Raw genomic sequence first — 189,582 nt, 5'->3', positions numbered from 1 at the left:
CTCAGGAAAAGGATACGGCGAAAGCGAACTAAAAGTACAATGCGACCAATGCACGGACGAAGAACATGCTAAAAACAGACGTTCTGAGTTTATGATTGTGAAGAAATAGTCACAGTCTGTAGATGGTTATAAATAAAAAGGCACTCCGTAATGGGGTGCTTTTTTTGTTGTAGGTTCGGGGATATATAGGCAGAAATAAAAAAAGCGCCCAACTATTTTGGACGCTTTTTTAAAGATATGATATTTTATTATTCTGCTTTTTGAAACTTCAGGAAGGTTACTTCGTTAGTGTCTTCATCAGTATAAGAAATTTCCATAGTATCATAGGTTAAGGATACCAGGTTTCGGGTAGTTTCCACTTCGGTCGGTATGCCGTCAATTTCTTCAGTTGTTGTTAAAATCAACGTTCTTCCTTCTTTTCGGTATTCCCCTTGCATAACTTCACTTTCACAGCTTGTACCGTTGTATCGGAAATCCGTATGGTTGAAACTGTAATCTTCATTTAGAAGCAAATTATCCAGATCGCATTCAGCATCATTTTCATAGGGAAGGTAATCCAGGATGTTTTCCTCGTCTAAGGTTCCCATCTCAACTGGAATCCATTTTCCTGCCAGATAATTTTGCTGTACAAAGTTCACGTCGTCGTCATCTTCACAAGAAACATTGAATGTTAACAGTGCCAGAGCAAGGGAAATTTTAAATATTTTTTTCATGTTTCTTAGTCGTTAAAAACCGTATACTTTTACATTATCCACCTGGAACGCACCGTCTAAAGTTTGATCGGTTCCTGATCCTTTAAATTTGTAGGCTACATAAATGTTTCCGCTGTATGCCGATAAATCAACTGTAGAAGTAAGGAATTCATACCAAGCCGTTGCTTTTACCGGAGCATTGTAAGGAACAGTTGTCCATGTAGCCGTAAGTACGTTTGTGCCGTCAAAATCCGTTGAAACCAATACTTCCATACGGTTGTTAGGGGAATCTACATCCAAGTGGTGCTGACAAGCTTCAAACTTTAAGATTTTAGTAGTATAAGCTCCAAGGTTGATGGCCGGACTCACTAACCAAACGATATTGGAAGCATCTCCCGAATTGAACGCGCTGAATTCCGCATAACCATTGGTTACTCCGGCTGTAGTGAAGGTTTTCTCTCTCCACAAATCGTTACCTGCCTGAGCGAAGTTAACCCATCCCGGAATGTTCAGGTTGGTATTGTTGGTAGCCGATTGGAAATCTTCTGAAAAGAAAGGATCAGCCAAGTTGAAACGTTCTTGATCAAGCATAACGTCTCTTTCATAACGAGCCATAAACTGATACGTGTCACCAAAACGCGTTAAAACACCTCTGATTTTTCCGCTTCCAAACGGTACCAATTTATGTGCAAATCTCGAATACAAACTAGTTCTGAAAACCATTTGCGTACCGGTTCTGTCCGTGATGTAATGGTTGGTTCCGGATCCAAGATCGTTGTTGGATTCATAATAATGTTTCCCCATGGCAGCATCTGAAAACTGTACATTGTCCACTTCGATCAGTTTGTTTAAGTAACTGTCGGTATTCGCAGTTAACTGGGCAAGACTGACATGTTTTACCAATTGTTCTTCGTCAACTCTTGTGCATGAGCTTTTAAGGGCGTTTCTGGTTTGGGAAAGGGTAAGACGACCAACTTCAGCCACGCCGCCATCAACGTAAATTCCACCAATTCGCATACCTCCGTCACTGATATCCGTGTAAAGTCCTCTCATTTTGATAAGCACTTTTTTACCCGGCTGATAATCGACGAATGAAGACGTCATTTCTGTCGGCACACTGAAGGCTTTCGAACCGTCCAATGTCTGGAATGAAATCGATTTGAAGAAATTACCGGCTTCGTCACTGGAAGTAACATACGCTTCGATAACATCGTCTTCCTGGTATTGCGCCACTTCTGTTGCTGCAGGGATTTCGGATACCTCTTTGGTTTTTACCAAAGTCGTTTCAATGCATTCCAAGTTAGGCGTGTTGTAATCGTCACCATTTACACATCCGGTTAAAGCCGTTCCCAAGAACGTGAATAAAAGGGCTGATTTTATAATTCTTGTTTTCATTTTTTTAAAATTAGAAGTTAATGTAAAGGTTAACGAAGTACGTTCTTCCGTAACCGTAGAAATATTTAGGGCCAAATGCCGGCGTACCGCTGGAAACATCTTGGTTAAGTTCTCTGTAGGATGCGTTTCTTGCCTGCTCGTAACCTCCTGTTTTGTACGTGATGTCGAATAAGTTGTTTACCGAAGCAAAGAAACCAACCAGTTGTTTCCCTATTTTCCATGATTTTCCTCCGGTTAAGTTAACCAATGTTAAATCGTCAAATTTCTCTTGTTTAAGTAATTGTCTTGCTCTTTCTTCTGTAGCTTCAGGGAAAGGTTGGCCGTTCATGCTTTCCGGATTACGGAAAAAATTATCAGTTCTTAAAATTGGGGCAATATCTAAGTAGCGGTCTGCTAAATAGTTAATGTTGGCACCAATCCACCAGAAATGCGGATCGCGGTATTCCAATCCGAATGATGCTGCCTTTTGCGGCATACCGGCCTGGAAATAATCTTTCAGTTTTGCCTCCCCGTAGTTGGTAACCGGTGCCAAATTGGCATTCGATCCATGTTCATCGGCAGTTAAGGCTACATTCGGGTTGTTGTCGTAAGTGTACTCTCCGTAAGAAGCTGCGGCTGTAGCCTTGATGGTTGAAGTCAGCTGATATTCAATTCCGAATTCGGCACCGATGTTTTTCTTGTTGATTCCTGTTACGGTTTCAGCCACAAAGTTACTGGATTCGTCTGCGGTTTCAGGGTTTCCGTCGTCTACGGTAACACCGTCAGCAAAGAAGAAAGAGGTTTCGGTTGCATTTTCCGTTTTGGCATAAAAAGCGGTAATACGTGCTTTTACTTTTGGCGACCTGAAAATGTAACTTGCATCAGCACTTGAAATGGTTTCGTTACGCAAACCAGGAACAATATTGTTGTTCACACGTGCGTTCGGGAACGTATTTCTCATGGTAGGTGCTTTTGACATTCTTACCCCGTTAAACGTGAACAAGTGATTACCGGAAAGTTTGTAAGTCAGTCCTCCTTTGAAGCCAAAGTTGTCAAAGGCAATTTTTTTGCTGTCGCCGAAACTGTTTGATGGGTAATATCCGTTTCGGTACAAACCTTCTCTTTGGTATTCGTTTCGTGCAAATGTCTGCGCCAGATAGAAGTCAAATTTTCTGTAAGTGAATTTAAATTGCGTAAAAGCATCAATGGCAGTTGCATATAAATTGTAGTTATAGCCATACGAATCGCCTTCTCCTACAGTTCTGCCCGGATTATTCAAATCGGATTCTATCTGATTTTCATTGGATCCGAAAGTGTTGGTGTCAATATAATATTGACCTCCCATTAAATCCAATAGGTACTTGTGGTTGTGTGACTTTAAATGTCTGAAAGTGGCTCCGGCATTTAATGTGATGTTGTCTGCTATTTGCGAGTTTAAAATGGAATTTGCGGTCCATTGTGTGTCGTCTGTTCTGTCTTCGTATAATACATAAAGGCTGTTTCCAGCATCAGACTTTGCGTTGGCATCGTACATTGCCGTCCAGTCCACTTGTCTTTTGTTCGGATCAAGGAAAGTAGCCACTTGTGGGTCGGAAGCGTTTACTAAATCAGGGGTATGGATACCTCCCAAACCGCCCGGTAAATAAGCAGACGGATCGTTTGCGTTTACAATGGCAGGGTCATTTTCGTATTGTGAAAGATAATAGCTTGGAAGATTTCTGTAGTAGGTCGGATCCGGGTTGTTTACGCCCTGGAAGTCAATCCTGCTGTTTCCGACAGTTCCCGTTTGATAAGCCACGTTCGTGTTTAAGCTGGTTTTTTCGTTTAGTTTCCAATAATGACTTAACATCATGATGGGTTCCTGTACGTCTTTGTCACGGGAATTTCTTTTTTTACCGTCTTGCCATCCCCAATAGGAGTTGTAATTTACGCCGGCCATATCGGTAACTTCATTCGTGTTTGGCGAATTTTTTCCTCTGCTGTTCTGAGCATAGATGGAAGTGAAGTTCAAACTGTGATAGTCGTTGATTCTTTTTTCAACACTGGCGAAAAGCGAATTCGCAGCGTAGTCAGTTCCTTCAAAATATCCTTCTTCGGCCCATCTTCTGGAAGCGGAAACCACAAAGGCCCATCCTTTACTGTTCATGCCCGAGGCATAAGTTCCCATGCTTCTCCAACTGTAATTTGTGTTTGTGCTTGAGAAAGAGACTCTCGTTCCCGGTCTGTAAAAAGAAGCGCGTGTACTGATTTGCTGTGTACCTAATATACCACCAAATGTGTAGTCAGAAGGTCCGGAACCCATGGTGAATTCCTGATTTCTCATGGCATCATTCAAACCACCCCAGTTGCTCCATTGCGGACGGCCGTCGTATAGTTTGTTCATCACCACCCCGTTAATCATGGTAGTTCCGTATTCGTTGTCCAAACCACGGATTTTGAAACGGGCGGTACCCCAGTTAAAAGCTGCCGACTGTTGATAAGCATCTCGCGAAGCCTGTAACAGTCCGGAAGTACTTTCGGAACCGCTGTTGTCATCGCCTAAATCATTATCGGTGATTACTACTAAGGCCAATCGTTGCTCTGTGGTAACATCCTCTTCTAAAACCACAACGCCTAAATCCAGGGTTTCCCCTTTTTTAATTTCAATTGTAAACGTTTGTGGTAAATAGCCGCTGGTACGGATTAGCAGGATTTGGTTGCCCTCGACTGCTGTTGTGAAAACAAATTCACCCAGAGCGTTAGTCACCGTTGACTGATTCGTGCTTTGGATGGTTGCCACAACATTTTGTAATGCTTTCTGGGTTTTCGAATCAACAACCTTACCTTTTACGGCAGGATTTTGTTGCGCCCAGGCGAAAGCAACTTGCATTACAAGTAATGTACAAATTACAAATTTTCTCATATTAAAAATTAAGGTTAATCCCTTGTTTATTAAAGAATAAGATACAAAGGGGCGCAAATTTACATGTTTTACAACAACTTGCAATGATCTTGTTATAAATTTTCAATATCTTAATCATAACTTAATCATAAATTTTTCACAATTTGTGAGATATTCGATTTAATAGGAATTTAATACACTGTTAGTCAGTAATTTGCATGTGTAGTATTTTTTAAACGGACTTCAATATGTTTAATAAAAATTTATTAACACTACAGAAAATAAACATTTTAGCATTATTGTGTTACATTTGTTGCCCGAAAATAAAAAGTCATTGATGGTTTTTTGTTGTTTTTACCGGCTATTCGTTTGGTTGTAAGCACTTAGACACTGACTGACTTCTAAAAAAGTTGTGTTCAATATAAATAGATTATTACCTTATGAGAAATAGAATTGTTATTCTGTTCGTTTTGTTTCTGAGTGGACTTTCAGTTACTGCACAAGATAAAAAATTTGCTGTGCAGACAGTCGCGTTTTACAATTTTGAAAACCTTTTCGATACCATAAACCAGGCAAACAACGATGAGGAATGGCTGCCGAACGGAGCGCAAAACTGGACTGCTGAGAAGTATAAAAAGAAACTTGAAAACTTAAGCCGGGTTTTGGCTGAATTGGGAACCGGCGACCATCAGAAGGAATCTCCGGTTTTGATTGGTGGAAGTGAAATCGAAAACAGAGGTGTTCTGGAAGATTTGGTAAAACAGCCAAAATTAATCGACAAAGATTATGGTATTGTGCATTTCGATTCGCCTGACAAACGAGGAATCGACGTGGCTTTGCTTTATAAAAAGAAAAATTTCCAACCGTTGAGTTATAAAAACATCCCCTTGATGATTTATGAAAAAAACGGTGATAAGAAAGATAAAAAAGATTCGGAAGAAAAGACAGATGATAATTCACAGGCAGATGTCAAAACCAAAAGAATCTACACCCGCGACCAATTGTTGGTTACCGGTTTATTAGACGGAGAAGAAATTAATGTGATTGTTTGTCACTGGCCTTCGCGTTCGGGTGGTGAAAAGAAAAGTGCTCCTTTGAGAGAAGCGGCTGCGGCCTTAACTAAGAAGATAACGGATTCATTGCAACGTATCAAACCCGATGCGAAAGTGATCATTCTTGGTGATTTGAATGATGGCAGTTTTAATAAAAGTGTCAGAGAAGTAATTGGTGCCAAAGGGAAAAAGAATGATGTGAAACCATTGGGTGTTTACAATCCTTTCGAAAATATGGCCAATCAGGGAATGGGAACCATCGGATATCGTGATGCGTGGGATATCTTCGATATCATCATGGTTACCGAACCGTTGATTAAAAATGATTACTCCTCATGGAAATACTGGAAAGCGGGTATTTACAACAAACCTTTCCTGATTACTACTACAGGGCAATATAAGGGATATCCATTGCGACATACTTTAACAGAAGTCGGTTTCAGTGATCACTTCCCGGTGTATATTTACTTGATAAAAGAAGCAAAATAAAAATAATGAGGTCGGCGAAAGTCGGCCTTTTTATTTTCGTAAATTAGCTCAGCAAAAAGTAAAAATATGGCTATCCAAAAACCCTTCAACCTCAATCAGTGGATTGATGAAAACCGACATTTACTCAAACCGCCGGTAGGTAATAAGAATATTTACGTAGAATCCGAAGATTATATTGTGATGATAGTCGCCGGGCCAAATGCGCGTAAAGACTACCATTACAATGAAACTGAAGAATTGTTTTACCAATTGGAAGGTAATATAAAAGTAATTATTCAGGAAGATGGTCAGCGTAAGGAAATGAAACTGAAAGCAGGTGACATGTATCTTCACCCTGCCCGTGTACCGCATTCGCCTGTGCGCAGTGAAGGTTCGATCGGTTTGGTCATCGAAAGAAAAAGAGCCGGAAGAGGTTTTACTGACGGATTGCTCTGGCATTGTGAGCATTGCAATCATAAATTGTATGAGGTTTACTTTGAACTGAACGACATCGAAAAGGATTTTCTGCCGCATTTTCAGCATTTCTACAATTCGGAAAGCCTGCGGACCTGTACGGAATGCGGTACGGTAATGGAAACCGATCAGCGTTTCGTGGCAAAGTGACACCTGTTTTTGGGGTAAATACCTGATTTTCTTTTGGTTAGTTTTAACGAATAGAATATTATTTATTTAACAAAAAAACGTAGCTTTGCAAAAAATATAAAAAAACCGACTTAAATAATAATAATGATAACAACAGCAGTAGACCAATTTGGTATTCAGGAAGCCTTGGCACAACTGGGCTTAAAAGAAATAAATGAAGGAACTTCCACAGGTTCCAACTGGTTTTCCAACGGGAAAATTATCGAATCGTATTCTCCGGTAACGGGCGAATTGATCGGAAAGGTAAAATCTTCGACCAAAGAAGATTACGAAACGGCCATGAGCGCAGCAGAAGAAGCGTTCAAAACATGGCGTTTGCTGCCGGCTCCGAAACGTGGTGAAATCGTTCGCCAAATGGGTGAGGAGTTGCGTAAAAATAAAGAAGCCCTTGGTAAACTGGTTTCTTTTGAAATGGGAAAAAGCCTTCAGGAAGGTCTTGGCGAAGTTCAGGAAATGATTGACATCTGTGATTTTGCAGTAGGATTGTCCCGTCAGCTGCACGGTTTAACGATGCACTCTGAACGTCCGATGCACAGAATGTACGAGCAATGGCATCCGTTCGGAATTGTCGGAATCATTTCGGCGTTCAATTTCCCGGTAGCCGTTTGGTCTTGGAACACTATGTTGGCTTGGATTTGCGGTGACGTTTGTATCTGGAAACCAAGTTCAAAAACACCTTTGTGTGGTGTGGCTTGTCAAAACATCATCCAAACGGTTTTGGAAAGAAATAATCTTCCGGAAGGTATCAGCTGTTTAGTAGTTGGTAACGAATCTGGGGATTTAATCAATAACGACAAACGTATTCCGTTGGTATCGTTCACAGGTTCCACAAGAATCGGTCGTCACGTATCAAAAACGGTGGCGGAACGTTTCGGAAATACTATCCTTGAATTGGGAGGTAACAATGCGATCATCGTTTCAGAAAACGCCGATTTATCCATGGTATTGGTAGGAGCGGTATTCGGAGCGGTAGGTACTGCAGGACAGCGTTGTACTTCAACCCGTCGTTTAATCATCCACGAAAGTGTATACGACAAGACGTTAGAGGTGTTGAAAAACGCTTACGGACAATTGAAAATCGGAAACCCATTAGACGAAAACAACCACGTTGGACCACTTATTGATAAAGGTGCCGTTCAGGATTACTTAAACGCAATTGAAAAAGCGAAAGCCGAAGGCGGAAGAATCATCGTTGAAGGCGGTGTTCTGGAAGGTGAAGGTTACGAAAGCGGTTGTTACGTAAAACCATGCATCATCGAAGCGAAAAACGAATTCGAAATCGTTCAGCACGAAACCTTTGCTCCGGTATTGTATGTGATGAAATACAGCACGATTGAGGAAGCAATTGCAATTCAAAACGGTGTGCCTCAAGGATTATCATCATCCATCTTTACCAACAACATGAGAGAAATGGAATTGTTCCTTTCTGCTGCCGGATCCGATTGTGGTATCGCTAACGTAAACATCGGAACTTCCGGTGCGGAAATTGGTGGTGCTTTTGGTGGTGAAAAAGAAACCGGTGGTGGCCGTGAGTCAGGATCAGATGCCTGGAAAGCCTACATGAGAAGACAAACCAATACGATTAACTACGGAACGGCGCTTCCGTTAGCGCAGGGAATCAAATTTGATTTTTAATCGATTGTCATAAATAAAGAGAAACCGACTTTCATAAGTCGGTTTTTTTATGCAATTTTATATGAGAATTTAAAGCGTTTGCTGATGAAAAAGATACTCCTGTTGCTGTGCCTGTTTCCTTTTCTGATGGCCAATCAATGCAACGATGACGATGATAACGGCCAGGTGAATTGTACCCAAGAGGCGAGAGCCGGACTCAATGTTACGGTTCATGACGCCGTGACTCATGCGGTGCTGACCGAAAGCGTTACTGTAGTGGCTACGGAAGGAACTTATATTGAAACACTGGAACTTATCCCCGGTTCGGATATTTTTTCCGGTGCCTGGGAACGACAAGGCAGTTATGTGCTGACGGTTTCCAAAGAAGGCTATCAGACTTATACTTCTGAAACCATTGTTGTTACCGCGGATGTTTGTCATGTTATTCCGCAAAATGTTATGGTTCAGCTTGTACCACAATAAAAATTAGAATTTGCTTTTTATAAGATTAAACGTAATATTGCAATCCGACTTATCTTAGTCGGATTTTATTTTTTAAAAAATGCTTATGTTAAAAAAAATTGCAAATTTCCGTCACAACTGGATACCCGTTTTAGCGATTAGTTTACTCGCTGTTTTTGGTCTGATGATTATTTTTTTAGATGTTGATTTGCCTGCTAGCAGAGTCAGTCAGTTTGATGGAAAACATATACTTGTTTTAATGGTATTTGGTTCCGTTGTTGCTCCCGTTCTGGAAGAATTTTCCTTTAGAGGGTTCTTTTCCAATAATAGCAAATTGAAAAAGGTTGCTTTAGTTGGATTTTTATCCTATACAAGTCTGGTGCTTTACTCGAATTATTCCATTGGTTTTGCCATGGCCAATGCGCTGATTTTTTTAGTCCTGATAACGCTTTATTCTAAGTTTAAAAACAATATAATTTTTGTTCTTTTTGTTATCACAAATGCGGTTGTTTTTGGGTTGATTCATTACAGCGCCGAAGATTTTATCGGTCAATTGAATCCGTATGTATTGACGCAAATCGCATGGGGTTTGCTTTTTACGTGGATTACAATCAACAGCAGGTTAACGATGGCTATGGTTTTTCATGGCGCCTTGAATTTAGTGTTACTAACCAATTTTCTTATAAACCTTCAGTTTGTTTCGGAGGAAACAACGGTGATTGAAAAAGATAATGTGAAAATTTCCTATCAGCAGGTGCCGGTTTTGGATTCCAATAACACTACAGTCAATTATGAACCTGATAAAGTTATTGGCAAGAATACAACAATTAAATCACTTTTAGATGTGGCTTTATATGATTCTAATTTAAAAGGGAAGTATTCTTCAATTGTTCCAGTGGCACGCTATAATTTTACCATCGAATTCAAGGATGATAAAAGAAATGTCGCAGCCCTTATAGAGCTGCTTCAGGAGGAAGAAATGGTTATTAAAAATTAAAATAAAAAACCCCGATTCAAACGAATCGGGGTTTTTTATTTTATAGTCTCGAAATTACTTCGTCTTCTTCACATACTGCGTAAGGATAACGATATGCTGTCCTTCCACTCTTCCTTCAATTTGTTCGGCGTTGTCCCAAACCAATTTGATGTTGTGTACCGCTCGCAACGTCATTACTTGTTAAATTGTTGATTAATAAATATTTTTTTTCATCACAATATGTGGCTTTTTTTCTGGTTTTCCCGCTTAAAACTACGCTTTTTGTTTTGTAGGAAAAAAATAACATATTTAACACAATATTTTTGCTTTGTGAGATTCTTGAAAACCGTAAGTAAATTTGTATTTTTTCTTTTGACCAACCGTTTTTTTTTTTTTTTTTGCTTTGCTGAACTTTTTAAAAGAGGCCTCGATTAAAAAGTTGGAATTTCAAAAGGCTTTGAAATGGGCGAGTGTTTTAAGGTTTGAAGTAAATAACCGGCAACGAATAAAAAGGAAAGGTTGGGCTTTTTATTCGAATAGAGTTTTCAACCATTGTAAAAAAGCAGCCTTACTATTAATAATGTTTGGCGACATAAAGTAAGACTGCTGTAAATTAAATATTAAAACAAAATTATGAAAAAAAACGTATTGATTTTTGGTCTCGTTGTGTTTAGTTTATTGACTTTTTCTTGTTCAAGTGATGAGGCAAAAGAAGTAAAGGAAGTAAAGAATGAAAAGAATGTCACAGAAACAAGTAGAATTGGACAAACTTATTCAATTGAAAGCGGAAATGTGTCTTACAAATTTTCAGAAGAATCAAATATAAGTTTGTACGAAAATGATACCCTTTCATATGAATTCAATTATAGTAATTTTTCCGATATAGATATAGTTGATGAGTATGATGATGTGATAATTAAAAATCCAATAACTAATGAATTTTTTAGACTTTATAATATTGAATCACATGAAGGTTATGAAAAATTTGATTTGGAAACGAGTAGTGGTAAAAAGTTGTACAATATTAAATTTTATAATGATGAAAAAATATTAACTGAAGGGAAATATTGTTGGCAATGTGTATATATTGTTGTTACAACTGTTGCAGGTGTTTTAGTAGATATGACTTCCGATTCGTATGATTCAAATTGTAATAAAGCTATATCTGCTTGTGGATCTGGTGGTGTGAAATCAATTACGATTATCGACAATGGTTGGTTTCAAGCCGCTTCGTGTACAGTGATTTGCAAATAAAAATCAAAATAAGATACAATTATGAAAAAATTATTCTTAAAGATACTTCCATTGCTATTGATTACTGTATCGGTTGTGACTTCTTGTAGTAATGAGGGGAATGAAGAACCAACTAAAAGTCAAAATGAGTCATCAAATCTAACTGCAAGAATATCATCTGAATATGGAAGTTTAGAATTTGAAAATAAGACGGTTACGATTAATAAAATAGGATATAGTAAATATGTTAACGATAGTTTGCAATATGATTTCGACTATGATGAAGAAATTGATTATGTGATTGATGAAACAGAAAATGAGGTCATCGTTTCCAATGTTGAAGATAGTAGTGAATTTTTTAAAATTCGAAATATCGTAGTTGAAGAGGATAAAATAGTGTTTAATGTTTTAACTAGTAATGGTGAACTTTTCGAAAATATCGAGTATTATGCTGATTCTGAAACATTAGAAGAGGCAAAATTTTGTGTGTCGTGTTGGATGATTGGCCCCACCTTTACACTTCTTAATATATTGTTTGATGATACTCCTCCTTGTCAAGCAGAAATTAATTCATGTCTTAATTCAGGAGGTCTTCCTACTGTAACAATTACAAGTGGTATTTTTAGTAGTTCATGCTCTGTTACATGTAAACCAAAGCCCTAAATTTTTTGAAGCCAATGGTTAACTCTTATCATTTTTTGCTGGCGTTGGCTTGTTAATTAATTTAAAAATTCAATCGAAATGTTTGAAACTTCAACAAATTTCCGTCACAACTGGATACTCATTTTAGCTATAATTTTAGGAACTGCCTTTGGTTTGATGTCTTTTTTTCTTGAAATAAAGCCACCAGTTAGTAGTGCAGATTTTTTTGAAGGGGTAAAGATACCTGTTTTTATAGTAATCGGGACTGTCATAATGCCTGTCTTGGAAGAACTATCCTTTAGAGGTTTCTTCTCAAACAGCAATAAAATGAGAGCAATTGCTTTAATTGGATTTTTAAGTATTTCAAGTTCGGCACTTTATTCAAATTATTCAATTGTATTTGCTTCTTTAGTTCTAGTTTTGATGGTTGTTTTGACAATTCTTTACTTTAAGTTTAGAAACAATATAATCTTTGTTCTTTTCGTAATCAGTAATGCGCTTGTTTTTGGATTGATTCATTACAGTGCCAAAGATTTTGCAGTTCAGGGAAATCCATTTGTAATGGTTCAAATCGGGGCAGGCCTTTTTTTAACATGGGTTACATTGAACAGTCGCCTAAGGACAGCTATGCTTGTTCATGGAGTTTGGAATTTTATTGCGTTAGCTTCGATGTTGTTAAGTCTTCAGTTTGTTTCCAAAGAAATTGAGGTCATAGAGCAGGGCAAGGTAAAAGTATCCTACCAGCAGGTACCTGTTTTTGCTTCGAATGCAATCTCGCTTACCAATGAATCAAACAAAATGGTTGTGAAAAACGCCACCATCAGAATGCTCATGGATTTAGCTCTAATTGACCGTGATTTAAAAGACAAATATTCTTCGGTTGATCCTTTGGCGAGATATAATTTTACCATCGAATTCAAAGATGATAAACGAAATTTCGAAGAAGTTTTAAAGATATTACAAGAGAAAGAAATGGTTGTCAGAAATTAAAAACAAAAACCCCGACTCAACTGAATCGGGGTTTTTTATTACATAATATCGAAATTACTTCGTCTTCTTCACATACTGCGTAAGGATAACGATATGCTGTCCTTCCACTCTTCCTTCAATCTGTTCGGCGTTGTCCCAAACCAATTTGATGTTGTGTACCGCCGCACCGCGTTTCGCTGTGAAATTAGCGCCTTTAACGTCCAAATCCTTAATCAATACCACAGAGTCCCCATCGAATAAAATATTGCCGTTAGAATCCTTGTGAACGATTTTACCCTCGTCGTCGTCACCTTCTCCCGTTGCTTTTGCCCATTCTAACGCTTCTTCGTCAAGATACATCATCTCCAAAAGGTCGTTCTTTTTCAAACGGGTAAGCATACGCCAGGAAACGATCTGTACCGGTAAATACTCGCTCCACATACTGTCAGACAGGCAATGCCAGTGGTTCGGATCGGTGGTTTCCGGGTTCTCGATTTGTCCCACACAGGTTTTACAGGCAAGGATGCTGTCGTTCAGCGTATCTTTAGAATCAGGCGGGATATTATATACAACCAAATCATGCGGGTTACCACACAATTCGCATTTTGAGTCACTTCGGTCTTTTAATTTTTTTTCTATTACGCTCATGATAGTTGTTTTTATGGATTATAAATTAAAGCTGGCTCCAACATAAAAGACAGCCTGGTTGTTAAGTTTTTGGTAACCTTCGGGATTGCCGTCATAGCTTTTTATCGGGAAACTGAATTCCGAGAAGAGTCCGAATCCTTTGGTAAAAAAATAACGCGCACCCAAATGACCGCCGAAATTTCGCAAACCTAAGTTTAGACCGGGATAAATGTCTAATTTCTCTTCAATCCCAATAACATTAGCAATATTGGCATTAAAACGTGCCCTTAAGTCAAACTCATCTTCAAATTCCGACGCATCACCATCAACACTCAATAAATAAGTTGCGCCAATACCTAAAGAGATGTTCTCTCCTAAACCATGGTCATAAGTAGTTACAATTCCGGAAGCATGATCCTGAAGATTGGCGCCAAGTTGAAATTTCTGGTCTCCTTTTCCGCTATAAGCCTGTCCATAAGTTAAAGTAAGGGAAGAAAATGCCAGAAAGGTTAATAAGTGTTTCATTGTTTTATTTGAGTTAGTTTTAAATTAAGATTATTGTATTTAGTTCCGGCCCCTTTCGTTCGGATACAACTCCGGTAAGGGTTTGCTTTGCCAGAATTCTTTGGTATCCACATCCATTATTGTCAATCGGCCTTTAAAAGCCGCGCCGGTGTCTAAATTCCAAACGTTGGCCCGATTCACCGGAACCGAATACCCGATGCGGGTAACCGGCGTATGGCCGATAAAAATCTCTTCGTAAAGTGCCATGCGTTTCGGATAAAATAAATCCTTTCGGGAAAGCGTGTTGTCCATGGATAGGGCAGCTTCCCACAGCGTTCGGTCCCAACAAAACATTCCTCGGAAATACTCGAATTCCACCCCTTTCTGATTGGTAAACCCTGCGTGTACAAACAGGCGGTTGCGTTCGTCCAGATGATAGTCGTTCAGTCGGGAAAGGAAGTCGATGTGTCGGTTTTTTATCTCGTCGTGAATGGCCTCGTAAACGTCAACGGTGGATTGTCCCCCGTGCAGGCGCCATTCCTCATTGTCGTGGCCCTCGGAGAGCCACTGCAACACCATTTCCTCGTGATTGCCTTTAATGAAAATGCAGTCGTGGGTTTTGTCCAGGGCAATCAGGAAATCCACCACATGGGGCGTATCATTCCAACCGTCCACGAAATCACCCAGGAAAATGATCTTATCGGCAGGCGTAACGTGCGCCCGTTCCAAAACCTGTTCCAGGGCTCTGAGTCCGCCGTGTATGTCACCGATTACCAGAGTTCTGCTCATCGTTTTACTGAATTTTTAGTCAAATGTCCAAAAAACAAATGGGATTGTCAAATCTTACGGAAAAGAACTACAAAATTAACATTTTTTGACGGAAATCCGCAACGGTGCCGTGTGGCGCAAAGGTAGTTTTGGGACAACCAAAAAAAAGAAAATGTAACCTTAAAAACAACTCCGAAAAATGAGAAGAACAGCCCTTGTATTTGCCTTTTTTACCGCTTTAGTCTTATTGCAATCCTGTACTGCGGAAGAAATCGAAACACAACCAAAACCCGTACCGACAACGGTTGATTATACCGATGCGATGATGCAGCGCGATTCGGTTTCCAGGAATGAGGATGAAATTGATCCGCCTACAGTCCCAGTAATTAAAAAGTAAATAAATATTTGTTAAATTGAAACATTGAATTAAATTAGCCTCCCAATTTGAATTACTTTGGAAAAAAAGATATTATTATTTTTCTTAATTATGGTCTTGATTGGTTGTAATAGAAAAGAGGAAATTACGCTTTCTAAATCTGAAAAATCAGAAATCAATACTCTTATTGAAAAATCCAATGATTTCAAATTATCAAAAACGTCAAGACTTAATTTCACTAAGGAGGCATACAAACTCTTAAATGGCAAAAAAGATTCTGTATCAATAGGTTATTTGTTAAAAGTTGCTGACAGATTCTACAATGTTGGTGAGTATGATGAATTTTTTAAAATATCAAGAAATATTTATCAGTTATCTATCGATAAAAAAGATTCAATCAATATCGCAAAATCATTGAGTAATATTGCTGATTATCACTTTTTCTATTTCAAGAATGACAGTGCATTTACTTATTATGTTAAAGCAGAGAAAATATATAGGCAGATTGGTGAGAATAAAATAAGTAATATTATTTTGTACAATAAGGCAAATATACTTTTATACGAAAACAATTTTTCCCAATGTGAAACAGACATTATTAAAGTTTTGAAAAGAGCTACTTTAGAGAATGATGTAAGATTGGTTTATAATTGTTACCTTACTCTTGGTAAGACTTCCAGAGGGATGGGGAATAATTTAACCGCGATTGACTATTATGGAAAAGCACTAAGTCTAGCAAATAAGTTGACAAATGATCCTCAGTATTCTATTTTGAAAGCTCAGTCTCTAAATTATATTGCTATAGTTTTACAAGAAGAAGGTTTGTTTTCAGAGGCTTTACATAAATCAAAAAGAGCTTTGGGTTATGATGATTTTAAAAAAAGCGAACCACATTTTTTCTGCTATTTATCAAATACCTTGGCCTATTCAAAATTCAAATTAGGCGACGGCGACTGCCTTAAATTGTTCAACGAAACCCTGAAAATTGGGGATAGCCTGGAAAGTATTCCGGTACAGCTTACTTCCAAGCTGTACCTTTCGGAATACTATCTGTCTAAAGAAAATCTAGACAGAGCATTCTTTTTTGCTGATGATGTTCGCCGGACAGCTCATCAACAAAAAGTTTTCGAAGACGAATTGAAAGCCCTCGAATTACTGGCCAAGATTGATCCTTCCAACGATTCGGCCTATAACAAAAGATACATCACGCTCAACGACAGCCTGCAAGATGTGGAACGGGCCACGCGCAATAAGTTCGCCCGCATCGAATTTGAAACCGACGAAATCACTAACGAAAAAAACATAGCGGAAGCCGAGAAGGAAAAAATTTCCGCCCAGCGTTGGATGATACTCGGCTTCAGTCTGTTTTTTATCGTTTTGATCCTGCTGTTTTACGTTTCCCGTTTGCAGCGTTCCAGAAACAGGGAATTGCGACACCTCCAGCAGCAACAGGAAGCCAATCAGGAAATTTACCGACTGATGCTCAACCAACAGCAAAAAATCGAAGAAGGCAAGCAAATCGAAAAGCGACGGATCTCAAAAGAACTTCACGATGGTGTTATGGGGAAATTAACGGCCATCCGGTTGAATCTTTTTGTGCTGGGTAAAAAAAACGATCCGGAAACCATTGCCAAATGTCTGGAGCACGTCGATGAAATTCAGAATATCGAAAAGGAAATCCGCAAAATCTCCCACGACCTGAACCATAATCTGTTTACCGATGCGTCAGATTTTGTTCAGATGGTCAACAATCTGGTCGATAACATCAAGGGGCATTCACCGCTGAATTTCAGAATTATTGCCGACGAGAAAATCGACTGGAATGCCATCAACAGCGAGGTGAAAATGCAAGTGTACCGTATTCTCCAGGAAGCGCTGCACAACATCGAAAAATATGCACAGGCCAGAAACGTCTGTGTGAGCATGACCGAGAAGGATGGATGCCTGAACGTTTCTATAACGGATGACGGCATAGGATTCGACTCAAAAACAATCAAACCCGGAATCGGACACAAGAACATGAAGGAACGCGCCGCCGAAATTAACAGCGAACTCACAATCATGTCAGAATTAGGAAAAGGAACACAAATTAATTTGACAATTATAACATAGTTTTATATTTTTGTGCGAAATATAACACAATGACTGTTAAAATCCTGTTTGTAGACGACCATCCTTCCCAAATTCTTGGCTACAAAACTATCTTAGCCTATAACAACCGGAATCTTGCCATTGAAGCAACCGAGTGTTATAATTGCAAGGATGCTTTTTTGCTACTTACCAACACGGTTAATCCGCCCGAGTTTGACATGGTTTTTCTCGACAGAAGCATGCCTGCTTATGAAGAGGAAGGGCTTTACTCTGGAGAAGATCTTGCGGTTTTGGTGAAAAAGCATCTTCCCGCTGCCAAAATTGTTATTCTCACTTCGCACGCCGAGTCGTTTATTATTTATGACATCGTAAAGAATATCAATCCGGACGGACTGTTGATTAAAAGTGATTTCAGCGGCGACGAACTCTTGTCGGCCTTTGACATGATCATGGATGGAGAAACCTACCGTAGCGAAACGGTACGAAAGGCGATTAAAGAGCTGCTTTCAAGGGAAGATTATCTCGACTGCATCAACCGACAAATCATTATGCTGATCTCGCAGGGTTTTAAAACCAAGTCGATTGCCGGGGAAATCAACCTTACGGAAAGCGCCGTGGAAAAGCGGAAGGCCAAGATAAAGGACTATTTCTGCATCGGCAAAGGCAATGACGAGGACATTATCCGAGAAGCAAAAAAACTCGGGTTTATCTGATTTTAATATTAAATTATAATAACATCTACAAAATCTCTTTGCTTTAACTATGAAAAAAATAATATTTCTTTTTTTAGTTGCAACTATTACAAGTTGCAACTTGGTAAAAAGTTCAATAGTCGGAATTGATACAACACCGGAATGGTTAATGAGTAAAGACATTGTAAAAGAGTTTGACAAGAGAAAAATACCAGATGGGAGCCGTTTTGTTTTGGATACGGCATCTTATAAGAAATCATTAAGGAAAAATTACATATCGGACATTGAAAAATTGGATTTGTCAAGTTCGAATGATTCCCTTTATAAATCGAAACTGAAAAAAATAGTGAAAGACGATTCGCAGCCGGTTCAGGTAAGGTATTTCGATTCGGATTACAATCAGATATTCAAAGTTGTGAATTGTTATATTGATGATCCGATTGCGATGAATTGGAATATTAACAATTGTTTTGATGTATTCCCACCTAAAATTAATATCGAAGATTTAAATGATGATCATAAAAAATTGAATTTCTTTTTGGATCATATTAATACGGTCGATGGAAAAAAAGTTACTACAGAAACTTTGCCGAAAGCAGACTATTACGCCATTGTTTTTTGGAATTCATTTTTTAAAAGACCATCCCGAAAGCTTATTAGCACGATAAAGGAATATCATAATAAGCATAAAGATAAAAGCACTTTTATCCTGTACGTAAACAATCAGAATGCAGAAATCTGGTCTGAAATTGATTCGGCTCAAAAAAGAGAAATCTTAAGTCCGCTTTAGCCCGGTTCTTAGAGAACAAAACCGTTTTGGTTTGCAGAATGTTTTTTTAAGATTACCGTTTTTTGGAGTTTTAACATTAATTGCGGAAAAACCACAACAGCCCCTTTTTTCATGATACTACTTTTACAACATCAAATTACTGCAGAAAAATTTGAAGTTTAAAAAGTAAAAATTAGTAATCTTAAAAAGTAAGAAAAAAATTAAAATCATGAAAAAATTAGTATTTGGGTTTGTTGTTTTGTTTGGTTTGAACGCTACAGCCAGTGGATCAGTAAAAAGTGGAGAGTTAAATAAATGTATGGACGTTCTTAATGAAAAATGCGTTATCGGGGATAATCTTCTTAAACTCAATTTTCATTTTGAATTTGGAAGAGCATCAAAGGAATGTGCGGGGTGGGGAATTTGTAAATTAGATGTCACCTTAGAAGGTGAACCCAGTGATTTCATAGGAATGATGAATAGAAATGGTAATTTGCAGATTGAAATATCAAAAAAAGGAATGGATTCAATTGCAAAAATTTTTGGAGGTAAAACAATTATTATTGAGGAAGATTTTACACTTTCAAAAGAAGTTTGCTATAAAGTAGGTTTGAAAGAAGGATATACGATTAAGGCAGGGAAATACAGTATTGTAACTGATGCCTCTGGAATTAATTCAGTGATTTTTTAATTAATTGATCCCAGGCAAATGTAATTTGTCTGGGATTTAAATTTCAAAATATGAGAAAAGTGTTTGTTTTTTTTCTGCTTTTGCAATCTTTATTTAGTTGTAAATTGGTATTAAAAACTATCAAAGGGATCAAAGATCCAAAAATTGAAACTTCTGCCACTTCTAGAAAGTATCTTTATAAAAATGATATGGATACGACTAGGATAGTCTATTTTAAAAATCTGCAATCTTTCGTTTCTGCTTCAAAAAAGAAAATGCTGACGATTCCCAATGCGATTTTTTTTGATAAAAGGGGAAACTTTGTGGATTACAGGAAATCAACAACCGATTGCAATGCTAAGGTTCATGATTTTATCGAAGAACTTACAAACTTTAGTGAAGCTAAAAAAGATTCAACTAGAACAATGGCACAATTGAAGCAACTTTTAGCGAGTTCTAATAGCAATATATTGTCAGAACAATATGCAGATATAAACGTTTTCATTACGTGGGTACAATATGCAGGAGCATTAAACAAAGAGAAAGCCTTTGATTGGGTGAAACTTCTTGAAGAAGCCAAGCAAAAAGGTATCAGCGTAAACTATTATCTCTTAAACTGCGATTTTCAGGAAAACTGGAATATGACCAAAGAACAAAAAGAAGACTTAGGTCTTAATTAATAACTCCCATGAAAAACACCCTAATCGTTTGTTTACTATTTGTTTCCGTTTTAACATTTGCAACACCAAAGGTGATAAACGGAATTGTAAAAGACGCCACCACCTTGTTGCCCATTGAAAGCGTTTCTATCAGTATTGAAACTTCCAATTTAGGAACCATTTCCAATTCGGAAGGGAAATTCAGATTGGTGTTTTCCGGTGATTTCAGTGCGATACGATTCAGTCACTTGAATTACCAAATATACAATCATGACTTGAAAACAGGTGAAACTGAAGTCGAAATTTATCTGGAACCGAAATCCTTTCAACTTAACGAAGTCATTGTCCGATCCAAACCGGTTAAGGAATTGTTAGCGGATGCCGTCAAAAGTTCAAAAGAAAAACTAGAAAAATCAATCGTACTCAATACCTATTACAGGGAGTTTGTGAAAATCAATGAAGAATATAGCAGCTTTTCGGACGGATTGTTGGATTACAATATTAAAAGGAAAAGCGGTGCGTCGGACTTGTATGTAAATCAGTCCCGGGCTGTAAAACTGACGGATGCGCCTTCGGACGAAAAGGAAAAAAAGCGGGAATCATTTTACCTTTATGATGTCAGAGATGCGGTAGCGGAAGCCTATAATTTTAAGAATATTAAACGTATTTTAAACAGCACAAGTTATGACTTTGAGATTGAAACCAAAACAGATGATCAAGGCAACTCTATTGAAATAGTTACAATACTTCCTAAAGAAAACGTGGAATTTCATTTGTACATGGGGACGGTGGTGTTCGATGCCAAAACAAAACTGATTCTGGAAATGGATATTAAAAAGTCACCCAAGCACAAGATTTATGCAATGGATATTGATATTGTTTTTCTTCGTTTTAAAATATATGAAGAGGACAGAAAAGCAGGTTACCGAATTGATGGTGAAAAGTATATTTTGGTATACAATCAGAATAAGTTAAATGCATACATCAATTTTAAAGGGGATTTTGAGGATACTTTCGAATTCATGAGCGACATGGTGGTTTCCGACTACAAGGAAGGCGAATTCGATTTTGACCGAAGCAAAAGACATAAGGAACGAAGTCTGTTCAGCGCCGGAAACCATTTTACGGAAGAATTCTGGAAGACCAAAAACAGCATACTGTTAAATGAGGAAGAAGAAAAGATTCTTAGTACACTCAACTGATTTGACCTGTCGTTTTCGAACATCGTTCGCTTTAGACCTTAATTAACAATCCAATGAAAAAGAACTATTTATGGGCAACTTTGTTGTTGCCTGCGCTTTCTTTTGCCCAAACCGAAGCAAAAGAACTCGAACTCGATATTCGCGGCAGAAGCTGTATCGGCGGTCTGGGAATCTGCACAGCGCTATCTTCGGAAACCAATAAAACCAGTATGAAAAATTTTAATGTATCAAAGCAATCGTACAATACTCTTTTGATTCAGATAGAAATCAATAAACTTTCTCTTGATGAACAATTGTTGTTTTTCGGAAAGGAGTATGCTAAAATAACACCGGAAGAAATCCTTGAGTTTATCCAGGATGAGGATTTTATTTTCGACAAAGACACTTTGCTTTATCTTGGTGTTGATACCAAATACGACCTGTTGAAGAAAGGAAATTATCCGCTTAAATTCTCAAAAGATAAGGTTGCGGTAACCCTCACGTTGTCGGAAGGTTAAAAAGAGAAATAGATCGTTGTTCCCATGAAAAAATTACATTGTCAATTCGTGTTGCTGCTGTGTCTGTTAACCCAACAAATGCAATCCAATACTCCTTTCGACATAAAAAAAGAACCAAATGAGGTGATTGCCGAAATGAAACTCGAGTTGCAATACCTTCAGAAAACGCATAACGATAAATATTGGCAGTTCCACCATCAGTTGGAGCAGCTCAGTAATAGTCTGGTTTCTGAAACCAATCCGGAACAGAAAATAAATGTTCTGATTAAAAAAGACCAAATCAGGGAACAGCTTTTGTTGCTTCAAAATGAAACAAACAATGAAATCTCCAAAATCCGCTACCTCAAAGGGCTGCAGATTATCAAAACCTTATACGAGAAAGTGCTGAGTTTAGACCATCACTTCGCTTCGGTACGAACACTGAACGAGATCAATAAAATATCAAACCCTAATCAGTACCCAGAATACAGCAAGTTAAAAGAAGTAGTAAACGCCAAAAAAGACAAGAAAACAAGCCTTGATTTAACTTCTGTATTGGGTACTAATACCATCGTTTCCGTAGTGCAGACGTTCACCAACATGATAACGTCGGGCCTGACAAAAGCCGAAAAGGACAAGGAAATTGCCGATGTGGAATGCATACTCGATTTTACCCTTCGGATGCAGAACGACCTCAATACCATTTATTTCGAAACCGCTTTTCTGCAAACGAGCAACGACAAGATCAAACAGGAAATCGAACTGCTTTTCAAGGATTACACCAAACCCATCGGGTACAGCGCCTCACTAGACAATTGCAGAACCAACGACGACTGGGAGTCCATCACCCAAAAAATGGAAGACTACCTCTCCAAGATGAAGACCGCTACAGGGAATTCGCAGTACAAAATGCAGGTCAACATCGAGTTTCCCATCGACAGGCTGTTGCAGTTCATAACGCAGTACAACAACTTCATCGATCAGGGCGGAAAATTCTACGAGAAATTCAAAATTATCCTCAACAGTTACGAGAACGAGAAGCAATGCGAAACCAAACTTCCCCTCGAATACAAAAAACTCAAATCGGATATCGATGTGGCCATCAATAAATTCAACGTGGCCTACAAGCCGGTGGAAGTCAACGGAACCAAAATGAAAGAAATCCTATACGGACTTAATGAGTTTGATTAGATGATAAAAATAATTGCTACAGTGATCCTATTGGTCTTAAGAGTAATGGCGGAGAATCTAAACCCCTAATTGTATTTCACTTTCCGCAAAATGCGCATCACCTCCTTAAAGGAAACGTATATCGAAGGGTTTTTGAAGGCTTTCAGAAATGGTTTGGCGTCAATCAGTTTGTGTTTTGCCTCCTCAAAACCGTTAAAGTAACAGATCATCAGTGTGGCGGGCAGATTTTCCAGATCTTTCTCCTCCCGAGCCGATAATGCCAGTCCTTTTTCTAGTTTGCTCAGCAGGATAAGATTCGAATTGTAAATGTGAAACAGCATCTTCCGGTTGTATTGCGGCGGTTCAAAGAGCAATTCCGTCTCCATCTTGTAATATCCGTTTTCATAGAAATGCAGTGTAACTTTTTCCAGAGGATAATAACTGGTCCTGTCGTTCAGCCCCAACGGAACATATTCGGTTATCGTAAAATCGTTCTCAGAATAGTCCACCGTAATTTCATCCAAAGCCGAGTAAAAAAGCTTCACCTGTTCGTTGATTAATTCGATGTCAACCCGGGAATAAAACGTTTTGTCGCGTATTCTTTTCTTATTTCCGGCCCAACACACCACAAACAGCTCCTTAAACACCTTGTATTTCGGGTTCATGTCCCTGTGACGGTTGTTCATGAAATCAATCACCCCTTCCAGCGTATGGGCAATGCTGTTGCGTGAATTGTTTTCGATGCTGATGACCGTTTCGGCATTCTGATTCTTCGCTTTAATCGACATCGGAATTTCCGCCGTGTTTTCCACCGGAGTAGTGGTGCTGCCGCGTCTCACAAAAACGCTTTTGGCCACAATGGTATGGATGCCTTTCTTGAATGAGGAAATTTTATTGTTCGGTTTGATGGTAACCAGACCGACCACCTTGTCTTTCGGCAGATTGGGGAACGGCACGTTTTCATATTGGATTTTCGGCGGATTGTCCAAAAAAGCATTCACAAGATTCTGAATACGGCTGTCGTCAAAAAAATCATCCCCCACAATTTCGTTATCCATGTCTTCTACACCCACCACGATATAGGAATTGTTCATGGGGTTGGAATTGGAAAGCGCGCAAATGTGTTTCAAAAACTTTGCTTTCCCTTCTTTGGTGTGCAGATTCAACTGTCTTTTTTTGTCATAAAAAGTACTTTCGTCGTTATGGGCGAGCAAATTTTTAACGAGAAGACGCTTATTGATCATCTTTAAAAATGGTTAAATTTTCATTGCAAAGTTTCATATAAAGGTCGTTAATTTTTTGTTAATGTGCATAAGATAATAGTAAATCGAAACGTTATAAAATTATTAATTATAAAAACTTCCCCCTATGAAGACTATCAAAAACTATTTACTTGGCCTTATGGTCATGGCCTGTGTAGCCACTTTAGCAATTAGTTGCAACGACAGCGATGACTCGCAAGTGCAAGGAACTTCAAAAATTACGGTCAGGATGACAGACAATCCCGGCGATTATGATGAAGTCAATGTTGAGGTTGTCGACGTGATGATTAAAAGTAATTCCGATACCGGCGAAGGTGGCTGGGTAAGTATCGGAAATATCAATCCCGGAATTTATGACTTGTTGGAATTAACAGGTGGTATTAGTGTGATATTAGCCGATAACGAAGTTCCGTCAGGTCATTTGGGTCAGATGCGTCTGATTTTGGGTGATGAAAATACGGTGGTAAAAGATGGAATTATCTATCCTTTGCGTACACCAAGTGCCCAGCAATCCGGATTGAAGTTGCAGATCAACCAGACATTAGAACCCGATTTTACCTATAATTTCCTATTGGATTTTGATGTGCATAACTCTGTTGTAGTGGAGGCAGGAAATTCAGGAAATTACAATTTGCATCCGGTAATCAGAGTAACAACAGAAGTTGCCTCTGGAGCAATTAAAGGAACCGTATTGCCGGCAGATGTTCCAACGTTGGCATCGGTTGTGGTTAACGGCGTTACAGTTACAGCAGAAACCAATGATATAGGAGTATTTCAGTTGAACGGAATTCCATCGGGAACTTATTCGGTAACACTAACACCGGATGCTGCTTCAGGTTTGGGTGTTTTAGTTGTTGATGGTGTTGTGGTCGTAAACGGACAAATAACGGATATGGGAAGCCTCACCTTACCATAATATAACAAGAAGTGAAGATTTTATTAAAAGACAGCCAAAACCAAGGCTGTCTTTTGTTTTTTAACCAATTATTAACAACAAACGACTAAATTAATTATCAATTTGCATTGTTAAAATATCTTATTAATTTCACGGCTCAAAAATACACACAAATGGAAGAGACAACAACTACTATGGACATTAGGGCAATTAATGAAAAAATAGAAAGAGAAAGCGCTTTTATTGACCTTCTGACAATGGAGATGAACAAGGTAATCGTAGGTCAGAAAACCATGATAGAACGTTTACTTATCGGGCTTTTGGCCCAGGGACATATTTTGTTGGAAGGGGTTCCCGGATTGGCAAAAACATTAGCCATCAATACCCTGTCACAAGCAGTTCACGGTTCTTTCAGCAGAATCCAGTTTACACCCGATTTGCTTCCTGCCGACGTAGTGGGAACCATGATTTACAATATGAAAGTGAATGACTTTTCGATTAAGAAAGGTCCGATATTTGCCAATTTCGTTCTTGCCGATGAGATCAACCGTGCCCCTGCCAAAGTGCAATCCGCATTGTTGGAAGCGATGCAGGAAAAACAGGTAACCATTGGCGACGAAACCTTCAAATTAGACCGACCATTCTTAGTAATGGCTACGCAGAATCCAGTGGAACAGGAAGGAACTTATCCGTTACCGGAAGCACAGGTAGACCGTTTCATGTTGAAAGTGGTTATCGATTATCCTAAAATGGAGGATGAGCGCATGGTAATCCGTCAAAATCTGAACGGTGGATTCGAAAAGGTAAACCAGGTGGTTTCTTTGGAACAGATTTTAAGAGCACAACAAGTCGTTCGCGAGGTCTATATGGACGAGAAAATAGAGAAATACATTTTGGATATCATCTTCGCAACGCGTTATCCTGAAAAATATAAATTAGCCGATCTGAAACCATTAATCAGTTTCGGAGCCTCTCCCCGAGGAAGTATCAACCTGGCATTGGCGGCTAAATGTTACGCCTTCATCAAACGCCGTGGGTATGTAATCCCGGAAGACGTGCGCGCCGTAGTACACGATGTGTTGCGTCACCGTATCGGTATTACCTATGAGGCGGAAGCCGAAAACGTTACTTCGGTAGACATCATCAACAAAATCGTTAACGAGGTTGAAGTACCTTAATTTCAGACTGCAGTAGGTAGATTTCAGTAGGCAGTTTAGCACTAAAGCCTGAAATCTGCATTCTGCATTCTGCATTCTGAAAAATATGGATACCAAAGAATTACTGAAAAAAGTACGGAAAATAGAAATCAAAACCCGAAGACTGAGCGATCATATCTTTTCGGGCGAATACCATACGTCGTTTAAAGGACGTGGAATGACTTTTTCCGAAGTGCGTCAATATCAATTTGGGGATGACGTTCGTGCCATCGACTGGAACGTGACCGCGCGCTACAACGAGCCGTATGTGAAAGTGTTCGAAGAAGAGCGCGAACTGACCATGATGCTGATGGTGGATTGCAGCGGATCGGAAAGTTTTGGAACCAAAAACCAGCTGAAAAGTGAAATCGTGACCGAAATTGCCGCAACGATGGCGTTTTCAGCAACTCAAAATAACGATAAGATCGGATTGATTTTGTTTTCCGATCAGATTGAACTGTTCATTCCGCCCAAAAAAGGAAAATCCCACGTACTGCGCATCATCCGTGAGCTGATCGAATTCCAACCCAAAAGCCGAAAAACCGATTTGTCTCAGGCACTGAAGTTCCTTTCGGGGGTTCAGAAAAAGAAAGCCATCGTATTCGTAATTTCCGATTTCATGTCTTCGGATTATGAACAAACACTGAAAATTGCCGGTAAAAAGCACGACGTAACCGGCGTACGTGTCTACGATCATCGCGAGGAAACGATGCCCAATATCGGAATGGTAACCATGGAAGATGCCGAAACCGGTGAAATCATGGTGGTCAATACCAATTCGAAATCAGTGCGTATGGAGTATGAGAAAAACTATCTGGATAACGTAAAGTATTTCAAGGAAACGTTTTCCCGTTGTGGCTCCGGAGCGGTGAGCACCAGAGTGGACGAAAGTTATGTGACCAAATTGCTGGGGTATTTTAAATCGCGATAACAGAATTAGTACGGATGTACAATTAGTGACAAAAATGATAAATATAAAACGATACTTATTTCTCCTTTTACTAATCGCAACAGTGGGTTTTGCACAACAACCGGTGCAAACCAGTGTCGATTCGACTAAGATTAAAATTGGTTCTCAATTTAATCTGACGTTGAAGGTGAAAGGAACCAAACAAACACGCGTCGCTTTCCCGGAGAGCAAAAGTTTCGGACAACTGGAAGTGTTGGAATCCTATCCGGTTGACACGATAAAGAAAGACGCCACTTACGAATTCATAAAAAAGTACGGATTGACGCAATTTGACTCGGGTCGTTACGTGATTCCGAGAATTCCGGTGTTAATCGGTAACAAGCAATTCTTATCGGATTCGGCCGTAATCGAAGTGAACAATGTGGTGGTCGACACGCTCAAACAGAAAATGTACGACATCAAGCCGATTGTTGAGGTTAAGGATCCGTCTTCCGATTTCTGGTGGTATTTGTTGGCATTTGCAGTACTTGGCGGATTAGGATATTTAGGGTATTGGTTGTACAAAAAATACAAAAACCGTCCAAAAGAAGAAGTAATTGTATATGCTTCGCCTATCGAAAAAGCAACCAGTTTATTGCAGAATTTGGAGAAAAAATCGCTTTTGGAACAAGGCGACGTGAAATCGTACTATTCCGAAATGACGGATATTACGCGAACCTACATCGAGGAAACGGTGCATGTTCCGGCGATGGAAAGCACGACCGACGAACTTTTGGTAGCGATGAAACAAGCATCGATGAAAAAGAAAATGGGGATCCGTCAGGAAACCATGGAAGTGTTTGAAAAAATCCTCAAAAATGCCGATCTGGTAAAATTCGCCAAATCCAAACCTATGGATTTCGAAATTAGCGAAGACCGAAAAAACATCGAAAAAATCATTTTCACTATCGATAAAGCGCTTCCGAAAGAAATAGAAGAAGACGAAACCGATTCAGATTACGAAAGACAACAGGAAGAATTAAAACGTAAGAAAATTAAAAAGCGCAATACCATTATTGGCTTCGTGTCCGGGTTCGTTATATTCTTTGTTATTGGAACCGTATTTTTTAACGGAATGAATCTTTTCGGAAGTTCTACTGAGGAATTGCACGAGCAGGACTGGATTACCAGCGAATACGGAAACCCTGGTGTGATTATATCAACTCCAAATGTGTTAAAGCGTATAGATGCTGAAAAGGAAGTGCCGAAAGCCGTCATGGCTATGATTAAAGAAATGCAGATTTTTGAATCTGGAGGGTATTTTGACGACTATTATATTGTAGTTAGTACAGCTAAATACAAAAAGGAAACCAAAGTAGATCTGGACAAAGCACTTGAAGGAGGTTTGCAGGCAATGGAGGTAAAAGGAGCTCAGGATATCATTGTGAAAACGGAAGATTTCAATACCGGCGAGGGACTGTCCGGAAGAAAAGCATACGGAACCATGAACTGGATTGATAAAATCACCAAAAAATCCAGAAAAGCATACTACGAATTTGTGATATTCAGCCAGGACGGCGGATTACAGCAAGTGTTCACCATGTATGAAGAAGGTGACGAATTTGGAAGCAAAATCACCGCGAGAATTTTAGAATCAGTCGAACTTAGAAAAGCAGCGCAATAATGAAGAACATAACGTTTGCCAATCCGGAATTCTTTTGGCTGTTTTTGGTGCTGCCCATAGCCATAGGTTGGTATTTTTGGAAACGAAAAGAACAGGTCGCCACATTAAAAGTCAGCTCAGTAAAAGGGTTTAAAACTACAAGTTCGGTGTTGCCGAAGCTAAAACCGATGTTGTTTGTGCTGCGTATTTTGGCTTTGAGCGCTTTAATTGTCGCCATTGCCCGACCACAATCCACCGATGTGACCAACAAATCCAGAACCACACGCGGAATCGATATCGTAATGGCAATCGACGTTTCCGGTAGTATGCTGGCCAAAGATTTAAAACCTAATCGTATGGAAGCCCTGAAAAGAGTAGCTTCCGAATTCGTGGAAGAACGTCCGAACGACCGAATCGGGTTGGTGGTTTATGCAGCGGAAAGTTATACCAAAACTCCGGTAACAAGTGATAAAGCAGTAGTTTTAGACGCATTGGAGAGTGTGAAATACGATAATTTGCTGCAGGACGGAACCGGAATCGGTGTGGGATTGGCTACGGCGGTAAATCGATTAAAAGACAGCAAAGCGAAAAGTAAAGTCATCATTCTTTTAACGGACGGGGTGAACAATTCCGGATTTATCGATCCAAGAATGGCTTCGGAAATCGCAAAAGAATACGGCATTAAAGTATATACCATCGGAATCGGAACCAACGGAATGGCCGAGTTTCCTTACGCCATCGCGCCGAACGGACAGTTTTTGTTCCGAATGATGAAAGTGGAAATCGATGAAAAACTGATGAAAGAAATCGCCATGATGACCGACGGAAAGTACTTCAGAGCCACCAGTAACAAAAGTTTGGAAAACATTTATAGCGAAATCAATAAACTCGAAACTACCGAAGTACAAGAACAGCGCTTTTACAATTACGATGAAAAATACCGTTTGTTCGCGTTTTTCGCACTTGGTTTGCTGAGTTTGGAATTAGTGTTAAGAAAGACCTTGTTTAGAGGTTTTATATAAGTGATTATGGAAAATTTTGAATTTGACGAACCGAAATATTTTTATCTGTTAGCAATTCTGCCGATTCTGCTGCTGCTTTTCCTGATTAATTTGTATTGGCAACGTAAAAAGCAGAAGGAGTTCGGCGATTTGGAACTACTGAAACAATTGAGTCCCGAAAAGTCGACCTTCAAACCGGTTTTGAAACTGGTGGTGGCGTTATTGGGATTAGGTGCATTAGTTCTTGCCTTGGTGAATCCGAAAATCGGGACCAAAATGGAAACCGTAAAGCGTCAGGGTGTGGATATTGTTTTTGCCGTGGATATTTCCAAAAGTATGCTGGCGGAAGACATTGCACCCAACCGTTTGGAAAAGAGCAAGCAGGTGGTTTCACAAATCATCAATCAGTTAGGTTCTGATAGAATTGGAATTGTGGGTTATGCCGGAAGTGCTTATCCTGTTTTGCCGATAACAACCGATTACAGTGTAGCCAAAATGTACCTGCAAAGTATGAACACCGACATGGTTTCGTCACAGGGAACAGCTTTGGGGCCAGCGTTGAAATTGGCGAGTTCGTATTTTGATGATCCGCAAACGAGTAAACTAATCATCATGCTTTCCGATGGGGAAGATCACGGTGAAGGGTTTGAAGAAGCATTGGAGGAAATCAAAGACAAGAAAATAAAAGTAATTACGATTGGTATCGGTACCGAAAAAGGAGGGCCGATTCCTTTACGCCATAATGGAGTGATTGAAGGGTTCAAAAAAGACATGAACGGAGAAACGGTAATCACGAAATTATATCCGGAAACACTCAAAACGATTGCAAAAAATGCCAACGGAGGCTATGTTTTCGGCGGAAACACAAAGGCAGTTATCGATTACGTTAAAAACGGACTGGACAACTTGGAGAAAACCGATTTTGAAAGCCAACAGATTGCCGATTTCGAGTCGCAGTTCCAATGGTTTCTAGGTATTGCGTTCTTTCTTTTGTTCCTTGATGTTCTGTTTTTAGAACGTAGAACAAAATGGGTGAGAAAACTGAATTTATTTAATGAGGAGAAAAGTTAAAAGTCGAATGAAGCAGTTAATTTTATATACTTTTTTATTGTTCTCTGTGGGATTATTTGCCCAAAAGAAGGATAAGAATCTGCCAAAAGGGAATGAAGAGTTCAACGATAAAAAATTCGCTGAAGCGGAAGCGGATTACCGTATGTCGCAATTTCAGAATCCGCGCCGGGCTACCGCATCCTATAATTTAGGAAATGCGATTTACCGTCAGAAGCAGCCCAGCGAGGCGAAGCATTCTTATCTGGAGGCTATCGAAAATGCCAAAGGGAAAAAACAAAAACACAAAGCTTTTCACAATTTGGGCAATGTCCTGATGACTGAAAAAAATTATCAGGGTGCGGTGGAAGCCTACAAGAATGCCCTTCGTAACAATCCGAACGACGAGGAAACCCGTTATAATTATGCGTTGGCGAAGCAAAAACTAAAAGAGAATCCGCCTAAAAAAGACGATAAAGACAAGGATAAAAATAAAGATCAGAACAAGGATCAGCAGCCAAAAGACGATAAGGACCAGAAAAAGGACCAACAAGATCAGAATCAGGACAAAAACCAGGACAAGAAGGACGATCCGAAAAATCCGGATAAGAAAGAAGACAAAGGCGACGAGGACAAGCAACCTCAGAAGCCACAGCCAAGCGGTGCTTCCAAACAACGGATGGAAAATATGCTGGATGCGGTGAATAATGAAGAGAAGAAAGTTCAGGATAAAATCAAAGGGAAAGAAGTAAAAGGGAAACCTTCCCGAAATGAAAAAGATTGGTAATCAGTTTGAGAAATAATGTGTGTTGAGTTTAAAAAAGAAATTAAATTGATGAGAGGAAAGAGTTACATACTGCTGTTGTTTTTAGCCGTTCAGTCGGTTTTCGCTCAGGTGGAATTTAAAGCCACCGTGAGTAAAAACAACATCGGAATCAACGAGCGATTGCGGATAGATTTCACCATGAATGATGATGGGGATAATTTCGAAGCGCCGTCGTTTGAAGGGTTTAAAATTTTTGGAGGACCCAATCAGTCGGTCAATTATTCCTGGACCAACGGCAGAAAATCATTCAGCAAATCCTACTCTTTCTTTCTGATGCCTACTAAAAAAGGGACGTTTGTTATTAAGCCGGCGTCCATAGAAATTGCCGGTAAAATATATAAAACCAATCCGGTGAAAGTGACGGTCGGAAATGCGGTGGCGCAACCCGAACCGGAAGAGGAAGAAGATCCGTTTGCCATCATCTTCGGAAACCAGCGCCGACGTCAGCAACAACAACAGCAGCAACAGCAATTACCGCCATCGTTAAAAGAAGGGGAAGGAATCCATCTTGTTGCCGAAATTTCCAATTCCAATCCGTATTTAAACGAGCCCATAACCGCGGTTTACAAATTGTATGTGAGTCCGTATGTAAGTGTGAATGATTTCCGCGAAACGGCCAGTCCGAAATACAATAATTTCTGGAGTCAGGCGATTGATCTCAAAAACCTGTCGGTTCAGATGGGCAAATACCAAGGGGAAGATTACCGTTATGTAGTGCTTCGAAAAACAGTGTTGTATCCTCAAAAAACAGGAAAGCTGAAGATCGAGCCTTTAACGTTAGATATCACCATGCAGGCGCCTACCGGTCGTCGAGATATTTTTGGCCGTATGGAAATCAGCAACGGAACGAAAACGATATCGGCAGGAGCCAAGTCAATTATTGTCAAGCCTTTGCCGGAGGCCGGAAGACCTGAAAGTTTCGAGGGAGCTGTAGGTGCATTTGACTTTAAAGTGAAACCTTCCAAGACGACTTTAAAATCCGGAGAAGCGCTACAATTGACTGTGAGTGTGGCCGGAAAAGGGAATATGAAATTGTTCACGTTGCCAAAGCCGGTGGTGCCAAGTGCGTTGGAAATGTACGATCCGGAACACAAAGAAGGAATTACAACACCACTGTCGGGTACGCAGGGAACGATTTCCGACACCTATACAATAGTGCCGCAATACAAGGGTGTTTATACCATTAAACCATTGGAATTTGCGTATTTTGATTTAAATGCGAAAGCATATAAGACGATAACTTCCGAAGAAATCCGAATCAATGTGTTAGACGGTCAGATGCCAACTGCGACAGATCAGACGGCTTCGGCAGACAAACAAACGGTAATTAAAAATGATCAGTTTGCTTTTGTGAAAACCAAAACAGATTTGTCACCAATCCACACAGATGATTTCTTGGGTTCAACCTTGTTTTACTCACTTTTATTCGCGCCTTTCCTGATTATTCCGGTGATCGTATTGGCGAAGAAGAAAAAGGAAGCACTTGATGGGGATGTAGCCGGAAACAAAATTCGTCAGTCGAACAAACTGGCCAAGAAATTCCTTTCCGATGCCAGCAAACAATTGGGGAACAAAGAACCGTTTTACGATGCAATGGAGCGTGCGATGCACAACTTCCTGAAGGCAAAACTGCACATCGAAACTTCCGAAATGAGTAAAGAGAATATTCAGGAATTATTGGTGTCGAAAAAAGCGCAAACGGAAACCATCAGCGATTTCATGAAATTAATGGACAACTGTGAATTCGCCCGTTATGCGCCGTCAACCGGAGTGGCCATGCAGCAGGATTATGATAAGGCGGTAAGTGTGATTTCCGATTTGAGTAAGCAGATTTAAAACTTAACCGCAATGTTCGCAAAGCAATCGCAAAGGACACAAAGCTGATAATAGTCAATTTTTGTCCAAGTTGGACGGTATATTTATAGAATAAGAATTCAATCATTGCCCCAGCGGGGCGCCATATTTATAGATGAAGAAATTAATTTACATATTTTTATTGGTTTCCCAAGCAATTATGGCCCAATCGGCTTTTGAGAAAGGAAACGAATTGTACAAAAAAGAGAAGTACGACGAAGCGGTGGTTTTGTATGAAGGGATTCTGAAATCCGGAGAACAGTCAGCGGAATTGTATTTCAATCTGGGCAATGCCTATTACAAACTGCATAAGGTGGCACCGGCGGTTTACAATTACGAAAAAGCCTTGTTGCTGAATCCGAACGATACCGAAATCCAAACCAATCTGAAGTTTGCGCAGAAAATGGCGATAGACGAAATAAAAATAGTTCCGAAGGTAGGTTTCTCCAAAATGATTAGTGATCTTTTGGATGTGTTTCATTACGATACTTGGGCGGGAATTGCCACCGGTTTCTCGGCGATGTTCCTGTTGTTTTTTATAGGATATTATTTTGGAAGCACTTCCTTGGTGAAGCGTTCCTTTTTCGTGGCCATGGTACTGTCGTTGGTTGTGATTCTTATTAGTATTGCCTCGGCCATAACCGAAAGAAACAACTATAACAATGAACGTCCGGCCATAGTTTTTGCCGAAGTGATTTCCGTGAAGAGCGAACCCAAAGCTTCCGCGCCCGAAGCATTTGTATTGCATGAAGGAACCAAAGTTTTTGTTTTGGAAAATCAGGACAAATGGCGTAAAATCCAGCTTACCGATGAGACGGAAGGGTGGATTGAGAAAGACGCTATTCGGGAGTTGAAATAGCTTTCAGTCACAGTCACAGTCGCAGTTTTCAGTAAGAAATACTGTGATTGATTATGAAAAGCAGTTACCTGATGTTGTCTTTCAGATTGCTGAACCAATCGGTTAATATCGGCAGTAAAAATTCAGAAGTTTTCAGTATCGGATTAAAAAGCAATGATGTATCCTGTGTTTCTTTGGAAACCATCATGTTGTTGATATTCACTTTTTGGAACAGACACAAAACCACGCCCAAAAGCAGGATAGTTTTTATTGTCGCGAAAAGTCCGCCTCCTGCCGTATTCAGCCAACCCATAAAGGCAAAACTTGCTATTCCGGTTAAGGCTTTGGCTAACAGATGAATGCCAATTACGACTACAATCAGTGTTAAAATAAATGCGGTGACCTGAACGGTTTTCGGCGACCAGGAAACCACACTCCCTACAGCCGAACGAACCGCATATGAAAATTTTATCGCAACGTAGATTCCGACGAAAAGCGAAATCAGTGAAGCAAGTTCCACGAAAAGCCCGTTTCGGATGCCTTTAATCAAACCGAAAACCAATAACGCCGCTAATATAATATCAATAAAACCCATAATAAGAGAATAGAAATAGAACAAAGCGCAAAGATAGGGGAACAAACAGAAAAAGTGGGATACGGGAAAAGTAAAAAGGAAAAAGACTTGTGTTCAAATTCCGATTGTCAGTTATCAACTTAGTATCTTTGCCGATAAATTTTATGATGGATGAATTCATAACTCATAACTCATAACTCATAACTCATAGCAATGTCAAGAGACGAACAATTAAAAACCCGCTGGGAAGCAGTGGTGAACATACTTTCAAATCAATTTGCCGAAGGCGATGTGCTGGATCTCGATGCGATTATTTACCTAATCGGCGTTCAGGAATTGGGGCAATTGAACCGGACTTTCAAAAAAGACGAAAAACTAAACCTGATGCACATCGCCATCTGCCGTTTATTAGAGCCTTACGGTTATTATGAATTTGATTTTTTCGACAGTGAAGGCTGGCCACATTATAAAGTGAAGGAACAATTGCCAACTTTAAAAGCCGGTGAACAATCGGTCTTGATGAAAGATGCGATTGTAAATTATTTTCTGGAAAAACAATTGATAGATTAGTTTGCAGTTATAGGGTAAAAAGTCCTTTTTAAGGTTAACTGCTGAATACTGCCACTGCGACTGAAAACTATAAATTAAATTTCCTAAATTTGCACCCAATTACCGAATGACGATGACAGACAAGATTAAAGAATACATTGGTGAAGCACAGGCTTTTACCACCGACAATAAGGAGACTTTGGAAGCGTTCCGAATCAAGTTTTTGGGAACAAAAGGGTTGTTGAAAGACCTTTTTGCCGAGTTTAAAAACGTGCCGAACGATCAGAAGAAAGAATTCGGACAGGTAATCAATTTACTGAAAACTACGGCCGAAGACAAAGTCAAAACCATTCAGGAAGCCTTGGAAAGCAAGGAAGTGGCCGGAGGAGTTTACGGTGATTTATCGCGTCCGGGCGAGCCATTGGTAATCGGGTCGCGTCATCCTATTTCCATCGTAAAAAATCAGATTGTCGATATTTTTTCCAACATCGGATTCAATGTTTCCGAAGGTCCGGAAATCGAAGACGACTGGCATAATTTCACCGCGCTGAATCTTCCGGAATACCATCCGGCAAGAGACATGCAGGATACTTTCTTTATCCAGAGCAATCCGGATGTGTTGTTGCGTACGCATACGTCATCCGTTCAGGTGCGTTATATGGAAGGCAACAAACCGCCGATCCGTACCATTTCACCGGGGCGCGTGTTCCGTAATGAAGCGGTTTCTTCTCGTTCACACTGTATTTTCCATCAGGTGGAAGGTTTGTACATCGACCAGAACGTTTCCTTTGCCGATTTAAAACAAACCCTGTTGTATTTCACCAAAGAAATGTTCGGAAAATCAAAAATCCGTTTGCGTCCGAGTTACTTCCCGTTCACTGAGCCAAGTGCTGAGGTAGATATTTACTGGGGATTAAAAACTGAAACCGATTACCGCATCACCAAAGGAACCGGTTGGCTGGAAATCATGGGTTGCGGAATGGTAGATCCGAACGTATTGAAAAATTGCGGCATCGACGCCGATAAATACAACGGTTTCGCCTTCGGTATGGGTATCGAGCGAATTGCCATGTTGTTGTATCAGATTGGAGATATCCGAATGTTCTATGAAAACGACGTTCGTTTCCTGGAACAATTCAAATCAAGTATATAAAGTGTAAGGCTGTCTTCCGACAGCCTTTTTTATTTTTTGGTAATGCTTCAAAGTTAGTGATGGATGGATTTTTAATATTTATTTGTATTGAAAACTAGGTTTTTGCCGTACAATGGGTGATTTTTATCGATTGCCCCATTAATAAGGTTTTGTAATTAGTTGGCAATTTTTATATTTGGAAACCAAAAAACTAACAATCAAATCTTAAGAATGAGAAAAATTACTAAAATAGCCGTCTTGTTTATGGGGTTAACGCTCTTCTCCTGTTCTACGGAAGAACAATATACTAATGAGAACAATGAAAATTCAAATTTAGAGAGACCATCAGGTAACCCTATTACTAAAAACTGGGAATTTAACGATCTGAACGAGTGGCAGGATGCTTCTCAGAATAGTGCGGCAAACTATTATTTGGAGAGTGGCAATTTAAAAATGTTTACAAATCCTAATACTTGGGAACGTACAAAAATCAAAACGACATCCACTTATGGTGCAGGTATTTATACTTGGAGAGTGTATGCTCCGGAAATGGGAGTTGGAGATATGTCCAGTATTGGGGCCTTCCTTTACAAAGACGATACCCATGAGTTGGATTTCGAAATCGGTTATGGAAGTCAAAGTATCAGACAAAGTTTAAATGCGCAAGCCGATGATTTGGTGGTATACATGACTTCACAGGCTAATCCTTCAATATCGGTACAAAAAACAATCAAGAGAAACCAATGGTACAATCTGTCAATTGAATTGTCGCTTACCTCAGGCAATAAATATTTTGCCAATTGGAAAATTAACGGAACAAGCGTTGCATCAGGGCAACTTAATTATGGTACTAAAGCTAAATTTAAGATTTTCTGCAGTATGGAAAACCTAACGTTTATAGGAGATCATATTCCGCAAAATCAAAATTATGCATTGTTTGATTCGGTAACGTACATGGGCTTTTAATTCGGTAACGCTCACAAAAACAGTAACTGTTCCATTTTGAAATAGAACCTTTTCAGATTGGGACAGTTTTATTTTACGACCTTATGTAATACGTAATGGGATTTTAAAGCGCTTTCAATTTCTTTTCCTTCCCTGTCCAACATCACTAAACTTCCTTCCTTAACCTTATATTGGGTTTCTGCTCCCGCTTTGTCGAGTTTTATATTGCTTCCGGTGGAATCCCAAGTAAAAGAGCCTTTCGTAATGGTTGGCTTCTTATCCCTGTCCTGATACAAAACGGAAAGCGAGTAAGTTTTGTCTTTGTTTAAAGTCAGATTGGTTTCGATTCCCGGGCAATCCGCACACGGTATTATGCCTTTATACGTTCCGTCCCAATCAAGCGAAATTTCGGATGTATGACCATCGGAAACGACAAGTGTGGTATCAGCATCATTTTTTAATTCTTTGGATTTTGTTTTGATACCCGTTTCGCATCCGAAAACTGTTAAATTAAGTGCAGTAAGCGCTAAAACCAAATGTTTCATGATATCGTAAGTTTTTGAGATTTATAATTGATTACCACTGTCGGTTGGTCATGTGAAATTACGGATTATTTGTGGTAAATTTGCACGCTTTTAAATTACAACGCTATGCAAAAGGATATTATTATACCAAAAGTGGAAAACGTTTATGTGGCTGCCGTTCAGGAATGGAATGATGATTTCATGGAAAATTCCTGGTATGCTTATTTAATAAATGATGGGGATGTGAAACTGGAAATGGCTATTGTGGTTTCGAGAGCGTACGGACAAATTAACGGGGAAGACCGTAAAACAGGAACTTTTCGTCATGCTTTTAAGGAAGTGGAACCGAATTCGGCCGTAAAAATTGAATTGCTGGAAAACAATGTTCTTCAACTGAACAACGAATTCTTGGTGACGTTCTTTATAGGTGATAAGCTTTACGATAAGAGTTATGTTTTCAGGGCGAATGGCATCAACGAAAGAGCGATGACCGATGTTCCGGTGATGAACAAACGCGGCGTTCTGTTAAAATAGAAATTATTTGGTAGCAGATATAAAAAGGCACGAATCGTTTTTCTGATTTGTGCCTTTTTTTGTACGCATAATGCTTCTTTTTTTGGGACGTAATTTAGAAACAGATTCAGTCGGATGTCGAAATATTTCCTACTTTAGGGAAATTTTTCAGCATAAACCCTAATGAGAAAAACAGCTTTTCTATTTATAACGGCCTTATTGTCCGTAAGTTCCTTTTCACAAAAAAACAATTACACACAGCACGTAAATCCGTTTATAGGTACAGGTGGTCACGGCCATACGTTTCCAGGTGCCACAGTGCCTTTCGGAATGGTACAATTGTCGCCCGATACAAGAATTGACGGTAGTTGGGACGGTTGTGGCGGCTACCATTATTCGGATAATGTCATTTATGGTTTTTCTCATACGCATCTCAATGGTGTTGGTGTTTCCGATTTCGGCGATATCATGCTGATGCCTACCATGGGCGAACCTTCGTTGGATAACAAAATCTATTCTTCCACTTTTTCTCATGCCAATGAAAAGGCAAAAGCTGGATTTTATGCTGTGAAATTGGACAAACACAATATTGGTGTGCGATTGACCGCTTCCACGAGAGTCGGTTTCCATGAATATACTTTCAGCAAGGACGGACAGGCAAATATCATTCTCGATCTGAATCACCGCGACAAACTGTTGCAAGGTGAAGTGAAAATTATCGATAGCAAAACCATTGAAATTTTGCGTAGAAGTGAAGCCTGGGCACGTGATCAGTACGTTTTTGCCCGCATCGAATTCAATGTGCCAATGAAGGTGACCAATTCAAAAAACAGTAAACTTCTTTGGGATAATGAGGCCGATAAATATTTGGCTTTGAGTTTTTCCAAACCCGTTAAGAAAGGCGAAAAAATTTTAGTGAAAGTAGCCTTATCGCCGACAAGTTATGAAGGTGCGAAGCTGAATATGACCGAAATCAGACATTGGGATTTCGAGAAAGTAAGGAATAATGCCGAAACGCTTTGGAACAAGGAACTGTCTAAAATTGAAGTCACTTCAGCAGATAAAGACAAACTGGCGATTTTCTATACCGCATTATACCACACCATGATGCAACCCAACATCGCAGAAGATTTAGACGGCAAATACCGTGGTCGTGACAACAAAATTCATGTAGCCGACACTTTTGATTATTACACGGTTTTTTCGCTTTGGGATACATTCCGCGGTGCACATCCGTTGTACACGCTGATCGATAAGAAACGTACTTCCGATTACATCAATACCTTTATCAAACAATATGAACAGGGCGGAAGACTTCCGGTTTGGGAATTAGCCTCCAACGAAACCGATTGCATGATCGGCTACCATTCCGTTTCGGTCATTGCCGATGCGATGGTAAAAGGCATCAAAGGATTCGATTACGAAAAAGCATTTGAGGCGGCAAAACATTCGGCCATGCTGGATCATTTGGGACTGGAAGTGTACAAGAAAAGCGGATTCATTTCCATTGATGACGAACATGAAAGCGTTTCCAAAACACTGGAATATGCCTATGACGATTGGTGTATTGCGCAAATGGCTAGGATGCTTGAGAAAAAGGAAGATTATGTTTATTTCATGAAACGTTCGCAAAGCTGGAAAAACCTTTTCGACTGGGAAACCGGCTTTATGCGTCCGAAGAAAAACGGAGGTTGGGACAAACCATTTGACCCGAGAGAAGTGAACAACAACTTTACCGAAGGCAATTCGTGGCAATACTCGTTTTTCGTACCGCAGGACATTCCGGGTATGATTGAAGCCTATGGCGGAAAGGAAAAATTTGAGGCTAAATTGGATGAGATGTTTACTGCGCCATCAGCTACCACAGGACGTGAACAGGCGGATATCACGGGTTTGATCGGACAATATGCGCACGGAAACGAACCGAGTCACCACATGGCGTATCTGTACAATTACATCGGGAAACCGGAAAAAACTAAGGAGAAAATTCACTACATCTTAAACGAATTCTACAAAAATACTCCGGACGGTTTAATCGGCAACGAAGACTGTGGTCAGATGAGCGCGTGGTATGTGTTGAGTTCGATGGGGATTTATAATGTAACGCCCGGAAGCGGAATCTGGAATGAAACAGTACCGTTTTTTGATAAGGTGAAAATGAATTTTGAAGACGGAACATTCAAGAATCCTGTTAAAGATGGAGTTAATAAAATAGTAAGTAATGATAAAGGTCAAGAATCGACCAAGAGTTATCGTTACGATTTTATTACACCGGTTCCGGTAATCCAATCCGACAGCAAAGCCTTTAAGGATAAACTGAAAATCAGCATTGAATCAAATTCAGGCAATAAAATGTACTATTCGTTTTCGGATAAAGATGGTTTTAAGGAATATGTTCAACCTTTTGAGATTGAAAAAACTGCATCCGTTTACGCGTATTGCTTGCACAGTAGCGGACAAAAAAGCACTGTTGTTTCGGCAACGTTCTATAAAAAACCAAACGATTACACTATAAACATCCAATCGAAATATACACCACAATACCATGCCGGTGGTCCGGAAGGATTGCTGGACGGTATCCTAGGCAACGAAAACTGGCGCAAAGGTGATTGGCAAGGCTATCAGGGTCAGGATTTCGAAGCGACAATCGACTTGAAGAAGGAAATGAAAGTTTCGCAGCTATCCGCCCGTTTTCTACAGGATACACGTGCGTGGATTCTGATGCCAACCAAAGTGGAATATTATGTTTCCAACGACAATAAAAATTTTCAATTGTCAGCCACGGTAACCAATACGCTGGATGCGAAAGACTATGAAACCAAAATCATCGCTTTTGACGGAAAGATAAATGCAAACAATGCCCGCTATATAAGAGTGAAAGCCTACAACTTCGGAAAACTACCGGAATGGCATCAGGGCGCGGGTTATGATGCCTATATTTTCGTGGATGAGATTACCGTTAGGTAGGTGCTGAAGTTTTGAGGTTCTGAGGTGCTAAGGTACTGAGGGAAAAAGTCTGGAGTAAAAAAAGGCACAAGGATTTTTGCGAATCTTTGTGCCTTCTTTGTGTATCTCTGTGTAATAATTTCTACGCTGTAAATTTAATCTTTAACCGGAAACAATAACGAGGTGATGACAGAAAGTATCAGAATACTTCCTACAATCATCAGCGAAACCGGTGATGAAATGTGGTGGAAAGGCGCAATAATCATCTTTATCCCGATAAAAGCCAAAATAATGGCCAATCCGTACTTTAAACGGCTGAACATATACATGAAGTTAGCCAAAAGGAAATAAAGTGCCCTAAGTCCTAAAATAGCAAAAATATTTGAGGTGTACAGGATGAACGGATCGTTGGGCGCTATGGCAAAAATCGCCGGAATACTGTCGACCGCAAAAATCAAATCGGTAAATTCGATTACAGCTATCACCACTGTCAGTGGCGTGGCCATTTTTATACCATTTTCCACCGTGAAGAATTTGTCGCCGTCGTAGTTATTACTCACTTTGAAGATGCGGTGTATCAAACGGGCACCGGGACTTTTGGTGAAATCCTTTTCACCCTCATCGGGTTCTGAAAACCAGGATTTTATTCCGGCATAAATCAGGAAGAATCCGAAAACGGTTAGAATTACATTGATTTTTACCAAGTGTCCGAAAATATCCGTTTCGGGCAGATAGGTCATGTTAATCAATTTCACACCGGAAAAAATGAAAATCGCGCGGAGCACCAGGGCGCCTATAATCCCCCAAAACAATACCTTATGATGTAATTCTCTAGGGACGTTGAAAAACCCGAAAACCATGATAAAAACGAAGAGGTTATCCACTGAAAGCGCTTTCTCGATCCAATAGGCCGCCTGAAATTGCGCAAACTTCTCCACTCCCATGTAATGGTAAATGACTCCGCTGAAGCCCATGGCCAAGGAAATCCACAAGGCAGACCACATTAAAGCTTCACGGTTGCTGATGACGTGGGTGTTCTTTTTGAAAATTCCTAAATCCAACAATAGCATCGCCAGGATTACGATGGTAAATCCGGTCAAAATTCCCGGGTGATTGATTAAATTGTCCATGTGGTTTTACAAATTTTGTTCTGCGAAAATTGTGGTTGGTTTTTTGCTGATTCTCTAATAGAGTACTCGGTTTATAAAGACTCGGAAAAACAGGAAGATGAAAAATTAATCTAGTTTTTCAGTTAGTTTTTTGAAGACTTTTTTAGGCTCTTTTCCCTCGTATAAAATGTCGTAAACGGCATCAATAATTGGCGTCTTGGCTTTGTATTCTTCGTTGAGTTTGTGGGCACTTTTAGTGGCATAATACCCTTCGGCGACCATACTCATTTCCATTTGTGCCGATTTAACAGTGTACCCTTTTCCGATCATGTTTCCAAACATTCGGTTCCGTGAAAAGATGGAATAGCCAGTTACCAGTAAGTCACCCAAATAAGCGGAATCATTGATGTTACGCTTCATTTTGTGGACTTTCTTAATGTATTTTTTCATCTCACGGATTGCGTTACTCATCAGCAAAGCCTGAAAGTTATCACCATATCCCAAACCATGCGCAATACCGGCTGCGATGGAATAGATGTTTTTCAGCATCGCGGCATATTCGGTACCGATGATATCATCCGATGTTTTGCTTTTGATGTAATGACTGTTAAGGTTTTTCGACATTACTTTCGCCTTTTCATCATCACCACAGGCAATGGTAAGGTACGAAAGACGTTCCAAAGCAACCTCCTCCGCGTGACACGGACCGGTAATAACTCCGATGTTGTTGTACGGAATGTCATAAATTTTATGAAAATGCTCTCCGACAATCAGACTGGTCTCGGGAACAATACCCTTAATGGCTGAAAAAATCACTTTGTCTTTCAGACTTACGGTCAGGTTTTCAAGTTCTCCTTTGAGGAAAGCCGATGGAATCGCAAAAATAACGTAATCCGCATAGGCTACCGCTTCATTGATGTCGTTGGTAAGTTTCAGTTTATTGGTGTCAAACTCCACCGAACTTAAATAATTCGGATTGTGTCTGTTGATTTTTATATGCTCTATAGCGTAAGTGTTTCGCATGTACCAGGCGATTTCCGGAAGGTTAACGCAAAGCATCTTTGCAATTGCTGTCGCCCAGCTTCCGCCGCCTATTACCGCAAATTTCGGGGTATCAGTCATTTTCTCTGTCAGATTTGAAGCTTCAAAAGTACTCAAATTTGATGAAAGTGAAAAACTTTACTCTTTGCAAATGTGCAGTTTCCTTATCAGATTAGTCTTAAATGAGGGCGGGAGAAATATCACGCCGGCTCAAAAGAAAAACTTTAACATTAGATTAAGATTTCCGAAGCAATGAATCTCATTGACTGCCGTTATTATCTACGGTTAGGAATAGTGGCGGATGTTTACGCCACGTTGAGTTAATTAGTTAATATTTTTTGTTTTTGGTGAGAAAGGCGCTCATGGAATTTATTCCGGAGCGCCTTTCGTTTTTACCTTTTTCCAAAGAGAATTTAGTAATGATATTTGATTTCCGTTTCGGCTTGAATTGAATTTAGGATTGTTATCTTAAAACACGGATTTCACAGATTTACACAAAATAATCTGTGTAAATCCGTGAAATCTGCGTTTGTTTCTGATAATCGGTTGTTTAAAACTGGTAACGTTAATAACTCATTTCCACAATGGCCCTAACCTTTTCCGGAGTAATATTCTGTTTTTCACCCAAGGCTTTCCAACCTCGTTCTTCAAAGCGATTTACGATAAAATCGGCGGTTTTTTCATAATCTGCCGTGTTCTCCGAAAGTTTGGTCAGCATTCCCATCGTATGTAAGAAATCAACCGTTTTTTCTATCGCTTTTTCGGCTTTCTCTTCCACCGAATTTCCCTGAATTCCGAAAACGCGTTCACCAAACTGGGCCAGTTTGTCTTTTTTTGTATCGAACATCACGCGGTATAAATTCGGACCGATAATCGCCAGACTTCTCGCGTGATCGATTTCATATAAGGCGGTCAGTTCGTGTCCGATCATGTGCGTTGCCCAATCGGTTGGGACACCTTTATTCAGTAATCCGTTTAATGCCATGGTCGCACACCACATGTAATTTGAAGCCAGTTTGTAATCGGTTGGATTTTCCACTACACCCGGACCGATTTCGACCAACGTCTGCAAAATACTTTCGGCAATCCGGTCCTGCAGTAAAGCGTCATGCTGATACGTTAAATACTGTTCCATCACATGGGTAAAAGCATCCACCACACCGTTTTGGATTTGTCTTTTCGGTAGCGATTCAATCACCGTTGGGTCACAGATGGAGAATTTAGGAAACAGCGCACTGCCGCCAAAAGACAGTTTTTCCTGTGTTTCGTTGATGGTGATCACTGAACCCGAATTCATTTCGCTTCCGGTGGCCGGCAAGGTTAGAACAGTTCCGAACGGAATGACTTGCGTTACATCCTTAAGCAATATGCGCTTTTTTAAGATGTCCATCGGATTGCCGTCAAATTTCACCGCGGCCGAAATGAATTTCACGCCGTCAATCACGCTTCCGCCACCTACAGCCAAGATGAAACCGATATTTTGTTCGCGGATGATTTCCACGGCCTTCATCAGGGTTTCGTAACGCGGATTGGGTTCGATGCCTGAAAATTCGATCATTTCGATATCCGGAAGTGCCGCTTTTACCTGATCGTAAACACCGTTTTTAAAGATGCTTCCGCCACCGTACGCCAATAAGATTTTAGTGTTTTTCGGAACCAAGTCCGATAATTTTGCGATTTGTCCTTTGCCAAAAACATAATTGGTAGGATTGTATAATTCGAAGTTTAACATAGCTTAGATTTTTGAAAGTCTAAAGATAACGAAGATTATACTGGGGAGTTTTAAAAGTATGTTAATTGAAAAGGTTTATTTCCTGTAAAACAAATTATGGTCAATGTATTCCCAAACCTTATGTGGTAACATAGGTCGAATATTTTTCCCGGTTTTAATGCTTTCGCGGATGAAAGTCGATGATAATTCCAGAATCGGAGCGCCTACCCGATGGATTTTGGGATGACTGACAAACTGCGGGTCAATTTCTCCCGAAGCGGCTCTCGGATACACAAAAATATCATGATTTTGAAGGATCATCTCGTAGTTTTTCCACTTGTGAAGCGAATTCAGATTGTCTTCTCCCATAATCAGACAAAACTCATGATTGGGGAATTTTTCCTGTAAATGAGCCAACGTGTTGACCGTATAATTGGGTTGCGGCAGTTTGAATTCGATATCCGATGGTTTTATTTTCGGATAGTCCTCGGTAGCCAGATGCACCATGTGAAATCGGTGGTAGTCATCCAAAAGAGAACTCTTCTGTTTGTGCGGATTGTGCGGCGTGACCACCATCCAAACCTGATCCAAACCGGAATGCTCCGCCATGTGGTTGGCGATAATAAGGTGCCCGATGTGAATGGGGTTGAAGGTTCCGAAATAGAGTCCGATTTTCATTTTTCAGTGATTAGTCATTAGTCGTTAGTCGATAGCTTTCACTAATTACTAACGACTAATAACTGGTTACTTTTTTACAAAATTCTTTACCAATTCATATGCCTCTTGCTTAGCCGTGTCCAAATCATAATTTTTAATAATGGTATCAAACTGAGGGGCAGTAGCCAATTCCACATGGGCTTTGGCGATACGCATGTTGATTTTGTCTTCGCTTTCGGTGGAACGTTCTTTCAGACGGCGTTTCAGTTCGTCCACGCTTGGTGGTTTTACGAAAACAGCTAAGGTTTCTTCCGGGAATTTCGATTTGATACGCAATCCGCCGGCCACATCGATATCGAAAATTACATTTTTACCCAGAGACCAAATGCGTTCCACCTCGCTTTTCAGGGTTCCGTAGAAATTATCGCGGTACACCTCTTCCCATTCCACGAAATCCTCGTGTTTGATGTGTTGTTTGAATTCTTCAGCCGACATGAAGTAGTAATCCTGTCCGTTTACTTCTTCCCCGCGCGGTTCACGGGTTGCTGCCGAAATGGAAAATTCCAGATTCAGGTCTTCCAAACCTAATAAATGACGTACTATGGTGGTTTTTCCCGATCCAGAAGGTGCCGAGAATACGATTAATTTTCCTTTGTTCATTGTTGTATTTTTTGCAGAGGCGAGAAACAATTTCGTCTCTATCCGATAGTATTATAAAACGTTTAAAACCTGTTCCTTGATTTTTTCCAGTTCGTCTTTCATCTGAACGACTAATTTCTGCATGCCGGCGTGGTTGGATTTGGAACCCATCGTGTTGATTTCACGTCCCATTTCCTGCGTGATGAAACCTAATTTTCGACCGTTCGCTTCTTTTCCGTTAAGGGTTTCGATGAAATAATCCAAATGGTTGGTTAAACGCACTTTTTCCTCAGTAATGTCTAATTTTTCCAAATAATAAATCAATTCCTGCTCGAAACGGTTTTCATCCACGGTTACTTTCAACTCGTCAATAGCAGTTTGAAGTTTGTTTTTGATGTTCTGAACACGCTCCGGATCCAGTTCCAAAGCCTGTTCCATATACAAACGAATGTTGGCGATGCGCAATTGGAATTCTTTTTCCAGTGACGCACCTTCATCGGCTCTGAAATTATTAATATTAGCAAGCGCTTCACTAATGACAGTCAGAATTTGTTTCCATTCGTTTTCGTCAATTTCGTCGCGTTCGGTTTTTAAGGCATCGGGCATGCGAACCGCCATTTTCATCAGTTCCGTTTCATCGGCATCGGCCAAAATAGCACGCATTTGTGACATGTAGGCTTTTACAATCGGGGCATTCACTTTCGTGGAAGTTTCCTCGCCGGTAACTTCAATATACAGCGCAAAATCGACTTTTCCGCGTTCTAAACTTTGGGAAATCTGATTGCGCAGTCCCAATTCCATTTCGCGGTACACCGAAGGCATGCGGACGTTCAGATCCAAGCCCTTGCTGTTTAACGATTTTACTTCCACTGTGATTTTTTTGGTAGCCAACTGTAGTGTCGCCTTACCAAATCCGGTCATCGATTGTATCATGTTTTTCTAAATAGACTTCAAAGATAAATAAAAGTGTTCAGTAATCAGTGATTAGTGTTGGCTCGGGTCGGTAACAGCCATTGATTCACTGATTGTTTTCGGTTTCTTCTGTATCACCAGATATACGCCGGCGAAAATCAAAGCCGCTGATCCGATTTTAACCCAGCTCAATTCGTCTTTCCCCAATCCGATAGCAAAAACCGTTGCGAAAAAGGGTTGCAGGTAAATGAAAACAGCAACCGTAGTTGGTTTTAGTTCCCTCATGGAAAGTAAGTTCAGTAAATAGGTCAAAAAAGTGGAAACCACGACTACGAATCCTATTTTCCAGAAGATATTCATCGGAACCAAAGCCCAATCTACTGCCTGAAATTCAACCCAGCCAAACGGAATCACCATCAGGAATCCGAAAAGGTAAATCCATTTCACAAACGAAAAGGCGTTGTATTTGTCCATCAGTTTTTTGACTAAAATCAGATAAAAACCATAGGAAACCGCGTTCACGAAAACCAGTAAGTTGCCCAAAGTCGCATTGGGGGCATTCACCATCGATTTTCCGTAGAGAATAAGTGTCACGGTGCCGGCCAATCCCAAAAGGATACCGATTATTTTTTTGTTTTCCATGCGTTCTTTCATGATGATTGCCGATAAAACCAAAACAATCATCGGTGTGGTTACCATTAAAACGGCGCCCATAATTGGTGAAGTGTAACTCAGACCCTTAAAGAACGTCAGCATGTTCAAGGCAACACCAAAAAAAGCGGCAGCCAAGATGCGCGGAAAATCCTTTTTATCGATTTTTTCGGTTTTCACGAAAAGTGCCGCCAGCCAAAAAAGCAGGGTGGAGCCGCCTACGCGAAGGAAAATGAATCCGAAGGCGTCAATATATTTGGGCATCACGTCTTTGGCAATCGTGAACGTCACCCCGTAAATAATGGCTACCGTCCAAGCTGCCATTAATGCGTAAGTTCTGGCTCTCATTTAACTTAAAACAGCTATGACCTCGTTGATATTTTTCTGGCTGTTGCCAATGTAAATTTTTCCGTCGATGATAAAAACCGGACGGCTCAGGAAGGTATAATGTTCCAGAATGTGTTTTTTGAAATCGGCTTCGGTCAGGTTTTTATTTTTCAGATCCATCGATTTATACAACTGGGCCTTTTTGCTGAAAAGCGCTTCGTAGCTGCCTGAAAGTTGGTACATCTCCTGCAATTGCTCCGGAGTAATCGGATCCTGGCGAATATCCTGAAAGGTCAGACGATTGGAATTCGGCAGTGATTTGATGATTTTTCGACAGGTGTCGCAGGAAGCGAGATAATATATTTTGTTCATGAGTTGTTTCTTTCTGCAAAAATAGGCTTTTCGTTAAAAAAGATTTAATTTAAATGCAGACAAACTAGGGAAGCGGATAATTCTCTTTATTTTTGAGTAAATTTTTACTGAAGATGAGTGATTTTACCAAAGAGATTTCCATTCGCTGGTCGGATTTAGATCCGAATTTTCATATGCGCCACAGCGCCTATTACGATTTTGGCGCCCAGCACCGTATCGAAATTCTGGAAAGAGAGGGATTAACTATGAAAGTGATGCATCAGCAACATTTCGGGCCGATTATTTTCAAAGAAGAATGTGTATTCCGGAAAGAAATCCATCTGGGCGACAAGATTTTTATCAGTACCAAGATGGGAAAAATGAAAGCCGATGCTTCGCGTTGGACCATCGTGCATGAGCTAAGAAATGATAAGGACGAACTTTGTGCTAAGATCAGTTTGGACGGTGCTTGGATTGATACCAAATTGAGGAAGCTCGCCAGTCCGACTCCCGAAATTGTTCGGGATGTAATGAATGCTTTCCCGAAAACGGATGACTTTATCGCCTTATAAATATATAACTATGGAAGCTACTTTTAAAATTTTGGAAACAAACCGGGCCATTTACCATAAATTTTTGGACAATTATTCGTTGGAGCAACTCAATTGTATTCCCGAGGGATTCAGCAACAACCTGATTTGGAACATCGGGCATATTGTGGTAGCACAACAAGGTTTGGTGTACCGACTTTCGGGATTGCCAACCAATATTTCTTCGGAAATGACTGAAAATTATAAAAACGGTTCCAAGCCTGACGGTAATACAACCCAGGAAGAAGTTGATGAGATCAGACGATTGTTGTTATCACTGCCTGAACAAACCAAGTCAGATTATGAAGCTGGAAAGTTTCAGAATTTTAACGAATACCAAACGCAGACCGGTTTCCATTTGGGAAGTTTTAAAGATGCGATGGAATTCAATAATTATCATGAAGGAATGCATCTGGGATTTATGATGCAGATCCGTAAGTTTTTGTAGTTAATAAAATGACAATGGTATTTCAAAAAAATAATTGCAGTAATTTTGCACTTTAAAATCACAGAATAATGAAATTTAATACGAAAGTTATACATGGTGGACAACACCATGAAGAGGTTACCGGTGCTGTAATGCCTCCGGTGTTTCAAACGTCTACTTTTGCTCAAGTATCACCAGGGAAACCGGTTGGTGATTACGAGTATAGTCGTGCGGCCAATCCTACGCGTCAGGCGTTGGAAGACGCCTTGGCTTCCATTGAAAATGGTGCCCGCGGATTAGCGTTTTCTTCCGGGTTGGCAGCTACCGATTGCTTGTTGCGCTTGTTTAAGGCAGGAGACGAAATCATAGCGATGGATGATTTGTACGGAGGAACTTATCGTTTGTTCACTCGTTTGTACAAAGACAGTGGAATAAAATTCCATTTCGTGGATATGAATGATTTGGAAGGATTCGAAAAATTAATTAATGCCAACACAAAGCTGGTTTGGGTAGAAACACCGACCAATCCGTTAATGAAATTGGCGGATATCGCTGAAATTGCGAAAATTACCAAAAAACACAATATCTTATTTGCGGTGGACAATACTTTTGCAACGCCATACCTTCAGAAGCCATTGGATTTAGGTGCGGATATTGTAATGCATTCGGCTACAAAATATTTAGGTGGTCACAGTGATGTAATTGCCGGTGCTTTGGTGATTAAAGATAAGGAATTGGGTGATGAACTGCACTTTAAACAATTTGCTACGGGGGGCACACTTGGGCCAATGGATAGTTTTTTGGTTTTAAGAGGAATTAAAACACTGCATTTGCGCGTACAAAGACACTGCGAAAATGGTGTGAAAGTAGCGGAATTTTTAATGAATCACCCAAAAGTGGAGCGCGTGTATTATCCGGGATTGGCAGATCATCCGTATCATGAAATTGCCAAAAAACAGATGATTGGTGGTTTTGGAGGTATGGTGACGTTTACGTTCAAATCGGGAGCTAAACAGGATGCTATTAGTTTCCTTGAAAAACTTAAAGTGTTTACATTGGCAGAATCGTTAGGCGGAGTGGAATCATTGGCGAATCACCCCGCTTTAATGACACACGCTTCCATACCGGAAGACAAACGAAAAGAAATCGGAATTACCGATGACCTGGTCCGTTTGAGTGTGGGTGTGGAAGATGCTGATGACCTGATAGAAGATTTAAAACAGGCGTTAGCTTAAAAATAAAAACCATCTGCCGCTGCAGATGGTTTTTTTTATATGTTTTTTATTGTTTAGTCTAAGTAGTAAATGTATCCGAAGTTTAACCAAACCAGCCATTCGTTGGCTTTGTTTTCCTTGTAAATGTTCGGATCGGGATTTAAACCGTCAACCCAGTTGGAGAAATAGTATTGCCAGCGTAGATCTAGCATCAGGTCGGAAAGTTCTGTTAACTTGTAACGTGTTCCTACACTGGATACGATAGACCAAGTGCTTCCGCTGTCATTGGAAACACCACCAATATATTTTGTAGGTAATACCCCAGGCTGATCCAAACGTCCTCTAGTGGAACTGGCTTCCGGACTGTAATAGGTATAATGTGCTCCCAAACTTACGAAAGGACCAAAAGAACCGTTCGTTGCCGTGAAAGAACGAATACTTAAAGGGAAATATTCTAATTGCATTCCGATGTCTGTATTGGATGCAGTACCTCTCATGGCTCTTAATTGTTGTGCCATTATGGAGTTTTTCTTAGAATCAACCCACTGCCCATAGTGTTTTAGTTCTGTTTTGTTATAAGATATCTCTGTTCTTAATTTAAAGTGGTCATTGAAATAAGTTTCAGGGGCGTAACAGTTACAGTCTGCTCTATAAGAAAAATTCAAGTAATGTATAAGACCTATACCATATCCGGTATTTCCGCTATTAGTCTCGAAGTCATATCTTTCTCCGTAATCTGACATAAACATAACCGGTCCCGCAATTGCTCCAATTTCATGGGAAAAGCCGAATTGAGCTCTAAGTGCGCTACTGCTTCCTAAAGCAACTAACAGGATAAATAAAATTTTTCTGGGCATTTTACTTTATTTTAGGTCAATATCTGACAAATATATAAAAACAAACTTCACATTAAAAAAAAAGTAAAAAAAGACTTTTAAAAAAATGTAAAATTTATTATTGAATCTGTTAAATAGTTTGTTTGACGAAAGTTATTTTTTTAAACATGTCATATAAAAAACAGTAAAAAACCGTTTTAGACTATATTTGTAAAACAAACCGATTTTAATGAAGAAATTAATTCCCTTTATACTGCTTGCTTTTATTAGCGTTAATTGCCTGTCACAGCAAAACCAATTGTGGAGAGGTTTTTTTTCCTATACTGAAATCAAAGATCTTTCGCAGTCTGTTGATAAGGTTTATGCGGCACCTGAAAACACAGTCTTTTCAAAAAACACAATCACGAATGAACTGAAAACCGTGAATTCCATAGACGGATTTAAGGCCGATGTTGTTTCAGCTGTTCATTACAGCGAGTCGTTTCGTAAAATTGTGGTGGGAAACCAAAACGGATTGCTTCTGGTGGTGAATGAAACTGATGGAAGCGTTTTGAACGTGATTGATATCCTTAATAAGCCTTCCATTCCACCGAATAAGAAAAAGATAAATCACATTTATGAACACGAAGGAAAAGTATATCTGTCCTGTGATTTCGGGATATGTGTTTTTGATTTGGCCACTTCGCAGTTTGGAGATACTTACTTTATCGGACCTGCCGGTGAGGAGGTTCAGGTTTTTCAGACCACTGTTTTTAACGGTTTTATTTATGCGGTGACCCAATTGAATGGGATACGCAGGGCGGAACTATCCAATCCTAATTTAGTCGATTTCAGTCAGTGGAGCACATTCGATCCGGGATATTGGAGTGGCATCGTGACATTTCAGAATCAATTGGTTGTTTCAAGCTCGAACAACCGGGTTTACAAACACGCAGCGGGGGCGTTTCAGGAGATTGCGAATGTCGGTCAGGCTATAGTTGATTTGAGAGCCTATGATAACCGTTTGGTTTTTACCTCTGCTAATAATGTTTATGTTTATGATAATCAGTTACTGCAACTGTCGCACATTACGCAGATTCCGGATGTCGCTTCAGTGTTTACCTGCGCTACGGCAATTGGGGATAAAATTTTTATAGGTACTGCAGACAAGGGACTGCATCAGACGACAATCGGAAATACTACCTTGTTTGAAAATTGTACACCCAACGGACCGGCGCGTAATAAATTATTCAGAATAAAAAAATCGGATAACTTTCTTTGGGCGGTTTACGGAGGATATTCCAAACAGTATAATCCCTGGGAATATTGCTGTGGGGGAACGCCAAGTGAGTACGAAATAAGTAAGTTTAGTGATCAAAGCGGATGGAACGACACGCCTTATGCTGATCTTTTGGGGGCAAAAGCGATTTCAAATATCACGATTAATCCAAATAATCCAAATCAAATCTTTTTCGGATCTTTTTTTTCAGGGTTGCTGAAAACGAACAATGGCACACCCGAAATCTTATACAATTCTGCAAATAGTATTTTAGAAGATCTTATACCGAATGTGAGTTTAGTAAACAGCAGTGCTTTTGATAAACAGGAAAGCATCTGGATAACAAACAGCAGGGTTTCAAAAGGGTTAAAAGTTTTTAAAAAGGACGGACAGTGGCTTTCCTATGATTTTAATAATGTGACCACAAATCCTGTATCGGACAGTTACTCCTCAATAGCAATTGATAAAAATGGCACGAAATGGATCGGATCCTACAGAAATGGCGTGATTGCTTTTAATGAACGCTACAATAATAAATTCATCTTAATAAAAACAGGCGCCGATACTGGTAATCTTCCCAATAATGATGTACGATGCGTAGCTATCGACAACCGGAACCAATTATGGATAGGGACTTTTGAGGGATTGCGTGTTTTACCGGGTGTTGATCGTTTTTTGTATGATACGAGTCTGGAAACCAATCCGATAATTATCCTTGATGATAATCTGGCGCAGGAGCTTTTCTATCAGCAGAGTATTATGGATATTGTGGTGGACGGAGCGAATAATAAGTGGGTAGCCATCGATGGTGCCGGTGCATTCCTGGTTTCTCCAAACGGCCAGGAAACGCTCTATCATTTTACAAAAGCAAATTCGCCTCTTCCAAGTGACAACGTGTTGGATATCGAGATTGACGGTGTAACGGGAGAAGTTTTTTTTGCTACCGACAAAGGACTGGTTTCTTTCCAGGGTATAGCCACCAAACCTGCGGAGGATCTAAGTCAGGTATATGTTTATCCGAATCCGGTGCGTCCAGGTTATGAAGGAACTGTGAAAATCAGTGGACTGATTGATAATGCCAACATAAAAATTACCGATATCGAAGGGAATTTAGTGTATGAAACCACTTCAGAAGGCGGAACCATCGAATGGGACACCAAAGCGTTCGGGAAGCACAAAGTGGCCTCCGGAGTGTACATGATTTTCATTTCAGCCGATGACGGAGTGGAAACTAAAGTCAAAAAAGTCATGATAATCCGATAAATGATGGTTTGGTTATTTGTGGATTTGATTGTTTGTAATTCTTAATTGAATATATGTTGGTCAAAACTAAAGCTATTGTACTCAGTGCGATAAAATTTCAGGAAAAAAGCCTGATTGTGAAATGTTTTACCCAGACGGACGGTTTGAAATCCTATTTTGTGCCAAGTGCTTTTTCCGGCAGAAAGTCGAATCAGAAAATCGCCTATTTTCAGCCTTTGAATATTCTTGAAATTGAAGCCAATCACAAGAATAAAGGTACCTTGGAGCACTTCAGGGAAATCAGGTTGTCCGCGCCGTTTCATTCCATAAATACGGATATTTTAAAAAGCACGATCGTAATTTTTTTATCCGAAATGTTGCATCACAGCATTCGCGAGGAAGAGAAAAACGAAAACCTGTTTTCCTTTCTGGAAACCGCCCTGCTTTGGCTTGATACACACGAGGAAATTGCTAATTTTCATCTTATTCTGCTTTTGGAAGTCACAAAGTTACTTGGGTTTTATCCGGATACTTCCGATATGGACTTGCCTTTTTTCGAGCTCAATGAAGGTGTTTTTTCTTCTTTTCACGCAATCAGTTGTCTTTCCGAACACGAAACCTTTCTTTTCAAAAAGCTCATCGGTTTGAAATTCGATTCCGATCAGAAAATTTTTGCCGGCGTCGAACGTCAGGTTCTGCTCAAGATACTACTTGACTATTATACCGTCCATCTCGACGGATTTAAAAAGCCTAAGTCACTCGAAGTGCTGAAGGAAGTTTTTTCATAGATCATTGGAAACAAACGATTTTTTATGTTTTTGTGTTTATCTTGAAAGGCGTCAAAGTTTTATAATTTTGAAAGAATTTTTTGCTATATTTGATTTGTTCTTGTTTTAAATGCTTCAAAGAATTTTGTTTGGCCCTGGTTGTGAAACAGAAGTGAAGCCTGTCTAAATGATTAAAAGGATTGTATTAAATTAAAGAACGTTCTTCATAAACCGGAGTTTCTTTTCTCATCGTATAACCAAAACAGAATAATTATGATCAAAAAGCTACTTTTTTTATTGTTGGTTGGAAATGTTTCTTTCGCACAACTCACAGATCCTAACCCTACGGACAATTGGGCTGTCAGTCAAATCGGATCAAATAGTTTGCTTGATAATCCCTATACGCTTCTTTACGGCCCGGATGGCTATCTCTGGATTACGGAGCGTGCCAACGGCGAGATATCCCGATTTAATGCGTCCTCCGGTGCGCAGGATTTGTTAGTGGATATAACGGCTGTTTACTCAACTGCCGGGCAGGACGGACTGATGGGGATGGCTTTGCACCCTCAGTTGGGACAGGGAACGGGCAATGATTATGTTTATGTGGCATATACTTACAATAGCAGCGGGCGAAAACTGAGGATTTCAAGATTTACTTATTCGATAACGGGGAATAACGGAGTTCTGGGAAGTGAAATGACGCTCTTGCAGGGGCTTCCGGCGAGTAATGATCATAATTCGGGTCGACTCGTGATCGGTCCCGATCTGAAGTTGTATTATTCGATTGGCGATCAGGGGAATAATCAGTTCGGAAATGCGTGTACCTCAATTAAGGCACAGGTTCTTCCGGTATCGCCCACGGATTACAGTGCTTATCAGGGGAAAATCCTTCGTATCAATTTAGATGGTTCCGTACCTGCTGACAACCCTACGCTGAGCGGAGTGGTAAGTCACGTATATTCTTACGGTCATCGTAATGCACAGGGGTTGGTGTTTGGTTCTAACGGAAAATTATACGCTTCCGAGCACGGGCCAAAATCAGATGACGAATTGAATACCATTGAGAGCGGAAAAAATTACGGATGGCCACATATTGCAGGTTATAACGATAATATGGCTTACACATACTGTAATTGGTCAACTGCTTCACCGTGCAATTCGGGTAATTTTTCCGATCACAATTGTCCGGCAACAGTTACTCCTGCTTTAGAGTCGAGCTGGGCGGCGCCGGTAAATTACAAAAATCCTATAGCAACCTGGGGTACAGTGGATAATAGTTACAATTTCCAGGCCGGATGTGGTTTTGTCTGCTGGCCAACCGTGGGGCCTTCCGGAATGCGTCTTTATGAATACAATTTAATCCCGGGTTGGGGAACATCTGTCTTGAGTACCACCCTAAAAAGAGGGAGGATTTACAGAGCGACATTAAGTGCCGATGGTGAATCTGTCATGCCGATCGCAAACCCGGAACCGGACGGAACCAATGACGATTTCGAAGAGTTGTGGTATACACAAAACCGCTACCGTGATATCGTGGCAGCGCCTGACGGAATAACATTCTATATTATTACGGATAGTAGTGGTTCCACTTCAGGACCGTCAAACAATAATTCTATATCCATTTCAAATCCGGGCATTATCATCAAGGTGCAATATACTGGAACCGTATTGGGTAATTCCGATTTTCGTCTGGCTCAGGCCTTGCAGTTGGTGCCTAATCCGGCTACTACAACGTTCAAGCTTTCCACAAATGACCAATCGACAGTAGTGACCAACGTGAAAATATTGGACGTAAACGGCAGATTGGTGAAGGAAATTCAGGCTCCTGTAGTCAATCAGCCAATTTCTGTTGAGGAATTAAGCAAAGGAATGTATCTGGTGAATGTTTCTGATGCGAATGGTTTCAGCGTTTCCAAAAAACTGGTTGTAAAATAAATCGAATTTCAGTTCTGCTGCCTGAATAGGGTTTTGGGCAGAATATCTTAAGAACACCGATTTTATTGATTTTTTTATGTTTATTCATGAAGAGTCCGTAAAATCGGTGTCTTGTTTTTGGGATAGTCCTCTCAAAAAAAACATTGAAACTCTTAATTATGTGTTTTTTGGTCGGATGCTGTTTCTCAGTCGGTTTTTTGTGTTTCAACCGAATGCTCTTTGGTAAAGCTGTTTTGGGATATTGTGGTTCTGATTGGTTTGAAAATTTGAAACTGATAGAAGGGCTTAAGGATTTTTCTCTTAACTCACACAAAAATCATCAGTTAGGCTTGTATTTTGTCATAGTATTAACGCAGAATTATTCAAAAATTAGTACTTTCGCGCATTGATTTAAGAAAACGACAAAATGAGTACGAAATTCACTGAATACAAAGGACTTGATTTGCCAACCGTGGCCTCTGAAGTGCTTGATTTCTGGAAAAAGAATAACATCTTTGAGCAAAGTGTAACTTCCCGCGAAGGAGCAACCCCGTATGTGTTTTTTGAAGGTCCGCCTTCAGCTAACGGATTGCCGGGTATTCACCACGTGATGGCGCGTGCGATTAAGGATATTTTCTGTCGTTATAAAACTCAAAAAGGATTCCAGGTAAAGCGTAAAGCGGGTTGGGATACACATGGATTACCGGTGGAATTGGGTACCGAAAAAGAATTGGGCATCACCAAGGAAGATATCGGAAAAACCATTTCCATTGCCGAATACAACGAAGCGTGTAAAAAAACCGTTATGCGGTATACTGACGTATGGAACGACCTGACCGAAAAAATGGGCTATTGGGTAGATATGGAAGATCCGTATGTGACCTACAAATCCAAATACATGGAATCGGTTTGGTGGTTGCTGAAACAGATTTACAATAAAGATTTGTTATATAAAGGCTATACGATCCAGCCGTATTCGCCAAAAGCGGGGACTGGATTGTCTTCGCACGAAGTAAACCAGCCGGGTTCGTACCGCGATGTGACCGATACGACTATTGTGGCACAGTTCAAAGTTCTGGATAACCAACGAAAACTGACCTTCGCTAAGTTTTACGATTACATCACTCACAATAATTTAAAACAGTATAAATTTGAAAGATTGGAGTTGGATGAAATCCACTTCTTAGCCTGGACGACCACCCCTTGGACGTTGCCGAGTAATACTGCGTTAACCGTTGGGCCAAAAATCGAGTATGTGTTGGTGAAAACCTTTAATCAATACACGTTCCAGCCGATAAACATTATCTTGGCGAAAAATCTTGTTGGCAAACAGTTGTCGAAAAACTATTTCGAAACCAGTGAAGCATCTGATTTTGAGAATTTCAAGGAAGGCGATAAAAAAATCCCTTTTGAAATATTAGCCGAATGTAAAGGGTCTGATTTGGTGGGAATCCAATACGAACAATTGTTGCCGTATACGTTGCCATATCAAAATCCGGAAAATGCATTCAGAATAATTTCCGGTGATTTCGTTACCACGGAAGACGGAACCGGAATTGTGCACACCGCGCCGACTTTCGGTGCCGATGATGCGAAAGTGGCTAAAGAAGCCTCTCCGGAAGTGCCGCCAATGTTAGTGTTGGACGAAAACGGAAACCCGGTACCGTTGGTGGATTTGCAAGGAAGATTTGTAAGTCAGATGGCTGAATTGGGTGGTAAATATGTTAAAAACGAATATTATAACGAGGGTGAAGCGCCAGAGAAATCTGTAGACGTGGAAATCGCCATCCGTTTAAAAGAAGAAAATAAAGCCTTTAAGGTTGAAAAATATGTGCACAGTTATCCACATTGCTGGAGAACCGACAAGCCAATTTTGTACTATCCGTTAGATTCGTGGTTTATCAAGGTGACTGAGGTGAAAGACCGCATGTTCGACCTGAACGAAACCATCAACTGGAAGCCGAAAGCTACGGGAGAAGGTCGTTTCGGAAACTGGTTGAAAAACGCGAATGACTGGAACCTGTCGCGTTCAAGATACTGGGGAATCCCGTTGCCAATCTGGAGAACTGAAGACGGAACCGAGGAGATACTGATCGGTTCGGTGGAAGAATTGTATAACGAAATTGAAAAAGCGATCCAGGCCGGCTTGACTTCCGAGAATCCTTTCAAAGGGTTTGAAATCGGAAACATGAGTGAGGAAAACTACGATTTGGTGGATTTGCATAAGAATGTAGTCGATACTATTATTTTGGTTTCGCCATCCGGAAAACCGATGAAACGCGAAAGCGACCTGATTGATGTTTGGTTTGACTCGGGATCGATGCCCTATGCGCAATGGCATTATCCATTCGAAAACAATGAATTAATCGATGAAAACAAGTCCTTTCCTGCTGATTTTATAGCGGAAGGAGTAGATCAGACGAGAGGTTGGTTTTATACGTTGCACGCTATCGGAACGTTGGTTTTTGATAAAGTGGCCTATAAAAACGTAGTTTCCAATGGATTGGTTTTGGATAAAAACGGGCAAAAAATGTCCAAACGCCTTGGAAATGCAGTAGATCCGTTTACGACTTTAGCAGAATACGGTCCGGATGCGACGCGTTGGTACATGATTGCCAATGCAAATCCGTGGGACAACCTGAAATTTGATATTGAAGGAGTGGCTGAAGTAAGAAGAAAATTCTTCGGTACATTATACAATACGTATTCGTTCTTCGCGTTATATGCGAACATCGACGGATTTAAATACGCGGAAGCGGAAATTCCTTTAAACGAAAGACCGGAAATAGACCGTTGGATTTTGTCGGAATTGAACACACTAATTAAGGATGTTGACAGTTTTTACGCCGATTACGAACCAACCAAAGCTGCTCGTGCCATCTCTGATTTTGTTCAGGAGAACCTGAGTAACTGGTACGTGCGTTTGTGTCGTCGTCGTTTCTGGAAAGGAGAATATGCACAGGACAAGATCGCAGCGTATCAGACGTTGTATACGTGTTTAGTTACTGTTTCCCGACTTGGAGCGCCAATTGCGCCGTTCTTTATGGATAAACTTTACAGAGATTTAACGCAGGCTACACATGGAGAAAAATTCGAAAGTGTACATTTGGCCGAGTTCCCGAAATACGTTGAAAACTTTGTTGATAAATCGCTGGAAAGCAAAATGCAGAAAGCACAAACGGTTTCATCACTGGTTTTATCCCTTCGTAAGAAAGAGATGATAAAAGTGCGCCAACCGCTGCAAAAGGTTATGATTCCTGTACTTGACGCGAAACAGCGTGAAGAAATCGAAGCGGTTTCCGACCTGATTAAGGCAGAAGTAAACGTAAAAGAAATTGAGTTATTGGATGATGCTTCGGGTATCTTAGTGAAACAAATCAAGCCTAATTTTAAAGCATTAGGACCTCGTTTTGGTAAGGATATGGGTTTGATTTCTAAAGAGATACAGAATTTAAATCAGGAAAATATTGCAAAATTGGAAAGAGATGGCGTTATAAGCATTGTTATCTCAGGAAATAGTGTTAACTTAACATCTGAAGAAGTGGAGATTTCTTCACAGGATATTGAGGGTTGGTTAGTGGCTAATTCGGGTGGTATTACCGTAGCGTTAGACATAACGATTTCTGATGCATTACGGAAAGAAGGTATCGCCAGAGAGTTAGTTAACCGAATCCAAAACATCCGTAAAGACTCAGGTTTCGAAGTTACGGACAAGATTAAAGTGACGATGCAAAGAGACGGGATTATACAAGAAGCCGTAAAAGATAACGAAGCATACATAAAATCTGAAACGTTAACAGAAGAACTTGTTTTTGAGGATCGTATCGAAAATGGTACGGAGATTGAGTTTGATGAACTAAAAACTAGAATATTAATTTCAAAATAAGGAAATTATGGTGGATGAACAAATAAGATATTCCGATTCGGATTTAACGGAATTCAGAGAATTAATTCAGAAGAAACTGGAAAAGGCAAAAATAGATTTGGATCTGATAAAAAGTGCTTACCTGAACGACTTAAACAACGGTACAGATGATACATCACCAACGTTTAAAGCTTTTGAAGAAGGTAGCGAAACTATGAGCAAAGAAGCCAATTCACAACTTGCCATTCGTCAGGAAAAATTCATTCGTGATCTGAAAAACGCATTAATTCGTATAGAAAACAAAACGTACGGAATCTGTAAAGTAACAGGTAAATTGATAAATAAAGAGAGATTGAAACTGGTTCCTCATGCAACCATGAGCATCGAAGCAAAGAACCTGCAACGTTAATCTTTTCAAAAATTTTACTAAACGCTCCTTATGGAGCGTTTTTTATGTGGTTTAAATAGTTTATTTTTGTTCCTTAATTTAGCAAAATGTCGTTAAAAAAAGCCTATTTACTGGTAATTCTAGTTCTGGTTATCGACCAGATTTCCAAAATATACATCAAAACCAATTTTCGGCTTGATGAAGAAGTGTATGTTTTTGATTGGTTCCGAATCCATTTCATCGAAAATTCCGGAATGGCATGGGGCGCCGAAATTCCGGGCAGTTTCGGGAAGCTAATGCTGACAATCTTCAGAATTGTGGCTGTTGGCGGTATCAGTTATTGGTTGTATGATGCGGTGAAAAAGCAATCATCCAACTTTCTGATCGTGGCCGTGGCACTGATATTATCCGGTGCAATTGGAAATATTATCGATTCTGTGTTTTACGGAAGAATATTCGACGACAGTTACGGACAAGTTGCCACATTATTCAGTGACCAACCCTACGGGAAATGGTTTCACGGAAAAGTGGTGGATATGTTCTATTTTCCAATCTGGGAAGGAAATCTGCCTTCTTGGTTGCCTGTCTGGGGAGGAAACCACTTTACTTTCTTCAATGCTATTTTTAATATTGCTGATGTGGCAATTTCCACCGGAGTGGGTATCCTGATCGTGTTCAATAAGAAAGCGTTCGCTAAATAGCCTTTTTTCGCCGCAGAGGTTTTGTTTACATTTCATTAAATTCATTATATGTAAAAAGGATGATGTCACGCATCCTTTTTGTTATTTATTGTCTTCGTGCACATGTCTCCTAGCGTTTTTCTCAGATTATTTTACAGCGTCCAAAGGCATGTTGCATAAACAATCGTTGCAGCATTGCTCTTTAAATGGCATTGTTTGATGACAGTTGACTTCGCAACGATTGGTTTTTTGTTTTTAGCCGTTGGGCAAATCATTCAGTACTTTTTCCAGTTGATTTCCTTTAAAAAAGAACAGGTTGCCTAAATAATCGCCGCTTTTTGTTTCGATGGGTTTTCCCTGTAATTCATTTTCGAAATAACGGGTATAAGTGCCTCTGAAAGTGCTTTTGTAATAATTACTGTCAATTGCGAAAAGAGGACTGCTAAATCCGTTCCTTTGAGCTAGTGTTTCGTTTAGGTTGGCATAACCGTTCATGACCAGGAATAATTTGTATCCGTTTCTTTTGGCGAAATTTTCATAGACATACATCGGTTTGCATAATTCCGAAGTACAGCCGTTTGTGAAAACATAAACTAAAGATTTCGGATGTCTGACCATTTCGTCTTTAAGTTGTTTTCCGCTTATCCTATAGATATTCAGTGTATCTGTGCTTTCAAAACTTTCCAGAGAAACGACTTTTGCTTTGTTTTTATCGCTGAGTTTTTTGTAATCATTAGTCAGGCCCTGAATGCTGCAGGAGAGGAGAGTTGCGGTTAGGGTTAGTGTTAAAATAGTTTTTTTCATCGTTTGTTACTTTTTTCAAAAGTAGGAAAAAAATTATAGTGTTAAAAAGTATTAATCCCTGAGTTGGGTCTGTTGTAGGTTTTTTGAAATTTCCCGCTTCAAAAAGTCATGATAAATTTGTAACTTGTATGGCAACTTCTAATTTGTATCGCAATGATTACCACTAATTCCGGTTTCGAAGTGCTTGTAATATCTATCATATTGATTTTAGTCTACGTGATTGGGTATGAATTAATTCGAAGACTAGAGGCTCCTGTTGAGAAAAAATACGAATTGTCGCTACGTCTCATGGCGTCGCTTTCCTTTTTTCTGGTAATCTATAATATTTATGTGTCGATCAGATCCAATGATAGGATTGAGGAAAACAGGGCTTCGTATAACACGATAGAAAACATACAACGCAATTGGCTTGATCCCCAAAAGGAATTGCTTCAAAATTATCCGGAAGGTTATTTTCTATATTCCAGCATGAATCAGGACGCCGCTTTTGGAAACGAAGTTCCTCAGAAATATGATGCGACCAAAAGAAAACAGTTGGAAGTTTATTATTCTCTCAGAATCTTTCAGTCGATGGAAGATTTTCTTACGACAGGAAAATATGACAAAACGGGTCAGTCTGTTTGGGTCAATGCTTATTTGATGTGGATGCAATCACCCATACTGCGGTTTTACTGGACAAAACTTTCGTTTAATTTTTCACAGGACACCCGTGAATTTGTAGCAAAAATCATTGAAAAGAGTGATGAATTGATTGCGTTGAGAAAGAAAAAAGGAAAACTAACTAATGAGGATTATGATGCTATTTCCACTAAGTTTAAGGTTAATTTACGGTGAATGTAAAACTTTGAATTGGTAAAGCTCTTAGTTTTTAAGGCTGAAAGTTCTGGATTTAAACTCAAACAAAAAACCCTCACATCACTGCAAGGGTTTCTGAGTATCTAAAAATCTAACTTTCTAAGAAGTCTAAGATAGTCTGATTAATATCTGTAATATTCCGGTTTGAACGGACCAGTAACTTCCACACCGATGTAAGCGGCCTGTTCGTCATTCAAAGTTTCCAATTCAACACCTAATTTTGCTAAGTGTAAAGACGCTACTTTTTCATCTAAATGTTTCGGTAACATGTACACTTCGTTTTTGTAAGCTGCTGAGTTTGTCCATAACTCAATTTGTGCCAACGTTTGGTTGGTGAATGAGTTAGACATTACAAATGATGGGTGACCAGTTGCGCAACCTAAATTTACCAAACGACCTTCCGCTAAGATAAGGATATCTTTTCCTGCGATAGTGTATTTGTCAACCTGAGGTTTGATTTCAATTTTAGAAGCACCGTGGTTCTTGTTTAACCAAGCCATGTCGATTTCGTTATCAAAGTGACCGATGTTACAAACGATGGTTTTATCTTTCATTTGTTCGAAATGACTTCCAACAACGATGTCTTTATTTCCTGTAGTCGTGATGATGATATCAGCATTGCCAACTACAGTGTTTAATTTTTTTACTTCAAAACCGTCCATAGCCGCTTGTAAAGCACAGATCGGATCGATTTCAGTAACCGTTACGATAGAACCGGCACCACGGAAAGAAGCCGCAGTTCCTTTTCCAACGTCACCGTATCCGCATACAACAACTCTTTTACCTGCCAACATGATATCGGTAGCACGACGAACCGCATCCACAGCCGATTCTTTACAACCGTATTTGTTGTCAAATTTCGATTTGGTAACCGAATCGTTCACGTTGATAGCCGGCATGAACAAAGTTCCGTTTTTCATTCTTTCGTACAGACGGTGAACTCCTGTAGTAGTTTCTTCTGATAAACCTTTGATTCCAGGAATTAATTCAGGGTAACGGTCAAAAACCATGTTGGTTAAATCACCACCGTCATCCAAAATCATGTTCAATGGTTTTCTGTCTTCACCAAAGAATAGCGTTTGCTCGATACACCAGTCAAAAGACTCTTCGTCAAGACCTTTCCAGGCATACACCTGAATTCCGGCAGCAGCAATGGCAGCGGCAGCCTGATCCTGAGTAGAGAAAATGTTACAAGATGACCAAGTAACTTCAGCTCCTAATGCGATTAATGTTTCAATTAAAACCGCCGTTTGGATAGTCATGTGTAAACATCCTGCAATTCGCGCGCCTTTTAGAGGCTGACTTGCGCCATATTCAGCGCGAAGTGCCATTAATCCCGGCATTTCAGCTTCTGCCAATTCAATTTCTTTTCTTCCCCAAGCCGCAAGATTGATATCTTTTACTTTATAGGCAACAAATGGTAATGTCGTTGTACTCATCTATTTAGTATATTTGTTTTTATTTTTTAACTAGTTTAGGAATGCAAAATTACGCATTTCCTTTTTATTTCCTAAAGCATTTGACTTATTTTGTGAATTGTTTAGGTTTCTAATCTTTTGAAAGACAGTAAAATATCCCATGCCGCTTTTTAAAATAATCGATATCAATCCGACAGCAAAGGTTTTTCTCTGGAAAATTACCGAAGATTTCAACACGCTTTTCCGAAATGTGTCACTGAAAGATACATCTTTGGCCCGATTGGAAGGTATGAAGTCCGAGGAGCATCAAAAGGGTTTTCTGGCCGTGCGTATGTTGTTTCAGGAGGCGGGTTATACCGATTTCGATTTGTATTATGATGAATTCGGAAAACCGCATTTAAAAGACGGTACGCATATTTCCATTTCACATTCGTTTGACTTTTCGGCCATTGTTTTGAGTGATTGCAATATCGGTATCGATTTGGAACAGGTAAAAGAAAAAGTAGTACGGATCGCCCCTCGTTTTATGGATGTGTCGCATCTGGAAAATTTATCTGAAACCGACAAAATGAAAAAGGCAACGGTGGTTTGGGGAATAAAAGAAGCGATTTTTAAACTGAAAAATGAAGTGGGCATCAGTTTTCCGCAGCATATTTTTGAAAGTCCGTTTCAGTTGTCCGATAAAAAATGCAGTGCCGAATTACGCTTTAAGGACATAATTCAGCACTATGATATTATTTTTGAAGAAATAGATTCGGATGACGCCGAACACATGAGTCAGAATTATACTTTGGTTTGCGCCGTGGAATCCGACTGGTGATGTTGTCGGTTTTCGTAAATGGCTGCCAGAAAAACAGTTCCCATTTTTCGTGCTCGAAACTTTAAGGTTTCCACATTTTCGCCTTCAAACAATTCTTCCAGGGTTTCAAACCAAAGGTTGAGCCATAAGCCAAAGATGTTCGGACTGATACTGTGACTGAATTTTTCGTCAACTTCCAAATGTGCCAGTATCGGATTTCCGTAATATTTTCGGACACCAAATAAATTGTTCCCCCAAAAATCCGTCAGTTTTTCCAAATGCGCGTCCCAATCCTGAATGGTTTCATTGAAAAAATGACCGATTTCTTCATTGGTTCTTATTTTTCCGTAAAAAGAATGGATCAGTTTGGATAAGTCGTCCCTGGTTTGAATATCACTTTTCATGTTAAAGGATGAGCGTGTTCAGGATAATCATGGTAATACTGGTGATTGTGCTGGTTAGAATCAGATTGAAAACCAATTTCGGCTTTTGTTGGGCTAAAACAGCGCCATTCATAAGGCTGCAGATGATAACTACCAATGCCAATTGTGTCATTTGAAAAATCGAAGTGCCATTCTGCAGAATATACATGGCTGCCGCGCCACCCAAACAACTCTGACCTATTATTGCCAACGTTGCAAATCCTAAATAGCCTCTCTGAAAGTCCTGAAGTGTTTTTTGATAAAGTGTCATAATCATTGATTTTATATTACAAAATTATGCTGCACTTCATTTCTGCTTTATGACTCAAATCATAATCCGAAATTTATCTGTAGACTTTACGATTGATGATTTTAATTTCGCTTTTTTTCTCCAATGCTTTAATGGCACGGATAACAGTTTCAACGCGGAGCCCTGTTAAATCAGCCATTTGTTGTCTGGTCAGGTCGATTCGGTAGCCTTGTGTTTCTTTTTCTGTTTTGAAGAATTTTATCGAATAATCGATGAGCTTCAACAGACGGTGTTCGGGTTCCTGAGAGGAAATTTCGGCAGCCATAACCGATTTGTAATGAAGTCGTTGCGCCAGATTTTCAATAATGGACAGGGAAACCGAAGTGTTTTTCTGTATCAGATCGAGAAATAACGGTTTGGATAACACAAACAGTTCGCAATCGGAAACGGCAATTGCATTGGCGGGATACACACGGTTTAGGAATAAAGGTGGTTCGCCGAAACTTTGCTTGGGATGAAAGAAACCCTGTGTGAATTCCCTGCCGTCGTCATTAAAATTGCACATTTTCACTTCGCCCAGAATAATCTGGAAGTACTGTGACGGCAAATCACCTTCACGGAAAATGATGTCGCCTTTTACATATTTTTTTCGGAGGGCGTTGTGTGATTCCAACAATTCTTCGGGTATCATAGGAAAAATGCTAAAGATTCCGTACAAAAATACCATTATAATTTTACGGATTTTAAAAATAAGCTACATTTACCCATTCATTAAGGAAGATTAAAACAGATGTTTTACAACCAGATTTTATCGGCAAAAAATAAGAACCAAAAATTATTGGCGGTATTGCTCGATCCCGATAAAATCGCTTTGGATGAAGTTGCTGTGCTGACAGATAAAATCAACGCTTCACCGGCGACTCATATTTTTGTGGGCGGCAGCATTGTGGAAGCTAATAGTATTGATGAACTAATTGTGATTCTGAAGAATAAAACGAGTTTGCCGATTGTGCTTTTTCCCGGAAATCCGTCGCAGATTTCAAAGAAAGCCGATGCGATTTTGTTTCTGACCTTGCTCTCGGGAAGAAATCCGGATTATCTGATCGAACATCAGGTAAACGCGGTACCGATTTTAAAGAAAACCAAACTGGAAGTCATTTCAACCGGATATGTTTTAATCGAAAGCGGAACTCAAACCGCCGTGGAGCGCGTCAGCAAAACCGATCCATTAGACAGGGAAAATTCGGATTATGTGTTGCAAACGGCACAGGCCGGCGAATTCATCGGAAATAAATTAATGTATCTTGAAGCAGGAAGCGGAGCAAAGAATGCGGTTCCTCTGGAAATGATCCGGAAAGTATCAAATCATATCGATATTCCCCTGATTGTGGGTGGCGGAATCCGTTCGAGAAAAGCCATTGAGGATGCCTATGAATCCGGTGCTGATCTGGTGGTTATCGGAACGGCTTTTGAAAACGACCCTGATTTTTTTAATTTCAATTCCAATGCTTGATTTTTTTCTCGACGCTTATAAAGACGCAACGCCCGCAAGAATCATTTTGGAATTCATCGCTTTCGTGTTCGGAATTCTGAGTGTGATCTACGCCCGAAAAGAGAATATTCTGGTGTATCCGACAGGATTGATTGCCACAATAATTACAACGTACCTGCTTTGGTTAGCCGGTTACTTAGGAGACATGATGATAAATCTCTATTTTTCTGTTATGAGTATTTACGGTTGGTGGAATTGGGCAAGAAAAAGAGGTAATCAGAAGGAGTTGCCGATAACGCGTACGGATTTTAAAGAAAAAATAATCGGAATTATATTGTTTTTAGTAACAATTATTGTAGTTTTCGCCATCTATACTTTCTTTGATTATGAAATAAAAAAAGAGAATTATGTTGATATAATGGCTTCAGGAATCTTTTTTACAGGAATGTGGTACATGGCCCATAAAAAGATAGAAAACTGGACGCTTTGGATTATCGGTGATATTATTGTAACACCAATTTATGCTTACAGAGGATTGGGGATGTTGTCGTTACAGTATTTAATTTTTACAGTATTAGCCATTTTGGCTTATTTGGAATGGAGAAGAATTTTACAGCAAAAGATAGCTTAAGAAGCAAATACAATTTTACGGATGCCGATTTTGATTATATCGAAGAGTACGGTATTTCAGTAGAAAAAATAGCCCGCGAACTCGAAATGTTTGAAAACGGAATCGCTAAAATTTCGCTTGAAAAAACAGCAACGGTTGGTGATGGGATCCTGACTTTTTCCGATGAAGAAGCATCTGGCTTTAGTGATTATTTTGAGAAGGAGCGAACTAACTATACGATTGAAAAATTTGTCCCAGCCTCGGGTGCGGCAAGCAGAATGTTTAAATTTCTGATTGATTTTATCAACGAATTTCAGTTGGGTGAAGAAACCATAAATGCCTATATCAACCGGAAAAAAGCAAATGAATTGTCCGTTTTTCTGGTGGGTATCGAGAAGTTGCCGTTTTATGATGCGGTATTGGAGGAAGTCAAAATACTTTATCTGGATTATGAGGAACTTACTCAGGACGAAAAGTATTATTATTTCATCAACACGGTTCTTTCTTCGGAAGGGTTTGATTTTTCCAATAAACCGAAAGGGGTTTTGCCTTTTCACAGAAGGGAAAAAGACATTACAACCCCGATTGACAAGCATCTCAAGGAAGCCATAGAATATTCGGATGTTAACGGAAAACCTCAGATTCATTTAACGGTTTCGGAGGAGCATTTGGAGGAATTTAAAACGATTATCCGCAATGAAGCTGCTGATGTTGTCGTGAACTATTCTTTTCAGAAACCGGAAACCGATACATTAGCTGTAGACATGGAAAACAAGCCGTTCCGATTGGATGACGGTATGTTGTTTTTCCGTCCCGGCGGACATGGTGCTTTGATTGAAAATCTGAATCAACTGGAAAGCGACATCGTTTTTATCAAGAATATCGATAATGTGGCGTTCAATCATTTTGAAGAAATTGTTTTCTATAAAAAGGTGTTGGGCGGACTGTTATTGGAATTGCAGAAAGATATTTTTGCCCATCTTGAAAAGCTTGAAAAAACAGACAGTGACAATTTAATCGAGATCGTAGCTTTTGTAACCGATAAACTAAATGTTGTTCTGCCGAAAGATTTCTCTAAATATTCAACTGAAAACCAAAAAGCAGAACTGATTCAGTTATTGAACCGTCCGATCCGTGTTTGCGGGATGGTAAAAAACGAAGGAGAACCCGGCGGTGGTCCGTTTTGGGTAAATGAAGACAACGGAACCATTTCTTTGCAGATTGTAGAATCGTCTCAGATTGATCTGCAGAGTAAAAGTCAGAAAAAAATATTTTCGGAAGCCACACATTTTAACCCCGTGGATCTGGTATGCGGACTGAAAAATTACAAAGGCGAAAAATTCAATTTGCCTGATTTTGTGAACCACAATGCGGGCTTTATTGTTCAGAAAACCAAAAATGGAAAGGATATTAAGGCGTATGAACTTCCCGGTCTCTGGAACGGAGCGATGGCGAATTGGATTACCATTTTTGCCGAGGTGCCTCTGGTGACTTTCAATCCGGTGAAAACCGTAAACGATTTGCTCAAACCCGCACATCAGCACGAATAATTGTGGATAAAGACAGACTCATCTCGGAATTACAGTTCAAAGCGGTTCGCAGCAGCGGTGCCGGAGGTCAGAACGTGAATAAAGTTTCCTCCAAAGTGGTGCTGCATTTCGATCTGAAGGACTCGCAGGCGGTTTCTGAGGAAGAAAGAGAGCTTCTTTTATCCAAACTCGATAATAAACTGACCAAAGAACAGGTGCTGATCCTGAACTGTGATGAAGACCGGAGTCAGCTTCGCAACAAGGAAATCGTAATCAAACGTTTTCTGTTGATCATTGAGGGTGCTTTAAAAGTACAGAAACTGCGGAAACCTACCAAAATTCCGCGTTCGGTCATCGAAAAAAGACTCAAGGAAAAACGAAGCCAATCGGACATAAAGCAGTCCCGCAAAAAACCGAAATTCTGATTTTTTGAAGTTCCTTTTGGATTATTGTTTTTTATAGCTCTATCTTTGCCCCGTCTCAAAGGGGTGCTCCAAATAACGAGCTGAGATTATACCCAACGAACCTGGAACGGGTAATGCCGTTTAGGGAAAAATGACATTTTTTGATGCGAATGTTGTCAATGTCATGAACACAATCAGTTATTAATTTTTTTTAAAAGAATAATTGCCCCTTTTATTCGTACTTCTTTACGGATGAAAACTTTATTCCATTTCAAAAGCCAAAAGCCAAAAGCCAAAAGTCAATTTCTAAATTTGATTTTGCCTCTTGCCTCTTGTCTCTTGTCTCTTGCCTCTTTTTCTCAGGAAACAACCAAACAGGACACTACCAAAGTAAAAGTTCTGGACGAAGTACTGGTTTCGGCCGTGCGCGCTACGGATAAGCAGCCGGTGAGTTTTACCAACATGAGCAAAAAGGAACTTTCCGAACGAAATCTGGGTCAGGATATTCCGGTTCTGATGAATTACATGCCTTCCGTGGTGACCACAACCGATGCCGGAAACGGTGTGGGTTATACCGGAATCCGAGTACGTGGAAGTGATGCGACGCGTGTGAACGTTACGATAAACGGAATCGCCTATAACGATTCGGAATCCCATGGGACGTATTGGGTGAACATGCCGGATTTTGTTTCTTCGGTGGAAAACCTTCAGTTGCAGCGTGGCGTGGGAACTTCTACAAACGGTGCCGGTGCTTTCGGCGCGAGCCTGAACATGTTAACGGATTCTTATGCAGCAAAAAGTAACGGCGAAATTTCCAATTCCTACGGAAGTTTCAACACACACAAACACACCGTGAAATTCAGTACCGGACTTATGAATGGTAAATTCGAATTGGCCGGACGTTTGTCGAAAATTAATTCGGACGGCTATATCGACAGAGCTTCATCCGATTTGAAATCCTATTTTCTGCAGGGAACATTTGTTGGGAAATCCACTTTAATTAAAGCATTGGTTTTTGGCGGAAAAGAAAAAACGTATCAGTCCTGGAACGGGGTAGATTCGCTAACATTGGCGAACGACAGAACTTTCAATTCGGCAGGTATGTTTACCGATGAGTTCGGAAATGTGCGTTTTTACGATAATGAAACCGACAACTATCAGCAGGATCACGCGCAATTCCACTGGAACGAGCAAATGAATTCCAATTGGAGTACGAATCTTGCTTTTCATTACACCAAAGGGAAAGGATATTATGAAAATTACATCGAAAATGCAGCTTTTGCAGAGTATGGAATGGAACCTGTTGTCGGGCAAACTTCCACAGATTTGATTCGTCAGAAATGGCTGGACAATGATTTTTACGGAACCACCTTTTCGATCAATTACAAAAAGGAAGATCTGGATGTGATTTTAGGAAGTGCCTGGAATCAATATGACGGGGATCATTTTGGTAAAGTAATCTGGGCGCGTTATGCTTCCACGAGCGAGTTAGGAGATAAATATTACAATGACCGTGGGGTGAAAACGGATGCCAATGTTTTTGCCAAAGCGAGTTATAAGATTAACGGAAGTTTCGGTTTGTATTACGATGTTCAGTTTAGAAACGTGAACTATCAGGCGGATTCACCAGAAACCGGTCTTGTTGACGATACCTTCAATTTCTTTAATCCGAAAGCGGGAATCACCTTTACGCTCAATGAGAAAAACAATTTCTATTTCTCGTATGCCAGAGCTAACCGCGAACCCAACCGTACTGATTATGAAAACGGAAAACCGAAACCGGAACAATTGGATGATTTTGAGTTGGGATGGCGTTACGTCTCTCCAAAAACAAGATTGAACGTAAACGCGTATTATATGGAGTATAAAGACCAGTTGGTGCTGACCGGTCAGTTGGATGAAGTGGGTTCTCCCATCCGATCTAACGTAGGCGACAGTTACCGTTTGGGCTTGGAGATGGATGCAGCAGTTTCAATTTTTGAGCAATTAGTTATCCGCCCGAACGTAACCGTGAGCGTGAATAGGAATAAGGATTTTGTGTTTCAGAGAAATGGGGCGCTGGAAAATTTAGGGGATACGAACATCGCCTATTCTCCGAATTTTATTGCAGGGAACATCATTGCGTATTCTCCGGTTAAAACACTTCAGTTGTCGCTATTGACCAAAGTTGTGGGGGAACAGTACATGGGGAACATCGATTCGGAAACGTCAAAACTGAAAGGTTATTTCGTGAATGATTTTTCGGTTAACTGGGAAATCAAAACAAAATCCGTTTTGAAATCCATCATTATAATCGGACTGGTGAACAATATCTTCGATTACGACTATGTGTCCAACGGGTATTTTTATACGTACGATGACGACTTCAGTAATCCCGGAACGATCACTACAATAGAAGGAGCCGGATACTATCCTCAGGCAGGAATAAATGCCATGATTGGAGCGACCCTTAAATTTTAAAATGGTTAGTTAATTTGATAGAGTTGCTAAATCCTGACGGGAATTTCCTGTCAGGATTTTTTAATTGTATATGGTTATGACACTTCCGTTAACCGTAGTGCGGTATTGTTTCATGGGGTACTGCCCTCCGGCTGCCAAACCGGTAAACAGGCTGTATTGTTTCTGGTCGCAGGCGCAAACGGCATTGATTCCGCTGACGGTCATCGTGGAACAATTGCTTAATGCCTGATTCGGACAGGCCGCGTCGAAGGCGTTGTAACCACTTCCGGTATTGAAAACGATGATGCCCCTCACGCCGTATCCGCCAACATAAACCGCATTGCTCGGAAACTGAAGACTGCTGTAAGCGGGAAGGCTCATGTTAATTTGCAGGTTCACCGGATAATTGGGCAGGTAAGGGTTATTGTTATTCGGGCCGTCGTCTTTGTTGCAACTGATAAATACTATAGTGGCCAGTATAAGGAAAAAGCGATGTTTCATTTTAAATAATTTGGAAAACAATTGACAAACAAAATTAAATTAATTAACTTTGACAAATGCAGTAATGCAGCAATAAAAATTGAAATAAAGTAAAAACAATATCTTTGTGGAAAGAAATCCCGTTCCGATGGGATTTTTTCTATTTATATAAACGATGAAGTTATGAGTACAGTATCTTATTACACCGCAGAAGGATTAAAAAAATTAAGAGATGAATTAGATCATCTTAAAAGCATAGAACGACCAAAAGCATCACAGGCCATTGCTGAAGCGAGGGATAAGGGTGATTTGTCTGAAAATGCAGAATACGATGCCGCAAAAGAAGCGCAAGGCTTGTTGGAGATGAAAATTTCCAAAATGGAAGAGGTGGTTTCCAACGCACGACTGATAGACGAATCACAATTGGATGTTTCAAAAGTATTGGTACTTTCCACGGTTAAGATTAAAAACCAGACCAACGGAATGGAACTGAAATACACTCTTGTAGCTGAAAGTGAAGCCGATCTGAAAACCGGTAAAATCTCTGTAACTTCACCAATCGGAAAGGGCTTGTTAGGAAAATCGGTTGGCGAAATCGCCGAAATCAACGTGCCTAACGGAGTACTTAAATTCGAAATCTTAGAAATCAGCCGCGATTAATTCCGGGTAATTCTAAATTGCAGATTTTTAGTTTCTAAATTCTAAATTCTGACTTCTAAATTTTTAAGAAATGGCGTCAATTTTTACAAAAATCATCAACGGAGAAATCCCGTGCTACAAAGTAGCTGAGGATGATAATTTCATAGCTTTTCTGGATGTAAATCCGAATGCGAAAGGACATACGCTTTGTGTTCCGAAACAGGAAATCAACAAGATTTTCGATATGGAAGAAGATCATTATTTAGCTTTAATGAAGTTCTCCCGCAAAGTGGCCATAGCTTTGGAGAAAACGGTTCCTTGTAAGCGTGTTGGGGTTTCCGTGATCGGATTGGAAGTGCCGCATGTTCACGTGCATCTGATTCCATTAAACGAAATGGGTGAAATGACGTTTAAGCATAAAGTGAGCCTTACACAGGAAGAGTTTGAAAAGCTGTCAAAGGAAATTCACGCCAACCTGTAGTGAGTTTTAAAATATAGTAAAATAAGGAGGCCGTCTGAAAAGTAATTTACAGACGGCCTCTTTTCTTATTTATTATGTCCGTGCGCATGCTTTTTAGCGCTTTTATCGCCCGACATTTTTTTAGCATGTCCGGGAGGTACTTTTTTTGTTTTGTGGTGGTGGTGATGATGGTGTGATACTGTACAATTGGTCAGACTAAAGGCCATTCCTGCCAGTAACAAGCTGTAAATGATTTTTTTGGGTAGCATTTTTTTAAGTTTGGGGTTCTTTTGCGCAAAAGTAGACAATACTATCGGAATTCAAAAATGCCATAAGGGGTTACGCAAAAATTCAGCGGAATATCATTCTCACGAACATCGGCAATAGCTTCTTCCGGATCAAAGAAGGACAGGCCTATTTTAATCACATCTTCTTTACATTCGGATAAAAACCCGTCATAAAATCCTTTTCCGTAACCTGCGCGATGTCCTTTTTTATCATAAGCCAAAAGCGGTACAAACACCACATCAATTTTATTGGACGGCACCTCGATACCGTCAACAGGTTCCGGAATGTTGTATTCGTTTTTTTGGATTTTGGTATTATCCGTAAGGAGAAAATGCGTCATTTTTCGGGTCTGCCAGCCGGTTTCTTCATTGATCGAACCGAACTCCGATTTAGAGATGATGATTTCCTTATCCCTTCCCGAAAGAATCTGTAAAAGATATTCGGTGTTGACTTCCCGTTGTTCTTCAATGGGCAAAAACAAATGAAAATAAGTTTTGTCCCAAACCGGTAAGGCAAGACAATTGTTGGCAATGGCCAGGCTCATGTCCTGAATTTCTTCAAAAGGGAGTTCTTTTCGCAGGTTTTTATACTTCAGTCGCAGTTCTTTTTTCAGCATGTCGGGTACTTTTCAAGTCGGATATAAAAGTACTCAAATGATCCGCTTCCACGTGATCCATTATCACAATTTTATACCATTGGTTCGATCCGTCGTGTTTTTGCGGAACCAAATCGTATTTCTTTTCCAGTCCTTGCGGGATATACTGCGCCTGAATGGTCACAATATTCATGTACGGATCCCTGAAATAGTGAATACCTAAAGTATCCAGCTCGTCGCACAACCAGTCGGTGCGCTGTTGCAGTATTTGTATTTTTTCACTCCATCCTAAGGGCCCGTAGGTGAACAGGATCATCCAGACCGCTACGGCATTGGCGCCGCTACGGCTTCCGCATAGGGTTAAGTCCATGCCTTCCACGTATTCGGCTTCTTTGGTGAGCACGTTTTCAATTAGGTCTTTTCTGCAGATGAAAACCCCTGTTCCATAAGGAGCCTGTAACATCTTGTGGGCATCTATGGTAATCGAACTGATTTTGGGATTTTCAAAATTGATGACCGAAGCCTTGTTGCTGAAGGGATAAACAAAACCACCATACGCCGCATCAATGTGGAGTTTATAAACCAGTTGGTGTTTTTCCAGGATTTTGATGTACGCATCCGGGTCGTCAATCGAGCCAAACATTGTCGTACCCATGTTCGAAATCACGATGAAGTATTTTTTGCCGTTGGCTTTCGCCGAAGTAATCAGGTTTTCCAATGCGGTTTTATCCAATCTTCGGGTTTCAAAATCCACCGGAACTAAATACCGGTCCAGCATCAGTAAATTGGCTGCTTTGGGAATCGAGTAATGAGTGTCTTCCGATGCAATAATGGCTATCTCGTCCAGCTTAGCATCGTATTCCTTCATAAAATGATTGCGGTACATCCATATCGCCTGAATGTTGGCTTCCGTTCCGCCCGGAGCGATATAACCGTCAAAGGCATCCGCTTCGGCTTTAAAAACATCCACTGCCAAAACCTTCAGTACCTCGCGTTCCATTTCCTGGGTACCGCTGAAAGCACTTTCGGAAGAACCAACAGTGTGGCACCCGATATGGTTGGGATTGGCAACATAGGTTTGCAGTAACGGCGCATCTTTTAAAAAAGGCACATCGCTGTTAAAAACCTGATCGTCTAGTTTGGAGCCGGGATAACCCAAAGAGATGTCGCGGGCAAAATTTACGTTCTCTTTTATGGCCTTTTCAATGCGTTGTTGCTGTTCGGTTTGCGAAAGTTGCTTCCAGGTAATCATAAGAAATTGTTTCGTACAAAGCTATGCGCTTTCAAACCTATAAAATATGATAATTGTTAGGTTTTTTATGGGTCTCAAAAATAGTTAAAACTATGCGCTTTAGTGTATTGCTCTTTACTCAGTGTAGTATTTTGCATTTAGGTTTTTATGAAGCGCTTTGGTGGTTACAGGTTCTAAAAAGTTAGTCACAAATTACACAGATCTTCACAAATCAATTTGTCTAATTTGTGGCAGATGACAGAATGGTGAAGTTGTGGGCTTTCAGTCTGCTGTGGTTTGTTTTTCCAATTCCGTCGAAATATGGTAAATGGCATCCCCCTGATACACTATCGGCGCTTCGTTTACGTTGATAATGTACCCCGAATTCGGAGCTTTCATCTTGTGTTCGATTTTACCGTACGGATCGGAAATGGTAGCCAGCAGTTGTCCTTTTTCCACATGGCTGCCAATAGTGGTGTACCCGTGAAACATGCCGGAATATTTCGCCCGGATCCAGGTGGATTTTTCGATATAAATACTGTCTGCCACCGCCGGAATGGATTTTCTGCTGTTGTTGAGCATTCCCAAATGATCCAAAACGCGTTTCGCGCCTTCAAAACCCTGCTGGGTAATGTCTTCGTTGATGTCGATGGATTTTCCGCCTTCAAACAAAAGCATTTTTACGCCGAGTTTGTCGCAGGAATTACGGAAGGAACCGGTAATGTTGTTGGAGTATAAGGTAAATGGCGCATTGAATACCGAAGCCAGATCACGCAGTTCCGGATTGTTGGGTGCGATTCGAATCTGTGCCGCATTGAAACGGGCTGCTCCACCGGCGTGGAAGTCGATGGCATAATCGACATGAGGAATAATCTCAGTCAACATGTAATAGGCGAAACGACTGGCCAAAGAGCCTTTTTTGCTTCCCGGAAATACCCGGTTCAGATCACGTCCGTCGGGAAATTCTCGTGTCTGATTCACAAATCCGAACACATTGATAATCGGAATACAGATGATGGTGCCGGTTTTTGGTTTGTTGATTTTTTTAACGATAAGCTGCCGCACGATTTCGGTTCCGTTGATTTCATCACCATGCAGTCCGGCCGAAAATAATACTGTCGGACCCTGAAATTTGGAGCGTTCCACGATAATCGGAATCTTCAGTTTGGTCATGGTGTGCAGCTTTGCAATTTCCATGTTGATGGTCTTGCTTTCCCCGGGTAAGATGGTTTCCTTTAAAATCTTTAAAGGGTTGTGGTCGTGGTGATTCATAGCAGGTTAAAATGCTAAAATACTAATTTTAAGTCATTAGTCGTTAGTCGTTAGTTGTGGTTTATAGGGTGTCGGTTGCTTTCCGAAGTTATTTCATTTTTGTTTTTCCGGTGTTGGGAAAGAATGCTTTGAGTGCGTCCACCTTGCCGGCATAACCGTTTTGTGATGAAAAAGCGTTCTTGTATTTGGCATAGTTATAATCGCGTAAGGCATCGGTGTAATTATCGAAATCGCGAAGGATTTTTATGCCTAGCAGCTGGTTTTCGAGTTCGCGTACTTTGGCCAGCATGCCTGCCACTTCTCTGCGGTCCGCGTAGTCCATTTCAAATTCGGCCCAGTCGATTTCCGGGGATTGGAGTTGTGGCTGGGTATCGTGATAGTCTTTCACTTTGTTGATCAGTAATTTGTTCTTTTCGTGCACTTTGGCATATTGACGGCGTTCGTCAGCGGTCAGGTTAAGTGCTATCCGGTTCAGAGTAATCCGAATCTGTTCAAGGTTTTTGTTGATAACTGTTATCTCAGCTGCGGTAAAATGGGTTTTTCCCAGATTGTCTATTGGCATAGGTATATAATTCGTTATAAAACCCAAACATATAGATAATTTCTTATAAAATTAAATTGGTGTATGAAAATTTTTATAAGATGTATAAAAACTTTGGCAGGAAGAGCTAAAACTTTGGTAAGTAGAGCTAAAACTTTGATAGGAAGTGTCAAAATTTTGATGGGAAGTATCAAAACTTTGGTAAGTAGAGCTAAAATTTTGGCAAGAAGAGCTAAAACTTTGGCTTGTTATAGTAAAAGAATAATAAGTGGATAAGGTAAATCTACGGTTGAATCTGTAAATTTTTGATCCTCAATGCAGACCTGACAGGCTTTAAAAACCTGTCAGGTCTGATAACATCAAGGAAGTCTGTCATTCACAAAAAAAAGGGAGGAATCTCTTTGGTTATGAGGTTCCTCCCTTTAGGGTAATAGACAAAAAGATGTTTGTTTTTGGTTTTGGGCATCCTTTTGTCTTGGATGGTATTTGATAATGGAAATCTACACTAATCGAGTGAGCCTTTTGAGTCCGATCTTCGAAGAAGTGTTTGCTGTGAAATGCCTACAGCACAAGGGGTGTTATTTTGTAAACGTAGTCACGGTATCTGTCTGGTCGTCTACCGTCAGCGTACCTTCGTAGTTGGTTATAGTGGAGCCGTTTTTAACCACCACATTATAGTGTGTAGTTGTGGGTGCTCCGGAAAAATAATTGACTTTTACCGTATAAGTACCCGATGGTGCTGTGGTATTAAAGAAAATGTTTTCCGGGCCATATTCGACTGTATTGTCAAAATCCAATTCACCTCCGGAACTTGAAGTTTTATCGGCATAGTAAATTTTATTGCCATCCGGCTCAATCAGCCATAAATCCACGTCAGACTGAGTGTCCCATGTCATGGAAATCTGAACATCCCCGGTTCCGACATCTAATACTCTGAAGCGTATTGGTCGTGGGGCACTCCAATATCTCGGATCAGACAGGAAAGACAAATCCTGCGGATCGGCTTGTACCGGTGGTGCATAAGTATATACTTGAGCGTCGTTTATATAAGGTGTGGTTCCTCCCGCTGGTTGTGCTTGTAATCGTATGTTGGGGGCACCACTGCAGCTAATATCGTGTCGGGTTGGTGAGGTACGGTTCGTAGGTATCGGGTCGCCGTTACTGTCAAGATTTATTTGATAGTATTTGTCTGAACCGTCTAGTTTAATGAAAATCATTCGGGGTATTCTGCCGTCTGTAATATTTGTTGTTATCGGCATTGCAAATAAACTGTTTGAGGTAACAATAACGGTGCTTGGCATACTCTCGATGTTGTCTGTGTGTACACCGTCGGGTACGGGTATCTCGCCATTTTTTATGGTCGCGCCCGAAATTGTCATTTTACTCATTAATGATGCCGCATCGGTTACAAAATCGTTAGTTGTACTGCTGTCGCTGCTGTCATCCTTGCTGCACCCTAAAATCCCAACTGATAGAATGCAAAATAAAATTGTTTTTTTTAATGCTGTTTTCATACTGATATGGGTGGGTTCTAATTGTTGTTTTTTGATTTTCTCGTAAAAATGAACCCTTTAATTTTAGAGAAAAAGTTAAAAGCATTTCGAATTTATAATTATTTAACAGTTTTAACAAATAAAATTTACTCATATGTTAAAAATATCACAAATATTAGCAATAATGTTTAATAGCTTGGTTTTTAAAAAAGTAGGATTCGATTTGGATTTATTAGGCGATAAGGGTATACGTTTCTGTAATTGTTGTGTTGCAATTATTTCGCGTCCGTGAAGCAGGGATGTGATGAGGTTGCAATGTATCTTGTTCTGTAAAGTTTTAGAAGTTGTGGTATATTTGTGCTACTGTAAAAACAGAAATAGGAGCGATAACTTATTCTTTAATGATGAATTACTTTTTTTGGATTACTTTATTGTTTTTTGGAGGAAATTGTTTTTCCCAAAAAAAGGATACAATCACTGTCGGGGTACATCTTAAGAGGTATGTTGAATTTGCTCAAAAGGATTTGAAAGCAAGGTATAATTATACCAAATCGGTCGAAAACTTGGCTGAATATCGCAGTTATAAAGATACTTTTGGTTGCAAATTCATTTCGGATTATAAATTGAAAGAACTTAAGATTAAAGTAACACCGGAATTTGAGTTGTCAAAAGATTTTAAGTTTCAAGGGAATGTTCTTGATTTTGTCGATTTTAACCCGGAAAAAATTAATGTAGTATATTCTATCTATGATAAGACAAATAATTTTCTTGACTATGAGTTCGAATCCCAGGAATGGAGCTATTTTGATTCTGCTTTGATGTTTAATTGTTGGTTGACGGAGCCTATGGGAAGCAATGTTCTAACCATGATGAAATTGCGACTTCAGGATAAATATTTCACTTTTCGATTGAAGAATTTGTCTCAGGTACTTTTTATCGTTGATAAAGGATTAGTGTATGCGATTACCAAACCAAGGTTGGATGGGACATATGAAAAGACGGAAATAAATGAATTTTTTGGTAAGGAAATAGGTTGTGGGGGTATTGAGTTTATGATGGATAGTGATGAAGAATGGAGTAGGAAAAAATATGAATTCACCCCAAGTGAAAAATTTTTCAAAGAAGCATACTATTTTAATCCAAAGATTCAAGACTGATTAATACGATTGCTTTCCTTTTCAGCTCAATTAATTCGTAACTTTGAAAATGGTTAGGAACGACGGAGCAGCACCAAAACTACTTTCCGCAATTCATAATTCATAACTTATAATTCATAATTATCCCGTGATTCCCGCTTTAGAACTCCAAATCCAAACCCTGCCCGACAATCCGGGCGTGTATCAGTATTACGATAAAGAAGGGAAGATTTTATACGTCGGCAAAGCCAAAAACCTAAAGAAAAGGGTCGCTTCCTATTTCAATAAAGTGCACGATAACGCCAAGACCAATGTGTTGGTGAAGAAAATAGTATCCATCAAACACATCGTCGTTCCCACCGAAACCGATGCGCTTTTGCTGGAAAACAACCTGATTAAAAAACTGCAGCCGCGTTATAATGTGTTGCTGCGTGACGATAAGACCTATCCGTGGATCTGTATTAAAAACGAACGTTTCCCGCGCATCTTTTCCACCCGAAAAATGATCAAGGACGGTTCGGAATATTTCGGACCCTATACGAGTTTCAAAACCGTTCATACGATTTTGGATTTAATCAAGGAACTGTATCCGTTGCGGACCTGCAATTATGATTTGAGCAAAGCCAATATTGACAGCGGGAAATTCAAGGTCTGCCTGGAATACCACATCGGGAACTGCAAAGGGCCGTGTGAAGCTTTAGAAACGATTACGGATTATGAAAAAAAAATACAGGCCATCCGCGAAATCCTGAAAGGGAATTTCAAAGAGAGTTTGAGGGATTTCAAAAAACTGATGAGTGAACTGGCAATGGATATGAAGTTCGAGGAAGCTCAGAAAATAAAGGAGAAGATTGAAGTGTTGGAGAATTATCAGTCGCGCTCCACGATTTTAAATCCGAAGATTACCAATATTGATGTCTTTTCGATTGTATCCGATGAGGCGATGGCCTATGTGAATTTCCTTCAGATTTCCCACGGCGCAATCGTGCGTTCCCATACGATGGAAATAAAAAAGAAGCTGGAAGAAACCGACGAAGAACTGCTGGAATTGGCGGTTGTGGAATTGCGTGAGCGTTTTCATCTGAATTCCAGAGAAATCATTCTCCCGTTCGAACTAGATTTCGGCGATAAGATAAAAGTCACCGTTCCGAAATTGGGCGACAAAAAGCAAATTCTCGATTTATCCGAAAGAAACGCCAAGTTCTACCGAATGGATCAGTTGAAACAGATTAAGATAGTCGATCCCGACAGGCACACGAACCGCATCATGGCACAGATGCAGAAAGATTTACGCCTTTCGGTTGAGCCAAGACATATTGAATGTTTCGATAATTCGAATATTCAGGGAACAAATCCGGTGTCGGCCTGTGTGGTGTTTAAGGACGGAAAACCGAGCAAGAAGGACTACCGTCATTTCAACATCAAAACCGTTGAAGGCCCGAACGATTTTGCCTCGATGGAAGAAGTGGTATACCGAAGATACAAACGACTGCTGGACGAAAACCAACCGTTACCACAACTGATCATCATCGACGGAGGGAAAGGACAATTGTCATCGGCCTTAAAAAGTATCGACGATTTAGGCTTGCGTGGAAAAGTTGCCATCATCGGCATCGCCAAACGTTTGGAAGAGTTGTTCTATCCGGGGGATTCGGCGCCGTTGTATCTGGATAAGAAATCGGAAACGCTGAAAATTATCCAGCAATTGCGTAACGAGGCGCATCGTTTCGGGATCACTTTTCACCGTGACAAACGAAGTAAGGCCGCGTTGAATTCTTCCATCGAGAGCATTCCGGGCATCGGCGAAAAAACCATGCAGGCACTGATTTTACACTTTAAATCGGTGAAAAGATTAAAATTAGCGACAGAAAAAGAAATTTCTGACGTGGTAGGTCTTTCAAAAGCCAAAAAAATTACCGAATTTTACAGAAACGAATAATTATATGCAAACCGAGGCGCTAACTAAGAGCCGAAAATCACAAATAAACAGTAGCCAGATGAGCTACTGTTTATTTGTGTATGCGCTAATGCTAATTACCTGCTTTCTAATACCTGCTGTTTCAAAAGCCCAGGATCAGAAGAAGCCTAAAATAGGAGTGGTATTGAGTGGCGGTGGTGCGAAAGGACTGGCGCATATCGGTGTGTTGAAGGTTTTGGAGGAAGCCGGAGTAAAGGTGGATTATATTGGCGGGACCAGTATGGGTGCGATTGTCGGTGGTTTGTACGCTTCGGGTTATTCGGCGCAACAGTTGGATTCCATTTTCAGGAATATCGATGCGGATGCGCTGCTTCAGGATTATATTCCCAGAACGTCCAAAAGCTTTTTCGAAAAAAGAAATGATGAGTTGTATGCCGTAGCCCTGCCGTTTAATAATTTTAAGATTGGGGTTCCCACTGCCCTTTCCAAAGGGATGTACAACTATAATATGCTTAGCAGGTTGACCAATCATGTTCGCTATGTGCGTGACTTTAACCAGCTTTCCATTCCTTTTGTCTGTATTGCCACCGATATCGAAACCGGGCAGGAAGTGGTGATAAGAAATGGGGTGTTGCCAAAGGCGATATTGGCCAGCGGGGCTTTTCCTTCATTATACACGCCGGTTGAAATTGACGGGCGTCTGTTGATCGACGGAGGGGTAACCAACAATTATCCCATCGAAGAGGTTAAAAAAATGGGGGCGGATATCATTATCGGTGTCGATGTGCAGGACGGTTTGAAAGACCGGAACAATCTTGGAGGTGCTTCAGGGGTTTTGGTTCAGATTACCAACTTCGACATGATCGAGAAGATGAATGCCAAAAGAAAGGCGACCGATATCTACATAAAACCTGATGTTACCGGGTATTCTGTCATTTCCTTTGATTTAGGAGGTGAAATCATAACTAAAGGGGAGGAAGCTGCTTTCTCAGTGTATGAAGCATTGGGTAAATATGGGGAAATGCCTAAAAAAGAGTCTGAAAAAATTTACGCGACCCAATTAGAGGATATACTTAGTATTGACAGTGTCAGGGTCAACAATCTCAATGATTTTACCAGACCGTATGTTTTGGGGAAATTGCGGTTCAAAAACAATTCAAAAATTACGTTTCAGAAGTTGAGCGATGGTATCGGAAATCTCAGTTCAACACAAAACTTCAGCGCGATTACTTATTATTTCGATAAGAATAATGAGGGTAAAGAAGAAATTGTAATGGAATTGAAAGAGAATCCGATTAAGCGTTATCTGAAATTCGGGCTGCATTACGATGGCTTATACAAAAGCGCCGCCCTGATTAACGTGACACAGAAGAAAGTGTTTTTTAAAAATGATAATATTTCATTTGATGCCATTTTGGGGGATAATTTCAGGTACAATCTGAATTACTACTACGATAGCGGATTTTATTGGAGTTTTGGTGTGAATTCCCGTCTGAATCAATTCGAACATGACAGTTATGTAGATTACAGTAATGGTGAGGCTCTGGCTTCCCTGAATGTACATACTATTAATATTTCGTTTTCCGATTTTACGAATCAGGTCTTTGCACAAACCGTTTTTGCACAGAAATTCCTGGTGGGCGGTGGCGGGGAATGGAAGCATTTAAAAATTGATTCGGAAGCCTTGGAGAATACCGACCCGGTTATAGAAAACAGTAGCTATATGTCTATTTTTGGCTATATGAAGTTTGATTCACAGGACAAAAAACACTTTGCTACGAGGGGTTGGCACTTTTTCGGTGATTTTAAATCCTTTTTGTATTCCAGTGATTATACCAATACTTTTGAACCGTTTTCCATCGCTAAAGGTGATATTGAGTTCGTACATACTGTTTTTAAAAGGTTGGTGTTTAAAGTTCAATCGGAAGGCGGATTTGCCATCGGGGAACGTACTGTTCCTTTTCACGATTTCGTTTTGGGGGGTTATGGTTACAATACGATTAACAATTTCCGTCATTTTTACGGATATGACTACCTGAGTTTGGCCGGGGACAGTTATGTGAAAGGGGAAATCGGACTGGATTATGAGTTTTACCGAAAAAATCATTTTAATTTTTATGCCAACTTTGCTAACATAGGGAATGCCATTTTTGAAGACAACCGTTGGATCTCACATCCCAAATATTCCGGTTATGCTTTGGGTTACGGATTGGAGACCCTTATCGGGCCTATCGAATTGAAGCATACCTGGTCTCCGGAAACCAAGGATCATTTTACCTGGATCAGTGTCGGATTCTGGTTTTAATGGCCTGAAACATATTAACGTGCCTTTTTCTGTTTTAATTTCTTTTTTTTGTGACAATGTTTCAAAAAAACTCTATTTTTGGAAACTTAAAATACCAAATACCCAATTAATTTATGTCTATCTGGAAAAGAAAATCTATAACTCTCCTTCTTTCGGAAGCTGATGAGTCAGAAAAAGGTTTAAAACGAACATTATCTTCCCGTGCTCTTGTGGCATTGGGTGTCGGTGCGATTATCGGTGCCGGTCTTTTCTCACTAACGGGAATCGCCGCTGCAGAACATGCCGGGCCGGCTGTAACATTGTCGTTTGTATTGGCGGCTGTTGGCTGTGCTTTTGCCGGACTTTGTTACGCGGAATTCGCATCAATGATACCGGTTGCAGGTAGTGCTTATACGTATTCCTACGCTACCATGGGTGAATTCATGGCTTGGATCATTGGTTGGGATCTGGTTCTTGAGTACGCTCTTGGAGCCGCTACCGTTGGGGTAAGTTGGTCAAGATACCTTTTGGAATTGTTTGCTAAATTCGGAATTCATTTGCCTCCGGAGTTGATCTGTTCGCCTTGGGAAACCTTAAAACTGAGCGACGGAACCGTTATCGAAGGCGGAATCATCAACCTTCCGGCCATTTTTATCGTTGCTATGTTGTCACTGATTTTGATCAGAGGGACAAAAGAATCGGCTTCCATGAACAATTTCCTGGTTGTTTTAAAAGTGACTGTGGTAATATTGTTTATCGTTTTAGGTTGGCAATTTATCGACGTTAATAATTACACTCCTTATATTCCTGAGAATACAGGTGTTTTCGGTGAGTTTGGCTTGTCAGGAATCGCTGCCGGTGCAGGAACTGTTTTCTTTGCTTTCATTGGTTTTGATGCCGTTTCAACCGCAGCACAGGAAGCTAAAAATCCGCAAAAAGGAATGCCGATCGGTATTTTAGGGTCGTTGGTAATCTGTACAATTTTATATGTTTTATTTGCTCACGTAATGACCGGTCTTGTACCATATACTGAATTTGCCGGAGATGCGAAACCTGCTGCTACAGCGTTTGCAAAAACCGGTTATGATTTCCTTCAGACAGGTTTGATTATCGCGATTTTGGCGGGATATACTTCAGTTATTCTTGTAATGCTTATGGGTCAAAGCCGTGTGTTTTACACGATGAGTAAGGATGGATTATTGCCTAGTTTCTTCGGAGACATTCATGCGAAGTTCAGAACTCCTTGGAAAACAAACTTATTCTTCATGGTATTCGTGAGTTTATTTGCCGGTTTCGTTCCGGTATCCGACTTGGGACATATGGTAAGTATTGGTACGTTGTTAGCCTTCGTTCTGGTTTGTATCGGGATATTGGTGATGCGTAAAAAAATGCCGGAAGTGCCAAGAGCTTTCAAAACGCCATTTGTGCCATTTGTGCCTATTGCCGGAGTTGTGGTTTGTGTGTTTTTGATGTATTCATTACCGGGAGAAAGCTGGTTACGTCTGTTTATATGGATGGCGCTGGGAGTAATTCTGTATTTTGTGTACGGTAAAAAGAACAGTAAGATTAACAATGAATAATTTTTAGATTATAGTATATTTTGTGAAAAAACCCAAAAAGCAGTTCTTTTTGGGTTTTTTTATTTCGCACACTTTCAATATAATTTCCGATATTTGTACTGTTATGAATAAACACTGGATAGGTTTATTAGCACATTTAAAATTCCTCATCAAGAGAAATCCTGAATGAGCCATTTTCTTTTGTTGAAACTTTAGCGTTTGAATTTCGTATTCAAATAAGATTATTTTCAAATTTTCAAATAAAAAGAACATGCCATTTTATCATAAATTAGGAAAAATTCCTCACAAGAGACATATACAATTCCGCAAAGAAAACGGCGATTTGTACTATGAGCAGCTTTTCGGTACCGTTGGTTTCGACGGAATGTCCACCAACTCCTACCATGAGCACCGCCCTACACAAGTAAAAGAAATCAGAAGCCAATACAGTGTAGCGCCGAAAATCGCCAAAAGCAATAACATTCAGTCGTATCGCCTGAGAGGTTTTCAGGTGGCGCCACAGGATGATTTTCTGGAAAGCAGAAAGATAGTGCTTACCAATTCCGATTGTCATATCGTATTGGCAGCGCCAAGAAAATCCACAACCGACTATTTTTACAAGAATACCGATTCAGATGAAATGATTTTCATCCACCGCGGAACCGGTAAATTGCGTACCATCTACGGAAACCTGGATTTCAAATACGGCGATTACCTGATCATTCCACGCGGAATCATCTATAAAATCGATTTCGATACCGAAGACAATCGTTTGTTTATCGTAGAATCCCATCGGCCGATTTATACGCCGAAACGTTACAGAAACTGGTTCGGACAATTATTGGAGCATTCTCCGTTTTGCGAACGCGACATCCGTCGTCCGGAAGAACTGGAAACCTATGACGAAAAAGGAGAATTTATAATCAAAGTAAAAAAGAAAGACGAGATTTTTGATATGGTTTATGCCACACATCCTTTTGATGTTGTCGGATATGACGGTTTCAATTACCCGTATGCTTTGTCCATTCACGATTTCGAACCGCTGACTGGTAGAATCCATCAACCGCCTCCGGTGCACCAGACTTTCGAAACAGATGCGTTTGTGATTTGTTCTTTTGTACCGCGTTTGTACGATTACCATCCGCAGGCAATCCCTGCGCCTTACAATCACAGTAATATCGATTCCGATGAGGTATTGTATTACGTCGATGGTGATTTCATGAGCCGTAACGATATTGAAGCGGGACATATTTCCCTGCATCCGGCCGGAATTCCACACGGACCACACCCGGGTGCTACAGAAAGAAGCATCGGTAAAAAAGACACTGAGGAATTGGCGGTGATGGTAGATACCTTCAAACCGTTAATGGTTACCGAAGAGGCAATGAAAATTGCAGACGATAAGTATTTCCAATCCTGGTTAGAGTAACAATTTGAGTAATTAGAAGCTATTTCCCGCTGTCCGCTGTATCTTTTCGTTTTTAAAGAAAAAACAAAAAGGATGCCGCTGCCATCGGGGCTAAAAAATCAATAATAAATTCACGAACGGCGCATTAAAGAGCAGTCTTCGTGTTCAAAAAATACAGAAATTATGGCACAAGAGATAAAATCAGTAGAATACGGATTAGAAAAAATATTTGAAGGCGCACAGGATTTCCTTCCACTTTTAGGAACGGACTATGTAGAATTCTACGTAGGAAATGCAAAACAGGCGGCTCATTTTTACAAAACCGCTTTCGGTTTCCAGTCTTTGGCTTATGCCGGATTAGAAACGGGTGTTAGAGACCGTGCGTCTTACGTGTTGAAACAGGATAAAATCCGTTTGGTGTTGACTACCGCTTTAAACAGCGAGTCACCAATCGGGGAGCATGTGAAAAAACACGGAGACGGTGTTAAAGTTATTGCGCTTTGGGTAGAAGATGCGCGTTCTGCATTTGAAGAAACCACAAAACGTGGAGCAAAACCTTATTTTGAGCCGGTGGTTGAAAAAGATGAAAATGGGGAAGTAGTACGTGCTGGTATCTACGGTGCTTATGGGGAAACCGTTTTTATTTTTGTTGAGCGCAAAAATTATAAGGGAATCTTTTTGCCTGGATATAGTGAATGGAAATCGGATTACAGTCCTGAACCGGTTGGACTAAAATATATAGACCACATGGTTGGGAATACTGGGTGGAACCGTATGAATGAAGCTGTAAAATGGTTTGAAGATGTGATGGGATTTGTGAATTTCCTTTCTTTTGACGACAAGCAAATCACGACAGAGTATTCCGCATTAATGTCGAAAGTAATGAGTAACGGAAACGGACGTATCAAATTCCCGATCAACGAACCTGCAGAAGGGAAAAAACGTTCTCAAATTGAAGAATATTTAGATTTTTACGAGGATGAAGGAGTACAACATATTGCTGTTGCCACTGATGATATCATTAAAACAGTTGCCGATATGCGCGCACGTGGGGTGGAATTTTTGAGTACACCGCCTCAGGCATATTACGATGCGATTCCGGAACGTTTGAAAGATCACATGAGTAAATTTAAAGAAGATATTCATGAGCTTCAGAAACTGGGAATCATGATTGATGCGGACGAAGAAGGGTATTTGTTGCAGATTTTCACCAAGCCGGTAGAGGATCGTCCGACACTTTTCTTTGAGATTATTCAGCGAATGGGAGCAAAAGGCTTCGGAGCCGGTAACTTCAAAGCGCTTTTTGAATCGATTGAAAGAGAGCAACAATTGCGCGGAACATTGTAAAAATTAGGATTTAATTATCAATAATGCAAAAAATCAATTTTAACGAGGTTGAATTTTGCTAATATTGTGTTAAAGTTGAAATTTCAGTTGTAATTCTGCAACAAAACCAGCTACATTTGCACTCACAAAAATAAGGAAGTCATAACCCCTTATTGGAGTAAGTAAATTTTCATAATTTATAGTTTTTTGGTTGGTTAATAGCATAAAAACTCAGTCATTTTTTTGACTGAGTTTTTTTGTTTTCCTAATTTTGGAATGGAAATTGCAATTATGCCTATAAATTGCGTAAATTAATCCAATGAAAAAAGGTGTACTACTTCTCTCTCTTCTTTGTTTGCTTGCTTTTGCGGCTTCTTTTACAGCTGCCAGACAGGAAGATGCCTTCACTACCGGGGAATTCTTTAAATTCCGGATCCACTACGGTTTGGTTAATGCCGGGTATGCAACCCTGGAAATCAAAGAGGCGGTTCGTAATAACAGGAAAGTACACCACGTTATCGGAAAAGGGTATACCGTGGGGATGACAAGATTTTTCTTCAAGGTAGCCGACGACTACCAAAGCATGTTTGACAAGGAAACAGGGCAACCATATCAGTATCTCAGAAAAATTGACGAAGGAGGCTATACCAAAAATCAGGAAGGCTTTTTTAATCAAACAAAAAATACGGTCCTTGTTAAAGACTATAAAAATAATACTGAAAAAACGTTTACGGTGCCTGAAAATGTTCAGGATATTGTATCTTCGTTTTATTATTTAAGAAACCATCCAAAAATCGATAAACTGGCAGTAGGTGAATCGATTGTTATCGACATGTTCTTTGATGATGAGGTGTATAAATTCAAACTGAAATACCTCGGAAAAGAAGATCTGGAAACAAAATTCGGCACTATACCGACAATGATTTTCAGGCCATATGTCCAATCCGGAAGGGTGTTTAAGGAACAGGAAAGTTTAACGGTTTGGATATCGGATGACGATAACAAGATGCCGCTTCGTATAAAAGCCACTTTAGCGGTTGGTTCTTTAAAAGCTGATTTGGACGGTTTCAAAGGATTAAAAAACTCTTTTAAGGTTAAAGTAAAAAAACAATAATGGAAATTACCCCGGAAATTCAGAATACACTGGATCAGATTGATGCAAAATTCCAGGCCATCAACCAAAAGACAGGAACACATTTAGAAGGCCTTTTATGGGCCAAACCCATTACTTACTGGGATTATATACAGACGGACGCCCTTTTAAATTTACAGATTCAACGCACGACATTGCCCGATGAAATGGTGTTTATCATGTATCACCAGGTAAATGAACTGTTGTTCAAAATGATTTTATGGGAAATCGAACAAGTTTCCAATGCGGCAACATTAACCACGAAATTCTTTGCCGAAAGATTAAACCGAATCAGCCGTTATTTTAATATGCTTACCACCTCTTTCGATATTATGGGAGATGGTATGGAAGTGGAGCAGTATCTGAAATTCCGAAATACCTTAACGCCTGCGAGTGGTTTTCAAAGCGCGCAATACCGCTTGATTGAATTTGCTTCCACCGATTTGATAAACCTGATCGATCACCGATTCAGAGCAACCATAGACCGCAATACGCCTTACGAGCACGCTATGGAGCATTTGTACTGGCAAGCAGGAGGAAAAGATTATGCTACGGGTGAAAAATCCTATTTGTTAAAAGGTTTCGAGCAGAAATATAAACCGACATTCCTTGCTTTCATGGAGGAATACAATCAGAAAAATCTTTGGCAGAAATTCAAGCAATTGCCGGAAGAGGATCAAAAGAACGCCGATCTTGTGGCAGCGATGCGCCATTATGATAAAACAGTGAATATCACATGGGTTATGGGGCATTATAATGCAGCGGTTAAATACATAGAGAGCGTTCCGGGTAACCACGAGGCTACCGGAGGCAGTGACTGGAAAAAATATATGCTGCCAAAATACCAAAGAAGGATATTTTTTCCCGAACTTTGGTCCAAAGAAGAATTGGAAAAGTGGGGAGAATAAGAAAATAACCAACCAAAACCAGCAAAATTGAGGTACGTCACAATCATATTATTTTCATTAATATTATTTGCTTGTAACAAAAAAGAAGAGAAAAAAGGAAAAAAACATACCGAAGCCCCAAAAGAGAAAGTCGTATTTGAATACGGATTCAGACTAAATGATTTCAAAGTAGTTCATGATACGATTCAATCGGGTGACAGTTTCGGAAAAATACTTGGCGAGCAGGGTTTTGATGCAGCGAAAGTGCATCAGATCAACGAAATGGTGAAAGACTCTTTCGATGTCCGCAACATCCGAACAGGAAAGCCGTTTACCTTACTTCAGAATAAAACAGCGCCCAATGATTTAAAAGTATTCGTTTATCAGCCTGATAAGATGAGTTATTATGTCGTGGATTTGCGTGACTCCATTCCAGTGGCTTATAAAAAGGAGCGCCCTGTGGTTATTAAGCGCAGAACGATTGCCGCAGCCATTGATGGTTCGGTTTCCAGTACCTTAAGCCGTGCCGGAGTTTCACCCGCCTTAGCGCCCGAATTATCCAAAATTTATGCCTGGTCCATCGACTTCTTTAAACTTCAGAAAGGCGATAAATTTGCCGTAATCGTAAATGAAAAATACCTTGAAGGCGGCGAGTATCTCGGCGTGGAAAGCGTAGAAGCTTCCTATTTTGAATACAAAGGGAAAAAAATCTATGCCTTTCCGTTCAAACAGGATGAAAAGTCCAAAAGAGCCGATTATTTTGACGAGGAAGGAAAAGTGTTGAAAAATATGTTCCTGAAAGCTCCGTTAAAATTCGTAAACATCACTTCCCGTTTTTCAAGAAGCCGTTTTCATCCCGTTCAGTTGCGCTGGAAAGCACACAACGGAACCGATTATGCGGCCGCAACCGGAACCCCGATCATGACCACAGCCTCCGGGACAGTGGAACAAACCGGTTATACCGGCGGTAACGGGAATTTCGTAAAAGTAAAACACAACGGAACTTATTCCACGCAATACCTTCACATGTCGAAAATACTTGTTCGTCGCGGACAGCATGTTCAGCAGGGGCAGGTAATCGGAAAAGTGGGGAGCACCGGTTTGGCTACAGGTCCGCACGTATGCTACCGCTTCTGGAAAAACGGAATTCAGGTGGATCCTTTACGACAAAAATTACCTAATTCGGAACCTATGAATCCTAAGTATAAAACCCGATTCATTGCCGAAATGACTCCGTTAAAGAGGGAGTTGGACAGTGTTTCATTAGCTAAATTCGGAGAATAATGGCGTTAGTAAACACAAATCCCACCGATACTACAGCCTGGAAAAAATTACAGGAACATTTTGCTGTAATGGAACAGATTTCCATGCAGACGATGTTTGGTGATGATCCTCACAGAGCTGAAAAGTTCCACATTCAGTGGGGTGACTTTCTGTTTGATTATTCCAAAAACCGAATCAATTCGCAAACACTCGACTTGCTTTTGGAATTGGCCGAAGAAGTCAATCTTAAAGACGCAATTCAGAAGTATTTTTCCGGAGATAGAATAAATGTAACCGAAAACAGGGCGGCATTGCATACGGCATTGCGTTCTTCGGAAAAAAGCATATTGGTTGAAGGTGTAAACATTCTTCCCGAAATTGAGGTCGTTCAATCAAAAATTAAAGCGTTTGCACAATCTGTGATTTCCGGAAATCGAAAAGGTTTTACAGGAAAACCGTTTACGGATATCGTCAACATCGGAATTGGAGGCTCAGATTTGGGTCCTGATATGGCCGTGGAAGCGTTGCAGTTCTATAAAAATCATTTGAACCTGCATTTTATTTCCAATATCGACGGTGATCATGCTGCTGAAAGCATCAAAAAGTTAGATCCCGAAACCACCCTGTTTGTCGTTGTTTCAAAAACGTTTACAACACAAGAAACCCTATCGAATGCTACTTTCTTTAAGCATTGGTTTTTGCAATCGGCTAAACAGGAGGATGTGGCTAAACACTTTGTGGCTGTTTCTGCCAATATTGATAAAGTGTCCGAATTCGGTATTGCCGAAGACAGTATATTTCCCATGTGGGATTGGGTCGGAGGCCGTTTCTCGATGTGGAGTGCCGTCGGATTATCGATAGCTTTATCGGTCGGATCCGAGAACTTTGAAAAATTACTCGAAGGCGCCAAGGAGATGGATGCTCATTTTGAAAGCTGTTCTTTTGAAAGTAATATACCTGTGGTTTTAGCCTTGTTGAGCGTGTGGTATAATAATTTCTTCGGATGTGAAACCGAAGCGGTTATTCCTTACTCGCAATACCTTAAAAAATTGGCGCCGTACCTGCAACAAGCCGTAATGGAAAGCAATGGTAAATCTTTTGATCGCGACGGGAATCCGGTGAACTACCAAACCGGAAACATTATCTGGGGTGAACCGGGAAGTAATGCCCAACACGCGTTCTTCCAATTGATTCATCAGGGGACAAAATTGGTTCCGTGTGATTTTATCGGTTTTGTCGAATCACTTCATGGTAATAATGAACATCACGATAAATTGATGTCCAATTTCTTTGCTCAAACCGAAGCGTTACTTTTGGGAAAAAATTGCGATGAAGTTACCGCAGAAGGAGGTCAGGATAGATTTTTAAATGCATTTAAGACGTTTGGCGGTAACAAACCCACAAATACCTTTCTGATACAAAAACTAACCCCGAAAACGCTTGGATCGTTGATTGCCATGTACGAGCACAAGATATTTGTACAAGGGGTGATCTGGAATATTTTCAGTTACGATCAGTTTGGTGTGGAATACGGTAAACAACTGGCCAACACCATATTGGATGAGATTACCACAGGGAATTCGAAGAAACACGATGGTTCAACGGAATTTCTTCTGAAATACTACTCGGATATTAAAATAGAAAAGCCTCAAATCTGAGGCTTTTTTTTATATCATTTCAATCAACTCCAAAGCCTTTTTCACCGACTTCACATTCTCAAAAGTCAGTAACAATCGCAAACCGTTTTTCGTTTCTTTCTCCTTCATTTTACAGAGATTCCCGTTTTGTTGTACGAATTGCAACACTTTCATGAATTTCGCCGACTGGTAGAAATCGGATTGTTGGTCGGAGACAAAATAGCCTACCATTTTTCCTTGCTTCAAAACCAGTTTTTCGATTCCGATATGGGTTGCTTTCCATTTGATACGGATGCTGTTCAATAACGCAATCGCCTGTCTTGGCAAAGGTCCGAAGCGGTCAATTAAATGTTGTTCGTAGGTTTGAAGGGCTTCTTCGGTTTTAATCGAACTCAATTCGTTGTACAGATTCAGTCGCTCCGAAATATTATTGATGTATTCGTCCGGGAACAGCAGCTCGAAATCGGTATCAATCTGAATGTCTTTGACGTATTCTTTGGTTTCGATATCGTTTGCTTCCGGATACAAATCCTTGAATTCGTTTTCTTTCAGTTCCTCGATGGCTTCGTTCATGATTTTCTGATAAGTGTCAAAACCGATATCGTTGATAAAACCGCTTTGTTCGCCTCCCAGTAAATCGCCGGCACCGCGGATTTCCAAATCCTTCATGGCGATGTTGAAGCCGCTGCCCAGTTCGCTGAATTGCTCGAGCGCCTGAATGCGTTTCCGGGCTTCATCAGTCATTGCCGAATAGGGCGGACAAATGAAATAACAGAACGCTTTTTTATTGCTTCGTCCCACACGCCCGCGCATCTGATGCAAATCGGACAATCCGAAATTATTCGCATTGTTGATGAAAATCGTGTTCGCATTCGGAACGTCCAAACCGCTTTCGATGATTGTCGTGGCGACCAAAACGTCAAATTCGCCGTCCATAAAGGCCAACATCAGTTCTTCGAGTTTTTTGCCGTCCATCTGTCCGTGTCCCACGCCAACTTTGGCACCGGGCACCAGGCGCTGAATCATGCCTGCAATTTCCTTGATGTTTTCAATGCGGTTGTTGATGAAATATACCTGTCCGCCACGTTCAATCTCATACGAAATCGCGTCGCGAATCACTTCTTCGTTGAAGCCGACCACTTGGGTTTCTATCGGATACCGGTTGGGTGGCGGAGTGGTGATTACTGATAAATCCCGTGCCGCCATCAGTGAAAACTGCAGGGTTCTCGGAATCGGCGTTGCGGTTAATGTCAGTGTATCGACGTTATGCGCAATGGTTTTCAGTTTGTCTTTTACGTTTACGCCGAATTTCTGTTCTTCGTCCACGATTAATAAGCCCAAATCTTTGAAAATCACATTTTTATTAACTAACTGATGGGTTCCGATAAGAATATCGAGTTTCCCTTCTTCCAGTTGTTTCAGGGTTTCCGCTTTTTGTTTCGCTGAACGGAAACGGTTGATGTAGCCGACATTCACCGGCATATCTTTCAAACGCTCGCGGAAGGTTTTGTAATGCTGAAACGCCAAAATAGTTGTCGGTACCAAAACGGCAACCTGTTTTCCGTTATCTACGGCTTTAAACGCGGCACGAATGGCGACTTCCGTTTTTCCGAAACCAACATCGCCGCAGACCAAACGATCCATAGGGCGGTCGTTTTCCATGTCGATTTTAACCTCCAAAGTCGCTTTTGACTGGTCCGGCGTGTCTTCGTAAATAAAAGACGATTCCAGTTCGGCTTGCAAATAACTGTCGGGTGAAAAAGCGAAACCTTTGTCTAAACGGCGTTTTGCGTACAGCTGAATTAAGTTAAAGGCAATATGTTTTACACGCGCTTTGGTCTTTTGTTTTAAGACTTTCCATGCATTGGAACCTAATTTGTAAATTTTAGGAGGCGCTCCGTCTTTTCCGTTGTATTTAGAGATTTTGTGCAGCGAGTGGATGCTCACATAAACAATATCGTTATCGGCATAAACCAATTTAATGGCTTCCTGCGTTTTGCCCTCAACCTGAATTTTCTGTAATCCGCCAAATTTCCCGATACCGTGATCGATGTGGGTCACATAATCGCCAACGGAAAGGGTGTTGAGTTCTTTCAGCGTGATGGTCTGTTTTTTCGAAGAACTGTTTTTCAGGCTGAACTTGTGATAGCGCTCAAAAATCTGATGGTCGGTATAACACGCAATCTGGTTTTCTTCGTCGATAAATCCCTGAAAAAGTGGAAAAACAACCGTTTTGTATTGCTTGCGGATGTTCTCATGATTCTCTTCATCGAGACTTTCAAAAATATCGTGAAAACGCTTCGCCTGTCCGTCATTAGAACAGAATAGATAATTTTTGATACCGTTAAAATGATTGTCGTTCAGATTGTTCAGTAGTAAATCAAACTGTTTGTTGAACGACGGTTGCGGCAGTATATGGAATTCAAAGGTTTTTTCAACGCGGAAAATCGGATGTTTGGAATCCAATTCTACTAGAGTAAAATCCAGTGCTTTTTTTACGAATGCCTGTTGGTTCAAAAACATAGACTCCGGAGCGGCGTGCTGAATGTCTTTGGACAGTTTCTCGAACGCTTCATTGGCTTTGCCGAATAATTTGTCCAATTTTGACAACAGCGAATCGGTATTCTGAAGAAACAGAACGGTTTGCGGATTAATGTAATCAAGGAAACTCTCGCGGTTTTCTTTCAGAAACTTGTTTTCGACATTCGGGATGATGCTGATTTTCTTCTGTTTTTCGATGGAAAGCTGGGTTTCTACATCAAAGGTTCGGATGGTGTCGACTTCATTTCCGAAAAATTCGATTCGGTAGGGATTGTCATTGGAAAACGAAAAAACATCGATAATTCCGCCTCGCACGGAAAATTCGCCCGGTTCGGAAACGAAATCCACACGTTTGAAATTGTATTCAAACAACACTTCGTTAATGAAATCGATGGAAATGGAATCGCCAACTGCGACTTTTAGCGTGTTTTTGTCTAATTCTTTTCGGGTTACCACTTTCTCGAAAAGTGCATCGGGATAAGTAACAATTATGGCCGGTTTTTTGCGTGAATTGATACGGTTCAGTACTTCGGCACGTAATAAAACATTGGCGTTGTCGGTTTCTTCAATCTGATACGGACGACGATACGAACCCGGATAAAACAATACGTCCTGATCGTTAATCATGTTTTCGAGGTCGTTCAGATGGTATGCCGCTTCTTCTTTGTCCTGAAAAATCAGTAAAAACGGAAGTTCGTTTTTGTGAAAAAGCGCTTCAATGACAAACGACAACGACGAACCGATCAATCCTTTTATCTGGATTTTCGATTCGCGTTTCTGTAATTGTTCCGCTATCTGTGCGACTTTCGCCGATTTATGATAGGTATTTTGTATGTCGGTTTTCAAAACTTTGTGCTATTGTTTCGGTTCCTGAATCTCACGACGGGCATGACGTGCGGTATCTAATGCCTGAAGCATGATCGCTTCGCCTTCCTCTTTAGGAATTTCACTTTTTACGATGATTTCATTCATCTGATTCTGAATCGAAGTCACTTCTGTGGTAATTTCCTGAATGAGTGTGGTCACCTTTTTTGTCGGGATGTATTCCAAAGTGATATATGTTTCCAGAGATTTCAGCTTGGTGTTCAGTGTGGAAATACGGCTTTTTACGGCCGGTTTGTCAAATAGTGCCGGAGCATTATTGTTCAAAAGATCCCCTTTTACGGTTAGTGTTTTTGCTTTTAGGCGGAAGGCATTCAACGAACTTTTTGGTTTTTGCTGCAGTTCCTGATTAAAAGTGCGCCACTCCTGCCATCTGTTGATGTGGGGCTGTACTTTCGGACTGACAGGCGGAATATTGAATTTCCAGTTTTGGCTGATGACGGCAAATACCGAATCATTATGTTTTGCCGCTTTATCACTGTCGGCAATTCGTTCCTGCTTGTTATTGCAGGAGAAAAGAAGTAGTGACAATAAAAGCAACAACGACGACTTAATCTTCATAATAAAAGTTTAGAAAGCAAATTTACAAATGTTATTGGAAACTCCTTTTTTTGAGGGGAATATGTTCACTAAAATGCGGTTTTTTGTGAATTGTAAATTTTCAGAATGAAATCGGATTTTAAATTTTAGCAAAACAGTATCTTTGTGGGTACTAAATTAACACAAATGAGCACGAAAATTTTAATCATTGGCGCTTGCGGACAGATCGGAACTGAGCTGACCGCGAAATTAAGAGAAACCTACGGAGTTGATAATGTAATAGCATCCGATATCCGAAAACTGGAGAACGATGTGGTACATAACGGAATTTTTGAAGTTGTTAACGCCCTTGATTACAATCAGATCGAAAATCTTATTGAGAAATATGAGATTACCGATGTGTATCTGATGGCAGCCTTACTTTCGGCTACAGCGGAAAAGAATCCGGCTTTTGCCTGGGATCTGAACATGAACTCGTTGTTTCACGTGCTTAATTTGGCGAAAGCCGGGAAAATACAAAAGATTTTCTGGCCATCGAGTATCGCGGTTTTCGGACCAACAACGCCGAGAGACAATACGCCGCAATATACAGTGATGGAACCATCTACGGTTTATGGAATTTCAAAACAATCCGGAGAACGTTGGTGTGAATATTATAACAAGCAATACGGAGTGGACGTGAGAAGTATCCGTTATCCCGGACTGATTTCATGGACGTCACCTCCGGGTGGTGGTACTACGGATTATGCTGTGGACATCTACTACAAGGCTTTGGAGGATAAGAAATTTACCTGTTTCCTTTCAGAGAATACCGGTTTACCGATGATGTACATGGACGATGCGATTAAAGCGACCATCAGTATCATGCAGGCTCCTGCTGATAAAATCAAAATACGTTCTTCGTACAATTTATCGGCGGTGAGTTTTACGCCGAAAGAAATTGCGGAATCAATCAAAAAACACATTCCTGAATTTACCATCGATTATGCGCCCGATTTCCGTCAGGCAATTGCTGACAGCTGGCCGGCAAGTATTGATGATTCTTATGCAAGAAAAGATTGGGGATGGCAACATGATTTTGACATGGAGCGCATGACTACAACAATGTTAGAGAATTTAGCAAAGAAAGTATAAATAAAAAAACGCTGCCTGAAGGGGTAGCGTTTTATGTTTGGTTTGGGATTGATTTTATTTGCTGTTTTTTATTTGTTGCAGCTGCGCATCTTCCTTAGGGGTAATGATTTTGATAACGTCTTTAACATCGTCATTCGGAACAGTCATTGAAAGTACGTAGTGTTTTACTTTCCACACTTTTCCTTCTTTTACCATAACACCCGAACCACGGCAGATTTTCATCCAAGTGTCCAACAATTCATCAAACCACGCTATTTTTCCGGATGGGTCCATATAAATATGACGCTCAACAGGTTTAAAGTCCCACGCGCGGCCTTTGTCGAAATACGGTTTGGCAAAATCAATAAATTGTTTTTTGTTCCAGTTTTCGGTTGCATCGGTACCAATGAAGATGGACTCGTCTGACATTGCACCGAAATACTTGTCGAAATTTCCTTCCGCAGCATCTTTATGCCAATTGTCTAATATCGTAGCGATTGCTTGTTTTTCGGCATCCATTTTTTTTTGTGCCGTGGATTCGAATGAAATCAGCATTAGAGCCGATAAAAAAAAGAATAATTTTTTCATAATGATTAGTTGTTTGTGTTTAATCCATGCAATTTAGGAAAAGTTTTTTTACAGAAATGAGTGCATGGTGGAGTATAACATTTTTCCTTTTTTTGATGGAAAATTAAGACTTTCTGATTACCACAGTTTTTATGTTCACGAATTCCTTAATGCCTTCTTCGGCGAGTTCCCTGCCATAGCCGGATTTTTTGATGCCACCGAAAGGCAAGCGCGGGTCGGATTTAACCATTTCGTTGATGAAAACGGCGCCTTCGTTAAACTCGCTGATGTGATTTCTGAGGGAAGCAACGTCTTCTGTAAAAATACAGACACCCAAACCGAATTCGGACTGGTTACTGATACTGATGGCTTCCTCAAGGGTTTCAAAGGAAATCAAAGCCGCTACAGGTCCGAAGGTCTCTTCTTTGAAAACCGGCATTTCTGTAGTGATATTGGTGAGTATGGTCGGTTCGTAGAAAGCGCCGTTCCGTTTTCCGCCCAAAAGCACTTTGGCGCCCATTTCTATTGATTTGTTCACCTGTTTTTCCAAATCCTCCGCCAAGTCCAGACGGGCGAGGGATCCGATTTGCGTTTCGGGATCCATTGGGTCACCGGTTTTGAGGTGGCTCAGGGCCTGTTTTAATTTTTCAGCAAATACATCAAAAACGGTTTCATGAATCAGGAAACGTTTTGCAGCGATGCAACTTTGTCCGGTGTTTTGCATGCGGGCGTTTACTGCCACAGCCACAGCCTTATCCAGATTGGCGTCTTCGCAAACGATGAAGGCGTTGCTGCCACCGAGTTCCAATAACGATTTCTTTAGATACTTTCCGGCCTGTGAGGCTACGGCACTGCCTGCGGCTTCACTTCCGGTGAGGGAAACGGCTTTGATTTGAGGATGCGCGATGACTTCGGCGACTTTATCGCTTGAAATATGAAGGTTTTGGTAAATACCGATGGGGAAACCGCTCTCGACAAACAAAGCTTCGATGCTTTCCGCGGATTGGGGTACGTTGCTCGCGTGTTTGACCATCACGACATTTCCCGCAATGATGGACGGAATCGCGAAGCGGAAGACCTGCCAGAAAGGAAAGTTCCAAGGCATAACACCCAACAATACACCCAATGGCTCGTAGGTGACGAAATTTTCGTGGCCTTCGTCGGTTGGAATGTGTTTGGTTTGCAGTAAGGTAATTGCGTTTTCACAATAATAGTCGCAGAGTACACCGCATTTGTCTACCTCGGCAAGGGATTGCGTGATGGGTTTGCCCATTTCCTGCGTGATGAGCGTGGCATGTTGTTCCCGATGCTCGTGCAGTGTGTTTTTCAGGTTTTGAATATGAGCGATGCGCTCGGCTATGGGGGTTTTCTTCCAATAGCGGAAGGCTTCCTCGGCCGTATTTATTTTTGTTTGCATGGCTGTACCGTTGTGAAAGGTAAAGTTATGGTTTTTGTGTGAAAGATGGGTTGGGTTTTTCGGACGCTCGGGGGTTAGTCGGGTTGTACTCGAGTTATACTCGGCTTTAATACGGCTTTAAGTCGGAGTAGTAGAAATTGGGGAATGGTTTTTTTGGATTGAATTTTGGGGAAGTTACGGGATGTTTTTTGGGAATTTTTAATTGGATTTAGCTTTAATAAAAAGGCCCTGATTTCATGATCAGGGCCTTTGCTTTTTAATTTTCACATATTGAGAATTGTATTTTTCAGCAACTTACTTTTTTATCACTTTAAGCGTTTTTCTTTCCTTGCCTTGTGTAATCAAAATAGTGTAAACTCCAGAAGGATATCCATTGCCCATTTGAAGTTTATCTTTTTCAATTGGCTTCAGTTCACGTTGTTCGAGTAGCCTTCCAATGCTGTCATAAACTTTTACGGTTATTGTTTCTTGATTTAGAGTAGGAATATCTAATGCGAAGTGCTCGCTGTATGGATTTGGAATTACTACTGTATTATCAATTGTGTAGACAGGGTGTGCAGTACCCAATGTGGTTACAGTGACTGTAATTGATACACAACCCGTGGTGTTATTAGGTCCTTCAGCCAAGACGTAATAGGTTGTGGTTACAGTAGGGGAAACGGTTAACGATGCGCCGGTACCCACTAAAGTGCCGCCGCACGAACCGGTATACCATTTGTACGTTGCTCCTTCACCCAAAGAGCCTCCTACTTGTGTAAGTGTAGTAGATTCTCCACTATTGATTGTTGTTGTGCCGCTGATTGTAATTGGAGCTGTTGTAATGCCTGACGCTGTACCATGTATTCTCGTTATTCTATTACGACCAGTGTTATTATACGATTTAAAAGCTCCACCGATAATGATTTTTCCATCGGGTTGAAGGGCGGCTGAATTAATAGAAGTGTCTACTCCAGTACCTGCATTAAAAGTGGCATCGAGTGATCCATCATTATTTAGGCGGGCAATCTGATTTATTGTGGTTCCGTTATAAGATGTGAAAGGTCCAAAAATGATTGTTTTTCCATCCGGTTGAAGAACGATGATTCCGATGTTATTGTTTACTCCCGAGCCGGTATTAAAACTAGTATCTAATGAACCATCTGTATTTAGGCGAGCAATGCGATTGCATGCGGTGTTGTTATAGGAGGTGAAATTCCCTGCAATAATAATTTTTCCATCAGGTTGCAAGATATTTATCAGTGTAGCATCTGTTCCTGTTCCTGAATTAAAGGTCGTGTCTAGCGAACCATCACTATTAAGGCGTGCTATGTGATTGCATATTGTGTTATTATATGATGTAAACAATCCACTAATAATGATTTTACCATCGGGCTGCAATGAGGCGCTTGTTATTGTGTTATTTGCCTCAGTACCCGAGTTAAAGGAAGTGTCTACTGACCCATCGTTATTCAGGCGGGCAATCGCACCGATATAGCCATTTAAACCACCACTGATAATCATTTTCCCATCAGGCTGCAAGGAGATGCTTGTTATTGGGCTATTCGGTCCGGGGCCCGGATCAAATGTATTATCTAATGTGCCATTACTATTGAGACGAGCAATATACCTGCGTGCTGTACCATTATAGGATGTAAATAGCCCTACAATAACGATTTTTCCATCAGGTTGTAATATGGCCTTAAGTATTGAGTTATTTGCCCCCATGCCTGGATTAAAGGTGTTGTCTAAGGAGCCATCGGAATTTACACGTGCGATACGAGTGAGAAGAACGTTGTTATAAGACTGAAACTCACCTGCAATAATAATTTTGCTATCGGATTGTATAGCGATGGAATAAACATTTTTATTGGCACCGCTACCTGGATTAAAGGTGTTGTCTACTGATCCATTGGAGTCCAAGCGAACCATATAGTTTCGCAATGTAGCGTTATATCCTGTGAAATAACCAGTTAGGATAACCTTTCCGTCGGGTTGTAAAATGGATGACATAATATTATTATTAGCTCCAACACCCGGATCGAAGGTAGTGTCCGGTGATCCATCGGGATTCAGGCGTGCGATATTGCTAGTGCCGCCATAGAATGCGAAATTCCCTCCAATAATTATTTTTCCGTCCGGTTGTAAGGTAGCTGTTAATATTTGTCCATCGACCAATCCCCCTGAATTAAACGAGTTATCTAAAGTGCCATCAGCATTTAAGCGGGCGATGCTATATCTTGGTGTATTGTTGTAGGACGAGAAATATCCAATAATAATGATTTTTCCATCGGGTTGTAGGGTAGTGCTCCATACAATAGAATCAGCTCCGGTGCCTGGATTAAACGTATTGTCTAATGTGGCATCAGCATTCAGGCGAGCAATGAAATTTTTCGTTGTACCATTATAGGATCTAAAAGACCCTCCAATAATGATTTTTCCGTTAGGTTGAAGCGTTATCGAGGTAACTTGATTATCTGTGCCGGTACCCGGATTAAAAGAAGAGTCCAATGACCCATCAGCGTTAAGACGAGCGATACGATTTCTCGTAGTACCATTATAGGATGTGAAATTTCCGCCAATAATTATTTTTCCGTCGGGCTGTAGTGTGGCGCTGCTTATCGAATTGTTTGCTCCAAAACCGGGATTAAAGGAACTGTCTATTGAACCGTCATTATTCAGGCGGGCAATCCTTACGGGTGTAAAATTTCCCACAATGATGATTTTTCCGTCTGGTTGCAGGGCGATTGAATTAATATAGTCATTCGCCGGAAAGACAGAATTAAAGGTGTTGTCCAGAGAGCCGTCCGTATTCAGACGAGCGATTCTGTTTCGTGCTGTACTATTATATTGTGTGAAGTTCCCGCCAATAATGATTTTTCCATCGGGTTGCAGAATGGTAGTTGTTGTATAGTGGTTAGGACCATCACCCATTCCAAAACCTGGATCATTGGGGTTGAAAGAGAGATCAATCGCTCCGGCCTGGGCATATCCAAAGAAGGAGACCAAGAGGCATACTAAAAGTGTAATTTTTTTCATTGGCAATTGTTATTTTTTTAAGGTTGTATGAAATTATCATAAACGCAAAAACTGTAAGTATTTTTCGTGGAAATTACTTAAAATTTCTAAGTAATTTAAAATTGGAGCGCTAAAAACACAAATCGGAATGATTATGTTAAATCGTCAGAAAGAGTTTGCAAGCTTTTTATGCAATAAGGATGTTGCCGATGAATGCCCAAAGTTGTATGCCGGGTTTGTTTTTTGGTTCTGATTTTCGAAGCCAATTTGATTGGTTTGGGGTATTAAAAAAAGTATGAAAATCTAATTATTCAAAACGATCAAAACAAAAGACCATCTAAAAATTACTTCTTAGATGGTCTTTTTTTAACAGTAAGTTGAAAAATATTTTTTAACGTACATAGATCCTGTCGCCAACTTTGACTTTGTTCAAGGTTATGAACTGAATAGTATGTGTTGTTACTTCATCATTTGATGATGTTGCGGTAAAAGTATTTCCGTCAAGAACGTACGTGCCACTTCCTGTATCGGTGTATGTCTCAAAAGTGTCAGCGGCATCCGTTTCAATGCTGCAATTAGAAGTTAAAATGGATTGATTGTAAAACCTGTATTTGTCTTGTTCAACAAATGAATAAGTGCCCTCGCCAATAACAAGTGTTTCATTCAGGACTGTATAGGATTGTGTAGCCACTGAAGGACAACTTGGTGATGTGAATAACTCTACGTATGTGCCCAAAGAAACGCCGTCTTCAAATGAAACAAGTGTCCATGTTCCTATTAATGATGCCTCTACAGTTACAGGGATATTTCCACTAAAGGAACTAAAACCATCATTATACGAAATATGTAAGTTAGTTCGAACGGGGAGAGTTGTTGGTGCTCCGTTTAGTTTCAATTTCAGATTTAACTGTCCGTTTGAGCTTAATGCTGCGGTGACAATTGACACATTGGGATCGTTTACGCTAAATTGAACGTTTTCCATAAAAGAATCATCGACAGGACTTACGACATCAGGATTGGAAGCCGGTAAAGCTTCTTGAGGCAAAGAGTCGAAATCGGTATGTTCTTCAGTGTTGGTTTGAGCGATTACCGGGTTGTTTTCGGCTACAATGTGATTGTACAAACTTATGCTGTTGAAGTATTGTACCGCTAATGGCTCTGTTTTTGAAGCATCGGAAGCGATTAATTTTCGTTCTTTAATATTGAAAGTTAATTCTTTGGCTATATTATCGGTTAAGATAATGTCCGGAGTTCTGTTAGCTGAAGAATGATTTTTGTTGCTGAACCATCCGGAAACTATTGTGGAAGTTTTATCGTAGATATTCTCCAATGCTTCTGTATTCGCTTTAACAGCTTTATATCCTGCGACTGCTAAAATTGCACAACCTAATACCGGTGAAGCTGCAACGCCTAAAGCTGCCACGCCTACCAATGCAATTGCTGCCACGTGTTTGTTAATGTGTATCTTGGTTTCTGTTACAGTATTCCTGCCGGTAATGTCGCTAAAATCGGTTAGGATTAGATGGTCAAATAACTGTTTGTTGGCTTTGTATAAAGTTGCGATAGATGCTTTTTCGGCGGCTGATGCATTGTTGTAGTGCGTGATTAATGTGTTTATTGCATTTTGAGCTGAAACAGCTTGTGGATCGTTTCCTAGGGTTTGAGCAAAAGTATTCAGGTTGGCAAATAGATCTACAACATTTTCATCGGCAGTCCCGGTTAAAACGGTAGGAGAAATGTCGTAATGAACAGTTGCGTTTGACAAACCAGGAATAATTAAATCGTGGGCGCCGGTCAATACTTCATTAGGCAGGTAAAAAGCCAGTGTGTGTTCGCCGGTCTGAACTAAATTTACAGGGATTCCTCCAATTGTTCCCTGATATTCAAACTGTGTCAGAGTGATGTTGTCAAAGGTGACCGTAACAATTTGTGAGCCGCTGATTGCTCCTCCTTCCTGAGTAATTGGGGCAGTTTGTTCTGTTGAATCCTCTTTAGAACATGAGATCATTGCAATGACCATAAGAAAGGTCATTATCTTAAATACTTTTGTCTTCATTTGTGTGTTATGGTGTTATTTTCATGAGCAAAGGAACAAAACTTATAAAACTTATAAAATCGCATAAATTCGTTTTTTGTTATTTTTTGTGAGTGACATTTCCTTTAGCGCTGTGTTGTTGTCTCGAGAGTGTCGCATTGTTGCAAAATTTTCGGTTTATTTTTTTGTCACACAAATTAGATTGCCAGATAAAAATTGTTTTGCTATCCCTCCGAAGGTGGAGAATAAAAAAAACTTGCTAAAGCAACTACCGTCTGGACACATCTCTAAAAAATAGTGTGCAGTTGATGCAGATTGGAAAGATTTGCACTGATTTTATATTCTTACTTAAAAGAACTTAGCCACGAATTCACTAATTTGTAAAAATTAATTTGTGAATTCGTGGCTAAAATTTTATTTAAATAGTCGCATCTAGACGGTAGGCAAAAGCAAGCGTCATAGTGTAACGAATAACCGTAAGCCTGTTTATTTTTTTTTCTTAGTGTCAAAGATAGACAGCACGAGCCCACCCATAACGGTTCCGTAGAGCGTACTGTTTACAGGGCTCGAGGTGATCGCACAGGAACCTTCGCAACCAAAGTACAGGAAATACAAATAACCTCCGACAGCACCAATGATACCGCCGGTCAGCCATAATAGCAGTGTTTTTTTATTCATCGGTAGATTTTGGAGTGGTATTCATTCCTAATAAGCTGTATAACGGGCAGAAACTTATAAAACTGGTTAACAGAAAAACAATTCCGATTCCCAAGGCTACAAAAGCCAATGTTCCGGTGATGGTTTCCGTGGCTACCAATACTGCTAAAATGAGGGCGATTCCGATGCGGATGAATTTGTCGCGTTTTCCCATGTTTGCTTTCATAATTGTTTTTTTATTTGGTTGTGCAACGTTAAAGTTAGTGAAATTTTTCTGGTTATTCTTCAGTTTTTTGAGGTTCTGTATAAGTCAGATAAGCTAATTTGAGTCTTTACGATTAACTGTACTGTCTGATTACACTGATCAAATCGTTCTTTGAGAGTACACCCGATTGCCGCCAAACCTGTTTTCCGTTTTTGAAGAGTAACATTGTAGGTACACCACGCACTTGAAACTGTGCGGCGATGGCCTGATTCTTATCGACGTCTATTTTTATTACCGATATGCTGTCGCCCAATTCGTCCTTCACTTGTTTGAGAATCGGGGAGAGGGTCTGACAGGGTCCGCACCAAGTGGCGAAAAAATCCACTAGTACGGGTTGGTCTTTGTTGATTATTTCTGAAAAGTTGCTCATTATTGTTTGTTTCTTTTTTGGGGAACGGCACAGCCTCGCGGCCCGCATCCGAAATTAAAGATGGCCTGCACAAGAAAAAAGGCCGCAAAAGCCATGAAAAACCATTCGTGGGTACGGATGGCCTCATATCCTAAAAGCAACGCCAAGGCCAAACGGAAATAGCGCATGAAGTGCCAGTTTTTAAATAATAGATTCATTGTCAATTTTTAATTACGATGTAAAAGTACGAAATTATGAAACGTTCGTTTGTAACTGATGTTACTTTGGAGGAGGGAGAAAATAGAGAATAGAAAATAGAGAATAGAGAATAGAAAATAGAGAATAGAAGCAAGAGGGATAAGAGATAAGAGAGAACGGATGAGGGATAGTTGTTTTTCTAAAATTTGCGGATGACTGAGGATTGTTGTAAGTCACCCCGCCCTTTGGAGAGAGAGGGGATTAAAGAGAATTTTGTTAGGAACGGATTTCGCTTAATTTTTGATCACCTTAAAAACGGCGGTTTCATCATCGCACCGAAGTTGAACGAAATAGATTCCGTTCGCAGCGGCTTCGAGTGAGATTTCGAATTCCTGTTGCGTTTCAAAGTTCCACTCCTTTATGGTTTTTCCTGTAAGGTCGGATACCCGGACTGTGGTTTTTTCGTAGGCATAGGGCAGTGTTACCTTAAAAATACCGGAACTGGGATTCGGATACAGTAGTACCGATTGAGCCAAAGCGGAATTGACACTAAGATACGTCTGACAGCCGGAAGTGCTTCGGCAGCCTCCAGCCGTGATAACGACCGCATAATTGCCGCTGACAGAAGGTGTAAACAGAGCATTGGTGGCTCCGGTGATGGGAGTGTTATGATTGTTGCAGTCTACCCATTGGTAGGAATCTGCCGAAGTGGTTGCTATAAGGGCATTTCCGATACGTGTTACGGTAACGGGAATGGGTCTGCACTCTTTATATTTGGCCAAAAACATATCGGATCCATTGATGGAAGTTAAGTTAAAGGTGGTTTCCGATGGGTCGAAATCGGATGTAAGCATGAAGGAGCCTGTTACAATCATTTCGCCATTGCTGTTCATTGCCATCGAACTGACGGTTTCATCCAGGAGACCTCCGGCTGTTTTGGCCCAGAGATAATTGCCGTTGATGTCGTATTTTGCTAAAAACAGATCTCTTCCGCCTAGGGTTGTGAAGGTAGTTCCGGGTATCACCGGATCAAAAGTGATAGTGGTGCCCGGACTTTGGTATTGTACGCCAAAATCTCCGGCAATAATCGGGTTGGCTTCACTGTCAAGGGCAATCGTGTTAACGTTGGGCATAGAACTGCCTGAAATTGGCTTTGCCCAAAGGTAGCTGCCATTGCTGTTGTATTTTGCAATAAAACTGTTTATGCTGCCTATGGAGGTCTGGATGGCAACATTTTCAGAAGGATCAAAATCGACACTTCCCACAAATTTTCCGCTCAGGTACAATTGACCGCTTTGATTTACGGCTATTGATTCGAATTCACCATAGTCCAAACCTGTAAAACCCTTCACCCAGATAAAATTACCATTGGTGTCGTATGCGGCGAAGTACATGGCATTCTGTCCTCCTGCCATCAGATTGGTTACGGCGGGCGACGGGTCAAAATCTACGGTGTCACTGAACGAGCCTGCGATAAAGATGTTTCCTGATGAAGTTGCATGCAACGCGTTTGATTTGTCATACCAATTGCCTCCTATGGCTTTAGCCCAAATGTAATTTCCCGAGGTGTTGTATTTTGCAAAGAAAATGTCCTGAAACTGAACTGCTGTCAGGACAGCGCTCGCAGCAGATGGATCGAAGTCCAAACTGTTGTAAAAATGACCCGAGATGTAGAGGTTACCATTACTGTCCGTAGCAATTGACTTTATAGTATTTGAATCGATATAGTTGCTGGTTTTTCCGATTGTTTTTGCCCATAGGTAATTTCCGTTACTGTCGTATTTTGCAATAAAAAGGTCGCCAAAACCGACAGATGTTAATGGTGCCGTATTGTTTGAAGGATCAAAGTCAACTGTTCCGAAGAAATATCCCGCGATGTACAGGTTGCCGTTCGCATCGGTGGTTGTGGATGACAACGACATGGTCTCACTATTGATTCCCTTGATTGATTTGACCCAGAGATAACTTCCTGTCGGGGTGTATTTGGCAATGAAAATATCATTACCGTCATTCTCGGATGTTAGGGTAGCAATTTGAGGAGAGGGATCGAAATCGATTTTTTGAGAAAAAGTTCCAGCGGCATAGATTGCGCCGGTGCTGTCTAAAGTCACTTTGTTTTCGTTCTCAGAGGAATTGCCGGTTGGGTATCCGCCAATTATTCCGGCATTAAGGAATGTGCCTTCAGAATTGTATTTTGCGATAAACACATCCATATTACCAACGGATGTCAGGTTTTGTGATGCCGGAGAAGGGTCGAAATCAGCAATGTTGCCGAAATTACCGGTAATATTTATATTTCCTCCAACGTCCAATTTTATGGCAGAAAGGTATTCGTTGTCTGTTCCGCCGATGCTTTTGGCCCACAGGTAATCTCCGTTTGGATTGTATTTGGCTATAAAGAAATCCCTACTGCCGAGAGCGGTTAGGTTAGCTGTAGTTGTTGAGGGATCGAAATCCACGGTCTCCTGGAAATTTCCTGCGATATAAATTTGTCCGCCAGGGTTGATGCTGATGTTTTGGAAATCGAATTTGTAAAGTTCATCCGCTCCGTTGATGGCTTTAGTCCATAGGTAGTTTCCATTAGTGTCGTACTTGGTGATAAAGAAATTCACCACGCTGATGGCAGCGATTGTGTCTCTCGCGCCCGACGGATTGAAGTTGACGGTGCCTGAAAAGAAACCAATGGCGTGAATTTGTCCGTTGAGACCTACAGCTACAGCGCTGGTGCTGACACTGGCGTCGGTTCCTCCCATGCTTTTGGCCCAGAGGTAATTTCCGTTGGTGTCGTATTTGGCGATATAACCGTCAAAATTGTCTGTGCTGAGTGCGGTTAAATTTGCAGTGGCTGGAGAAGGATCGAAATCGACCGTACCGAAGAAGTCACCGATCAGGATAATTTGTCCGGAAGCATTGACAGTCATATTTATTAAGTTCTGGGTTGATGTTCCGCTTAAGGCTTTCACCCATAAAAAATCTCCCTCCGGATTGTATTTTGCCACAAAGTAAGCACTGCTTGTTCCTGAACTTCCTGACGGGAATGTTTCCGTGGCTTCTGATGGGTCAAAATCGGCTGGCTGAAGTACAAAACCTGCTAAATACATATTTCCGGTGCTGTCTAAGGAGAGTGCGATAGGGTAGTTGTGTCTGTTTCCGGGAATGGCGAAAGCCCACAGGTAATTTCCTTCGGAATCGTATTTTGCCAAAAACATAGCATTTTGGATAGTGGTGTCTAGGTTTACAACGGCTTCCGAAGGGTCGAAATCGAAAAGGCTGCCCATATAGCCAGAAAGGATGATGTTTCCGTTGTTGTCTAAACTGATTGTTAGCGGACTGTCTCCGCCGTAAAAAGTGTCGGGTCCGCCAATGGTTTTTACCCACAGCAAATTTCCGTTGGGATCGTATTTGGCAAAGTAAATATCGCCGGAATCGTTGTCATAATACAAATCCTTATAAGTGGCCGTTAGGTTAAAAGTGTTAGGTGAAGGATCAAAATCTGTGGTCATCTGAAACCTTCCTGCGATGTAACGGTTTCCTGCAACATCTGTTACAATAGTCTTACCGGTGACTTCACCTGCATTTGGGAATTGGTCTGCTGCGCTTAAGGCCCATTGTAGCTGCGGGGCGGTTTGTCCGTACGTTCTATCTGTTACTCCTGTTGCCAATAACCAGATAAATAAGTATAAGTTTCTCATATCCAGTAATTTAATGTGTATAAAGGTATGAAAAATTGAAATCGGTTAAGTGTTAAAAAAGGGCATAAATACAACTAAATGAGGGGTTTGTGGTTTAGCTGTGTTTTAAGCCGGGAATTTTGCAGATTGTCGATTATTCATGACAGAGTATAAAATTCTTCCTTTTTAGTCTAACGAATATTTATGCTTAATTTTCATCGCTCCACAGGTTTTGGACTTGATCCAGAATCATTGGACAATTCTTTAGAAAGTAGAGAATAAAAAAAAGCCCGACATTGCTGTCAGGCTTTTAAAAGCTCCCCCTCTTGGGCTCGTCCCGATAGCTATCGGGACAAGGACCCTCTGATTAGGTGTATTTTTCCAGAAGTTTCTGGGTTATTTCAGGAAAGGTATTTAGATTTTGAATGAACTTTTTGCTTTTCATGGCTTTGATGTGTTTTTCGATTTTTCTTGCTTGGTTGATGTCTTTGCAGTTTATTTTGTAGAATAGTATCCAGTCATCTGCTATTTTGGTATGGGAGTTCTTGAATTCTTTTGACAAATGCCATTGAAGTCGAATTTCGAGATCAGAAGTCTCTCCAATATAAAAAGTGTCTTTTTGTGGTGAAAGAAGAATATAAACGTAGTGCATGGCTTGTATTTTTTACTAATATAAAACAAAAAAGCCCGACATTGCTGTCAGGCTTTTTTTGCTCCCCCTCTTGGGCTCGAACCAAGGACCCTCTGATTAACAGTCAGATGCTCTAACCAACTGAGCTAAGGAGGAAACTGTAATTTTTATGTATAGAACTTTTTTAAAAGATATAAAAAGCCACTCTTGCGAATGGCTTTTTTTGCTCCCCCTCTTGGGCTCGAACCAAGGACCCTCTGATTAACAGTCAGATGCTCTAACCAACTGAGCTAAGGAGGAAGGTGTGTTACCTTTAATGCGGTGCAAATATAAGCTGAAATTTTATACTCGCAAATAAAAAATTAAAAAATTTTATAAAAGTTTATCGACCACCAATTGGTAAATGTCGTTACCGAAGGTTAATGCCATTAGTGTCAGTAAGATAATCATTCCTGCAGTCTGTACATGACCCATCGCTTTTTCGCTTAAAGTTTTGCCGGTTATCATTTCGGCAATGGTAAACAGGGCATGACCACCGTCCAATCCCGGAATCGGTAACAGATTCATGAAGGCCAATCCGATCGAAAATAAAGCCGTGAAGTTCCAGATAAATTCCCAGTTCCAGGTGTCCGGAAGGGCACGGGCAATACCCACAGGACTTTTTACGTGTTTGTAAGCTTCGGTTTTAGGGCGTAAAATCAACTTGAACTGTTTTACGTTATAAATCAGTAACTGCCAGGATTCTTTCACCGCTTCGGGGAAAGCTTCACCAAGGCTTAGTTTGTTTACGATTTCATAGCTTGGCTGGTTTTTGGAGGCCAATCCGAATCCAAGTTTGCCATCACTGCCCACGTGAGCCGGTAATGCCATTTTTTTGGAATCCCTGATGATGTTCAGTGTTATGTCTTTGTCTGCCGATTTTTTCAGTTCCGATTTGAATTCGGAAAATTGTTTGAATTCCTTATTGTCAAAACCAGTGATGATGTCGTTTTTTTGAACCTTTGCTTTCTCCGCTTCTGAACCCGAAACCACTTCATTTACAAAAGAGTCAGTCATTTCAAGTGACGGACCGAAGAATACGGTTTCCCCAAATCCGACATTTCCGTCCTTATCCACAGGAAGGGCAAGTGTTACTGGAGTTTCGTTTCTTAAAACAGTCAACTGAACGGTTTGGTTCTTGTGTTTTTTCAATTCATCCGTCAGCTGGTCGAAATAAAAAAACGACTTGTTTCCAAAGGCTTTTATCTGATCTCCTGCCATAAATACAGAAGGCTTGTTTTTAACCGGAGTAACACTGTCGATGATAACCTGAGATAATTGATTTCTTGCGCCCACAAATCCACGCCCTTCTTTCGATAGAATTTCCGCCTTGTGCTCATCAGTTAAAACGATGGTTTTCTTTTCTCCGTTTCTTTCAATTTCGATATTGTCACCCAATAACGCGTCTAAGACCAATCGGTTAAAGCGCGCCTGATGTACCCCGTCAACAGAAAGAATCCTATCACCGTTTTGGAAACCCGCATGCAATCCGGTTTCTCCAAAAGACAATCCGTTCTTCTGGATTTTTTCTGTGGAAACGTATTTTTGTCCGTATGTTGTATAGACTACAGTATACAGAAACCAGGCTAAAAGAATATTGACGATAATGCCGCCCAACATGATAATCAGACGTTGCCAGGCTGGTTTAGAACGGAATTCCCAAGGTTGTGGTTCCTGTTTCATCTGTTCCATGTCCATGCTTTCATCTACCATTCCGGCCAGTTTCACATAGCCTCCGATGGGAAGCCATCCGATTCCCCATTCGGTATCGCCTATTTTTTTCTTCAGTAATGAAAAACCGGCATCCATGAAAAGATAGAATTTTTCCACTCTTACTTTGAACATTCTGGCGGTGATATAGTGACCGAATTCGTGTAGAATTACCAATACCGATAATATGAAAAGGATTTGCCCTACTTGTATCATTTTTAGCTATGTGTTTTATTATAAACGACAAAAGTAAGGTTTTCACCTTACTTTTTATCATGTTATTTGGGTTTGCCTATTTTTTTATAAAATTTTTATGAATTACTCCTTCAGAGGTTGTAATTTTAACGATGTGAACACCGTCGGACAGCGCGCTTACGCTGAATTCGGCATTAGTTTCTGTTGCTGTCAATTGTCCGAGAGAATTGTAAATTTCAGCTTTTTCAAGTTGAATTGTTGCAGGCAGTTGAATGGCGATTCTGTCGTTTGAAGGGTTAGGATACAAACTGATAATCTGATCCAATTCGAATGAGCTATTTCCGAGTGTGGCTGTGCTGTTTTTGGAGATAATATGTTTATTAGGGTCAAAAAGTATTCCGGTTGGTGTGAACGGTGCGGTAACGAGAAATTGTTGACCATTACTGGTGTTGTTTAAAATTGCATCATAGGTTTGTCCTCCTGCACCTGTAAGACGTATCGGCACCGGTGCCTCAAAAAAAGGTACCGAAATGTGCGAACTGGTCTGGTTAAGAGTGATTCGCAACTGATTGCCACCTAAATTTTGTGCGTTTACCGTATAAGTCGGATACCCCTGCATGTAAATCCAGTCGTTAAAGAATTCGGTCAGATTTATGCCCGAAACTGTTTCCATATGAGCTTTGAATTGCGGGGTTGTTGCATAACCGTATGCCAGAGCCGGATCGTTTAAATAGTTGCGAAGACCCTGAAAAAAGTTGGTGTCCCCGATTTTATTGCGCAGCATATGGGTGACCATCGAACCTTTATCATAAGAGATTCTTGAGCTGAAAATTCGGTTAACATCCTCTGACTGAGTATCCGATAAATATAAGTTGCCATTCGGTTGAGAGGTGATGTTGTTTATTTTGTTGGTTTTCCATGAGACAAAATTAGATGCACCGTCCAAATTTTCCACGACCAATCCCGACATGTATTCGGTAATCCCTTCGTTCAACCAAATATCTTTCCAGGTACCGCAGGTTACCTTATCGCCAAACCATTGATGAGCCATTTCATGGGCAATCAGGCCTCTGTTCCATCCACCCATAAAAGATACTGTGGTGTGTTCCATTCCGCCACCCCAGCCAAATTGGGCATGTCCGTATTTTTCATTTCTAAACGGATAGGGGCCTACCAGTGACTCGAATAAATTGATGATAGCCGGAGTGATTGCCAAACTTGTCTGTGTCGATGATGCGGTTTCAGGGTAAATATAATTTACGATTGGGAAGTAAGGGCTTGCTGTTGTGCCTAACCCTCCCTGTTGGTTGTATACTTGATAGTTGGTTGCGGCTATTGCTACCAAATAGGCCGGAATAGGATAGTCGTGATGAAAATGCGTGGTTTTGTTCGCTCCGTTGATGGTTTGAGATTGCTCCAGACCGTTTGAAACGCTGGTGTATGCGGATGGGGCTGTGATGTACACGTCCATATTTGCGACTTTATCGTTTAAGTCCTGTTTGCAGGGCCACCAGTCTCTGGCACCGAAAGGTTCTGACAAAGTCCACAGGACAGGTGTTCCGTTGTGTGTACTTGTTGTAAATGCCTGTTCACCTGTTGCAGGCGCTCCGGAATAAGTAATTGTAACGGTAGCTGAATTTCCTGCTGTTACTGTGGCAGGAAGCGTTATAACCAGTTCGTTATTCGCGTTTTGTACAAAAGTTAGGTTTGTAATACCTTGTTTTACGCTGCTCACCGTCAGCTGGTTGGTTAAGTCAAAAGTCACGGTCGACATGTTTGATATAGCCGTAAATGTAGTAGTGACAACTCCTGAAATGAAGTATACTGCCGGGTCTACGGTGAATTCCAGCTTATGATAGGTTATGTCGTAATTCTGGGTATTTGGATTGATTCTGAAATTCATCGTTTTTGAGGCCGATTTCATTTCCGCTTCAATCATGCGATGGTATTCTTCGTCATGGGTTTGTGAAAAACCGGTGTAGGTTACGAGTAATGCAAAAAGTAGGGCAAACTTTTTCATATTTCTAAAAATTTTTGCCAAATATAGAAATTAATTTAACACTAATCGATGTATTTGTGATTTTTACAAAAAAGCAAAAAGTTGATTCTGACCCGAAAGCGAATTCGCCTTAATTTGAGGTTTATTCTTTGATTATTCTATTCTTAAATACTCCGGCAGAGGTACTTACGAATATCGAATAGATACCGTTTGAAAGATTAGTGGTGTTTATCTTCGGATCATGTTCCGTTTGAATCAGCTGTCCCAGAATATTGAATATTTCCACTTTTTCCAATTCTGTGTTTACAGGAAGTTTTATGGTTATTAAGTCTTTGCAAGGGTTCGGATAAATTGAAAAGCCAATATTGTCCGGTTTTACTTCTGCGGTACTGTTTCTGGAAATGATATTCTTTTCGGGATCGAACTGTATCCGGATAACTCTGAATGGTACGTTGATAATGAATTCCTGGGCGTTTGTCGTGTTGTCCAGAATGAGATCCTGTGTCTGTCCTTCTTCGCCGAATAATCTTACGGGAACCGGCATTTCAAAAAACGGAACAGAAGGATGCGAAGTGGTCTGACTGATGATTATTTTTGCCAGACCGGCACCCCAGTTTTCGGCTGTGACTGCGTAAATCGGATAGCCTTCTTTGTAGATCCAATCGTTAAAAAAGTCTGTAAAATCCATGTTTGAAACTGCCTCCAGATGGGTTTTTAATTGAGGTGTTGTTGCGTACCCGTAAGCTAAAACCGGGTCGTTCAGGTAATTGCGCATGGCCTGGAAGAAATTAGCATCACCCATTTTAAACCGTATCATATTGGTTACCATAGAACCTTTATTGTATGTGAGTCTGTAATCAAAAATCCGGTTGACATTGTTTAGTTGCTCTTCGGTCAGATATAAATTCCCGCCGGGTTGAGATGTGATATGACTGGTTTTATTGGTCTTCCAGGTTAAGAAACTGGCTGGACCGTCCATGTTTTCAATGATCAGTCCCGATAAATATTCGGTAATACCTTCGTTCAGCCAGATGTCTTTCCAACTGCCGCAGGTAACCTTGTTTCCAAACCAGTGGTGTGCCATTTCATGCGAAATCAAATCCCTGTTCCATCCGCCCATAAAGGAAACGGTTGTGTGTTCCATACCACCGCCCCATCCAAATTGTGCGTGTCCGTATTTTTCATTCCGGAACGGGTAAGGTATGAAAAGAGATTCGAAGGTATTCATGATTCCCGGGGTAACGGACAAACTGCTCTGTGTGGATGCAGCCGATTCGGGATAAATGTAATTGACGATTGGGAAAAAGGGACTTGCCGCTGTTCCTAAGCCTCCCTGTTGGTTGTATATCTGGTAATTTGTCACCGCTATGGCAATAAGATAAGCCGGAATGGGATAGCCATGGTGAAAATGGGTGGTTTTGTTCGTGCCGTTTATGGTTTGCGATTGCTCCATACCGTTTGAAACACTTGTATATTGCGAAGGCGCCGTTATGTACACGTCAATATTGTTCACTTTGTCATTCAGATCCTGTTTGCAAGGCCACCAGTCTTTGGCTCCGTAAGGTTCGGATAGCGTGAATAATGCGGGTATGCCGTTGTGCGTGTGCGTTGTGAAGGCCTGCTCTTCAGTTGACGGTGCTCCGGAATATGTAATTGCAACAGTCTCCGAATTTCCCGTTGTTACGGTAGTCGGGAGAGTTATGATCAATTCGTGATTTGTGTTTTGTGTAAAGGAGAGGTTTGTCAATCCCAGCATTACACTACTTACTGTTAATCGATTGGTTAAATCAAAGGTTACGGTTTGCATGTCCGATAGCGCCGTAAAAGTTGTGGTGACTCTTCCTTCAACGAAATATACGGCCGGATCAACCGTAAATTCCAGTTTGTGATAAGTGATGTCGTAGTTTTGGGTGTTGGGGTTTTTTCTGAAATTCATTTTTCCCGAAGCCGCTTTCATTTCAGCGTGAACCAAAGCAGGGTGGTTATTTTCGTTTTCTTGTGAAAAACCAAGTACGGATATCAGGAGCGCTATGAACAGGGTGATTTTTTTCATCGGATAATCGGAAATTTATCAAATTTAGGAAATAATTTAATTCCTGAGTGTGGTTTTCCGGATATTGACAGAGGGTTGAAACGCATTCTGTTCAACTTTCGCGGTTTGCTGTTCAATTAATCAAACAATTCCTTAAATTTGCTCTCTTTAAAAATCAAAACGTATGTTACAGATAGCTTTTATCAGGGAAAACCAGGAACAAGTAATCCAGGCTTTGGCAAAAAGAAATTTAGATGCTAAAGAAATGGTGGCGACAGTGGTGGCATTGGACGAAAAACGTCGTGCAACCCAAGTGGAATTGGATAACATTTTGGCAGAATCGAATAAACTATCCAAAGACATTGGTTCGATGATGAAAAGTGGCGAAAAAGCCAAAGCGGAGATTTTAAAGGAAAAATCGACACAACTGCGTGAAAAAGGGAAAGAACTTACCGAGGCATTGAACACGGTTTCAGAAGAACTGACACAGGAGTTATACAAATTGCCCAATACACCTGCGGATATCGTTCCGGAAGGGAAAACACCGGACGACAACCTGAATATTTTTCAGGAAGGCGATATCCCGGTTTTACATGAAGGTGCTTTACCGCATTGGGATCTGATTAAAAAATATGATATCGTTGATTTCGAATTGGGTACGAAAATAACCGCACCCGGATTTCCGGTATACAAAGGAAAAGGAGCAAAGTTGCAACGCGCTTTAATTTCTTATTTCTTAGATAAAAATACCGATGCCGGTTACCGCGAGTATCAGGTGCCTCATTTGGTAAATGAAGCTTCAGGATACGGAACGGGACAATTGCCTGACAAAGAAGGACAAATGTATCATGATGCCAAAGACGATTTGTACCTGATTCCAACCGCTGAGGTGCCGGTGACAAATATTTTCAGGGATGTGATTTTACAGGAAAACGAATTGCCGGTTCTGGCAACAGCATATACGCCTTGTTTCAGAAGAGAAGCGGGTTCTTGGGGCGCGCACGTTCGCGGACTGAACCGTTTGCATCAGTTTGATAAAGTGGAAATCGTTCGCATCGAACATCCGGATAAATCACACGAGGCTTTAGACGGCATGGTGGAACACGTGAAAGTATTATTACAGGAACTGAAATTGCCGTACCGAATTTTACGTCTTTGTGGTGGTGATATGGGCTTCGCATCCGCCTTAACGTACGATTTTGAGGTGTTCTCCACAGCGCAGGACCGTTGGTTGGAAATTTCATCAGTATCGAACTTTGAAACCTTTCAGGCCAATCGCTTGAAACTGCGTTTTAAAGGAAAAGACGGAAAAACCCAGTTGGCACATACCCTAAACGGAAGTTCATTGGCCTTACCGCGTGTATTGGCGGGAATCTTGGAAAATTACCAGACACCGGAAGGAATCGTGATTCCCGAAGTGTTGCGTAAGTACACCGGATTCGATATTATTGATTAATACGATTTGTGTTATAATGCAAAAGCAGGCTGAGAGGCCTGCTTTTGTTTTTATAGTGGGTTTTATTTTTACTCAACTGTGGCAACATCCAACCCGACACCCAAAACATTTGGTAAATAAGGGCCCGGAAAAGTATTGGAAACGGTCAGTTTGTAATTTCCTTTTATGAGTCTTGTTTTTTCTTTGATTTTGAACTGCAAATCGCAAATGTCCCCAAGACAATCGCCTAATTCTTTCCCGGAACTGTCCTTTATTTTCAAGTCAACGGTAAAATTTTCTTTTTTTCCGGACGGATCCGTAATTGTGAAATCCAACGGAACAGATGCAAACTGATAGTCGTACACGTGACTGAATCTGAAAATCAGATCGTATGATTTCGTGTCATCGGTAATTGTGAAGTTGTAGGTTTTTGCATCGGTCTGGCCCCATCGGTTATCGGAAAAATCTTTATCCAATTTACTGTAAATGTCCGCTTTGTTGCAGGAAACCAAAAGTGCTGTGAGGCTGATCAGGAATAATGTTTTTATAGTCATACTTAGTGTTATTTAAGTAATTGTTTTTCAGTATTTCGGATTACCCAAACAACTCCGCAACCACATCCTCAATTTTTGCCACCAATTTAATCTCAATCAGCGTGTTTTTGAGTGCGATTTTGTTGTATTTGGATACGAAAATGGTCGAAAATCCTAATTTTTCAGCTTCCTGTATGCGTTGTTCCACGCGGTTCACGGGACGGATTTCTCCTGAAAGTCCCACTTCGCCTGCAAAACAAAAATTCTTTCCTACCGGAATATCCTCGTTAGACGATAGTATCGCGGCCATTACTGCTAAATCAATTGCAGGATCGTCTACGGAAATCCCACCGGTGACGTTCAGGAATACGTCTTTCGAACCCAAGTGAAATCCGGCGCGTTTTTCCAATACGGCCAAAATCATATTCAGTCGTTTGGCGTTGTAACCCGTGGTGCTGCGTTGTGGCGTTCCATACACAGCCGTGGAAACCAAAGCCTGTATTTCTATCATCAAAGGGCGCATGCCTTCCAGAGTAGAGGCGATGGCGGTGCCCGAAAGTTCTTCGTCTTTATGAGAAATCAGAATTTCAGACGGATTGGCAACTTCACGTAATCCGGAACCCAGCATTTCGTAAATACCCAATTCGGCCGTAGAGCCAAATCGGTTTTTGAGTGAACGCAAAATACGGTACACGTGATTCCGGTCGCCTTCAAACTGCAAGACGGTATCGACCATGTGTTCCAGAATTTTAGGCCCGGCAATGTTTCCGTCTTTGGTAATGTGTCCGATCAGAATAACGGGAACGTTGGTTTCCTTGGCAAATTTGATCAGTTCGGCCGTGGTTTCCCTGATTTGGGAGATACTCCCCGGCGATGATTCGATATAATCGGTGTACAAGGTTTGGATCGAATCGATAATCACAATTTCCGGATCGATTTCCTCAATCTGACGGAAAATGTTCTGGGTTTTGGTTTCGGTCAGGATATAACAGTTGTCGCCGTTGGGAGTAATCCGTTCGGCGCGCATTTTTATCTGTTTCTGACTTTCCTCTCCCGACACATAAAGCGTTTTGTAAGGCAGTTTCAGTGAAATTTGTAGCAGGAGCGTACTTTTTCCGATACCCGGTTCGCCACCCAAAAGCGTTAAGGAGCCCGGGACCAATCCGCCGCCCAAAACCCGGTTCAACTCGCCGTCTGTGGTGTCCATGCGGATTTCTTCCGCAGAATCAATTTCGTTTATTTTTAAAGGTTTGGCTGCCTTTTTAACCGATGAAGATTCAGTCTTCCAGGCTACTTTTTCTTCTTTATGAATGACTTCTTCTACAATGGTATTCCATTCTTTGCAGGCGGTACACTGGCCTTGCCATTTGGCAAACTGCGTACCGCAACTCTGGCAGAAAAAAGCGGTTTTTATTTTCGACATTATTATTGTTTGGGTTCTTCTGTTGGGGTTTCAGTCGGTGTTTCCGTTGGTGTTTCCGTTGGTGTTTCTGTTGGTGTTTCTGTTGGTGTTTCTGCTGGAGCATCCGTTGGTTGTTCCTCCGTTGCTTCATTTTTGCGGTCTTTTCCTTTTTTCAGTTGCCCTTTAATGGCGTCGGCACGTTCCAGCATCATGTCTTTCGTCAGATCACGAATCGGTGATAAACCGAAGGCCGTCATAAATGCTTTTTGTGCTTTGGCCGGTTCTCCCATATTGTCGTAATACATGGCTTTGTGGTATTCGCTCAACATGGTTTTAGGGTAGTTTTTCTTCGCTAATTCCGAAAGAGGCAGTAAGTCTTCGTAATTTTTGTTCTTCATGATAGCTGCTTCGATGGCCTTAAAATCGGTAAGACGAATCTTTGGCATATAGCCTAATTTCTTTTGGATGTTGGTGTATTTGTCAACAAGATATTGTGTGTGTCCTTTTTCCAGTTTGCCCAGTTTTTCCTGAAATTCATTCATCGAAATGGGTTGGTAACCGTCAAAAATGGCTGTAATGGCACTGTTAATGGCTGGTGGTACCAAGGCATAATGACCGGTGTTTTTAAAATCGTCGAAAGTGTATTTCACAAAATCATTTTTTACAGCCTTGGCGCCTTCGTCCAATATCTTGATGCGGTCTCTCATCGGTTTCAAATCGCCATCGGCTGTAGCCAGATAAAAGAAAATGGGTTTTTGGGCAATTTTAAGTCGTTCCGGAATACGTGTTTCCATTTCGGCTGGCAATTCAGGGCTTAAACATAGATAAGCATTGAAAACAGGATTGTCTTTATACAGGTATGCGTTCAGGAAACCAGCGGTTAAATCGTGACCGGCAATCATTCGGAAAGGTGCTACTCGGAATTTCTTTTCGATGTACGGCAGCAATTCAATACCGATGAATTCGAAGAATTTTGCAGCCTGTTCAGTCGGGAGTCCGTCTTCGTCAAACTGTGAGTCGTATTCACGTTCATTCGATTTATTCTGGCCGATACCCACGATAATCACTTCCGGAAGATCATCCCAATAGGCACCGTATTTCATGGTACCCAATACCGGGTCAAGTAAAAACTCGCTGTCTAAAACTACGAAAACAGGATATTTTTTATCTTTTGCGGATTCGTAAGAAGGTGGAAGGATGATGCTGATGTCGCGTGCTACACCCAGTTTTTGTGATTCAAACGGTTCATCAAAGCGTTGTGCGAACAAAGAACCTGTTAAAAACGTGAAGAGTAGGAGCAATTTTAGTTTCATATAACTTATCTGTATTTAACTGTTAAAAAAGAACAGCAATATAGTAAATTATTTTTTCGGATTGAATACAGGTAAAAGTAAAAACGAAAGTCCGCCCAAAAGCACTACCAAAGCGGTTTGTGAGGTCCACAAAATCCATCCGAAAGCGGTTCCTGCTGTTTCCGGAATGTTGTAAAGTACCAGGATCTGTGCAATCATCAACGGGAAAGCGCCAAAACCACCATTGGTAAACGTTACGGCAAGGCTTCCTACCACGAAAGCAGTGACGATTACACCAAAACCGATGTTAGTGGTTTCGGGTAATGCGAATATGGCGGAATAAAAAGTCAGCACGTAGGAAATCCAGATAACTGCCGTAAGAACCATAAACGGAACGCGATGAGGCATTTTAAAGGCGCTAAAAAGGCCTTCTGCCAAACCGGCGATTTTTTCCTTGATGAAGAGTATTGGTTTCCAGTTTGAGTAAATGAAAAGCAGGACAGTGAACAGGAATCCCAATATGCCGATGAAGCCTACGTATACTAATTTTTCCACCGGAATAATTGTTTCCAGAAATGATTTCAGTTGGTTAAATTGTAAAATGAGGGCGGTAAGGATGAATCCGATAAGTATGAATAAATCGATTACCCTTTCGGCGATAATGGTTCCGAAAGCTTTGTCAAAGGGGATGTCATTGTATTTTTTCAGTACCAGAGCACGAGATACTTCGCCTGAACGGGGAACCGTATAGTTCATTAGGTATCCGATGCAGACTGCGGAAAAATTATTCGGGAAACTGGAAAGATAGCCCATGTGCTCCAGGCTGTAGCGCCAACGATAGCCTCGGGCAGCCAGACTTACGATGGAAAAGAAAGATGAAATAGCGATGAAGCTATAGTTGGCATTTTTAAAATAGCCTTTCATTTCTTCCAACTGCTGGTCGGTAAACTTGTTGTAAGTGTAAAAAACCAAAAAAACTCCCAACAAAAGCGGGAGTCCGATACTGATCGATTTTTTGATTTTCTCGTTCAAGTTTATGTCAGTGAATTATCATGTTCGTTAGGGAACACCAAAGCCGGTTTAAAATCTTTGGCTTCTTCGCAGGTTAAGATTCCATAGGCAATAATGATGATAATATCACCTTTGTGGACTTTTCGTGCGGCCGGTCCGTTCAGGGTTATCTCACCGGTATTTCTTGGTCCGGTAATTGCGTAAGTCTCCAAGCGTTCCCCATTATTCAGGTTTACAATGGATACTTTTTCGCCTTCATAAATGTTGGAAGCTTCCATTAAAGCTTCGTCAATAGTAATACTGCCGATGTAGTTTAAATCGGCTCCAGTCACCTTTACGCGGTGAATCTTGGATTTAACAACGTGAATTTGCATAGTGCAAAGTTATATCAATTTAGTGAAATATTATCTATTAATCTGATGTTGTTTATGAAAACAGCGATAAAGCCTCGGTATTTTCCGGTTTTGCTTTTCCTTTTGCAGGGTAATAAAGTGGCTTCATCGGCAATCTCAAAATACTCCAGCTGGAAGTTCGGGGATTTTTCGAATTCCTTGGTTACAAAAGCGATGACTTCTTTTGCGGTTTGTTTTCCGAATTTTATTTTGGCTGCTTTTAAGGTTTTGTAGATGAGGGCCGCTTCGTTTCGCGCTTCTTCGGAAAGCCTTTCGTTACGGGAACTCATAGCCAGGCCGTTGGGTTCACGATGTATCGGGCAGCCGTGAATGGTTACCGGAAGCTTATGTTTTTCGGTCATCTTTTTTATAATCTGCAATTGCTGAAAATCTTTTTCCCCAAAATAGGCATTGGTGGGGGTAACTATTTCAAACAGTTTTTTTACGATGGTGCCTACGCCATCAAAATGTCCCGGTCGGTGCGCGCCTTCCATCTGAAATTCCAATCCGTCGTAATCAAAGGCAGTCGATTTGGTGTCGCCTTCGTAAATGTCCTCCACGGCGGGAGCGTAGATAACGATTTCATCCGAAAGGGTGCTGATTTTCTCTACATCGCGTTCCAGCGTACGCGGATAATTGGTCAGATCTTCCGCATTGTTAAACTGTGTCGGATTCACAAAAATACTCACAACCGTAATTGCATTGTGCTTCGTGGATTCTTTTATCAGTGACAGGTGACCCTGATGTAAAGCACCCATGGTGGGAACAAAGCCGATTTTGGTTTTTTGAGAGCGAACTGCTGTTAAATGTGCCGTTAAATCTGCTTTTTTATTGAAGATTAACATTTTCTTCGTGTTTAAATTGACTGCAAACTTACTATTTTGTCAAATAACTGCATAAATTTTTGTAATTTTGCATGTTTTTTGTACCCAATTTTTAAAAATAAAATACAGATGGAGGATAAGAGGATATTGTATGTATCATCTGAAGTAGTGCCTTACTTGGCTGAAAATGAGGTTTCTTTAATGTCGTATGACGTGCCGAAAATGATTAACGATCAGGGAGGGCAAATACGCATTTTCATGCCGAGATACGGAAATATTAATGAGCGCAGACATCAATTGCATGAGGTGATTCGGTTGTCGGGAATGAATTTGGTGGTGAATGATATGGACATGCCTCTGATTATTAAAGTTGCTTCGATTCCGAAAGAACGCATTCAGGTTTATTTTATTGACAACGACGAATATTTCAAACGCAAAGCCACGTTTACGGACGAAGAAGGCGTAATGTATCCCGATAATGACGAGCGCGCCATTTTCTTCGCAAAAGGAGTGGTGGAAACCGTTAAGAAATTAAACTGGGTGCCGGATATTATCCATGTTCATGGTTGGATGGCGGCCATGTTGCCAGTGTACATGAAGCATTTCTACAAAAACGAGGCGCTTTTTGCTGATACTAAAATCGTAACTTCTGTTTACAGCCAGTCTTTTGACGGAACGTTGGATATGGAAATGCTTAAAAAAGTGACTTTCGACAATGTGCCGGAAGACCAGGTAAGTGATTTGGCAGTGCCGAATTTTGAAAACATCATGAAAGCGTCCATTATGCATTCGGATGCGGTCATTATTGCTTCTGAAGAAGTGTCGCCAAGTTTAACAAAATTTATAGAAAATTCAGACAAACCTTTTTTACCTTTCGTGCCGAAAGAAAAATTTGCGGAAGTATATACTAATTTCTACAAAACGCAGGTTTTATAATAAATTGATTTAGATAAAAAAATGAATAAAATAGCTTTGGTTAAGAGGTTTCTGTTGTTGGTTTCCGTTATTTTCTTTGCTTCTTGTGATAAAGATTTTAATACCATCGGATCTGACATAGTCGGTGAGGATTATTTTGATTTTACAAAAACGGAGCAGGAAGTCACTGCTTATAATTTTCCAACAGGTCCGGTACAAACCAATAATTTGCCTCTGAATTCGCTTGGAGTCTATAATAACCCGGTTACAGATTTAGGTTCAACTACTTCTCATTTTGTAACACAGGCAGAATTGCCGGTTTCAAATGTTATCGTGAATTCTAATCCTGTAGTTGACTCGGTATGGGTTTATGTGCCTTTTTTTAGTACCCAAACCGGAACAGATGCTGATGGCATACGTCAGTACGAGCTGGATTCCATTAGTGGAGATGAAAACGGTGCGGATTTGGAAGATCAGAAGTTTAAGTTGAAAGTATATGAGAATGGTTATTATTTAGGGAATTACAATCCTAATAATACCAATGGTACACAACGACATTATTCAGATGATAAAGATAAAGTTGAAGTGAATAAGCGCGGGGCTACCGCTATTGATAATCCTGCATCGATGGTTAACGGATTGCCGTTGAATAATGGTTCGTTGGCTGAAAACGATGAGTTTTTCTTCAATGATGAAGAGCGGATTATTTATAAAACGAATGGTGAAGGAGAGTATGTGGACGCATCTGGAGTGGTTTTGACGGATCAGGGTGATATTGGAGACCGGGTAGTTCAGGAACGTTTCGCTCCCGGAATCTGGTTGAATCTTAACAAAGCGTATTTCGCGGAGAGGATATTAAAGGCGCCGGCAGACCAGCTTGCGAACAATAATACGTTTAAGAATTATTTCCGAGGGTTGTATTTTCAGGTAGAAGCCATTGCGGGACAAGGTGCCATGGCGTCGTTGGATTTTTCCAAAGGCTACATAAGGATAACTTATAACACAGATAATGTTCTCAGTTCGCCAACGGCTACAGAAATACGATTAAAGAGGACTCTGCAGCTTAAACTGGGAGGGAATTGCATTAATTTCTTTGATACCAGCTATAGCTTGCCTTCGAATCCAAACAGAATTCATTTAAAAGGAGGAAACGGGTCGATGGCTTATGTTGATCTTTTCGGTGCGGACGACGTGTCGGATTTAGACAATGTTCCGGAAGATTTGGAAGTGTTACGTGCCAGTGGTTGGATGATCAATGAGGCCAATCTGACATTTTATATTGATAAAACCTCGATGAGGTCAGATGGTAATCCTAATACAGAGGAATTGGCGCCGAACAGAATTTATCTGTATGATTACAAAAACAAAAAGCCTATTTTGGATTATTTGGCCGATGGTTCCACTAACAGTGCCAATCCTAAATACAACAAAAGAGGATTTGGTGGAATTATTGAAAAAGATGCCAATGGGGATATGGTTAAATATAAAATCAGAATTACCGAGTATTTAAAAAATGTAATTAAACACAAGGATTCGACGAACTACAGATTGGGGATAGCGGTTTCTGAAAGTATAAATTTAACAACCAATGCGTATCTCAAACCTGCAAGCGGACAGCAGCCTAGTGCAATGATTCCGCTTTCATCGGTAATCAATCCTCTTGGAACGATTTTATACAGTCCTACTAGTGAGGACCCGACAAAAAGACTTAAATTAGAGATTTACTATACAAAACCTGACTAATTATGTGTGGAATAGTTGGATATATAGGTTACAGAGAGGCATATCCTGTAATCATTAAAGGATTAAAAAGATTGGAATACCGTGGGTATGACAGTGCTGGTTTGGTTTTGAGTGAAGATGGAATATTTAACCTTTCCAAAACGAAAGGAAAAGTTTCTGATCTGGAAGCCAAAGCTGAAAAAGAGTTATCGTTAAAAGGAACGATGGGTATGGGGCATACACGTTGGGCCACGCATGGTGTGCCGAATGATGTTAACTCACATCCTCATTTTTCGAATTCCGGAGAATTGGTGATTATCCATAACGGAATTATTGAAAATTATGAGCCGCTTAAGAAAGAGTTAATCAACCGCGGTTATGTTTTTCATTCGGATACCGATACCGAAGTGTTGGTAAACTTGATTGAAGAAGTACAGAAAAAGGATAATTTAAAATTAGGGAAAGCTGTTCAGGTGGCTTTAAATCAGGTAATCGGGGCTTATGCCATTGCGGTTATGGATACAAAATCACCGAACGAAATTGTTGTGGCGCGTTTAGGAAGTCCATTGGCTATCGGAATCGGTGAAGGTGAATATTTTATCGCATCCGATGCTTCTCCTTTTATTGAATATACAACCAATGCTATTTATCTTGAGGATGAAGAGATGGCAATCGTTCGTTTGAACAAGCCTATGAAAGTTCGTAAAATCAAAGACAATGCTTTAGTTAATCCGAACATTCAGCAACTTCAGATGAATCTGGAGCAGATTGAAAAAGGGGGTTACGATCATTTCATGTTGAAGGAAATTTACGAGCAACCGAGTGTGATTAAGGATACATACCGTGGTCGTCTTCATGCCGATAAAGGAATTGTTCAGATGGCAGGGGTGGAAGATAATCTTGAGAAATTCACCAATGCGAATCGAATCCTGATCATTGCCTGTGGTACATCATGGCATGCCGGATTAGTGGCAGAATATGTTATTGAAGAGTTTGCACGTATCCCTGTTGAAGTGGAGTATGCATCCGAATTCAGATACCGAAATCCGATCATCTACCCTGATGATGTGGTAATTGCTGTCTCACAATCGGGAGAAACGGCAGACACTTTGGCGGCGATTAAGTTGGCTAAGGAAAAAGGAGCATTTGTTTTCGGAGTGTGTAATGTGGTGGGTTCGTCTATTTCGCGTGAAACACATGCCGGAGCCTATACGCATGCCGGACCGGAAATCGGAGTGGCTTCCACAAAAGCATTTACGACTCAGATTACTGTGTTGACCATGATAGCACTTCGTTTGGCTAAGGCTAAAGGAACGATGAATAATTCCGATTATCAGCGTTATTTATTGGAATTGGAGTTGATTCCGGAAAAAGTGGAAGAGGCATTACAGACCAATGAAGTGGCAAAAACCATTGCAGGAATTTATAAAGATGCGCCTAACTGTTTGTATTTAGGACGTGGTTATAACTTCCCGGTGGCGCTTGAAGGTGCTTTGAAATTAAAAGAGATATCCTATATACATGCAGAGGGTTATCCGGCTGCCGAAATGAAACACGGGCCAATTGCCCTAATTGACGAGCACATGCCGATAGTGGTGATTGCGCCAAAACAAAATCATTACGATAAAGTGGTGAGTAATATTCAGGAAATCAAAGCGCGAAGCGGAAAAATCATCGCGGTGGTAACCAAAGGTGATACTCAGGTGCGTGCGTTGGCGGATCATGTAATTGAAATTCCGGATACGTCTGAGGCTTTAACGCCGTTGTTAACGACCATCCCATTACAATTGCTTTCGTATCACATTGCGGTGATGCGCGAATGTAATGTCGATCAGCCCAGAAACCTAGCAAAATCGGTTACTGTGGAATAATATTTAAAGCGGATTTTAACGGTCCGCTTTTTTATTTAAAAAAATTCAAAATTTAATTTTCTTTTTTAGCAGATAAAAAACTATCTTTGCGCTCTGAAAAAAGAGGTTTTTTCAAGAAACGTAAATAGCTGTTTAATAAATACATAAGCAATGTCTAAAGTTACAGGAAAAGTTGCACAGATTATCGGACCGGTAGTTGACGTGGTTTTCAACACGCAAAATGCCGAACTTCCAAAGATTTATGATTCATTAGAAATCATTAAAAAAGATGGTTCAAAATTAGTACTTGAAGTGCAGTCTCACATTGGTGAAGATACAGTTCGTACTATTTCAATGGATTCAACGGATGGTTTAAGTAGAGGTACTGAAGTACTTTCAACTGGTAATCCAATTCAAATGCCAATCGGTAAAGATATCTATGGTCGTTTATTTAATGTAATCGGAGACGCTATTGATGGTCTTGGAGATTTGCCAAAAGAAGGTGAGAATGGTTTGCCAATTCACCGTCAGGCTCCAAAATTCGAAGATTTATCAACTTCATCAGAAGTTTTATTCACAGGGATTAAAGTAATCGATTTGATTGAGCCTTATGCAAAAGGAGGTAAAATTGGATTGTTCGGCGGTGCCGGTGTAGGTAAAACGGTATTGATTCAGGAGCTGATCAACAATATTGCAAAAGGTCACGGTGGACTTTCCGTATTCGCAGGAGTAGGTGAAAGAACACGTGAAGGAAATGACTTGCTTCGTGAGATGTTAGAGTCAGGTATTATCAAATACGGAGAAGATTTCATGCACTCTATGGAAAATGGAGGATGGGATTTGTCTAAAGTTGATAAATTAGGAATGAGAGATTCGAAAGCGACTTTCGTGTTCGGTCAGATGAATGAGCCACCTGGAGCTCGTGCTCGTGTAGCTTTATCAGGTCTTTCTATCGCTGAGTATTTCCGTGACGGAGCTGGTGAAGGACAAGGAAAAGATGTATTATTCTTCGTTGATAACATCTTCCGTTTTACACAAGCAGGTTCTGAGGTATCCGCGTTATTAGGACGTATGCCATCTGCGGTAGGTTACCAACCAACATTGGCTACTGAGATGGGTGCGATGCAAGAGCGTATTACATCAACTAAAAAAGGTTCCATTACATCGGTACAGGCGGTTTACGTACCTGCGGATGACTTAACGGATCCGGCGCCGGCAACAACGTTTGCGCACTTGGATGCAACAACAGTATTGTCTCGTAAAATTGCTGAGTTAGGTATTTACCCTGCAGTAGATCCATTGGATTCTACTTCTCGTATCCTTACACCTCAAATCTTAGGAGATGAGCACTACAACTGTGCACAAAGAGTAAAAGAGATTTTGCAGAAATACAAACAATTACAGGATATCATCGCGATCTTAGGTATGGAAGAGTTGTCTGAAGAAGATAAATTATCCGTATCAAGAGCACGTCGTGTACAACGTTTCTTGTCTCAGCCGTTCCACGTAGCAGAGCAGTTTACAGGTATTCCGGGTGTATTGGTTGATATTAAAGATACTATCAAAGGATTTAACATGATTATCGACGGTGAGTTAGACCACTTACCTGAGGCAGCGTTCAACTTGAAAGGTACCATCGAAGATGCTATCGAAGCGGGACAAAAAATGTTAGCGGAAGCATAATTTAGTATTCAGTTATCAGTCGCAGTATTCAGAACTGAGACTGTAAACTGAGACTGTAAACTAAACAAAAATGATTGTAGAAATTGTATCACCAGAAGCTACTTTATTTTCAGGAGAAGTTACCTCGGTAGCGGTTCCGGGAGTAAACGGCGAGTTTCAGATGCTGAACAACCACGCGCCAATCGTGTCGTTGTTAGGAAAAGGTAACGTGAAAATAGTTGGTTCCAACATTAAGATTGCTAAAGAGTTTGTAAGCAAGTTCAACAAGATTAATGAGCAAACCTACTGGTTGCCTGTTTCATCGGGAACGATTGAAATGAATGACAATAAAGTAATTGTTTTAGCCGACTAAGACAATTGGATCCGAGCGTAGCGAACTGTACGCAATAAAATAAAAGGAAAAAGTCTCGAGAAATCGGGACTTTTTTTATAATAGGCGGCAACTGGTAACGGATTTGAATCTTTCCGATGATGGTTCTGCGGCGCTCCAACTGTAAATTAACAAAGGAATATGCTTTTAATACAAATTCAATGTTTAAATTTATAGCTTATTAATACAGATGAAAATCAACTTCGTTTACATACTGCTCTTCTTTTCGCTAACCGTTTTTTCGCAAAACGAACAGTTGGCGCAGAATTATTTTGACCGTGGCGAATTCGAAAAAGCCATCGTGGTTTACGAAGATGTTTTAAAAGTCCAACCCTTCAATTATGCGGTTTTGCAAAAGACAATTGCCTGCTACCAGCAATTAAAGCAATACGATAAAGCCGAAAAACTGATTCAAAACCGTATTGAGAAAATGAAACTGGACAACCTCTATGTCGAGTTGGGGTACAATTATCAGTTGCAGAAGAATCAGGAGAAAGCGGATAAGAATTACACCATTGCCCTGGAAAAAATAAAGGAAAATCCAAACAATGTCTACGGTATTGCCTATGCTTTCGAACAAAAGGTGTTGGTAGAGAAAGCTATTCAGGCCTACGAAATCGGGAAAACTGCCAATCCGAATTTAAATTTTGATTACCAACTGGCCTTGTTGCAGGGACAATTGGGGAATATGGAACTGATGACCGACAAGTTGCTCGATTTTGCCTTTTCCAATCCGCTGAACCTGCCGATGGTGCAAAACCAGCTAACGCGTTTCATAACCGAAGACGCCAGCGAAAGTTTCAACGCCTATCTGAAAAAAGCCCTGCTTATCCGAACCCAAAAAACACAGGATATTTTCTGGAACCGGTTTCTGAGTTGGTATTTTGTACAGCAAAAGGAGTATGGCAAAGCGTTCATGCAGGAGAAAGCGATTTTCAAACGCGAACCGGATAATTTCTTTACGATTATCAACCTGGCCAAACTCGCCATTCAGGAAGACGAAACGGAAACCGCCACCGAAATATTGAATTTCATTCTCGAAAACACCCAAGATCTGGAATTGCAGATGGAAGCGCATCATCAGTTGTTGGCAATGGAAATTGAGAAAGCTTCGGCTAAAGACTATCCGACACTAAAAGAAAAACTCAATCTGTTATTGAAGAAATATGGTATTTCTCCCTATTCCCTGCAATTGCAAATCCAGTCTGCTCATTTTGATGCCTTCTATTTAAAGCAATTTGAACCGGCAAAACTTACATTGAGTAAAGCTTTGGAATTGCCGCTGAACAATTATCAGAAAGCGGAAGTGAAAGACGAATTGGCTGATATCTTATTGTTAGATGAAAAATTCAATCAGGCAATTATCTATTACGCTCAGATTGAAGACGATCTGAAAAACGATGAAATCGGACACCAGGCCAGTTTAAAAATGGCCAAAGCGAGTTATTTCAAAGGAGATTTCGATTGGGCACAGAAACAGTTTAAGGTATTGAAATCGTCCTCCTCCCAATTGATTGCGAATGACGCTTTGGAATTATTTCTGTTGATCAGTGATAATACTGTGGAAGACAGTACGCAGGTAGCCTTAAAGAAATTTTCACGCGCCGACTTCCTGCTTTATCAGAACAAAAACACCGAAGCGCTGAACGCTTTTAAAAGTATTTTGGAACAGCACAAAGGTCAGGGTGTGGAAGACGAAACCCTGCTGCGGGTCGGACAATTGTATGAGAAGCAAAACGATTATGCGCAGGCACTGACATTCTATCAACAGATTCTGGATAACCATAAAGAAAGTGTCTATACCGATGAAGCCCTGTTTTACTCGGCAGAAATCTACCGCAAGAATTTGCAGGATGCCGAAAAGGCAAAAGCACTTTACGAAAAAGTGATTTTCAACCATCAGGACAGTATTCATTTTGTTGATGCCCGAACAAATTACAGGAAGCTGCGGGGCGATACGAATTTATGATAGACATTTTAGAAGGTTAGACATCTTGGAAAGTTAGATTTTCAGAACTTTCAGAAGAAGCAGAAAATTTTAAATAGTAATAATCTAAGTCAGTCTAATAATCTAAGTCAGTCTAATAATCTAACAATCTAAAAATGATAATCTACAACGTAACCATAAATATACACGAAAGCGTGCACGAACAGTGGATGCAATGGATGCAGGAAAAACACATTCAAGACGTTTTAAATACCGGGAAATTCACCTCGGCGCGTTTGGTAAAAGTATTGATAGAAGAAGAAATGGGTGGAGTAACCTATTCCATTCAGTACACCACCGATTCCAAGGAAACCTTAGAACGTTATTACCAGGAAGACGCACCAAGACTTCGTGAAGAAGGATTACGTCTTTTTGGCGATAAAATGCTGGCTTTCCGCACCGAATTGGAACTGATTTCAGAATATTAAGTCAGACTTTTTAGATTTTTAGACTGATTTAGACTACTTAGATTTTTTTGGATTAATGCTGTTTTTAAATAGCCCTAGTCTAAGATGTCTAATAATCTAATTTTCTAAGAAGTCTAAGTCAGTCTAAAAATTTAGCAATCTAAGAAGTCTAACAATCTAAGCAATCTAAACAATGGATAAAGTAACAGCAAAAAAACACCTTGGGCAGCATTTCCTTAACGACGAAAGCATTGCCAAAAACATAGCCGATGCTTTGACATTGCAGGGTTATAAAAACGTATTGGAAATCGGTCCGGGAATGGGAGTGCTTACCAAATACTTACTGGAAAAGCCCGTCGATACCTATGTCATCGAAATCGATACCGAATCGGTGGCCTATCTCGATGCGCACTACCCGAAACTGCACGGAAAAATCATCTCTAAAGATTTTTTAAAATACAATATCAAAGAAGTTTTTAACGACGAGCCGTTCGCCATCATCGGAAACTTCCCGTATAATATTTCAACCCAAATCGTGTTCAGAACACTGGAACTGCGTGACCAGATTCCGGAATTTTCAGGTATGTTCCAAAAAGAAGTGGCTGAGCGTATCTGTTCTAAAAAAGGAAGCAAGGTTTATGGGATTCTATCCGTATTGGCACAGGCCTTTTACGATGTGGAGTACCTTTTCACTGTAGATGAACACGTGTTTACACCACCACCAAAAGTGAAGTCCGGTGTGATGCGCATGATCCGTAAGGAAAACTACAAATTGCCTTGTGATGAAAAATTACTGTTCACCGTGGTAAAAACATCCTTCAATCAGCGCAGAAAAACCATGCGTAACAGCTTAAAATCGATGAACCTGTCGGATAATTTAAGATTAGATAGTATCTTTGACCTCCGTCCGGAACAACTTTCGGTGGAACAATTTATAGAACTTACCATAAAAATAGGAGCCGATGGAGTTTAAAATCAGCAAAGACCTAATTCAACAATTAGAGCAACTCATTCAAAGTAAAAACGACCAGCAACTGGAAGTATTGCTGAATGACCTGCACCATGCTGATATTGCCGAAATCCTTGACGAACTGGATTTCGACGAAGCTACCTATATTTTCAAAGTGCTGGATTCCGAGAAAACGGCGGAAATCCTGCTGGAACTGGAAGACGATTTAAGGGAAAATATCTTACGCCGCCTTTCAGCCAAAGAAATTGCCGAAGAGCTCGATGAGTTGGATACCGATGACGCGGCCGACATTATCGCCGAACTTCCGCAGTCCAAAATGGAAGAGGTTATCTCCGAGCTGGAAGACGTTGAACACGCCAAAGACATTGTCGATTTGTTGCGTTACGACGAAGATACCGCCGGAGGTTTGATGGGAAAAGAGTTGGTGAAAGTCAACGTAAACTGGAACGTACTCACCTGCGTAAAGGAAATGCGTCAGCAGGCCGAGCACGTAACCCGCGTGCACTCCATTTATGTGGTGGATGACGAAGACCGCCTAAAAGGCCGTTTATCGTTGAAAGACTTACTGACTACCTCTACCAAAACTCCCATCAGTGAAGTTTACATCAAAAAAGTAGATTACGTGAAAGTGGATACTCCCGATGTGGAAGTAGCCCGTATCATGCAGAAATACGACTTGGAAGCCATTCCCGTGGTGGACGAAATGGGCCGATTGGTGGGCCGTATCACCATTGATGATATTATCGACGTAATCAAGGAAGAAGCCGACAAGGATTACCAGTTAGCAGCCGGTATCTCGCAGGACGTGGAAGCGGATGACAGCATCCTCGAACTCACCCGTGCGCGTTTGCCGTGGTTGGTTTTGGCTTTGTTTGGTGGTTTTGTCACCGTTCATGTAATGGGGCTTTTTGAAGCCGTCATGAAAGAACACGGCAAACTGTTTTTCTTTACTCCGCTTATTGCCGCGATGGCCGGAAATGTGGGCGTGCAATCCTCGGCGATTATCGTACAGGGTCTGGCGAACAATGCCATTACCGGAACCTTAGCGCAGCGTTTGCTTAAAGAACTTTCCCTGAGTTTGCTTAATGGTTTTATTTTGGCAGTCATTTTGTTTTTAGGCAGTCATTTTTTGTTGGGCTTTGAGTTTGCTATTGGTGAAGTTGTTGCCATTGCCTTAATTACGGTAATCATCACTGCTTCCCTGATCGGAACCTTTATTCCCATAGTCCTGAACAAATACGGTATCGACCCCGCATTGGCGACCGGACCCTTTATTACCACCAGTAACGATATTCTCGGGATTTTAATTTACTTAAATATCGCCAGAGTCATCTTAGGGTTTTAGTTTTTTTTTTGAAGCGAATGGCTTGGGTTTCTTTGCAATCCATGTTCCTGCTGTCCGTTCTATTTTTACACCTGACAGTCACGCCAAGGCGTGACTGTCAGGTGTAAAAGATGCCACTCCCATCAGGGCTGGTAAGAAAACCGTTTTTGTATTTGCTGTGACCCATCCAGTACCTGAAAATCTGCAAAAATCCGAACAATCTGCGTGAAATGCATAACCTTAAATAAAATATCCAAACAATTAGTATGTTTTTGTTTTTTGCGATAAATTGTATCAGTCAGCACGGATTGATCTGTGAAAATCTGTGTAATTTGTGGCTAAACTATTTTTAGAAACTGAAAACGAAATCTACAGTAGTGTATGGTTTTAAGTGCTTTTAAAGCTAATGAAAAAGTTTCTGGTGACCGGTTGTTGTCAAGCCGATTTTTTTGATGTCACCGAAATCCCTATCTTTATTTTTTATTTCAACGCTATGGCCACCGCACAACGCACCCTGCAACCCGTTACCGAAACCAAAATCCTTCATATCGACAGTAACCATCCGTTGTTGTGGGAGCAATTACAACAAGCCGGTTTTCAGAATTTCGAAGATTTTAAATCTTCCAGACAGGACATCGAAGCTAAGATCCATGAGTACCACGGCATTGTTATCCGCAGCCGTTTTAAAATCGACAGCAACTTTCTTGACAAAGCCACCAACCTGCAATTTATCGCTAGGGTGGGCGCCGGGCTGGAAAGCATCGACTGCGAGTATGCCGAAAGCTTAGGTGTTGCCTTAATCGCCGCGCCCGAAGGCAATCGCAATGCGGTGGGGGAACACGCACTCGGAATGCTGTTGTCGCTTTTCAATAACCTGAATAAGGCCGACAGGGAAGTACGCACCGGGCATTGGAACCGCGAAAGCAACCGCGGGCACGAACTCGACGGCAAAACCGTGGGTATCATCGGGTACGGGAACATGGGAAAATCGTTTGCCAAAAAACTCCGCGGCTTTGATGTGGAGGTGTTGTGTTACGATATTTTAGAGGATGTAAGCGATGAAAATGCGCGTCAGGTGAGTTTGGCTGAATTTCAGCAGAAAGTCGATGTGGTGAGCCTGCACACGCCCTGGACGCCCGGAACCGATAAAATGATCAATACCGATTTTATCAATGCCTTTGTCAAACCGTTCTGGTTCATCAACACCGCCCGAGGCAACAGCGTAGTGAGCGCCGATTTGGTGGCCGCCCTGCAATCCGAAAAAATCCTGGGCGCCGGACTGGATGTGCTGGAATACGAAAAACTCTCGTTCGAACATTTGTTTGAAGACGAAAAACCCCCTGCTTTCGAGTATTTACTGCAAGCCGAGAATGTTCTGCTTACCCCACACATCGCCGGATGGACAGTGGAAAGCAAAATCAAACTGGCACAGACTATCGTGGATAAGATTGTACAATTGTATCGGTAGATTTTATTATAATTGTAAGCCACAGATTTTAGGATTTACACAGGGTAAAATCCGTGCTTATCCTAAAATCTGTGGCAAAAATTATAAGCATTCTAGCCGCAGATGCTTTTATTCAAGAATGATTTTCTTTGTGAATAACTGCCCGTCGTCTTTTTTGACAGACAGATGATAGATCCCTTTCGGACAGTCATTCATATTGATTTCGATCTTGTTGTCGTTTTGTCGTACTGTAATATTTTCCAGTTTTTGTCCGAGCAGATTGTAAACCGACAATTCGGCTATGGCGATATTGTTTTTGATTTCAACCGTTACGTAGTTTTTCGAAGGAATTGGATATACCAGAATGTCTTCGGTAAAAAGATTCTCATCAACACCAAGACTGTTTTGCAGGTTACCGGTTTCCATGGTGCCTAAACCATTTGTGGCCTCCCAAAAATTATAGGACGATGAACCATCAGAGGCTGTTCGGCCGAACTTTTCAGAATAATCATCCAACAAACTCCATTGAGAGGTGGTAAGTGGGGTGTCGGTTAAACAAATCACCAGTAATTTGAAGTTCTTTTGTGACGTCGCTGAAGAAGGACTTCTGGTTCCCATTAACGTTTGTAAAGAAGCCGGTGTATAGGTAATTCTGGTAGTGGCCGTGAATGTATCCGTAGTGCTATTGGTACTCAGTGCAGTAATCCCTTTGAACACATCAAAGTTACTGACACCTGAAAGCGGAATCATTCCCATCAAATACAATTCGAATTGGCTGTACGGAACGGAATTTCCGCCATTGGCGTTCGGTCCGAAAGTGCCTACAGTATAGGAACCGCCACCGTTGTTAACGAGGGTGCTTTGCTGAAAACCGCCCAGTTGCCCCTTTGTGCTTCCTCCGGTAAACCCCCAATGCGGTAGGTAGGCGAAGGAAGTTAAACCGGTTCCGTAACCTGGGACGGATTCGGTTTGCAGGACGAAATTTCCCCAATTGTGCATTAATTCGTGTAGGGAAGGCCCTGCTCTCAAATAGTCTCTTCGGGCCAAATGCAGCACGGCTTTCAGTTTTCCGGCCGACCCATAACTGCTGCAGTCATTGAAATTTGACATTCCGATACCCGATATATTATTGGAAACTTTCATTAACTGGCCCGAGGGCAGGTTAGAAGGTCTGGTATCTTCATTCAGAATTAAAAAAATGAAATCGAAATGATCCTGGAATTTGACGTAGATATCCTGGAAAAGGGCCTGACGGATTGCAGTATTATTAAACTGATCGTTCACTTTCCAGTTGTTGTATTCGGTGGGTGTCATCTGAAGTGATGCGACGCGGTTGTTGGGGTGGATTTCTATGGGGTGCGTCTGTGACTTTCCGTTTTGTGCCAGCAGAAACAAAGAAAAGAGAAGGGGTAGTTTTAGTTTCATAGTTGGTAGGTTTTGGTTTTTTATAATTAGCTATGATTGTTTAAAGCCTGAAAGGGTTGCTTTTTTATGAAATTCTGTTCTGAATAGGCATATTTAATTATTGTTTATACGTAAAAAAATTAACATAAAAACTGTTTTATTTTTTTCATTTGTCCCAAATATAGTTAATTATTTACCATATTATAGCATTTATGGCTTTTTTTGATCATAGTTGGTTTGTGAGAGGGATGCTGAAGTTTACTCCCCATCGCTTTTGGCTTTCCTGGTCATTAATTCGGTAGTTTTTTTGTAACTTTAATGTCGATTTTACAAATGGAAATTTGAATACCACTTCGTTAATTCTCCCCCCTCTCCAAAAAACTTACTGGACTTTATGTGTCATCCTATGGCATGGAAGTATTTTAAAAATACCGCAATTACAGGTAATTAGCCTTGAGAGAAAATGAGGGAAAGCCGAAAACCAAATAGAGTAGGCGAAATTAAAATTAGAATACTATGAAAAAATCAATTTTGATGATGCTATTAGTAGTTACGCTTGTGGCATTCGTAAACGTGCAGACCGTAAATGCTCAGGATAAGAGTGAACCATGGCCTGGCGTAACTAAGAAAGTTTTAGTAGATAACGATAAAGTTAACGTATCGGAAGTGACTTTTGCTCCCGGAGCCGTTGCGGACTGGCACGAACACCCGCAGTATACGGTTTATGCAGTAACCAATGTGAAAATGAAGGTAGAAGTAAAGGGTAAAGAAGACACCGTTGTTGAAATGAAACCCGGTCAGGCGGGATATTCACCGGCAGTAACCCATAAAACCACAAACATAGGAAAGAAGCCCTTTACCGCAATTGTGTCCGAAATTAAATAGAGATGGTATACAAAATTGAAAAGTACTTATTACAATTAAACCCCTAAGGAATTTTACTGCTTTAGGGGTTTTTATTACAAGCATAAAGCGTGTTGCTTACCTCACACATCCCTCCGCTGCGCAAAGTCTCTCAACTTTGAGCTATACTTTAAATACAAGCTGTGACGGTAACATGTGGTAGCTTTTTGGTTGAATAGGTTTGTGATTTTTACTTGATGAGTCCGTAAAGTCGGGAGACTTTGCAGAGCTGCTAAAACTCTAACTTCTTTTTGTATATTTAGCTTTACTAATAAACAAACAGAAGGGACAAAAGTCCCCCGCTTGCACTAGCATCGGGGAAAATAACAACTCGAAAGATTAATTAAACAAATAGTATTAGTATGAAAAAGTTACAATTCAAAGTAAGCATCAATGCACCTGTGACCAAGATTTATGATTTTATGCTTGGCATCAGCAGTAAATCAACGTATGAGCAATGGACTTCTTTGTTTAACCCGACATCGACCTATGAAGGAAGTTGGGATAAGGGAAGTAAAATGCTATTTGTCGGAGTAGATGAGAATGGAGAAAAGGGAGGTATGGTTTCCAGGATCGCTGAAATCATTCCCAACCAATTTGTTTCGATTCAACATTATGGTCTTTTAAAAGCGAATAAGGAAATTACCGAAGGACCGGAAGTAGAAAAATGGGCAAACGGATTTGAAAACTACACCTTCGAAGAAAACAACGGCACTACAACCGTTATTGTTGACTTAGACACCGCTGAAGATTTTTTAGATTATATGAACGAGAACTACCCAAAAGCGCTCGATAAGCTGAAAGAACTTTGTGAAAAATAACAATCCCGATAGCTATCGGGACAGGAATATCTTAAAAACACAAAGAAGTAAACACAGCCTATAACAGCGCCCGCATACCCCGCTGCGCAAAGTCTCCCGACTTTGAGCTAAAAGTTGTGACGGTAAATTGTTGCAGCTTTTTGGGTAGGTTTATGAATTTATACTTGATGAGTCCGCAAAGTCTCCCGACTTTGCGGAGCTGCGTTAGCAGTAATTTTAAACATGACGAAATGAAAAATACTATTACAATAATTCTATTATTCGGATTAACTGCATTATTTGGGCAAAATTTGAAGTTCGATGTAATGGTTAAATATTCTATTTCACGAAATGGATCCAATTCTGAGAGAAGTATTTATGGAATATCTACAAATAGCAATTACATAATGCAAATCTTAAATAATCATGATGGAAGTCAAACTGCTCATGTTTATGATTTAAAATCTAAAGAAAAATATGAGTTCAATGTAATAGAGGAAAAATCTAATAATAAAAGTGGCGAATTTAAATTTGTACACTCAAATACTATTTCTTATAGTAGTTATTTTCCTCATCCGTCACAGGCAAAAAATGTGCATTTTAATTTTGAAAAAGTTTCAGCAGAAAATGATATTGAAACTGTCAAATTGACTTTTTATAAAAACAAATCCAAAACCAAACCATATGAAAATTTTGAATTAAAGATTTTAAATTCAGATCTTAATTTATTTCCTCTGTTTCGTTTTACTTGTTTACATCCTACGGAGTTCATCACTGAACTAAATTATGTCAAACCAGGATTGGTCACATCTGCGATTTCTGAAAACGGATTAGTAAAATACATATTAAAATCTTTTGAAGAAGCAAGTTTAGAATTATCATTACCAAATTAGAACTACTGCTAAAGTCGGTTTTGAGCAAGCGGGAATTTAAGGCAAAATTTAAAGGTGATTTTATATGAACGTAGAAGAACAAATCGAAACGTATATTACCAGTCAGCCCGAACCAAAACGCAGCGACATGCAAGCGCTGCACTGCCTCATTTTAGAAGTAAAACCAGGATGTAAATTATGGTTTTTGGATGGTAAAGACGATAAAGGTAAAACGGTTTCCAACCCTAATATAGGATATGGACTTCACACCATACACTATGCAGATGGTACAACCAGAGAATTTTATCAGATTGGTATCAGTGCAAACAAAACCGGAATCTCTGTCTATATCCTTGGGATTGATGATAAGACCTGCTTGTCCAAAGCGTATGGAGAAAAAATCGGCAAGGCGAGCGTAACAGGGTATTGCATTAAGTTCAAAACGCTGAAAGATATAAACCTAGAAATACTTGAAGCGGCAATACGATATGGGTTTGAGGCGCGGTCCTGAAAGCTATCGAAATACTTTAACTTTTAAATGCAATTGGTTATCAATGTGAAATTGCATCGGACAGACAAAACCGGCCGCTAATAACTTAATCGGTTCTTTTTCCATTGCTCTTTCGACATTTCAAATTTCACTTCGTTACCGCCATGCATGCCGTTTTGTGTCCACCCCGATTTTCGGTAGAATGCTTCAGCTCTGGTTCCGGGAGCGGTGCCGAGCCAAACACTTTCTTTTCCGGTGGAGAAATACCAGTCCAACATGATTTGCTGAAGTTTTGTGCCGATGCCTTTGCCCTCGAATTCGGGTTGTAAGAACAGCGCCCAGATATTGTTTTCTTTAAGGTCGGCAATCGCAAATCCAACAATCTGATTGTTAACCTCGCAAACCCAGCCTTTGCCGCGTTGGGTTAGGAATTCCTCGCAATCGGAATCCGTAACCAAAGCGGGATTGGATAAGGTATTTTCTTTTACCGAATTTCTTACGACCTGAATCTGTTTGATGTCTTCAATTGTTGCTTCGCGGAATGTCATGTTTGGTAGTGGTTTAAAAAGTGGTGGCAATGCATGTTGTTGTTATTAGTGGTAGCGGTTTTTCAAGGAAGGATTCCATTGTTTAGCGCTTTCTGCTTTCCGCCAATTTCATGGCTTCAAAGGCATTAACGATGCCGCCACTTTTAGATAGTTTGCCGAAAGTCACCTGTTCCCTGTTGTCTTTTTTTAATTCCGGTATAAGAACCTTTTGATTTTTCAGATTGGTGGAAGAATCAAGCAATATGCTAATCAGTTGTTGTGGTGTCAATTCGGGATAGTATGACAATATAAGCGCAGCAATGCCACTTACCACGGGAGCCGCTTCGCTGGTTCCGCTGTGCATGCTGTAGGTGTTCTTTACATCTGTGGTCACGATATCTTCCCCGGGAGCAAAAATGTCAACATGCTTTTGTCCATAGTTTGAAAAGATACAAACTAGGGAATTGTCTACCGTTTTTCCGGTGGCACCCACATTGATGAAATTAGTGGCCTCTGATGTGTCATTATAACAATCACTTGGATAATGTACAAATTCATCAATGTTTTCGCCATCATTCCCTGCGGCGTGTATCAGTAAGACATTTTTTTTCTCAGCCAGCTTTATGGCATCATCGACGAAATTCTTTTGAGGAGAAAAGGCCTTTCCAAAACTCATGTTAATGATGTCGGCCCCATTTTCAACGGCATATCTGATGGCCAGTGCCACGTCTTTATCTCTTTCATCTCCGTTGGGAGTGGTTCTTAAGATCATCAGTTTGACGTTGGTGGAGATGCCGTCTATACCTATCCCGTTATCTCTTGTTCCGGCTATTATACCTGCCAGCGCGGTACCGTGGCTGGCCCTTGGACCAATAACATCAGGATTGCCATAATGGTTGTCGTTGATGTCATTCGGATTATCGCCGGTAAGGGCTCGCGGATTAAAATTAACATTCAGATAGCTGTCTAAAAATTCGGCATTCCTTTTTTTGGAGCGGGTTAATGATTGCTCGGAAAAACCGTTGCCATAGATTCTTTTTAAAAAAGCAAGCGCTTCTGATAAAGCATTGTCAGTAGGAGTGATAGTGGTGAGGTCATCCAACTTTGTTACTTCTATGCCAGTCTTTTCCTTTACAAAAGTTTTGGCATTGGTGTATTTTTCGGAAAACCGCATCAGATTTTCTTTTTCTTTGGTTTTCTTGTCTAATTCTGCTTCATATAGTTTTTTAGCTGCCTTATAATCTTTGGCATCGGCTCCGGATTTATATACCCGGGTGTATTCAAGATTCTCATAATTGATGTTCTCTCCTTTGTTATTGCCGATGAAGTTCCATCCATACAAATCGTCTACGTATCCATTGCGGTCATCATCGATATTATTGTTTGGGATTTCATCCTCGTTGAGCCATATTTTTCCTTTCAGGTCTTCATGGTTAATGTCAACCCCGCTGTCTATGATGGCCACTATAATTGTTTTCTTTACTTTTTTGCTGCCAAGTAATTCTTTATAAGTTTTATCGACACTGGTGCCCATGATCTGGTTGTCTTTCAGATCAGTGTTATGCCAGTTCAGGTCAGAAGACTTAAAAGCGTTAGCTGAGGTTTCCTGGGCATAGGCAGTATTGAGTGAAACGGTCAGTAAGGCAATAGAGGAGATGATTATTTTCATAGGGTAGTTTTTGGTATTTATGTTTTTGGTAGTACTCTAACTTAAAGTGGCTGAATTATATGTGTTTTGTGTGCGTGAAATCAAATATACAAAAAGGGCCCTGGGCTTTCCCTTAAGGCCCTCTTGCTTAAAATAGTCGATAAGAATGGTTTTTACAACTTAAATCCCAAAGTAAAATTGAGGGTGTTCATACTGGCCATTTTTCGGTCGACACCGTCTTTTTTCATATCTGTCAGGTCACTCTGCACTTCGTATCCGATGCCCAGATTTAAAACATCGGTAACTTCAAATTTAACGCCGAGCTGTGTTGAAAAGCCTAAATTCCATCCCAGATTGGAATCACTGTAGTTACCTGCAATCGTTTCTGTTTCCTGTTTAAACTGGTGGTTTCCGTAAAATCCTAAGCCGGCGGTTAAAAAGATGCGCTGGTTTTCCGGTTTGTTTTTATAAATGCTTACGTTGCCATGTGCAATTAGAGGAAAACGTAAATAGGCGTTTTTTATGCTGGCGGTGTTTCCGTCCAGGGTTCTGTTTCCGTAAAATTCGTAATACCCCAAACCCGTTGCGAGGTTAAAAGCCTTACCCAATTTCATCGATAGTAAAAAATCGCCACCATTAATGTTTCCGTTGGTTGGTGCGCTCCCCGTTTCCTGAATTATTCCGGATCCTAATTTCGCTATGACAAGTACCTCGAATTTGTTTGTTGGATTTTCGGAAGTGGTTGTGGTTGATTGCGCAAAAAGGGCAAAGGAACATAATAGTAAAGTGAGTGTTAACAGGTTTTTTTTCATGGGGTTTTTTTATTGGTAAGTTTAGTATAACGTTGGTTGTTTTATTTAAGTTTATTTGTCAGGTGCTGTAAATCGGTAAATATTCTCTGTTGACCGAATACGCTCCGTTTGGAACACAAGTTCCGATTTGCTGTTTTATCTCGCATTGCGAATATAGAAAAAAAATCATACTGTAAGAATTCGGTTGTAAAACCAACAAATATTTTAATATATTTATCAACCAAAACAACGAAGATGAATAAAATTGCGTTTTACCTGACCCTTTTTGTGGCGGCAATCACCTGCCTGCAGTTTATTCCCCACGCCTTTTTGGGTTTTCCTGCTGTATTGGAACATATTGCCAAAGGCGAAATAAGGGAACCCGCCGCCCAGGGCATGCAGATGATCTGGTTGTATTCGTCCATTATGATGTTGTTGTCCGGCATCTGGATGTTTTTTTTGGCGAAGCCCATTAAAAACGGGAATCCATCGGCACGACTTCAGGGTTTGTTATTGTCTTTAGGATTGATTCTTTTCGGAATGGGATGCAGTTACGTCGCCAACGAATTGTTTAATCATTTATTTTTCTTCACAGTTGAAGGCGTTTTGCTGCTATTGGCGACGACTGTTTTCTTTAAAATCAACAATATCAATAATCATGAGTAATAAGGATATCAAGAGAGTGACCGGACTGGGTGGTTTTTTCTTCAAATGCGATGATCCTAACGCGACCAAAGACTGGTATAAAAATCATTTGGGCATTCCGGTGGATCAGTACGGCTGGACGTTTTGGTGGAAAGATAAGGCAGGGAACGATTGCTCCACGCAATGGTCGCCTTTTCCGGCAGAAACCAAGTACTTTGAACCGAGTCAGAAACAATTCATGATGAATTTCCGGGTAGACAATTTGGAAGCGCTTCTGGAAGTCTTAAAGGAAGAGGGTGTAACTGTTGTGGGTGAAATGGAGTCGTATGAGTATGGAAAATTCGGGTGGATTCTCGATCCGGAAGGTAATAAGATTGAACTTTGGGAGCCTGTCGATAAGGCGTTCCTGTAGTGAAGTATAATTTGAAAAGCAGTAATTAATCAAAAACTAAAAATATGGAGGTTACTAAACCAAGAGAGGACTGGAATCAGCCCCAGCCGCAACAAGAGAATAAAAAAGTGATTGCAGGGGTCATGGGTATTTTATTTGGAGGATTAGGTGTTCATAAATTCATTTTGGGATATGTCCAGGAAGGCATCCTTCAGATTGTCATCACCATTATAACCTGCGGAGTGGGGAGTTTGGTTGGCTTTATTGAAGGGATAGTGTATTTGACAAAGACAGATCAGGAATTTTATGAAACCTATCAGATGAATAAGAGACCTTGGTTTTAATATTTTGCTGATACTGTCGCAATGTTTGGATTGTGACCTTATTGTAAAAGAAAAGCGCCCCTAAAGGCGCTTTTGCTTTTTATGTGCTGTAAACTAATTACTCGATAACGATTTTCTTAGTTTCTTTACGCTCACCGTCTTGAACTGTTACGATGTAAATCCCAGTTTGAACTTTGTTCAACTGTAGATTCTGATTGAATGTTCCGGTGTTTTGATATTCGTTTTCGAATACTAAACGGCCTCTCAAGTCGTGAACACCAATTTTAATTTCATTAGATGAATTTGATGTAAACTGAACGTTGAAATTACCGTTGTTCGGGTTAGGATAGATTGAGAAATTCTCTAAGCCGAAGTTTTCAGTAGAAAGTACCGGTACTGATACAGTTTTACATAACTGAATTGTAAATGTGTTAAATCTTGCAGTGGCAATATTTGAATCTACAACGTTATCCTTGAAATAAATTTTCCAAGTACCTGCACTATTGTTACCGTTAAAGCCATTTATGTTGGTAGTTGAGAAAGGCAAGAATGCACTTGCGAAATTACTGTCTGTCGTTGTTGCACAGTTTAGGGCAGCACCTGAAGTGTCAAACCATTTATTCAAATTTGCACCGGTACAAGTAGGGTTGTTATACCACAAGGCAGTATTCAGAGCCGTTTGCCAAGGAGCCATAAGTAATAGGTTGAACTGACCAATATTCGGATGTGTTACATTGGCATAAAAATTAGCGTCTGTAATGGTGAAAGAATCAGCAACAGTTAATGAAATACCTGGATACGAATTGTCTGCGCTCTCTGTTATGGCAGCGTTTAAGTTAAAAGTGTAATCAGAACATTGGTTTTGTGTTACATAAGTATAGTTACCAACGGCAATGTTTTTTGTGTTAACATTAAAGAAAATGTTTCCGGAGGCTTTTACCATTACTCTACAATTAGCAGAACTAACAGCAGGGACAGTTATTGATTGAGTTCCGTCATTTGGAGTGTTCGCTAAAAGTACTGTTGAGAAAGTAGCGCCATTATCGGTAGATAATAAAATATCTACGTTAGTTCCACCTGCACTTCCATTGGTGTTGTTCACATCCCAGGTAATAGTTTGTGTCGAAGCAGGTGCCCAAACGATACCGTCTGTATTTTGTGAAGTAACGGTAAGAGGACCTCTTGTGTCATCAATAATAACAGCAGTATTGGCAAAATTGGTTTGTGCAACTTTTATTGGTGCCGTACCGCTGTAAGCAACGTTGTCTCTAACTGTCAGTCGGAAGTTTAATGTTCTTGCAACTGAGCTTAATGCTTCAACAAGAATAGCATCACCTTGAGTTGTGGTTGATCCGTTCAGAATAGAGTTCATTGTAGGGAAATAACGTACCGGAGAACTAGAATGGGTGTAATCCCTAAAGTTAGGGCCGATAGTTTTGGTTGCGGAAGCCGCACTGTTCGCTAAGGTTTGTGCAGCAGAATCATTATCGTATTGTTCCCACATATAAGTAAGGGCGTCTCCTGCGTTTGCATCAGTAGCCGATCCTGTTAGTTTGAAAGGGGTGCTTTTTGGGATAGTGTAGCTTGCTGCACCGGCGTTAGCTACCGGAGTAGCATTGTTGATTGTAGATATTACAGGACATGTTTTTCCGGTTAAATTCGCTTGAATCTGAGCTATGGATGCCGCATGGTATACATCTATGGAGTGAGCAGCAACATTCTGGTTGGTGATACCCGCATACCCCATGATGGTTATTCCGGAGCCTACTTCCATATTTACTCCTGTACCTTCATTCCCGTGAGAGAAAGTGTGGTTTGCTCCTAACTGATGTCCAACTTCGTGAACTACATAGTCAATGTCGAAATTGTCTCCCTGAGGGATTCCGTCTCCAGGAGAAGTGTACCCACTCCCTTTGTTTTTGTCTGCAGAGGATGCAGTGTCGTTCACGCATACACATCCGATACAACCTGCATTTCCGCCTCCGCCTGATGCTCCAAATAAGTGACCGATGTCATAAGCGTTATTGTTTGCCAGTAAAGTCGTTCCTGTACCTGTAAGACGTGTACTTAAAGTGTTTTGTAATTCGGTATTCCATGCTCCTTGAGATCCGGTAGCAGCAGCAGAATACGGGTCAGTTAATGGGTTGTAAAAAATTACGTTTGTGGATTGTGCAATCAGGTTTAAGTGTAAGCCTAAATCTTTCTCATAAACGCCGTTACAGCGTGTTAAAGTATTGTTGATAGCAGCCAAAACCAAATTTACCTGAGCCGCACTGCTGGCTCCGAAATAATTGGAATATTCAGCCGTTACCGATTGCGCTAATCTCATTGTACGTAGTTTCCCGTCACTGAATTTTCCGGCAAAATTTTTGGCTTTTGGAGAAATTCCGTCGAACATCTCAGCATCCGCTGTAGAACAAGTCCAAGGTAGTTTTCCTTTTTCTCTTTGAGATTTGAAAACTGCATATATTTTATGGTCCTGAGAATACGGCTCAATGAATTCATTTGGTTTGTCAGCTCTGAATACCATAGTCTGTATTCCTTGAGGAGAAATACTTAATTTTAACGTAGCGTATTTGTCCGTAATCCCTTTTCCTGAATAGGCTCTGATTTCCGGGAACTGTGCCTGTAAATCAGCCTCGAAGTTTGAAGCCTCGTACATCTCAAATTCCTCCAAAGCACCATCGGCGTTTGGTATCGTTATGATTACTTTTTGGTTAGGTGATGCGTTTTGCGCAGCCAGTAATGTTTGTTTGATGTGATTCAGATTCAGTTCAAACAAATCAAACTGTTTTGGGAAAGAAACTCGCGCTACTGCTTTGTCGGTAGCAAGCTTGCTGCTTTCACCTTTGAAGGCAGACCAAAACTTGTCATTTTGAGCATATCCGGTAGATAGTGCAAATGCAGCAATGGCCAGGAGTAGATTTTTTTTCATTTTAGTAATGTTAAGTTTGTGTCAAAATTAGAGATTTTTTGTAAAATTCCAAATTTCAATGAATTAAATAAAAAAAGGTGTCAAAAATTGACACCTTTTTTTGCTGTATTGCTAATTTATTTTATAGAAATTTTCTTAACTTCTTTTCTGTCTCCATCCTGAACGGTTACTATGTAAACGCCGGATTGTACGTTGGTAAGTTGGATGTTTTGATTGAATATGCCCGCGTTTTGATATTCTTTTTCAAAAACCAATCGGCCTCTCATGTCATGAACTCCAATTTTAACGTTGTTTTGTGTGTCGGAAGAAAATTGAACATTAAAGTTTCCATTGTTCGGATTCGGGTATAACGTGAAATCCTGTAAACCGAAACTTTCAGTTGCTAACGTGAATGTTTGTGTACATACATTGATTGACCATGAGTTGATCTGTCCCGTATCCTGAAGGGCAAAATCACTGGCCAATAGTGTCCATGTTCCATTTCTCGGCTTATTGTTAAACGCTGATAAAGGAGAAGACGGGGCAAAAGTTCCTGTCATATTGGCTACACAAGTGAAAGCAGGGGAGCCGTCGCTCAGTGTTATGTTGAAATTGTCATTTCCGGCACAAGCTCTTCCCCATAAAGTCACTTGAGTATTGTCGGGATGATTAAGAGCGATTACTAAGTCTGAAGGCCAAGAATGGTTTACATTAAGATTAACATCTACATCGTATATGGTTCCAGTAATAACAGGTACACTGATTGTGTTATTTACTACTGCGCCGGGGCCACCTGCTGTTGCATCAGGAATTACAAGTGGAGTAGTATTGGAGTACGTGTTACATGTGGTAGTGATAGTATATCCGATTGCGAAATAAGCAGCATTCACATTGAAGAAAACATTACCCGATGCTTTTACCATAATTCTACATTGTTGTGCGGCAATGTTTGGCACCGTAATGGTTTGCGTTCCGTCGTTAAGGGTGTTCGCCAGTAAAACTGTCGGGAATGTCTGGCCGCCATCCGTAGATAATAAAATATCCACATTTGCTCCGCCGGGACTTGTGTTGGTGTTGTTAACAGTCCAGGTAACGGTTTGCGTTGAGCCTTGGGTCCATGAAATCCCGGACGTTGCCTGAGATGTCACTGTAAGAGGGCCTTTTGCAGCGTCAACAGTTACCAGTACGTTGTCAAAATTTGTTTGACCTCCTCCTGCAATATTGTCTCTTGCGGTCAATCGGAAGTTTAGGGTTCTTGCTACCGAGCTTAATGCCTCAACTACAATTCCTCCGGGTCCGGTAGATGTTGTTTGGCCATTTAGAACTGCACTCATTACAGGGAAAATTCTTGTTGGAGATGTGGTTGGTTCAAAAGATCTCCAGTTAGGGCCGCCTGTTTTTGTTGGAGAAGCAACGCTGTTTGCACCTGTTTGGGTTGTGGCTGAATCCATTTGTTCCCATGTATAAACTAATGGGTTTCCGTTTGGATCTGTGGCCGAACCGGTAAGCATAAATGGAGTGCTGATTGGAATTGTATAATCTGCTCCGGCATTTACTGTGGGAGTTCCGTGTGTTATGGCTGTTGATGTGGGACATGTTTTTCCTACCATATTCGCCTGAACCTGAGCAATACTTGCAGCATGGAAGTAGTCATCAGAATTCATTTGTACATTGTATGATGTTATTCCGGCATAACCCATAATTGTTGATCCTGATCCCGGTTCGACATTAACGTTGTACGGTTCTGATCCATGTGAGAAGGTGTGGTTTGCTCCAAATTGGTGGCCCAATTCGTGTGCTACGTAGTCAATGTCAAATGTGTCACCTGCGGGAACTGCATCAGCTGGGGAGGTTATTCCGCGTCCTTTGATTCCGTCTGTACAAACACACCCGATACACCCGGCACTACCGCCGCCACCGTCTGCACCGAATAAGTGTCCTACGTCGTAGTTGGCTTCACCGATTATAGTTGTTAGGGTGCTCTGTAATTCAGCGTTCCAGTTGTTCATACTTGCAGATGGGGAGTATGGATCTGTGGCAGGATTGTAAAAAATAACATTGTTGTTTGCTGCAATGATATTCATGCGAATCGCGAAGTCTTTTTCAAATACTCCGTTTACACGTGTCATTGTAGCATTGAAAGCAGCGTTAACTAATGCGACCTGAGCAGCGCTAGAGGCACCGAAATAGTTTGCATATTCAGCCGTGCAGGAAAGGGCTAATCGGAATGTCAGTAAGTTTCCTGTACTTGATCTTGACGTAGCGGCTTTTCCGGATAGGTCATTAATTAAAATTTGGTCGGGTGTTGAACAAGTGAAAGGGAGTTTTCCTTTTTCTCTGCTTGAGGAGAAAACCGCATATACTTTTCCGTCAGCAGAATATGGCTCCATGAACTCATTTTTTTTGTCAGCTCTGAAAACCATTGTTTGGATTCCTTTCGGGTCGATACTTAAACGTACCTGAGCATATTTGTCGTCAATACCAACTCCTGCATACGCTCTGATCTCCGGAAACTGTGCCTGTAATTCAGGGTCAAAGTTGGAGGCTTCAAACATTTCGAAACGTTCTGTTTTACCATTTGTGTTGGGAAGGGAAATGATAACCCCACTTTTTCCCTTTTCTGTTCTGTTTGGAGCAGAAAGCAAGGTTTGCTTTAGGGTGTTCAGGTCTAGACTATACAGCGTATAGTTTTTTGGGAAGCTCTCTCTGGATGCCGTTTTAGATACGGTCACATTACCGTTTTCGGCAGGCTTCCAAAAGCGGTCTGTTTGTGCATGTCCTTCTGTGAACATCAACGCCGCGGCTGCTAAGGTTAAAAGTAAAGTTTTCTTCATTTTTTAGTAAAGTTAATTTTTTTCGAATTTACGAATTATTTTGTTATTTAAATGTATTTTCAATAATATGAATAAAAAAAGCGTCATATTTGACGCTTTTTTTGTGGTTCTTTATTTTATAATAATCCGTTTTGTTGTTTTGTAGCTTCCGTCCTGAACCGTGATTAAATAAACACCGGCTTGTGGGTTGTTCAATTGCAGGTTTTGATTGAAAATATCCGTGTTTGGATATGATTTTTCAAAGATAATTCTTCCGCTTACGTCATATACATTAATTTTAATGTCGTTTCCTGACGTTGATTCGAACTGTACATTAAAAGCACCGTTGTTTGGATTGGGGTAAATCACGAAATTTTTAAGGTTGTTTTCCGCAACTCCTGCCGTTTGTACCGTACAGATGTTTAAGCTCCAACTATTTATGGTTCCCGAGTCGTTAGTTGCCTGATCGATTATCCTCAAGGTCCATGTCCCTGTTGAAGTCAGTCCGTTAAATGCGGATAAAGGTGACGAAGGTGTAACAGTCCCTGAAATTCCAGGACAGATAGGAGTAGCGCCTGAGTCGTCAAATGTAGCACTTATATTTGCATTGGTCGACCCTGAATCGCATGGTCTGTTGTATAATTGAACCACAGTTCCGGTTGGACTTGTTAGTGTTCCTACCGTATCACCAATCCATGTGTGATTTACATTCATGGTAACATTTACATCGGAAATTGTTCCTCCGGCGGCAATGGTGATGGTAGAAGTACCCGTTCCATTGTCCGGAACCGTAATCGGGATATTAGTGGAGTTGGTGGTTGAGCAAACCAAATTTCCGGTTGTGAATTTGAAGCCAGTACTATAAGTCCCACTGCAGGAAACGTTTTTAGGAAGCACTCTCCAGTAGTAGTTTGCAGCTTGTGATAAACCGGATACACTGTAAGAGGTCGTAGTGGAGTTTCCTGAACGGATGATGTTCGTGAATGCAGGATCTGTAGCAACCTGGACATCATACGATGAAGCATTGCTGTTTGCTGCCCATGTTAAGTTCAGACTTACGTTTTGCCCCACGGCATTGTTGGCCGGTGTGGATAGTGACATTGCTCCGAAGTTTGAATTGAATAATTCAAAATAAAACGGAACAGTTTTACTTGTGGCTCCAGAAGTTGCGGTGACAATAATATTGTGAATGCCGGCCGTACTTCCTGCAGTGTTGCTGATTGTCATGGTGACGGTTCCGTTTGTGTTGCTCATGGAAGTCGGGGAAAAGCTAACGGTTGAGCCTGCTGGGTTTCCGGTTGCGCTGAAAGTGGTAGTGCCACTGAAACCTGCCAATGCTTTATAGTCGATAACATATGAAAGATTTGCGCCCTGACAAGCGGATTTAAATTGTTCGCCAGCAACCCCATTGTAGCCTACAGCAAAGGAGGAGGTTGGTGCTGCTATGGTAAAGTTTGTATTTGAAATATCGAAGAAAATATGATTGTTTCCTTTTACCATAATTCGGTTTGCGGTTCCGATATTGTTAGGAACTGTTATTGTTTCCGTTCCGTCATTCGGAACTTTGTTGGCTAAAAGAATCGGATAAGTCAATCCTCCGTTGGTCGATAAATAAATATCTACATAGTTGCAGTTCACACCATTTGCAGTCGTTCCTGCAACGGCCCATGTAACAGTTTGATTGGTACCTACGTTCCATGATACAGAGGTGTTTGGGGTGTTCACCGTAAATGGTCCGGCAACCACATTGACAGTAACTACAGTGTCATCATAACCTGTTTGTCCGCCTAAAACATTATTGTCTCTTGCTGTTAATCTGAAATTTAATGATCTTCCGACAGAGCTCAAAGCTTCTGCAACAACATCTAAGCCTGCAGTAGTGGCCTGATTGGCAATGACAGAACTCAATTTAGGAAAATATCTTGATGGTGTGGTACTTGGAACGTAATTTACCCAGTTCGGTCCTATTGTTTTATTGGCGCGGGCAGCACTGTTGGCAGCTGTTTGTGTACTACCGTCATCATTTTGCTCCCACACATAATTCAAGGTGTCTCCGTTAGGGTCTGTAGCGGAACCTGTTAAGATAAACGGTGTGCTTTTCGGGATGGTGTAGTTTAATCCAGCGTTCACTACCGGTGCGCCATGTGTTAATATGGTGACCGTAGGACATGTTTTGGATAACATGTTGTTTTGGATTTGATTGATGTTCGCGGCATGGAACACGTCAATGGAGTGAAGATGTGTGTCATAAGGAGTGATTCCGGCATAGCCCATCACTGTTACACCTGATCCGACTTCCACGTTCACGCCGGCACCTTCATTGTTGTTTGAGAAGGTATGGTTGCCCCCAAACTGGTGTCCCATTTCGTGAGCGACGAAGTCAATATCGAAATTGTCGCCAATTGGAGCAGTGCTCGTAGTGTAACCGCTTCCTTTTCCGTTATCGCATACGCAACCTATACATCCGGCATTTCCGTTGTTTCCGATTGCAGAAACCAAATGGCCAATATCGTAGTTGGCATTTCCGATTACATTGGTCAGTGTGGTTTGTAAGTTCGCGTTATAGTTGGCATCGGTATTTCCGTATGGATCAGTGGCACTGTTGAGGTAAATTACGTTTGTTGTGGAAGCGATTAACGTCATGTGAATGGCTAAATCTTTTTCGAAAACGCCGTTTACCCTTGTCATCGTGTTGTTGAATGCCGTTACAACCGCAGCCTGAGTTCCCCCGTGATATGCGGCATATTCTCCTGTACAGGACATGGCCAGTCTGAAATTGAGAAGTTTACCGGAGCTTGATTTTGATTCGACTGATGATTTTAATTCGGAGAACATTTTTTTGTCATCGGTGGTGCATGTGAAAGGTAATCCTCCTTTATTTCTGTCGGAAGTATATACAGCATGTATTTTTCCGTCAGCTGAGTAGGGTTCCATGAATTCGTTTTCCCTGTCATTTCTGAAGACCATGGTTTGGATTCCTTCGGGTGAAATGCTCAGTCTGATTTGAGCGGTTCTGTCATCAATCCCTTTACCTGCATAGGCTCTGATGTTTGGGAATTGCGCCTGTAAGTCCGCGTCAAAGTTGGAGGCTTCGAACATTTCGAATCGTTCCAGATTGCCTTCCGCGTTAGGGATTGAAATGATAATGCCTTTCGGGTTTTTGTCGAATCGGCTTTGTGCTTGATTCAGTGTTGATCGGAGTAACTGAAGATCCAATTGAAAAAGTTTGTATTCCGAGGGAAAAGAGGATCGTTTCACTTTTTTTGAGGACTCAATTTTTTGGTCTGGACTGGGTTTCCAGACTTTTTCAGTTTGTGCTTCCGAGGCTAAAGTGCCCAGAAAAGCTACAAATGAGAATAGTAAGATTTTTTTCATTTTTTAGTTAGTATTTTCGGTTAAGGTTTCAAAAATACATTTTTTTTTACATTTTTAACATAAATGTTATATTTTATATATTTTTAGAAAGAGAGTTGGTATTTAAAAACAATGGTATATCTTTTTTTTGTAATAGGATTACAATAATTACCTTTGCGCAAACATTATCACTTGAAAATAGTTTCATCCATACAGGAATTCAATACGTCAGTAGGGACCGTTGTTACTTTAGGTACTTTTGACGGCGTTCATATAGGGCATCAAAGCATATTGGATAAGGTAACGTCTTCGAGCAAAAAACTGGGCTGTGAAAGTCTGGTGCTTACCTTTTTTCCGCACCCGAGAATGGTCCTGCAGCACGAGTCGGAAATCAAACTTTTAAATACGATTGAAGAAAAAGCAGTTTTGCTTGAAAAAGCCGGAATTGATAATTTGGTGATTCATCCTTTCGATCAGATTTTTTCGCAACTTACCGCTGAAGAATTCGTTAAAAATATTTTAGTGGATAAATTCAATATCAGAAAAATCATCATCGGATATGATCATCGTTTTGGAAGAAACCGAACCGCTACTATTGAAGATCTGATTCGGTTTGGAGAACAGTATGATTTTGAAGTCGAGCAGATATCGGCGCAGGAGGTAGATGCGGTTTCTGTCAGTTCCACAAAAATCAGGACAGCATTGGATCAGGGCAATATCGTTTTGGCCAATCAATACCTTGGATATGATTATTTCTTTTCCGGAATCGTTGCCGAAGGCCGAAAACTAGGGCGGACTATCGGCTACCCGACAGCCAATATAAAAATGGAAGATGCTTGTAAGTTAATCCCTAAAAATGGTGTTTATATCGTTTCTTCCGAAATCGATAACAGAACGGTTTACGGAATGATGAATATTGGTGTTAATCCCACGGTTGGGGGTACGACGCAAAGTATCGAAGCGCATTTTTTTGATTTTGACCGGGATTTGTACGGAAAGAAAATCACAATTGCAGTTCATGAAAAAATCCGTGACGAACAAAAGTTTGCTTCGGTGGATGAATTGAAATTGCAATTGGGGAAAGATCAGGATACGTCAACTGCATATATTGCCAATCGTTTTTTATAATGATTTCCCGATTGTTCAGGCCTATAGACAATGCTCCGTTAATTCTTTTCAGAATATTTTTCGGATTCCTTTTTGCCTGCGAATCTTTTGGTGCGATAGCAACAGGATGGGTCAGGGAAAATTTTATCTCACCGGAATTTACCTTTTCGCACATTGGTCTGGAGTGGCTGCAGCCGCTACCGGGATACGGGATGTATTTGTATTTCGTAGTCATGGGGTGTTTGTCTTTGATGGTAATGCTGGGCTACCGATACCGTTTGAGTCTGGGTTTGCTTACCGTACTTTGGGCCGGTGCTTATTTCATGCAGAAGACCTCCTATAACAATCACTATTATTTGTTGCTGCTCATAGCGTTTATAATGCTTTTCCTTCCTGCCGACAGCTATGCCTCGGTAGACGCAAAACAAAACCCGGGTTTGAAGCGGCTGTCCATGCCGGCCTGGTGTTCCTGGGTGATGATACTGCAAATGGGCATCGTTTATTTTTTCGCAACGGTTGCCAAATTCTATCCCGATTGGTTGGACGGTACCTATACAGGGATTTTGTTTTCCGAAATTAAGACCCTGCCTCAGATAGAAAAGGTGTTTCAGAATCCGACGTTTCATGTGTTTATCGCTTATGCCGGTATTGCCTTTGACGGACTCATCGTTCCTTTACTGCTTTGGAAGCGCACACGGACATTGGCAGTTATAGCCTCGCTTTTGTTCCATATTTTTAATTCCGTTTTTCTTCAAATCGGAATATTCCCCTATTTTGCTTTGAGTTTCGCTGTTTTTTTCTACCCGCCGGAGTCTATCCGCGCTGTTTTTTTTAAGCGCAAACCGACAGATGTTCCTCGAACTGAAGTCGCTTCCGGCAAATCAGTGTTCTATTGGTTGTTTATTCCGTATTTTTTGATTCAACTGGCTTTGCCCCTGCGACATTGGCTAATAAAAGGCGATGTTTTGTGGACAGAAGAAGGCCATCGTTTGAGCTGGCGCATGATGTTGCGGGACAGATACGGACTGGTGACCTTCCGGGTAATCGACAAAGAAAACGGTAATCTTCTTTATTATCCTGTGGATAAGCATATGTCACAAAGACAATTTCATGGGATGGCCGCCAAACCGGATATGATCTGGCAAATGGCACAACGTATCAAGGCGGACTATCTGCAAAAAGGAACCGAGGTAAGTGTTTATGTGAATTGCCACGTCTCCGTTAACAGAAAGCCATTGCAGCCCCTGATCGACCCCAAAGTGGATTTGGCAGCGGTGAATTGGGATTACTTTTGGCACAATGACTGGGTGCTGCTTCCCGATGACAGCAAAGCGATTGGAATGTGATTTTTGAATTCGTATCGTAAATTTTTGTAACTTAGTAAGTGTTTGGAAATTAGTCTTTTGTATTTCCAATGGTTTCTTGTTTAATTTAAAAATTTACCATTATGTTCAGCAGAAAAGAATTTAAAAACGGGGTTATTATTTTTCTTGGAATCGGACTGTATTTTCTGTTAATGGAAGTATTGGGTTTGGCCGATCAGTTGTATTTGCGATTCTTTAATATTTTTATTGTTCTTTATGGTGCCAGCAGAACCATTAAGGATAATTATGCAGAGGGTAATTACGAATACATGAACAATTTTATGGCTAGCATCCTGACATGTGTAGTTGGTGTGGTTCTTAGCGTTTTCGGGTTAATGGTGTATATTCACGCTCGCGGTGGAGAAGAATATCTGAGTTCGCTTTCCGATGGATTTATATTCGCAGGAGGAAAAGCCCGTATTAACGAATATTGCATCGGATTACTGTTTGAAGGTATCGCTTCTTCTCTTGTCGGCAGTTTGTTACTGATGCAATATTGGCATGGAAAAATCCCGAAAAAGGAACATTACACAGACGTCTGACGCCTTTAGTGATTGAATCGTTTTAGTTCAAAATTGGTTCCGTCAAACACGCCGTAGGAAAAATAACCTATCCAGTCACCAAGATTGAAATAGTGGGAGTCTCCTTTTAGTAAAATCTCAAGGGGCAAATGTCTGTGTCCGAATACGAAAAAATCATAATGTTTAGTTTCCAGTTTTTTCAGGGCGTATTGGTACAGCCATTCGTTTTCTTTGCCAAGAAATTTAACGTCATCGTCTCCCGAAATCAATTTATTCTTCACCGAAAGGTATTGGGCTAATTTAACTCCGATATCCGGATGAAGCCATCTGAAGAGCCATTTTGAAAACGGGTTGGTAAAAACTTTTTTCATTCGTTTATAACCCACATCGCCGGGACCTAATCCGTCACCGTGTCCGATAAAAAATTCTTTGCCATTAATCGTGAAATGTTTCGGTTTATGGTATACCGGTATATTCAGTTCCTTTTCAAAATAATCGTACATCCACAAATCGTGATTTCCCACGAAGAAGAAGATGGGAATGCCACTGTCGCGAAGTTCGGCAAGTTTACCCAAAACCCTCACAAAGCCCTTAGGGATAACCGTTTTGTATTCAAACCAGAAATCAAACAAGTCGCCTAAAAGAAATAAGGCATCGGCATCCTTCTTGATTTCGTCAAGCCAGGCTACAAACTTTTGTTCTCTGGGAAAACTTTTTTCAGCGGTGGGCGCCCCAAAATGCTGATCGGATGCAAAATAAACTTTCTTAGCTCCAGGGAGTTTCATATAAAAAATAAATGAGGTATCAAATATAGGGAATGTAAATTACTTTTCGATTCGGATTCGTTTAAAGTCAATTAAAAGAGATGTATGTTATAAAGCATCTTCCGAATCCGTATTTGTGACTCGATAGCGGCTGTAAAGGTGACTTTTTTTATCCGTTGCTGAAAATCAATTGTCTGATTGATACCATTCGGCAAAAGAAGACTCGGTTTCCTGAAGTTTTAAGGAATGTAGTTGAATATTATCCGGTAATCGGCTTTTTATCTTCGCCGCAAAATCAACCACCATGTTTTCGCTTGTGGGTTGGTAATCGACTAAAATAACGTGATGTCCTCTGTTTTTCAGCTCGTTTGCCAATTCGATGTGTGGCGTGTTTTGATTAAACACCGTTGCATGATCGAAAACATCAACAATTTCTTCTTTTACGATTTTTTTCAGATCTCCGAAATCAATCACCATTCCGAATTTTACATTCGACGTGTCGGTTATGGGTTTTCCGATTACGGTAACCGAAAGTTTGTAACTGTGACCGTGAACGTTTTTGCATTTCCCGTCATAACCGTATAAGGCATGGCCGGTTTCGAAAGAAAATTGTTTTGTGATTCTGATGTTGCTCATCGTACTTTATTTAGAGGACAAATTTAGTAAATAAAATCGAGCAACACATTTCGGGTTTTTCATCTTATCTTTGAAGTATAATTTTGAAGTTTATGAGTGATTTTGAAATCAATCCGAAATACGAGCAGATTATTGATGATCTGATGCGTCAAAAATACAGTATTGCCGATAATTTTTTTACGACTGAAGAGGTTGTCTTATTGCGAAAAAATCTCTTGAAAAAGTTTGAAGAAAACAATTTTAAAAAATCGGCCATAGGGAATCAGGCAAATGAGCAGATTGTAGATGCCGTTCGCGGTGATTTTATTCTTTGGCTGGATGAAGTAAATGCGGATGAAGCCGAAACCGTATATTTTGATCGCATCAATGATTTTGTAAACTATCTGAACCGGACTTGTTTTTTAGGGATTCAGGACAAAGAATTTCATTATGCGTTGTACCCTGAGGGGACTTTTTATAAGCGTCATCTGGATACTTTCCAAAATGACAGTCGCCGTAAACTTTCAATGGTTTGTTATTTGAATGAAGAACACTGGCAGATGGATTTTGGGGGCGAACTTACAATTTATCAAAACGAGGGCGACCAGGAAACCGAGTTGAATATTGTACCGGTTCAGGGAAGAATGGTGATATTTGAAAGCCAGGTTCTTGAGCATGAGGTCAAGCCGGTACGTCAACCGCGATTGAGTATTACCGGTTGGCTGAAAACGAGATAATCGTCATGGTTTGTTTTCTCTTTTTTTGGCGCGGTAATACATCCAGTAGGCAATGCCGGCCAAAACGGCAAAAGGCAGAAAAGTTCCTATGAATACTCCAATCTGATAACCGGAATCCGGAGCATTGTTTATTTTTTCATTGATGTTTGTGCTTTGAAGCAAAAGAAGTAATGGTTTCATTTTCTGTTGGGATGTCGGAATTGGTACGAAAATCAAATTTAATTAAAAACGGGATAGTGTTGAAGCTGTCCCGTTTTTAATTTTTGATATGGTTATAATTAGTTATCGTTTCAGGGAGAAATGACTTCTGAATTGATTTCGTGCGTTGTTTATCGTGTATTCGATTTTGAACCAATAATCGGTTGCAGGAAGTTGATTCCCGTTGAAAGTACCGTCCCAGCCGGATCCGTTCGGACTGATTTCTTTGATCAGTTTTCCGTATCGGTCGAAAATATAAATAACAGCTTCGTATGAGGGTTGTAAATTGTCAATTTTCCAGGTGTCATTAAAACCGTCGCCGTTGGGAGTGAAGAAATTCGGGTAGGTGACGGTGTAAACAGTATTTGAAACCGTTACGCCACAGCTGGCGGTGTCTCTTACAGAAATGACATACTCCCCGTTGGTAAGTCCTGAGAAGGTGTTGCTTGATTGCCAGTAGCTTCCGTCGATGCTGTATTCGTATGTTCCGTAACCTCCCTGAGCCGTAGCCTGTATGGTGGCAAGACCACTTGAAAACAATGGTGAGATGAGAATTGCCGTTACGGAAAGGGGTTCTGAGGAGGCGTCAATGGTAATGGTGTCTGTATTGCTGCAGTTGGTGGTGGTTTCTGTTACCACAACGGAATAGGTGCCTGCCTGTGCCACATTGAAAACGGCATTTTGGTTTCCGTTTGCGTCGACATCAGGATTTGTCGGGGTCCAGGAATAGCTGAAATTTCCCGGATTTGAAGGTGTGGCGTCGATGTTTTGAGAACCTAAACCGGTTGTAGGGTCTAAACAAAGTGTAAAGTTATCACCCAGTTCTGTTTTCGGAATCGGATTTACGACAAGGTTTAAAAACGGTCCTAATCCGACACAGTCATTGTTCATGTTACTGTCAACCCTAATGTAAAGAGTTTGTGCATCAGCAATGATGTTTCTGTACGGGTTTGCGGTAGTTCCGGTAACCGCATTTTCTTCTGTCAGAGCATCGGCTAAACTTTCGTAATAGGTAACGGTCAGATTCTGGTTGTTCACGAATGAATTTAAAATCGCCGCTGTTGCCGTGTCAAAATTAAAATAAGCGTAACCATCATTATCCGGATCGTTTGCATCGATGTATGTGTCGCATTCATTCAGCGTTTGCATGTTGGAAACGGTTATCTGAGTGGCTGAAACGATCAGGGTTGTGGTTGCGATCTTGAAACATCCGTTGGGATTGGTTACTCTTACCCAGATGATTTCGCCTCCGGAAGTATAATTCGTATAATTGGTTATCGGGTTTGCGTTTGTAGTTGCATTAATATTGGATGTAAAATAACTGAACTGAACATTCGGATCTGTACTGATCAGTCCGTTTGCCTCGGTAAGATTGAAGCCAGTAATGGCGTCCTGATTGTCATCACATTGTTTTAGGGTGACACTGCTGTTCATTACCGGAATGGGATTTACAATCAGATTAAAAGATGATGTGATGTAGCAGTTCGTTGCTGTATTTGTTAAACGAACGTATGCTATTCTGTTGTTAGTATGTAATGTGTTTTGAGGATTTGCTCCGCTGTCGGCATCATTTTGGTTTACATGATAGCTAACCTGAATTCCTGTTTGTGTGTTCAGGATTTCGGTTGTTTTTGTGTTGAAATCGAAGAGTGCAAATCCATTAGCGTCGTCACCGTCTAGAGCATCGTCGCAAATGATATAATCGGTAATCGGTGCAACTGTTGGTACTGGGTTCACCGTTACTTCCACGGTGGCGGAAACTTCTGTACAGGCATTGTCCGGAGCCAGTGTATAGGTGTAGGTGCCAGATACGTCTACAGCAGGATTAAAAATAGCGGTCCCACTGGCCAAGGCGGGAGACCATGTTCCGCCGGTACTTGCGCCAGATCCAAGCAGTGCGAACAAATCAAACGAGGAATCATTTATGCAAACCTCTCTTTGGTTGTTGTTTCCCGGATTCAGTGCCTGTTGTATGGAAACGGTAACCTGAACATTTACAATTTCGCACAGCCCGGTAAAATTGTAATTGTAAACTCCCGGCATATCAACGTCTGGATTGAAAACACCTGTACCACTGGCTAGTGGTGGTGTCCATACTCCACCCGGATCGGGATTTCCTTCAATTTTCGGGAACAGGTCGGTTGTTGTATTAGAGCAGACCGTGACATCTGTATCTCTGGGTTCTGACCCAAAACCGGAATAGTAGCCCGCAAACCCAACGGCGCCGTTATTGCCACCTGAACCGAACAAACCGGCTGCTAGCGGTCCAGTTGATTCAACTTTTACGTTTCCGGTATACCCCTGAATTCTGTAGGTAACCCATTGCGGATTGCCTAAAACAGGTTCCGGTAGTGCCGTAATGTTGTTTCCGTTTATTTTTACGGTTGAGCCGGTGTAGGTTAATGCAATGATTTCGCTGTTGTATGTGAATGGGCCTATGGCATTAATACTTGGTATAAGATCCACGGTTTTCTGAAAAAAGCAACTTAAAGGGGGGATGAAATTCAAACCAGATGTTGCATCTGATTGAGAACCACCCAGTATTTGATACATGTATATGGGTTTGGATGAGGTGATATACATGTTTTTATTGTTCGTTCCCTGGTACATTGACGCAGGAATCAGAACATAGTCTCCCGCATTGATGGTTGTGTAAACTGTTGTTGAACCGTTAATGAAAATATCAGTATTGTCTTCTGTTGCGATGGCTAAGGGATGTTCTACATTGTCACTTCCGTTACCTTTTACAACAACATATTCCGTGCCTACTTCTTCTTTTGGAACAATCTGATCAAAGGTAAAATCCTGCCCGTCATTAGGGTCTGACATTCCGGCAAGCGCATTTCCGGTATTTACGGCAACGGGTTTGTCTGATGTTAGCAATGCACCTATGAAACCGGTTAAATTTGGAAGGATATTAGCATAACCTGAAACGGTGACCGTCTCTCCCGTGTCTACGGTAAAGGTTTGTGTGGCCGGACTTATAGTGGTTCCGTTTACTTGAAATTCAACGTATGGGTCGTAATCGGAAAGTGTTACCGTTGTATTGTCTTCGGTAGCCATAAAACTGGCGAAAAAATTCCTGAGACTGCCATCCATGTTTTGGGGTAAACTGCCAAGCCTGAATTCGGTTCCGATTCCTTGGTAACCTTTTGCAACTAAGATTTCCGCATGATTGTCTGCCCGGACTTTAAAAGTTGCATAAAACTCTTTGCTTCCTTCTAATATCAAGCCCTTGTTTTGTTTAACTATGTTAAGATCACTGGGTGCGATGAAAATTGCAGAAGGCTGACTGTTTCCTACGGTGACCCTAGCCGGGTTTCCGCTTGAAATTGTAAAAGGAGAGCCTGAAAGTGGGGTTCCGTCACCAGTGGTAATGTTAACCTGAAAAGGGATTGGTTCCGGTGTTGACAGATAAACATAATGGTCTGCGACATAGTTTTCCCCTCCTCTTGCGTGAATGGGAGGTATCCAGTGTTTTTTGCTTAATTGGGCATTCGCTATGTTGTAGCCAATCAGTAATAAAAGGAGTAATAATCTCATTTTGTGGTGGTTGTTTTTTAGGGTTCACAAAAATAGGAGAATATCACGACAGTTTTTGTTTTTGTTTAAAAATATTATTTTATTATTGTGGGCTTGTTGTGCGCGTTTTAAGAACTTGTAATTTAAAATTATAAGTTTAGTATTTCAGATGTGTTCGTTTTTGTTGAATCCGTGAAATACGTAGGGATTTAAATTGCTAAGGAAAACAGGGTTGAAAAAGAAATAGGGGTGTTGTTTTTCTCTTTTATATGAAAAAGCCCCGGAATTTCGGGGCTTTGTTTTTATTTATTCTTGCGGAATACCTATTTCGTTTATTTCGTCACCAAAATATTTTGGATCTTTTCCGTATTTATTGGCTCCTCTGTCTCCTTCTGAAACCAATAATACTAATAGCCAGATTGGGCCAATAAGCGGAATAAACACAATTAATGTCATCCAGCCGCTTTTTCCAATGTCGTGTAATCTTCTTATGCCTACTGCTAATCCTGGAATAAACATTGCAATCGCATAAATTATATATAGAGGTCCATAACCAATATTTCCAAAAGCGATTCCAAATAGGTTATCAAGAATCATTGCTACTACTGCAAAAATCATATTGAACAGAAGAAACATCCAATATTCTTTCCTTCTTGCTCTTCCGCTGAATTCGGCATACTTTTTCAATACTTCTAAATAGTACTTCATACTTTTTTTGTTTTGGTTGTAGATGGTTAAATGTTTTCTCCTTTTTCCGCAAGTTTACGCTCCAATTCTGCCTGAAATTCTTCAATAACCGGTTTCATGGTGCTTTCGGGGATGTCGGCGATACGGATATACATCAATCCGTCAACGGCATTGTTAAATAAAGGATCTACATTAAAGGCAACCACTCGGGCATTCTGTTTGATATATTTTTTAATCAGTACAGGTAAACGCAAGCTTCCCGGTTCCAGTTCGTCAATGATTTTGTCAAATTTGTTCAGATCGGATTCGGCTTCATCAAAAATAAAGTCCTTATCCGCGTCTTTTAATTTTACCTTGTACTCCTTTTTAGGATGTACGTATTGGGCAATATACGGATCGTAGTAATTCGATTTCATGAATTCAATCATCAGTGATTTCGAAAATTCCGAAAACTGATTGCTGATGCTCACCCCGCCGATAAGGAATTTGTGTTCCGGATAATGTAAGGTCGTGTGTACGATTCCTTTCCAAAGCAGGAATAATGGCATAGGTTTCTGCTGGTATTCCTTGATGATGAACGCGCGTCCCATTTCGATGGATTTGCTCATCATGTCAAACAGTTCCGGTTCAAAGCGGAACAATTCCTGAAGGTAAAAACCATTGATGCCGTATTTGGCATAAATTTCAGTACCTAATCCCATACGGTAGGCTCCTGCAATCTGCTGGGTGTCGTCATCCCACAAAAACATGTGGTGGTAGTAATTGTCGTACTGATCCAGGTCGATGGCTTCATTTGTTCCTTCGCCCACTTCACGGAAGGTAATTTCACGCAAACGCCCGATTTCATGAAGTATGTTCGGGATTTTATCGGCTGTGACAAAGAAAACCTCGTAGTTTTTACTTTGCAAAAGACGATAGTTTCCTTTTCTGATGCTAGTGACTTCCTCCAGAATTTTGTCCTGATTGGCCGGTTTGGCAATCTGTTTCGGATTCTTGGGAAGTTTTAAGTTTGGCGTTGGCAACAGTTTGCTTTCGGTTTCGAAAGGATTGGCCAGCATGTATGTTTTCCTGCGTAAAAATTCGGAATATGCTTCTATGGATTCGTATTCGTTCTGTTCGGCCACGGAAATTGGTTTTCCGATACGAACCTTAATTACACGATCTTTTTGTGTCAGTAATTCTGAAGGTAATTTAGCCGTACGCAGTGTGTCGTTTATTTTGGAAAGGAAATAAAACAAGCGGCTGTTTTTGGCGTGGAAATAAATCGGAACCACCGGAACCTGTGCTTTGCGGATGACTTTGATAGCGCCTTCCTCCCAGGGTTTGTCTACCACCAGCTGGCCGTCTTTGTAGGTGGAAACTTCGCCGGCAGGGAACATTCCTAATGGTTTTCCGTCACTTAAATGACGAAGCGTTTCTTTAAGGCCGATAACACTTGACTTAGCGTCTTTGTGGTTTTCGAAAGGATTCACCGGCATGATGTACGGTTTCATCGGTTCGATGCGGTGCAGCAGGAAATTGGCGATGATTTTGAAATTCGGTTCCCTTTCGAGCATTAATTTTAAAAGTAAAATACCGTCAATTCCGCCCAGCGGATGGTTGGAAACCGTAATGTAAGCACCGTCTTTGGGCAATCGTTTCAGGTCGGCTTCCGGAATCTCGAACTTGATCTGAAATTCATCCAATATGGCATTCAGGAACTCAACATCTTTTAAATGCTTGTTCCTATTGTAAATTTTGTTGAGTGTCGATATTTTAAGCGCCTTCATCAGTAACCAGCCTGAAAAGGTTCCTAAAAAACCGTATTTATCAGCATTTATTGCTTTTGCAACTTCTTTAGCGGTGACTAAACCCATTTAGTTTTGGTTTTTTTGAGCGAAAAACAAAGATAGCAATAATACTCTAATCGTTAAAATGTTTGTGAAGTATAAATGTAAAATCTGATGGTTTCATTGTTATTTGTTTGAAGACTAATTGTTTATAAGTAATTGAGGGTTGTGTTTTAAATATGATTGTTTTTTCTATACATTTGGGAAAAAGATTATCTGAGAATGAAGATTATATCCTACAATGTCAATGGAATACGTGCGGCCATAACAAAGGGGTTTCTCGACTGGTTGCAAAGTGCTGATCCTGACGTGATTTGCCTGCAGGAAATCAAAGCGACACCCGAACAAATTCCTACCCTGGACATCGAACTTTCCGGTTATCCTTATCATTATTGGTTTCCGGCCGAAAAGAAAGGATACAGCGGTGTGGCGATTTTATCGAAAGTACAGCCGAAAAATGTGGTCTACGGTACCGGAATCGACTACATGGATAAGGAAGGGCGTAATCTGAGAGTCGATTTCGATGATTTTTCGGTGATGAGCCTGTATTTGCCATCCGGGACCAACATCGAACGACTGGATCACAAGTTTCAGTACATGGACGATTTTCAGGCGTACATCAACAACCTGAAAAAGGAGATTCCGAATCTGATTATCGGTGGCGATTACAACATCTGTCATGAGGCAATCGACATTCACGATCCCATCCGAAACGCAAAAGTATCCGGATTTTTACCCGAAGAACGCGCCTGGCTGGACAATTTCATGAAAAGCGGTTTTGTGGACAGCTTCCGTCATTTCAACAAGGAGCCGCACAATTACAGTTGGTGGAGTTACCGCGCCGGAGCGAGAGGAAATAATAAGGGCTGGCGAATCGATTACAATCTGGTGAGCGAACCCATGAAAAACCGTTTAAAACGTGCCGTGATTTTACCGGAAGCCAAACATTCTGATCATTGTCCGGTACTGGTGGAAATAGAATAGCTTTCAGGAGCTGTTTCCCGCTTTCCGATAGCTATCGGGACGTTCTATCTTTTCTTGTCTCGTCAAAAAAGACGAGACAAGAAAAGGATGCCACTCCCATCGGGGCTAGGGATTTGGCGGAAACAGAAGTTTAGTTGTGAAAAATGGACTTTCAGTAAAGAATAAAAACAAGTATAAAGGAGAAATTGAATAATAATAAATACCTCGAAAAAATGATAAAACATGTATCTGCAGGAATTTTGGCGTTAGCCTTAACCACCTCTTGCGTTTCTAAAAAAATGTATACCGATTTAGAAACCAAATTCGCCGATTTAAAGAAAGAAAACCGCCAATTAGCTGATGATAACACTGCTTTATCAACCGCTAAAGGTCAGTTGGAAAACGAAAAAGCCACGTTACAATCGGAATTGGATAAACTGAAAGCTGAGAGAGACAAGCTGGCTTCGGATTATGCAGCGGCAAGCAACAATTTAAAAACATTGCAGTCTTCGTACAACGCTTTGGAAAAAAACAGCGACGAAGCTTTAAAAAGCAACATGGATAAAAACCGTGATCTGTTAGCGCAACTGGAAGCTAAAGAAAAAGCCCTGGCTGCCGAAAGATCGCGTCTGGACAAATTAAACAAAGACTTGAAAGACCGTTCCGATCGTGTAAACGAATTGGAAAGCATGATCGCAGCCAAAGAAGCGGCCATGAACAAACTGAAAGAAACCCTTTCAAAATCGTTGCGTGCGTTTGAAGGAAAAGGATTGACGGTACAACAAAAAGACGGGAAAGTATACGTTTCCATGGAAAACAAACTACTTTTCGAATCCGGAAGCTGGGTAGTAAATCCGGACGGTAAAAAAGCGGTGGACTTAGTCGGAAAAGTATTGGGTGACAATCCGGATATTTCCGTGTTAATCGAAGGACATACGGATAATGATAAAATTACCGGAACCATTGGTGGTGGTGTGGAAAACAACTGGGATTTATCTACCAAGCGTGCTACTGCAATCGTGAATATCCTAACGTCAAACACTTCGGTTAGAAAAGAAAACCTGACAGCGGCAGGTCGCGGAGAATATTCGCCTTTAATGAGCAACGAAACGGCTGAAGGAAAAGCGAAAAACCGTCGTATCGAAATCATCCTGACTCCAAAATTGGATGAAATCACGAAGATGCTGAACGATATTTAAGATGAGGTACTAAGGTGCTGAGTTGCTAAGGCTCTAAGGTAATTCTTAGGGCCTTTTTGTTTTTAAAAAAATGTTAACCGTTAGTGTAGCTGTCAACTAAATTTTACCTTTGCCTCTCAGAACCTCAGAACCTCAGAACCTCAGAACCTCAGAACCTTCAAATATGAACTATATCACCTTACCCAATACCGATTTACAAGTTAGCAAAATATGCCTTGGAACAATGACCTTCGGCAATCAGAATACGGAAGCTGAAGCCCATTCCCAATTGGACTATGCCACGGAACGCGGTATCAATTTTATCGATACGGCCGAAATGTATCCTATTGGTGGGAACGAGCATATTTTTGGAAGTACTGAGCGTTTCATAGGAACGTGGCTCAACAAAATAGGAAAATCGAAAAGGGAAAAATTGGTTGTGGCTACCAAAATTGCCGGTCCGAACCGTGGCATGGGATATATTCGCCAACCGTTGGATTTCTCGAAAAAGAGTCTGCATGAAGCGGTAGATCTGAGTCTGAAAAACCTGCAAACGGATTATATCGATTTGTATCAGATGCATTGGCCGGAGCGTGTTATGAATATGTTCGGAAAACGCGGAGTTTCGGAAATCGATAACCAATGGCAGGATAATATTTTAGAAGTACTGACGGTTTTTGACGGTTTAATCAAGGAAGGAAAAATCAAGCATATTGGTGTTTCCAATGAAAATCCGTGGGGTGTGATGAAGTTTTTAAACGAAAGCGAGAAACACAACCTGCCGCGAATCGCCACGATTCAAAACCCGTATTCCCTGTTGAACCGTTTGTTTGAAGTGGGATTGTCTGAAATTTGCATGAGGGAAAATGTCGGTTTACTGGCCTACTCACCACTCGGTTTCGGCTTCATTACCGGAAAACATTTAAAGGGTATTGTGCCGAATTCCCGCTTGGATTTGTTCCCGCATTTCACTCGATATACGAACGAAAATTGCCATAAAGCAACCAAATTATACCAGGATTTGGCAAAGGATTGTGGTATGACCGTAACCGAAATGGGCATCGCTTTCGTACATCATCAAAAGTTTGTAACGTCCACGATTATCGGGGCTACAACTTTAAGTCAATTGGAGGAAAATATCAATGCCTTCGATGTGGTTTTAACCGATGCCGTTTTAGCCGAAATCAACAAAATACAGGAACTGATTCCGAATCCGGCGCCTTAAAAAGTTAAAATGTATCTCTTTTAAAGGCCGGAAGTTGAGGGATTTGTTGAAAGAAACCTGTTTTTATTTCACCAACTTAAAATTAAAGGCGCCACTGCCGGTAGCACCATAAATTCGCAGCCATAACGGTAAGTAGCCTTCTGTTCCTCTCGCGGCGGAAATATCGCCAAGATCAAGGATGTTTTCTTTTTTCCAGCCCACTTCATTGAGTATAGAGATTACTTTAGATTTCGCATCCGCATCGTTCCCGCAAATGTAATTGATGTGGTCACCGTTTCCAATCAGGTTAGGGTTTACCATCAAACCGTTCCACATTGTATTTAGTGTTTTTACCACTTTCGTATCGGGAAACGCTTTCTGGATTTCTTCACCCAATGAATTGGAATTACTCAAAGCAGGAAGCAATGTTGGTGGCATGCCCTGACTAAAATCCAACGGATTGGCGATATCCACAAGTATTTTTCCGTTAAGGGCATCACCGGCTGATTTTAAAGCGTCCAATGAATGTTCTCCTTTGGTACAGTTAAAAATAATTTCGCCAAAACGGGCTGCCTCTGCAAAGGTGCCTTCACTCGCGTTGTCTGAATTTTTGCTTACAAAGGCAAGCGCTTTTTCATTGTTTTTGGTCCGGCTGCCCATCATAACGGAGTGTCCCAAAGAAATTAATTTTGAACCGATGGCATCTCCTACCATACCGGTTCCCATTACTGCTATTTTCATCACTTAGAGTTTATCGTTCACTATGAGTTTATGGGTGTACACTTGTCCCGCGTTGTCTTTTATTTTCAGAAGATACCATCCCGAAGCTAAGTTTCCGGTGTTCACGGAATGTATCGGTTGGCTTTCCGTTTTCTGGGAAAGTAGTTTTTTTCCGTTGCAATCGAAAAGGGTTATGGCAGTGGCAAAATTCCCGTCATCGTTACTCTGAACAAAAATCTCAGATTTTGCAGGATTCGGATAAATAAGAAACGCTTTTTTGTCATTTTTCGAAACATTCAGCGAACTGTCGACCAATTTGTAAATGACCCCGTTATTGATAGAGCCGACATACATCTCGCCATTCACATCTTCCCCAAAAGTCACAAAATTGTTGCCGGTAAATGTCTGGGAATAGGTTACGTTTCCTGAGCTGTCGGCCATGCCAATCTGTGCTTTGCAGTAATCGGAAAAGAAATATTTCCCCTGAAAATTGGGGTAATTTGTTCCGCGATAAACATAACCTCCCGTTACGGAACAGGATCCCGAGGAATGAGTAGTAACAACTAAAGGTGCTTTCAGCGAAGCCTGTGGCGGACAACCAGTGGTGTTGTAAGCGGTATTCCCTTCGTAACATCGCCAGCCGTAATTGAGTCCGGCTTCCGTACCGCCGGCACGGTTGATTTCTTCGTACTGATTCTGGCCCACATCGGCTATCCATAAATCATCGTTTTGTCGGTCGAAGGAGAATTTCCAGGGATTCCGAAGTCCTATGGCCCAGATTTCATCCGCTCCTGCCACACCCACATACGGATTGTTTGGAGGAATTCCGTAAGGGGAACCCGAATTAACATCGATGCGCAACATTTTTCCGAGCAGCTCATTGATGTTTTGCGCACGGTTTCCTGGGTCGCCACCGCTTCCGCCATCGCCCATGCCAATGTATAAATAACCATCAGGACCAAATTTTAAAGTGCCGCCATTGTGATTAGAATAGGGTTGCGGAATGAGTAACAATACAGTTCCGGATGGATTAGCAGTATTGGGATTACCTGTGTTAACGGAATATCGGGCAATGACCGTAGCGCCGTCACTAATCCTTGTATAATTAATGTAAAAATAACCGTTGGATGCATAATTGGGATGAAACGCCAGTCCTAATAATCCTTGTTCCCCTCCGCCGTTAGTTAAAGTGGTAACGTTTAGGAAAGGAGTGGGGTTTATTGTTCCGTTGGTATTCAGGATTTTGATGAGTCCGTCCTGTTCCACCACAAAAAGCCGGCTGTCACCGCAATGGGTGATTTCTACAGGAGAAGAAAAACCCGTGGCAAAACTCTGTAATCCAATGACGGATGAGGTGGGAGTTTGGGAATGTTGCGTACATTGGATAAAGACCAAAGCAATAAAAAGAAGTATTGTTTTCATAGCTTAAGGGTTTGATTGTCATAAATTTATAAAAAAATCCCGACACTTGGCCGGGATTGCTGATTTATAAATTTTCTATCGTTTTGTCTTTCGGGTATTTCACCAGATAACTCAAACGGATTTTTTTGGTTTCGTTGGGTTTTAAACTGATCTCCCAAATAAGTAAGCCGGTTTCCGAATTCATTTTAGCTCCGTCTTTGTCTTTTACTTCAATCTCAATTTCCTTATCGGTACTCAATGGGATCTGGTCTTCTACCTTAATGGAAGCAGTTTCCTTTTTATTGTTTCGGATAATAATATCGTAAGTGAAGGTTTGTTCTTTTTTAGATGATAAAAATTTCGTTCCCGATTTATCCGCTACTTTCTCCCGTTTGATGGACACCTTTTTATCGCGCCCCATGCTCAGATTCAACGTATCGGAAGTCTGTCCCGGGTTTACCCATGTTTTACCAACGTATATACCTTCAAAAATGATATTCGCTTCGCCTTTCAGGAGGTTGTATTTTCCGTAATCTGTAATTTCCGATAGAAGGAAGGCTTCTTTATCTAGTTTCGGTGCCGCATAATACTTGTAGGAAGCCGGTAATTTGATTTCTTTCAGTGCCACACTGTGTTTCTTTCCGTTGGATACGATGTCGTAAGGAATGTCGATGTCGAAAGAAATGTTGAGTTGGTTTTCAGAAATGGAGGTGTAATCACCCATGCCTTGTTTTGTGGTCACCACGATTACTCCGTTTACACCCTGATCGCCATACAATGCAGCTCCTTGTGCTCCTTTTAAAATGTTTGTACTCTTAATTGTTTCGGGTGGAAGTTGTTGTAATATTTCAGCGGTGGATATTTGTCCGTCAATAACAACTAAAGCCTGACTGTTTCCTGAAATAGAGCGATTGCCTCTCAAAACGATTTTTGTCTTCTGGCCGGTAGGAGCATTCACCTGCAATCCGGCCACGCTTCCGTTTAAAGATTGGACTACATTCGGATTTGCGGCCTGAGGGTTTAAATATCTTAAAAACCAAGGATTCACGGTCGGCGCCTGATTGTTCTGATTGGGCATGCCACTCGACAAGGTCAGTTTTACTTTTTTCCAGTCGACACCCGTATTTTGAATTACTTGCGCCTTGTACATCATGTTGATGGGTGAGGCAACATTGTCCGCTCTCAAATCATAAAAGGGTGTCCAACCCGCGTTATTAGTCAGATACGAAATTTCCAAAGGAACGTTTCCGGCAACGGTATTCATTACTTGTAATACCAATTTTCCTGTCGATGTTTTTTCTTCTTTTTCGGTATTGATTTCCAGTTTGTTATTTAAACGTTCCAATGTTTTATTCAGTTTTTCCTCTTTTTCAGTTAGCGTATTTACATTGTTACTGATTTCGGTACGTTTGGCTTTGTAGTATTCGACCATTTTCATCAGTTCTGCTACACTTAAACCTGAATTTTGACCGAAGACCTGTTGGTTTTTGTCCAAAAGTTCAATGGTTTTGTTTTCGGAATTTTTCATGTTAATGACTTTGTCAATCTCTTTTTCCACCAACAGTATACTGTCTTTTACCGTTTTAATCGCCGGAGAGTTTCCATCAGCATCATATTCGGAAATATAATCGTTCGTAAACTGCACCGAAAGCACGGTTATGGTTGACGGTGCGCCAATCTGCACCGAACTTTCGTTGAGGAAATTTGCCACATTTTTCACCACAATTTCACTGGTCCCTGCGGGAAGATTTACAGTCGTGTTTTGCGAAATTTCCGCCGCATTAAAATAAACGGTGGCCGATTTTACTTTGGCATTGGTAAAAATCGGTTTCTGGGCAAATAGGGTTCCTGTAGCTAAAATCAGCAATGCTGAAAAATACTGTTTCATATAAATGAATTTTGTTGTGATAAAAGTAAGAATTTGCTTTTACTTTTCCACCGTATATCCCTTAACTTTCGCAAAAGCAATCACCGAAGTGCTGATGGCATTTCCCAAATCGTCCTGTGATTTTGATTTTTTAGTTTCGGCATCAATATACGCCTGACGTTTTTTGGCCAGTTCGCCGATTTCTTTCTGGATGGCTTCACGTTCTTTACCTTTTTTCTCTACATAGGCTTTTATTTCGGCTGCTGATTTGTTTTGCAGTTCCTTTGGCAATTCTTCTTTTTTCAGTTTGGTAACCGCTTCTTTGTCTTCTTTTACTTTATCGATCAGATCCCAACTGTCATTTTTATAGGCTGCTTTCGATTTACTCACCGCGCGTTCGGTATAGTTGGCAGCGGAAACCCCTTGTGCATTACTGTCCTGCATTTCCTGATTTCTCTTCTTTTCCGCACCTTTGACACCGTAACTGATATAGGTTTCGTTGATTTTGGCATTGCATTCCGAAATACGAACATCATAAGGCGTGGCAATGTACAATACCGCCCGATTCGAATCGATGTTGAAGTATTTTCCCTTTCCGGCATCGGCGCCGTCTTTCCAGAAGGTTCGAATCCCTTCTTCCTGATTTCCGCAGAAAATGGTATTGATGTAAATGTCATTGTGTACCGCATCGCTGATGGCTTCCCTGTAATTGATGCCGCCCTGATTAAACGGTTCATTTCCGGCAATGTAAATCAGTTTCATGCTCGACTTGTCTTTGCCCCAATTCAGTTGTTTGGTCGCATCGGTAATTACGGCACCGCAGTATTCGGAACCACCGTTGGTGCGTAAGGAGAACAGTTTTTCGGAAATCAGATCCAGATCGGTTGTCAACGGTGCTACTTGTCGGATGTAATTGGATTGTTGTGAAAGCCCGTCATTCCCATATTCGTACAAACCGATTTCAATATCAGGTGTTTTGCCATGATATTTCAGTGTGGTTAGCGTATTGACGATATTCCACAAACGGGATTTTGCCTGTTCGATCAAACCGTCCATGCTGTTGGATGTGTCCAGAAGAATCGCTACCTGAATCTTAGTGTTTTCGGTTTTGGTCGGTTTTGTAACTGCGGTTGATGTTGTAATACTGTAATTTTTAGCGTTACTGTTGGCATTAGTGCAGTTCGCAAAAGAGAGTGCAGTTGCAAAAAGGGTGGAAATAATGAATGTAGTTTTCATAGGTATGGTATTTTAGGGTTATTGCTGCAATGTTTTGATATCGTTTTCTATGGTTAAAATCAGTAGGGAAGTGGCAGTACAGAAGACCGGACTCGTAATACAGTGATGTCCGTTCCAGCTACCGTCCTGATTTTGGATTTTTATCATTTTACCGCTAACGTTGTCGTACCAGGTTTTCCAGTCGTTGTCTTTTTTTACGATCATCGATTCGCCGGTCTGAAGGAAACTCAGGAATTCTTCCCCGCCGTTGTTTCCGAACCCATTCATCACGTTGTTGTCCATCGCCTTTACTTTTGCGGCTTTGTACACTTTATCGGCTACTTCATAACTGGCCGCTTTTTCTTTCGGAACGCCGATTTTCTCTAAATTAGCACGGTTTAAGGTCGCTTTTTTATCAATTTTACCCGATGCTTTTGCCTCTTCAAACACGGTTTCCGCTTCTTTGGCTTCGGCGGCACTTCCTCTTACGGAACTGCTCACGGCATACAGCATGATTCCAGCGCCGTCTTCGGTTTTTGCGGTATTGTTGTCCGCATCATAATTGCTTTTCTGATAATTTCGCGCGGCCTCCATTTTGTCTTTGCTTACTTTGATGTTTTTGTTTTTGGCTGCCTGTTCCAAACCGGAATTAGCAAACGACGATTGCAATACGCCTGCCCATCCCGCGCCGGAAACTTTTCCGCTACCTTCATAGGATTTTTCGATTTTGTCGACGCAAATCTGAATAGCGTTTTCGACTCTTTTCGTCAATTTTTTATCCGATAAGGTCGGAACCACCTGATTTAAGAATTGAAGGGTAAGTACGGCATCGATATTCTGACCCAATTTGGTTTGGATTTGCGTGCCGCGTACTTGTGTTATGAATTCGTTGTCTTTATTTTTTTCGACTTCATTCAATAAGAAGTGTAGTGCTTCGGAAAGTTTTTGCTTGTAAGCACCTTTTTCCACGGTATAACCGCAACGGTACAATGCCATCGCTGCCATTGCTGTTGTAGCGGGATCCGAGCTTACGGCATGCGGATTCATTTCTCCCTGATTGCTGTGCGAACCGGCACCCCAACCACCGTCTTTGTTTTGTGCTTTAATCAGCCAGTTTTCCCCTTGGGTTATGGCCGATGTATTTTTGGAATCCTTTTTGTAAGTGTTGTAACCGGTCACCGATTGTTCGCCCATGACCGACATAAATACACAGGGTTTTTCTTCGGTGGCGGGTTTTTCATAGTTCATGATGTATTTGTTATTCGGCATGATTTTGTCTTTCAGAATCACACCCGAAACTAATGCGGTTGCACTCAATGCTATTAAAAGATTTTCCGTTTTCATGGCTTTACGTTTTATGATTATATCTCAAAATTATTCAGAGAAAGCCTGCGTTTTTTGCAGAATGGGTGAAACGGGGTTTTGACTTGGTGAAACGATTAGGAAAAGCGTTTTAAAATAATTTACTTTACATTTAGAAATAAATACGAATCATATGCGGTTGAAAGGAATGGTTTTAGGATGGATTTTGATGCTGGCTTTCGGTATGGAAGCTTCGGCTCAGGACACCATTAAACCTGTTTCAAAAAGCAAAAAAGCTTCGGTTTCCAAAATCAGTAAAGCGGCAGACGACTTAAAAGAATCGTTAGATGCCAATGACGAACTGAAAATTGCCAAAAATTATGAAAATCTCGCGCAGGGATTTATCGATAAGGGAGATTATGCCAAAGGTGAAGAGTATCTGAAAAAAGCATTGGTCAGTTATACCAAATTAAACCGAAAGGCAGATAAAACCCGTGTTACCCGAAATTTAGCGAAAGTTCAGGAAGCGCAGAATAAAGTCAGTTCTGCCATTAAAAATTATGAAGCGGCCAGTGCAGCTTCTATGGATAAAAGTTACGAGCAGGTTAACCAAAATGATGCGAACCGTTTGCGCAGCGCGAACAACCCTGCGGCACAGGCGGCCTACAATAAATCGAATATCCAGCTATTGGAGAAAGAAGATAAGAAAGCCGAAGTTGCCGATGCGTATGTGCAACAGGCCGAGGTAAGTCTGCAACAGAAGAACAAGGAAGTCGCCATCGAGAGCTATGAAAAAGCGATTTCCTATTCGAAAGACAAGCCGGAAGAAGTCGTAAAACTGAAAAGCGAAATTGCGAAAGTCTATGCCTCCGACAATCAGTTTGACAAGGCGATTGCTATCAACCAAAAATTACTGACGGAAGCTCAGGATAAAAACGATTTTGATACGCAAATAAAGCAATTGCAGGAGTTAGCGACAATTTATTTCAAGAAAAATGAACCCGAAAAAGCGATTTCAGCTCTAAAGCAAGCCTACGCTTTGGCAACAGAACAAGGCAAAACCGCTGAGGTTAAAAACAGCCTGACACAATTACTTCACTATTATAAATCGAACGGAAAAGACAAGGAAAGCATCGCCTTGTACGAACAGTTTTTTCAGAATTTCGATAAGCTGATCAAAAACGACAGTTCGCTGATTGATGGGAAAACCTTCCAAGTCACGGAAGAAAAAATCCGACAGTTAGAGAAAGAAAAAGCCCTGAAAGACGAACTGATTTCCAAGAAAAACACCTTCAATTATTTTCTGATGGGATCTATCGGTCTATTATTGTTGCTTTTCGGATTGATTGTCAAAGCGCTGTATTCCATCAAAACCAAAAACAAGGAAATTGCGCTGCAGTCGTTACGCCGAGAGATGAATCCGCATTTTATTTTCAACAGTCTTAACAGTGTCAATCAATTCATTTCGCAGAATAAGGAACTGGAAGCCAATAAGTACCTGACTTCATATTCGCACCTGATGCGCAACATGATGGAAAACTCCAATAAGGATTTCATCAGTCTGAACAGTGAAATAGAACAACTGAAGAAATACCTGGACTTGGAACATTTGCGTTTTCAGGATAAATTCGATTATGAAATTATAGTCGATGAGCATCTCGATACCGAAACGACTTTTGTTCCGAACATGCTCATTCAGCCACATCTTGAAAATGCGATCTGGCACGGTTTGCGTTATAGGGAAACAAAAGGGATGTTGCAGTTGCGCTTCGGTGTAAAGAACAATAAAATTTCGGTTGTGATAGACGATGACGGCATCGGTTTAACCAAAAGCGCCGAACTCAAAACCCGAAACCAGAAAGTGCACCAGTCACGTGGTTTGACCAATACAAAAGAGCGCATCAGCCTGCTGAACGAATTGTACAAATCGAATATCGCTTTTTCTGTCACCGAGAAAAACAGCGGAACGACCGGAACTTTAGTAGAAATCACGTTTCCTTTACTTGATAAACCATGATGACCTTACAGAAAATACGCGCCGTAATTGTGGAAGACGAAGTGGCTGCCCGCGAAGTACTTAAAAATTATTTGAGTAAATACTGCCCACAGGTGGAAATTGTCGGTGAAGCGCAAAACATTAAAGAAGCCGTTCCGTTGTTACATGAAGTATCGCCACAATTGGTTTTTCTGGATGTGGAGATGCCTTTCGGAAATGCCTTTGACGTGTTGGAAGCCTGTAAGGATTTGCAGTTCGAAACGATTTTCGTGACCGCTTTCTCGGAATATTCGCTGAAAGCCTTAAACCAAAGTGCGGCCTATTATCTGTTGAAACCGATCAGTATCGAAGAATTGATAGTCGCGGTCAATAAAGTACAGCAGCATATCTTAAACAACGAACTCTTCAATCGGAACCGAATCATCGTAGAGAATTTCCGCGAAACCAAACCCGAAAAACAACAGGTGATTTTGCCTACCTTAGAAGGTTTTGAAGTGGTGAAAATGGAAGAAATTGTACGCTTGCGCGGAAACGGGAATTTCACCGATTTGTATTTATCCGACGGAAGCAAGAAAATGGTGTGTCGTTTTCTGAAGCATTTTTCGGAGATATTGCCTTTTCCATTTTTACGCGTACACAAATCGCATATCATCAACATCAACTTCGTAAAATCGTACAATAAAGGTGGTTCGATTATGCTGAATGACGGTGCGGAAATTGAAGTTTCTCCGACTTATAAGGATGATTTTCTCCGAAATTTTAAATAATAATGGTATGCTGATAACGGGGTTTTAAGAAACACACATTGGAACCTTACAACTTCTTAGTGCGCTTTGTGGCTAAATTATTTTCACATAAAGTACCTATAAAACCTTAGAACCTTAGCCTCTCAGCGCCTTAGCACCTTTCCTTAAAAATCAAACTCATCCGCCAATTGCGTTTCCGTCGGAATCGAATCCTGAACGACTTTCAGTTTTAAAAACGAACGGGCATGACCGGAAATGTTTATCGGAACCGATTGTCCCACCGTGTCCTCAGGAAAAATTAACGCCCGACGCAGCATCAGGTTTTTAATAAAGTTCTGATTTTTTCGTGCATACGGTTTCTGATTTCCTTCGTTGTCGAATTGCCACATGAATTTCTTCGGTTTTGGTACGATGGAAGCCAGATACAAGCATTCGTTCAGGGTTAAGTCACCCGGTCTTTTCTGGAAATAGAATTGTGCCGCTTCGGCGATACCATACACGTTCGGACCCCATTCGATTACGTTGAAATACACTTCCAGCATACGCGATTTGGAAGCGATGCGGTTGTTTTCCAAAATGTACACCAACAGGATTTCTTCCAGTTTCCGCGAAAGCGTTTTTTCTCTCGTCAGGAACACATTTTTGACCAATTGCATGCTGATGGTACTCGCACCACGGGAAAATTTCTTGGTTTTTATGTTTTTTACAATCGACTGTTTGAAAGCTTCGTTAATAAAGCCGCGGTGACGGAAAAAGGACGGATCTTCATTAGTTAAAACCGCTTTTTCCAGATAGGGTGAAATCTGATTTAACGGCGTGTAATTCGGATTGGCAGAACCAACTAATATGGGACGTTGCGGCACACCGTTTTCAATGGCGCGATAGGTGAATTGTTCGTTAAGCATCGCCAGATTCGCTTCGCCGTATTTTACAATGCGCAGGTTTTCTTTGTTGATTTTGCTGTCGAAAATCAGTTTGTCCGGTTTGTTTTTGTTGTATTCGAAGTCGAGTTTGTAATCGAAACTTCCATCGGCTTCCATGCCTTCAAAATGGGTGAACAATCCTTGCGGCAAGGAAGTGATGAAATCCTGTGCTTTCATCTTTCGGATGTCGAGTTTCAGTTTGTAAATCGTGTCTTCTTCGGTGTTGTATTCGACAAACGGACGCACTTTGATGTGATTCAGTTGTGCCGATGAGGTGCTGTCAATCGAAATGAAATCCCTTCCCAATAAGAAACGGTAATCGAAACGGGCGTTTTTAATCACTACGTCTTTTCGGGCGATTTTCGGATGATTGATGGTAAAGTTTTCAATCGACGTAAACCCGTCAATGTGCAGTTCGCCGCTTTCCATTTCCAGTTTGTCCAGTTTTACGTGGATGTTGTCGAAACTTGATTTGAGTCCGAATCGTTCATCAATATAAGGCAGTTGAATTTTAGAAGTATCGCTGTTGAAGAATTTCAGATCGGCTTTTTTCTCGCGAGGATTGGCGAAACCTTTTATATTCCAGTTTTGGGAGAATGTGTTGGTTTTTACGTTGATGGCGGTCTGCAACTGATGGTCTTTCAGTTGCAACGTATTCATGTGAAGTGTTACTTTTCGGCCCATATCGTCCATGCGGAGCGAGAGGTTTTCGAGTTTCATTTCGGTCGGAACCAGATTTAGTGCTTTTGACAACAATCGGTATGCCAGTTTCGCATAATTGCGTTTGTCATTGGATTGTTCGGTCTTGTCTCTTTTCAGAAAAGCGTCGAAATTCCGTCCGTTTTTGTTTTTCACCAGTTGAATGAAACCGTTGTTCATTTCCAGGTTTTTCAGCTGAATATCGCCGGTAAGTAGTTCTAAAATGTTGTAACTCGTTTTTATTTTCTGTACCGATAAAAGTGTGTCGGCTTTTTTGGGAATTAAGACGATATCTTCAAGTTCTACGCCGGATATTCCGATGAAAGTGGCTTTTTTAACCGAAAAATGACAGTTGTACTGGGTGTCGAATTTGGATTCCACTTTGGCAAGAGCCTTTTGAAATAGGTTGTCACGGAAGAAATAGATTCCGATCAAAGCCAGCAGTAGCATAACTGCGAAGATTTTCAGAAAGAGAAAAAACTTTTGCTTTTTAGATCGTAGTGCCATTGTGAAAATAGTGTAATTGTGAGAGCGAAACTACTAAATTTTCCACTTCGAATTTCTTTTGGAAGTATTTTTCTTGCGGTTCCGAATATTCTACCGGTATTGCCATGCGTTTACCGTTGAAGGATTTTCGGATCAGGGTTCCATGGGAGCAAAATGAATACGCTAAGTTACAACTTTTTTTCCTCCGGAATGTATTCCATTATATCTCCGGGCTGACAATCCAGAATTTCACAGATGGCTTCCAACGTTGAAAACCGGATGGCTTTCGCTTTTCCGGTTTTGAGTATGGATAAGTTGGCGGTGGTGATGCCGATTTGCTCCGCGAGTTCGTTGGAACGCATCTTTCGTTTGGCGAGCATTACGTCGAGGTTGACAATGATGGGCATGATTATACGGTTAATTCGTTTTCTTCTTTGATTGTTTTGGCAATTTTAAAGACTTCACTTAATACCATAAAAAAGAGTGACAAACCCACTGTGAAAAGGATGGAGTCAAACCCGCCTGATGTGAAATTGATGTTTGATGTTCTGTTTTCTGAAATAATTTCTAAAATAAAAACAGGAATAGCTGTAAGCAAAGTAGTTGCCAAAAAACACTTTCCAATTTTGTTGAAATTGAGAATAATTCGATCATCGAAAATGATTCTTTGAGAGAATAATTCTAAAATTTGTTTGAAAAGATAGATGCCATATACGAAAGCAGCATACCCGAAGCAAACAAAAAAGATAGCTATTTTGGTTGGAAAATCTATGACTTCAATCGTTGTTCCATTTAGTTTTAGTGGCATATCTAAATCGCCTTCCTGAAATAGAAAAATAGTGGCTAAAACTAATGAGCCTATTATTCCAATAATTTGGAGGAAGAAGAAAAGGGAAACAAATCCTTTAAGCATGTTTAATTTTTTCATGTTTATTCGTTTAATTGGTTGAGGCAAATATATTAAAATTATCGAAAAACAATAATAAAAATATGAAAAACAATAAAATTTATAAAAATGGAAATTAATGAAGATGATTATCTTTGAATCATGAAACACTTCCCGAAATCATTAGCCGATAAGCTGAACCAACGGATTCAGAGTAATTCGCTTCGAAAGTTATCGGAACAAAATTCACTGATTGATTTTTCGTCCAACGATTACCTCGGTTTTTCGAAAAACGTATCCATTTTTGAGGCTACCCATCAACTGTTGTCGGATCGGAATTTAAAAAGTAACGGGGCAACCGGTTCACGTTTGCTTTCGGGAAATCATGTTTTGTATGCGGAAACCGAAGCTTTCATCGCGCAATTCCATCAATCGGAAAGTGCGCTGATTTTTAATTCAGGATATGATGCCAATGTGGGTTTTTTCAGTTCGGTGCCCCAACGCAGCGATGTGATTCTGTATGACGAACTGAGTCACGCTTCCATTCGTGACGGGATTCAGTTGTCGAATGCCAAATCCTATAAATTCGAACACAATGATTTTGAAGCGTTGGAGAAACTGATGCTTCGGTTTAAAACTGATACTTCCGAAATCTATGTAGTAACCGAAAGTGTTTTTTCCATGGACGGCGATTGTCCGAATATGGAAGAATTGATTGAGCTGTGTGAAAAATTCAACTGCCTTTTAGTGCTTGATGAAGCGCATGCTCTGGGTGTTTTTGGTGAAAAAGGAGAAGGTTTGGTTCAGAGTTTAGATTTGCAGGATAAAGTGTTTGCCAGAATCATGACCTTTGGAAAAGGCTTGGGTTGCCACGGCGCCGCTGTTTTGGGAAGTCAGCAATTAAAGGATTATCTGGTCAACTTTGCCCGAAGTTTTATTTATACCACGGGCTTGTCTCCGCATGCGGTTGCCACTATTTTGATAGCCTATCAGCAATTGGAAGCCGGAAAAATCAACTTGCTTCGTGAGAATATCGTTCATTTCAATCAGCAGAAAAATTTGTTGGGATTGAAGCCGTTGTTCGTTCGAAGCAAATCAGCCATTCAGTCGGCAATAATCCCCGGAAACGAAAAAGTGAAAGCCATCGCGCAACAACTTCAGGACAATGGTTTTGATGTCAAGGCAATTTTATCACCCACGGTACCACAAGGACAGGAACGCCTTCGTTTTTGTTTGCACAGCTATAATTCGAAAGAAGAAATTTCAGATGTATTTGCCTGTATTTCCTCACTTTTGTAAAAAAATATAAAAATTTTCTGTAACGTTTTGTTTATTTGATTACTTACGAGTCGTAATCAAATAAACAAAACATTATGAAATCGCCATTAATAAAAAGTTTGCGTTAGCAAACACCAATAAATAAAAAGGCGATAACATATGTGACCTATAACAATTAAAATTTACACATATGAAAACAGAAATCACTTCAAACAAAGTAAAGACGTACGCTACTATTGTTTTAATCTTATTGTCATCTTTTCTTTTAAGTTTTTCTCTTGTAAACTATTTTGTCTTTGACAAAGAAGTTTCTGCAGCAGTACTGATTATTTCGGCTATTGTTTTTGGTAAAAGCATGATGTCGATGCAGAAAATGCGTAATAAATAAAAGTCGGCGTTTCAATCATCAATCAACAAACATCAAAAAATCAATCAAAAATGAAAAACACAATTAAATCGGTCATCGTAATTATTGCCTCAGTCATTGGTTTCGGTGCCAATGCTCAAACAAAATCGGAATCGAATTCCTTATTATGGGAAGTGTCCGGAAACGGATTATCGAAATCATCGTATTTGTACGGCACCGTGCACATGATGTGTGAATCGGATTTTAAAATATCGGATAAAACCCAAAAAGCCTTCGTTAAAACAAGTATGCTGGCTTTGGAATTGGATTTGGACGATCCTTCCGAATTGGCCACCATGCAACAATCGGCTACAACCAAAGAACCGCTAAGCAAAACCTTAAGTCCTCAGGAATACCAAAAACTGGATGCTCTTCTAAAAGAAAAAACCGGGCAAGGCGCTGCAACTTTTGACAACTATTCTTTGACCACAATCATGAGTTTGGTTATGTTCAAATCTTTGGGATGCCCTCCTAAAATGTACGAATTGGAATTCATGAAAATGGCGGCGGCCCAAAATATGGAAATTATAGGATTGGAGAAATTCAACGAGCAAATCGATTTTCTGGACAAGGCATATCCGGCGCACGAGTTGATTGATCAGTTAAAGTATTACGATTCCGACTATTTTAAGCAGTTGATTACTATTTACAATTCCGAGCAGTTGGATGCAATTTACCAGATGACCAACGATCCGAAGTTTATGGATGCGGAAGATAAAAAATGGTTACTGGATATTCGCAATAAAAATTGGGCCGGTAAAATGCCGGAGTTAATGAAAAAAGAAAGTGTGTTTTTTGCGGTAGGTGCCGCTCATCTAGCAGGAGAAAAAGGATTAATTATGTTATTAAGAAAAGCAGGTTATACTGTGAAATCGGTAATGAACTGATACCATTTTGAGAACAAAAGAACAGGAATTTTTAACCCGCATCGAGCAACATAAAGGTATACTTTACAAGGTTTCCAAAATGTATATGGATAATCCTGACGATCAACAGGATTTGTTTCAGGAAATCGTCTGCCAGTTGTGGAAAGCGAATGACACTTTTAAGGGAGATAGCCAGTTTTCGACCTGGATGTATCGGGTGGCAATCAATACCTCGATTATTTTTCTGAAAAAAGAAAAGCGGAAGGTCGATAAATATGAAATAGCCTCGGACAATATCCGTGAAGAAGATTGTGATGCCCATATTAAGGAAAGTCAGTTGGAACATTTTTATCGGGCGGTTCAGAAACTGGACAAAATTGACAAGGCCATCATATTTTACCAGCTTGAAGGGTTTTCACACAAAGAAATTGGCGAAAGCATGGGTATTTCCGAAGGAAATGCGAGGGTAAAATTAAATCGGGCCAAAGAAAAATTAAAAGAAATCATAAAAAATCAAGGATATGGATTTTAACGATATACAATCAGCCTGGAACAACGAAAAAACAGAGAATGTTGTTGTTCCTACTACTACGGAAAAACTGCAATCGGCTAATACGCCATTGGATAAGATAAAAAAGAACCTGAAAAACGAGTTTATTTATCAAATAGTTTCGATAATATTTCTTGGATTCGTTCCATTTATACACCATTTGCCTGCGAAGGCTTTTGCACCGTTTTATTTGCTGTTCACCATTTTTGTGGCGGTTTGTGTTTACTATCTGGTGAAATTATACATGTTTTACAAGCGATTAAACAAAACGGCTCTGAGTACCAAAGACAGCTTATACGAAACGTATTTCGATATCCGACTGAATATGGAATTGTATAAAACCTTCGGTTTTGCCTTAACTCCGTTTTTGGTTTTGTTTATGCTCGGGTTTTTGTTTATTGGATTTTCCAAAACAGTGGATTTCTCAACCGGTTTGAGTAACGGCCATTTAACGGCTTTGTTCGCGATAGTGGCAATTTCCATATTAACGATGGGATTGGCGCTCGAGTGGTGGGTACACCATTTTTACGGAAAATATGCCAAGGAAATCCGAAAAGTAATCGACGAATTAAAAGAAGAATAATAAAAGCCCATCTTTAAGATGGGTTTTCTATTTTTGTGGAAAGATTTAAGCTAATGAAATTATTCATCACAGGAATCGGAACCGATGTAGGCAAAACCATCGCCTCCGCAATCCTGACCGAAGCTTTGGAAGCGGATTACTGGAAGCCAGTTCAGGCTGGTGATTTGGAGCATTCCGACAGTTATAAAGTTCAGCAATACATATCGAATACTAAGTCGATTTTTTTTCCGAATGCCTACGCACTCAATACACCTGCCAGTCCGCATTTAGCAGCTGAATTGGACGGAATTGTTATCGATTTAAAAACAATCAAAGAACCGAATCCCGATAGCTATCGGGAGAAGAATCATCTGGTAATCGAAGGCGCCGGCGGTGTTTTTGTGCCGTTGAATGATGAAGACTGCGTAATTGATCTGATTCAACCGGATTATAAAGTGATCGTCGTTTCCCGCCATTATCTGGGAAGTATCAATCATACTTTGTTGACGATTGAAGCTCTGAAAAATCGTAAGCTAAATGTGGCCGGAATTATTTTTAACGGGGATGAGAATAAAGCTTCGGAAGAAATTATTCTGAAGAAAACCGGACTCAAAATGATCGGGCGCATTGATAACGAGCCGTATTTTGATCAGAATGTTGTCCGGTATTACGCAGACTTGTTTAGAGATAAGCTGTTGAGTTTATAAGAAAAATGAAAATAGAAATAGAAACAAGAACCAAGAGACAAGAAGATGGAAAGAGAGTATTTGTGCTATTGTTTTCTGAATACATTTCTTGCCTCTTGTCTCTTGCCTCTTTAATATCTAAAATATAATAATGAACTTATCCGAAAGAGACCTACAATACAACTGGCATCCGTACACGCAGCATAAAACCGCGCAACCGCATATCGCCATTTCCAAAGGCGAAGGCGCTTTGTTATGGGATGAAAACGGTAAAGAATACATCGATGCGATTGCGTCCTGGTGGGTGAATCCGTACGGGCATTCCAATAAATTTATAGCCGATGCAATTTACAAACAATTGACGACTTTAGAGCACGTTCTGTTTGGCGGCTTTACACACGAGCCGGCGGTTATGGTGGCGGAAAAACTGATTCCGATGCTGCCCGATAATCAGAAGAAACTGTTTTATTCCGATAACGGTTCGACTGCGGTGGAAATTGCCATAAAAGTCGCTTTGCAGTTTTTTTACAACAAAGGCGTACGTCGCACCAAAATCATCGCTTTCGAAAATGCTTTTCACGGCGATACGTTTGCGGCCATGGCGGCGAGCGGGATTTCTTTTTTTACCGAAGCGTTTAAAGGCTCGTTGATTGAAGTGGTTCGGATTCCGGTGCCTACGAAAGGAAATGAGAAAGCCAGTTATGATGCTTTGGAACAATTGGTGAAAACCGAAGAATTTGCCTGTTTTATTTTTGAACCATTAGTTCAGGGAGCGGCAGGGATGGTGATGTATGAGGCTGCCGAACTGGATAAACTGATTGCTTTGTGTACACAACATCAAGTCTTCACCATAGCCGATGAGGTCATGACTGGGTTCGGGAAAACCGGAAAAAATTTCGCCTGCGATTATCTTAGCGAGCAACCCGATATGATGTGTCTCTCGAAAGCCTTAACAGGCGGAACGATCCCAATGGCGATTACGACTTTTACTCATGAGTTGTTTGATGGGTTTTATGATGACGATGTGAACAAAGCACTGTTTCACGGACATACGTTTACTGCGAATCCTACGGGTTGTGCAGCGGCTTTGGCAAGCATGCAATTGTTGGAATCGGATGAAATGCAAGAGAACATTCAAAGGGTGAACGCAAGACATTTCGCGTTTCAACAAAGGATACAAAATCATCATAGAGTTGCAAACACCAGGGTTTTAGGAGTGATTTTCGCATTGGAAATCAAAACCGACGGGACAGAAAGTTATTATGGCGATTTCCGAAACAAACTGTATAATTTCTTTATTGGAAAAGGGGTGATCCTGCGTCCGGTAGGAAATATCGTTTATATTTTACCGCCGTATATCATTTCGGATGCTCAATTGGAAAAAATTTACCAAACTATAGAAGAAGCATTGACAGAATGCTAACTTTGCAAAAAATTTGATTTTGAAACCGATTGCCATCACCGCACTAGCCTCTTTTTCACCCTTAGGAAATCAGCCTGAATTGATTTGGGAAGAATATCTGAAAGGAACCTCATTAATTTCCGAAAAAGAAATTGGTACCCAAAAAGTTCCGGTGGCTTCGTTGCCTGTTTCATTGCAGCAATTGGTGGTCGATTTAAAAGCTTCCGATTATAAATACAAACCGCTGGATAATTCGGTGTTGTATGCGATGTTGGCCTCCCGTGAAGCAATACGTCAGGCCGGATGGTCGGAAAATGATGTCTTCGGAATCAATATCGGTTCCTCACGCGGGGCAACCGAGCTTTTTGAAAACTATTTTGAAGAGTTCATCGCTACCGGAAAAACCTCAACTTTAGCTTCACCCACGACTACCCTGGGGAATATTTCCACTTGGATAGCTCACGATTTAAAATCCACTGGTCCGGAAATTTCCCATTCCATTACGTGTTCCACAGCGCTTCACGCGTTATTGAACGGTGTGGCCTGGCTTCGGTCGGGTATGGCTGAGAAGTTTTTGGTAGGCGGAAGTGAAGCACCGTTAACGCCTTTTACCATCGCACAGATGCAGGCGCTTAAGATTTATTCCAAAGATACTTCGGAATTCCCTTGTAAGGCTTTTGACCTTGAAAAAGAGAAAAGTACCATGGTCTTAGGAGAAGGGGCTGGGATACTTTGTCTTGAAACCGGTATTCATGAATCGGCTTTGGCTTATGTGGAAGGGGTTGGTTATGCGA

Annotated in this window: 168 protein-coding genes, 2 tRNA genes and 1 pseudogene (1 of these 171 cut by a window edge); 96 read left to right on the top strand and 75 right to left on the bottom strand. The window is 40.7% G+C overall.

All coding sequences use genetic code 11. The features are described from left to right. Nucleotides 1–248: 248 nt before the first annotated feature. Genes FLJC2902T_RS05950 through FLJC2902T_RS05940 form a run of 3 tightly spaced genes read right to left on the bottom strand, consistent with a single transcriptional unit; the run spans nucleotide 249 to nucleotide 4,968 of the window. Entirely contained in the window at nucleotides 249–713 is a 465-nt protein-coding gene (locus tag FLJC2902T_RS05950; RefSeq protein ID WP_023578874.1) for a hypothetical protein, read from the bottom strand. Between the two features lie 12 nt (nucleotides 714–725). After that, nucleotides 726–2,087 carry a DUF5689 domain-containing protein gene (locus tag FLJC2902T_RS05945; RefSeq protein WP_023578873.1) on the bottom strand — a complete coding sequence of 454 codons (1,362 nt, stop codon included), beginning with the start codon at nucleotides 2,085–2,087 and terminating at the stop codon, nucleotides 726–728. A 10-nt stretch (nucleotides 2,088–2,097) separates the two neighbouring features. Continuing rightward, nucleotides 2,098–4,968, bottom strand: coding sequence for a TonB-dependent receptor (locus FLJC2902T_RS05940; protein ID WP_035677423.1), 2,871 nt, complete (start codon nucleotides 4,966–4,968; stop codon nucleotides 2,098–2,100). A 419-nt stretch (nucleotides 4,969–5,387) separates the two neighbouring features. Here FLJC2902T_RS05940 and FLJC2902T_RS05935 point away from each other — a divergent pair, with 419 nt between their 5' ends. From FLJC2902T_RS05935 to FLJC2902T_RS05915, 5 genes are all read left to right on the top strand, one after another. Further along, nucleotides 5,388–6,488: an endonuclease/exonuclease/phosphatase family protein gene (locus tag FLJC2902T_RS05935; RefSeq protein WP_023578871.1), complete on the top strand. Its 1,101-nt coding sequence runs from the start codon at nucleotides 5,388–5,390 to the stop codon at nucleotides 6,486–6,488. 66 nt (nucleotides 6,489–6,554) lie between these two features. Then, nucleotides 6,555–7,091 carry a 3-hydroxyanthranilate 3,4-dioxygenase gene (locus tag FLJC2902T_RS05930; RefSeq protein ID WP_023578870.1) on the top strand — a complete coding sequence of 179 codons (537 nt, stop codon included), beginning with the start codon at nucleotides 6,555–6,557 and terminating at the stop codon, nucleotides 7,089–7,091. 126 nt (nucleotides 7,092–7,217) lie between these two features. Continuing rightward, nucleotides 7,218–8,765, top strand: a complete 1,548-nt coding sequence (gene amaB, locus FLJC2902T_RS05925) for an L-piperidine-6-carboxylate dehydrogenase (protein WP_035677500.1) — start codon at nucleotides 7,218–7,220, stop codon at nucleotides 8,763–8,765. 84 nt (nucleotides 8,766–8,849) lie between these two features. Continuing rightward, a complete protein-coding gene (locus tag FLJC2902T_RS05920) occupies nucleotides 8,850–9,227 on the top strand; it encodes a carboxypeptidase-like regulatory domain-containing protein (protein ID WP_023578868.1) in 378 nt (125 codons plus the stop codon). Between the two features lie 85 nt (nucleotides 9,228–9,312). Continuing rightward, entirely contained in the window at nucleotides 9,313–10,203 is an 891-nt protein-coding gene (locus FLJC2902T_RS05915) for a CPBP family intramembrane glutamic endopeptidase (RefSeq protein ID WP_023578867.1), read from the top strand. A 54-nt stretch (nucleotides 10,204–10,257) separates the two neighbouring features. Here the strand turns inward: FLJC2902T_RS05915 and FLJC2902T_RS16010 are convergent. Beyond that, nucleotides 10,258–10,365 (bottom strand): annotated as a pseudogene (locus tag FLJC2902T_RS16010) (PhnA domain-containing protein); the annotation flags it as partial. A 450-nt stretch (nucleotides 10,366–10,815) separates the two neighbouring features. Between FLJC2902T_RS16010 and FLJC2902T_RS05905 the strand changes: the two are divergent. The 3 genes from FLJC2902T_RS05905 to FLJC2902T_RS05895 all read left to right on the top strand — a co-directional run bounded on the left by FLJC2902T_RS05905 (nucleotide 10,816) and on the right by FLJC2902T_RS05895 (nucleotide 13,047). Further along, entirely contained in the window at nucleotides 10,816–11,436 is a 621-nt protein-coding gene (locus tag FLJC2902T_RS05905) for a hypothetical protein (RefSeq protein ID WP_023578865.1), read from the top strand. A gap of 21 nt (nucleotides 11,437–11,457) precedes the next feature. Beyond that, the gene (locus FLJC2902T_RS05900; RefSeq protein WP_023578864.1) at nucleotides 11,458–12,078 is read left to right on the top strand and encodes a hypothetical protein; all 621 of its coding nucleotides are present in this window, start codon (nucleotides 11,458–11,460) and stop codon (nucleotides 12,076–12,078) included. Between the two features lie 78 nt (nucleotides 12,079–12,156). Beyond that, entirely contained in the window at nucleotides 12,157–13,047 is an 891-nt protein-coding gene (locus tag FLJC2902T_RS05895; protein ID WP_023578863.1) for a CPBP family intramembrane glutamic endopeptidase, read from the top strand. A 54-nt stretch (nucleotides 13,048–13,101) separates the two neighbouring features. Here the strand turns inward: FLJC2902T_RS05895 and FLJC2902T_RS05890 are convergent, their stop codons facing one another. The 3 genes from FLJC2902T_RS05890 to FLJC2902T_RS05880 are packed head-to-tail and all read right to left on the bottom strand — an operon-like array spanning nucleotide 13,102 to nucleotide 14,946. Beyond that, complete coding sequence (locus FLJC2902T_RS05890; RefSeq protein ID WP_023578862.1) at nucleotides 13,102–13,674, bottom strand: PhnA domain-containing protein; 573 nt, start codon at nucleotides 13,672–13,674, stop codon at nucleotides 13,102–13,104. 18 nt (nucleotides 13,675–13,692) lie between these two features. Then, a complete protein-coding gene (locus tag FLJC2902T_RS05885) occupies nucleotides 13,693–14,178 on the bottom strand; it encodes a DUF6646 family protein (protein ID WP_023578861.1) in 486 nt (161 codons plus the stop codon). A gap of 39 nt (nucleotides 14,179–14,217) precedes the next feature. Continuing rightward, complete coding sequence (locus FLJC2902T_RS05880) at nucleotides 14,218–14,946, bottom strand: metallophosphoesterase (RefSeq protein ID WP_023578859.1); 729 nt, start codon at nucleotides 14,944–14,946, stop codon at nucleotides 14,218–14,220. A 178-nt stretch (nucleotides 14,947–15,124) separates the two neighbouring features. Between FLJC2902T_RS05880 and FLJC2902T_RS05875 the strand changes: the two genes are divergently transcribed. The 9 genes from FLJC2902T_RS05875 to FLJC2902T_RS05835 all read left to right on the top strand — a co-directional run bounded on the left by FLJC2902T_RS05875 (nucleotide 15,125) and on the right by FLJC2902T_RS05835 (nucleotide 23,051). Then, on the top strand, nucleotides 15,125–15,322 hold the full coding sequence (locus FLJC2902T_RS05875; RefSeq protein WP_023578858.1) for a hypothetical protein: 198 nt from the start codon (nucleotides 15,125–15,127) through the stop codon (nucleotides 15,320–15,322). Between the two features lie 90 nt (nucleotides 15,323–15,412). Continuing rightward, nucleotides 15,413–17,413 (top strand): tetratricopeptide repeat-containing sensor histidine kinase, encoded by a 2,001-nt coding sequence (locus tag FLJC2902T_RS05870; RefSeq protein WP_035677418.1) that lies wholly within the window; start codon nucleotides 15,413–15,415, stop codon nucleotides 17,411–17,413. A 29-nt stretch (nucleotides 17,414–17,442) separates the two neighbouring features. Then, entirely contained in the window at nucleotides 17,443–18,105 is a 663-nt protein-coding gene (locus FLJC2902T_RS05865; protein ID WP_023578856.1) for a response regulator transcription factor, read from the top strand. 49 nt (nucleotides 18,106–18,154) lie between these two features. Further along, nucleotides 18,155–18,874 carry a hypothetical protein gene (locus FLJC2902T_RS05860; RefSeq protein ID WP_023578855.1) on the top strand — a complete coding sequence of 240 codons (720 nt, stop codon included), beginning with the start codon at nucleotides 18,155–18,157 and terminating at the stop codon, nucleotides 18,872–18,874. Nucleotides 18,875–19,082: 208 nt separating this feature from the next. Then, on the top strand, nucleotides 19,083–19,544 hold the full coding sequence (locus tag FLJC2902T_RS05855; protein ID WP_023578854.1) for a hypothetical protein: 462 nt from the start codon (nucleotides 19,083–19,085) through the stop codon (nucleotides 19,542–19,544). Nucleotides 19,545–19,594: 50 nt separating this feature from the next. Then, entirely contained in the window at nucleotides 19,595–20,203 is a 609-nt protein-coding gene (locus tag FLJC2902T_RS05850; protein ID WP_035677414.1) for a hypothetical protein, read from the top strand. A gap of 8 nt (nucleotides 20,204–20,211) precedes the next feature. Beyond that, complete coding sequence (locus FLJC2902T_RS05845; RefSeq protein ID WP_023578852.1) at nucleotides 20,212–21,384, top strand: carboxypeptidase-like regulatory domain-containing protein; 1,173 nt, start codon at nucleotides 20,212–20,214, stop codon at nucleotides 21,382–21,384. Between the two features lie 53 nt (nucleotides 21,385–21,437). Further along, nucleotides 21,438–21,881 carry a hypothetical protein gene (locus FLJC2902T_RS05840; protein ID WP_023578851.1) on the top strand — a complete coding sequence of 148 codons (444 nt, stop codon included), beginning with the start codon at nucleotides 21,438–21,440 and terminating at the stop codon, nucleotides 21,879–21,881. Nucleotides 21,882–21,905: 24 nt separating this feature from the next. Further along, on the top strand, nucleotides 21,906–23,051 hold the full coding sequence (locus FLJC2902T_RS05835) for a hypothetical protein (RefSeq protein WP_155958859.1): 1,146 nt from the start codon (nucleotides 21,906–21,908) through the stop codon (nucleotides 23,049–23,051). A 65-nt stretch (nucleotides 23,052–23,116) separates the two neighbouring features. On the opposite strand, the gene FLJC2902T_RS05830 is transcribed toward FLJC2902T_RS05835, so the two are convergent. Then, the gene (locus FLJC2902T_RS05830; RefSeq protein ID WP_023578849.1) at nucleotides 23,117–24,274 is read right to left on the bottom strand and encodes an ATP-binding protein; all 1,158 of its coding nucleotides are present in this window, start codon (nucleotides 24,272–24,274) and stop codon (nucleotides 23,117–23,119) included. A gap of 124 nt (nucleotides 24,275–24,398) precedes the next feature. Between FLJC2902T_RS05830 and FLJC2902T_RS05825 the strand changes: the two genes are divergently transcribed. The 9 genes from FLJC2902T_RS05825 to FLJC2902T_RS05785 all read left to right on the top strand — a co-directional run bounded on the left by FLJC2902T_RS05825 (nucleotide 24,399) and on the right by FLJC2902T_RS05785 (nucleotide 34,522). Next, a complete protein-coding gene (locus FLJC2902T_RS05825) occupies nucleotides 24,399–25,208 on the top strand; it encodes a DUF4382 domain-containing protein (RefSeq protein ID WP_035677412.1) in 810 nt (269 codons plus the stop codon). Nucleotides 25,209–25,360: 152 nt separating this feature from the next. Then, nucleotides 25,361–26,365, top strand: coding sequence for an AAA family ATPase (locus tag FLJC2902T_RS05820; protein ID WP_023578847.1), 1,005 nt, complete (start codon nucleotides 25,361–25,363; stop codon nucleotides 26,363–26,365). Nucleotides 26,366–26,450: 85 nt separating this feature from the next. Beyond that, nucleotides 26,451–27,314 carry a DUF58 domain-containing protein gene (locus tag FLJC2902T_RS05815; RefSeq protein ID WP_023578846.1) on the top strand — a complete coding sequence of 288 codons (864 nt, stop codon included), beginning with the start codon at nucleotides 26,451–26,453 and terminating at the stop codon, nucleotides 27,312–27,314. A gap of 34 nt (nucleotides 27,315–27,348) precedes the next feature. Next, the gene (locus FLJC2902T_RS05810; protein WP_155958858.1) at nucleotides 27,349–28,956 is read left to right on the top strand and encodes a protein BatD; all 1,608 of its coding nucleotides are present in this window, start codon (nucleotides 27,349–27,351) and stop codon (nucleotides 28,954–28,956) included. Then, nucleotides 28,956–29,957, top strand: coding sequence for a vWA domain-containing protein (locus tag FLJC2902T_RS05805; protein ID WP_023578845.1), 1,002 nt, complete (start codon nucleotides 28,956–28,958; stop codon nucleotides 29,955–29,957). Before FLJC2902T_RS05810 ends, FLJC2902T_RS05805 begins: the two co-directional genes overlap by 1 nt. A gap of 6 nt (nucleotides 29,958–29,963) precedes the next feature. Beyond that, on the top strand, nucleotides 29,964–31,007 hold the full coding sequence (locus FLJC2902T_RS05800) for a VWA domain-containing protein (RefSeq protein WP_023578844.1): 1,044 nt from the start codon (nucleotides 29,964–29,966) through the stop codon (nucleotides 31,005–31,007). A 7-nt stretch (nucleotides 31,008–31,014) separates the two neighbouring features. Beyond that, nucleotides 31,015–31,770, top strand: coding sequence for a tetratricopeptide repeat protein (locus FLJC2902T_RS05795; RefSeq protein WP_023578843.1), 756 nt, complete (start codon nucleotides 31,015–31,017; stop codon nucleotides 31,768–31,770). A gap of 48 nt (nucleotides 31,771–31,818) precedes the next feature. Next, nucleotides 31,819–33,645, top strand: coding sequence for a BatD family protein (locus FLJC2902T_RS05790; protein WP_035677494.1), 1,827 nt, complete (start codon nucleotides 31,819–31,821; stop codon nucleotides 33,643–33,645). A 133-nt stretch (nucleotides 33,646–33,778) separates the two neighbouring features. Continuing rightward, on the top strand, nucleotides 33,779–34,522 hold the full coding sequence (locus tag FLJC2902T_RS05785) for a tetratricopeptide repeat protein (protein ID WP_023578841.1): 744 nt from the start codon (nucleotides 33,779–33,781) through the stop codon (nucleotides 34,520–34,522). Between the two features lie 64 nt (nucleotides 34,523–34,586). On the opposite strand, the gene FLJC2902T_RS05780 is transcribed toward FLJC2902T_RS05785, so the two are convergent. Continuing rightward, nucleotides 34,587–35,096 carry a CvpA family protein gene (locus FLJC2902T_RS05780; RefSeq protein ID WP_023578840.1) on the bottom strand — a complete coding sequence of 170 codons (510 nt, stop codon included), beginning with the start codon at nucleotides 35,094–35,096 and terminating at the stop codon, nucleotides 34,587–34,589. Nucleotides 35,097–35,288: 192 nt separating this feature from the next. Here FLJC2902T_RS05780 and FLJC2902T_RS05775 point away from each other — a divergent pair, with 192 nt between their 5' ends. The 3 genes from FLJC2902T_RS05775 (at nucleotide 35,289) to FLJC2902T_RS05765 (ending at nucleotide 37,722) form a co-directional block, all read left to right on the top strand. Then, nucleotides 35,289–35,645: a hypothetical protein gene (locus tag FLJC2902T_RS05775; RefSeq protein WP_023578839.1), complete on the top strand. Its 357-nt coding sequence runs from the start codon at nucleotides 35,289–35,291 to the stop codon at nucleotides 35,643–35,645. A 112-nt stretch (nucleotides 35,646–35,757) separates the two neighbouring features. After that, nucleotides 35,758–36,777 (top strand): phenylalanine--tRNA ligase subunit alpha, encoded by a 1,020-nt coding sequence (gene pheS, locus FLJC2902T_RS05770; protein WP_035677407.1) that lies wholly within the window; start codon nucleotides 35,758–35,760, stop codon nucleotides 36,775–36,777. 210 nt (nucleotides 36,778–36,987) lie between these two features. After that, nucleotides 36,988–37,722 (top strand): hypothetical protein, encoded by a 735-nt coding sequence (locus FLJC2902T_RS05765; RefSeq protein ID WP_023578837.1) that lies wholly within the window; start codon nucleotides 36,988–36,990, stop codon nucleotides 37,720–37,722. Between the two features lie 68 nt (nucleotides 37,723–37,790). On the opposite strand, the gene FLJC2902T_RS05760 is transcribed toward FLJC2902T_RS05765, so the two are convergent. Beyond that, nucleotides 37,791–38,246, bottom strand: a complete 456-nt coding sequence (locus FLJC2902T_RS05760; protein WP_023578836.1) for a copper resistance protein NlpE — start codon at nucleotides 38,244–38,246, stop codon at nucleotides 37,791–37,793. A 105-nt stretch (nucleotides 38,247–38,351) separates the two neighbouring features. On the opposite strand from FLJC2902T_RS05760, the gene FLJC2902T_RS05755 reads away from it, so the two are divergent. Continuing rightward, entirely contained in the window at nucleotides 38,352–38,759 is a 408-nt protein-coding gene (locus FLJC2902T_RS05755; RefSeq protein ID WP_023578835.1) for a hypothetical protein, read from the top strand. A 162-nt stretch (nucleotides 38,760–38,921) separates the two neighbouring features. Next, nucleotides 38,922–41,705, top strand: a complete 2,784-nt coding sequence (locus tag FLJC2902T_RS05750) for a GH92 family glycosyl hydrolase (RefSeq protein ID WP_023578834.1) — start codon at nucleotides 38,922–38,924, stop codon at nucleotides 41,703–41,705. A 134-nt stretch (nucleotides 41,706–41,839) separates the two neighbouring features. On the opposite strand, the gene FLJC2902T_RS05745 is transcribed toward FLJC2902T_RS05750, so the two are convergent. The 8 genes from FLJC2902T_RS05745 to FLJC2902T_RS05710 form a co-directional block, all read right to left on the bottom strand. Beyond that, a complete protein-coding gene (locus FLJC2902T_RS05745) occupies nucleotides 41,840–42,814 on the bottom strand; it encodes a TerC/Alx family metal homeostasis membrane protein (protein ID WP_023578833.1) in 975 nt (324 codons plus the stop codon). Between the two features lie 105 nt (nucleotides 42,815–42,919). Next, a complete protein-coding gene (locus FLJC2902T_RS05740) occupies nucleotides 42,920–43,915 on the bottom strand; it encodes an NAD(P)H-dependent glycerol-3-phosphate dehydrogenase (RefSeq protein WP_035677489.1) in 996 nt (331 codons plus the stop codon). A 484-nt stretch (nucleotides 43,916–44,399) separates the two neighbouring features. After that, nucleotides 44,400–45,566 carry an iron-containing alcohol dehydrogenase gene (locus FLJC2902T_RS05735; RefSeq protein ID WP_023578829.1) on the bottom strand — a complete coding sequence of 389 codons (1,167 nt, stop codon included), beginning with the start codon at nucleotides 45,564–45,566 and terminating at the stop codon, nucleotides 44,400–44,402. 75 nt (nucleotides 45,567–45,641) lie between these two features. Next, nucleotides 45,642–46,223 (bottom strand): nicotinate (nicotinamide) nucleotide adenylyltransferase, encoded by a 582-nt coding sequence (nadD, locus tag FLJC2902T_RS05730; protein WP_023578828.1) that lies wholly within the window; start codon nucleotides 46,221–46,223, stop codon nucleotides 45,642–45,644. A 66-nt stretch (nucleotides 46,224–46,289) separates the two neighbouring features. Then, nucleotides 46,290–46,862, bottom strand: a complete 573-nt coding sequence (gene gmk, locus FLJC2902T_RS05725) for a guanylate kinase (protein WP_023578827.1) — start codon at nucleotides 46,860–46,862, stop codon at nucleotides 46,290–46,292. Between the two features lie 51 nt (nucleotides 46,863–46,913). Continuing rightward, nucleotides 46,914–47,774 carry a YicC/YloC family endoribonuclease gene (locus FLJC2902T_RS05720; RefSeq protein WP_023578826.1) on the bottom strand — a complete coding sequence of 287 codons (861 nt, stop codon included), beginning with the start codon at nucleotides 47,772–47,774 and terminating at the stop codon, nucleotides 46,914–46,916. A gap of 51 nt (nucleotides 47,775–47,825) precedes the next feature. Continuing rightward, nucleotides 47,826–48,752: a DMT family transporter gene (locus tag FLJC2902T_RS05715; RefSeq protein ID WP_035677403.1), complete on the bottom strand. Its 927-nt coding sequence runs from the start codon at nucleotides 48,750–48,752 to the stop codon at nucleotides 47,826–47,828. Continuing rightward, nucleotides 48,753–49,103, bottom strand: a complete 351-nt coding sequence (locus tag FLJC2902T_RS05710; RefSeq protein ID WP_023578824.1) for an arsenate reductase family protein — start codon at nucleotides 49,101–49,103, stop codon at nucleotides 48,753–48,755. A gap of 113 nt (nucleotides 49,104–49,216) precedes the next feature. Between FLJC2902T_RS05710 and FLJC2902T_RS05705 the strand changes: the two genes are divergently transcribed. From FLJC2902T_RS05705 to FLJC2902T_RS05695, 3 genes are all read left to right on the top strand, one after another. Continuing rightward, complete coding sequence (locus FLJC2902T_RS05705) at nucleotides 49,217–49,654, top strand: acyl-CoA thioesterase (RefSeq protein ID WP_023578823.1); 438 nt, start codon at nucleotides 49,217–49,219, stop codon at nucleotides 49,652–49,654. Nucleotides 49,655–49,664: 10 nt separating this feature from the next. Further along, the gene (locus FLJC2902T_RS05700) at nucleotides 49,665–50,120 is read left to right on the top strand and encodes a DinB family protein (RefSeq protein WP_023578822.1); all 456 of its coding nucleotides are present in this window, start codon (nucleotides 49,665–49,667) and stop codon (nucleotides 50,118–50,120) included. A 68-nt stretch (nucleotides 50,121–50,188) separates the two neighbouring features. Next, on the top strand, nucleotides 50,189–51,334 hold the full coding sequence (locus tag FLJC2902T_RS05695; RefSeq protein ID WP_023578821.1) for a cystathionine gamma-synthase: 1,146 nt from the start codon (nucleotides 50,189–50,191) through the stop codon (nucleotides 51,332–51,334). Between the two features lie 53 nt (nucleotides 51,335–51,387). On the opposite strand, the gene FLJC2902T_RS05690 is transcribed toward FLJC2902T_RS05695, so the two are convergent. After that, entirely contained in the window at nucleotides 51,388–52,170 is a 783-nt protein-coding gene (locus tag FLJC2902T_RS05690; RefSeq protein WP_035677400.1) for a THC0290_0291 family protein, read from the bottom strand. Nucleotides 52,171–52,378: 208 nt separating this feature from the next. Here FLJC2902T_RS05690 and porZ point away from each other — a divergent pair, with 208 nt between their 5' ends. From porZ to FLJC2902T_RS05660, 6 genes are all read left to right on the top strand, one after another. Continuing rightward, on the top strand, nucleotides 52,379–54,670 hold the full coding sequence (porZ, locus tag FLJC2902T_RS05685; protein WP_023578819.1) for a type IX secretion system anionic LPS delivery protein PorZ: 2,292 nt from the start codon (nucleotides 52,379–52,381) through the stop codon (nucleotides 54,668–54,670). 53 nt (nucleotides 54,671–54,723) lie between these two features. Continuing rightward, nucleotides 54,724–55,437: a DNA repair protein RecO gene (gene recO, locus FLJC2902T_RS05680; RefSeq protein WP_023578818.1), complete on the top strand. Its 714-nt coding sequence runs from the start codon at nucleotides 54,724–54,726 to the stop codon at nucleotides 55,435–55,437. 252 nt (nucleotides 55,438–55,689) lie between these two features. Then, nucleotides 55,690–57,351, top strand: coding sequence for a glucose/sorbosone family PQQ-dependent dehydrogenase (locus tag FLJC2902T_RS05675; RefSeq protein ID WP_023578817.1), 1,662 nt, complete (start codon nucleotides 55,690–55,692; stop codon nucleotides 57,349–57,351). 406 nt (nucleotides 57,352–57,757) lie between these two features. Beyond that, the gene (ileS, locus tag FLJC2902T_RS05670) at nucleotides 57,758–61,216 is read left to right on the top strand and encodes an isoleucine--tRNA ligase (protein ID WP_023578815.1); all 3,459 of its coding nucleotides are present in this window, start codon (nucleotides 57,758–57,760) and stop codon (nucleotides 61,214–61,216) included. Between the two features lie 7 nt (nucleotides 61,217–61,223). Further along, complete coding sequence (locus tag FLJC2902T_RS05665) at nucleotides 61,224–61,604, top strand: TraR/DksA family transcriptional regulator (RefSeq protein WP_023578814.1); 381 nt, start codon at nucleotides 61,224–61,226, stop codon at nucleotides 61,602–61,604. A gap of 86 nt (nucleotides 61,605–61,690) precedes the next feature. Continuing rightward, entirely contained in the window at nucleotides 61,691–62,284 is a 594-nt protein-coding gene (locus FLJC2902T_RS05660; RefSeq protein WP_023578813.1) for a lipoprotein signal peptidase, read from the top strand. A 234-nt stretch (nucleotides 62,285–62,518) separates the two neighbouring features. Here the strand turns inward: FLJC2902T_RS05660 and FLJC2902T_RS05655 are convergent, their stop codons facing one another. Further along, nucleotides 62,519–63,067 (bottom strand): hypothetical protein, encoded by a 549-nt coding sequence (locus FLJC2902T_RS05655; RefSeq protein ID WP_023578812.1) that lies wholly within the window; start codon nucleotides 63,065–63,067, stop codon nucleotides 62,519–62,521. A 153-nt stretch (nucleotides 63,068–63,220) separates the two neighbouring features. Between FLJC2902T_RS05655 and FLJC2902T_RS05650 the strand changes: the two genes are divergently transcribed. Continuing rightward, nucleotides 63,221–63,901 carry a hypothetical protein gene (locus tag FLJC2902T_RS05650; protein WP_023578811.1) on the top strand — a complete coding sequence of 227 codons (681 nt, stop codon included), beginning with the start codon at nucleotides 63,221–63,223 and terminating at the stop codon, nucleotides 63,899–63,901. 143 nt (nucleotides 63,902–64,044) lie between these two features. On the opposite strand, the gene ahcY is transcribed toward FLJC2902T_RS05650, so the two are convergent. After that, on the bottom strand, nucleotides 64,045–65,361 hold the full coding sequence (gene ahcY / locus FLJC2902T_RS05645; protein WP_023578810.1) for an adenosylhomocysteinase: 1,317 nt from the start codon (nucleotides 65,359–65,361) through the stop codon (nucleotides 64,045–64,047). A 139-nt stretch (nucleotides 65,362–65,500) separates the two neighbouring features. On the opposite strand from ahcY, the gene FLJC2902T_RS05640 reads away from it, so the two are divergent. Continuing rightward, the gene (locus FLJC2902T_RS05640; RefSeq protein ID WP_023578809.1) at nucleotides 65,501–66,160 is read left to right on the top strand and encodes a 4'-phosphopantetheinyl transferase family protein; all 660 of its coding nucleotides are present in this window, start codon (nucleotides 65,501–65,503) and stop codon (nucleotides 66,158–66,160) included. Here the strand turns inward: FLJC2902T_RS05640 and FLJC2902T_RS05635 are convergent. The 3 genes from FLJC2902T_RS05635 to FLJC2902T_RS05625 all read right to left on the bottom strand — a co-directional run bounded on the left by FLJC2902T_RS05635 (nucleotide 66,124) and on the right by FLJC2902T_RS05625 (nucleotide 67,502). Beyond that, nucleotides 66,124–66,543 (bottom strand): group III truncated hemoglobin, encoded by a 420-nt coding sequence (locus FLJC2902T_RS05635; RefSeq protein WP_023578808.1) that lies wholly within the window; start codon nucleotides 66,541–66,543, stop codon nucleotides 66,124–66,126. The genes FLJC2902T_RS05640 and FLJC2902T_RS05635 overlap by 37 nt on opposite strands. Nucleotide 66,544: 1 nt before the next feature. Further along, nucleotides 66,545–66,832: a hypothetical protein gene (locus tag FLJC2902T_RS05630; protein ID WP_023578807.1), complete on the bottom strand. Its 288-nt coding sequence runs from the start codon at nucleotides 66,830–66,832 to the stop codon at nucleotides 66,545–66,547. Nucleotides 66,833–66,905: 73 nt separating this feature from the next. Next, nucleotides 66,906–67,502, bottom strand: a complete 597-nt coding sequence (locus FLJC2902T_RS05625) for a Crp/Fnr family transcriptional regulator (RefSeq protein WP_023578806.1) — start codon at nucleotides 67,500–67,502, stop codon at nucleotides 66,906–66,908. 99 nt (nucleotides 67,503–67,601) lie between these two features. On the opposite strand from FLJC2902T_RS05625, the gene FLJC2902T_RS05620 reads away from it, so the two are divergent. The 5 genes from FLJC2902T_RS05620 (at nucleotide 67,602) to FLJC2902T_RS05600 (ending at nucleotide 73,306) form a co-directional block, all read left to right on the top strand. After that, the gene (locus FLJC2902T_RS05620) at nucleotides 67,602–68,324 is read left to right on the top strand and encodes a geranylgeranylglyceryl/heptaprenylglyceryl phosphate synthase (RefSeq protein WP_023578805.1); all 723 of its coding nucleotides are present in this window, start codon (nucleotides 67,602–67,604) and stop codon (nucleotides 68,322–68,324) included. After that, a complete protein-coding gene (gene pnuC / locus FLJC2902T_RS05615; RefSeq protein WP_035677398.1) occupies nucleotides 68,317–68,934 on the top strand; it encodes a nicotinamide riboside transporter PnuC in 618 nt (205 codons plus the stop codon). The genes FLJC2902T_RS05620 and pnuC overlap by 8 nt, the downstream gene beginning before the upstream one ends. Next, entirely contained in the window at nucleotides 68,901–70,463 is a 1,563-nt protein-coding gene (locus FLJC2902T_RS05610; RefSeq protein ID WP_051364255.1) for a DUF4301 family protein, read from the top strand. The genes pnuC and FLJC2902T_RS05610 overlap by 34 nt, the downstream gene beginning before the upstream one ends. A 2-nt stretch (nucleotides 70,464–70,465) precedes the next feature. Next, entirely contained in the window at nucleotides 70,466–70,867 is a 402-nt protein-coding gene (arfB, locus tag FLJC2902T_RS05605) for an alternative ribosome rescue aminoacyl-tRNA hydrolase ArfB (RefSeq protein ID WP_023578803.1), read from the top strand. Between the two features lie 231 nt (nucleotides 70,868–71,098). Further along, nucleotides 71,099–73,306, top strand: coding sequence for a TonB-dependent receptor (locus FLJC2902T_RS05600; RefSeq protein WP_035677395.1), 2,208 nt, complete (start codon nucleotides 71,099–71,101; stop codon nucleotides 73,304–73,306). Between the two features lie 60 nt (nucleotides 73,307–73,366). Here FLJC2902T_RS05600 and FLJC2902T_RS05595 read toward each other — a convergent pair whose 3' ends face one another. Further along, nucleotides 73,367–73,786, bottom strand: coding sequence for a Rieske (2Fe-2S) protein (locus FLJC2902T_RS05595; RefSeq protein WP_035677392.1), 420 nt, complete (start codon nucleotides 73,784–73,786; stop codon nucleotides 73,367–73,369). 162 nt (nucleotides 73,787–73,948) lie between these two features. On the opposite strand from FLJC2902T_RS05595, the gene greA reads away from it, so the two are divergent. After that, complete coding sequence (gene greA, locus FLJC2902T_RS05590; RefSeq protein WP_023578800.1) at nucleotides 73,949–74,425, top strand: transcription elongation factor GreA; 477 nt, start codon at nucleotides 73,949–73,951, stop codon at nucleotides 74,423–74,425. Nucleotides 74,426–74,495: 70 nt separating this feature from the next. Continuing rightward, the gene (locus FLJC2902T_RS05585; RefSeq protein WP_023578799.1) at nucleotides 74,496–74,885 is read left to right on the top strand and encodes an HIT family protein; all 390 of its coding nucleotides are present in this window, start codon (nucleotides 74,496–74,498) and stop codon (nucleotides 74,883–74,885) included. Nucleotides 74,886–74,950: 65 nt separating this feature from the next. Here the strand turns inward: FLJC2902T_RS05585 and FLJC2902T_RS05580 are convergent, their stop codons facing one another. The 5 genes from FLJC2902T_RS05580 to FLJC2902T_RS05560 all read right to left on the bottom strand — a co-directional run bounded on the left by FLJC2902T_RS05580 (nucleotide 74,951) and on the right by FLJC2902T_RS05560 (nucleotide 78,812). Then, nucleotides 74,951–75,133, bottom strand: a complete 183-nt coding sequence (locus FLJC2902T_RS05580; RefSeq protein WP_035677480.1) for a hypothetical protein — start codon at nucleotides 75,131–75,133, stop codon at nucleotides 74,951–74,953. Nucleotides 75,134–75,174: 41 nt separating this feature from the next. Beyond that, the gene (locus FLJC2902T_RS05575; protein ID WP_035677389.1) at nucleotides 75,175–75,768 is read right to left on the bottom strand and encodes a 5-formyltetrahydrofolate cyclo-ligase; all 594 of its coding nucleotides are present in this window, start codon (nucleotides 75,766–75,768) and stop codon (nucleotides 75,175–75,177) included. Next, nucleotides 75,737–76,999 (bottom strand): pyridoxal phosphate-dependent decarboxylase family protein, encoded by a 1,263-nt coding sequence (locus FLJC2902T_RS05570; protein WP_023578796.1) that lies wholly within the window; start codon nucleotides 76,997–76,999, stop codon nucleotides 75,737–75,739. The genes FLJC2902T_RS05575 and FLJC2902T_RS05570 overlap by 32 nt, the downstream gene beginning before the upstream one ends. Before the next feature lie 261 nt (nucleotides 77,000–77,260). After that, complete coding sequence (locus tag FLJC2902T_RS05565; RefSeq protein ID WP_023578795.1) at nucleotides 77,261–78,250, bottom strand: succinylglutamate desuccinylase/aspartoacylase family protein; 990 nt, start codon at nucleotides 78,248–78,250, stop codon at nucleotides 77,261–77,263. An 88-nt stretch (nucleotides 78,251–78,338) separates the two neighbouring features. Then, entirely contained in the window at nucleotides 78,339–78,812 is a 474-nt protein-coding gene (locus FLJC2902T_RS05560) for a hypothetical protein (RefSeq protein WP_023578794.1), read from the bottom strand. 63 nt (nucleotides 78,813–78,875) lie between these two features. Between FLJC2902T_RS05560 and FLJC2902T_RS05555 the strand changes: the two genes are divergently transcribed. Continuing rightward, a complete protein-coding gene (locus FLJC2902T_RS05555; protein WP_023578793.1) occupies nucleotides 78,876–79,067 on the top strand; it encodes a hypothetical protein in 192 nt (63 codons plus the stop codon). Nucleotides 79,068–79,369: 302 nt separating this feature from the next. Here FLJC2902T_RS05555 and FLJC2902T_RS15745 read toward each other — a convergent pair whose 3' ends face one another. Next, a complete protein-coding gene (locus FLJC2902T_RS15745) occupies nucleotides 79,370–80,305 on the bottom strand; it encodes a YfaP family protein (protein ID WP_023578792.1) in 936 nt (311 codons plus the stop codon). A gap of 380 nt (nucleotides 80,306–80,685) precedes the next feature. Here FLJC2902T_RS15745 and FLJC2902T_RS05540 point away from each other — a divergent pair, with 380 nt between their 5' ends. From FLJC2902T_RS05540 to pgi, 10 genes are all read left to right on the top strand, one after another. Further along, complete coding sequence (locus tag FLJC2902T_RS05540) at nucleotides 80,686–81,441, top strand: hypothetical protein (protein ID WP_155958857.1); 756 nt, start codon at nucleotides 80,686–80,688, stop codon at nucleotides 81,439–81,441. 127 nt (nucleotides 81,442–81,568) lie between these two features. Continuing rightward, complete coding sequence (uvrC, locus tag FLJC2902T_RS05535) at nucleotides 81,569–83,359, top strand: excinuclease ABC subunit UvrC (RefSeq protein WP_023578789.1); 1,791 nt, start codon at nucleotides 81,569–81,571, stop codon at nucleotides 83,357–83,359. 58 nt (nucleotides 83,360–83,417) lie between these two features. Further along, nucleotides 83,418–85,643, top strand: a complete 2,226-nt coding sequence (locus FLJC2902T_RS05530; RefSeq protein ID WP_023578788.1) for a patatin-like phospholipase family protein — start codon at nucleotides 83,418–83,420, stop codon at nucleotides 85,641–85,643. Between the two features lie 113 nt (nucleotides 85,644–85,756). After that, on the top strand, nucleotides 85,757–87,202 hold the full coding sequence (locus FLJC2902T_RS05525; protein WP_023578787.1) for an amino acid permease: 1,446 nt from the start codon (nucleotides 85,757–85,759) through the stop codon (nucleotides 87,200–87,202). Between the two features lie 250 nt (nucleotides 87,203–87,452). Beyond that, nucleotides 87,453–88,610 carry a homogentisate 1,2-dioxygenase gene (locus FLJC2902T_RS05515; RefSeq protein WP_023578785.1) on the top strand — a complete coding sequence of 386 codons (1,158 nt, stop codon included), beginning with the start codon at nucleotides 87,453–87,455 and terminating at the stop codon, nucleotides 88,608–88,610. A gap of 162 nt (nucleotides 88,611–88,772) precedes the next feature. Next, nucleotides 88,773–89,936, top strand: coding sequence for a 4-hydroxyphenylpyruvate dioxygenase (hppD, locus tag FLJC2902T_RS05510; RefSeq protein WP_023578784.1), 1,164 nt, complete (start codon nucleotides 88,773–88,775; stop codon nucleotides 89,934–89,936). 298 nt (nucleotides 89,937–90,234) lie between these two features. After that, nucleotides 90,235–91,029, top strand: coding sequence for a DUF3108 domain-containing protein (locus FLJC2902T_RS05505; RefSeq protein WP_035677380.1), 795 nt, complete (start codon nucleotides 90,235–90,237; stop codon nucleotides 91,027–91,029). Further along, nucleotides 91,029–91,955, top strand: a complete 927-nt coding sequence (locus tag FLJC2902T_RS05500; RefSeq protein ID WP_023578782.1) for a tryptophan 2,3-dioxygenase family protein — start codon at nucleotides 91,029–91,031, stop codon at nucleotides 91,953–91,955. Before FLJC2902T_RS05505 ends, FLJC2902T_RS05500 begins: the two co-directional genes overlap by 1 nt. Before the next feature lie 27 nt (nucleotides 91,956–91,982). Beyond that, nucleotides 91,983–93,218: a M23 family metallopeptidase gene (locus FLJC2902T_RS05495; protein WP_023578781.1), complete on the top strand. Its 1,236-nt coding sequence runs from the start codon at nucleotides 91,983–91,985 to the stop codon at nucleotides 93,216–93,218. After that, a complete protein-coding gene (gene pgi / locus FLJC2902T_RS05490) occupies nucleotides 93,218–94,855 on the top strand; it encodes a glucose-6-phosphate isomerase (protein WP_035677377.1) in 1,638 nt (545 codons plus the stop codon). The genes FLJC2902T_RS05495 and pgi overlap by 1 nt, the downstream gene beginning before the upstream one ends. Nucleotides 94,856–94,864: 9 nt before the next feature. On the opposite strand, the gene mfd is transcribed toward pgi, so the two are convergent. Then, nucleotides 94,865–98,170, bottom strand: a complete 3,306-nt coding sequence (gene mfd / locus FLJC2902T_RS05485; RefSeq protein WP_394331690.1) for a transcription-repair coupling factor — start codon at nucleotides 98,168–98,170, stop codon at nucleotides 94,865–94,867. 60 nt (nucleotides 98,171–98,230) lie between these two features. Further along, on the bottom strand, nucleotides 98,231–98,818 hold the full coding sequence (locus FLJC2902T_RS05480; protein WP_023578778.1) for a hypothetical protein: 588 nt from the start codon (nucleotides 98,816–98,818) through the stop codon (nucleotides 98,231–98,233). A 165-nt stretch (nucleotides 98,819–98,983) separates the two neighbouring features. Here FLJC2902T_RS05480 and FLJC2902T_RS05475 point away from each other — a divergent pair, with 165 nt between their 5' ends. After that, a complete protein-coding gene (locus tag FLJC2902T_RS05475; RefSeq protein WP_035677374.1) occupies nucleotides 98,984–99,931 on the top strand; it encodes an L-threonine 3-dehydrogenase in 948 nt (315 codons plus the stop codon). A gap of 54 nt (nucleotides 99,932–99,985) precedes the next feature. On the opposite strand, the gene FLJC2902T_RS05470 is transcribed toward FLJC2902T_RS05475, so the two are convergent. The 14 genes from FLJC2902T_RS05470 to FLJC2902T_RS05400 form a co-directional block, all read right to left on the bottom strand. Further along, nucleotides 99,986–100,498, bottom strand: a complete 513-nt coding sequence (locus tag FLJC2902T_RS05470; RefSeq protein ID WP_023578776.1) for a nuclear transport factor 2 family protein — start codon at nucleotides 100,496–100,498, stop codon at nucleotides 99,986–99,988. Between the two features lie 103 nt (nucleotides 100,499–100,601). Continuing rightward, entirely contained in the window at nucleotides 100,602–101,894 is a 1,293-nt protein-coding gene (locus FLJC2902T_RS05465; RefSeq protein WP_023578775.1) for an NAD-dependent succinate-semialdehyde dehydrogenase, read from the bottom strand. A gap of 294 nt (nucleotides 101,895–102,188) precedes the next feature. Beyond that, a complete protein-coding gene (locus FLJC2902T_RS05460) occupies nucleotides 102,189–104,879 on the bottom strand; it encodes an Ig-like domain-containing protein (RefSeq protein ID WP_162147673.1) in 2,691 nt (896 codons plus the stop codon). Between the two features lie 400 nt (nucleotides 104,880–105,279). Further along, entirely contained in the window at nucleotides 105,280–106,944 is a 1,665-nt protein-coding gene (locus tag FLJC2902T_RS05455) for a hypothetical protein (RefSeq protein WP_035677371.1), read from the bottom strand. Between the two features lie 649 nt (nucleotides 106,945–107,593). Continuing rightward, nucleotides 107,594–107,806, bottom strand: a complete 213-nt coding sequence (locus FLJC2902T_RS05445) for a YgaP family membrane protein (protein WP_023578771.1) — start codon at nucleotides 107,804–107,806, stop codon at nucleotides 107,594–107,596. A 112-nt stretch (nucleotides 107,807–107,918) separates the two neighbouring features. Further along, on the bottom strand, nucleotides 107,919–108,215 hold the full coding sequence (gene trxA / locus FLJC2902T_RS05440; RefSeq protein ID WP_035677364.1) for a thioredoxin: 297 nt from the start codon (nucleotides 108,213–108,215) through the stop codon (nucleotides 107,919–107,921). Then, nucleotides 108,215–108,412 (bottom strand): hypothetical protein, encoded by a 198-nt coding sequence (locus FLJC2902T_RS05435; RefSeq protein ID WP_023578769.1) that lies wholly within the window; start codon nucleotides 108,410–108,412, stop codon nucleotides 108,215–108,217. Before FLJC2902T_RS05435 ends, trxA begins: the two co-directional genes overlap by 1 nt. 273 nt (nucleotides 108,413–108,685) lie before the next feature. Further along, nucleotides 108,686–112,084, bottom strand: coding sequence for a T9SS type A sorting domain-containing protein (locus tag FLJC2902T_RS05430; protein ID WP_023578768.1), 3,399 nt, complete (start codon nucleotides 112,082–112,084; stop codon nucleotides 108,686–108,688). Between the two features lie 346 nt (nucleotides 112,085–112,430). Continuing rightward, the gene (locus tag FLJC2902T_RS05425) at nucleotides 112,431–112,715 is read right to left on the bottom strand and encodes a GIY-YIG nuclease family protein (protein ID WP_023578767.1); all 285 of its coding nucleotides are present in this window, start codon (nucleotides 112,713–112,715) and stop codon (nucleotides 112,431–112,433) included. A 61-nt stretch (nucleotides 112,716–112,776) separates the two neighbouring features. Continuing rightward, a tRNA-Asn gene (locus FLJC2902T_RS05420) sits at nucleotides 112,777–112,850 on the bottom strand. A 70-nt stretch (nucleotides 112,851–112,920) separates the two neighbouring features. Beyond that, nucleotides 112,921–112,994, bottom strand: a tRNA-Asn gene (locus tag FLJC2902T_RS05415). Nucleotides 112,995–113,066: 72 nt separating this feature from the next. Continuing rightward, entirely contained in the window at nucleotides 113,067–114,659 is a 1,593-nt protein-coding gene (locus FLJC2902T_RS15740) for a site-2 protease family protein (protein ID WP_023578766.1), read from the bottom strand. A 76-nt stretch (nucleotides 114,660–114,735) separates the two neighbouring features. Continuing rightward, nucleotides 114,736–116,658, bottom strand: a complete 1,923-nt coding sequence (locus FLJC2902T_RS05405) for a M1 family aminopeptidase (RefSeq protein WP_023578765.1) — start codon at nucleotides 116,656–116,658, stop codon at nucleotides 114,736–114,738. A 121-nt stretch (nucleotides 116,659–116,779) separates the two neighbouring features. After that, on the bottom strand, nucleotides 116,780–118,690 hold the full coding sequence (locus FLJC2902T_RS05400) for a M1 family aminopeptidase (RefSeq protein ID WP_023578764.1): 1,911 nt from the start codon (nucleotides 118,688–118,690) through the stop codon (nucleotides 116,780–116,782). A 163-nt stretch (nucleotides 118,691–118,853) separates the two neighbouring features. Here FLJC2902T_RS05400 and serS point away from each other — a divergent pair, with 163 nt between their 5' ends. Next, complete coding sequence (serS, locus tag FLJC2902T_RS05395) at nucleotides 118,854–120,125, top strand: serine--tRNA ligase (protein ID WP_023578763.1); 1,272 nt, start codon at nucleotides 118,854–118,856, stop codon at nucleotides 120,123–120,125. A 68-nt stretch (nucleotides 120,126–120,193) separates the two neighbouring features. On the opposite strand, the gene FLJC2902T_RS05390 is transcribed toward serS, so the two are convergent. The 6 genes from FLJC2902T_RS05390 to panC are packed head-to-tail and all read right to left on the bottom strand — an operon-like array spanning nucleotide 120,194 to nucleotide 125,579. Then, nucleotides 120,194–120,658: a gliding motility lipoprotein GldH family protein gene (locus tag FLJC2902T_RS05390; protein WP_023578762.1), complete on the bottom strand. Its 465-nt coding sequence runs from the start codon at nucleotides 120,656–120,658 to the stop codon at nucleotides 120,194–120,196. Between the two features lie 40 nt (nucleotides 120,659–120,698). Continuing rightward, entirely contained in the window at nucleotides 120,699–122,060 is a 1,362-nt protein-coding gene (gene radA, locus FLJC2902T_RS05385) for a DNA repair protein RadA (protein WP_023578761.1), read from the bottom strand. A 2-nt stretch (nucleotides 122,061–122,062) separates the two neighbouring features. After that, on the bottom strand, nucleotides 122,063–123,352 hold the full coding sequence (locus tag FLJC2902T_RS05380; RefSeq protein ID WP_035677361.1) for an alpha/beta hydrolase: 1,290 nt from the start codon (nucleotides 123,350–123,352) through the stop codon (nucleotides 122,063–122,065). A 48-nt stretch (nucleotides 123,353–123,400) separates the two neighbouring features. Beyond that, nucleotides 123,401–124,363: a lysylphosphatidylglycerol synthase transmembrane domain-containing protein gene (locus FLJC2902T_RS05375; RefSeq protein ID WP_023578759.1), complete on the bottom strand. Its 963-nt coding sequence runs from the start codon at nucleotides 124,361–124,363 to the stop codon at nucleotides 123,401–123,403. Nucleotides 124,364–124,365: 2 nt separating this feature from the next. Next, the gene (gene panD, locus FLJC2902T_RS05370) at nucleotides 124,366–124,716 is read right to left on the bottom strand and encodes an aspartate 1-decarboxylase (RefSeq protein ID WP_023578758.1); all 351 of its coding nucleotides are present in this window, start codon (nucleotides 124,714–124,716) and stop codon (nucleotides 124,366–124,368) included. A gap of 14 nt (nucleotides 124,717–124,730) precedes the next feature. Beyond that, on the bottom strand, nucleotides 124,731–125,579 hold the full coding sequence (panC, locus tag FLJC2902T_RS05365; protein WP_023578757.1) for a pantoate--beta-alanine ligase: 849 nt from the start codon (nucleotides 125,577–125,579) through the stop codon (nucleotides 124,731–124,733). Between the two features lie 108 nt (nucleotides 125,580–125,687). On the opposite strand from panC, the gene FLJC2902T_RS05360 reads away from it, so the two are divergent. The 10 genes from FLJC2902T_RS05360 to FLJC2902T_RS05315 all read left to right on the top strand — a co-directional run bounded on the left by FLJC2902T_RS05360 (nucleotide 125,688) and on the right by FLJC2902T_RS05315 (nucleotide 138,254). Beyond that, entirely contained in the window at nucleotides 125,688–126,494 is an 807-nt protein-coding gene (locus FLJC2902T_RS05360) for a glycogen/starch synthase (RefSeq protein WP_023578756.1), read from the top strand. A 21-nt stretch (nucleotides 126,495–126,515) separates the two neighbouring features. Beyond that, nucleotides 126,516–128,216, top strand: a complete 1,701-nt coding sequence (locus FLJC2902T_RS15735; protein ID WP_023578755.1) for a DUF4270 domain-containing protein — start codon at nucleotides 126,516–126,518, stop codon at nucleotides 128,214–128,216. 2 nt (nucleotides 128,217–128,218) lie between these two features. After that, nucleotides 128,219–130,066, top strand: a complete 1,848-nt coding sequence (gene glmS, locus FLJC2902T_RS05350; RefSeq protein ID WP_023578754.1) for a glutamine--fructose-6-phosphate transaminase (isomerizing) — start codon at nucleotides 128,219–128,221, stop codon at nucleotides 130,064–130,066. Nucleotides 130,067–130,216: 150 nt separating this feature from the next. Next, entirely contained in the window at nucleotides 130,217–131,728 is a 1,512-nt protein-coding gene (atpD, locus tag FLJC2902T_RS05345; protein ID WP_023578753.1) for a F0F1 ATP synthase subunit beta, read from the top strand. A 70-nt stretch (nucleotides 131,729–131,798) separates the two neighbouring features. Beyond that, a complete protein-coding gene (locus tag FLJC2902T_RS05340) occupies nucleotides 131,799–132,080 on the top strand; it encodes a F0F1 ATP synthase subunit epsilon (RefSeq protein WP_023578752.1) in 282 nt (93 codons plus the stop codon). A gap of 208 nt (nucleotides 132,081–132,288) precedes the next feature. Continuing rightward, nucleotides 132,289–134,067: a tetratricopeptide repeat protein gene (locus FLJC2902T_RS05335; RefSeq protein ID WP_023578751.1), complete on the top strand. Its 1,779-nt coding sequence runs from the start codon at nucleotides 132,289–132,291 to the stop codon at nucleotides 134,065–134,067. 134 nt (nucleotides 134,068–134,201) lie between these two features. Continuing rightward, complete coding sequence (locus FLJC2902T_RS05330; protein ID WP_035677359.1) at nucleotides 134,202–134,513, top strand: DUF4286 family protein; 312 nt, start codon at nucleotides 134,202–134,204, stop codon at nucleotides 134,511–134,513. 172 nt (nucleotides 134,514–134,685) lie between these two features. Further along, complete coding sequence (gene rsmA / locus FLJC2902T_RS05325) at nucleotides 134,686–135,465, top strand: 16S rRNA (adenine(1518)-N(6)/adenine(1519)-N(6))-dimethyltransferase RsmA (RefSeq protein ID WP_023578749.1); 780 nt, start codon at nucleotides 134,686–134,688, stop codon at nucleotides 135,463–135,465. After that, complete coding sequence (gene mgtE / locus FLJC2902T_RS05320; RefSeq protein WP_035677357.1) at nucleotides 135,455–136,807, top strand: magnesium transporter; 1,353 nt, start codon at nucleotides 135,455–135,457, stop codon at nucleotides 136,805–136,807. Before rsmA ends, mgtE begins: the two co-directional genes overlap by 11 nt. Before the next feature lie 472 nt (nucleotides 136,808–137,279). Beyond that, nucleotides 137,280–138,254: a 2-hydroxyacid dehydrogenase gene (locus FLJC2902T_RS05315; RefSeq protein ID WP_051364259.1), complete on the top strand. Its 975-nt coding sequence runs from the start codon at nucleotides 137,280–137,282 to the stop codon at nucleotides 138,252–138,254. A 108-nt stretch (nucleotides 138,255–138,362) separates the two neighbouring features. Here the strand turns inward: FLJC2902T_RS05315 and FLJC2902T_RS05310 are convergent, their stop codons facing one another. Next, nucleotides 138,363–139,658 carry a T9SS type A sorting domain-containing protein gene (locus FLJC2902T_RS05310; protein WP_023578746.1) on the bottom strand — a complete coding sequence of 432 codons (1,296 nt, stop codon included), beginning with the start codon at nucleotides 139,656–139,658 and terminating at the stop codon, nucleotides 138,363–138,365. A gap of 495 nt (nucleotides 139,659–140,153) precedes the next feature. Between FLJC2902T_RS05310 and FLJC2902T_RS05305 the strand changes: the two genes are divergently transcribed. From FLJC2902T_RS05305 to FLJC2902T_RS05290, 4 genes are all read left to right on the top strand, one after another. Beyond that, nucleotides 140,154–140,522 carry a cupin domain-containing protein gene (locus FLJC2902T_RS05305; protein WP_023578745.1) on the top strand — a complete coding sequence of 123 codons (369 nt, stop codon included), beginning with the start codon at nucleotides 140,154–140,156 and terminating at the stop codon, nucleotides 140,520–140,522. Between the two features lie 380 nt (nucleotides 140,523–140,902). Continuing rightward, nucleotides 140,903–141,361 carry an SRPBCC family protein gene (locus tag FLJC2902T_RS05300; protein ID WP_023578744.1) on the top strand — a complete coding sequence of 153 codons (459 nt, stop codon included), beginning with the start codon at nucleotides 140,903–140,905 and terminating at the stop codon, nucleotides 141,359–141,361. A 230-nt stretch (nucleotides 141,362–141,591) separates the two neighbouring features. Next, on the top strand, nucleotides 141,592–142,233 hold the full coding sequence (locus FLJC2902T_RS05295; RefSeq protein WP_035677351.1) for a hypothetical protein: 642 nt from the start codon (nucleotides 141,592–141,594) through the stop codon (nucleotides 142,231–142,233). 64 nt (nucleotides 142,234–142,297) lie between these two features. After that, the gene (locus FLJC2902T_RS05290; protein ID WP_023578742.1) at nucleotides 142,298–142,723 is read left to right on the top strand and encodes a DUF1801 domain-containing protein; all 426 of its coding nucleotides are present in this window, start codon (nucleotides 142,298–142,300) and stop codon (nucleotides 142,721–142,723) included. Nucleotides 142,724–142,800: 77 nt separating this feature from the next. Here the strand turns inward: FLJC2902T_RS05290 and FLJC2902T_RS05285 are convergent, their stop codons facing one another. The 3 genes from FLJC2902T_RS05285 to FLJC2902T_RS05275 all read right to left on the bottom strand — a co-directional run bounded on the left by FLJC2902T_RS05285 (nucleotide 142,801) and on the right by FLJC2902T_RS05275 (nucleotide 145,689). Next, nucleotides 142,801–143,250 carry a GNAT family N-acetyltransferase gene (locus tag FLJC2902T_RS05285; RefSeq protein WP_023572064.1) on the bottom strand — a complete coding sequence of 150 codons (450 nt, stop codon included), beginning with the start codon at nucleotides 143,248–143,250 and terminating at the stop codon, nucleotides 142,801–142,803. Between the two features lie 82 nt (nucleotides 143,251–143,332). Further along, entirely contained in the window at nucleotides 143,333–144,898 is a 1,566-nt protein-coding gene (locus FLJC2902T_RS05280; RefSeq protein WP_023578741.1) for a S8 family peptidase, read from the bottom strand. A gap of 152 nt (nucleotides 144,899–145,050) precedes the next feature. Continuing rightward, nucleotides 145,051–145,689, bottom strand: coding sequence for a porin family protein (locus FLJC2902T_RS05275; RefSeq protein WP_023578740.1), 639 nt, complete (start codon nucleotides 145,687–145,689; stop codon nucleotides 145,051–145,053). A 234-nt stretch (nucleotides 145,690–145,923) separates the two neighbouring features. On the opposite strand from FLJC2902T_RS05275, the gene FLJC2902T_RS05270 reads away from it, so the two are divergent. The 3 genes from FLJC2902T_RS05270 to FLJC2902T_RS05260 are packed head-to-tail and all read left to right on the top strand — an operon-like array spanning nucleotide 145,924 to nucleotide 147,048. Further along, a complete protein-coding gene (locus FLJC2902T_RS05270; RefSeq protein ID WP_035677348.1) occupies nucleotides 145,924–146,334 on the top strand; it encodes a hypothetical protein in 411 nt (136 codons plus the stop codon). After that, complete coding sequence (locus tag FLJC2902T_RS05265; protein WP_023578738.1) at nucleotides 146,327–146,725, top strand: VOC family protein; 399 nt, start codon at nucleotides 146,327–146,329, stop codon at nucleotides 146,723–146,725. The genes FLJC2902T_RS05270 and FLJC2902T_RS05265 overlap by 8 nt, the downstream gene beginning before the upstream one ends. Nucleotides 146,726–146,769: 44 nt before the next feature. Continuing rightward, the gene (locus FLJC2902T_RS05260; protein ID WP_023578737.1) at nucleotides 146,770–147,048 is read left to right on the top strand and encodes a TM2 domain-containing protein; all 279 of its coding nucleotides are present in this window, start codon (nucleotides 146,770–146,772) and stop codon (nucleotides 147,046–147,048) included. A gap of 97 nt (nucleotides 147,049–147,145) precedes the next feature. Here the strand turns inward: FLJC2902T_RS05260 and FLJC2902T_RS05255 are convergent, their stop codons facing one another. From FLJC2902T_RS05255 to FLJC2902T_RS05245, 3 genes are all read right to left on the bottom strand, one after another. Further along, a complete protein-coding gene (locus FLJC2902T_RS05255; protein ID WP_023578736.1) occupies nucleotides 147,146–149,962 on the bottom strand; it encodes a zinc-dependent metalloprotease in 2,817 nt (938 codons plus the stop codon). A 116-nt stretch (nucleotides 149,963–150,078) separates the two neighbouring features. Further along, nucleotides 150,079–152,775, bottom strand: a complete 2,697-nt coding sequence (locus FLJC2902T_RS05250; protein WP_035677346.1) for a zinc-dependent metalloprotease — start codon at nucleotides 152,773–152,775, stop codon at nucleotides 150,079–150,081. A 111-nt stretch (nucleotides 152,776–152,886) separates the two neighbouring features. After that, on the bottom strand, nucleotides 152,887–156,129 hold the full coding sequence (locus FLJC2902T_RS05245; protein WP_023578734.1) for a reprolysin-like metallopeptidase: 3,243 nt from the start codon (nucleotides 156,127–156,129) through the stop codon (nucleotides 152,887–152,889). 171 nt (nucleotides 156,130–156,300) lie between these two features. On the opposite strand from FLJC2902T_RS05245, the gene FLJC2902T_RS05240 reads away from it, so the two are divergent. The 3 genes from FLJC2902T_RS05240 (at nucleotide 156,301) to FLJC2902T_RS05230 (ending at nucleotide 159,121) form a co-directional block, all read left to right on the top strand. After that, nucleotides 156,301–157,236 carry a bifunctional riboflavin kinase/FAD synthetase gene (locus tag FLJC2902T_RS05240; RefSeq protein ID WP_023578733.1) on the top strand — a complete coding sequence of 312 codons (936 nt, stop codon included), beginning with the start codon at nucleotides 156,301–156,303 and terminating at the stop codon, nucleotides 157,234–157,236. Continuing rightward, on the top strand, nucleotides 157,236–158,561 hold the full coding sequence (locus tag FLJC2902T_RS05235) for an HTTM domain-containing protein (RefSeq protein ID WP_035677344.1): 1,326 nt from the start codon (nucleotides 157,236–157,238) through the stop codon (nucleotides 158,559–158,561). The genes FLJC2902T_RS05240 and FLJC2902T_RS05235 overlap by 1 nt, the downstream gene beginning before the upstream one ends. A 101-nt stretch (nucleotides 158,562–158,662) precedes the next feature. Beyond that, nucleotides 158,663–159,121, top strand: a complete 459-nt coding sequence (locus tag FLJC2902T_RS05230) for a hypothetical protein (protein WP_023578732.1) — start codon at nucleotides 158,663–158,665, stop codon at nucleotides 159,119–159,121. A gap of 5 nt (nucleotides 159,122–159,126) precedes the next feature. On the opposite strand, the gene FLJC2902T_RS05225 is transcribed toward FLJC2902T_RS05230, so the two are convergent. Together FLJC2902T_RS05225 and FLJC2902T_RS05220 are read right to left on the bottom strand one after the other, a co-directional pair. Continuing rightward, complete coding sequence (locus FLJC2902T_RS05225) at nucleotides 159,127–159,885, bottom strand: UDP-2,3-diacylglucosamine diphosphatase (RefSeq protein WP_023578731.1); 759 nt, start codon at nucleotides 159,883–159,885, stop codon at nucleotides 159,127–159,129. A gap of 165 nt (nucleotides 159,886–160,050) precedes the next feature. Further along, the gene (locus FLJC2902T_RS05220) at nucleotides 160,051–160,500 is read right to left on the bottom strand and encodes a 6-pyruvoyl trahydropterin synthase family protein (RefSeq protein ID WP_023578730.1); all 450 of its coding nucleotides are present in this window, start codon (nucleotides 160,498–160,500) and stop codon (nucleotides 160,051–160,053) included. Nucleotides 160,501–160,592: 92 nt separating this feature from the next. Here FLJC2902T_RS05220 and FLJC2902T_RS05215 point away from each other — a divergent pair, with 92 nt between their 5' ends. After that, nucleotides 160,593–161,216, top strand: coding sequence for a 2OG-Fe(II) oxygenase (locus FLJC2902T_RS05215; RefSeq protein WP_023578729.1), 624 nt, complete (start codon nucleotides 160,593–160,595; stop codon nucleotides 161,214–161,216). 3 nt (nucleotides 161,217–161,219) lie between these two features. Here FLJC2902T_RS05215 and FLJC2902T_RS16370 read toward each other — a convergent pair whose 3' ends face one another. The 4 genes from FLJC2902T_RS16370 to FLJC2902T_RS05200 form a co-directional block, all read right to left on the bottom strand. Beyond that, the gene (locus FLJC2902T_RS16370; protein WP_023578727.1) at nucleotides 161,220–161,396 is read right to left on the bottom strand and encodes a hypothetical protein; all 177 of its coding nucleotides are present in this window, start codon (nucleotides 161,394–161,396) and stop codon (nucleotides 161,220–161,222) included. A 102-nt stretch (nucleotides 161,397–161,498) separates the two neighbouring features. Continuing rightward, nucleotides 161,499–164,957 carry a T9SS type B sorting domain-containing protein gene (locus FLJC2902T_RS05210; RefSeq protein ID WP_023578726.1) on the bottom strand — a complete coding sequence of 1,153 codons (3,459 nt, stop codon included), beginning with the start codon at nucleotides 164,955–164,957 and terminating at the stop codon, nucleotides 161,499–161,501. 285 nt (nucleotides 164,958–165,242) lie between these two features. Then, on the bottom strand, nucleotides 165,243–165,644 hold the full coding sequence (locus FLJC2902T_RS05205) for a DUF805 domain-containing protein (protein WP_023578725.1): 402 nt from the start codon (nucleotides 165,642–165,644) through the stop codon (nucleotides 165,243–165,245). 26 nt (nucleotides 165,645–165,670) lie between these two features. Continuing rightward, nucleotides 165,671–167,479, bottom strand: coding sequence for a GNAT family N-acyltransferase (locus FLJC2902T_RS05200; RefSeq protein WP_023578724.1), 1,809 nt, complete (start codon nucleotides 167,477–167,479; stop codon nucleotides 165,671–165,673). A 195-nt stretch (nucleotides 167,480–167,674) separates the two neighbouring features. On the opposite strand from FLJC2902T_RS05200, the gene FLJC2902T_RS05195 reads away from it, so the two are divergent. The 3 genes from FLJC2902T_RS05195 (at nucleotide 167,675) to FLJC2902T_RS05185 (ending at nucleotide 170,818) form a co-directional block, all read left to right on the top strand. After that, a complete protein-coding gene (locus FLJC2902T_RS05195; RefSeq protein ID WP_035677341.1) occupies nucleotides 167,675–168,436 on the top strand; it encodes an exodeoxyribonuclease III in 762 nt (253 codons plus the stop codon). Between the two features lie 212 nt (nucleotides 168,437–168,648). Further along, on the top strand, nucleotides 168,649–169,614 hold the full coding sequence (locus tag FLJC2902T_RS05190; protein WP_035677338.1) for an OmpA family protein: 966 nt from the start codon (nucleotides 168,649–168,651) through the stop codon (nucleotides 169,612–169,614). Nucleotides 169,615–169,777: 163 nt separating this feature from the next. After that, nucleotides 169,778–170,818 (top strand): aldo/keto reductase, encoded by a 1,041-nt coding sequence (locus FLJC2902T_RS05185; RefSeq protein ID WP_023578721.1) that lies wholly within the window; start codon nucleotides 169,778–169,780, stop codon nucleotides 170,816–170,818. Between the two features lie 63 nt (nucleotides 170,819–170,881). On the opposite strand, the gene FLJC2902T_RS05180 is transcribed toward FLJC2902T_RS05185, so the two are convergent. The 5 genes from FLJC2902T_RS05180 to FLJC2902T_RS05160 form a co-directional block, all read right to left on the bottom strand. Further along, nucleotides 170,882–171,538 (bottom strand): NADPH-dependent F420 reductase, encoded by a 657-nt coding sequence (locus FLJC2902T_RS05180; RefSeq protein WP_035677335.1) that lies wholly within the window; start codon nucleotides 171,536–171,538, stop codon nucleotides 170,882–170,884. Between the two features lie 3 nt (nucleotides 171,539–171,541). Beyond that, on the bottom strand, nucleotides 171,542–172,939 hold the full coding sequence (locus tag FLJC2902T_RS05175; RefSeq protein WP_023578719.1) for a PQQ-dependent sugar dehydrogenase: 1,398 nt from the start codon (nucleotides 172,937–172,939) through the stop codon (nucleotides 171,542–171,544). A 64-nt stretch (nucleotides 172,940–173,003) separates the two neighbouring features. Continuing rightward, on the bottom strand, nucleotides 173,004–174,806 hold the full coding sequence (locus FLJC2902T_RS05170; protein ID WP_023578718.1) for a DUF4139 domain-containing protein: 1,803 nt from the start codon (nucleotides 174,804–174,806) through the stop codon (nucleotides 173,004–173,006). A 39-nt stretch (nucleotides 174,807–174,845) separates the two neighbouring features. Beyond that, a complete protein-coding gene (locus FLJC2902T_RS05165) occupies nucleotides 174,846–176,021 on the bottom strand; it encodes a vWA domain-containing protein (RefSeq protein ID WP_023578717.1) in 1,176 nt (391 codons plus the stop codon). Nucleotides 176,022–176,039: 18 nt separating this feature from the next. Next, nucleotides 176,040–177,344, bottom strand: a complete 1,305-nt coding sequence (locus FLJC2902T_RS05160; protein ID WP_023578716.1) for a prenyltransferase/squalene oxidase repeat-containing protein — start codon at nucleotides 177,342–177,344, stop codon at nucleotides 176,040–176,042. Nucleotides 177,345–177,495: 151 nt separating this feature from the next. On the opposite strand from FLJC2902T_RS05160, the gene FLJC2902T_RS05155 reads away from it, so the two are divergent. Further along, nucleotides 177,496–179,319, top strand: coding sequence for a tetratricopeptide repeat-containing sensor histidine kinase (locus FLJC2902T_RS05155; RefSeq protein WP_023578715.1), 1,824 nt, complete (start codon nucleotides 177,496–177,498; stop codon nucleotides 179,317–179,319). Next, on the top strand, nucleotides 179,316–180,065 hold the full coding sequence (locus FLJC2902T_RS05150; RefSeq protein ID WP_035677333.1) for a LytR/AlgR family response regulator transcription factor: 750 nt from the start codon (nucleotides 179,316–179,318) through the stop codon (nucleotides 180,063–180,065). The genes FLJC2902T_RS05155 and FLJC2902T_RS05150 overlap by 4 nt, the downstream gene beginning before the upstream one ends. A 143-nt stretch (nucleotides 180,066–180,208) precedes the next feature. On the opposite strand, the gene FLJC2902T_RS05145 is transcribed toward FLJC2902T_RS05150, so the two are convergent. The 4 genes from FLJC2902T_RS05145 to FLJC2902T_RS05135 form a co-directional block, all read right to left on the bottom strand. Continuing rightward, on the bottom strand, nucleotides 180,209–182,116 hold the full coding sequence (locus FLJC2902T_RS05145) for a transglycosylase domain-containing protein (RefSeq protein ID WP_023578713.1): 1,908 nt from the start codon (nucleotides 182,114–182,116) through the stop codon (nucleotides 180,209–180,211). A 40-nt stretch (nucleotides 182,117–182,156) separates the two neighbouring features. Beyond that, entirely contained in the window at nucleotides 182,157–182,279 is a 123-nt protein-coding gene (locus tag FLJC2902T_RS16560; protein WP_023578712.1) for a hypothetical protein, read from the bottom strand. A gap of 61 nt (nucleotides 182,280–182,340) precedes the next feature. After that, a complete protein-coding gene (locus tag FLJC2902T_RS05140; protein ID WP_035677327.1) occupies nucleotides 182,341–182,559 on the bottom strand; it encodes a helix-turn-helix domain-containing protein in 219 nt (72 codons plus the stop codon). Between the two features lie 2 nt (nucleotides 182,560–182,561). After that, nucleotides 182,562–183,080, bottom strand: a complete 519-nt coding sequence (locus FLJC2902T_RS05135; protein ID WP_023578710.1) for a DUF2975 domain-containing protein — start codon at nucleotides 183,078–183,080, stop codon at nucleotides 182,562–182,564. A gap of 120 nt (nucleotides 183,081–183,200) precedes the next feature. On the opposite strand from FLJC2902T_RS05135, the gene FLJC2902T_RS05130 reads away from it, so the two are divergent. The 8 genes from FLJC2902T_RS05130 to FLJC2902T_RS05095 form a co-directional block, all read left to right on the top strand. Then, nucleotides 183,201–184,337 carry an aminotransferase class I/II-fold pyridoxal phosphate-dependent enzyme gene (locus FLJC2902T_RS05130; protein WP_023578709.1) on the top strand — a complete coding sequence of 379 codons (1,137 nt, stop codon included), beginning with the start codon at nucleotides 183,201–183,203 and terminating at the stop codon, nucleotides 184,335–184,337. A 169-nt stretch (nucleotides 184,338–184,506) separates the two neighbouring features. After that, the gene (locus FLJC2902T_RS05125) at nucleotides 184,507–184,704 is read left to right on the top strand and encodes a hypothetical protein (RefSeq protein WP_023578708.1); all 198 of its coding nucleotides are present in this window, start codon (nucleotides 184,507–184,509) and stop codon (nucleotides 184,702–184,704) included. A 50-nt stretch (nucleotides 184,705–184,754) separates the two neighbouring features. Further along, entirely contained in the window at nucleotides 184,755–185,609 is an 855-nt protein-coding gene (locus FLJC2902T_RS05120; RefSeq protein ID WP_023578707.1) for a TraB/GumN family protein, read from the top strand. A 7-nt stretch (nucleotides 185,610–185,616) separates the two neighbouring features. Then, nucleotides 185,617–186,120 carry an RNA polymerase sigma factor gene (locus FLJC2902T_RS05115; protein ID WP_035677324.1) on the top strand — a complete coding sequence of 168 codons (504 nt, stop codon included), beginning with the start codon at nucleotides 185,617–185,619 and terminating at the stop codon, nucleotides 186,118–186,120. After that, nucleotides 186,110–186,721, top strand: coding sequence for a hypothetical protein (locus FLJC2902T_RS05110; protein WP_035677323.1), 612 nt, complete (start codon nucleotides 186,110–186,112; stop codon nucleotides 186,719–186,721). Before FLJC2902T_RS05115 ends, FLJC2902T_RS05110 begins: the two co-directional genes overlap by 11 nt. Before the next feature lie 53 nt (nucleotides 186,722–186,774). Continuing rightward, nucleotides 186,775–187,407, top strand: a complete 633-nt coding sequence (gene bioD, locus FLJC2902T_RS05105) for a dethiobiotin synthase (protein WP_023578705.1) — start codon at nucleotides 186,775–186,777, stop codon at nucleotides 187,405–187,407. Nucleotides 187,408–187,537: 130 nt separating this feature from the next. Further along, a complete protein-coding gene (bioA, locus tag FLJC2902T_RS05100; protein WP_023578704.1) occupies nucleotides 187,538–188,809 on the top strand; it encodes an adenosylmethionine--8-amino-7-oxononanoate transaminase in 1,272 nt (423 codons plus the stop codon). A 16-nt stretch (nucleotides 188,810–188,825) separates the two neighbouring features. After that, nucleotides 188,826–189,582, top strand: the 5' portion of a protein-coding gene (locus tag FLJC2902T_RS05095; protein WP_035677464.1) for a beta-ketoacyl synthase N-terminal-like domain-containing protein. Its footprint extends 404 nt past the window's final position; the window shows 757 of its 1,161 coding nt (coding positions 1–757); it begins with the start codon at nucleotides 188,826–188,828; its stop codon lies off the right edge, out of view.

The organism is Flavobacterium limnosediminis JC2902 (genome assembly GCF_000498535.1).
GTDB lineage: Bacteria > Bacteroidota > Bacteroidia > Flavobacteriales > Flavobacteriaceae > Flavobacterium > Flavobacterium limnosediminis.
This window is presented reverse-complemented; position numbering and strand designations above follow the sequence as displayed.

Excerpts from the sequence above, each read along its gene's own strand:
- FLJC2902T_RS05950 (WP_023578874.1), bottom strand. The coding sequence starts at position 713 with ATGAAAAAAATATTTAAAATTTCCCTTGCTCTGGCACTGTTAACATTC.
- FLJC2902T_RS05945 (WP_023578873.1), bottom strand. The coding sequence starts at position 2,087 with ATGAAAACAAGAATTATAAAATCAGCCCTTTTATTCACGTTCTTGGGA.
- FLJC2902T_RS05940 (WP_035677423.1), bottom strand. The coding sequence starts at position 4,968 with ATGAGAAAATTTGTAATTTGTACATTACTTGTAATGCAAGTTGCTTTC.
- FLJC2902T_RS05935 (WP_023578871.1), top strand. The coding sequence starts at position 5,388 with ATGAGAAATAGAATTGTTATTCTGTTCGTTTTGTTTCTGAGTGGACTT.
- FLJC2902T_RS05930 (WP_023578870.1), top strand. The coding sequence starts at position 6,555 with ATGGCTATCCAAAAACCCTTCAACCTCAATCAGTGGATTGATGAAAAC.
- FLJC2902T_RS05920 (WP_023578868.1), top strand. The coding sequence starts at position 8,850 with ATGAAAAAGATACTCCTGTTGCTGTGCCTGTTTCCTTTTCTGATGGCC.
- FLJC2902T_RS05915 (WP_023578867.1), top strand. The coding sequence starts at position 9,313 with ATGTTAAAAAAAATTGCAAATTTCCGTCACAACTGGATACCCGTTTTA.
- FLJC2902T_RS05905 (WP_023578865.1), top strand. The coding sequence starts at position 10,816 with ATGAAAAAAAACGTATTGATTTTTGGTCTCGTTGTGTTTAGTTTATTG.
- FLJC2902T_RS05900 (WP_023578864.1), top strand. The coding sequence starts at position 11,458 with ATGAAAAAATTATTCTTAAAGATACTTCCATTGCTATTGATTACTGTA.
- FLJC2902T_RS05895 (WP_023578863.1), top strand. The coding sequence starts at position 12,157 with ATGTTTGAAACTTCAACAAATTTCCGTCACAACTGGATACTCATTTTA.
- FLJC2902T_RS05890 (WP_023578862.1), bottom strand. The coding sequence starts at position 13,674 with ATGAGCGTAATAGAAAAAAAATTAAAAGACCGAAGTGACTCAAAATGC.
- FLJC2902T_RS05885 (WP_023578861.1), bottom strand. The coding sequence starts at position 14,178 with ATGAAACACTTATTAACCTTTCTGGCATTTTCTTCCCTTACTTTAACT.
- FLJC2902T_RS05880 (WP_023578859.1), bottom strand. The coding sequence starts at position 14,946 with ATGAGCAGAACTCTGGTAATCGGTGACATACACGGCGGACTCAGAGCC.
- FLJC2902T_RS05875 (WP_023578858.1), top strand. The coding sequence starts at position 15,125 with ATGAGAAGAACAGCCCTTGTATTTGCCTTTTTTACCGCTTTAGTCTTA.
- FLJC2902T_RS05870 (WP_035677418.1), top strand. The coding sequence starts at position 15,413 with ATGGTCTTGATTGGTTGTAATAGAAAAGAGGAAATTACGCTTTCTAAA.
- FLJC2902T_RS05865 (WP_023578856.1), top strand. The coding sequence starts at position 17,443 with ATGACTGTTAAAATCCTGTTTGTAGACGACCATCCTTCCCAAATTCTT.
- FLJC2902T_RS05860 (WP_023578855.1), top strand. The coding sequence starts at position 18,155 with ATGAAAAAAATAATATTTCTTTTTTTAGTTGCAACTATTACAAGTTGC.
- FLJC2902T_RS05855 (WP_023578854.1), top strand. The coding sequence starts at position 19,083 with ATGAAAAAATTAGTATTTGGGTTTGTTGTTTTGTTTGGTTTGAACGCT.
- FLJC2902T_RS05850 (WP_035677414.1), top strand. The coding sequence starts at position 19,595 with ATGAGAAAAGTGTTTGTTTTTTTTCTGCTTTTGCAATCTTTATTTAGT.
- FLJC2902T_RS05845 (WP_023578852.1), top strand. The coding sequence starts at position 20,212 with ATGAAAAACACCCTAATCGTTTGTTTACTATTTGTTTCCGTTTTAACA.
- FLJC2902T_RS05840 (WP_023578851.1), top strand. The coding sequence starts at position 21,438 with ATGAAAAAGAACTATTTATGGGCAACTTTGTTGTTGCCTGCGCTTTCT.
- FLJC2902T_RS05835 (WP_155958859.1), top strand. The coding sequence starts at position 21,906 with ATGAAAAAATTACATTGTCAATTCGTGTTGCTGCTGTGTCTGTTAACC.
- FLJC2902T_RS05830 (WP_023578849.1), bottom strand. The coding sequence starts at position 24,274 with ATGATCAATAAGCGTCTTCTCGTTAAAAATTTGCTCGCCCATAACGAC.
- FLJC2902T_RS05825 (WP_035677412.1), top strand. The coding sequence starts at position 24,399 with ATGAAGACTATCAAAAACTATTTACTTGGCCTTATGGTCATGGCCTGT.
- FLJC2902T_RS05820 (WP_023578847.1), top strand. The coding sequence starts at position 25,361 with ATGGAAGAGACAACAACTACTATGGACATTAGGGCAATTAATGAAAAA.
- FLJC2902T_RS05815 (WP_023578846.1), top strand. The coding sequence starts at position 26,451 with ATGGATACCAAAGAATTACTGAAAAAAGTACGGAAAATAGAAATCAAA.
- FLJC2902T_RS05810 (WP_155958858.1), top strand. The coding sequence starts at position 27,349 with ATGATAAATATAAAACGATACTTATTTCTCCTTTTACTAATCGCAACA.
- FLJC2902T_RS05805 (WP_023578845.1), top strand. The coding sequence starts at position 28,956 with ATGAAGAACATAACGTTTGCCAATCCGGAATTCTTTTGGCTGTTTTTG.
- FLJC2902T_RS05800 (WP_023578844.1), top strand. The coding sequence starts at position 29,964 with ATGGAAAATTTTGAATTTGACGAACCGAAATATTTTTATCTGTTAGCA.
- FLJC2902T_RS05795 (WP_023578843.1), top strand. The coding sequence starts at position 31,015 with ATGAAGCAGTTAATTTTATATACTTTTTTATTGTTCTCTGTGGGATTA.
- FLJC2902T_RS05790 (WP_035677494.1), top strand. The coding sequence starts at position 31,819 with ATGAGAGGAAAGAGTTACATACTGCTGTTGTTTTTAGCCGTTCAGTCG.
- FLJC2902T_RS05785 (WP_023578841.1), top strand. The coding sequence starts at position 33,779 with ATGAAGAAATTAATTTACATATTTTTATTGGTTTCCCAAGCAATTATG.
- FLJC2902T_RS05780 (WP_023578840.1), bottom strand. The coding sequence starts at position 35,096 with ATGGGTTTTATTGATATTATATTAGCGGCGTTATTGGTTTTCGGTTTG.
- FLJC2902T_RS05775 (WP_023578839.1), top strand. The coding sequence starts at position 35,289 with ATGTCAAGAGACGAACAATTAAAAACCCGCTGGGAAGCAGTGGTGAAC.
- pheS (WP_035677407.1), top strand. The coding sequence starts at position 35,758 with ATGACAGACAAGATTAAAGAATACATTGGTGAAGCACAGGCTTTTACC.
- FLJC2902T_RS05765 (WP_023578837.1), top strand. The coding sequence starts at position 36,988 with ATGAGAAAAATTACTAAAATAGCCGTCTTGTTTATGGGGTTAACGCTC.
- FLJC2902T_RS05760 (WP_023578836.1), bottom strand. The coding sequence starts at position 38,246 with ATGAAACATTTGGTTTTAGCGCTTACTGCACTTAATTTAACAGTTTTC.
- FLJC2902T_RS05755 (WP_023578835.1), top strand. The coding sequence starts at position 38,352 with ATGCAAAAGGATATTATTATACCAAAAGTGGAAAACGTTTATGTGGCT.
- FLJC2902T_RS05750 (WP_023578834.1), top strand. The coding sequence starts at position 38,922 with ATGAGAAAAACAGCTTTTCTATTTATAACGGCCTTATTGTCCGTAAGT.
- FLJC2902T_RS05745 (WP_023578833.1), bottom strand. The coding sequence starts at position 42,814 with ATGGACAATTTAATCAATCACCCGGGAATTTTGACCGGATTTACCATC.
- FLJC2902T_RS05740 (WP_035677489.1), bottom strand. The coding sequence starts at position 43,915 with ATGACTGATACCCCGAAATTTGCGGTAATAGGCGGCGGAAGCTGGGCG.
- FLJC2902T_RS05735 (WP_023578829.1), bottom strand. The coding sequence starts at position 45,566 with ATGTTAAACTTCGAATTATACAATCCTACCAATTATGTTTTTGGCAAA.
- nadD (WP_023578828.1), bottom strand. The coding sequence starts at position 46,223 with ATGAAAATCGGACTCTATTTCGGAACCTTCAACCCCATTCACATCGGG.
- gmk (WP_023578827.1), bottom strand. The coding sequence starts at position 46,862 with ATGAACAAAGGAAAATTAATCGTATTCTCGGCACCTTCTGGATCGGGA.
- FLJC2902T_RS05720 (WP_023578826.1), bottom strand. The coding sequence starts at position 47,774 with ATGATACAATCGATGACCGGATTTGGTAAGGCGACACTACAGTTGGCT.
- FLJC2902T_RS05715 (WP_035677403.1), bottom strand. The coding sequence starts at position 48,752 with ATGAGAGCCAGAACTTACGCATTAATGGCAGCTTGGACGGTAGCCATT.
- FLJC2902T_RS05710 (WP_023578824.1), bottom strand. The coding sequence starts at position 49,103 with ATGAACAAAATATATTATCTCGCTTCCTGCGACACCTGTCGAAAAATC.
- FLJC2902T_RS05705 (WP_023578823.1), top strand. The coding sequence starts at position 49,217 with ATGAGTGATTTTACCAAAGAGATTTCCATTCGCTGGTCGGATTTAGAT.
- FLJC2902T_RS05700 (WP_023578822.1), top strand. The coding sequence starts at position 49,665 with ATGGAAGCTACTTTTAAAATTTTGGAAACAAACCGGGCCATTTACCAT.
- FLJC2902T_RS05695 (WP_023578821.1), top strand. The coding sequence starts at position 50,189 with ATGAAATTTAATACGAAAGTTATACATGGTGGACAACACCATGAAGAG.
- FLJC2902T_RS05690 (WP_035677400.1), bottom strand. The coding sequence starts at position 52,170 with ATGCCCAGAAAAATTTTATTTATCCTGTTAGTTGCTTTAGGAAGCAGT.
- porZ (WP_023578819.1), top strand. The coding sequence starts at position 52,379 with ATGAAGAAATTAATTCCCTTTATACTGCTTGCTTTTATTAGCGTTAAT.
- recO (WP_023578818.1), top strand. The coding sequence starts at position 54,724 with ATGTTGGTCAAAACTAAAGCTATTGTACTCAGTGCGATAAAATTTCAG.
- FLJC2902T_RS05675 (WP_023578817.1), top strand. The coding sequence starts at position 55,690 with ATGATCAAAAAGCTACTTTTTTTATTGTTGGTTGGAAATGTTTCTTTC.
- ileS (WP_023578815.1), top strand. The coding sequence starts at position 57,758 with ATGAGTACGAAATTCACTGAATACAAAGGACTTGATTTGCCAACCGTG.
- FLJC2902T_RS05665 (WP_023578814.1), top strand. The coding sequence starts at position 61,224 with ATGGTGGATGAACAAATAAGATATTCCGATTCGGATTTAACGGAATTC.
- FLJC2902T_RS05660 (WP_023578813.1), top strand. The coding sequence starts at position 61,691 with ATGTCGTTAAAAAAAGCCTATTTACTGGTAATTCTAGTTCTGGTTATC.
- FLJC2902T_RS05655 (WP_023578812.1), bottom strand. The coding sequence starts at position 63,067 with ATGAAAAAAACTATTTTAACACTAACCCTAACCGCAACTCTCCTCTCC.
- FLJC2902T_RS05650 (WP_023578811.1), top strand. The coding sequence starts at position 63,221 with ATGATTACCACTAATTCCGGTTTCGAAGTGCTTGTAATATCTATCATA.
- ahcY (WP_023578810.1), bottom strand. The coding sequence starts at position 65,361 with ATGAGTACAACGACATTACCATTTGTTGCCTATAAAGTAAAAGATATC.
- FLJC2902T_RS05640 (WP_023578809.1), top strand. The coding sequence starts at position 65,501 with ATGCCGCTTTTTAAAATAATCGATATCAATCCGACAGCAAAGGTTTTT.
- FLJC2902T_RS05635 (WP_023578808.1), bottom strand. The coding sequence starts at position 66,543 with ATGAAAAGTGATATTCAAACCAGGGACGACTTATCCAAACTGATCCAT.
- FLJC2902T_RS05630 (WP_023578807.1), bottom strand. The coding sequence starts at position 66,832 with ATGACACTTTATCAAAAAACACTTCAGGACTTTCAGAGAGGCTATTTA.
- FLJC2902T_RS05625 (WP_023578806.1), bottom strand. The coding sequence starts at position 67,502 with ATGATACCCGAAGAATTGTTGGAATCACACAACGCCCTCCGAAAAAAA.
- FLJC2902T_RS05620 (WP_023578805.1), top strand. The coding sequence starts at position 67,602 with ATGTTTTACAACCAGATTTTATCGGCAAAAAATAAGAACCAAAAATTA.
- pnuC (WP_035677398.1), top strand. The coding sequence starts at position 68,317 with ATGCTTGATTTTTTTCTCGACGCTTATAAAGACGCAACGCCCGCAAGA.
- FLJC2902T_RS05610 (WP_051364255.1), top strand. The coding sequence starts at position 68,901 with ATGGAGAAGAATTTTACAGCAAAAGATAGCTTAAGAAGCAAATACAAT.
- FLJC2902T_RS05600 (WP_035677395.1), top strand. The coding sequence starts at position 71,099 with ATGAAAACTTTATTCCATTTCAAAAGCCAAAAGCCAAAAGCCAAAAGT.
- FLJC2902T_RS05595 (WP_035677392.1), bottom strand. The coding sequence starts at position 73,786 with ATGAAACATCGCTTTTTCCTTATACTGGCCACTATAGTATTTATCAGT.
- greA (WP_023578800.1), top strand. The coding sequence starts at position 73,949 with ATGAGTACAGTATCTTATTACACCGCAGAAGGATTAAAAAAATTAAGA.
- FLJC2902T_RS05585 (WP_023578799.1), top strand. The coding sequence starts at position 74,496 with ATGGCGTCAATTTTTACAAAAATCATCAACGGAGAAATCCCGTGCTAC.
- FLJC2902T_RS05580 (WP_035677480.1), bottom strand. The coding sequence starts at position 75,133 with ATGCTACCCAAAAAAATCATTTACAGCTTGTTACTGGCAGGAATGGCC.
- FLJC2902T_RS05575 (WP_035677389.1), bottom strand. The coding sequence starts at position 75,768 with ATGCTGAAAAAAGAACTGCGACTGAAGTATAAAAACCTGCGAAAAGAA.
- FLJC2902T_RS05570 (WP_023578796.1), bottom strand. The coding sequence starts at position 76,999 with ATGATTACCTGGAAGCAACTTTCGCAAACCGAACAGCAACAACGCATT.
- FLJC2902T_RS05565 (WP_023578795.1), bottom strand. The coding sequence starts at position 78,250 with ATGAATCACCACGACCACAACCCTTTAAAGATTTTAAAGGAAACCATC.
- FLJC2902T_RS05560 (WP_023578794.1), bottom strand. The coding sequence starts at position 78,812 with ATGCCAATAGACAATCTGGGAAAAACCCATTTTACCGCAGCTGAGATA.
- FLJC2902T_RS05555 (WP_023578793.1), top strand. The coding sequence starts at position 78,876 with ATGAAAATTTTTATAAGATGTATAAAAACTTTGGCAGGAAGAGCTAAA.
- FLJC2902T_RS15745 (WP_023578792.1), bottom strand. The coding sequence starts at position 80,305 with ATGAAAACAGCATTAAAAAAAACAATTTTATTTTGCATTCTATCAGTT.
- FLJC2902T_RS05540 (WP_155958857.1), top strand. The coding sequence starts at position 80,686 with ATGATGAATTACTTTTTTTGGATTACTTTATTGTTTTTTGGAGGAAAT.
- FLJC2902T_RS05530 (WP_023578788.1), top strand. The coding sequence starts at position 83,418 with ATGAGCTACTGTTTATTTGTGTATGCGCTAATGCTAATTACCTGCTTT.
- FLJC2902T_RS05525 (WP_023578787.1), top strand. The coding sequence starts at position 85,757 with ATGTCTATCTGGAAAAGAAAATCTATAACTCTCCTTCTTTCGGAAGCT.
- FLJC2902T_RS05515 (WP_023578785.1), top strand. The coding sequence starts at position 87,453 with ATGCCATTTTATCATAAATTAGGAAAAATTCCTCACAAGAGACATATA.
- hppD (WP_023578784.1), top strand. The coding sequence starts at position 88,773 with ATGGCACAAGAGATAAAATCAGTAGAATACGGATTAGAAAAAATATTT.
- FLJC2902T_RS05505 (WP_035677380.1), top strand. The coding sequence starts at position 90,235 with ATGAAAAAAGGTGTACTACTTCTCTCTCTTCTTTGTTTGCTTGCTTTT.
- FLJC2902T_RS05500 (WP_023578782.1), top strand. The coding sequence starts at position 91,029 with ATGGAAATTACCCCGGAAATTCAGAATACACTGGATCAGATTGATGCA.
- pgi (WP_035677377.1), top strand. The coding sequence starts at position 93,218 with ATGGCGTTAGTAAACACAAATCCCACCGATACTACAGCCTGGAAAAAA.
- FLJC2902T_RS05480 (WP_023578778.1), bottom strand. The coding sequence starts at position 98,818 with ATGAAGATTAAGTCGTCGTTGTTGCTTTTATTGTCACTACTTCTTTTC.
- FLJC2902T_RS05475 (WP_035677374.1), top strand. The coding sequence starts at position 98,984 with ATGAGCACGAAAATTTTAATCATTGGCGCTTGCGGACAGATCGGAACT.
- FLJC2902T_RS05470 (WP_023578776.1), bottom strand. The coding sequence starts at position 100,498 with ATGAAAAAATTATTCTTTTTTTTATCGGCTCTAATGCTGATTTCATTC.
- FLJC2902T_RS05465 (WP_023578775.1), bottom strand. The coding sequence starts at position 101,894 with ATGCAAACAAAAATAAATACGGCCGAGGAAGCCTTCCGCTATTGGAAG.
- FLJC2902T_RS05455 (WP_035677371.1), bottom strand. The coding sequence starts at position 106,944 with ATGAAGACAAAAGTATTTAAGATAATGACCTTTCTTATGGTCATTGCA.
- FLJC2902T_RS05445 (WP_023578771.1), bottom strand. The coding sequence starts at position 107,806 with ATGAAAGCAAACATGGGAAAACGCGACAAATTCATCCGCATCGGAATC.
- trxA (WP_035677364.1), bottom strand. The coding sequence starts at position 108,215 with ATGAGCAACTTTTCAGAAATAATCAACAAAGACCAACCCGTACTAGTG.
- FLJC2902T_RS05435 (WP_023578769.1), bottom strand. The coding sequence starts at position 108,412 with ATGAATCTATTATTTAAAAACTGGCACTTCATGCGCTATTTCCGTTTG.
- FLJC2902T_RS05430 (WP_023578768.1), bottom strand. The coding sequence starts at position 112,084 with ATGAGAAACTTATACTTATTTATCTGGTTATTGGCAACAGGAGTAACA.
- FLJC2902T_RS05425 (WP_023578767.1), bottom strand. The coding sequence starts at position 112,715 with ATGCACTACGTTTATATTCTTCTTTCACCACAAAAAGACACTTTTTAT.
- FLJC2902T_RS15740 (WP_023578766.1), bottom strand. The coding sequence starts at position 114,659 with ATGATACAAGTAGGGCAAATCCTTTTCATATTATCGGTATTGGTAATT.
- FLJC2902T_RS05405 (WP_023578765.1), bottom strand. The coding sequence starts at position 116,658 with ATGAAAAAGTTTGCCCTACTTTTTGCATTACTCGTAACCTACACCGGT.
- FLJC2902T_RS05400 (WP_023578764.1), bottom strand. The coding sequence starts at position 118,690 with ATGAAAAAAATCACCCTGTTCATAGCGCTCCTGATATCCGTACTTGGT.
- serS (WP_023578763.1), top strand. The coding sequence starts at position 118,854 with ATGTTACAGATAGCTTTTATCAGGGAAAACCAGGAACAAGTAATCCAG.
- FLJC2902T_RS05390 (WP_023578762.1), bottom strand. The coding sequence starts at position 120,658 with ATGACTATAAAAACATTATTCCTGATCAGCCTCACAGCACTTTTGGTT.
- radA (WP_023578761.1), bottom strand. The coding sequence starts at position 122,060 with ATGTCGAAAATAAAAACCGCTTTTTTCTGCCAGAGTTGCGGTACGCAG.
- FLJC2902T_RS05380 (WP_035677361.1), bottom strand. The coding sequence starts at position 123,352 with ATGAAACTAAAATTGCTCCTACTCTTCACGTTTTTAACAGGTTCTTTG.
- panD (WP_023578758.1), bottom strand. The coding sequence starts at position 124,716 with ATGCAAATTCACGTTGTTAAATCCAAGATTCACCGCGTAAAGGTGACT.
- panC (WP_023578757.1), bottom strand. The coding sequence starts at position 125,579 with ATGTTAATCTTCAATAAAAAAGCAGATTTAACGGCACATTTAACAGCA.
- FLJC2902T_RS05360 (WP_023578756.1), top strand. The coding sequence starts at position 125,688 with ATGGAGGATAAGAGGATATTGTATGTATCATCTGAAGTAGTGCCTTAC.
- FLJC2902T_RS15735 (WP_023578755.1), top strand. The coding sequence starts at position 126,516 with ATGAATAAAATAGCTTTGGTTAAGAGGTTTCTGTTGTTGGTTTCCGTT.
- glmS (WP_023578754.1), top strand. The coding sequence starts at position 128,219 with ATGTGTGGAATAGTTGGATATATAGGTTACAGAGAGGCATATCCTGTA.
- atpD (WP_023578753.1), top strand. The coding sequence starts at position 130,217 with ATGTCTAAAGTTACAGGAAAAGTTGCACAGATTATCGGACCGGTAGTT.
- FLJC2902T_RS05340 (WP_023578752.1), top strand. The coding sequence starts at position 131,799 with ATGATTGTAGAAATTGTATCACCAGAAGCTACTTTATTTTCAGGAGAA.
- FLJC2902T_RS05335 (WP_023578751.1), top strand. The coding sequence starts at position 132,289 with ATGAAAATCAACTTCGTTTACATACTGCTCTTCTTTTCGCTAACCGTT.
- FLJC2902T_RS05330 (WP_035677359.1), top strand. The coding sequence starts at position 134,202 with ATGATAATCTACAACGTAACCATAAATATACACGAAAGCGTGCACGAA.
- rsmA (WP_023578749.1), top strand. The coding sequence starts at position 134,686 with ATGGATAAAGTAACAGCAAAAAAACACCTTGGGCAGCATTTCCTTAAC.
- mgtE (WP_035677357.1), top strand. The coding sequence starts at position 135,455 with ATGGAGTTTAAAATCAGCAAAGACCTAATTCAACAATTAGAGCAACTC.
- FLJC2902T_RS05315 (WP_051364259.1), top strand. The coding sequence starts at position 137,280 with ATGGCCACCGCACAACGCACCCTGCAACCCGTTACCGAAACCAAAATC.
- FLJC2902T_RS05310 (WP_023578746.1), bottom strand. The coding sequence starts at position 139,658 with ATGAAACTAAAACTACCCCTTCTCTTTTCTTTGTTTCTGCTGGCACAA.
- FLJC2902T_RS05305 (WP_023578745.1), top strand. The coding sequence starts at position 140,154 with ATGAAAAAATCAATTTTGATGATGCTATTAGTAGTTACGCTTGTGGCA.
- FLJC2902T_RS05300 (WP_023578744.1), top strand. The coding sequence starts at position 140,903 with ATGAAAAAGTTACAATTCAAAGTAAGCATCAATGCACCTGTGACCAAG.
- FLJC2902T_RS05295 (WP_035677351.1), top strand. The coding sequence starts at position 141,592 with ATGAAAAATACTATTACAATAATTCTATTATTCGGATTAACTGCATTA.
- FLJC2902T_RS05290 (WP_023578742.1), top strand. The coding sequence starts at position 142,298 with ATGAACGTAGAAGAACAAATCGAAACGTATATTACCAGTCAGCCCGAA.
- FLJC2902T_RS05285 (WP_023572064.1), bottom strand. The coding sequence starts at position 143,250 with ATGACATTCCGCGAAGCAACAATTGAAGACATCAAACAGATTCAGGTC.
- FLJC2902T_RS05280 (WP_023578741.1), bottom strand. The coding sequence starts at position 144,898 with ATGAAAATAATCATCTCCTCTATTGCCTTACTGACCGTTTCACTCAAT.
- FLJC2902T_RS05275 (WP_023578740.1), bottom strand. The coding sequence starts at position 145,689 with ATGAAAAAAAACCTGTTAACACTCACTTTACTATTATGTTCCTTTGCC.
- FLJC2902T_RS05270 (WP_035677348.1), top strand. The coding sequence starts at position 145,924 with ATGAATAAAATTGCGTTTTACCTGACCCTTTTTGTGGCGGCAATCACC.
- FLJC2902T_RS05265 (WP_023578738.1), top strand. The coding sequence starts at position 146,327 with ATGAGTAATAAGGATATCAAGAGAGTGACCGGACTGGGTGGTTTTTTC.
- FLJC2902T_RS05260 (WP_023578737.1), top strand. The coding sequence starts at position 146,770 with ATGGAGGTTACTAAACCAAGAGAGGACTGGAATCAGCCCCAGCCGCAA.
- FLJC2902T_RS05255 (WP_023578736.1), bottom strand. The coding sequence starts at position 149,962 with ATGAAAAAAAATCTACTCCTGGCCATTGCTGCATTTGCACTATCTACC.
- FLJC2902T_RS05250 (WP_035677346.1), bottom strand. The coding sequence starts at position 152,775 with ATGAAGAAAACTTTACTTTTAACCTTAGCAGCCGCGGCGTTGATGTTC.
- FLJC2902T_RS05245 (WP_023578734.1), bottom strand. The coding sequence starts at position 156,129 with ATGAAAAAAATCTTACTATTCTCATTTGTAGCTTTTCTGGGCACTTTA.
- FLJC2902T_RS05235 (WP_035677344.1), top strand. The coding sequence starts at position 157,236 with ATGATTTCCCGATTGTTCAGGCCTATAGACAATGCTCCGTTAATTCTT.
- FLJC2902T_RS05230 (WP_023578732.1), top strand. The coding sequence starts at position 158,663 with ATGTTCAGCAGAAAAGAATTTAAAAACGGGGTTATTATTTTTCTTGGA.
- FLJC2902T_RS05225 (WP_023578731.1), bottom strand. The coding sequence starts at position 159,885 with ATGAAACTCCCTGGAGCTAAGAAAGTTTATTTTGCATCCGATCAGCAT.
- FLJC2902T_RS05220 (WP_023578730.1), bottom strand. The coding sequence starts at position 160,500 with ATGAGCAACATCAGAATCACAAAACAATTTTCTTTCGAAACCGGCCAT.
- FLJC2902T_RS05215 (WP_023578729.1), top strand. The coding sequence starts at position 160,593 with ATGAGTGATTTTGAAATCAATCCGAAATACGAGCAGATTATTGATGAT.
- FLJC2902T_RS16370 (WP_023578727.1), bottom strand. The coding sequence starts at position 161,396 with ATGAAACCATTACTTCTTTTGCTTCAAAGCACAAACATCAATGAAAAA.
- FLJC2902T_RS05210 (WP_023578726.1), bottom strand. The coding sequence starts at position 164,957 with ATGAGATTATTACTCCTTTTATTACTGATTGGCTACAACATAGCGAAT.
- FLJC2902T_RS05205 (WP_023578725.1), bottom strand. The coding sequence starts at position 165,644 with ATGAAGTACTATTTAGAAGTATTGAAAAAGTATGCCGAATTCAGCGGA.
- FLJC2902T_RS05200 (WP_023578724.1), bottom strand. The coding sequence starts at position 167,479 with ATGGGTTTAGTCACCGCTAAAGAAGTTGCAAAAGCAATAAATGCTGAT.
- FLJC2902T_RS05195 (WP_035677341.1), top strand. The coding sequence starts at position 167,675 with ATGAAGATTATATCCTACAATGTCAATGGAATACGTGCGGCCATAACA.
- FLJC2902T_RS05190 (WP_035677338.1), top strand. The coding sequence starts at position 168,649 with ATGATAAAACATGTATCTGCAGGAATTTTGGCGTTAGCCTTAACCACC.
- FLJC2902T_RS05185 (WP_023578721.1), top strand. The coding sequence starts at position 169,778 with ATGAACTATATCACCTTACCCAATACCGATTTACAAGTTAGCAAAATA.
- FLJC2902T_RS05180 (WP_035677335.1), bottom strand. The coding sequence starts at position 171,538 with ATGAAAATAGCAGTAATGGGAACCGGTATGGTAGGAGATGCCATCGGT.
- FLJC2902T_RS05175 (WP_023578719.1), bottom strand. The coding sequence starts at position 172,939 with ATGAAAACAATACTTCTTTTTATTGCTTTGGTCTTTATCCAATGTACG.
- FLJC2902T_RS05170 (WP_023578718.1), bottom strand. The coding sequence starts at position 174,806 with ATGAAACAGTATTTTTCAGCATTGCTGATTTTAGCTACAGGAACCCTA.
- FLJC2902T_RS05165 (WP_023578717.1), bottom strand. The coding sequence starts at position 176,021 with ATGAAAACTACATTCATTATTTCCACCCTTTTTGCAACTGCACTCTCT.
- FLJC2902T_RS05160 (WP_023578716.1), bottom strand. The coding sequence starts at position 177,344 with ATGAAAACGGAAAATCTTTTAATAGCATTGAGTGCAACCGCATTAGTT.
- FLJC2902T_RS05155 (WP_023578715.1), top strand. The coding sequence starts at position 177,496 with ATGCGGTTGAAAGGAATGGTTTTAGGATGGATTTTGATGCTGGCTTTC.
- FLJC2902T_RS05150 (WP_035677333.1), top strand. The coding sequence starts at position 179,316 with ATGATGACCTTACAGAAAATACGCGCCGTAATTGTGGAAGACGAAGTG.
- FLJC2902T_RS05145 (WP_023578713.1), bottom strand. The coding sequence starts at position 182,116 with ATGCTACTGCTGGCTTTGATCGGAATCTATTTCTTCCGTGACAACCTA.
- FLJC2902T_RS16560 (WP_023578712.1), bottom strand. The coding sequence starts at position 182,279 with ATGGCAATACCGGTAGAATATTCGGAACCGCAAGAAAAATACTTCCAA.
- FLJC2902T_RS05140 (WP_035677327.1), bottom strand. The coding sequence starts at position 182,559 with ATGCCCATCATTGTCAACCTCGACGTAATGCTCGCCAAACGAAAGATG.
- FLJC2902T_RS05135 (WP_023578710.1), bottom strand. The coding sequence starts at position 183,080 with ATGAAAAAATTAAACATGCTTAAAGGATTTGTTTCCCTTTTCTTCTTC.
- FLJC2902T_RS05130 (WP_023578709.1), top strand. The coding sequence starts at position 183,201 with ATGAAACACTTCCCGAAATCATTAGCCGATAAGCTGAACCAACGGATT.
- FLJC2902T_RS05125 (WP_023578708.1), top strand. The coding sequence starts at position 184,507 with ATGAAAACAGAAATCACTTCAAACAAAGTAAAGACGTACGCTACTATT.
- FLJC2902T_RS05120 (WP_023578707.1), top strand. The coding sequence starts at position 184,755 with ATGAAAAACACAATTAAATCGGTCATCGTAATTATTGCCTCAGTCATT.
- FLJC2902T_RS05110 (WP_035677323.1), top strand. The coding sequence starts at position 186,110 with ATGGATTTTAACGATATACAATCAGCCTGGAACAACGAAAAAACAGAG.
- bioD (WP_023578705.1), top strand. The coding sequence starts at position 186,775 with ATGAAATTATTCATCACAGGAATCGGAACCGATGTAGGCAAAACCATC.
- bioA (WP_023578704.1), top strand. The coding sequence starts at position 187,538 with ATGAACTTATCCGAAAGAGACCTACAATACAACTGGCATCCGTACACG.